A 224,567-nucleotide genomic window follows, 5' to 3' on the forward strand; every position below is an offset into this window, starting at 1 on the left:
AACGGAAAGTGCGAAATGCTCATGAGTCTCCTCTGGTCTGAGGAGATTGATTTTGTTTCACTCTTTTATCGCAAGGCGAGATGCATTAAAGATGGCTTTTAAACTCTCTTTTCAACAATTGCACCGAATAGGCAATGGGCAGTTCGCTAGACATCCTCATTGTTTATTATAAAGGAGCTTTTGGCCAGTTCGCACCTCCACCATGGCTAGGTTATGTCATGGTATTTGGCTAATCTCAGGGGTCTACCACTCTTGTCCGCGTTCAGAAATCCCACTTAGTTCCACAATTTTAAAAAACGTCATATGCCTAAAGGTATTGCTCTGTTCTGTATTGAACTCTTGCGCGAAAGGAATTTACACAGCAGCTGTCCTTCTGATGACGAGTTGCAAAGGTGGAGAACAGGGCGAGTATTGAGAACTACTTCCTGAATTAACGATGTCTCAATTTTCGCGGTCCCTCATTAGCCACATCATCGGACCTAAAATCCCAGGCATTCGGTCGTTATATGAAGAACCGTTAGGGCAACTACGTAGTGTTCGCACGCCTTGAGGGTGGATCAATGGCGAAGTCTGCGACACAGCCGAAAAGGAATTTTTGGCTCTCGTGGCGAATTTTGGGATAACGGGCATCCGTTGTCGGTAAGGTATGTTGCTCACAGCAGGGAATCGTTGGTTTATCTCTTCTTAGCTTTGGCTGAACGGTATGAGACGACGAATGCCTAATCTGGAATGGGCTAGTGAACCGGTGGGTTCCGGTTGCCACCCGGCGCAAAATACGAAGCGTCTCATTGATTGGAGGACTACGATCTATGAATATTTTCGAAAAAAAACTTAGGCAAGGTCATAGCCCCTCGTTACCTATTCATCCTGTCGAGCTATTCCATTCACTGTTGCATCAAGAGGGCTATGAATATCTTAGGGGAGTCCAAGAGGAAGTTCTTACCCAGTGGCATGACAACCGCCACAAGCGCGACGTGGTGGGAAAGATGAATACCGGTGCGGAAAGACCCTTACCGGGCTATTGATGTTATACTCCAAACTCATTGAAGGTTATGGTCCAGCTTTGTATGTGTGTCCAGATAATCAACTTGTCGACCAAGTTATCGAACAGGCCCGTAACTATGGGATTCCGGCATGCGTTTTCGATGGGAGTGGAGGTTATCCATCTGAATTTCTGAACAAGCAGTCCGTGTTAGTCTGTAATTTTGACAAGCTTTTCAATGGTAAGTCTATCTTTGTGCGAGATAACATTCAACTAGGAGCTGTCCTCCTTGACGATGCTCATACCGGAGTCAGGCGGGTCCGTCAAAATGCAACTATTACGATACCTCGCAGTCATGCTTTGTTCCAGCGATTACTGTTGCTCTTTCAGAAGGATTTAGAGAACCAGGGCGCGGGTACGTTCGCCCGCATTTTCGACAATGATCCTTCGCCAAGAGCGTTGATGCGCGTTCCTTATTGGGCATGGGTGTCCAATCATGACCTTGTCGTTCGTATGATCAACGAGTATCGTACAGACGATGCCATTGATTTTGCGTGGCAATTGCTCGCAGATGATTTACTACAGTGTGACTGTTTTATCTCATCCCAGGGTCTCGAAATATCTCCTATGCATGTCCCCTATCACCTGAATCCTCCGTTTCATGAGGCAAAGCACCGATTTGTGTTGTCTGCGACGTTTGAGGATAACTCGGACTTACTAAGAGACTTGGGGATAAGCAGCGATAGCGCTCTCAATGCATTGGTACCCAAGGACCGGAAGGACATTGGCGAACGGCTGATTTTAGCCCCAAGTCGCTTTGACCTTTCGCTCGACGACGAGGCCGTAAGAAAGCTGTTAGCAGATTACACCCACTCACACCTGGTCAACACGGTTGTCCTTGTGCCTTCCCACTTTCAAGCGGACAAATGGCGCAACTTGGGTGCTACGATTGTTGATAGAAATAATATCTCTGATGCTCTCGTTACGTTGAAGCAGGTCAAAGGTAATTTGATGGTATTCGTAAACCGGTATGATGGGGTAGACTTGCCGGGCGACATGTGCCGAATTTTAGTTCTGGATGGTCAGCCTTCTGATCATTCTCTTAGGGACCGGTATTTAAATTCAGTTCTAACAGATTCTTCGGCCGTTAACGCCAAACTCGCTCAAACAATAGAACAAGGGCTAGGGCGCGCCGTCCGGTCGGGGAGTGACTATTCCGTGGTTTTTCTTCTTGGCGCTGAATTGGTTCGATTCCTGAGCGTGCAGAGTAACTATCAATACTTCGCCCCGGTGACGGCTGCACAACTCTCGCTGGGGCTGCAACTACTCGATGGGGAAGACCGGTCAAATCCTAGTGACACCATTGTTAATATAGTGGGATACTGTCTTGCGCGAGATGTGAATTGGAGACAATATCATCATAACATTATTACGAGTGTAAGCCAAAATGTGAGCACTCATAGGACGCTATCCCTAGATACCGCGAGAGCCGAAGCCGAAGCGATTCGCCTATATAGGCAACGCAATTACCAAGCAGCCAGTCAACGCATCTTAACGCTCATTGAAGAAAGAAAAAGTGAGTTGTCGCAGCGCGAATTGGGCTGGTATTTCCAACTCGCGGCGCAACTATTGTTTCCAGGTAATCGAGTGCGTTCAAACGATCTGCAAGCAAAAGCAGCACAAACTACCACAGGATTGTTTCATCCCCTTTGGGACCGGTCTATAACCGGGTTACTCCTTCAGGCCGTCAAAGTGCCATAATACGTCGACAAATAGCGGAATTTGAGCGGCCTCAGGACATATTAATACATTTAGAGAGTATTTTAAGCCACCTCCATTATAACCCTGATATTCCAGCGGAGCGCTTTGAATCTAATCTCGCCAATGTCGGTCGTTTTCTGGGGTTCGGCGCTCAGGAACCGGAGCGCGACCTCGGCACGGGCCCAGATGTACTCTGGTGCATGGCTGATGGGCATTATCTCATATTGGAAGCTAAATCACGGGCTATGCATGATAAGATTTCCAAGGCAAATCTGGCACAGCTGTATCATTCGGAGAAATGGTTTCAAGAGCATTACGGGGCCGACCAAGAATACACTTTAGTTACGCTTCAACCTCCGAGTACCAAGGAGGAAGATGTGACGGTAAGCGAAAAAGTACGGGTTATAGATCAGCAAGCATTGGAAGATTTGCGGGCGAATCTCCGTGGTTTAGTACGAGCCCTGGGGACTACACCACCGCATGCACATACGGAACAAGAAATACAGCAGTTGCTTAATTCACACTATCTATCGTCAAAGCAGTTTCGGGAAAGATATTTGAAACGCATTCAATAATGGCCCAAACCATTTTACTAAATTAGATCTTATTGTCAGGACAGATTTTATCCTCAAAGTGTGAGATGGACGTCCTTCCTTTTGGTCTTCTTGGGGGACTTTATCCCCCCGTTTGGCGTGGGCCGTTTGTTGGCCCGTCGGCAAACGGGGGGCCAGCCCAAAGGGTTGTTTGTGGGGTCTCACGCGAATCCCAGGAAACCTCTCCGAGGGTTTTCTTCCCGTCAATCGGGGTCCGGTGCCGGCAGGGGCGAATACCAGGCGGCGGGGGGTGTATAGCCCAAGGCCTGGTGAAGCCGTTGATAGTTATAGAATGTGAAGTATCGGCTCAGGCCGGACCATGTTTCCCACGGTGAGCGGTCATCGTGCAGATCCACGTCGTCGTATTTTGCGCTGCGTCATAGCCATTCTGTCAACATGTTGTTCCATGCTCGCCCTTTACGGTCTAAGCGCATCTGAACCTTCTTGGCCAACAACAAGGCCGTGTATTGGGGATTGGTCAAAGGGCTGCCGTGATCGTGATTCCCAATGGTCTGAGTAGCGATGAACAACGCCCGCTCCGCGGCCGTGAGCACAAAGGGCAGTTCCAAGGTTTCGGAGAGTTCCCACGCCACCACAAACCCACCAAATAAAGCCAACCATGCACCAATCGGATATACGTGACGTCAATTCCCCACACGTAATTGGGGTACGCCGACGTGATGCCTTTCAATCAATACGGATACACCGGGTGCTGCGGATGGCGGGTACTCGTCTGGGAACCCGGTGCGAGCCCCCAAATGCCCATCTCCCGCATGGTGCGCTGCACGCGCTTACGGTTCACGGTGTAACCTTCCTGGTTCCACTGAGCCGTCATCCGTCGGGATCCGTAAAAGGGCCGATCGGTATCAATGTCATTGATTCGATGCTTGAGGGCGATCTCGTCGGCATCCGGCCCGACGGGCCGGTCATAGAGGCTGGAGCGGTTGAGGCTCAACCAGTGGGCTTGGATCGTTAACGCTGTCAGCTGTTGTTGGAGCGCTTGGGACTCGGTTAAACAACTGCGGAAAGTTCTCAAGCGCCTGGCGCTTCCAGCCCGGAATCTGTGTAGATGGAAATGACATGAAGTATCCCATTTCGTAGCAACGTCGAGTCATAATGTCCCACAATACGTCTGAAACGAGGAGGGACTCTTGGCTCTACTGGGGGGCCTAGCGGTGTCGTCTCGAAACGGACAGGGTACAGACGATAAAATGCTCACCATGTCGTAAAGCTAGAGGGCCCTATCTGGGATTCATAGAGGCGTTTTCCTTCTAACAGAATATCGTGCTGTTCAGAAGAAACGCTGTCCAAATTCACGAAGCCTCCGTAGGTTTTTTGGTATGTCATAATGGCGTCTCCAAATTCTCAGTGCTATCACTGTGGGTGCCCTAATATGTGCGGCGCACATGGCTTTATTTCCAGAGCATGAGCCAAGGGGCAGCAACGCCTTTTTCGATAATGAATATAAGTTAAGGACCAGGAGATAGTCCTGGTCCTTATGGCGTATAAAGAGCTATGCTCTACAGCGCAATTACCTGCCATTGGCAGACCCGGCCTCTTCCGATAAAGACCCAACCCTTATTAATCCCCAGAGTTGGTGCTAATTGTTGATACGCCAGCAACGTCCGGCACTGCACGGGCGGGATGGTGCAATATTTGGGTCATTGGGCACCACCTCCTTAAGCCAAGATTAACACAATACTCCGCGGAACTTCTAGTTGCGGTTAAATCATATTGAATCAGGCACGCGTTCGGTCTTCTTCACAAAAAACGCGTCCACAAAAGTCGATCTTTCACGAAATGAAAGTGACGTTCCACAGGCACTTATTTTTTGTATTCGGCAAGCAATGCGGCGGCCGACAGGTAGTCGGCGGGGGCGGTGGTGATGAGGACAAATGTACTGCACCGTTCTAATTAGCATTGGTGTCGGATCCCAATCGATGGCACTAAAGGCTATCTCGACATGCCAGGTCATCACGCTGTCATCCAGAGTAGTGCTTTTGCCCGGCCGACCCGGCCGCGTTTATCGAGTCTGCGAGCGGATTGTCTCGGTGATATGATTGTTGGCGCTAATGCTATTTGTCATCGGATCGACTAAAATAGCGGTCATATTAATATCCGGGGTCCGACTCACTCCGTTCGCATGATTACGACGAACCACTGGATCTCATCGAACCCTTTCTTCCATCGATCGGTGACCGGTGACTGCTTACCTTCGTGTACGAATGTATCGTCGTGAGATATTCACGTTATCCACACCCTTGACATGAGGGCTGAAACCAGCTCCCTTTTTCCCCCGGCCGGGGAAAAAGGGAGGATCAAGGCCGAGAATCCACGACGTCTTACAATATGAGGGGCCATAGGTAAAATGAAACTTACGAAGTTTCGCCACGCATGCGTTCGACTGGAAAAAGATGCCCAGAGCCTCGTGATTGACCCGCGCGCGATGACGCCGGAGCAAAACATCTTGGACGTTGCCACAGCCGTTCTCATCACCCACGAGCACTTCGATCACCTCGAGGCAGACCGTCTCATCACCGCCACCGCCCAGGATCCGCAACTGACGATCTACACCTGTTCCGGAGTGGCCCGGCACGTGGCAATTACGTGGTCGATTCCAACGCGTGTCATCAGAAGAATACCTTCCTTTCTAGTGTGCAGTATACCGCTTCAGAATTTTCCTGAGAGTCGAAGCGAGGCGAAGAGATGCTGTCGGATTATCAGGCTCAGGCCACTGCAACCGCCGACGTAGACCGAGGGACCTAGGGATCGGAGGTAGCTGGTATGTTCTTCTATGCGCAATTACAGCAAAACAGAGGCCTACGAGACATATACCGCACATAGTGTTTGTGAGAACCTATCCCTGCTACCAAGGAATGGCCAGGGTTCAAAGCCTATAGGAAGGGGATCGTCAGAGCATGAACAAAGCGGAACTCGTACGGCGGATTTCGCATGACGTGGGCATTGTGCAGGAAGATATGCGTCCGATTCTGAATTGCCTCATCAACATCATGGGGCAGACGCTGGTGCGGGGCGAACCCATTCAGTAGGTCAGCTTAGGTACCTTTGGCGGCCAACAGATCGCGACAAGGGTCGTCAAGCACCCCCAAACGGGGAAACTCATCCGCATTCCTGCCCGGTGTTTCGGCGGGATAAATTTTTGCGGGATTTTACAACAGCGGGCCTATGTTTCGGTGACGCCTATTGGCTAAGCATCCAAAGCCCCCTGACTGAAAGCCTGAACAAGTGGGTCATCGACGGCAATCCATTCTCTGTCATATGTTGCGACGATGAGTCCCAGATGTTGCGCGATACGTTGACAGTCCGTCGCAGAATAGTGGTGATAGGTGCGTAAATGGTGAAGCCAGTGATCTAGAACATGTCCCATAGCGGGGTGATGCGGATTGGGTATCATGGTGTGAAGCCTCCTAAGCAGTTGTCGTTAGGGTTTATTCTAGTTGAGGTGTCTTACATAGACCATGGTCTAAATGTGTAACAGACAATAGAGGAGATATTTTCATCTGAGAGGACTTTGAAGAATGTGCGTCGAACCTCCGAAACCTATAGTGGTCCCCAAAAACTAGACAATTTTGGAGGCCGTCAAGTGTTACACTGGACATATGATGGCGAAACAAAAACGGCATTCTGCCACCTTCAAAAGCCAAGTGGTGCTCGAAATGCTCAAGGAAGAAAAAACCGTCAGCCAGATTGCCGCCGAATACGGCATTCATCCCAGTCAACTGCATCGCTGGAAGCGCCAGGCGCTCGAGAACTTTCCGCAGTTATTTACCGAGTCCCAAGCGCTCCAACAACAGGCCCAAGCCCACCAACAACAGCTGACCGAGCTTTATGCGGAAATCGGCAAACTGACCACACAAGTCGAGTGGCTCAAAAAAAAATCTGGCCTCGACCCTGACCCGCGATGAACGGATGACCTTGTTGGATCGGGGAGCGGATACGCTCCCGTTGACGACGCAAGCCGCGTTGTTAAGCCTCAACCGCTCGAGCCTCTATTACCGGCCCGTCGGGCCGGATGCCGAGGAGATCGCTCTGAAGCATCGCATCGATGAAATTTACATCGATCGACCGTTTTACGGGTCCCGGCGGATGACGGCTCAGTTGAACCACGAGGGTTACGCCGTAAACCGCAAACGCGTGCAGCGCACCATGCGGGAGATGGGGATCTGGGGGCTCGCTCCGGGGCCCCAGACCAGCACCCGCCATCCCCAGCACCCGGTGTATCCGTATTTATTGAAAGGCGTCACGCCGGCGTACCCCAATCATGTGTGGGGGATTGACGTGACCTATATCCGGATGGTGCATGGTTGGCTATACCTGGTGGCCATTATGGATTGGTATTCACGGTTTGTCGTGGCGTGGGAACTCTCCGAAACCTTGGAACTGCCCTTTGTGCTCACGGCCGCGGAGCGGGCGTTGTCCATCGCCAGCCCCACCATTTGGAATCACGACCAAGGGAGTCATTTTACCAGCCCCCAATACACGGCCTTGTTGTTGGCCAAGGAGGTGCAAATCAGCATGGACAGTAAGGGGCGGGCGTTGGACAATGTATTGACGGAACGGCTGTGGCGCAGTGTGAAGTATGAAGAGGTGTATCTACACGATTACCGTTCACCCCGGGAAGCCCGATCGGGCTTGAGCCGATACTTTACGTTCTATAACTATCACCGGCTGCATCAATCCTTGGGCTACACGCCACCCGCGGCCTGGTATTCGCCCCTCCCGTCCCTCGACCGGGAGTGATGTTGCCCGGGATTGAATCCCCCACAGACAGCCCTACGGGCTGGGCCTCCTGTTTGTCGACGGGCCGACAACGGCCCTCGCCAAACAGGAGGGTAATGGTTCCGATGAAGACCCAAAGGAAGGAGGCCAGTCTCACACTTTGGGGGTCAAAAATCTGTCTTGACAATGGGGTCCACCTTAACCTTTACAAGGCGTTCTATTCTCCGATTGAAACGACATTGCAAATGCTAACAACAATTTACACTCTCTTAGATAACTTAAGAGCCACTAGTACGCTATTCTTCATGACACTGTCGTCGGCATCGGTCAGGGAAAACGGTTCGTTCGGGATTAGTGGGAGTTTTCGCGCTATGTCGGCGCGTTTTCTATTCTGCGAATGTTTTCATTGACTAGAAACGATGTGAGGTAATCCGTAACTACGTGTTCGCATGCTGGACTCCAGCTCTAGAACTAGCTTAATTCCGTTTTCAAAATTGGAGATTTTTGCTAAATTGAAAATGGTCAGGCAGACCAATTTGTGTGGCTCCCCGATCGTGATTAAGTGTCACGAGACATGGCTGTTTTCGTTTCGCCCGCTTGACACCGAATTATAGACAATATGCGTAAACTAATGCCATGCTACTTAGGGTTAATGATGTTCGATTCGGGGTATGTCACTTCCTGCATTAAAAAATAATTTTAGAGTCCGCTCCGTGGTTAAATGGAATATTAGCATTGAGCGAGGCATTGCCTAGTTTCTTAAGAAGATTCTATGCGACTGTGAGACGTTCCAAACGGTTATGACAATGTTGAAAACCGTGTTTAAGGGATTATAGGAGATGTTAATTCGTGACTCGTCAGAAAAGGCAGTTGATAGTCCAATATCTGGGCAGTCGGGGGGTTACTTTGCCTTGCTTGCAAGCCGTTGTGACGATCCTTGCCAGCCCTTACCGCTGTCGAAACGCTACCGTAATTTTTGAGAAGAGAGCCCCAGGCCAAACCCATTCAGCAGTTTGTTTCGCGGTATGGGACTGGCTTGACCACCCGGTGACAATTATTCCTGACGGATTCGGAACCCATGGAGGAACTGGGGGATGGGGACTTGCCGTCGCCCTAGAGTTGTTTAAATTTAGTAAGGTGCCTCTCGCTGAATATTGGGCCTCCAATATCCAGTTCGAACGGGTGGCAAGTGGGTTTCCTACCGTCAAGGACATTAATGATATCCAACGAGATTCTAACTGGGCACCGAGTTGGCCAATGTATATGCGTGACTTTGAGGAACGTTTGTGGATAGAAGCCTTAAATGGTGATGGGGTTTCATTTCCCTATGGTCTTATTCTCCCGGAACTGTTAAGTGACGTCAGGGGTTTTCGGGATGACCCCGAAACATGCGTGTTAAAAGCGATCAAGCGACTGGAAACAGCCATTCGCAAGATGGGAGAATATAGTGCGGATCTTGTTGGCGACAATCTAATCAGTCAGGCTATGGGAGAAAAAGGAGTCTTGCAGCCGAAGGGCGAAGTAAAGAACGAGATTCAGTCGTGGTTGTTACTGTATCGCGGACTCATTGGAGCGATTCGAAATCCTCTGAGTCATCGGCATGTAGATATGAACTTTGAATTCGCAATGGAACAGATCATCTTTGTAGATTTATTACTTCGTAAACTTAAATCGGATTATCCTTTGCAGTATGAACAGTGGCAGCAATCCTTGAAGGCCCCGAATAAGGTGGAGTGGACGGATGGCAATCACGAAGAACAGGATGACGCCGGTGTCTAGAAGAATCCTGTAATAAATTGTTAGGCACGTTTTTTGATTAAAAAAAGATCCCTCTCATAGATTTGGAATACTGACACAACAACTGAATTCAAGGGGCACAGTTAAATGGCTACGTACAGTGTAAAGCAGGGTGGCCTGGAAAATCATGTGCTGGAGGTCGGCGGTATCGATGTGGCGAAGGTAGCATTACATTCAGTGGCTCGATAAGAGCAGGTCGTCGATCGCGAACCCTTTCGATTTGCTAACATTTGTACAGGATTTCAGGGTATGGAAGCAGCGTTTATCGCATTGGGGCATCGACAGGCCATAGTTAGGGGGCCATTGGCTCTGCACGCAAGGCGTAGAGGCCATGTTTGTGTAGCCAGTTCGGATCTCTGGACTCAAAGAGGTGGATGATAATACCCCGACCAAGCCCCATGCCAGGGACGCCGGAATGCTGACGTGACTGGCAACATAGGCAACACCATCAGGACGTTATGCGGTGATGAGTGCAGAGCGACAACTGAATCCATCAGTACATTTCGGAATTTCTGACGGTGTTCGAGGCATGGAATTAGTGGCCCACGCGGTGCCTCAACCAAACCGAAAACTCTAGGAATTTATTCCAACTAATCGTTATCATGCGAAATAACGTGAGACAAGGTTCGTTGTCTAGTTATTGGGGATTCAACCGCATAAAACGGCCGGTAAATCTTTTCGAAGTAGAGTCCGATATTGTGTGTGGGTATGATGGGAATCAAGCCCCGACACGCGGAGCAGGAATCGGCGGGCCATCTGTCGAACTGCTCGGTATTTCGTGGGCGAGCCGTGCGATGTCGCCGGGCGGAACGACTCGGTATTTTACCTGGGTCTGCACGCGATGCAGCGGTTCGCTTAGTGTGTGTGAGTGAGTTCCGCCCCGCGCACCGCCCCCATGAGCCGGTTCGGCCGGAGACTCGGATACGTGAATGCCCACAGGCACGGAATCATCCAGACATCACCAGCCACAAGACCATGGGAAAGGGAGGATAGGCGCCATGACGCGGTTCATGGGATGGGATCTGCATAAGAATTATATTCATGGCTATGTGTTTCAACCCGGCCAAAAAGGCACGCATTTCCGGTTTCTCAACACTCCCGACGAGTGGGCCCGGTTTGTCGCGACGCAACTCACGCCGGAGACCGCCGTCGCCATCGAAGCCACCGGAAATGCGTTCACAATCTATGATCGCTTGGTGGACTACGTCCGTCAAGGGGTGGTTATTCATCCGGCCGGGCTGAAGGGCCTCGGCGGCGGGCAATCCGGGCGTTGATTACCCAAGTCCGCGCTTGCCAGCAGCAGGAGACCGCGTGGCGGAACCGGGCGCGGAATCTGTTGATCCGTGCGGGCTATGCGGTCCCGCGGACGGTGGCCTTGCGGGAGTGGTTCGCCGCCCAGGGGGCGGAACTCGACGAGACGCTGCAAATCGTTTTCACCAGTGCGCTGACGATGGCCGAGCAGGCGCAGCAGGAAGGGGATCGCTTGCGGGGCGAGATTCTCCGGCGCTTGGCGGGGTACCCCGAGATGGCATGGCTCTGGAGCGTGCCTGGCCTTGGGGCCTGGACGGCTGCCGTGGTGTGGGCCTGGCTGGGCGATCCTCAGCGGTTTCGGTCGGCCCGCCAAGTCGGGCGGTATGCCGGATTGGATCCCAGCGTCCATCAATCCGGCGAAGCCGATTGGCGCGGACATATCAGTCATCAAGGGCCGGCAATTCTGCGGCAAGTGCTGGTTGAAGCGGCTTGGTGGGCGATTCGGGCGAAGGACACTCCCCTGCGAACATTTTATGCCCGCGTCGTCCCCCGACTCGGCAAACGGCGAGCCATTGTGGCGGTAGCGCGCAAGCTTCTCCTGGCCGCCTGGCGCGTGTGGCACGAGCAACGGCTGGCCCACGAAGTCGACTGGCGGCGGTATCAGAAAAAACTCAGTGCCATTCGCGCTATCCTGCGCACCGTGCCGTCATATCCGTTGACCGACCGATGGCAGATTCTGACCGGTGCAGAAGGTTCTGCTCCGGACCGCGCGGCGACGGAGGCGCGGGGACAACCCGTTTTGTCGACGATTCCGCCCCCCAAATTTGGACATTTGCGATCTCTTTCACGCGGATACGCATTGGGACATCCTATCAGCCCTACGGGCTGGGACTGGGGGACAGGGGCCCGGGCGTCACTGCGCCCCTGTCCCCCCGTGCAAAAGTCGCTAGCTTTTCTACACTGTGACGGGCATCCCGGTCGCTTGCCCTCCCGCGACGCGTTGTCGCATCGTCGCCGGGGACCAAAATTCTCAGCTCCCATGCAGCCGATCTGGTTATAAAAGGCAATCCATCGCGTTATGGCCGCATAGGCCTCGCCATATGTGGCCAATGCTTGAGTGAGACACTCGCGCTCCCACGGAGCATGCCACGACTCATAAAGGCGTTTTTATTCGGCGTGGCCACCGGAATGCGTTCATGTTCCAGACCATAGGCGGCACAAGCCGTTTCGAATGCCTCGGCGATCAACGGGGGGCCATTGTCCGTCCGTAGAACGGGAGGCGTTTGCCATTCCGATTGACGGGGGAGCACCGCGTGTTTTAGAGTTCGCACAACATCCGTCGCCTGACAATGGAGTCCCATGTGGTCAGCAATAATCATGCGGTCACACACATCGATAATGGCTTGGCGAGACAAAAACCGATCCTCACCCGCGATAGACACAGAGGTCATGTCCGTTTGCCAGAGCTGGTTGGGAGCCGTGATGATGCGGTTCCGCGCCAGCCGGCGCGGATGCCGGATGCGGCGTTTTCGCTGAGGCCATAATCAGGGTCCCTGTCGAAGGAGGCGATACACCTTTTTGACACGAATCTGTAGATGATCGCGTCGTCGCAAGACCCCTGGGATTTTGTGATACCCATAAGCCGCATTCTCCGTCGTCAGAATATCGGTCATCCCGTCCATCATCGGGCCATCGGCGATTTTCTGGCCATTTTGTGTGACGCGGTATCCTCGCGGAGGTCGACCCGGCGCCTGATGGCGCCGATCCGGTTCAGCATGGCGTTGGCGATGACGCCACGCATAACAGGGGGCCCGTGAAAGGCGAATCGTCGCACACCATCGGCGAAGGGACACCGGGGGAGCGCGGTGATGCCCCTCCATCACGTGTTCACACCATGCTGTCACGGACGGATCCCCTTTTTTTGCAGCCGATCGTGAAGCATGGCCATCGGCCGATCTTTTTCCCCGAGTCATGTCTTTAATCGTTCATTTTCGTCTACCAGACTCATGAGATCGGGGGGATGGTGGGCCGCCTTCACCGCCTCACGCACCCCACGACGCACCATGGATGGACTCAGCTGATGACGACGAGCGACTAAGGTCGCATTTTGCGTGTCTTGAGCTTCTTGAACAATCTGTTGCTTGAATTCCGGTGAATCGGTGTGATGCATCGTGCACACTCTCTCCTCTGAACTGATCATGATCCTACCAGGAGAGATCGCGATTGTCTCGTCTTCTTAAGGGGCTTAAAAGGCATCGGCACGCTCCCCGATTTTGCCGAGGGGAACCCAGGCGTTGGCCGCCAAGGCGGCCGTTTTCGCCTCTTGCGCCGCCCGAAAGGTATCCGGACAACGCGAGAGAAAGCGGAGCGAACGGTCAGCCATCGCCTTTAAGTTGGGGCCCGTGACGAGAGCGGAATCGGCCACATAGACGAGTTGTTGCAGTTGCTGGGGCGAAAAGTCATCGTCTAAGGCCGCAATCATCTCGGCATTGAGGGTTTTATCACTGAGATTCCCGTCTTGCACCGTGCCCACCACGGGAATGCCTTCCCGCGTCCCCAACAGCGTCAGAAGAATTTGACGAAGATCGGGACGATGATCCTTGGAATGGCCATAGGTGGGATGCACTCCGCTTGCCGAGTCAGGGTCCGGATACGTGCCATAGACCGAGCGAGTCGTACGATCCCCGTGGACAAACACCGGATTATCGGGCGTCCACACGTGGTCGTGCAAGAGTGCTCGCGTGGCGACGGCACTGAAAACGGTGGCACCGCCGGCAGCGGCGACTTTGTCCAAAGCGCGTCCGAGCGCATCATCGGTAAAATCGGCCGCGGTGCGGCCGGATCCCAATAACAAGGGCACATCGGTCAACTGAAACTGCGCGTGAACGCGATACAGCGGTTGACGAGCGGTGAGCAAATTGACGATGAGCGCGAAAATCCGTTCACCGGGCGACAGATGGCAACGCTGCGCATCCCACGCAACGGTCTGATTCACGGTCTCGACCAATCCGATTTCCTCACAGAGGGCCCGGATGACCGGTCCGGCGCCCACAACGAGGGGTGTAGGCATGGGTGTGTTCATAAGAGATGACTTCGCCAGGCAAGGCACCATCTCCTTTGCGATCAGCCCCCAAAAAATAATTTTTTTGTTCTCACCACGTGCGGAAGGTAAGTCATACGGAAATGATTCGCCATTTCCATTCCGTTTCCCTTTGCGGAATATTCCGAATATTAGACATCAAAAAATTCATTCCCCAAGAGATTCACGTGCGGAAAACCTGCTTTCAAGTGGTCCATTCAAAAGGGAAACCAACCATCGTATTTAGAAAGGGGATATTGAACATCGTATTGAGACAATTGAAAAGAGAAAAAAAGAGTAAGAACAAGTCCTGTTATACGGAAATTTCACGACTCTTATTGTCCCGCACTCCATTCCCGGCCATGCAAGTTTTTGAACCAAGAAGGGTTGCGTGGCGTGGATGCGCTGGTGGGTTAGCCGCATCTGAGGCCCCATTGGCTTGACAGTTATTGCATGTTATTCTGACTATACATAAAAATGAAGGAATGATGCTCATGTTGCGAATAGGGGTAGTCGGCACAGGAAATGTCGGCGCCAATCACCACATACCAGCGTACAAGTCCATGGGACATAAAGTAACGGTCGTTGCAGTCGCTGATGTGGTAGAAGAACAGGCCCGTCGTTGCGCTGAACGTTTTTCCATACCCCATTATTTCACTGATTATGACGAAATGTTGCGAACTATCGACTTGGATGCGGTGAGCGTTTGCGTGCCAAACGCATTGCACTCCGAAATCGTTATTGCGGCTATCGAGAAAGGCTGTCACGTCCTTTGTGAAAAGCCGCCAGCGGTTACCAGCCAACAAGCCGAGGCAATGCGAAACGTCTCTCAAACTAATAGTAAAATTTTAACATACGGATTTCACTACCGCTTCAAACCGGAAGTGAGGTTGGTAACACACTTCGCAGAGCGCTTAGGAGAGATATACGCTATCAATGTCAACGCAACCAGAAGACGTGGCATTCCGGGGTGGGGACAGTATGGTAATCGAGACCTCCAAGGTGGAGGTGCCCTAATGGATTTCGGGGTGCATTCATTGGACAGTGCCCTCTTCATCATGGGATATCCGCAACCCGATGTTGTTTTCGCTTGTTCTTATCGTAAGTTCGGTAATAAACCCGGATGGGGCTTCATGGGATCGTGGGACTGGGGGAACTTCAATGTGGAAGATATGTTACGGGGAATAGTTCGGTTTAAAAATGGAGCAAGTTTATTGTTTCAGACAGCTTTCTCTGCGAACGTAGGGGAGAACCAAACAGTCAAGATTTCGCTTATGGGAACCGAGGGAGGCGCAGAGGTATTTCCCCCCACAATTTTTGGTGAAGAGTATGGAGCGTTAACAAACATGGCCGTAATCACCCCGCCGACCGACAATCCGCGCAGAGAATTGATAGATGCCTTTGTCGACTCCTGTATTACGGAGCAGGTGAATAAATGGTTGCCCACTCCTCAGCAGGGTTACGAATTGCAAAGCCTGCTTGAGGCTATTTATAAGAGTGCTGATTCTGGTGAGCCAATAACAGTTCACTGAAATACGAAGGGAAAGAGTGCATGAATAACATTTTGCTGTTTAGTAGAAAGAAGGCGAAAGCACGCCTTTTGTGTTTTCCTCATGCCGGGGCTGGGGCAATATCCATAAAGCCGTTGGCTGACAACCTTCCAGATTGGATCGAAGTAGCAAGTATCAGATTACCTGGAAGAGAAAGTCGTTTCAATGAACCACTCCTGACGAGGTTTAGTGAGTTCAGGGACGATGCGTTATCTAGCATTCTCGAACTCCAAACCGATAAGACTCCGCTATTTTTGTTGGGTCAGTGTTCAGGCGCAACCTTAGCCTATGGAGTCGCTAAGTCTTTGGTTGCTTTACCAGGCACTGCCGTACTAGGGTTGATAGTTGTATCCAGCTCAAATCCAACGTTTCTCCGGCATCAAATGAGTGGGGTAAACTTGCGAGATTTGGCAGAAGAAGCAATGAATACAGGTATCCCCAAGGAGATACTGGATGTTACAGAATTTTCAAACATTATTTTAGAACAAATGGAAGCCGATTATCGATTGGTTTTCAATACGGTTTCTGAAGTGAGTTCGAACCCGGCTCCATTTCCTATCTTAGAATTCAGAGCTGTTGACGATAGACTCGAGAGTCCATCAAGGTGGGAAGGATTTTCCACCAATTGGGAGACCGCGGTTATTCCAGGAAAGCATCTTTTAATCCAAGAGAATCCACGAGACTTGGCAACTCTGACGCTAAGATTTATCGAACGCCTAAGTGATCCACAAACGAATATATGACGGTCTTTTCAAAATTTGGCCGACCTGTCTGCAGTACTCGGCGTAGGGACGAGAGAAAGCACAACTGATACTTGAGCGTGTTCTGTAGGGTAGCGGCAACGGAATTTGGCGAGGTGGTAAATTAAGATGAGGTTTATATTGCTAATGGTTGCCCGCGTGTTTAAGGACGTCGCGGATGGGTTTTTCCATATCGCGGCTGTGTGGCTTGTGGTTTCAAGGCACGGGAGCGGCGGCGGAACGGCTCTTTTCGCCTTTTGCGAATTGATTCCAGCTGTGGTCTTCGGTGCGATATCAGGTCCTTTTCTTGAGCGCCACCTTAAGGTTTGGTGGTCGGGTGGGTATCTAGTACGCGCTGCTTCGATTTTGACCCTGGTTCTATTTTCTCTTACGGGTCAATTAGTGTTGGTGGCAGTTTATATAGTTACCGCCGTTCAATCCTGCTTAAACTCAACCGATGAACCAATCGTTGTGGCGGTGATTCCTAGATTGGATGATCGACACCTGCAGAGCGCATACGCTCAGGTGCAATCAGTAGACAACGTAGTCACTATAGCTGGGCTGGCGGGTGCTGGATTTATAGTTGCAACGGTTTCTCCAGCTTTCACTTTAGAGTTGTCCGCAGCAATGTTTTTGGTGGCAGCAGCACTTGCAAGTTGGATCTCCACTGGCATTTCGACCTCGCATGAAGGTAGAATAGTTGTATCACGGAGTGTTCGGGGTACCATTCGAAGTTACGTGAGTGATATCTTTAAGGGATTCAGGATAGTCAATGAAGTGCCCCGCATTCGCGTCATCGCCATCGGATCATCGATCATAAACCTTGGTCTGGCACCATTCATTGCCCTTCTTCCTATTTTTGTTCGTTACCAGCTTCACGGTTCCGCCATGCAACTATCTATCCTTGAGGGAGCGACGGCGCTCGGTTCACTGGCCATGGGGATACTGCTTTCCCGCGCACAATTTGATCAGATGCGGTTATTTCTTTTTGGAAGTCTAGCCAGCGGTGTTGCCATGAGCCTGTTCGGCATCCAACGTAACACATGGCTGGCAGGTGTTTTGTTGATGATTCTTGGTGTAGCTCAAATCGCAATCAACGTCCCCGAAGTTAATGTGGTGCAAACCAAGCTTCCAGAAATTCAGCATGCACAGGTTTTCGCGGCCCTGTCTTCGCAGAGTCTAGCTCTACTCCCCGTGGGTCTAGCGGTTAGCGGTGTGTTTGCCACAAAAACGAACACAGGATATGAAATCACGTTTGGTGGCGGGCTGATCATGGCGTTGGCCTTGTGGCTTGGTGTTCGACGCATCTCGTTCAGGAGTAGTGGTACGCTACGTGATTCGGAAGACGATTATAGTGGTTAATTTCTGCGTAAGGAGGGCCGGAGGTGTCTTGCTCTCTTTTCGGTACAGCCAGTGGCAATTCACCCATGGATCAAGTCGAAAAAGTCCACACGTGCCCCCTCTAGAAGTAGGGGTTTTCCCTATATAGTGGCTGATGCGCAGGATTTCGCCACCGAAGATCGGAACGAAATGCGGGTCTGTCAAGTCAGAGATAACCGGGATCGCCAAGAGCGTAGGAGAAAACCAGAGTCATGGTACCCACGACTTTTCAGTCTCCTGGAACGGTCCAAGGTCCTTGGCGAATGAGAGGGACTTTCCGGACGAGAGACACGGTTCATACCTAGGTTGACAATTTTTCAATATATCTGGAAAATTGAAATTATCTAGTAGAGCTGTGTGGTGGAGGGGATATTTTGATAACCAGCGACTTCAATCGGTATTCGGACTGGCAAAAATCGCGACACTATGTGACATCGAATGGGGCTTTTGGCGCAGCCTCCTTTTTGCGCGAAACTTTCGAGGACTCACGCTGGTCGGGCTACTTCGCCGTAAGTGAAAGAAGAGCGGATGTTATAGTGCCGTTTTTTGTGGCCCGAATGGCTTCTGTGCACTCGACATATCTGGTAGAAACCTTTTTGAGAGAGGGGATAAATCTGACCGACCGCGCTTATATCGTGTTGATTGGTTCAACTCCAGGGGGCTTTCCGGGGTATCTCTTCCGAGCAGACAATTCGCCAGATACTACATTTGAAGGTCTTAGAGATGCCCTGGGTCAAATCGCGAGATATGGCGACCTGGACAACGCTAACCTTGTTATAGCGCACGGAAACGAAGATATGGTGCGAGCGCTCCTTGAACAACGCGCCACTAGCGTGGTAGTAAATGATGGATATCGTGCGGTTCTTCCAGTGCTGGACATCGAAAAGTTCCCAAGAAAAATCAAGCAAACATATAGAGCGGATATTCGTAAGTTTGAGGCTTTAGGTATTAGATGGACATTTGAGGAATGGAGAACGATTTTGCGGGAAGCTGGCGAGGCTATTATAGGAGTTAAATCCAGACACGGACTATCGGATTCCATCCTACGGTTGCAAGAGGAGTATTCTGCGATCGAAGACGAAGTTGAGATAAACGGTTGCCTAGTTACCGGACCCGATGAACGTCCAATTGGCGGAAGTATTATCTGGATTTATCAAGGGTTTCTCCACGTCGTAGAGGTCGGTATGACGAGCGACCCACAGTATGCAAAACATGCCTATTATGCGGCCGTTTTCCACGGTCCTATGGAATTAGCTCGAATCCGAGGTATCTCTGCCATAGATTTGGGCTTGGAGGCACTAACTCCTAAGCGCGCGCGTGGAGCGCAAATGGCCGAATCCTATCTAGTGAGGATATCCGGGGAGATGACATAATTGGATGCCTTTCAAGGGATATAAAGATTCGGCCTGAATCAAATTAAGAAGTTGAGTTGGGCAGCCACCAAATCTGAGAGTAAAGACGACGGGAACGTGGCACCTGACAAAACTGCAATTTAACGAGGAGGCTAATATGCTATCAAAGGAGGCAGATGATGATAGGAAACAAAGAAGCTGAAACCCAACAATTCCCGGTTGCTAACCATACTTTTCGGCAATCCGCTTTAAATGTGGTAAGGGCATATCGTGCGGGCAGAGGTTTGTCAAAATGGGCGCTGCCATTGTGGGTAGCAGCCTATTCCAAAGACACTCTAGCACACGCATTCGCTTCCAATCGGAGGAAGGTGTTCCTGGTCCATGAAGCAAATCATGATCTATCCATTGCTCTTCGCTGCAATCCCAGCGACATCTCTGTTTTGCGCGAGGTGTTTTTAGACCGTTCTTACGAGTTCCCTTATCCAATAAATCGCCATGACCCTACAATTGTTGATCTTGGAGCTAACATAGGGCTAGCCTCTGCATTTCTTCAGGCCAAGTATCCTTATGCGACAATTATCTGCGTTGAACCCTTAAATGAGAACGTAGGCATGATTAGACTTAATTGCGAACTAGGAAAATTTACTTGGAAAATCGAACCCTCAGCCGTTTCCGATGCCATCGGTGCCGTCAAATTCTTTGCCAGTGAGTGGTGGGGTTCTGGCTCGATTGTCCCCAGGGTAGGGCTGAGCCGCCAATCTTCTCCGAACCGATACGAGCATGCATGGAAGCTTCCTATCCGGAGTGTCAACACAATAACCATGGCCGAGTTAATTCGGAAGTACAGCCTTGAATTCATTGACATACTTAAGATCGACATAGAAGGCGCCGAGGCGGATCTCATTTTAAACGCAACTGGCTGGATTGAGAAAGTAGGTTCGATAGCGATAGAAATTCATGATAAATATGTCGATGGTCCGGTGATTCGCAGGGCCCTGGCTGATCGTGGTTTTTTTCTGTCTGGAAGTAGTCTCGGATGTGAATTTTACGTGCGGCGCTGAAGCAGAAAGGTAACAGATCGCTTGATTTTGGATGCATTCCGCTAAGAGATAGCCAGCCCTTCGGAAAACGATGACCATGTCCCGTTGTTCGACGTGCTATTTTCCTTACACAGTACATTGCACATACTTAAGGCCAACTCTCCAAAATGAAATTAATATATATTTTAGTAAAAAAGTAAATTATGTGGAGGATGGGATTCATGTTATCTAACATTAAACTTATTGCAATTGATCTCGACGGAACGTTGCTTAACAGCCAAGACCGTATTACGGCCCATACCAGAGACGTTTTACGAAAAGCAATAAAGCAAGGATACGTGGTGGTGATTGGAACCGGAAGGCCATATCGGCGAAGCAAACGGTATTACGAACAACTAAATCTCGAAACTCCTTTAATAAATTACCATGGGGCATTGGTTCATCATCCTCGAAATCCAACATGGGGCAACTTTCACAGTCCGTTGGGGTCATCAATAACCCAAGGAATCATTGAAAAGGCGCAGTCCTTTGGCGTACGAAACATTTTCGTTGATGTACGAGACTCTGATCTTTATCTTCAAAGCTATCACAAAGAACTTATGAGAAGATTTTTCAATCCGAGACATTTAAACATTTGTCTCCTTCGGGATTTTTCGTATTCCCCTGCGACATCTGTGTTAATCTATCCCTTTAGACACAACTATCAAGCTCTAAAGGAACATCTTTATCATCGTTTTTATGGAGAAATTCGTATAATTCAATGGGGACCGCCATGGAATCTTGTCGAGATTGTGACTCATGATGTGAATAAAGCTCTAGGCCTTAGCTACATCTGTAAGCAATATGATATTCATTCGGAAAACGTAATTTCATTCGGTAATGCTGAAAACGACATGGAATTTATTGATTTCGCAGGCGTCGGAGTAGCGATGGAAAACGCAATTCCCCAACTTAAAGAAAAAGCAAGCTTTGTCACCGCATCCAATGACAACGATGGGGTTGCGCAATTCTTGGAACAGCAACTATTATTGTAATTTTGAAATAGGTTGGGATCCTCATCGCATAGCCAGTGAAATATCTGCATACATGCTGTTCGCTGTGATTAGAACGAAGAGTGAACGACGTTCTCCGTCCATTCCATAGGTCAGCGAAGGGCCACGTCGAACCATCGTCCTCCGTCGTCCCTTCCACTGTAGAGTTTTCGTATGCTGCTATATATTACCTTTCAAGGACTCGATGGCTTCCGGAATTCGGTCGACCACGTCTTTGTATAGCAGGACACGATGGTCAAAAAGAATCGTGCACCTGGTCGCCGCTTCGGTGTTCGCAAGCCAGGCCTCGGGCCTATCAATAATAGTGGATACGGAGTACAAAGGATCCCTGTAAACTGGAGTGAAAACTGAATGCATCAAAAATCCTTCCGCCTCGAGTGCTGCCGTCATACTCTTTGCGGTCAATCTGGGGTAAACCTCTTGATCAAACTGGAATCCATATCGGTATCGAGAATGACTCGATTGTTCTGGATATGTAGTCAACGGTTTTATCCCTTCTAGTTGCCTAAGGTTCTCATCAAGCATTTTGGCATTCGCTTCTCGTTTCTCGTGTTGTTGTGGTAACCGTCGAAGTTGCCCGAGCAAAACGGCACACTGGAACTCTGTCATACGATAGTTGAATCCGAGGATGCCAGAAGGTTCATAGTTTCTGCTTCTGCGCCCGCAATTCTTAAGCGCATAGCAAGTTTCCATGAAACGTTCATCGTTTGTGGCAATAAACCCGCCTTCCCCTGCTGTCATAATCTTGGCCATTTGAAAGCTAAACGATGCTGCGTGCCCGACTGATCCAGGACCCTCGTCTTTCCACCTTGACCCGTGAGCGTGAGCTGCATCCTCAATCACGAATAAATTGTATGATTCTGCCAGTTGCATTATTTCGTCCATGTGCGCCATGGTTCCATAAAGGTGAACGGGAATAATAGCCCGTGTTTTGTCGGTCACGGCCTTTGCCGCCGACACGGGGTCCATGCATAGTGTATTCGAATCGATATCTGCAAATACGGGACGAGCCCCAACGTTGACCACTGCTACCGCAGTGGCCAAAAAGGTCGCCGCAGGTACCACCACTTCATCGCCGGGACCTATACCACAGGCCTTTAGAGCAACCTCCAACGTCACAGTACCATTCGCTAAACATAGACCATATCGTGTTCCTACGAAATCGGAAAACGCCATTTCAAATTGTCTTTCAATTGGGCCATCAAAGCCCCAAATCCTTGACTGCAGAGTTTCAACCAACAACAATTCGTCTGTCTTATCAACTATTGGCCAGGGTTCGTAGACTGATTCAGCAATTAATGGCGTACCTCCTAGAATTGCCGGTGTACGACTGCTCATGCAAATTCACTCCCATTCTTTCTGATTTTACAATATATTCACATATCTGTATACAGATCCCCTCGCGTTAGAGAGTTATTGTATAACTATGGCATATCAACCGCTGTCTCACGGCGTGGCTTTGTAGGAAACGATATGCGCTCGGCTCTTGGCTTGGAGCTGGCAGCTGAAATGGCATATTCGCCATACAGGGCGAGCACGGGAGCACATCCATACCCGACTAACATTGGGAACAAATACTAGTAAGGAGATTTTGGGGGAAGACCCTATTTTTCAAAGATTAACGGGATGCGAGTATGGCTAAATTTAGTGATGTGTGAAAATGTGACCAGCATCCTTCAAACGGAGTTCCCGAAGATTGATCTCCAGATAAACAGCCCAAATGAAATTGCAAAATGACACGTGTAGGGGGGGTTGACAATTATACAATACTTCGTGAAAATAGCAATTGTTAGGAATGTTCTGTATAAGATTTACAATTTTATATGCCTAAGAAAGGTCAGTTCGGAGTCCTAATCTTGAGTTGGAATTCAGGTTATGGAAGCCGAAATGGATTCCATAGTTGTTGCGGTTGCCGATGTAAGTCTGGTTATATAGGACGTTTTTCGGTGTTCCGCGGAACCAACTCGAGTACGGGAATATGGAATTAATGGGTTCTATTTCGTCGTAATATTGCGGAAGGTGATGCTATTGGCCACACAAGGCGTCGAAGACTTGGCCATTGTAACTTCGGAACGAAAATTCAGCTATTCCGTGGTACACGAAGTCTGTGACGGTATCGAAAAACTTTTGGATGCTCAGCACGTGAGCTCTGGCATAGTGGTCCTATCGGGACCACGTTCACCAGAATACGTGATGTCACTAATTTCAACACGGAGATCTCAACGTACATTTTTTCCTGCGCCGTATCCCACTCCAGAAGCGTGGGTCGAGGCGATGGCTGGTGCGGCTCCTATAGACCTCGCGCTTGTAGATCTTTCTCGTTTTGGTGAGCGCTGGCTGAGACATTGGGAACCTATCGCATCCCTGAACGAAGTTAACGAATGTTTGAGTGGGCAGTGGACGGTGCTGCGGCCTAAGTTGATTCCCCAACGTGAGCGCACAGCTGATAAAAATCCTGAATTAGCTTACGTGATTTGTACTTCTGGGTCAACTGGTACCCCTAAGGTTGTCGAGGTCGGATCTTCGGCGTTTGACAAAAAGATATCTAGCTTACTGGCCCAATGGCCGAGTCCACAGGGCAAGGTTTGGCTCAACTGGCATCATTATTCGTTCGACGTCGCTTTATGGGAGGTGTTCGGGTGCTTTGAATCCGGCGGTACTTTAGCAATCTGCGACGATGTTACAGTATTGTCGGACGAACTCCCTGAATTCATAGAAAACGTAGAGCCCAACTATGTATGTCTCACTCCAACAGCATGGCGCGCACTGAAGTCATGCCACGCTTGTTGGAACAGCGTCGAACGTCTTATTCTGGCTGGAGAGTCAGTTCATGCTCAAGAAGTATTGGAATGGGTTCGAGGTCTGGGTTGTAGCTCGTCGTCAATGTCGATATGGAATGCTTATGGGCCAACAGAAGCGATTATATATGCGACAAGCGCGCGCATCTGGCCCGAGGGTGATGTGACATTGAACGGCCCTAATATAGGTTGGCCACTTCCAGGAGTTCAGGTGCGCGTAAATACAACTGAGGTCACAGACAAACAAGGGACATTGATTCTGGGTGGCCATGAAATTGCCGAAAGGTATGGAGAATGGTTATTCCCGCTGTCGGTAGGTGACCGTCAGAGATTTTTTTCTGAACATGGTGTTCGCCTTTTTGAAACTGGCGATGTGGTAAGGAAACTGCGGGATATGAGTTTGGTCTTTCTAGGTCGACGAGACCGTCAAGTAAAGCTTGAAGGAGTCAGAATTGAGTTAGACGCTATAGAGGCTATAGCGTGTAGGAATGAGACGGTTCTTGGAGCTCATGCAACCGTGGCCCAAGAAACAGGAGGCCGAAAAGGTATCGTGTTGGCGATAGTTTGTCGGCAGGAGAATGAGGATCGAAACCGAGAACTTGCCATCGATGTTCGCAACACGTTGCAGCATACGTTCCCCAGCCCGTTTCTTCCGGTCATCATCGAAGTGTTGCCTGAACTTACATTGAGACCTAGTGGAAAGTTGGATACGTCTGCTGCTCGACGAAGATTCGAATCGAAGGGATGGATACCCTCGTAAACAAACAGTTAGAGCTGGACTAGCAGAGCCTACACGAAGGAGTGAAGGAATACTTGCTTTCGGACATTGAGATGAAGATTCTAGAAACCATACGTAATGTGCTCGAAGATCCTAACGTTGACGTCAATTCGGACTTTTTTGAAGCAGGGGGGAATTCATTGCTGGCAGCAATTTTGGTTGAAAAGTTGCGAGGTTCGTCCATTCCTGTCGATATACGAACAGTCCTTCGTTTACCAACCGCAAGGGGGATTGCCCAATATATGCTCGATCAACAGAAAGAAGGTGATCCGCGTTAACATTTGTTATCTGGCTGGAAGCTACCATCCAACAATTGGGGGAGCGGAAACGTACGTACGCTCTGTTGCGGAGAGAATGGCTTCTAGAGGGCATGACGTAATAGTTCTCACGGATGAAAACAAAGATTTCCCGTCACCAGAAAACATTAATGGCGTCCGTGTATACAGATTATCCGCCTACCGACGTCTCTTCGAAGATGAGACCAAAATCAGGTGGGAGCAGATGTACTTCGGCCTACTAGGCGAGGTTGATGAAGTGTTGCGAAACCATCCACTCGACTTATTGCACGCAAATAGCCTGGACACGGCCATACTTGGCGCCGTGCTCAGCGAGCATTTGCGTATTCCTCTTGTATGCACGTACCACGAAATGGAACCGGAGGATGACCCGTTTGGCAGGGGCAAGTGTGGATTTGTGTTCAGGTATGTTCCTGCATATTTTATTGCTGGAAGCCGCTTCTATTACGACAAGGCGGTACAGTTAGGCGCTCTAGAGAAAAAGTTACGTGTAATCTATCACGGGGTTGATCTTAGTCGTTTCGGCACTCGCAATTCTGATGCATCCAAGCGATACTTAGACGTTGACCCTAGCGAACCGTTGGTTGTCTGTGTTTCCCGGTTGAAGCGAAGGAAAGGCCTGTTGGAGCTGGTCAACGCACTCAAGTTAGTCCACATGGTTAATCCCCATGTGAACACGGTGATTGCGGGAACCGCAAGTTCGGGTTCATCAAGCTATGAGTCGGAATTAGAACAAGCAATTCGCCTTCAGGGACTGCAAGACCGGGTGCGCATCCGTAAGGACTTAACACTCGATCACATGCCAGTAGTGTACTCTGCCGCGGATGTGGTGGTGCAACCGAGTTTTAAGGAGGGATTGGGTATAGCGGTTCTAGAGGCAATGGCTTGCGAGCGTTCTGTCGTTGCCACCGAGACATCCGGGTTCGATGAATTTCTTGTCGATGGATTCAACGCTTTATTAGTGATCCCTGGAGATGTCGAGGGACTATCAGAAACCATCATTCGGATTCTCACGGATTGTGATTTAAGGGAACAATTGGCCTCGAACGCGAGGATGACGGTCGAGAAGCACTTCAACCTTGATCGCACCGTCGAGATGACCAGTGACCTGTACGTGAGTCTTCTAGATACGGGGGAGGGTCGATGAGATGTTTCTATACGGAATAATTTTCGACATTGGGAATGTTCTTATCCACCCTGACGGCAATCGTATATCTCAAATTTTGTTCGATACAACGGGCAAGCATGTGCCTGCTCCCCTCTGTCGCAAAGCGTTTTCATTTGCAGATCACGAAATCTTTCAACCGAACGATCCTTTACGGCTGCGTCAAGACGAACCGTATGCCGTCGTGTGGGGAAAACATATCGGGCTTGACAAATCAGATTCCCTGCGTGTCTGGGAACATATGGAACGTGAATCCGAAAGCGTATGGGGGGAGTTAGATGGTTATGCCATTCCCTTGCTGCAGTATCTGCGTTTAGAAAACATAAAAGTAGGTGCTTTGTCTAATGGGACGGGAGACACTGAAGCGACATTAATTAAGTATGGGTTGCGAGATTTCTTCGACGTAGTTGTTGACTCGGCTGTAGTAGGCATCGAAAAGCCTGATTTTCGCGTGTATCGCGAAGCCCTTCGATTACTAGATGTAGATGCGCAGCAGTGTTGTTATGTTGGCGATTCTCCGGAGGAGGTCTGGGCTCCTCAGCAACTTGGGTTTGGAGTGTCCATCCTCGTAGATCCCATGGACGTTTACCAAGATTGCCCTTTGTTCGACTTGCGAGTTTCGTCTCTGCTCGAAGTAAGGCAAATTATCGGTTTCCGCCCACATTCTATATTTCGAGGCACTTATGATTACTAGAGACGGACCTGAGAACACTGTTCTAAAGAATTCTCACGCTACGGTTATGAGTGTCCCCGTAAGAAACAACGGAGAGCCTAACGAACCTTTCATACTAGTGTCGCGACGCAGCTTTGTTGTTATTTGTGCGTATAATCACTTAGGACAATTACTTTTTGTGAACCAACACAGGTTTGCAGCCAATAGGTCAAGCCTTGAACTTCCTCAAGGCGAGCTCGAAGACGGGGAATCACCAACCACCGCTGCCATCCGAGAACTCGTTGAAGAAACCGGGGTTTTGGTGCCTGCGAGTGCTGTGCTTGACGCCAATGTCCAAATTTACGAGGCAGCAGACTGGTGTCAGGCAAGCGGACATCTTTGTTTCGTAAACATTGCCAATCACTGTGGTCGACTATATCAGCCCGAATTCAATGTAGAATGGCTTAATCCGTTAGAATTTGATGCTTTTATTGATAAGGGTAGAGTGATAGACGCGACGACAATTGCAGCAGTGCACATTTTCATGAGCAAACGCAATGGTCTCGATAGTGCTTAATGTTAAAATTGTGATAAGGAAACTTGTGGAGGTGAGTTGGATGGTCCAAGAAATTACACCGGAGTACCTATGGTTTAACGGAAAATTGACTAAATGGCCTAACGCAAAAGTCCACATATGGTCAGAAGTTGCCAAAAGGGGTGCCAACGTATTTGACGGTATTCGGGCCTTCTGGCTTGCGGAATCGGCGACTTACAATCTCCTTGGGGTAGACGAACACCTTGCACGACTTTACGAATCCGCTGCTCTTCTGCAGATTCCAGTTCCTTATCGGGTATCCGAACTTAAGGAAGGAATCATGGAACTAGTCAAAGCCCTTGATTTTCGCGAGCACTTGTGGGTCAGGCCAACCATTTATATTGACGCAGGACGATACGGCTACGATCCAGAAAGCACCGAGACAGGCGCTTACATCGTTGCCTTTCCGGTAGGGCACTCAGATACCATGGACCGAGGCATTACGTGTTGCGTTAGTAGTTGGAGGCGATCGCAAGAGAATTCGATGTCGCCCCGAATTAAAGCTGGCAGTTCATATATGACGTTCAGGCTCCCAAGAATCGAAGCCCAACGATTGGGGTATGACGAAGCCCTGTTGCTTAATGAGAGAGGAACCGTGGCGGAGGCCTCGGGAGCAAGCGTGTTTGTCATCAAGAGCGGAGTCGCTTACACTCCTCCTTTATATTCGGACATTCTCGAAAGCTTGACCAGAACGTATGTGATGCAACTTCTTGAGCAAATGGGCGTTCGAGTCGTCGAAAGAGAAATAGCTCGGACGGAGTTGTATGTAGCCGACGAGATATTCCTATGTGGAACTTTATCTGAGATACAACCCGTGGCCCAAGTAGATTTTTACCCGTTAAAATCCCAAGTTGGCCCGATAACATCCCAATTAATTAATAGATACCTAGCCATATGCGACAAAGGTGAAAGTATTCCGGAAGGTTGGATGACCGGCGTTTCGGTACGAAAATTGGAGGGAGAAGAATGATACCAATGAAGACGGCCGTTGTTACAGGAGGGGCCGGATTCATCGGCAGCCATCTCGTAGACGAGCTTCTTAACCGGAATTTCCAAGTCTGGGTTTACGACGATTTTTCCTCCGGTTCCCGTAGAAACTTGGAGTGTCATCACGATAGTCCGCATCTGGAATTGGTGTCTGGGTCCTTATTGGACGAGTCAACTCTCCACCAGGTAGTTCAAGGAAAGGATGTGGTTTTTCATTGTGCTGCCAATTCGGATATTGCCAAGGGAATCGCGGATACAACTTTAGATTACCAGTCGGGATTGCGGGGAACTCTGAATTTACTCGAAACCTTAAGGACCAGCGGAACAAACAATTTGGTCTTTTTATCTTCCAGCGCGGTGTACGGGTTGATCGATAGTGCCGCATCCGAAAGCTCTGGTCCTCTACTTCCCGTTTCTATCTTCGGTGCGAGTAAGGTCGCTGCAGAAGCGTTTATTGGCTCCTATTCGCGTCTATTTGGACTTCGGTCTCTGATATTCCGGTTGGGAAACGTAGTTGGTTCCCGAATGGGACGTGGAGTGATTTCTGACTTTCTCTCTAAGTTATCTGAAAATTCGAGTTCGTTAAAGATTTTAGGAGATGGGCACCAGCGCAAGAGTTTTGTTCATGTCAGGGACGTTATATCTGGCATCTTTCACGTGATGAACATCTCTCACTTGACGGACGACCGTCCCTGCGATGTGTACAACCTAGCCACGGGCACGTCGACAGATGTTTTATCTATAGCTAAGTTTGTTCAAATGCATCTACATATACCTAGCATGAAAATCGAGTCTGATTCTTCCGGCAAAGCTGGGGACCAACCCCATATTATCCTCGATGTAACGAAAATAAGGAATACAGGTTGGGAGCCATCCATGTTGTCCGACGAAGCCATACAATTAGCTATACGCCAACTTGATGAAGAATCCACATTAAAGTAGGAGGTGATCAGAATGGCATCCGTTATTAGCAAGACCCCCTTGAGGCTTCCTCTCGGTGGTGGAGGAACCGACCTTCCTTTTTACTATGAGAGTTATGGTGCCGAGTTCATAAGTGTAGCCATAAACAAATTCATCTACGTAGCAGTTACTAGCGAAATTGGGGCAAATACTTTTAGGATTTATGAGGACGCTACTGTTAGCGACTATGAACAGATAGCCGATATTCCTGAAGGCATTCACCGTGCCGTTCTGGAGTTGTTTCCTACCGTCAAAGTGGGCATTCACTCGTTTTCGGACATCCCATCCGGGACTGGGCTGGGTAGCTCGGGATCTTTTATAGTCGGGTTCATTAATGCTTTAAGTACATTACACGGAGATTCTTGGGCACCGGTAGACTTGGCGGAATCTTCCTGCGAAATTGAAATGCATCGATTGCGGCGCCCTGTGGGCAAACAGGATCAATATATTGCGGCATTCGGGGGTGTAAGGCATTTTTGCATTGATCGAGAAGGCCACGTATCGGTTCGGGTCATCTCTATGCCTCCTGAATCTCTTAAGTCTTTGAGAAATTATCTCGTCATGTATTATACCGGAATTCGCAGAAACAGCGCTCCCGTTCTAGAGCGTGTCGCAAGACTTTCCACGTCTGACCACCGGACCCAAGTTGAGAAATTGCACGAAATTAAATTAATCGGACGGGAAATTATTTCTGTGCTTGAGAAAAACGATACTTTGCAATTGGGGCGCTTGATGCATGAACACTGGGAGATTAAGAGATCAATGACTCGCAACCCTCCTGAAATCGACAAGTGGTACAACCTTGCCCGCTCTCATGGGGCGGTTGGAGGAAAGATAATGGGGGCCGGCGAAGGTGGAATGTTTTTATTCGTATGCCCTCCCGCTAAACAACCAAACTTAGATCATCAGATGCGGATGGAAGGGCTCATCCCCATCGACTTCGACTTTTATGCCAGTGGCTCCGAAATTTTGGTGCAAAGCTGAGCAAGTAGGAGGTGCAGTATGACGCATACTGACAGGTATCTCAACAACGTTTCTCTAATATCGCAGGTAATCAACCGGGATGTAGTTGAAAATATGGTGCGGTATCTCCTTGCAGTGCGTAGTAAAAATGGCCGAGTTTTTTTTCTCGGAGTCGGTGGAGGGGCAGCACATGCTAGTCATGCAGTGGGAGACTTTCGCAAGACTGCGGGCATTGAGTCGTATTCCCCTTCGGATAATGTGGCCGAGATCACCGCCCAAATTAATGACTCTGGGTGGCATCTGGCGTTTAAGAACTGGTTGATTGAAAGCCGCCTCAACCAACGCGATTGTATCTTCGTCTTGTCGGTGGGCGGAGGCGATGACCGTGCGAGAATCAGCACTATAATTAGTGAAGCCGTTAAGTACGCTAAATCAGTAGAAGCTACAGTAATAGGGATAGTTGGTCGTTCAAGCGGAGTGACGGCTACGTTGGCAGATGCTTGCATTGTCGTACCAGAAGTAGACCCGCTGTTCATTACGGCACTAACGGAGTCGTTTCAAGCTGTGATACTCCATTTGTTAGTCACGCATCCCGACTTAATGGTTAACCAAATGACTTGGGAGCAACACAAGGCCACCAATCAAAGGTCTGAGCAAGAATGGCAGTAGCTGCGTTTTTGGATAGAGATGGAGTGATAAACCGTTTAGTAAAAAGAGATAGCACGTTTGATAGTCCTATGACTACCGGAGAGTTCAGTCTCTTTCCATGGGCTGCCCCGGCCATTCGACAGTTGAATAATCTTGGTTTTAAGGTTGTTGTCGTTTCTAATCAGCCAGGGGTGGCGAAAAACACGCTAACATTGGACAAATTTGCCGAGATTACTGATCTTATGATACGCCAACTATTACAACAGGGTGCGCGGATCGATGAAGTTAGATATTGTCTGCATCACCCTGATGCTGTACTTGAACAATACCGGATGAAATGTAGGTGTCGTAAACCGAACCCCGGTCTCTTAGTAGAAGCGGCCTCAGATATGAATATCGACCTAAGTCGATCATATTTGGTTGGAGATCGTGACGTGGATATCTTGGCGGGCAGAAGTGCTGGATGCACGACGGTTTCGGTTGGCAACGACGAACGTGCCGCCGAACTTTCAGACATGGTAGCGAGTGACCTGTTGGAGGCAATACAAATTATAGAGAGGAGAACACAAAATGAAGATCTTTTTAGATAGTGCAAATTTGCAAGATATCAAGATGTGGTTTCCAACTGGAGTAATAGATGGCGTGACTACCAATCCCACTATCATGTTGCGCCAGGGAGTACGAAACATCCGGGAAAGAATTGCTGAAATTGCTGACTATATTGCTCCTTTCCCATTGAGCGCGGAAGTTCTGAGTGACGACCAGGAAGACATCGTTCGTCAAGGCCTATCCCTATCAGAAATTGCTACAAATGTTGTGGTGAAAGTCCCGATTGTCGATCGGGCGGGAGTCCCTTCACTAGTTGCCATTAAGAGGCTGTCAGACAAAGGGGTAACGGTTAACTGTACCGCATGCTTAACGTTCAATCAGGCTGTTTTGGCCACCCGGGCCGGAGCGTCCTACGTCAGCATTATGGTTGGCCGAATAGCCGATGAGGGACAACCGGGAGAAGAAGTAGTACGATGCTTAAGGAATTGGTTGGACCGGTGGGAATTGAAAACAAAAATTATATCCGCCAGCATTCGAAGTCTCATCGACATTCAACGGGTTGCCGTAAGTGGTTCCGACATTATAACGATACCACCCGACTTACTGGCAAAAATGGCAGATCATAAGTACACCAGACATACGGTAGAACAGTTTCTTAATGACGGCGCGGGACTCAATGAAGGGGCATACTAATGAAGGTTTACGTTGTATGTGGCGGGTATGGTACTAGAATGCGAACCATATTAGGAGACACACCGAAATCTCTTTGCTATGTGGATGCACAAAGAACTCTTTTGGACCTGCAGCTGGCTTGGTTGGGGCAGACACCAGTACATTTTTGTCTTGGTCATGGGTACGAAGCCATACAGCGCAAATTGTCGACCTATAGTTTTCGTTATTCGTCAACTGTTGAGAAGCCCAGAGGAGTGATCGCAGCATTGGTACACGCGCGCCCAAAGGAGGATTCGTTTGGGATACTGTTGGGCGACGTGTTGCCGCAAGTCCCCCTGCAAGAACTCTTGGATGCTGGTCGGAGAGAAATTTCCAAGGGGAAATCTATTATGTACATATCCGATGCCTTGGACGTACCCGGGCAGCGTGGAAATGTGTCGGTGTTGGGCTCTCACATAGTGTATTCCAAGAACCAGGCATTTCGAGGACAATTCGTCGATATTGGTTTTTGGGTATTACGCCGAGACCATCTTACGGTCAGACATTTTGACGAAGAAGCATTCTTTCGGGACTTAATTCAACACAACCTTCTGTCTACTTGCTGGGTATCGAAGCGCTCGTGGGAGGTTGGCTCGCCATATGGACTTAGACAGATACAAAAATCGTTTGGGGAGGTGCAGATTCCCAATGAGGATCACAATTGACCATTTGGCGCGATGCTTTGAAATCATGCGCAGCAAAAAGGGGAAATTGCTTATTTCAATTGATGGGTACGGTGGCTCGGGCAAGTCGACTTTGGCTCTGTCATTGGCACAGGTATCCCAGGAGATCAGCCTTGTTTCAATCGACGACTTTTATCTGCCACCGCATGCCCAGGATCATTCTAACGCAACCATAGGTCAATATTTTGATTGGCGTCGGCTCGAACAACAGGTTTTGATTCCTCTCCATAATAGCCAGAACGGGACATACCAACGATACGATTGGGATTTAGAGGACATGGCTGAATGGCACGATGTGCGGGCCAATCATGTCGTAATTATCGAGGGCGTTTTTTCTTCTCAAACTCGGTTGAGCCAGTTCTATGATATGACAATCTGGGTCGAAGCTCCGCACTCCGTCCGGCTATCTCGGGGTTTAAGGAGAGATGGAGAATCTTCTCGATTCATGTGGGAAAGTGTATGGATCCCGGCGGAAGATCATTACGTTCGAACAGAGATGCCACAACACCGAGCCGATATGATAGTTGATGGGTGTTCTGGGTATCCAGATGGACATGTTAACGTGCTGAAGGTGAAACCATGGCTTTCAGCAATGCTCGCTCTGAAGAAACCTGATGACACACCTGATGACCTATAGGTATGCGCCTTAAAGACAATGTTCCCAAATAGTTAGTTGAATTATATTACAATAGAACCACCATCATCCTTGAGATACACCTGTAGTTGTGCGATGATTGAGAAGGATCTGAATGGGCGTAATATTTTGGAATGTCCTCAAGGAGTGGAGGTTCCTAGGCATTCTAAGGGGGGCTTGAGGTGGCAAATCCAAAGACGGAAAAAGTGTGCAAGATATTTTCAGAAGTCCTTGCTGTTGAACCTGTTGACTTGAACGATAACTTTTTCAGTCTAGGTGGTGACTCACGGAAGGCTGTACAGCTTATAAACAGGGTAATACAGGAGTTCAAAATTTCATTACCCATGGAATTGTTTTTCCAAACTCCTTCCCCACAAGGGCTGTGTGACATCTTAAGCGGAAAAAACATTGCGATCGACAGGATCGTTGTTAGGATGGCTCGAGGCAGAAATTACGCACCGGTTTTTTTAGTACATCCTTTGGACGGATACGTATCACCCTACGCTCATCTGGCAATGATTTTGGGAGTCGCTGGGCATCCCGTATATGGCTTTCAAGCAACCGGCCTAAAATCACTGAGTTCAGAAACTATTGAAAGCATTGCAGAAAAGTATGTGCAGGAGCTAAAGACTATTTTCCCTCGTGGTCCGTACATCGTCCTCGGATGGTCTCTAGGCGGAATAATTGCATACGAGATGACTAAGCAATTGGAGTGTATGGGGGAACGTGAGGTTTTTTTAGTTATACTGGATACGCCGCCTAGTGCGCCGAGTGAGCCGGAATCCGAGCCGAGACTGATTCAGTTGCTTGATTCTTTTGATTGGCATGGTATCGACCGCGATGCTCTGTTGCGAATGAATGAGGATGAAGCATTTATTCATGCATTGGAGGAGGCGAAGTCCCAAAACATCGTTCCACAGTCGTTAGGATTAGAGCTTTTCAAACATATGGCCGACATTGTCGTGAACTTGGATCGAGCGCTCTCTCGGCACCGTACATCTGGAAAAATAAAGTCCAACATCAATCTTTACGTTTCTTCTGAGCCTATGCCGCCGCCGTACAACGGCACATTGGTTGACCCCGCTGCTTGGAACGATAGAACCGAAGGAAAGGTAAATGTCATGAAATTGCCGGGGAACCATCTGACATTGGTAACTTATCCGAATGTCATTATCCTCGGTGAGATGCTTACTGAGTTTTTAAGAAACTCAAAGCTTGCATCCGACCAGCCCCATGCGAATGGCCTTTTGGGAGGAGGGAGGACGAATGAGTGAAACAGGTCTAGCCAAACCCAATTTGTTCATCGTTGGGGCTGCAAAATCAGCCACAACAAGCTTGGCATATGCGCTAGCAAGACACTCACAAATTTTCATGAAGGTTAAGGAACCCCATTATTTTCCTACAAAGCATAGAGTGTATCCTGTCGGTGGACCGCCTGGAACTACTAAACCAATTTTCAATCTTGAGTGCTACCTTAAGCTGTACTCCGAAGCCCAAAACGAAAAGTACCTGCTTGATGCGACGGTTGAACATCTTTATTATAACGCTTGCGCGCGCGATATCTATGAGTTTAACAACGATGCGAAAATATTAATTATCTTAAGGAATCCTATTGATCGGGCTTTTTCGAGCTATAAGCACGTGTTGCGAGACGGGAGGGAAAAGTTGTCCTTTGAGGAAAGTTTGGCGTTGGAAGAAGAGAGAATCAAAGCGAACTGGGGGACTATTTGGCGGTTTAAAGATGTAGGTTTGTACTACGAGAGTGTTAAAACCTACCTTGACGTTTTTGACTCGAAGGCGAAAGTCATTCTGACCGACGAATTTGAACATGACCAAAAGCGAGTTCTGGAAGACATTTTTACTTGGTTGGGTCTCGAGTTTGAACCTGTGGAGAGTGAGACTCGATACAATGTCAGCGGAATCCCGACTTTCAGACTCAAACTAATAAATAAAATGCGCTCAACTCCAATATTAAACAAACTACTTGAAGTGGTGGTATCTGAAACACAGTACGAGGCATTTGAGAGGGCGAACGTGAAACCTGTCGTCATGAAGCCAGAAACACGCGAGTACCTTAGGAGTTATTTTAGAGACAATTTAGAGAAATTGGGCCCATTAATTAATAAGGATCTGTCGAGCTGGAATTCCTCTTAAGTGAAAGGGACCAGCGATAATTCGAGTGTACAGGGAGAGGCAACAAATGGTCGTATCACTGATGCAAGTAATGTCGAGACTGCGGGCAATCCCAAGGAATCGAAGTACGTTAATCGTTGGGATTGACGGCCCGAGCGCCTCTGGTAAAAGCTCAATAGCCTTAAAGCTGAAGGAGTTGGATAACGGAGTAACGATCGTCCAAATGGACGACTTCTACCGGCCTTCAATGGAACGCACTATCCATCATGAGGAAGTTGGGGGGAATTTCGATTGGAAAAGGTTACTTGAACAGGTGCTGGCGCCTCTAAATAGAAACGAAACCGGTAGATATCAGCGTTATGATTGGGAAGCCGATAACTTGGCAGAATGGCACGATGTACCTGCAGGTGGAATCGTCATCGTCGAAGGTTGTTTTTCGGTGAGAAACGAATTGATGTCTTTTTATGATGCTCGCTTTTGGGTGCACAGTCCTACACAGGTTTGTCTTGAACGAGTTATTCAACGTGAGAAAAACGGGGCTGGAAACAGGCAGGCATGGGAGAACCAATATCGTCCAGAGGAGGAAAAATATATTAATGTTCAAAGGCCTCATAGAAACGCAGATATAGTCATCGACGGTACAGGCAAGATCGGGGATCTTTCTCACTATGAAGTCAACGTCATTCGTGCTGATGACGGGTGGTTTTATTTCTAACTGAAACCCCGACAAATCACAATTTCCCCTCACGTCTCTGCAAACTCCGCAACCTAGGGAACGGAGATTAACCCACGTGCTGTTGGTCGTGAAATGGTTCGGTGGCTCGTACTGAAAGGCACATCCCGAAACAATGGAATTAACTGGATTCAAACTAAATACCGCCGCTCATGCGACGAGAAACAAGTGGGGAAAGAGTTGATGGAATATTTCGTTGTTCAATTGCCGGATCTTTTGGATCAACGCATCATCGCAAATTCATTGCCCTATATTTCGCCTGAGCAGCAGGCTAAAGTCGAGAGTTTTCGCCATATCGGTGATGCTTTTCGGTGTCTCACAGGCGATCTCTTGATCCGAGTCATCATTTGTGAAAAGTTCAAGGTGTCAAACCAAGAGTTGAAATTTGAACGTAATTCATACGGAAAGCCATTTTGGCGCGAACACCCAGACTTTCAGTTCAGCGTTTCCCATTCTGGACAGTTAGTTGTGTGTGCCACACATGACAAAGAGATTGGTATCGATGTAGAACAGGTCAAAGCCGTTGACATAGATTTTGTCACCACTTGCTTGTCGGAACGAGAAATGATTGGCGCTCTTCAAAAAGAGGGATATGATTTATACGATTATTTTTGTGATTTGTGGATCGCGAAGGAAAGTTATGTTAAGGCTTTGGGAAAAGGTATGTTCAAATCTTTTGACTCATTTTCTGTAAAGTTATGCAGCAATGATACAATCACGATCCTCGACCGGCATGAGGAAATCGCCAGTAACTTCCTTTGTAAGAGATACCGTGTATCTCAAAACTATCGAGTTGCTTTGTGCGCTGCTTGTTCAAGTTATGATGAATTCCCTGACTTCCCGACGCACCTTTCGTTTCACTCTATTTATAATAGATTTGATGTGAGGGCCGAATATCCGTAGCTGCTTCCGGTTCAGGGGTAAGGCTTGCAATCGTGGGTGCATGAATTCTACATCAATCCAACCGAACCCGTGTTGCAATTATCTAGATCGATCCAGGCCACAGTCAAGGCTAAGATCATACAACATTCCTTTTAATGAGAAAGGACTATCCTCTTGCCATCAAAGTGTGTTTTGGTAATAAAATGGCGAATTAAACAATCATGAAATCTGAAATTCATCTTCAGGTAACGGGCTGTGACTTGAAAGCTGTCGGCAGTCATGCCGTGCGAACCCCCCCGTCCAGAACTACCCCAACTTTCGATTTTAGGTGTTCTCCAGCCTTGCTGTACAAGGAAAGTTGATTTTTTTCGGACACTACAAGTGAGGATTTTCCAGTACGAGGACGAGAAAATGAAGCCATAACCAGTGTCAACAGTCCTAACACATTTGTCAAATGGAACGATATTCCATGGAAACGGGTTTTGGTCACTACAATCGCAACATTTAACGGTCTAATGCGGGTTTATGAGTTCTTTTTTGTCAAAAATCTCCTATCATGTGGATAAAATGCAACTGGAAAATCGAAAGTCGGGCTACGGGCGCGAACCTACCGTGACGTAGGGCAGTGGCAACACCGCCTTATGATAGCTTACTAAACTATGTAGCCGAATCTGGGAAAGTGACCCGGGCCGGTTTTAAAAGGTGACGCGGCCCCAACTATGCCAGAGGCCGGATCATTATTGACAGCCGCAACGTAATTAAAATGATCCAGCTTCGGTGTAGTAACTACAATCTTATTTATGCCCGGTAGACCATAATCCGTTTACGTGCGTTACAAACACATCCGGAAGGATATAGCTGCTCTCGTATCCGGCGAAGGCTCCTAGCGTTGATGTGCATTCTCAGCGTTGTCCCTTCTTTGATGACACGAGTGTTACTAGCACCCATAGTAATTAAAAAGTCATGTACTTGTGGAACCATGGATCCAGAAATGGTCATTCGGACCAATTCATGACTCCTGGTAGATGAATACAAACGAATTGCCGAGTGCCCATCACAATAACCCCGAACAAAATCTACAGTTGGAATAAAGGGAGGCACCTCGAGGTTGTCCCAAGCTTCGTGGAATTTCGCTAGCGCATCCTTTCTCGTGATTTAACCGATTTGCTCGGTTTTTTGTTCCGGTTTTTTTGGACACGTGGCTTTTAAGGCCGTTTGCAACACGGGAATCTCGCGATAGCCGGGGATCCGCGTCAACGTGTCTGCCCCGAAAATCACCGATCGCCCACGCGACATGACCACTTACACCCCCCAAGAATACACAAAAGGTAACTGGTTAGGTACCTTCCTCCGGCACCGGTAAGAAAAATTTTGAAATTATATTAGTAGTACGGGCTGGACGTGGGCCGGCCCACCTGATAGAGTAGGGACATCAAGGTGGGTGAGGTGATCTTCCATGTCATCAAGATCGGAATCGGATGCAGGCGCGGGCTTTCAGGCCTCGCTGATCGAGGGAATGGATCGCGAGCGCTTTGAGGCGTACTCCCAACAAGCCGGGCTGGACGGGCTCTTGGCCCTCTTTCAGGCCATGAGTCAGCAAATCGCGCAGTTGCAAGACCCCGTCAATCAACTGCGTCAACAGTTGGGACAAAATAGCCGCAATAGCTCGAAGCCCCCTCCAGCGACGGGTATCAGAAACCCGCCCCCAAAAGTCGGCGTCAACGAACGGGGAAGAAGCCCGGCCGCGAGCGGGGCCATCCGGGCACGACGCTCTTCCAACGCGAGGTGCCGGACGATGAGATTCGGTATCCTGTGGACCACTGTGACCCCTGCGGAGAGGACCTGACGGAGACTCCGCCGGTGGCGGTACAGCGGCGGCAAGTGTGGGACCTCCCGGAGCAGCCGATCGTGGTGACCGAACATCAAGCGGAAGTAAAAATCTGTCCCAGCTGTGGCACGCGGGCGCGGGCCACCTTTCCGCCCGAGGTTCAGGCGCCGGTCCAATATGGGCCCGGCATCCTCGCCCTAACGGCCTATCTCCATTATTATCAATTGGGGCCTCTCGCACGCCTGCGGGAACTCTTTCGAGACCTCTGGCAGTTGCCGTTGAGTACGGGCCCCGTGATGCGGAGCTGGCGCCGGGTGGCTGCCCGCCTGGAACCCGTGATGGAGACCGTGCGGGTGGCCCTACAAGACGCCCCCCGGGTGAATACCGACGAAACGGGCATGCGCGTGGAGAGCATCTTGCAGTGGTTCCACACCGTGTCCACGCCCGGGCTGACGTATTTATTTGCCCATGCCAAACGGGGCAAGGACGCCGTCGATGCGATGGATATTTTGCCGCATCGGATCGGGACGACCCAGCATGATGGATGGGCGACGTATCGCGCCTACCCCGGGCAACATGCGTTGTGTAATGCGCATCACGAGCGAGAGCTCATTGCAGCCCAGGAAGCGGTCCACCAAGACTGGGCGGGTGAGTTGCTGACACTCTTGGGTCAAATGAAGACGGCGACAGACGCGGCCCGGGCTGCTGGCCGGGCGGAGCTGAACTCAGGGCTCCGAGTTCAACTGTTGACCCGCTATGACGTACTCGTACGCGAAGGCCTGCGCCAAAATCCCGCCAATCATCCCGCTCCGGGGCGCCGGCGGCGCCCCAAACAAACGAAGACGCGCAATCTCCTGGAACGGCTCGATCAGCATCGGACGGAAGCCCTTCTCTTCGTCCATGACCTCTCGGTGCCCTTTGACAACAATTTAGCAGAACGCGATTTACGCATGGTCAAGGTGCGGCAAAAAGTGTCCGGGACGTTTCGCACGACGGACGGTGCCACCGCGTTTGCCACCGTTCGCGGCTACCTCAGCACGGCCAAGAAACAAGGACAACCCCTGTTAGCAGCACTACGCTCCGTCTTGGGCGGCATGCCTTGGATGCCCACAACCCGCTAAGCCCCGACGCGACCCACGTTGAACGTCTTCGGGGATGGCCTTGCCATCCTCTGGTTCACGCGGCTCCGCTCGCCCCTCTGGGCATCCCCTGATCTCTTAAATCGAACTGGGTACCTAACCAGTTACCTATTTCGAACGTAGGGCCGCTGTGTCCCACGGTGTCATCTCGCCACCTGCGCCATGAGAGATTCCGCATTGCGTCAGCCGCCGGCGGGAACGCTGGCGAAAATGCTGACGATGATGGGAACTCGAGAGACCTTTCTGTGTCGTCATTATGAAAAATCTGTGTCATACTGACTCCCTATCCTCGTCCAAAAGCCGATTTAAGGCATCCAGATTTATAGTCAGGCGGTTAACCCAACGAATGGTTTCGAGATCCTTCGACGTGATCTGGGCGGTATGGAATGCTGCTATAACGGCTGGGGTGCTCTCCGGCTCGGATATCGGATCGTCTTGGAGAAAATAGCTCAACTCAACCCCATAGAGGTCAGCCAAGCGTTGCAATGTGGGAATATCTATTGGCCGTTGTCCTGTCTCAATATAAGAGACTTGTTCGCGTTTGAGATCTCAATAGGCTGCCACGTGCTGTTGCGTAAGACCTGCATGATGACGGGTATGCGCCAATCGTTGTTCAATGATTACACGAGGTAACACCATAAAATAACGCCCCCTTTTTGGAGATCAACCAAAGTGACAGAAATATGGGTTGAGAACACGAGTAATGGGTTGTCGGGCCCAAGCAGGGTGCGGCAATGGGGATCGAATACGGATCAAAACGCTATAAGGGTCTGAGTGTGCGGTGAGGCGATAATCTGTTAAAGAATCGTGACACGATACCAGGCAATGGTCGCGTCGGCCGGCAACGTGGTGGCTCCTTCGGGCAGGCGGGGGCCGCGGTATTGGCCGATGATCGCGAGATCGCCGGATTGGAGCGTCACCGTGCGACGTTGGACAGGCACGGGAATTCCGAGCAGTTGGGAAAAGATCGCCGCGGTTTCGGCGTGCCCCACAGCGCTTTCGATAACCGGTCGGGTGAGCAGTTCGCGGGCCGTTTCCAGCGGTATGGCGTCGATATGCAGACTAACGGGAAAGTGAGCGAGCATGTTGAGGGAAAAGGCATTGAGGAGATAGGTCATGATGAAGACTCCTTTCAGGATAATGACGAATGAGAACAGAGGAGAGCCGGTCCGGAGAGGATCGGCAGGACTTAGGAACGGGAGGCGTGGGACACGGTGGCGACCCACGTATGGATGGCGTGGGTCGAGAGCGTCCATGTGTCGGCAAAATGGGCGACAAAGGCCCACTTAAAATCTTGATAGAGCTGATCGGCTGTTGCCGTATCAACGGCATCCGCTAAGAGCGCATACGCCAAATCGGCGGGACCGGATCCGCCGTAGCCCCATTCAAAGCCCGTGGGGCTATGCCGCACGAGATGAGGGAGATCGCCGAGAATGTGTCCGTCGACGACAATGTGGACGATAGGGCCCTGGGTTGTGCGAAATCCGTGGTAAGCTTTCACGCAAGCATCACTCCTGCTGCTGAGAGTAAATTGAGTCTGCCGTGTGATAAACACGGCCGCGAGGCCGGAGTAGAGCACACAGCGTGTTCTGGCAGAGGAACGAAATACCATGTGGTGGAGGGCCGTCGCAGACCGTCATACAGATCAATAGGGCTAGTGGTGGGACAGAAACAGGATGAAAAACCCGACGATAATCACCATTAAGGTGCTCCAATACCCGTATTGCAAGCTGGTGAGTTTTTGATTGAAATGCGAGGTGGCCGGAAACCGGATTAGGGAAAACGAAAGGGTGTCGGATCCTCTCTTCTGATAAAAGAACGAACACAAGATGGCCCGGGAACGACAGGGATCTCCGCCCCATCAACGCGACCGCGCGAGCACAGGGACGGATCCGTGCGGTGAATGAGGGGAGTGCCGCCACAATCGCCACCACTGAGCCCCATCGGTTGCACCGATCGGAAACGCGTTAAGGCCCCAATGGACGGGCAGAATCCACCGCCACCACACCGCTAAGGTGGGATGCCACCAGAGCATAAGACACATCCACACGCCTTCGGCAATCGGCGCGGCAATCAAGGTTTGCCGGATTTGCGAGGGCGTTAGTCCTGTAACATCTAACGCCACACCAATGCGTCCATGCCGGAGATCCCAAACAGCGTGCAAAATCCGACCGCCATAGGAACGGGCGACGAGACTATGCGCCAATTCGTGGACGACGAGAAGTCCCACAATACTGATGAGCAACATTAGGAGTAAATGCGAAGATTGAATCATCAGGTATCGACCTTTCTGAGATCAGTGGGATTAATGATAAAACAGATAGCCAAGCCAGCCGTAGCGCCATTGATCTTCTTGCGCAGATAAGGTCCGCAGCGACGGAAAAGCGGCGGGCGGTCCCTGCTGCACGGTATCCCAAGCCGCGCGCATTTGCTGCGCCGCACGATCCGCCGAAAGACGGCCAATCCCGGTGCCGAGACCGGGACAGGTGCATCGCGTCACCGAATCGGACGGGTGTTGGGCATTCCACTCGGCCAGGGCCAAGAGCAGGCCGCGAAAGGCCAGATAGGCGTGCAGCGTGCTCCGAACGGGCCGCGGCGTCCGCATGGTGGGCGCGATAATCAAATGGGTGTAGGGCGTGTGCGGTGTGGGAACGATCAGGGCTTGCCCGATGAGAAGCTCGCCATGCGCCTGATGCCGAATGGCGATATTAGGAATTCCATCGAACACCCGATGCCAGGCGCGGATAAGCGCGGGTTTGCGGTCAATGAGGATGAGAGAACACAAACGCAACATGATCACCTCTTGAGTCACGATGTGAGCGAGAAAGATGAATTCCGGGATTCAGCGGGAAAGCTTTGCAAAATGGTGACGAGATACGGGATGTCTGCGGCATGAAAGGCGATGTATAGTGGTCCCCAAAAACTAGACAATTTTGGAGGCCGTCAAGTGTTACACTGGACATATGATGGCGAAACAAAAACGGCATTCTGCCACCTTCAAAAGTCCAGTGGTGCTCGAAATGCTCAAGGAAGAAAAAACCGTCAGCCAGATTGCCGCCGAATACGGCATTCATCCCAGTCAATTGCATCGCTGGAAGCGCCAGGCGCTCGAGAACTTTCCGCAGTTATTTACCGAGTCCCAAGCGCTCCAACAACAGGCCCAAGCCCACCAACAACAGCTGACCGAGCTTTATGCGGAAATCGGCAAACTGACCACACAAGTCGAGTGGCTCAAAAAAAAATCTGGCCTCGACCCTGACCCGCGATGAACGGATGACCTTGTTGGATCGGGGAGCGTATCCGCTCCCGTTGACGACGCAAGCCGCGTTGTTAAGCCTCAACCGCTCGAGCCTCTATTACCGGCCCGTCGGGCCGGATGCCGAGGAGATCGCTCTGAAGCATCGCATCGATGAAATTTACACCGATCGACCGTTTTACGGGTCCCGGCGGATGACGGCTCAGTTGAACCACGAGGGTTACGCCGTAAACCGCAAACGCGTGCAGCGCACCATGCGGGAGATGGGGATCTGGGGGCTCGCTCCGGGGCCCCAGACCAGCACCCGACATCCCCAGCACCCGGTGTATCCGTATTTATTGAAAGGCGTCACGCCGGCGTACCCCAATCATGTGTGGGGGATTGACGTGACCTATATCCGGATGGTGCATGGTTGGCTATACCTGGTGGCCATTATGGATTGGTATTCACGGTTTGTCGTGGCGTGGGAACTCTCCGAAACCTTGGAACTGCCCTTTGTGCTCACGGCCGCGGAGCGGGCGTTGGACAATGTATTGACGGAACGGCTGTGGCGCAGTGTGAAGTATGAAGAGGTGTATCTACACGATTACCGTTCACCCCGGGAAGCCCGATCGGGCTTGAGCCGATACTTTACGTTCTATAACTATCACCGGCTGCATCAATCCTTGGGCTACACGCCACCCGCGGCCTGGTATTCGCCCCTCCCGTCCCTCGACCGGGAGTGATGTTGCCCGGGATTGAATCCCCCACAGACAGCCCTACGGGCTGGGCCTCCTGTTTGTCGACGGGCCGACAACGGCCCTCGCCAAACAGGAGGGTAATGGTTCCGATGAAGACCCAAAGGAAGGAGGCCCATCTCACACTTTGGGGGTCAAAAATCTGTCTTGACAATGGGGTCCACCTTACAGTCACAGGATGGTCACCATCCCGGGCATGGCTTCCAGCCCTCGCGACCCGATCGCCTCGATGCGCGATGTTGGTCCGGTTGGGCTGGTACGAGGGCAACCAACCGTGACCCGGGTATGAGGCATGGGCAATGGACGCGGATTGATGAAGTTCTGACCCAGCAGATGATTCGCTCGGGGCTCGAAGGCGTCGCCGGTAGCCATCATGAGGCGTTGTGCGCTTTGACCAATGTTTGGCTACGCATTTTATCAGAGCTACAACGAAACCCGATTCCTGTTCCTGTCCGATCGGGGCCCGACACGCCGCGTAATCGTACAGTGCCATTTCTCGGGCGATCACTTCCTGGTGACCGACTAGCTGGCACGCCCCCGCTCACCGCGTACGGCGACCACGTCACGTGAACCACCTCCTTGAGCCTCTTTCGCGTTTAGGATGACATAATTGCGCCTTTTATTCGTGATGAACTGAATCTTGAAGCCTTACGAAAGCGGTCGGCCGTTTCTTGTGGTTTGAGAGAATTTCCCCGCCGCTCCGTGGCGAGAGGGGGCCGATAGTGGGGCGAGGTATGCTTAAAGTTCGTGAATGAGAAGATGCATTAGCACGTCTTTTTGATCCAGATCCCCTAACTGGCGATTAGGAATGCGAACGGGGCAGGGGAGACAGTCGGAGGTTATGGTGCCTACCAATACGGAGTAACCTGCTCATATCAGTGCCGAATGCGCTCGGGTCGCGCCGTTCAATCAGCCACATACTGGTCCCAGCCAGGGCAGGTGATTTTCGCGGATCTTCGTCACGACACAACTGTATACCCAAGAACTGCTGTGGGTGGATCAGCCTTCGAGAAGACAACGGCTTCGTGCGAAATAACGGCATAGTATTGTGCTAATAAGAGAAAATCTAAAACGGCATACAAGAAAGACGTATGCCGTTTAGTTTGATGTTCAGAACTAAGCATGAAAATGAAATACTTCAGGAATGACCTGCATTGAATGTCCCTGCTCGTCGGTCATTAGAATGTCAGCCATATACTCCTGCCATTTTTTATTGGCAGGATGGTTAGACAAAATTCGCATGGCTTCAGTGAAATCATTCACTTCCATATAGGCGAAGAGCGTATTTCCGTGCATGAAGATACTATACGTCTGTATCCCTACCTACCTTAGTTTTTTGTGTAAATCCTCGTGTTCTCATAGTTTTTTGTTAATCCCGGGACCTTTGCGACCGTCGACACGTGATGAACGACCTCACGAAGCCTACCAATGGATTGCAGGGTCTGAGCCCGAATCGTCCTCTGTTCAGGATGATGTCGTTCCCTGGTGCAGACGAGGGGAGCAGAATCTTTTGCGCAGGGTCTCGTGTGGCTCACTACGAAAGAGCGCACACATGCCCGAATGGTAGGGATCCTCTCCCTCGCCCCAAACGTCCCGGGACGTCCTCGTCACTTACGCTGCGGCAGCGGCCGTGGACCGGGAAAAGGCTCGCCCGGCATCGTAATGGACCTGGTGCCGTAAACAGGCCCACGCGATCCGCAAAAGTTTACAGGCCAGCGCCATCAACGCGGCTTTCGGCGCCAGGTGCTCCTGGAGTTCCCGATAGCGCGCCCGTGCGGGACCGTCGTGGGCAATGGCCACCAACGCGGCTTGATATAACATCTGCCGGACTTGCGGCCGCCCACGCTTAGCCAGATGGGTCTTCCCCTGATACTTTCCGGAGTTGTCGGACACCACGTTTAGACCAGCCATCCGTACCGCCTGCTGAGGATGGGCATAATCCGCCAAGTTCCCCAATTCGCCCAACAGTGTCGCCATGACCACCGGACCAAAGCCCGGAATCGCCTGCAAAGCGTCCGCTCCTGGCACTGAGGCCACCAATTCCTGCTGAGCGGCTTCTGTGGCCGCGAGCGCGGCGCACGCCGCGCGCCAATGCCCCAAGTACGCGGCTAACTGGGCGCGCGCACTCGTGTGCCCAGGCACCCCAATGGAGTCGCGATAGGCACTCATTAAGGCGAGAATGCCCCATTTTTCGTGGAAATTGAAACTAGCGATCCTGATGGCTCTCTGGTTTACTAGAGAGGTCTGAACCCATCTTGAGGAGGAATCGCTAGTGACTACCAGTATAAAGAAAAAATCGCTTCCCGAACAGTCGGTGACGGTGCCGTGGGTGGACATCCTCCAGGATGCCGAAGACGGGTTATTGGCGCTGTCGATCCGGGTCGGATTGCAGGTTTTGCAACAGATGATGGCGGCCGAGGTGGAGCAGTTGGCAGGGCCTAAAGGCCGTCATGATCCGCAACGCCAAGCGGTCCGACACGGGACCGAAGTCGGCAGCGTCTTTTTGGGGGATCGCAAAATCTCCGTTCCGCACCCCCGGGTGCGGGCCGCTGATGGCTCGGAGGAAATTCCGTTAGACACCTACCATCAGTTTCAGGACCCGACGCTGGCGACACAAGCCGTACTGGAACGCATGCTGTATGGCTTAGCGAGCCGCCAACAGCGCCATGCCGATGCAGCCTTTGAAGCCGCGATGGAGCAGCCAGGCCCCAGCAAAAGCACGGTGAGCCGCCGCTTTATCCAAGCCACCCAACAGGCCCTTGACCGCTTTCTCCAGCGCCGGTTGGATGACCGGACGTGGGTGGTGGTGATGATCGATGGTTTGCGTGTAGCGGACCATCTGGTGGTGGGCGCCTTAGGGATTGATGCGGACGGTCACAAGCGTGTCTTGGGATTGGTCGAAGGGGCGACAGAAAATCATACCGTAGTCATGGCCTTATTGCAGGATCTCATCACTCGCGGCCTGACGGCCGCGCAGGGATTACTCGTGGTCATCGATGGGGCCAAGGCCTTAGCCAAAGCCGTGCACGACGTCTGGGGAGACCAAGTCCTCATCCAACGCTGCCAAATCCACAAGCAACGGAATGTGCTCGACCACCTGCCGAAATCGGCCGAAAATCGGGTCCGCCAGCGCTTACGGAAAGCGTATCAAGAACCGGATGCGGACAGGGCCGCGCAGGCATTAGAAGCGCTCGCGAAAGAGCTCGAACGGGATCATCCCGGCGCCGCTGGGAGTCTCCGGGAAGGACTGGCGGAAACGTTAACCGTCCATCGATTGGGCCTGCCGGGCCTCTTACGCCAAACGTTGGCGAACACCAATGCCATGGAATCCATCAACAGTCAATTTCGGACCCATGCGCAAAATGTCAAACATTGGACCAATGGGCAACAAGTCTTACGCTGGTTGGCGTCGGCGAGCTTTTTTATCGAAGACACGTTGACGCGGATCCCCGGCTATCGCGAGATTCCCGTGTTGCAAACGGCCTTAAAAGCCACGTGTTCCAAAACGCCGGAACAAAAAACCGAGCAAATCGGTTAAATCACGAGAAAGGATGCGCTAGCGAAATTCCACGAAGCTTGGGACAACCTCCATTAAGGCCGCCGCCCGTTTGGGGCCGACCCGATGATGGGATGCCTCCAGCAAGCCCATGACCAAGTCCTCGAAGGGATACCCCAACACGTCAGCCGGCAAGGGCACGGTGTCCAGCACCCACAGGGCCGCCATGCCATCCCAGGCTTTGAAGATCCGCCGAAATTCCGGGGCATAGACATCAATCCACCCCTGAATGCGATTCTGCCAGCGGACAACGTCCGCCTTCTGCTGGCGTCGGGTCACGGACAACGTGGCCAGCTCGCTCCAGACTCCCTCACGCGGCGTCCAGTGCATGTACCGCCCCTCGGCGACTGCCCGGGCAATAATCCCGGCATCCTTGGCGTCGTTTTTCGAGGGCGTGTGGTCGTCGACTTCTTTGAGCTTGTGCGTGTGTAATGGATTGACTAAGACGACGGTCACGCCGGGTTGTTGGCGCAACCAGTGCGCCAGGGGCATCCAGTAGGGGCCGGTTGATTCGAGTCCCACGACGAGGCGCTGCCCGACCGGGCGGCAGGCCCACATCGACTCGAACCCGCTGCGGGTATTGGCAAACCGCACGGGCTTTCCAGCCGACAACCCGTTGGGAAACAGCCACTGGATGTAATGCCAGCCTTGGGCCACGTCCACCCCTCCAATCACGGCGCCTTGGACCGCCGCTTTGCGTTGATCAATTGTCGATGTAGAATGCATCTATAAGTCCTCCTTGGTCTGGTGTTGGGTCTGCACCTTCAACAGTACCAAAGGGGGATTTTTTTCTTCAACGGTCAAAGTTCGCCGAAATCACATCTCTACAGGACGCTCATGAAACGCCTGTAATAGTTCTGGATAGACATGCTGATGGCGAACTCGATACTCTATTTCGGTTCCTGGATGAATCTTTAAGACAAATCCCACGCGTTGCACAGATTCCACCTCCATATTAACGGTGAAGTATTTACGCCATAGATTTCACGTGATTAATTTCTTCTAGAGTCTTCCCGCTTGTTCGAGGTCCAAATACGCCACCTACGATGAGGTTGTAGGTGAACATGAGCGTAATCATCAAGGCAATTGCCTTAAAGCCCCCAATAGCGGCCGTAACAACCGGGAGATAAAAACTCCAAATTCCTAATATGAGACGCATAATTGACCATAAGAAACCTTGAGCAGTATTGCGGATTTCAGTAGGAAATAATTCAACGGACCAAATTCGTTGTAACGGCCATAAACCGATACCTTGTCCGACACCGAATAAGATAACGTTGGCATACGCGACAAACGGATTGGATATGGGAGCAAATAACAAGATAAAGAAGGCCAGTGCACATAAGAACGAGCTAATAGCATAAAGCACGCGTCTGTCAATGCGATCATTTAGGGGCATAAAGACAAACACGACCGCTAAAATGGCTAATAAAAAATAGAGTATTTCCATAAGGTCAGATGTTGTGGCCTTTGTTGCGCCAATCGTTTTAAAAATGTAGGGGAAGAAGAATCCGTATGTGCCCGCCGGTATGCCCCATAGTACATAAATTGGGGTGATGAACAGTAACCTTTTCACGTTTCGCCGTTGAAATAAATCTTTGAAACTCATTCTAGAGGAGGGCGCTGGTTGTGGGGTGAGGGGGACAGAAATTTCCTTTTCCAATTGCAGAAGTTCTTCGGTTTTCCCATGGCTATACGCCCAGCGGGGTGACTCGACGAGTGATCGCCGTAATAAATAAGTGACAAGGGCGACAATGAATAGACTTCCGAATAGAAGACGCATGCCGAGTAACCCGAGGGGATTAAGTGCCAAGGCTAGTAAGAGAATGACAATGGGACCAACATACCAAAATATGTTGGTCATTCCCATCAATTTGCCGCGTGCTCTTTTGGGAGCATACTCGGCAATTAGAGACCATGATGTAGGAACATCTGCTCCCACTGCAAAACCCATAACAAGATAACCGGTGATTAACATGAAGGGACTTAAAGCAAAAATCACGAGAAGGGTCCCAAACATGTAAAGAAGCAAATCAATGTTGTAAATGAATTTTCGGCCAAAGCGGTCACCTAAAAATCCTGCAACGAAAGCGCCTACGGCGGTAGAAATACCATTGGAGCTGAATGCAGCAATGAGCCCGACGAGGGATAGACTCATATGAAAATATTTAATCCATAACAACAAAGCTACACCGCCGGCTACGATGGATCCCGCATCCAAATAATCCCCCATGCCCGATAAAACAGTCCACCACCAATGTTTCCCGGTTAATTGAGAATCGTCAATATTGGTAAATGCTGATTGGGACATGACTCTGCCTCCTTAGGTAAATTACAATTGAGTTCATAAATATGAAAACAAGTTCACAACACTACGCATAGTATATTCGATATTAGTCGCACAATTCCTTCTTATATGATTAGACTGTGAAAATTTTATTGCGGTGTTCGCCACGCTTCTGGGTCTGTGGCTCCACATTCATGAGAAATGAGACGGCTGTAGTGAGTGATCGTTTGGACCATGCGATCTCGATGAGAGGAACTAAAGCGGTCTTTAGGGACAGAAATACTCACGGCCGCCATGACGTGGTTGTTCATTCCCAAAATGGGAACAGCGACGCAACGAATATCAGGGGAATATTCGCCCCAGTCTGTGGCATACCCGTCTATTCGAGTGACATCAAGTTTGTCTAATAATTTTTGCAAAGTAGGGGTGGTGAGGGACGTATAAGTGGGTAACTTATCGGGATACAGGCGGGTGACGTCGGTTTTTGGCAGTGCAGCCAAGATAGCTTGCCCAATGCCGGTAGCATAGGCAGGAAGGCGGATTCCGACATGAGACGCTAATTGTAAGGGATGGCTGGATTCAACTTTGGCTACATACATAACATTGCCTTGATCCAATATGGCTAATTGAACGGTTTCATTTAACTCGTTTCGAATAGTTTGTAAGTACGGCCAGGCGACAGGAACAATTTGAAGACTTTGAGCCCATGTTGATGCCCATTCCCATATTCTGCTGCCCAAACTGTAGCGCTTGGTCAGGTGATTATATGTCAGAAGACGTTGTTGGGTCATTGTTGTCAATAATTCGTGTAGGCTGCTTTTGGGTAATTGGCTTGTTTCCAGCAGCTCCGAAAATGTTAAACCGGGAGGATGAGCGGATACTATTTCTAAAATGTCTGCGACGCGGAGTGCTGATTTTACGGAATTCAAAGCTAACCTCCTATAAGAAATCATTTATATAGATATTAAAAAGGCAGGTCGAATTTGTGATTGTTATCTTACCATATGTGTTCGAAAGCCCTAGGGCGATAAAGACAAAACTTTTATCTTTTAAGCAGGAAATATATCGATAATGTCGAATAGAATATATAACGAACTATAGTTCATAAGTAAGAACTGGAGGCGTTGCCTTTGTACAATGTTTGGGTAGAAGAGGTAGCCGATTTGGGTAAGGTTCCTGGGCCGGAGATATTTTGGATGGCTCGTTTTGGAGAATGGTTGCCGCTGAAGATACATGTTCTTTTAATAGTCGGTGAGGGGCGTACGATTTTAGTGAACACGGGGCCGCCTTTAGATTATTTGGAACACATGAACAGCGTCTGGCGTGAAGAGTTAGGTGATCAAGCCCACATGACGGTTCAGCCATCTCAACATATCGAAACAGTGCTCAGCCGTCATGGAATATCGTGTGAACAGGTCGATACCATCATTGTGACTCCTTTACAAGCCTACGCTAATGGAAATATTGATAAGTTTCCCAATGCGCAGATCTGTGTATCGCGTAAAGGATGGATCGATTTATTTGCGCCGCGCTTTTTTGACCCAAGAAGGCATATGGCAGTTCCAGACCGGTTGTTACAATACCTTCTTTTTGAGGCATGGCCTAAAAGGCGAGTACGCCTGCTAGAAGACCAGGATGAGGTAGCACCAGGCATTCGAACAATTTGGGTAGGAACGCATCATCGGAGTTCTTTAGCTGTAATGGTTCCCACGGCTCGGGGCCTTGTGGCTTTTAGTGACATCGTTTTTTACTACGAAAATATTGAAAACAATCATCCCCTTGGCATTCAAGAAAGCATGGAAGAATGTCGCATTGCTTACCAGATGCTGAGAGAAAAAGCCGATATAATCGTTTCCCCGTACGATCCATCCACTATGACGAGGTTTCCACAAGGGGTAATTAGCGTTGCAACAGAATAGAATGGCACGGTGAATTCAATGAGAGGGCGAAAAGTGATGAAAACTTTAACATGGACGGCTAAAGAGACTATGAGCATTTTATCAGCCCCCGCACCTGTTCCGGAGCCGGGATGGATTGCATTACGGGTAGCTGGTGTAGGAATTTGTGGCTCTGAGCTCTCGGGTTACTTGGGGCACAATGAGCTTCGAAAACCGCCGTTAGTCATGGGGCATGAGTTTTCGGGGGTGGTTGAAGAGGTAGGTCACGGGGTAACAAACGTCAAAATTGGTGATTTAGTCACTGCCAATCCCCTGGTGACGTGTGGAAGATGTATTCATTGCTTGCGGGGAGAACGGCAACGTTGTGAATCTCGGCGGATCATTGGAATCGATTTTCCGGGTGCTTACGCAGAGCGTGTTCTGGTTCCTTCAAATCAGTGTTATGCGGTAAAAGACGCGATTGACGGTGCGCTGGTTGAACCGTTGGCGTGTGCGGTCAGAGCCGTCGGGCTAGCCCGTATAAAAGTCGGGGATACGGCTGTAGTCATCGGTGCAGGAATCATAGGACTTATGACGGTACGTTTACTTGGTTTATCGGGGGCTAAACGCATTGCGGTAGTCGATCCTAATGACGAACGCTTAAAGATTTCCCAACTATGGGGTGCTACTGAGATGGCTCCTAATCTGGGTGCCTTGTTAACAGATAATCATCCCCAGAGTTTTGATTGTGTGATAGATGCCGTGGGGTTGTCGACGACTCGCCGGGACAGTTTGAATGCCCTCATTCGGGGAGGCCGAGCTGTCTGGATTGGACTTCATGAGGCCCTAACCCATCTCGATGGAAATCAGATAGTTCGTGATGAACTCGAAGTGCGAGGTAGCTTTTGCTATACCGATGATGAATTTATCCGTGCGGTGAGTTTAATTAATTCGCAAAAGTTTCTTCCTGTAGACCGTCAATGGCTCGATGTGAGATCTCTCGAAGAAGGGCCTGCAGCGTTTAAAGAATTAGTCAATGGGTCGCCATTCTCCAAAATCATCTTAACATTTTAGGGTTTTGGCTTACCTCTGCGATTAATTATCAAGCGCTCACGTCGAGTCGCATTTAAAGAATGTTAATAGAATGTTAATTCTGGTCATACAGGGGGATGAGGGATGAAACTAGCCAGTGCCATAGTCAAAGGGGGCGAGGAGGTTGTTTGGGTATCCTCACGGGGCTATGTATCGTTTGTTGACTTAGCAGCCTATTACGGCCAAAGAATCAAGCCTTTCACCATGGACCAATTGATGCAAGATGCGGACCGATTTAATTATTGCCAAGACCTGATCCAAAGAGCTCTCAGCGATCAACTGGTGTTGGATACACCCATTGATAAATTACTGGCTCCTGTGCCTTATCCTAAGAAAATCCTATGCGTGGGGCTTAATTATCGTCCTCACGCACGAGAGTCTCAAATGGAAATACCGAAATATCCTGTGTTATTTTCGAAATATCCCAACGCCGTCGTTGCTTCCGGCGATTTGATTCATCCACCCCAGGATGCTCTAGAGATGGATTACGAGGCTGAACTCGTTCTTATTATAGGCAGGACTTGTGCGCACGTAACGGAAGACACAGCCTTGGATTATGTATTCGGTTACTGTAATGGCAATGACATTTCGGCTCGCGACCTGCAATTTCGTACGGGACAATGGTTATTGGGCAAGAGCTGTGATGGATTTGCGCCTATGGGTCCTTATGTTGTAACGACTGAAGATATTGATGATCCAGATAATTTAGAGATTCTAGGAAAGCGGAATGGGGAAATAGTTCAGCATTCCAACACCCGCGAAATGATTTTTTCTTGCCGTTATCTTATCAGTTACATTTCTCATTATATGACGCTATATCCCGGTGACGTGATATTTACGGGCACTCCTGAAGGAGTGATTTTGGGACAGCCCATCCATGCTAGGAATTGGTTAAAACCGGGTGAAACTCTTTCGGTATCAGTGGAAGGGCTGGGAGAATTGGTAAATGAAATTGGGACACCACAAGCGAACACAAAGTCATGAGTGTCAGGGAAGAGGGGTTCGAGTCATGGCATTAACAGGAAAAGTGGCGGTTGTTAGCGGAGCCTCCCGCGGCATTGGGCGTGCGATAGCCATACGGCTGGCCCAGGAAGGGGCTAAAGTCGTCATTGATCATCCGGGAGATGACGATGCAGCACTTGAAACAATGTCGGATATTCAAAAATTCGGCGGTGAGGCGATTAGTGTGAAAGCAGATGTCTCAAGCTCCCCAGAGGTAGAATTTCTGTTTCGAGAAACTCTGGAGACATATCATACGGTAGACATTTTAGTTAACAATGCCGGAATTTGTCCCTTTGTCGATTGGTTTGAGGTGACAGAGGACTTATGGGACCGTGTGCACGCCATTAATTTAAAGGGGGCGTTCTTATGTTCTCAATATGCCTCGAAAATCATGCGCGATCATCATCACGGGGGAAGAATCATTAGCATCAGTTCAATTTCTGCGTTGGTTGGAGGCGGATTACAAACCCATTACACCCCAACGAAGGCGGGAATTCGATCCCTCATGCAATCGTTGGCGATTGTACTGGGGCCTTATGGGATTACATGTAATTCCATTCTGCCCGGCAGTATCCTAACCGATATTAATCGAGACCATTATGCGGATAAAAAAATTCTCGAACGAGATGTAAACCGCATTCCCTTAGGACGTTTAGGGACTCCGGATGACATTGCTGGCGTCGCGGCCTTTTTAGCTTCAGATGATGCACGGTATATTACGGGAGCCGACATATTGGTAGATGGGGGATTGTTTGTGAATTTACAGTGAAAAGCCATAAATGGAGTTTTATGAGGAGGATTTATTCCGGATGAAAAATAACCTGAAAATTGTTCAATTACGAACTTATACGTTATCGCAAGCGGGAGGTGACTATCATGCCCAGAATACGGATCACTGGATTGTTGGAGAAATAGCGACACCCATGTCCATTTACCCACAATATCGTTCCCGTCGGTCTTCGTGGGGCATTGATGTTTTAGGAACTATTGTCGTGGAAATTGAAGCGAGTGACGGAAGTATTGGATTTGGCGTGAGTACTGGCGGACAGATCGCTTCGTGGATTATCGAACATCATTTGTCACGTTTCATTGTGGGGCAGAGTCCGTGGAATATTGAGATGATGTGGGACCAAATGTATCGGTCAACGCTATACTATGGCCGAAAAGGTGTAGTCATGAACGCCATATCGGCCATTGATTTGGCACTTTGGGATTTGCTTGGGCATATTCGTCAAGAACCGGTCTATGCCATGCTAGGAGGGGCCGTACGTGACTCGCTACAATTTTATGCTACCGGGCCAAGACCTGACGTAGCCAAAACACTGGGTTTTATTGGGGGTAAACTTCCCTTGCAATATGGGCCTGCATCTGGGGAAGAAGGATTGCGAAAGAATATTTCTGCGGTTCGTGAAGCGAGAGAGCATGTTGGGGATGACTTCTGGTTGATGCTTGATTGCTGGATGGCATTGGATTTACCCTATGCGATTCAATTAGCCGAAGCAATGATGCCGTATCATGTTAAGTGGATTGAAGAATGTTTTCCACCTGACGATATCTGGTCTTATCAGGCATTGCGCCAAGTGCTAAATAGGAAAATGTTGGTAAGCACGGGAGAACACGAAGCGACGCGTTGGGGTTTTCGATTATTATTAGATAATGCGGCAGCGGATTTTATTCAACCGGATGTAACGTGGTGCGGGGGGATAACGGAATTAGTGAAAATAGCAGATGTGGCAGAAAGCCATGGAGTATGGGTTATTCCGCATGGTTCAAGTGTATACAGTTATCACTTTGTTATTACGCGCAACAGCAGTCCGTTTGCGGAGTTTTTGATGATGCATAAACATGCTACTAAAGTTGTTCCAATGTTTTCACCGCTTCTTTTGAATGAACCCATTCCCGATAATGGCCGCATGAAGCTTTCCGATAATCCGGGTTTTGGCGTCGAATTGAATCGAGAAATTTTAATGCCTTTGGGTAACGTTTCCTCTGCGCCGTCTTAGCATGTCGGAACCAATTAGACTCCTAAAAACATTAAAACTCCTTACTATCAAAATCTTACACTGGTTATTAGATAATCGTTAGCAGAGATTCGTATCGCATTCAGGCGGGATAGGGAAAGAAGGATGATATGTTCGTGAAACGTGTGCAACTGTTTGTGACATGCTTAGCGGATCTCATGCACCCCAAAGCGGCGATTGCCGCGGTGCATGTGCTGGAACGGCGAAAAGTCTCCGTCGAATTTCCCGAGAATCAAACGTGTTGTGGTCAATTTAGCTACAATGCGGGCTATCACCACGAGGCCGCCATCTTGGCGAGACATTTCCTCACGGTTTTTGAAGCCGGCACTCACGGTGAATCCCCGGACATTGTGTCGTTGTCGGGGTCGTGTGCCGCGATGGTTATCCAGACCTATCCGCAATTATTATATGAAGATGCCTTAGCACAAGGCGAATCCGAAGACGTGGCCGAACACTGGAAACAACGGGCCGTGCAATTAGGAGAACGTCTCCATGAATGGTCGATGTGGCTGAACCAGCATTGTCCGTCGGCACCCGCGACCACCCCGACAATCCCTGTCGCCTATCATTTGGGCTGTCATATGCGCCGGTTGTTGCCGGGTGCGCAGGATGCGGCACAAATGTTAGGACATTACGGCATCGAAGCCTTAGAACCCGACGATGCGGAGCAATGTTGTGGGTTTGGTGGGACGTACAGTGTGACAGAACCCGTGATCTCGACCACGTTAGCGGATGAGAAATGGCAACACATCGACCAATTACGGGAGAGCACGGGGGCCCTGTGCTTGACCAGTGCGGATCTCGGATGTCTTCTCCATCTGAAAGGCCGCCTCATCCGGCAAGGCTCACAATTCCCCGCGTGCCATGTGGCGGAATTGGTGGATTTGGCGGATCAAAAGCGTCTGTCCGTGGAACAGATTCAGGCGGCCGGACTGAAGGGAGGCCAATAAATGGCGGGACAACTCCCTTATGATCATCGCCCCTGGGCACTTAGGCGCACGCTCGCTCTGCACGATCACACGATGCGCAACACGATCGGTTTTGTGACACGGCGCTTTACCGTCGCCAAACGGGAAGCGTACCGCCAACATCCCGAGCTGGAAACTGCTCGCCTTGTGGCGGTTCAAGAAAAGCGCCAAGCCATTCGCGACCTCCCGGAACTCCTCGCAACACTCCGAGCGCGTATTGAAGAGCATGGCGGACAAACCTATCTTGCGGCGAATGCTCACGACGCCGTTCATCGTGTTCTGAACATTGCCCACCATGAGCAGGTCCGTTTGGTGATCAAGAGTAAATCGATGGTGACCGAAGAAATTGAATTAAACCGCGCCTTGGAGCAAGCAGGCATTGTGGTCCGGGAAACCGATCTCGGGGAATACATCATCCAATTAGCCCACGAGAAACCCTCTCATATCCTCGCACCCGCCGCGCATCGGAACCGTCATCAAATCGATGAATTATTCGAACACGATGCGGCCCAGCAGGGGGTGATGCCACCCCGGAGCGATGACATTCACGATTTGACGGCGTATGCCCGGCAACGATTACGGCAGGAGTTTCTGGCCGCCGATATGGGCGTCACGGGGGGGAATTTCTTGGTCGCAGAAACCGGGACGCTGGTTCTCATTACCAATGAAGGGAATGCCGATATGGTCACCACCCTGCCGCGGATTCTCGTGTCGATTGTGGGCGTCGAGAAAGTGATCCGCGACTGGGCCTCTTTAATTCACCTGATTCAACAACCGGCGATGAGTGGGATTGGCCGTCATCTTTCGTCGTATACGACCCTCGTGCAGGGGCCCAAACAGGCGGGATCGGCCGATGGTCCGATGCAGTGGCACGTGATATTGGTGGACAACGGGCGCATGGCTTTGCGGGATACGGCCTTTGAGGATGTGTTGAGCTGTATCCGGTGTGGCGCATGTTTAAATGTCTGCCCCGTCTTTCGCGAAGTGGGGGGCCATGCGTACGGCAGTGTGTATCCGGGTCCCATTGGCATCGTCGAAACCCCGTTGTTGACAGATTTCGCGATGTTGCCGGAGTTGCCTTCTTCGTTGTGCACGCTCTGCCATGCGTGCCAAGAAGCGTGCCCCATGGAGATCAACTTACCCCAACATATTGTTGATTTGCGCCGTATCCAGGTCCAACGTAAAATGACGCCGGGCCTGTGGGATTGGACGATGAAAACCTGGGCCCGTTTTTGGTCGACTCCCGGCGGATATCGGCGTTCGGTTCGTATTGCCCGCCTGGCCACCCGCTTATCCGGCCAACACCAATCGCTGCATGCGGCACCGGGAGTCTTTGCGGGATGGTTTGAAACCCGCGATATGCCCGCCGTGGCCGATCAAACCTTTCATGAATGGTGGCCAAAGCGGCATCAACCCACATCAACCGATCAATGACGGGAGGAGGATGCGGTGATGCGTGTGATACAACAATTTGATCAACAATGGCAGAAGAACGGGGCAAAAATTTATCATGTGGCGCCTTCCGAACTTTTTCTAGATTCAACTCCTCTTCCGCACGTGATGGGTGAAAGCAGAGGAATTTATCCCGAGGGTCTCGATGGCACCTGCGTGTAAATCGTGTCTGTGAAACCCAATGCGGCCAAAATGGCCGCTACCGGCTGGGTGTGAACCGCCGGGACAAAGAGTTGACGGGTCTGGGCATCGAGGGGCATGACAATCAGTCCGCGCAGATGATGTAACACTTCCTGCCCGGTGGGCCGCGCCAATAGACCGCGGGTTGGCGTGGGAAGGGGCGGGGCCTGTCGCGCCCGGCGTTCGATGAGGCTGAGTACCAACGCGGCGAGCAAGAGCACATAGCCTAAGGCCTCGACCCGTTCCGGCTTTTGCACATAGAGCGCATCCACAAAGGTCGGATCTTTTAAAAAGCGAAAGCGTTGTTCAATGACGGTCTGCCCTTTGTATTCTTCGAGTAATCGGCGGGCATCAAAGGGCGTGGAGGGCAGATTCGTGATTAACACAAAGGTGGCTGCCCGGTCCTGTGCTGCCTGCACGCGTTCGATTCCGCCCCCCAATTTTGGACATTTGCGATCTCTTTCACGCGGATACGCATTGGGACATCCTATCAGCCCTACGGGCTGGGACTGGGGGACAGGGGCCAGGGCGTCACCTCGCCCCTGTCCCCCAGTGCAAAAGTCGCTAGCTTTTCTACACTTTGACGGGCATCCAGGTCGCTTGCCCTCCAGCGACTCGTTGTCGCATCGTCGCCGGGGACCAAAATTCTAGGCTCCCATGCAGTCGATCTTGGTTATAAAAGGCAATCCATCGCGTTATGGCCGCATAGGCCTCGCCATATGTGGCAAATTCTTGAGTGAGACACTCGCGCTCCAACTGAGCATGCCACGACTCAATAAAGGCGTTTTTATTCGGCGTGGCCACCGGAATGCGTTCATGTTCCAGACCATAGGCGGCACAAGCCGTTTCGAATGCCTCGGCGATAAACTGGGGGCCATTGTCGGTCCGCAGAACGGGAGGCGTCTGCCATTCCGATTGACGCTGCATCACCGCGTGTTTTAAGGTTCGCACAACATCCGTCGCCTGACAATGGAGTCCCATGTGGTAGGCAATAATCATGCGGTCACACACATCGATAATGGCTTGGAGATACAAAAACCGATCCTCGCCCGCGATATACACATAGGTAATGTCCGTTTGCCAGAGCTGGTTGGGAGCCGTGATGATGCGGTTCCGCGCCAGCCGGCGCGGATGCCGGATGCGGCGTTTTCGCTGAGGCCATAATAAGTGCCACTGTCGAAGGAGGCGATACACCTTTTTGAAACTAATCTGTAGATGATAGCGTCGTCGCAAGACCCATGTGATTTTGTGATACCCATAAGCCGCATTCTCCGTCGTCAGAATATCGGTAATCCAGTCCATAATCTGGCCATCGGCGATTTTCTGGCCATTTTGTGTGACGCTGTATCCTCGCGGAGGTCGACCCGGCGCCTGATGGCGCCGATCCGGTTCAGGATGGCGTTGACGATGACGCCACGCATAAAAGGTGGCCCGTGAAAGGCGAATCGTCGCACACCATCGGCGAAGGGACACCTGGGGAGCGCGGCGATGCCAGTCCATCACGTGTTCACACAATTCTGTCACGGACGGATCCCCTTTTTTTGCAGCAGATCTTGAAGCATGGCAATCTGCAGATCTTTTTCCCCGAGTAATTTTTTTAACCGGTCATTTTCGTCTACCAGACTCATGAGATCGTGGGGATGGTGGGCCGCCTTCACCGCCTCACGCACCCAGCGACGCACCATGGATGGACTCAGTTGATGACGACGAGCGACTAATGTCGCATTTTGCGTGTCTTGAGCTTCTTGAACAATCTGTTGCTTGAATTCCGGTGAATAGGTTTGACTCATCGTGCACACTCTCTCCTCTAAACTGATAATTATCCTACCAGGAGAGATCGCGATTGTCTCGTCTTCTTAAGGGGCTTAAAAGTAGGTATCCGTGACCGAGCGCGCGCCGCCCGTGCCGAGGGTTTGGGCGGTCGATTGGGTTTGAATCCGATTCCGCCCCCCAAATTTGGACATTTGCGATCTCTTTCACGCGGATACGCATTGGGACATCCTATCAGCCCTACGGGCTGGGACTGGGGGACAGGGGCCCGGGCGTCACTGCGCCCCTGTCCCCCAGTGCAAAAGTCGCTAGCTTTTCTACACTTTGACGGGCATCCCGGTCGCTTGCCCTCCAGCGACGCGTTGTCGCATCGTCGCCGGGGACCAAAATTCTCCGCTCCCATGCAGCCGATCTTGGTTATAAAAGGCAATCCATCGCGTTATGGCCGCATAGGCCTCGCCATATGTGGCCAATGCTTGAGTGAGACACTCGCGCTCCCACGGAGCATGCCACGACTCCATCAAGGCGTTTTTATTCGGCGTGGCCACCGGAATGCGTTCATGTTCCAGACCATAGGCGGCACAAGCCGTTTCGAATGCCTCGGCGATCAACGGGGGGCCATTGTCCGTCCGTAGAACGGGAGGCGTTTGCCATTCCGATTGACGCTGGAGCACCGCGTGTTTTAGAGTTCGCACAACATCCGTCGCCTGACAATGGAGTCCCATGTGGTCAGCAATAATCATGCGGTCACACACATCGATAATGGCTTGGAGATATAAAAACCGATCCTCACCCGCAATATACACATAGGTAATGTCCGTTTGCCAGAGCTGATTGGGAGCCGTAATGATGCGGTTCCGCGCCAGCCGGCGCGGATGCCGGATGCGGCGTTTTCGCTGAGGCCATAATCAGGGTCCCTGTCGAAGGAGGCGATACACCTTTTTGACACGAATCTGTAGATGATAGCGTCGTCGCAAGACCCATGTGATTTTATGATACCCATAGGCCGCGTTCTCCGTCGTCAGAATATCGGTAATCCAGTCCATCATCGGGCCATCGGCAGATCTTTTTCCCCGAGTCATGTCTTTAATCGTTCATTTTCGTCTACCAGACTCATGAGATCGGGGGGATGGTGGGCCGCCTTCACCGCCTCACGCACCCCACGACGCACCATGGATGGACTCAGCTGATGACGACGAGCGACTAAGGTCGCATTTTGCGTGTCTTGAGCTTCTTGAACAATCTGTTGCTTGAATTCCGGTGAATCGGTGTGATGCATCGTGCACACTCTCTCCTCTGAACTGATCATGATCCTACCAGGAGAGATCGCGATTGTCTCGTCTTCTTAAGGGGCTTAAAAGGCATCGGCACGCTCCCCGATTTTGCCGAGGGGAACCCAGGCGTTGGCCGCCAAGGCGGCCGTTTTCGCCTCTTGCGCCGCCCGAAAGGTATCCGGACAACGCGAGAGAAAGCGGAGCGAACGGTCAGCCATCGCCTTTAAGTTGGGGCCCGTGACGAGAGCGGAATCGGCCACATAGACGAGTTGTTGCAGTTGCTGGGGCGAAAAGTCATCGTCTAAGGCCGCAATCATCTCGGCATTGAGGGTTTTATCACTGAGATTCCCGTCTTGCACCGTGCCCACCACGGGAATGCCTTCCCGCGTCCCCAACAGCGTCAGAAGAATTTGACGAAGATCGGGACGATGATCCTTGGAATGGCCATAGGTGGGATGCACTCCGCTTGCCGAGTCAGGGTCCGGATACGTGCCATAGACCGAGCGAGTCGTACGATCCCCGTGGACAAACACCGGATTATCGGGCGTCCACACGTGGTCGTGCAAGAGTGCTCGCGTGGCGACGGCACTGAAAACGGTGGCACCGCCGGCAGCGGCGACTTTGTCCAAAGCGCGTCCGAGCGCATCATCGGTAAAATCGGCCGCGGTGCGGCCGGATCCCAATAACAAGGGCACATCGGTCAACTGAAACTGCGCGTGAACGCGATACAGCGGTTGACGAGCGGTGAGCAAATTGACGATGAGCGCGAAAATCCGTTCACCGGGCGACAGATGGCAACGCTGCGCATCCCACGCAACGGTCTGATTCACGGTCTCGACCAATCCGATTTCCTCACAGAGGGCCCGGATGACCGGTCCGGCGCCCACAACGAGGGGTGTAGGCATGGGTGTGTTCATAAGAGATGACTTCGCCAGGCAAGGCACCATCTCCTTTGCGATCAGCCCCCAAAAAATAATTTTTTGTTCTCACCACGTGCGGAAGGTAAGATTCAACATCATACTCAAGATCCAATCGGTCTTTATAAATTCGCGTAGCGCTTGGTCATCGTTGACAATCTCTTGTGGTAAATTCCACGCCACTGCGACACCTTAGCAGGATTTTCCATCCTCGTTGTCGAAGACTTCCCATGACGACTTAACAACGACCTCCCTGGCGGTGGGTCTTCGGCGTTACGCAGGGCAATGCCCATTCAGAAAAGAGACGCCCACGCCGCACATGGGGCACCCACAGGAATGAAAATGGGGGCCGGCACTCGGGGACGGTACCATATACCGTATCTTGCAAGTCAATGCCGCTAGATACGGTATGGAGCCGGCCAAGAAGTGTTTACGAAGGTTCGTGAGGTTGTCAGCGAACAATGTGGCGAGAATTACAGCTAGGTGTCGCCACCCGTCCGCGGACTAGTTGGATTCAACGGGTGATTGAAAATGGGGAAGAATCATAGGAATGGTAAGTTATTTTAAGAGTTGAGATGTGAATAGTTATCAGAGTGTGCCATTAAACAATCGCAATTTAGGTTATAGGAAGAGGTGGTTTTAGAGTGAGGGTTCGAAAACTTAAGATTTTCGGTTTGTATGACTTGTTTGATTTTGATGTTAGCTTTGAAGATAACGAAACGGTCATTCATGGAATCAATGGTTCTGGCAAAACCGGAATACTGCAGGTACTGGGGTGGTTTGTTACCGGGAACATTGAAAGATTAGCAAACGTGGAATTTACTCAGGCTGGTCTTGAATTCGAAGATGCTGGAGGACATTTGATTGCATATCAGCTAGTACAAGATAAGCGGAGTTCTAAGGTGGAAATCTATAAGAATCAAAAAAAAATCGGACATTACATTCGATCCTCACGTGCTTATGGCGAAAGTCAAGAGGATGAAGACACTTTGCAACAATGGCGAACTGAGTTGAGCCACAGTTTGAGGGCTTCTTTTATTGCCGTTTCCCGTTATGGGGAAACTCGTTTTCGGACTCGTTCGATAATACCCAAGGACCCCTATGACACGGCTTATTCACGAAGTACACGTTCGTCGCTTGAAAATGCTGTGTGGCGTGCGGAAAATATATTCGCCCGAGCACAGGCTGCCGCTACTAACCAAGAACGAGTGGTTTTGACAAAATTGCGCAACGATCTTATTAACCGTATTGCCGAGCCGTTTAGTTTAGATGATAGTACTAAAACTGGTGAATGGGAAGAACGGCTTTTGTCTGTCAGTGAAAAAATCGATCAATATTCAGATCATGGAACAAAATTAATAGATATTGATCCTGACGCGCTGCTTGAGGCAATAGTGGGCGACGATACGAATAAGCGTCTGGCTGCTGTAGCAGTGGTGCAACAATTGGAACGACTTTCAGGGATTATTGGTCGTCATTTTAGCCAAGTCGAGCAAATCAGACAACGGACAAGAAGCTTTGCAGACGCCCTACAAAGCTTCTTTGGAGACACGTACAAATCGGTGACCATAGACGAAAATAGGGCCACCTTGGTATTTACCTATGGGGAAAAGTCATTGTTCCCCAGACACTTTTCCTCCGGTGAAATGGAGATTTTTATCATGTTAACGTATGCCGCATTTGGAGAGGACGGATTAGGACCTCCCGAGTTGCTGATAATTGACGAACCGGAATTATCACTACATACCGCATGGCAGGAGCGTCTATTGCCAACGATAAGGCAATTAAACCCGGTTGGGCAAATAATCATTGCGACCCATTCCCCCGAAATAGCCGCAACAAGCTTGGATCATTTGGTTGCCGTGGCGCCAATAAATGCACCTGCTAAGGAGGGTTTGGTTTGAGCTTTCCTCACCATAAGGGACCCGCGAACTGGGCTAAAGCAGAAATGAATGCAGATAGATATAGCGTTCAATTGTTTTTCGAAGATGAAAAGCTTCAACCTGTTTACGACACCATCGTCCGTAAGTTTCTCAACCAGTCGCAATATGCCGTGTATTGCTTAGGGGGAAAATCGGCTTGTATTAAACGTTGGCACGAAACTCAAAAGAATGGTACGAAGAATTTACGGGTGTTCGTTGTTGATAAAGACTTGGATGATCTGTTGAATGTCATGATAACCGATCCGACAGACACATTGTGGTATTTGAACACACACTCTATAGAAAATGTTTTTTTACACCCAACATTGATTTACCGAGTAGTAGCACTTTTAAGAAATATTGAATTGAGACAGATCACAACACTTGTTGATATTGATGCATGGATTTCCCAAAGACGGCCCATTATTGTTGAGCTTGTTCAATCTGCGTTCCTAGCTCAGAAGCTTAACCTCAATGACATTGTTATTAATGATACCGATTTCGCAAATTTAGGCGAGGGGCTAATTGAAGATAAGGTCCATAACGTTGTCGTTGAAATATCGCATCGCGTAACGCAATCAGTTTCGTGGCAATTTCACGAGGAATTTCAGGAGATATCCCAAGATAAGCGTCACTGGTTCGGCAAGACGTTGATGCGGGACCTCATATGTCAGTGCTATAAAGATGTAAGACAAAGACCACCGGAGCATGTTGTTCTTCATCATTGTGCGGAATTAATAACATCGGATCTCCTCGGAGTACTAGGACAAAAATTGGAGGCTCTGTCCAAAAGGCTCCAACTTGCTTAAATTGCGACTTAATTATTGCGGTCTCTTATCAGAAATACCGATGACGTCGGAATTCGTTTTGTTTCACAAACGACCGTTTTGGCACACCTGGCGTTTCATAATAGACATGAAGCTTGAGTTCTGCAACGCTAGAGGGGGAGGAATCGTCATGTTCATTGGGTACGTCCGCGTGTCGACCGCCGAGCAAACACTGGCCTTGCCAAGAAGACGCGCTGCAGCAGGTGGGCTGTGAAAAATCTTTCGGGATGCGATGTCCGGCAACACTACAGAGCGCCTGGGTCTTTCTGAGGCGCTAGCTATGCTCGATCGAGGGATGTCCTGGTCGTCTGGAAACTCGATCGGTTGGGACGGTCCCTGGCACATCTGATCCAAGTCGTCCAGCAACTGCATACGGAGGGCATCGGGTTTCGGAGTCACCAAGAAAACATGGACGCCACAACGGCGGGCGATCAGCTTATTTTTCACATTTTTGGGGCCCTGTCCGAGTTTGAGCGCGCACTGACTCGGGAGCATACTGAGGCGGGTTTGGCGGCTGCACGGGCTCGCGGGAGGATAGGAGGCCGGCCCCCGCGATTGTCCGCCGACCAGATTCGGATGGCGCAGCGATAATTGCAGGATCCCGACCTGACGATGAGGGAGGTGGCCCATGCCTTTCATTTGTCACGAACTACACTCTACCGAGCATTGAAACAGGCAGCACGGGGGTGATGACAAAGCCATCCCCATCCATCTCAGCAACGTACCCAAACAGGATCTTCATCACTCGTTACCTATATTCAAAGAACCGCAAGCGGATTCGTAAAGAGTAGAGTTGGCACCGTGAATTACTTCAATAGAAAGGGGCAAGTACAATATGAGTAACGGAGGATTTACCCTTCGCCAAGGTCTTAGTCTGAGGTGGCATTTGAAAAAAGGAACGCGTAGCTGTCATCCGGAATCATCAGCGCTAACGCTTCACCTCTCCGTTGGGCCATTAAATCCTGTTCCCAGTCAACACAACCGAAAATCAGTGATTCAGATTCATTTAGGGTACCAACCCAGTCAATACTGTTCTGTGCAGGTTCATCAATTGCTGTCCTTTCAGTCGCGATTTATCGTAAGAACGGGTTCCAATCAAGGAGATGAAACCTATCCATTAGGATTGCTAGAATTCCAAGACCAATCGAATTTTATAAACTTTGGTCAATGGGCTACTGATGCCCCATCGTGGGGACATTGGGTCTGGAAACTATCGGCTGACGATTTATGGCTTATGCATCGCATTTGTGGATCTCAAAAAGACGACGTGCATCCGATTTTCCAATGCTGGGGATCAGCTATCGTGTCCAGCGAAACCTCGACGAATGACGATTCAACAGAGTTGGCGACATTTACAGCAGAAGGATGGCTCCGAATTCCAGCATCAGATTGGGCAAAAATCGCTGAAACGACCACTATCCTTCCTGCTAAGGTCCCAATGCCAATATTCTCGGGATTTGATCTTCAAACTCTGGAGGATCGTTTTAAAGAATTACAGGATGCTCGGAGAGCATTAGGCGAGGGGCGGGGCCACGACGCTGTAGCTAAATGCTTTGACGTACTCACGAACGTTGCGGAAACCATAGGAGAAGAACCGAGCCCTCCCATTTTTCTGTCTAACACATGGAAACGCGTGCTAGAAAAACTGGATGAGAAACCTAACCAGCGAATTATAGACAAAAAGTGGCGAGATAGGCAGGGCGCATTGCAGGATCTGCTCTATGGAATCAGTTCTGTTTGCAATACTCTCGGTCACCACGCAGGGCAGCAATCCGATCCCAATGGACATCCCACCGACGAATCGTTGGACCAATGGGAGGCCGACGTATTCGTGACCATGGCGTATCTGGCGGTGTATTATCTTCAACAACGCCAAAGCAATCAAAATCAAAAGCGTTCCCATTAGGTGTAGTCCTCGCAATCGTCCATTACCTGTGAAACTAGGAGGTAGTTGTTGTGATCTGTTCACATAGTTGGAAGGATATTACGTTTTTGGGGTCCGGAGCAGGAAAAGTTCATCAGCAGTGTATGCGGTGTAACGCAACCCGGACCATCGACTGTCCCAAACATGAATGGTAACCAATTGGTGTCTTTGGGTCGGGTTCCCCCATTATGAAAATGTGTTCTCGATGCGGACTTCAAGGTTAGTGGATCGGTCGGACCGACAACGACTTTCTTTTAGAGCTTGTGTAGCAGTGGACCCAAAACCGGAATAAGGACGTCGTTGAAATGATTACTCGGCCACGAGAGGGCTTGAGGTCGTATAACCATCCTGTGTCACTGCTAATCATCACCCGCCATGGTGGTATCGCAGATCACACATGGCTCGTGGTCGTCGGTATCACGCTGGAGGGCTACAAAGTCGTCCTGGGTCTCTGGATTGGCGAACACATGGCGATCAGATGTTAAGAAACTTATTCTGCCGATTCGACCACAAGTATTAATGTCGCGGTTTAAATGGGCCAAATGTCGTTTTTTTAGATGCCGCGTAGCGAACGAACTCCCTTCAATATAAAGGCGCGTAGTGGAGCCCAAAACTCAGGTTGTTCGCAACTTGCCTCTTGAACGTCTCGAGTTATCTTATCTTACCTTCCGCACGTGGTGAGAACAAAAAAATTATTTTTTGGGGGCTGATCGCAAAGGAGATGGTGCCTTGCCTGGCGAAGTCATCTCTTATGAACACACCCATGCCTACACCCCTCGTTGTGGGCGCCGGACCGGTCATCCGGGCCCTCTGTGAGGAAATCGGATTGGTCGAGGCCGTGAATCAGACCGTTGCGTGGGATGCGCAGCGTTGCCATCTGTCGCCCGGTGAACGGATTTTCGCGCTCATCGTCAATTTGCTCACCGCTCGTCAACCGCTGTATCGCGTTCACGCGCAGTTTCAGTTGACCGATGTGCCCTTGTTATTGGGATCCGGCCGCACCGCGGCCGATTTTACCGATGATGCGCTCGGACGCGCTTTGGACAAAGTCGCCGCTGCCGGCGGTGCCACCGTTTTCAGTGCCGTCGCCACGCGAGCGCTCTTGCACGACCACTATTAAGCCCCCTAACAAAGCTGGACAAAATGACGCGATAACGGGCGTGGGTGAGGGTCTCGCTGGAGGCGGAGAACGGGGCATGATAGGCTGGAATCGATTAAGCTATACCTCTTTGTCCCTATCATGTCCTGAGAGGATCCGGGTTCCGCGATCCATGACCGGTCTAGGTCTAGAATTAGGGGGTTAAATCGCTATTAGGAATCTCATTAAACGGTCGAAGGATGGGCGAGAGTGCGAGCAGGACTAAGAGAGCTTAAAGAAGAAGGATATATCCAAGAAGTCATCGTGCGGAATGAACGCGGTCAAATCATCAAACACGAATATATAGTCTTTGAAGCACCAGATCCGGAAAATCCGGATCTGGATGAAAGACCACTTCCGGATTTTCCGGATCTGACAAAACCGGATACGGCAAACCCGCCACTACTAATAAATAAAGAAACTAATGAAAAAATACACACAAACGATAAGTGTGTTTTGAATAAACCTGATTTTTTGTCGCAGACCACGTGGCGGCGGTTTCTCAAGCGATATGGTGGGGAGCGCGTCCAAGAAGTACTAGGTTGGGTGGCCATCATCCAACCCGAGAATCCGGCGGGCTATGTGACCATGGCGTTAAAGGATGGGTGGATCGAGCCGGCAACCGTTCGCCAAGCCCGGGTGAAACGCGCACAAGCCGAACAGGCCGCGCAAGCGCAGCGTCAGGCGCAGGCGGAAGCCGAGGCGCTCAAGGCGCGGCAAGCCCAGGAGCTAGAGGTGCTTTACGCGTGGTGGACGCACTTGGCGCCGGAGATCCAAGATCGGTTAAGGGAGACGGTCGGCGTCGACGATGTGGTGCGGGCGGGATTGTCGGCGTTTGTGGCACCCACCATTCTGATGCAGCCCGATCCTACGCAGCCGAGTCCATTGTGGCTCAAAGTCGCCCGGCATAAAATGCAGGAGCAGGGTATGGGGATACCAGGCCGGGGTGATTGAGACGCGAGGTGAAACCCGTCTCTAAAAGTTCATGACCCCCGTATGGAATGAAAGGGGTCTGCTATGGTGTGTTTTGGCCCGTGTTAATGGTTATTGAGCCTTTTGTGCCTTGTTTCGCAGTTGTGTTAAAAGATCGTGCAATCGGCTGGCGTCATGGCCGTCGTGCTGCGGGATAAATTGCGCACGGATGGCCATAGAGACCTGACTTAAATCGGGAATCTCGCTGTAGTCGATAGGTTTATGGGTCAAATCCCCAATGTTTTTTCTCACGATGATTCCCCCTTCGCATAGACATGACTCGAATAACGAGGAAAAAGCGAAATAGCGCTACAAGACGCTATTTCTCATACGCTTTAATTTGTGGGGTCTTCAGGCTATAAAGGTTCGCGGCCCGAAAGCCTGAAAATCCAAAGCCCCCGATTCGTCAAGCTGAACCGGTCCCGTCCGAGTGTACCCCACTCGGGCGGTTTTTATGTGGCATTTATTATCATTTATTATCATCTTTTTTATAGCGTTTTGTGTTTTCTTTGTCAACGAGAGGAATAACAAGCCTCGTGTTAATGGTCCTATGCGGTGGGTGTCGCTGCTTATTCCGTGGTAGGCGGTTCTGGGGACGTGCGGGCTAAGGCGGTATGGCGTGGGGCCCGGCTGAGATTTTTTTGATGCGTGCGTTGAAAGATTTCAGCAATGGTGTCGGCATCCCACCCCATTTCGACGGCCCATCCAATCATGAGATAGAGCACATCGCCCCACTCATTTTGCATGGCGGTCCAATCGGCGTCGGTAAAGCCATGGTTTGCGCCTTTGGACGATTTGGTCACAGTTTCCGAGAGTTCTCCGATTTCTTGGATTAAGAGAGCGAGACGGAGTAGTAAATCGTTACGGTTCCCAGTGCCCACGACAAAATGGTTAAGATGGTGAAATGTTCTCACGGCGTTTAATAACATATTCAACGAAATGTTGGAGTCGTGTTTCTCATTGCGGAAAGCGGCAAGACGTTCCTCGAGGCTTTTTCGTTCTATTTGTTCTTTGCCTCGGGCATCGCGTCGAGTGGTTAATTTTCCCTTTTTTATGAGCGCTTGGATGCGTGTGGGTGTAACCCCTAGCATGCGGGCAGCTTCCGCTTTGGTTATTAAATCTTTCATAAAATGGGGGACAGCTAAGCCAATAGGCTGCTGTCCCGTCCCTCCCTTCGAGAATTAGTATCCTTCAGCATCTAAAAAGGCTTCGATTGATTCATAATTTTCCATTATCACACGATTGACTTGTGGTGAACCAAAAGGCCCATCGAATGCTTCGCCTCGTTGACTCCGAATAAACGCTTCATTACTACCATAATTGGCTGCAATGGCATTCGCGACAGCAATTTGATCGTGTCCTGGTAGAAAATGTCTATTGCTATTTGTTTCCCCATCACAATAACACCTGCACTGCATGTGAGATGTCCTCCCTTTTTATTGGATTTTTTGGATGCATATGCAGCATAGCACGAAATCTCATGAAACGCAACTGAGTGTTATAAACTTAGTATATTTTTTTGGATTAGCGAGTACCAGCCTGAAAAAGAAGAAATAGCGCCATAAGACACTATTTCTGATTTGTTTTTATTTGTTGGGATCTTCAGGTTTTACGGTTTGCGCCCAGAAAGCCTGAACCGGTCCGTTCGAGCTTATTCGCTTCGGACGGTTTTTAGGCATTCAGCTAGTCGTAGGATAGATGAGATGTAGAAGGTGCTATTTTCTTTAACGTCTAGCGGCATTAAAGCGATGTAAAGAAATTCATTTTATGTTTATATATTCTTTATACCCAAATCCTTGTGTATGCAGATTCCATTCTTTGATGTGTAAACTGAATGGACGGTTATCCTCAATGTTTAGATAAGCGTCCAGTTCCATATCTTTACCGTCTTCAGAGATTTTTCCGGTCACATGGCGAAGAGAAATAATAAATTTTTCATTAGTATTAATTAAAATTTCTAATTCAATTACATTATTTGAGTTACGAGAAGAGAAAGCCGCTATGCTACGAAAAGTCATATTCTTTCCAGAAAATTCAAAAACATCCCCGTTAATTCCGCAATAGATTTTTTGGTCTTTCACGGCTTTATTACACAGTGTTAGTGCCTCAGTTATTGTCAAAAAATCACCTTCTATGGTAAATATTGTTGTTACAATTTATTTTAGTGATTTTTCTTTTAAAATCTCAAATTTTAATCTATAAATTCAACCCCAAATACACGGCGTCCCGATCTTCCCGCCGAATACCAATATAGGCCAGCGTCGTCCCCGGACTACTGTGATTCAAAATCTGCTGAATAATGGCGAGATCGACGCCCGAAGTGTACGCGAAATAGCCAAAGGTCTTACGGAGTGTGTGGGTACCAATCGGATCGGTGAGGCCTACGGCGCGGGCGGCATCCCGGAGGATCTGCCAGGCTTGGCCGCGTTGCAAGGGGCGGCCATGTTTCCGCGAGGGGAAGAGCGGATCGGAAGGCTTGGCCTCAGGCCGGGTAGCGAGATAGGCGGCCAGGGCTTTTTTGGCCGTGGCGCTCAAGGGAAAGTCTTTCGTCTTGCCGGTTTTCTGTTCGATGACGCGAATGCGATCCCGCCATTTCGTCGGTGTTTCGCGGACGTCACCGACCGTCAGGTGGAGAAGGTCGCCAATGCGTAATCCGCTGTTAATGCTCAGCGTAAACCACGCCGCGTCGCGCAAGTTTTGGGCGGCCAGAATTTTGCGGATCGCGTCGATCTGCCGTTTATCACGGATCGGTTCGACGGTATTCACCGGATCAATCGCTCCTTCACGGGATACGGTTTATAGTCACGGTATCCCCTACAAGTCTTCTCTGATGGGTATTATAACCGATTCAAAACACACCGTCCTCACAGAAGGGCTCTCCGGCGCGTTCACCGGGAACCGGAACCGTAGACCTCTTGGCGGTTTGCGGGGATTTTCCGGGGTTGTTCGCAATCAGACAGAATCCCCTTCTGTCCGATACGGGATATGTCATATGAAGACGGGAAAAAAGAGAACAAGACGGGTTTTGTGGTCTATAGGGACAAATTGTTTTGATCATATCGTAAAATAATACATCAGACAGAGAGAGAGAAATGGGCCGGGATGATAGCAATCGGTGGGTGATAGACAACAATCTATGCTATACTACCGATAAATCCCGAGAAAGAGGACAGAAACTCATGCACTTAACAACATTACAGAAACGCGGCGCTTTGACCGTCCCGCAAACGGATCGCACGACGTTGCAATGGACGGAGGGGCAATTGCTCTTAACGACGGTCATCCCGCCCGACACGTTGTGTCTGCGGGCTATTCCTGATGCGGACACCTTTTGGTCGCGCTATACCCCCGCCGAAGGATTCGCCGAGCGCGAGATCGCCCTGCCGGCCACAACCGGCATCTGGTTACCGACGATGGCGTTGTGGCATGCTCAAGTGAACCCGGATAGTCCGTGGCGACCCATCTGGCAAGCTTTGAGTCACGGGATGACGACGCGGCGCTGTGATCCGACGATTGTGGCGACGTGGAGTGATCAAATCGCGGACGTCTTGCCGCACCTGGCGCGGCTGGAGCAGGCCCGGTATTTGCAAACGGTGTGCGCGTGGCCGGGGGTGGACCTGCCGGACCGGGTGTTTTGGCTGGCGGTCTGTGAGCGGTGGGGGCAAACGGATGACGTGTGGAGTGAGGTGGTCTGGACCTTGCGGAATGCCGAATCCGCAACAGAATAAGTCCCGCGGTTAAATGTCAAGAACCGATCAGCTTAGGACAACGACGAACAGGGCCAGGTCAACATAAACCTGCCTAAAAGGAGGTGGTAGATAATGGCAAATCAGTTGTCAATCCCTTTAGTGCGGCATCAACTTCCTTTCGTCGTAGATTTGGCCCCGGGTCAGCATCCCGTAGACCACGCCGACCCACTGGCGTGCCGTCAAGACCAACGCCCGCTTATGCGCGTGGTGCGTGGCTTCGTGGTACTTCTTCTCGTAAAAGGCTTTGAACTGCGGGTCCCGCACCCGGACCCTCTCCGCCGCTTCGATGAAGTAGTACCGCAAATAGACGTTCCCCGTCCGCGTCAGCGGACGGATGTCGGCATCAAAATTCCCCGATTGATGCGGGCGCCAGGTCAGCCCCGCATATTTGGCCAAGGCATTTTCCGACGGAAATCGTTCGATGGGACCGATTTCGGCCAAGAGGCCCGCGCCATAGACCGGACCAATCCCCGGAATCGTGGTCAGGGTTTGGCGAAACGCCTGCATGTCACGGGCAATCACTTTGTCCAGCGCCTGTTGTTGATGTTCCAAGGCCCGGATGGTGTCCAAATGCAGGACCAAGCTTTGGTGCCGCGCGTCCTGCTCGTCCGGATGCAACCGAAAGGCGCGCCGCGCCAAGCGGTGCAAGGTCTGCGCAATGTCATCGGGCGCTTTCAGCCGTTGGCGACCGGCCGCCGCGATTTCCGCCACCAGATCCGCCAGCGGGATGGCTGCCAGCGTATCGGGCGTGTAGCGTTCCAACACGGTTTGCGACGCTACCCCAAAGACGTTCGAGAAAAACGGCTCCTCCGTATGGGCATACTGCCCCCAGACACAAAACAATTGCACCAACGCGCGATTTTTTTCTTGGGTGATGAGGTGGCTCAGCTGCCGACGATGGCGGGTCAAGACCTGCAACGCCGCATAGCGCGGATCCGGCGGGGTCCAGGGCGTGACGCGCCCAAACCGCATGACATCCGCAATCAGGGCGGCATCCGCTCGGTCGGTTTTGCCCCGATCCACATAGGTCTCTCGGAATTTCTGGACGACTTTCGGATTGAGGACGTACCAGGTGGGTTGCCACCGCTGCAAGTCGGGGGTTTGCGTCAGCCATTCCATCAGCGGCACATAGTACACGGACGTGGCCTCGACGCCAATGGCCAGCCGCGCGTACGGCGCGGCGTGGGGGTGCAGCCAGGCGACGAATTGCTCGGCCCCCGCCTGATCGTTGGGGACGGTCGTCCGCGCGACGACCTGGCCATCCGCCGCCATCGCGCAGACGACGTGAGCCCCGAGACTGGTGTCAATACCGACGTACAACACGCTATCCATGGGATTTCACCTCCCTTCGCGGAGGAATGCATCGGGAACGGGATTTCGCCGACGCGCCGACGCCTTCGCCGCAACCTCGCTTATAAGCCGTCATCGCCACCCGCGGTGTGCGATAGACCGGTGCCACGGGTCTCCACGGGGGGAGCGGCATCCCGCGCGTTAACTGTGACGAAGCGGCGTCGCCGACTCACAGACTTTCGAAGCCGTCAATCCGGCAGGAGGAATGCAGTCTTGAATCGTCCCGATCTTCTTCGAGCATCGCCGACGAAACCCGATCTGGCAAGCCTGATCATCCCGAATGCCGATTGCTGCTGGCCGCGAGGCAGGCCTCAAGATAAAGCCTCAGGGTAGCAGAATCAATTTCTTTATACGAGAATCCTGTAATAAAGTGTCCGGGGCGTATTTAGGGATTGAGTAAAGAATGGCCCCTCTGATAGGGTTGGAGTAGCGAACAACAACCAAATTCAGGGGGGCACAGTTCAATGGCTAAGCACAGTGTAGAGCAGAGCGACGGAAGAAAGCAAGGACTGGGGGTGGGCGGCATCGACGTGGCGAAGGACTGGCATTATGTGCAATGGCTGGACACGAACGGGCGGCCTGTCGGTAAAGCCTTTCGGTTCGCCAATACCCGTGCGGGATTTGAGGCGATGTGGGAGCGGCGGCCGTCCGAGGAGGTCCGCGTTGGCATGGAGTCCACCGGGCACTATTGGGTTGGGTTGGCCCATTGGCTCCGTGCGCACGGCGCGGAGGTGGTGCTGGTGCAGCCGGCTCACGTCCATCGACTCAAGGAATTGGATGACAATACCCCGACCAAGACCGACGCCAAGGATGCCCGGGTTATCGCCCGACTCGTCTATGATGGCCGGTGGTTCCGGTGGGAGCCGCGCGGCGGCGCGCTGGCCCAGCTGGCCACGTTGGCGGTGACGCGTCGGCAGCACCACCAGGACGTCATGCGATGGCGAGCGCGCATTGCCGGCTGGATCCATCAATACTTTCCGGAATTCTTCACGGTCTTCAAGGCGTGGGATGGGAAAGCGGCGCTGACGACGCTGGATACGCTCCCGACGCCGGACTTGGTGTTAGCGCAGTCCGTGGATGCGATAGCGGACCAGTTTAAGGCCGCCACCACACATCGCGTCGGCGCTAAACGCGCCCACGCCTTGCACCAGGCCGCCGTGGACTCCATTGGGATTCCCGTAGGCCGGGCGACTGCGCGTCTCCAACTCGCCTCCTATCTTCGGAGTTGGCGCGCGGCGCTCGCCGCGCAAACGGCCATTGAAGCCGCGCAAGCCGCCATTTTAGAGGACTGGACTCCTGCTCAGCCGTTATTCAGCATTCCGGGATTCGGGCCCCAGGTCATTGCCACGGTGTTGGGCGAGTTGGGGGACTTGTCCCGATTCGCCGATGCGCGCCAAGCGCAGAAAATGGCGGGACTCAATCTCACCCAAACCAGCTCGGGACACCGCCAAGGCCCAACGCATATTGCCAAACGGGGACGTCCCGCCGCGCGTGCCGTGCTGTATCAGGCCGCGTGCGTCGCGGTGGCCAAGGATCCCCAGTGGAAGGCCTGGTATCAGTCGCTCACCCGACGGGCGGCGCATCCGCTCGCCCCGAAAGCCGCCATGGTGGCGGTCGCGACGAAGCTCCTCCGGGTGGCCTGGGCGTGCATGAAGCACGGACAGGCGTATGATGCGGCGCGACTGTTCCCCCTGGGGGAGGTGTCGACCGCCGCGTAACGATGGAGGGGCTTCGGTTCTGTCTCGGGCGTGGGAAGTCGTCTCCCTCCTGTTGGGCTTTCACTCGGTGAAATGACCCCGTATACGAGTCCGGCTCCCACGTCATTACTACCGCACGTCAAGCTGAACGAAGGATTGGTCGGGCATAGACCCTGTGAGACATGGTAGGGTTCGCTAACGTGGTCACGGTAATGAAAGACCGTTCGAGAGGGAACCGAAGCGAAATCCCTTGAAAGATTGTGAAAGGGTTAGGAAACAGGACAAAACATTGAGGTAGGAGGGAGACGGATGGCCACAGTCCGGCCGATTTATTTGACGCTTGATGATATTGAGGAACTCTTACAGTGGTGCGAAGCGCAGTGGGACGAGCCGCAGCAGCCGACGCAATGGCTCTGGTGGCGGGTCCAGCAAGCGTGTACGCGGGCCCTGATGACCGCACAGCATCCGACTCGCGTGCGAGCACGCCGGAAATCCGTGATGCACTAGACTGGGCTAGCGGGGTTCAGACCGCGGACGATAGATGTTGAGCCCGATTTTCTCCGGGCGGTCGGGATGAATGGGGACATTCCCTTCGGTACTGGCAACAATAATGGTTTTGCCCGAACTGGACGGGCCAAACGCTTGGCGCAAATCGATGCGAATCGTTAGGATGTCGCCGTCGAGCGTCCATTCCACATTTTTCATGGAGCAGTCGTCCTTTCGGAATGTTGATGATCTCATTATACGACATGGGGCGCGTGACGGCGGTTTTGGGTATAAGAAGGAGCGCGATCATGATCTGGTGGCACGGCCGGCGCGTCGATCCGGCGCACAATCAATTCCGGTGGTACAGCGTGATCCTGCAACCGACGTTATGGGCGTCGTGGGAATGTTGGGCATTGTGGGGCCGGATGGGGCAAGGGCCCCGGGGCCGGAAACGGGTCGCATCTGGCACGTATGACGAGGTGCTGCATGCGGCTTGGCAACACCGACGACGGAAGGAACGGCGGGGGTATCGTGAGAAGTGGTGATGAGTTTATTCCGTTCCAATCCACTCCTGGGGACGTATCCCTAGGAGAACCCTATGGCGGATATTCCGCACAGAGCTTTGTGCACAGTATACCATTGCGCGGATCGGGATAACAAGAGCTGATGACGAGCCAGCCAGACGTAGAGATCGGCAGCATGGAGAGCCTGTTCCGCACGGCGCAAATCTTCCGCGGTGACACACTGAGTCTGCGGATGAGGCGGTGGCGGTTTCAGTAATGTGTTGCGGGTGATGACATCTTGCCAATAAGGTAAGATGTCTTCTGAAACAGGGGCCGTAATGAACCGGTAGGCCCGGGCGCGATCAGCTTGTTCGACAGCCCATGGAAGGCGGTCGGCTAACAGAATAAGAGATTGCAAGGTAGCAGGGAATACATGCGGCGGTAGTTGGGGTGCGATGTGTTGTTGCCAGAGACGGAGTGTGGCACCGAGGCGCAAGTTGTCTGGGAGTTCGTCTAATGTTGAGGTCCATCCCCGCGTGTGCGGGGGAAACCCCGATTCCATGGATAGCCACCGGGCCATAATCGGTCCATCCCCGCGTGTGCGGGGGAAACTCTTGACAGGAATAAAATCATGCGCGAAAATTTATTTTTTCTGACCAGTTGGGATTCTTCCTGCTAAAACGATTCCATCCACCGGTAACAACGTAATTGGTGGGTATCCCAGAACTCTAACAGATCGACCTCCCGGTATCCCAGGATCTCTCCACAACATGATACCACGAAATGCTGCCTACGGGTTGCGGCGCGTTGTCCCCTCTTATGATCAACAGATAGCCGATTGGTTAGGGAATAAACGTAATGCGATAGGTGTTCGGATCAACCGGGTAGGTGCCATCGCCCCACCCGCTTTCGACGACAAAACCGTGAGCGGCGGGACCGTAATGGGGGTGCTTGAGCGTGATGGCGCAACACGCATCATAGAGGCCGCCTGTGCCAAATTTGCCCCAATGTGGGAGAGGTTGTCCCAAGCTTCGTGGAATTTCGCTAGCGCATCCTTTCTCGTGATTTATCCGATTTGCTCGGTTTTTTGTTCCGGCGTTTTGGAACACGTGGCTTTTAAGGCCGTTTGCAACACGGGAATCTCGCGATAGCCGGGGATCCGCGTCAACGTGTCTTCGATAAAAAAGCTCGCCGACGCCAACCAGCGTAAGACTTGTTGCCCATTGGTCCAATGTTTGACATTTTGCGCATGGGTCCGAAATTGACTGTTGATGGATTCCATGGCATTGGTGTTCGCCAACGTTTGGCGTAAGAGGCCCGGCAGGCCCAATCGATGGACGGTTAACGTTTCCGCCAGTCCTTCCCGGAGACTCCCGGCGGCGCCGGGATGATCCCGTTCGAGCTCTTTCGCGAGCGCTTCTAATGCCTGCGCGGCCCTGTCCGCATCCGGTTCTTGATACGCTTTCCGTAAGCGCTGGCGGACCCGATTTTCGGCCGATTTCGGCAGGTGGTCGAGCACATTCCGTTGCTTGTGGATTTGGCAGCGTTGGATGAGGACTTGGTCTCCCCAGACGTCGTGCACGGCTTTGGCTAAGGCCTTGGCCCCATCGATGACCACGAGTAATCCCTGCGCGGCCGTCAGGCCGCGAGTGATGAGATCCTGCAATAAGGCCATGACTACGGTATGATTTTCTGTCGCCCCTTCGACCAATCCCAAGACACGCTTGTGACCGTCCGCATCAATCCCTAAGGCGCCCACCACCAGATGGTCCGCTACACGCAAACCATCGATCATCACCACCACCCACGTCCGGTCATCCAACCGGCGCTGGAGAAAGCGGTCAAGGGCCTGTTGGGTGGCTTGGATAAAGCGGCGGCTCACCGTGCTTTTGCTGGGGCCTGGCTGCTCCATCGCGGCTTCAAAGGCTGCATCGGCATGGCGCTGTTGGCGGCTCGCTAAGCCATACAGCATGCGTTCCAGTACGGCTTGTGTCGCCAGCGTCGGGTCCTGAAACTGATGGTAGGTGTCTAACGGAATTTCCTCCGAGCCATCAGCGGCCCGCACCCGGGGGTGCGGAACGGAGATTTTGCGATCCCCCAAAAAGACGCTGCCGACTTCGGTCCCGTGTCGGACCGCTTGGCGTTGCGGATCATGACGGCCTTTAGGTCCCGCTAACTGCTCCACCTCGGCCGCCATCATCTGTTGCAAAACCTGCAATCCGACCCGGATCGACAGCGCCAATAACCCGTCTTCGGCATCCTGGAGGATGTCCACCCACGGCACCGTCACCGGCTGTTCGGGAAGCGATTTTTTCTTTATACTGGTACTCACTAGCGATTCCTCCTTATGATGGATCAGACCTCTCTAGTAAACCAGAGAGCCATCAGGATCGCTAGTTTCAATTTCCACGAAAAATGGGGCATTCTCAATGTGGGATGTAACTGGGATCGATAAACACGAGAAGGCCGCTGACAATAGTGAGCGGACCGTGGGGATCGGGAACGACCGTGGCGTGGCGAATCCGTCGGCTGTCGCCGTCTTCACACGTTTCGACCGCCACCGTATAGGAGCCGGGCGGAATAAGACAGGCGAGGCCATTGTGGGTCACGGGCAGGGTCGGCACGGGGATAAGATGCGGCGAGGATCCGATGAGCGTCCAATGAGGAAAAGGTTGGGCAGTGGGATCGATGTGGTGGAGATCGCCAATCCACACTTGACCGGAATCGACATCAATAGCAGGCATCAGAGGACCATCCTTTCAGCGGGGACTATTTCCCAAACAACAGGGGATCCCGTCCGGGAGGACGGGAGACGGCGAGTCAGTACACATCCACCAATTGGCCGGCTAAGACGTCGTCAATACGGATAGCTCGCCAGAAGAGGCCCTGGGGGTTTGGGAGGATGATCCGATCGGCATGGTAAGCGGCACAATGATCGGCAATGGCCTCGCGATCGGTGGAATCCATGTCAGCAAAGTTAGCTAATAGTGGGAGGACGGCTTCGGGAGTGGTGGGCACTTCTGAGACGGGAATAATCCAGACATCGGCGGCCTCGTCGTCCGGGATAATATACGGGATTAAGGCGAGGAGCATGGGGCGTGTCTCCTTTCGAGGACGTATGCGGGAAAAGCCAAGAATGGCGTAAATTGATTGGTGCGGCGTTTTCGCCGCGCGGAATCCGTTAGAACAGGGCTTGTCGGCGGATTTGTTCGGGCGTCATGCGGGCTTGGCGGTGTTGAATGGCTGTGGTGATTTTCGCTTGTAACGTGGCATGGAGCCGACAGCGGCGTTGCCAGTCGCGCCGGGCCGCGCGGGCGAAGATGGGTGGCATATTGCCGAGCGATTCCAATTCGTCGTCTAAGACGGTGGCGTAGCGGGTGACTAAATCGTCGAGCAGCAAAAGTTCGCGGTAGGTGAAGCGCATAATAGATCACTCCTTTTTCCGCAGTATTTTGTGGTTAGAGGGATTATGTTTTACGGTGAGACGAAGTTTTGGGTGATGATCCAGTGGTGTTGGCGAACCGCTAGACTGGCTAGGACATCGCCGGTGTGGGGATTGATGACCACGACCCGATCGTCGGGCTGGGGAGGCCAGGGGATATGAGCGCAAATCATGTCGGGCGTGAGACGGGGAAGTGTGGTACGGATCACGTCCCATCCTAGATGATGTCTTCGGCGGTATTCGACGGGATAGGTCATGAGAGCGCTCCTTTCGGAGTCGGAAAGCGATGAGCGATGCCGTCACGCAGAGTGGTAGAGGCATGGGGATGCAGGGCGAGACATTGTTGCGTGAGGGCATCGGTCACAGGATTCTCGGCCAGTATATCGAGCACACGGCCGGCGGTGCGGGGATTGAGCGCGAGGTCGAGAAGCACTCGAGGATCGCCATCGTGGGCTAAAATCTCGGCAATGGCGGTGGTGAGCCGCGGGGAGCTGGCGAGCGCGCGCCGCACCACGGGCAACCCATAGCGTGCCAAATGGGTCAAGGCGTCCTGGGAGAGGCTAAGACGTATGGCGCCGTCCCACTGCACTGAGGGAGAGGCCGGCAATGGGTGATGCGGGGCGAGAGCCGTCAGAATGGTGTTGCGGAGATTGGCGGGAAGGGCCGCCACATCCAGGGTGAGGGAAAACATCGCATTATCACTCCTTTTTTCTGGTGCCGCCTTAAGACGCGGCGGTTGGGTCGGTGGCTTGGAGCTGGTGCGTGAGCGTGTCATAGAGCGTTTGCGAACAGTGTCGATGATGGCGCACGGCTTGGAGGGTTTGCTGGGAGGCGTGGGGGTTGTGGGTAAGGTTTTCGAGTGCCACCAGCGGAGTCCGCGGATTGCGCGCGAGGGCATATAAGACGCGATCATCGGCATCGTCTGCCAGAATGAGAGCGAGAGCGGTGTTGAGCCGGTTGTTGTACGCCAGCGCTTCGCGGACCGCCAAGGTGCCAGATTGGGCGAGTAAGGGCAGGGCGTCATCGGATACGGTTAGTCGAAAGAAGCCATTCGTTTGTAAGGGGTCGGAGTCTGGCAATGGCTGGGTCGCTAGCACCATTGGGTATTGTTTGAGAAACAAGAGGTCCGCATTGAGCAGCAATGTGGTCATGGGGGGTCCCTTCTTTCGATTAGAGTGAGAGGTGGAGAGATTTTAGCGGGGAGGATGGGGAATGGGGGGTTAAGGGAATGGCATCTGGAATCCAGCAGGCCCAGAAAGGATCCTGCCGGAGCAGATGCCGAATATGCCGGAGGCGCCAGAGATCCAGCGCGGTGGCATGCCGGGGATCGGCGAGGCGCCACGTTTTGTACGTTTGATTGCAGGCGGCGTGGCTGATGCGGAAACTGAGCAGTTGTTCGAGCGGCCGCATGCGGTCCCAGACAGGCGACACAAAGGGGATGACGTGTTCGAGGGTGGCTTCCGAGAAGCGCACGGATCGTTGACACCAATAACAGTGTCCATCCTGGATAGTCCATAAGGCTTTTTTGAGGGGGGTGGGCAGTTGGTGCACGTTCCACGGATACGTGCGCTGGACCCAGCGTTGGACCGTTTGATCGCCGTGCGAACAGCGCTCGTGGAGCCAGGTATTCCAACGGGTGGTGGTGTCATCCCACCGTTGGCACGCATTCCACGACATGGCGTTCACCTCCGGTTATCTCGGTGAGCGCCGTCTGGGCCTTGGCAATCCACGTGTCATGAATGGCGGCTTGGGTGGCGCGGCGGTGAGGATCGCGAATGGACTCGAGATTGGTGTCGAAGGCCACGGTGGTGGATCCGAGGGTGAGGGTGACGGTGTCTAAGGTGGTGTTGCGGACCGTGACGACGAGACCGTGGTCGGCTATGGAGACGGTGTGGTTGTGAGGATCAACGGTAATAGTGGACAGGTAGGCCATCAGGAAATCAGCTCCTAAGGGGCCGTTCGTCCGCGAAGGGAAGCGGGCGAACGGACGGGAAATGGGATGAGATCATATCAAGAAGCCAACTGGTTAGCTGGCCTCTTTGTAATGTTGGTCTAGCCATTCGAGTAAAAGATCCATTTGATCGGCATTGAGTTCCCGAATGTTGGTAATGGGCCAGCCGAATTTGGAATGGATCAGCGGATACAGTTTTTCTTTACTGATGTGATGCGCCTTCATAAACGTCGCGAGCGCATTGAGTTGCTCTTGGGTCGGCGGCGCATCGAGAAGGGTGGCCGGTTTCCCGGCGTCGGGAGCGGGATCCGGTGCTTCGGCGGGAGGTGCCGCGGACGGAGCCGGAGCGGATGATGTCGCTTTGGACGATGATGCGGGAGCCGCCGTGGTGCGCGAGGATTTCGGGGATGCCGCGGATCGGGTCGCGGAGCTGCGGGAGTCGGCTAAGGCATCGAGAGCCGTGTCGGCTTCGGGGTCATCGCCCGTCGCAATCAAGAACGTGGTTTTGAGAAAGTACTTGGTGGCGGCGGTAATGGCTTTGGGCAGCCCTTTGTCCAGATTGTCAATGCCTTCGCCTTGGAAGGGGAGCGCAATGCTTTCGCCGGTTTCGGTGTCACAGAGGGTGAAGATGAGCGTCACAATGGTCTTAAATTGCAGCGGTTTGCCTGCACCTACATTCCAGTGTACTTGGCGCTTGTCGGCCATATAGCAAAAGAGGGCGAGACCGTTGTCGGCTAAGGGGCCGCGGACGGCCGCGAGAATATCGGCTTCGGTGGCATAGTCATATTTTTGATAATCGTTGCGGCCGCGTTTGGGGACGCGATGGATTTGACCGAGGGCCTTGGCCAGTTTGGTGAGGAACTTCGGTTCGAGTTTGAGGGGTTGGAATGCGGGCAGCGCCGCCTCGGGGAGGATGGAGGGCATCTCCGATTCCGGGAAAACGGATGGTGATTGAAATTCGGGCATCATGGGCAAGCTCCTTTCTGAGGGTTAAATCGTGATCATCACACCGGATGGGCCACACGGCCGATGAGGCCGTGTGACACGGTCACCCGTTATGACGCAGAGTGGAGGCGTTCGGGGTCTTTCCACGTCCACGTCACCCGCGGTTGCGAGAGTTTGCGGTAGGGCGCAATTTGATCGAGGGTAATCTGCCCATCTTTGAGGGCGGCTTTAACGTCATAGGAGACGGTGGGCTGGCTCACGGTGCGGGTCAAAATGCCCCACGGGGTCGTAAGATGGGGTTGTTGGGTGTCATCGAGATACGCTCCGAGGGCCTTTTCGTACGTTTTCTTCTCGTCTTCTAACGCTTTGAGTTGCGCTTTCAGCTGTGCGATTTCGGCACTCAGGGCATAATGTGCGCGGAGGGTCTCGTCCCAGGCGGGATCGGCGGCGGCGTCTGGGGTCGGTTTTGGCGATTGCGCATGCGTCCAGCAGGCCCGCCAGAATTCGCAGCGCCGCCAGCCGCCGGTCGGGGTGCGCCACGCGCAGGGAAACCGCGCCGGAGCATAGTCCTCGGGAATCGGTAAGGGTTCTTCGTCAATCGTGACGGCGATGATCATGCGTTGGAGGCGATCGAGCAAGACCGGAATGCGGTCGGGATCATAGGGGACAGGAAAGGTGAGGACTTCGCCCGTGTCTTTGAGGACATAGGCGATTTCGGCCGTGGCTTGGTGATCATTCCCCCAAAAATGCAGATACAAATTGACTTGATCGAGATGTTCTTCTAAGGGGAGATCCTCGCGTTTTTTGCTGGTGGTGGTTTTGCATTCTACGAGATGATGGATGGGTTCGATCCAGAGATCGATATGGCCCGTGCCCCATTCGGTGTCGACCGTCACTTGGCGATTGACCTGACCCGGATAGCGGGCCTCCCACAAGCTGGCGAGGTAGTCTTCCCAGTAATGACCGGCGTGGAAAATGCTGAGTTGTTGGACCGAGGGAGGATCGGCTTCGTAATCGAGGATCCGCAGCGTTTGCTGGCGGGGACAGCCGCCAGTGGCGGACAGCCGGATTTCGTGGGGATCGAAGGGATTCTGGGCGTGCAGATCTTGCAGGTGGACCGTATGCAGCCATTCGGTGGTGGGACGGGCCAGGGGATCATGGGCACTCATAACGTTTCACGCTCCTTTTTCCATGGCGGGAGGGGTTTGGGGCGGCGACGCGCTTGCCAGAAGGCGAGGAACCGCCAAAACGGGTGACGGAGATAGAGACGGCGGGAGCCGAGACGGAGAACGGCCCACGGGAGATAGTGGGGAGGGCGCATAAGGATCAGTCCTTTCCAGAGAAGACGGAGGTTTCCATACGGAAAAGAATTTCCGTATGGAAACGGCACCCGACATTATTGGCTGGCCCGGGTGCGAGCGGCTTTTTTCGCGGGAAACAGCGGGGCGTGCAGGAGCCGGGTGATGACCCGTTGGCGGCTTAAGGTGTCCGCGGGCGGTTGGGTTTTGAGGGGACCGACCAACGTCCAAAGGTGGTGCCGCACGTGAGACAAGGTGCTGGGTGTCGGCATGATGCGCCGCGCTTTAATGGCTTTGGTGATCCGTTCGCGGATCGTATGCCGGAGGAGGAGGATCCAGAGCGCAGCGAGATCCGGCGTCCATGCCTCGAGAACGGTGGTGGCGGTGGCAACTTGGCTAACGGGTAAGGCTTTGAGTTCGGGAATCTGGCAGGCTTGGAACAGAGCCCGGTAGCCGGCATTAAAGACGGCGGGTTTAATGGGGACAAAGTCGGGATGATCGGTGAGCCAGGCCGCGACGCGCTGATGCACCAGCGTACGGAGCATGGGCACATAATCCGTGGCGACAATCGGCCAACGGGCTTGGAGACGGTGGAGCTCCTGATCAATGGCGGCACACCGGGTTTGTAACTCGCGATGCTGGTGTTCGAGCTCTTGGATAGCCTGGATAATATCAAGGGTGTTCAGGGACATGACGCATCATCCTTTCGTATGAGAGATAAGACAAAACAGGGAAAACGGATTCGGCCCGATGAGGGCCGGGTACAGGGGTTACGCGGAGCAGGACAGGGTAAGGGCTGCCGCGATTTCGTGGTGGAAGGCCGTACGCCAGCGGGGCGGTAAAGCGGTCCACGCAATCCGGCGATAGCCGGAGCGAGTCAGCGACGTTAAAGCCCGGAGCTCGTCGTAGCCGAGGGACGCCAGATTGCCGGGAATGCGGGCGAAAAAGAGATCGTAGTAATCCTGGCGGGGATGGGGGGTGCGCGGAAATACCATCGTATAATCGCCGTCATACGTCGCGGGGGCAAAGATGGTGCCCAGTAAGGTGTTCACATGATCTGTCTGTCGCCACGGATTGCGGCGTAAGCGATAAAAGCGGAATCCGACAGCTTCCGGATCGGCTAAGACCGTGGGTAGAGCGAGGGTGTGGGTGGTCAGTTGGGTGATGAGGTCAGGAAAGGTCATAAGAGAACACCTCCGGCGTTACATTTCATGGGGATCGAGGAACGGCACAAGGTCGGGAGGGAGCAAGGCATCGTGACGGAGGCAAAAGATCGCAGCTTCTTGGGGTTTGATGCGGGTATACGTATTGGATTGATTTTCCCACCGCGTATCGCGTTCGATCACGTATTGGCCGGTGGCGGTGCGATAGAGGATGTGGCGCACGCCGAGAGACAGTTCAGGCGAGGTGGCAAGGCGTGTGGCTTTGTCGCGGTCAAACCATTCGGGACCGCCGTCAATGAGACACCGTGTCATGGATGATCCCTCCTTGAGCAAGAGTATGATAGGGATGAGGATACCCGGTCCGCCCAGGACCGGGTACGAGAGGTCTGGGGATTACAGGCGGATCACATCGGCAGAAAAGACGGCGCGACAGTGTTGGCATTGGATCAGTTCGTCAAACGTTTCGAGCGCGTGCGCGTCATTTAAGGCGAAGCCGTCGGCTGAGAGGGGAATACCCGATGTGGTAAAGCAGCCGCCAATAATGTGTAAGGTGTCGGTCGTATGACAATACGGACACTGGGTGGAAAAGGTCGCAAAGGGTGGCGTCGGATCGGTCATGGCAGAAACCCTCCTAAGGGAATAGGATGATCAGAAAAGTCAACAACCCCGGCGGAGATCTGCCGGGGTTACGGGTTGGCGGTACAGCTTGTGGGCAGCGGCGGTAAGGCATCTAGGGGCACGTGGCAAACCACGTGATCGGGCGTTAACGCGGCGAGTTCCGCTTGCATGCCGGGACTGGGAGGCACGGCGAGCACATAGACCACGGAGCATTGGGCCAGTTGCTGGAGACCCCAGGCGAGACCGAGGGTGCGTTCAGCCGGATCGGTATCATCGAGGAATTGCGGCGCGTACAGATGAGGCACAATCGGCCAAAACCCGTGGGACCAGGCGAGGCGGGCCAGTTGTTGCGCCCAAATGCGGTGGCGCTGCTGCTGCGTGGCGGTCGGCGCCGCAAACGGGGAACACACATAAGCCCAGAGGCGGCGGGAGACGGGAACCGTGTCGGGACGAATGCCGAGCCATGCAGCGGCACAGACGGCCATCCGTTCCGTATCGGGGGCGGCATCGCCCAAGGATTGCAGCACGGCGCCAAAATCTTGGGTGATAAACCGCACGGTGCCAGCGGGATCGATGCCTTGGATGGCAGGGCCTTCGGGGATCAGTTGCCAACAGGGGATCGTGGGAATGGGCGCAAGAGCCAAATCAGACACTCCTTTCAAACAGGGTGTAGGATGATAAGACCTATTGTGCGAGGACAGCGAGTGAGAAACAAGTGTTTGCGGTGAAATAGGGAAAGAGTTACCACGGTTAGAAGGATGACGCGTTGAGACGGAGGACAGGAGATTGTTTTTGATAGGGTATTTCATTCGAGTCGGCGGCCTGGGTCGCGTGACACTCGGGACAGCCCCACCAGGCATCGCCAGTGAGGGAATCGGTAAAGGGAATCATGGGAATCAGACAGGATGGGCAAATCATGATGGAGATACCTCCTGCGATAAGGATGTTGTTAAAAAGCCGCGAGTTTGGGTGCGTGAAGCATCCCACCGGATGCCGCGGGTCCAGGCCGCGTGACTGAGGCGACTGACAAGCCAGCCTTGATCCGGATGGTAGAACGCATGGCCGGCGAGCCATTGCCCAGCCCGAATCGCTGTCACCAGCGAATCCGCCGGAACCCAGGTGAGATGGGTAAAGGGGGAACTCTGGGGAGTCGCGTTTCCCGATAAACCCCAGACAATCGCGCCGTCGTGCGGATGCACCACGCGCCGATCGCGGCGCCAGAGGGCATGGAGTAAGGCCCAGGCCGCGTCAAATGAGGGACAGGGATAAAGCAGCGGCGTGAGTTGATGGGGCCGTGTCACGCCACAGGCCGCACTGGTATGCGACGGGTGCGCGGTGACAAACCAGAGTTGTTGATCGGGATCGTGCCAGCCGATAATAGGTGGGTCATAATAGGGCACGAGAAAATCGGTTAACGCGGTGAGCGAGGTGTTCATAGCAGGGCCTCCTGGGACAACATCATAGAAAGTGGGGAAGCCTGCCGGGGACGGCAGGCTAAGGAACCATGAATTGATGATTGGTCGTCAGATCGTTTGGTATAATGATAGGAGAAGGCAACAGGGTTTCCATACGGAAACTCTCGATGACGGAGGAGATTATCGGGAGTTGGGAGCGGTGAGGTGCGTGACGAGGGCTTGCGCGAGGCCCACGGGGCAATCGGGTTCACAGGGTTCCGGGCCTTCGGCTCCACAGATGAGACAGCGGGTCTGCGACGTTTCCGTCGCAATAAACAGCGTGAGTTGACGAAATAACTGATCACGCAGGGTATCGGCATCGACGTCGGGAAGGGTGTCATGATCATCGTTGCCCGTTTCGTCTTTGACCAAAGCGCGGAGCCGCCGCACTTCGGCAATCAAGGTGGGGAGGGCAGTACGGGCCTCCGCGATAAATTCCATACACCATCGTCCCGGCGTGGCATCGTCGCATAGATCTTGCCAACGGTTCAGTTCGTCATCGGTGATCATGATGATCCCTCCTTGATTTATAAGCTAGTTATTCATCGGGTTCTTCTGTCTCTTTAAGCAAATCGCGTATCTGATCCTCGACAGGCACCACACTATCGGCATTATCCAACACAGTCTGAATATCCCGAACTAAGTGTTGATATCGCCGCACTTCGGCAATCAGCGCGGGAAATGCTTCATGGGCCGCGACAGCAAACCGGGCATTGTCCACACGGTATGGTTGGCTCATGGGTGGAAAGATGCGATAATCCGGCCATTCCCGAACCGATGCGGATTCCACATGCCAGTGGGAACAGGTAGAATCCATTTGAACGCCGGTACATCGGACGCGCCACGGTCCCGGTGTCGTATCGTCGTATAGGGCTTGCCAACGGTTGAGGGTGTCTTCAGGGATCATGGCGTGGGGTTCTCCTTGGGATGTGTTGTATCGCGCAGAGCGGGATCATAAGCGATCAAGATCAGCGTGGGCTGATCACAATGCGGACAACTGCCGATGTGCCGGAGGTAGTCCCGATCCGGTAGAAAGTATTCTCCACAGGTGGTGCAAAACATGTTATCCTCGTCCTTTCAATTGGTGATAGTGGTGTTCTAATTCGCGCCAGATCGCGGGTTCTCCTTCATGGACAAAGACCCAATAGAGGGATCGGGCCGAACGATAGAAGATCTCGGAATAGCAGGATTGACCGGCTAAAAAGTCGCAATCGGGATGAGCGCGGTGATATGGATGTTGCGGAACGCAGGCGTGATAGCCGATTTCCAGGGAACGGGCTTGATAGGGCTGTTCGGCCCATCGTGTGGGATCGTAATGGTCTTGCACCGCGGATAGGGGATACCACTGGGTATCCAGGGCGAAATAAACGAGACCTTTGGGGCCGCTCACCGTAAAGCGAATCTCCATGCCGTCCACGCCCTGATTGTGGGCGGGATCCGGGTGGCGTCCATCATAACCGGGCAGAAAGGTGATCTGATGTTGGAGACCGTTATCGGGGGAATTGATCATGAGCTGGACCGTCCTTTCGGAGGAGAGAGGCGCGTTATTGTCAGTCCGCATCGGGAGAAGCGAACCGGATCGCTTGTTTAGGTACCGTGATGACATCACCCAGCTGTTTCCAGCGGCCGCCGGGGAGTCGGAAGGATTCGTTGCACTGTACGCGGTAGCGTGTGGGGGTTTCCCCGATGACGGTCACGGCAAACCACCGAAGACCGGCCCAGCTCTGGAGACCTAACCAGGCGCGAGTAGGACGCAGGGGAGTCGTCAACGAAGACACCTCACTTTCGAGATATCCTCACGCAAAATTTACCGCGCCGGGGATTTGCGGCGCGATTTCGGTGAGGATGCGGCTTGCGTGACGATGGCTTCCACATCGAGGGTGAGGAGAATGCCTTCGGTGGGATAACTCTCGATCCATTCCGCGAGGCCGCGGAGGCAATCGGCGGCTTCGCGGCGCGTGAGGGGTTTGTGGTCAAGGGGCAATAAGGAATGTGAGGCCAAAAGAATCACCAACCTTTGACGGAGAAGTGGATTAATCTAAGAATCCTGTGAAATCGACAGGATCGACGTCATAATATTCACAGTCGGAACGGACACAATACCATTCGCGTTCGCAGCTTTCGCGATATTCGTTGAGGCGTGGAAAATACAAAGAAGCTTGACGGGATCGGGTCATCACAGGGCTGCCACACAGAGGACAGGGATAGCCGGCGTCGTGGGGAGCGGTATAGGGACCGTATCGAGGGTGAGACAAGGGAAGATCGCCTCCTAAGGGATAAAATGTCTTAGCGCATTCCTCGATTGGGATGCCACAGGGCTAAGGTCGGTTCGGCACAAAACGCGAGAGCGGCGTCTTGGGCGGCGTCTAGGGTCAAAAAGGTCTGGGGTTGATTGGTGTTTGGATGCCAGAGCCAGCCGCCGCGGGGGGGATCGTAGCGTTCCAGTTGAACGAGCCACCGGTGTTGGTGGTGCGAAAACCACGGTTTGGCGGACCACCCGGGCACGGTGATGACACCGGTGGGAAAGGCGGATGAGACGAGAACGGGAGGCATAATGTCAGGATCCTTTCCGAGGGATTTAGTGAAGGGCGTGCATGAGCGTGGTGGCCACGGAATAAACAAGCCAGCCAATGCCGGTCGTTAGAATGGCAGCGGGAATGACACCATACATGGATGATCAGCTCCTTAGCGGGAAGAATGGGCAGAAAAAAAGCCCGGCGTGCGGCGCCGGGCTATTCGTAGCGGGTGACACGACGAATGTTGAGGCGGTCGAGCCATTGGTAGAGGGCTTGACGCTGAACGCCGCAGAGACCGGCGACGGCGGTAAGCGAGCGATGGTTGAGTTGGGTAATGAGCCATTGGCGGAACGCGGTGTCGTCGGGCAGGTTGTACGCGGCCTTCACTGCGTTCATTTTGGCCCAGCTTTGCGCACGCTGAGCGCAGGTGGGCGAGCAATAGCGTTGCCACCGGCCATGATGCCGGTGGGGGAGAAAAGGCCGGTGGCAGAGGGCGCAATGGGTAACGTCTGTGGAAGTCACAGTGGCCATGGGTCACACTCCCCGTAAGAAATTAACAGGATGGGAGGTGAGCCGGGCGGTTACGACCGGCTACCGGAGAAGGATTTGAGGCAGAAAAGCGTTTGCGGTATACTGCAAGAGACGAACTTCGGTGGGGAAAAAGGGCGGTTATACCGGGGATCGAAGAATCGAGCATACGGTTTCAGGTCACGAGAAGCTGTGCAGCGGGTCGGATGAGAGTGGAAAAGCGGGATAAAAGCAGGGGTTTCAAGCGGCTATGGGTAGTGACAAGCCGCTACTCGGTATTGCCAGCGCTCACCATCCCATTCGTTTCAAGCGGCTATGGGTAGTGACAAGTTAGGTATTCGTTTACGGCAAGCACGCCGTGCGCGCGTTTCAAGCAGCTAGAGGTAGTGAAAAGGTTGTAACCGGGTTCAAATTATTAATCCGCGTGGTGAGTTTCAAGCAGCCATAGCATAGGTAGTGACAAGCGCTCAAGATGTTAAGGTGATGAACCTCGGGTCTGGGGTTTCAAGCGGCTATGGGTAGTGAAAAGCTTTTTACTGCACATCAACTTAACCGATTACAATGCGGTTCAAGCAGTTAGAGGTCGTAATCAGTTTGATATATGAGATGTGTCAGTTGTGGCTTTTTGCGATTCGTGATAGTAATAAGATAGACCTATTGAGGGTTTCTACTGTGCCATATAGCGTTTCAATCGGTCAGCGATAGTGACAAAATTTAGAACAGCATACAGCAGAAAGATGCGGAAGGTTCAAGCGGCCATCGGTAGTGAAAAGGATTTTGAGTTTGATGTCGTTGGCGATCTCGATGAGGTTTCAAACGGCCAAGGGTAGTAACAAGAAAACGAAATTGATCTTCGCAGTTAATTCTCTGTCGGTTTCAAACCCCGCAAGGTCAACTAAGCCTTGCGGGGTGTTTGGCTGTGAGCGATAGGGTTTCCATTTGGAAACGTTATCGCGGTGTGGCACAGGATAATGTGTCTGTCCAGTGGGCTAGCCACTGGGTATAACGGGGTTCATCAAAATCCTCGGCTACGTCCGCGGGATCGTAAAGGCGTTTTAACGTGTCTTGCAACAGCGGAAGGGTCCACGGGGTATCGCTGATGAGTAAAAACGCTTCTTCGGCATATAGGCCAGGTCCGGCTAGCACATAGCACGGTTGCGGAAGAGTATTCCAGCGTTGGGCTTTGTCTTGACGGCTGGCCCAGGAATCGTCTGCATCAAGGGTAATCCATGTTGTCATGAGAGGTGTGCTCCTTTCTTACAACGTCGAGCGTGGGGCGTTTTGTTCCTAATCCGTTAATATAGCGAGGTCCTTGGTGGCTATGTCTAAGAACGGTTGGGTTGCCTCACAAGATAGCGTCGCATGGGGATTATCCTTTCAGGGCGCGTCGGGTTCGGGACCGTCATGAAAAACCCATTGTTGGGTCGCCTGGCCCAATTGGGCGGCTTCGGCGCGCAACGTGTCATCGACGGGATCGGTCGTGTTGGCGTAGTGCCTGAGGTCTTCGTGCACTTCGCGGACCCAGCGGCGGAACTCGGCGTCGGAGACGGCGGGGTCATCCAAACAGGCATCGAGGCGGGCGACATAATAATGTAACCCATGATCATCGAAGCAGGGCATGGCGAGAGCTCCTTTCTGAGGGAAGAAATGGTGGAAGCATGAATGCTCACGTGATGGGCGTTATGTGTGGGAGGGAGGCGGTTCCAGGGGAAGATCCGATAACGGAAAGGCCGTGTGGCACGCTAGACAACGGATGGTCACGGTCTCCGGGGTATCGTCCGGCGTCAGGAGGGCGCCGTGTCGGGTGATGGCGGGACCATGTTGAAAGGTCGCAGCGATCACCTGGAAGACGGGATTCTCGGCCGTGCAGTGCGGACAACGGAGCTGGTACAGGGGCTGATTGGCGGAGTCCGAGTCCGGGCGCCAGGTCTCGAACCAGACCGGATCCTCGAGCAAGGCGCGTAAAATGGCAGGATGGTTGCGGGGGTCGGTGGGGTCGTAATCGGCGACCGGAAAGTCCCGAATATCAAAGACACTCTCCGCTTCGTATTCCGTGGCTAAGGGATTCAGGGTGTATCCATAGATCAGCGGGTCGTCATAATCGTCGGCGCGATAGGCGTGATAGACCGGAATGCCGCGGTGGACGAGCACAACAGCGGGCGGCATCCAAAAGGTCGCATAGGGCATAGGCGTCACACTCCGGGTGTAGGATGCGGAGAAACTGTGGGATCAAAACAGCCCGTCCGGGAGGACGGGCTACCGAACGATCCAGGGATTACGATCGATGCGAGGAAAATTTGTCGGGGCGAACCCGCATTTGGAACACGATGGTGACGAGTTCGAGGGTGCCCCAAAATCCGAGCAGCAGGGTTTTGCCGAGACTGTGCACCCCACTGACGAGAATCAGGGTAATAATGGTCGCGTTAAACGCACTCCAGCCGGCTAGCCATTGGGCTTGTTGGCGGTTCGTGAGGTGTTGCCAGCGGTATCGTAAGGTTTTCATGGTGTAACCTCCTTGCCACGAGTATAGCAAAATCCGTGTTGTGAGGGCTTTGATGGATAGGGTTTTGCGTGATTTGGGAAAATGTGTACAGAAAAAGGGGCACGCTATATGTTGCGCGGTTTCTGGCCAGACGGTAACGTGCGCCGCAAATAGGCAGAGATCGGCTGTTTGATGGCTTGGTGAATCGATGGCCCAGCTCCTAGGTCTTGCTCGACCTCGACAAAATACCAGAGGCGGCGCAAAAGATTTGCGAGATTGCAGGACGGCGTGGACACGACTACCGCGTCGAAGATATCCGTGAGTGACACGCCGTCGAGCACTAGGGCATAGAGGTCGAGGAAATCTTGTCGGGTGCCCCGATGGGTAATCATGTCACACGTCTGAACGGCTTGCTTCAAGAGGGAATGAGGCGTGGGATTCGTCAGAGAAGGGAACGGCTCGGCCCCAGTGAAGGAATCGTCGGGAGAGAAATACGGGGTCCAAAAACGGCGGATGTGATCAGGCACGCCCCGCTGCGTGAGCGCGTGCTGGATGGTGGCTGCTGGATAACAGCGAAAGAGCGCGAGCCATTCGTCCCACGTTCCAAATTGAAGAATCCGGGCGATAATCCACGCGGCATGGCGCTGGGGATCGAGGGTGGTTGGGTTGACATCCCAAAAGGCGGCGGACTGTTGAAGCCGGTGCCAATCGGCGGAGTGCATATCAACACAGGGCCTATGCATCGCGTGATCGCCCTTTCTTTCGGGGTTCGTGATTTGTGTAACGCCAGAGCCGCTCGCATCCCATCCATTCGACCCCGCCGTGGACCCCGCGCGCATTAGTCTTGGGCGTCGGGGGAAGAACGGACCGTCGGAATAGCGGGCACGTGCCAGCTCTTTTGAATGGTCAAGTGATATTGAACCGGCATGGGTTGAGGCAAGGGACGGCGTGGCCCATTGGCCGAGTCGAGCGACGGAGTGTGATCGGTTGGGGCTTTTTTAGCCATTGAACGTTCCTCTTTTTCTAGCTGACGAAGCGGATGCCCACGATGATTACGCCAACAACCCTCGTTAAAAAGCCCGTCAAATTCCTGACGGGCTATAATGGGAGTGAGGGAATGCCCCTTTGGCAACCTCCTAGGAGGGAGGTGGGGGCAATGCACATCACGATCACAGTGTCAATTTCGTTACCAGCGACTGCACTGTATCTCTGGTGGCGCACTACACGGCGAAAACGTCGGTAGACCCTCACAAGGCCGCTCCGGCTCCCCCGGAGCGGTTCTTACATATACTATACGTCACCGCGAATGCTTATGCAAATTGAGGGGATTGAAGAAGTGATTGAGGTTCTGAACAGATCGTTTGCGTTAATGATCCACTACAGCGACAAGATGTTGGTCAACAAAATACACGGTGGCCGTCGGATAGACCCACGCGATTTGCGCTTGCCCGTGATAGGTGGTGGGATAGGTGCGGGTGGGCGCGCCCCAGAGGTGCCGGACCGTAGTCATCGACGCGCCGTTTGGCAGCCACGGGCGAGACGTGGCGGAAGCAGACGATGAGGAAGGGGAAGCCGATGGAGCAGACGCGCCGGTTGGCGTCCACGGCGTTGCTTGCGACCACCAGTGGGCAAACCACCGGGCGAGCGCTTGACGGGTGGAACCGGAGACGATCAGGCCCATTTCCCGGTTGTCTTGGAGGGAGACGGACGACAGATTTTGGGAACCGAGAAAGGCTTGGCTGGCCGTGATGATCGTCTTGGCGTGGACATACGGCGTCGCCAGCGTCCGAATCTGCACGCCCGCTGCGGCTAAGGTAGCCAGCCGGGCTTGGGCCGCGGAATTCGAGGGGGCGGGACATAAAAGATGCAGATCCGATCCTTTGGCGGCCATCGCGGCGAGGACGGTCGGGTCATCCCCGATTTCTTCGGTGGTCATGGCAATCAGGCCGGGCGTGTGCAAGAGCCGGAGCCATGGGATAGTAGCCCCAGGGGAGAGCACGAGCGTCTGGCGGGGAGATGAGCCGGCGAGGTGGTCTGTCCAGTCCGCCTGAAAGACCTGAGCGGCCGCTTGCGCGGCGGAGCCGGTCACGGTGGCGGCCACCTCGAGATGGGCCCCATCGAACGCGCTATCCGTAAAATTGGGACTGCCAATGATGGCGGCGACGTGGGAGGTGCCCGGATTGATGATCAGGTATTTCGCGTGGTCAAAGGCATACGCCTGATCGAAACGCGGGGGCGCATAACGGACAGTGCAATCCGGGATGGTGGCGAGTGCTTGGCGTTCTTGCGCCACGGCGGCATTATCGTCATAAGGGTTGGGGGCGAGAATCACGTGGATGGGCACCCCGCGTTGTCCGGCGTGTCGCAAGGCGGCGAGAATCGCGGAATTGTCGATCAAATACGCATTGAGATCGATCCTGGTCCGGGCCTGCCCAATGAGTGTGACCCAGGGCGTGACGCCCGCACCAGGTTCTAAGATCAGTGCGGGCGTGTGGGTTGAGGCCGTAGTGGTGGCCAGAGGCGGAGCTGACGGCAACAGGGACGGGATCGCAGCGGCTGAGGGCGTGGAAAGACCGCACCCGGTAAGGCTGATGAGAAACACAAGAGGACTGATGGCGCGAATGCGGTGAGACGACATGGCACAACTCCTTGATCGTTAATCGGATACGGCATCTAAGGTGGCTTTGGCCTGTTCTAACGCCATGCGGAGCGCAGCGTGAGCCGCTATGAGGGCGTTATCGGCATCGGGACAGCGCGCGAGATCTGCTTGGAGCTGATTATAGAGCGTTTGCGCGGCGTGGTGCAGATCCTGAAGGCTGCGCCAGAGCTGATTGCGTTGGCGCACTTCGCCTTGAAGTTGGGTGAAATCGGTGAGGAAATATTGGTCCAAATATTGTTCCATGAGAGAGAGCCTCCTTTAAGAATCAGGATGAGAACAGGGGGATGACGCGGCGAAATGCGCCGCGTCACAGCATGAAGGGTTTGGAATGAAAAGAATGTTTCCACACGGAAATCCTAAACCGTCGGTGCATAAAGGAACGGGTTTACTTGGGAGCAGACGAATGCGTGTTGGTTCCTCCCGGTCTTTCTGACCTTCGTCGTAATCGTAATTCGTATAAGCTCCAGCCGTACGTTATGGCAGACGGTTGCGGAAGCGGATAGGGATTGAGGTAGGTCGGCGGCCCGGGAGTGCACAATCGGACATGCGACGAGATATTATTATACCGTGCTGGGGTTGGCAGTGTTATTCCTCAAAAATGTCAGCGTGTGTTCCAGTCCGCAGTAATATGAGTTCGGAGATGGAGTGATTGATCCGATAGATTAAAAGCCAATCGGGTTCAATATGGAGGTCGCGCCACCCATGCAGGTCGCCCGTTAAGGCATGATCGCGATAACGTGAAGGAAGCGGCTTTTCGGCCACTAACAGGGCAATGGCCGCTTTCAATTTGGTTAAATCTTTATGGCGGCGTGCCATTTTTTTCAGATCTCGCTCAAATCGTGTAGTGACGCGAATACTAAGAGACATCTACGGTTTACTGGGGAAACTGTTGAAACAGGTCATCGAGCTCCTGAAAAGAATGACCGCCACCGGTCTCCACTTCGTCAAGGGCTTCTCGTGTGGTTTTATTGGGCACCTCGACGGCAAACGGGAGACGTTCTTCTTCGGCCACGCGTAGAAACGTCAGACGGATCAGGTCCGAAGCGGTCAAGCCCATTTTCTCTAAGACCGCCAGGGCCTTGTCTTTAGTTTCTGCGGGAATGCGTGCTCGCACGATTGCATTCGCTTTCATCAGTATCCCCCACTTTGTCGAGTTTATACATCTATTATAGCTACATTGTAGCTACGTTATCAAGAGTGCCTTTTGTTTTTAGCGTTCATGAGGACTTTTGATTGTTGGTGGAATTGTCGTCATCGTAGAGGCCCAAGATCTGAGAAATCCGGATGATTTCCGCGAGTGATGATGAGAGCCGCGGCGGATTGTTGTCGGTAGACATGGGGAATTCACCTCCTGAATGATGAGATGGGGCGGGAGCGAATTAGCGGTGATAGACGACAGACAGGATGCCGAGAATCAGGGTCCAGACGGAAAAAATAGGGAGAGGTTGGTGATTATCGGGAACTCTCCGGTTAACGAGTTAAGACCGATGCGTGGTCAGATACCAGAGTCCCCAACCACCGAGGCTGACGATGCCGATCCAGGCGAGCCACCACGCCCAGGAGGGCCAAGAAGGCAATCCATAAGACCCCGTGAGACCGTAGACCGAGAGGCCCAGAACCACCACAGATCCCGTGGCGAGTCCGCGCACGAGACGCGACGATAACGAAAACATCGAAGACACCTCCGCATGGCTTTGCCGTCATGATATCACGGATTTGGGGGGGAATGCGACCGCGTTAAGAAGGTTAACGCCATTCGGGTGGAAACCACGCCGGCAGGGCGTCGGGCGGCACCGAACGACGCGCATTCCCGCCGGACCACCGAGGTGTTTCCTGTGGTGTGCCGAGCAGAATGGCGGTCCACAGCCATTCCATGGGTGGGGGGAGGGACGCGGCGTGGCCGGGTTCCTGAATCCACTGCTGAATGGTATCCCAGCCATAGACGGCAAAGAGCCAGTCCCAATCGGGGAAGTCGCCATCGGCCAACACGGTGGGGATAATGAGGGCGGCATGGCGCTCCGTATCGAGCTGATCCGCGTGATACCGATAAAAGAGCCGATGCAGAGATGGCGGGAGAGTCATAGCGCACTACGGCGTCTCTGAACGGGAATGATCGATGCGTGGGGCATAGCGTGCGATGGTGGTTTTGAAGTTCGGCATTGGTAAGGAAGATGCTATTGATTCTTGGATCGGGCTAGTTCCGTCTACGTTACCAGGGGTATACGAGATGTTTTTTTTCAGGGACGTAAGAAAAGCGCATATAGATGTTTTCGGTGGAAACTACGAATGTCTTACCGCAGACCGCACAAGTAATAGTCTTGCCCAAATCGAGACGTTGGTCGTCCAGTGCGTTGGCGCAAAATGGGCACATGATGTGAAGTTGCTGGCCTAGAAATCCTAAGTCGGTGAGTTTAACCATAGCTTCAAAAACAGTCTGCGGATCAAGTTGCAGCATCCTGGCCACAAATCCAGGCGTAATAGACCGAATTCCGCCGGGTGCCGATATTTCTTGAATCACATGGTAAACCTTCGATGTTACGTGACTTTCCATACAACGTGCCTCCTCTAAATGCTTTGCTGGGGCATTGTTAGGGTTGACGCATCAGCTTTTACATACAGTCTTTTTGGGGATGGTTATTGACGTTGTTGGGTGTTTAACAAGGTGTTGACTTGTTGACCTGACAGAACTGGCGTACGGGGACTCATGGTTGCGGCAGCTCAATGGTTATGGGAGCTAAAATCGGTGTTGCGGGTCGCTCTGTCAGGTCCATATCTTCAAAATACAATGCTAAGGCTTCCCGCAGGTTATCCAGAGCCTGGTCGAGCGATGAGCCCTGACTGGTTACGTCGACTTCTAAACAGCGTGCAACAACCCACGGCCCTTCGTGCGTGATGGCGGCCGTCAATCGGACGGGATGGGTCATTGGGATGCCCTCCTTTTGCTATCCAGTATACCGCACGACGATAATGGGGAAAATCCCGGACAAGGGATAGGCAGTGAGGGATCCGATGGCCACGTGATGCGGGGGATATTGCATGATAACCGCTCGTGAGCTTTAAGGGGAATGTTCTTCCTGCGTTGGAATAGGTGGGCGGTAATTGGCCATCAGGGCGCGAGCACTATCTAAAGGAAGCCAGAATCGTTGGTTGCTTAATGGGGTGAAACCATAACGCATATAAAATGTTTGAGAATCTTCCAAGGTATCTACCACTAAGGCGACAGTGGCAATAGTCGATGCCGTGTCGATGACGCGGCGTAAGGCATCGACAAGTAAAAATTCCCCGAGATGTTGACCGCGATAAGATACGTCGATCGCCAGACGGCCTAATAAGGTGACGCCCACATCGGGATAGCGAGCCAGTTTGTGCCGATAGTCGGCCGGAATGTCGGCCAGTTTGATGCTTAAGGACGACAGGGTGTAATAGCCTAAAATTCTTTGAGGTGTGGCCGAAGGGACGGCGACGAACACGGCCGCCGCCCGGCGCTTGATGTCTTGTGTCGCGCGTTGACGAAGGTAATCGTCTAGTCCTCCCGTGGGACAATGGAAATGCTTGCGATCATGGTAGCTGGCTAAGGCTTCAACGCGGATTAATGCGTTCATGACGAAGTTTGATCAACCCGCGACCAATAGCGTGCAACCGCTTTCTGTAGGGTCTCAGACGGTTGGGGAGGATTTAATAATTGCTCAACAAAGGCTTGACTTTCTTCAGCGTTTAAGGTCATCACCGTTTTTTCTTGGACGATGGCTTGAGCGCGTGGGGTCACGGTGGCTAACACAAAGGCGGATGTACTGAGTCCGAGAGATTCAGCCGCTTCATCGAGTAACTTTTTCGTTTCTGCAGAAACGCGAATTTCTAAACGCGACTCGCGTCGCGGGTTCGTTGTTTCGGTAGGCATGACATGTCCTCGCCTTCTTTGAGTCGATATGATCTTAAATGTACGGCATTTGTCCATACGTGTCAATCCTCCTCAACATGATCATATGGACTGTGACGAGCAAAGTATTCTACGACGCATGAGATGGAAAGATATCGGGAGAATCCAAGGGAGAGGATTGAGCATGTTTTTAGGCGTCATTGTGCCGGGGGTGTGACGCTGTGTTCCGATGTGCCAGCACAAACTGCCATATGGCGTGATTGTTGGCGTTGAGGTGGCGCACCCGAATCAGGGTCCGCAGGGTGTCATGGGGCACGTGATCCCAGAGTTGGCCGAAGCATTCATCCATAAAGGCACTCGTGAGCACCTCGACGCCGCGAAAGTCGCAAATGACCGGATGGTTCTGGGCGATGTGGGTTTCTAACAGGGTGCGGAGGGGCTGCGCTTGAGCGCGTTGCCCTAAGATGGGGGAGTGACAAAACGCGGCGCAATCAATGATGAGGGGTTCCATGGATAATCATGCCTCCTCATGAAAGATAATAGGGAATTCGTCCCATGTTCGTCCGTCGAGCAACCGACCGGCGCGCTGTCGTTGGATCCCGCCCCATTGCTTGAAGAAAAACGGGATACCGTGGGTTATACATTGATCGCGGATCTCAATCACCCATTCGCGGGCCATCGGTCGGGCATGGGGACCGGATTCACCGCCGACAATAACCCAGTGAATGTTGTCGAGCGGCAAATCGGGGAGCGGTCCCAACAACGGTTCGCATGACAGAAAGCGTATGGCGGCAGGTACTTGTTGAAGCCAGGCAATTCGGTAAAGTACATCTTGCGACTCGATACTTGTTCCAATCCAGACGTTGGCCGGAAATGGAAGTTTCTGTGCGAGACGAGCAAGACGTTCGGGGCGCTTGGTTAACACTTGATAGATATGTTGAGGTGTTTGGGACATAATGGAAAAAATATCTGCAATAAACTCATCCGGGACGTCCGGATGAAACACGTCACTCATTGAATTAACAAAGATTCGCCGGGACTTAAGCCAATGGAGAGGAACTGTTAACACCTCGGGATGCAAGGTAACCCGAAACTCGTTGACATATCGGGACGACCCCATAGCTTGCAATCGATGGGCCATGCGTTCTGCGTAGCAATGTTTACATCCTTGACTCACTTTCGTACAACCAGTAACGGGATTCCATGTGGCATCCGTCCACTCGATAAGACTTCGGTTGGCCATACGTAATCATCTCCTAATTGAGAAAATAATTAAGACGAGGGTGGGGCATCGCCCCAAAACGTGTCCCATCCGGCGTGATCGAGAATGATCCAGTGCCCACAAGCCAAGCAGGTATGGGCCACGCGAGTTTCGGATTTCGGCACACGCTCCCAAAGGGCGATCACATTTTCCGTGCCGCAGGCGGGACAACGTTTGGTATCTTTAGCGGCATTGCCGCGGCTATTTTTAATCATGGCATACAGCGCTCCAAGGCTTGACCAATTTGTTCTCTACGCGATCCGAGACTGGCAGAAGAATAGAGATTAATAAGCGTCACAGCGTGGAGGGATTCATCGAACGGGGAAGAAGACGTGTCATTTCTAAGATGAGGCATACGATGGAAAAATGGGACGAATGGACAAGGCGGCGACATGCGGCGCCAGCCACTGGCCTTGCGGATCGCGGAGAATATGGGTTACTTGGACGGCTATGCGTCGTCCTGTGTAATGGGGGGATGGGCTAGGCACATATTCTTGTAGCCATAAGATGTCTCCGACGGCAAAGATGCGATCGGTTTCGGCACGCAGTTCAACGGTTTTGACGCCGGTATCAATGGCGCGGAAATAAGCCGGCCAAATTTTTAAGCAATGAATGGTCATGGCATCCTCCTTAGGGCAGAGTGTGAGACATTAGGCGATGGAGACACACGGGGGCAGGCCCTCGACAGCCCATTGGCTCCACAAGTCGTCGGGGTAGGGCAGCCACGTGCGTTGATCGCCGTCCATAATCGTCCAGGAGTCGTGCCAGCCGGTGACGGTGTCCCCAGAAGACATGCCAGGTGAAACGACAGTGCGAGACCGGATGCCAGAGGGTGAGGACGCGGTGGAATTGAACGGCATCCGCTTTGATGAGGGTGGACAGTTGGCCCCCCAGATCGGTGGCCAGCGTATAGGCCCACCCGTGCGCCGGTTGATCGGGATCGGCCGGGCCCAAGGGGCAATGCGTAGCATGACGGGCTAAAAAGGCGAGTTCGTCGAGGTAGTGGGCGTAGACATCACTGAGGGTAATCATCGGTGACCTCCTGATGAGATGCGTGTGGGAAACCGTACGCGGTGGTGTTGAGAGGACAAGGCTCAGCCCAGCGGACAATCACCGTGTGGGGGCCTTCTGGAGAGGCTAATTGCGGGCAGTCTCAGGGGTTCTGGAACAGAGCCCATCCATTCCCTGGAATGCGGACCCGCTTCTCGCGAAAGACGGTCATCAAGCGATCGATATCAATCATTTCGTCAGAAAGACGCGGCATGTCGAGGAGATAAGCTACCGCGTCCGTACTGGAGACAAAGATGAGCTGGGTCTCATCGTCGTTAATGTAGACTTGCCACGTTTCCCACGGCCAGAGTGCGGTAAATACGCGACCGTGGTAGCGCAGGGTGTCAGGAAATGGCAACATGGCATCATGGCTCCTTGGGTCATTATTAAAGGGGAAAACAAAAAAACAGGTCGTGCTGTTGAACATTTGCGTACTTCCTTGGGTCAAGAAAGCGCCTTACACCGCGATCTCGCCGTGATGTCCAACACGAGGCAGGAACCTGTTACGGTTAGCATATCATAAATGGGACATGGTTTCAAGCAGGGGATGGACTGTGACGCCCCCATGTTAGGGTGAGAGGTGTCCTTGTGGGACCTCTCATAGAATGCGGAAGGATAACGAGGGAACGGTTTATCGAATACGGGAAATTTTGTGACGAATTTTTTCGGTTACGATGCGCCCTTGCCCATCGATCACGCGGCGTCGCACGGCGACGGCTTGGCCGCGGTTGACGGGACGGTTTTGGGCATCGAGATAGGTGATTTCCAGACGATAGAGAGCAGATTCTTGGGAATCGGGGAAACGGGTCTTCATGGGAGGACCTCCTGGGTGTTCCATTGGGCCCATATCGAGGGGGTCAGGGCTTGGGCCTGACACACTGCGTTTTGGGCATGAAAATTAGCGACATGCCAGCGGATTTGCTGATCGGCTAAGAGCGTGTTGATGGCACTGAGCACCGTCATCGCCGCCCAAACATTGGTGAGCATCCGTTGGGGTTGGCTGACGGCTTGGTGTCCACAGGCTTGGCCCGGCAGGGCCGAGGACGCATCGGTGAGAATATCGGGATACACGGCGCCAACCGGCGGTAGCACGACATGGCCGAACAGTTTGGCGCCGATGACGACGTGGCCGCTATAGCCGCTGGTGCGGACGGTTTCCGCGTCGGCGGGATCGTCTGAGAGATAGACCCCATCGTTGCCGGCGTCGATGTATACAATATGAGCAAAGCGGGCGAAAATCTGATGCAGTAATTGCCGGGTAGCGTGGTTATCCACGCACCCGATGAGGACCGGCAGAGTGTGAAGGCTGGCGTACGGGCTGGGGTTTGGCCACACGGCGTAGCGATCTTGGCGATCGCTGGTGATGAAGGCATCGAGATCCGACGCTTGGGTCAGATAGGTGGGCATGGCGAACACGGGTAAACCATAGACCGCGCCAAAGCGGTCGGCCAGAATTTGTGCCTTGGGTTGCCCCACGTCTTGGGGGAGGAAGTGTTGGCGGAGCAGATTGGCCTCTTCCACCCGATCGCCGTCAATGAGCGTCAGCGTGACGGTCGTGGCATGGGTGGATTGTAATGCGTAGAGTAATCGCGCGAGATATTGAACGACGTAGCCGCCGGTACCTCCGGTGCCAACGACAAACAGTTGGAAGTGGGGGCGATAGAAAAAGGGGATGGTGAGAGGTTGAAGGGGTTCCAGCATCATGATGGGGACACCTCCCAAGCGGTTGGCGAGCGGCGTTGACACCAAGCGCAGGAACAGGGCCGAGCTTGGCGGTCCACCCACGTCCAATGTTTTTGCCGGGCGGTGGCTTCTAAGTCGCGCAGGGCCAGAGAGGGAAAGGCGGCAGCCGTATCCTGCCATTGGCGTAAGCCGTCGGGCGTGAGCCATTGGTGTATCGCGTGCAGAAGCCGGGGATTGCGGGCAGCTCGGTGCATGAGGGCAGCGACGACTTCAGCGCCGTCTCCCATTTCAAAGCAGGTATCGAAGGTGCGCGTATGCGTGCGGCCGTGCATCAGACAACGGGCAGCATACGCCACGCGATACCGAAATTGGGCGGGATCGGTAACGCGCAACATGTTGCACTCCTTTCGTGGGTTACATAAATAAGTTAGAGACGGTCAAGGATACAAACCGTCCTCCACAACTCATCCGCCACACCATATCGGGGCGGGGCTGATCGCAGCGGCCGATGACGCCATAACAGCCCGTGGCTTGTTCATCGGCATCATCGGTGGCGGAGAAAAAGGCCGGAAGCGTGCCGTGGGAGTGGATTTGAACGACGCGCGGAAATAACGGGTCATAGGGATCCCGCAGGGCGTCGGTGGTGACTGAGGTGGCTGTCGCCTGCTGATGGGGAATCAGAATGCGGAAGCACTGGCGGCGCACGTCCCATCGCACTTCCAGGAGCAGTTCGTGCGGCAGAGCGCGGCGGCATTCCGTCACGATCGTTGGTAAGAAATCATAAGGAATCCGGGGAATGGTGAAAGTCACGCCTTCGGTCCCGGCGGTCAGCGGAACCGATGCCGAGATCGCCGGGCGCGGGATATCGGGTCGAGCGACACGAAAGAGTCCAATGGGGGTTGTGCGATATTCGACAACGCCGGTGGGTGTGATGAGGAACCGCACGGGTTCGTTTCCGGCGGCACATGCCGCGGGATCCGTATACCAGCCGATCCAGGCCGGGGTCATCGACCTCCCGCACCTTTCCGCGATCCTTTGACGATGGGCACAATGAGACCGGTTTTCGCATTATACGTCATTTCACATCGGTCTTTTGAGAGTTCCGGATAGAGCCGTTCCATCATTTGCCGGATTTGTTCGAGGGTCAACGTTCGGTCGGTAATGATATGCTGGTGGCCAGCATAGGCCACCACCCGATCTTTATCAACAGGTGCCGTTTCGGGGGAGGCAGAGGAATCTTTGGGAGAGGGGTCGTCCGGGAGAAAGGATATTTGTTCGGCCATAAGTTACGACACTCCTTTACGTCAGTAGTGAGGTGATCCACGTCGACCACGGGAAGCCGAGGGGTTGGAGCCATTCGGGGGGAAAGACGGATCGGGTGCTCAGCGCGGCCACGAGGCCGCGGTAATCGAGGCCGCTGCGGTTGGTCTGATGGGTCAGATCCCAATTGTTGGGAGTGCTAAAGAAGATGCGGACCAGGCTGGGCCAATCAGCGGGGGTATACGGACGGTGAGGCACGGTCCAGCAACAGGTGGTATTCTCATAAACATTGCTCAACGGATACCGGTACAACGGGGTGTCCGGCTGGAGCGGGGCGTTGTCCGCGACGGCCACGATGGCGGCTTGGATGATGTGGGTGTCGCGCTGTTTGAGGAAAAACAGGAGGCGCGGCAAGGGAATCACGGTGGATTCGCGGGAGCCTTCGAGGACCCAAGGATAGGCGGCAGCCGGCAGATCGCCAACCCAGCACTGTTCGGATCCCCGCCCGGCCCAAAACACGGTTTGCGGGGGCAAGAGCGGGCTGGTGGTCCACGGGCGAGACGACGCGCTGTCGTCGTGCAGGCGTTCCACGAGGGTCTCGAGCGGCAGTTGATAGCGGCGTTCGCGCACACCATCCGTGACATGGACGTGCGGCATTTGCCCGTCTTCCAACGTAATCGTGACACGGGTCATGTCCAGGTCACCTCCTCCAGGGGCCGGATTAAATCGGTGAGGACCGCGAGCCAATGGACCCAGCGCACCAGCATGGGCTCATACTCGTCCCAATTGTCATAATCCAGGTCCCATTGCCACGTCCAGCGGCGGCCTTGCGCGGTGACGGTCGCTTGCATGGCATAATCCTGACTTTTGGCGAGAAAATCTTGGACGGTGGCCCAGACCTGAGCATAGGTTTGGGCTGCGGTGCGGCGAATGGACGGGGGCAACGCGGGATCGCGCAGGCGAGTGAGCCAGGTGGTCCACGCGGGATCGGTCCACGTGAGACGAAGGATCGATGTCTCGTCGGTATCATCGGTGGTCAGGATCTGTGCGGTGGGAATCCAACAGGTGAGCAAGCGACGAGCGTGGTCGGAGCGCGATACGGGGCCTTGTCGCCATGTCAGGGCTAACGGGGGGACGGGGCGGCCTTGATCAGCCGTCCACTTATATGCCATAAGCGTTTCCCACCAAGTGCTCCACTCGAGAATATCGTCTTCACTGAGGTACGCGGAATACGTCATAGGGTGTCACCTCCCGAGCGATTAGTAAAAGGGAATGGTTGGCGGACAGAATCCGGGTTCCATCGCGAGCGTGTCAATGAGGGTCGAGACCTGGAGCAGGGGATGCCATAAATTGTCGCGATTGACATCGCCGTCGTCCTCATCGTCATAGTCGTCGATATGCTCAATGGGGGTGTAGAACAGCAGATCAATATAGGCGGCTTGCACGTCCGAAAAGGTAAAGGTGTGCCAATCCGTGATCGTGTCTTCTTGGAGAAAGCGAGCAATCAGGGTGACGGCGGGCGATAGCGGGGGCGGATCGGCATCCCAGAAGGCGGCGAGGTTGGTCACGGGGGCAAGACGGGGCGGCATCAGACAGATCCCTCCGGCATCAGACATTTGACGGGAATGTGGGCTGCCCGGGCTTGCCGAATCATGTCATCCGTGCCGGGACTGGCGCCGGGCAGGCGGAAGGCATAGACGGCATCGACGCCGGTGGCCAGCATCTGGGCATTGCGGCGCGGACCGGCGGCGCGGCCGTAGGTGGCCCAATCGGCGGGATAGACTTCGGTGGGCAACCCGCGTTGTTGAGCCAGACGGTGGGCGATGGCATCGGCGCCGCGGGCCCCGCCGGTAATGACGGTGGTGTCCGGGGGCAAGGCGTCGATCCAGCGGGCGATAGTAGCGGCATCGGTCCAATGGCGGCTGCCGCAGAAGATGACACGGCGCATGGGCACACCTCCCGATTAGTGTCACGTTCCCATGAGCCGGCCCGCGGCGGCGGGTCGGCTACGACACTAAGGCATCTCATCATGGGGCGATGAGGAGGAGTCCGTATACGGGAGCGTGCGGTGCGTCCAGGCGGGGCCTGTCCACGAGCTATTGTCCCGGAGAATCGTGAGGGTAAAGCCTTCGCCGTCGGCGGTAAACACCGTTGCGGTGCCCTGTCCGGTTGTCATGGCGTCGGCCAGGGCGCGAGCGAGCAGGCGTAAGCCGGCCGTGGTGCCCACGATCTGGACGGAATCGTGGGCGGTGGCTTGCGGATAGACATGGAGTAACGGAGGATTCATCTTAATCTCCTCTTTCTTTGGAGGTAGGCGTCGAGACAGGGGAAAGGGGTTCTGAAAGGGTTTTCCGTATGGAAAGAGAAGCCGTTGCGAGTTTTTGACATTCATCGACGACGATTGCTTGGATGCGGGCGGTCATCGCGTCAGGGGAGCGTGATCCGTCGTCGTCGCCAAAGGTATCCGGATCATACAAAATGTCGGCTTCGGCGGGACCGAGGCGTTCCGCGATGCGGCGGCCGAGGTCCTGCCAGACCGTCAATAAATCGGGCTGGGGCGTGTAAAAGGCCATGCCTTCTTCATAGGGATCGGGCGGAGTATACGGTGTTAGAGGACCAAACGCCCAGTCGATCAGCGGGCCATCGGTGAGAAAGGTTTCATGATCGCGGAAAATGCTGTTGAGACAATCGGTCGCCGCGGCGGGATCGGCGGCATCGACCAAAAGGGTGACAGAGACCCGCATTTTAGGACCGGGCGAGACCGGTAAGATGGTTGGATTATCGGTGTCCGGGGATTGCCCGGCGCGAAAATAGCGCATAAAGTCTGCCTCCTGGTGGTCATAATGAGAGCTACGGGTTTCCATAGGGAATGATGAGACGATCACGGGGCTAGAACTCAGAGGATCGGGTCGGCGTACAGGGGGTGCCAAAGTGTTGATGGAGAAGTTGGCAGAGATGGGTCAAAGCGGCATCGAGGGACCGAAAGCCAGAGCCGCCGCGGGTGTGATCTGCACTCCACCACGCCCAAACGCCGTGGTCGTCATAGACCATGACAGTGATGGTGACGCCCGTTGGTGTCACGGGAATGTTGGCATAGGTCAGACCCGATGCGCGGGTGCCCGTCGGGGTGATGGTGCCCCACGGCGTCGTCAGAGCGGGCCACACGGAAGAAGTCATCGCGCTATTCCTCCTTATCCGAACAACAAGACCGATCCGCGGGTATGCGAGCATCGGCCCGACGGCGCGGCTGGCGGCGATACGGAGCGTGCCGGCCTTTTTGAGGCGGCACGGACCGGGTAACGGGAACGATGCCCTGCCACGAACCACGTGGCAACCGGTCGCCGTGTCGTAAATGGTCAGAGACTTTCATGATATCGACCTCCTGGCGGATTGTCATGCACAATATGGATAACCAGGACAGCCCATCCGACGTGCGGATGGGCTTAATGCGAGCATCCCGTCGCCCACGCGCGCCGCAGTTTGCGTTTGACGCGTTGTAGGGTGTTGTCGATATGTTTGGGACTTTTCTGATAGCGGGCGGCGATGGCCGCATAAGACTGGCCGGCGAGCCAGGCCCACAGAATTTCCCATTCCCGATCGCTGAGCAAATTGGGGTATCTGTAGCAATGGAACGAAAATGGCAATAGATTGGTTGAGGACTTATCGGCATTCTGAGAGAATTCCTTGATACGAACGGGCCGGCGACACAGCAGAATTTTCTGTGAAATAGACAGTAGAGTGAAGCACCGAGTCGGCGCGCATTGCTCCCCAAAGCTGGGACGCGAGGTTTCTACAATGGCACGACAATGGCTCTAGCGGATCTAGTAACGCTGGTCCCGACCTATCCCAAGCCCGTTGTGGCCCCAAACCCGGGTCCGCGGCTTGATTGTGGGGGTTTACCCGTGTCGCGCCCCATGTGTTAACCCAATCTTAACACCACGATCCTTGAAATATCACAAGGCCTTCTTATGATAAGCACATCACCATATCGCGATGGGATTATGCGACGTAGGTGACAGACATTTTGACATCCTTATTACAGGGGGGGCTTTTTTCCATATGGACACGCAATCATCGTCATCCACCGTGCGCGATCACGTGCTGCAGCCGCTGGAAGAGGCGGGCCTTTCGGGGTTTCATTGGCGGACCTGGCTCACGGCGGGTATGGGATTTTTTACGGATGCCTATGATCTCTTTATTATCGGCGTCGTGACGTCGCTGTTAACGCCGCTGTGGCACCTGACGACCTTGGATCTGATGCTGTTGAACAGCACCGCCCTCTTTGCGGCCGTGCTGGGCGCGTTGATCTTTGGACGCCTGATGGATCGCCTCGGACGCAAAACGGTCTATGGCATTGAAGCGATGCTCCTGACGGGTGGCGCGATCCTCTCCGCCTTCGCGCCCAACGTCTGGCTGTTGCTGGTCTTTCGGTTCATTGTGGGCATGGGCGTCGGGGGCGACTACCCCATGAGCGGCATCATCATGAGCGAATACTCGAACCGCAAGCGCCGGGGCTTCTTGGTCAATGCGGTGTTTGCCATGCAGGGATTCGGCTTGTTGGTCGGCCCGGCGGTCGCCGCGGCCTTGTTGGCCAGTGGCGTGCCGGACGCGACCGCGTGGCGGCTGATGTTGGGGCTCGGGGCGATTCCGGCCGGGTCGGTCATTTGGCTACGGCGCTCGATTGCAGAAACGCCGCATTTTATGCTCGGGGCGCGGGGGGATGCGGCGGGGGCCGCCCAGGTGGTGGGCACATTGACCGCCAAAACCGTGGCTGCCGCGACCCAATCCGTGAAGCCGCTGGCGAATTCCGCGCGGGTCTTGTTCACCAATCGGCGGTTTCTCCTGACGTTGATCGGGACCGCGTTTTCCTGGATGTTCCTGGACATGGCCTTTTACGGCAACAGCGTCTCCTCGTCGCTCATCATGAAAGCGTTGTCGCCGACCGGCTCCTTGCTCACGCATACCCTCACCTCCATGGTCATCTTCCTCGTCGCGGCCGTGCCGGGGTACTGGATCTCGGCCTTGACCATTGATCGCTTGGGTCGAAAATTCATCCAGGTCATGGGCTTTGCGGTGATGGCGGTGGCGTATGGAATCTTGTGGCTGGCGCCCGGCATTGCGCAGCAGACCACGGAGTTTTTGCTGGTGTATGGCGTGAGCTACCTCTTTATCGAATTCGGCCCGAACAGTACGACGTTTGTGTTTCCCTCCGAGGTTTTTCCGGTGACGGTGCGGGGCTTGGGATTCGGCATCTCCGCGTCGGCGGGGAAATTCGGCGCCGCCATTGCCGCGTTCCTGTTTCCGGTCTTGCTCGTCCGGTTGCAGCTGTCGGGGACGATGGGACTCTTAGCCGGCATTTCGGCCTTGGGCGTGGTGTTGACCCTGTTGGCCCTGCGCGAGTCCAAAGGCCTTACGCTTCGGGAGGCCTCGCAGGAAGCCCTCTTGGAGGCCCCAGCGGCCGACGGGACCCTCGCTCAGGGGAATTAAGCGGCTGGCGTCGCTCATATCCGGTGTAGCAGGAGGGGAATCCGGATGACCAAGACGTCGGAACCGGAGAGAATCGGCCGATCGCCGCGGCGCTCTAGGGTCATCCCGTTCCCGACCCTGCGGCAGCGCCGCCGCCACTGGGTGCTGGCGATGACGGTGGTGCCGGTCGGTCTTGGCGGTCTGGACGCCGGCTGGCACTGCGTCCAGGCCGCCCCGGTCTGGTGGTGGCAAGGCATTCTGGCGGTGCTGTGGCTCGGGTTGCTCGGCATTGTGGGCGCGGTCTATCATCTGCTGTGGCACGCAGGCGACGACACCCCCCACCCGTCGGACCGCCGCTAATCGTCGCCGCACAAAAAATTCGGCGGGACTGGTCATTTTCTCGATATAAGCATATCATGATGTCGTGATGGAGGTGAGGGGCATGTTCGCCGATTGGGCGGAGCGGTTTCGGGTCTTAGGCGATGCCACCCGGCTCAGGATTTTGAGTTTACTGACGGTGCGCGATGCCTGCGTCTGCGAATTGGTCGAGCTGTTGCCCGTGAGCCAGCCGGCGGTCTCGCAGCACTTGCGCCGGTTGAAGGAGGCGGGCTTGGTGACGGAGTATCGGCAGAAGGCATGGACGTATTACCGTCTTCGCACCGATGTGCCGCCGGCCCTGGCGGCCTGTTTGGCGGCGTTGCCTGCAAACGCCGAAGACGCCGCCTGGCTCCACAGCCATCATGTCGGGTTGTCGTGTGCGGTGATGGATCCGTCATCTCCAGCATTGGGGGCGGCGGACCTCGTGCCAACCAAGGAGGAGATGTCATGGAAACGACAGTGAAGGAACTGATCGCCATCGGCGCGGCCGTGGCCAGTGGATGTGAGCCCTGTCTGAGAACGCATGTGGGCCTGGCGCGGACGGCTGGGGCCGATGCGCGCGAGATCGACACCGCGGTCAATGTTGCGCGGGCGGTGCGTCTGCAAGCGGTGACCGGATTTGACGACGCTGCCGGTCGGGTCTTACGGGGCGAGCCGATCCCGGTTATGGCCACGGACAGCGGCTGTGGTTGCGGCCCCGGATGTCAGTGCTAGGAGGGGATGGGGAATGCGCGTCGAGATTTTTGACCCGGAACTGTGCTGCACGAGCGGCGTGTGCGGATCCGCGCCCGATCCGACCCTGATTCGGGTCGAGGAGATGCTGGAACAATTGAAGGCGGAGGGCGCCACCGTGGCGCGCTACCAAATGAGTCGGCAGGCGACGGCGTTTACCGAAAACCCGACCGTGTACCGGACCCTGTTAGAGTCGGGGACGGCGGCCCTGCCCATCACCGCCATTGATGGGGTGGTGCAGTTCGTCGGGCGGTATCCGACCTACGCCGAGCTTCACGGGACCTGGGCGTCGTCGGGACGGGAGGCGTAACCGATGGGCTATTGGTTCTTTTCCGGCAAAGGCGGCGTGGGGAAGACCTCCCTCGCCTCCGCCACGGCGGTGGCGCTGGCCGCGGCCGGGCAGCGCATCCTCTTGGTGACGACCGATCCGGCGTCCAATTTGGCGGACGTGTTTCAGCAGGCGATTGGGCCGGCACCCCGGGCGATTACCGGGGTGCCGGGCCTGATGGCGCAAGAAATTGATGCGGAGGCCGCCGCGGCCGCCTATCGGCAACAGGCGTTGGAACCCCTGCGCGGCATCTTGCCGGACGCCATGCTGGCCACCGTGGAGGAGCAAATGAGCGGGCCGTGTACGGTCGAAGTGGCGGGTTTTGACGAATTTGTGCACTGTATGCTGGCGACCGATTATGACGGGGTCGTGTTTGACACGGCGCCGACGGGGCATACTTTGCGGCTGTTGGCCTTGCCGGCCGCCTGGTCCGCGCACATTACGGACGCCAGTCAAGGCTCCGGGCAAACCTGCCTGGGGCCGGTGGACCAGTTACGCACGTCCCAGGCGCAATATGACAGGGCCCTCCAGGCGCTGCAGGATCCCGCCCGGACGACGTTTGTCTTGGTGACCCAACCCGAGCGGGCGGCGGTCGCGGAGACGCTCCGGGCCGCCGACGAACTGCGGGCGTTGGGGTTGGTGGAACCGCAGATGGTGGTCAATGGCGTCATCCCGCGGGAGGCCGCCGATCACCCGTTTTTTGCCGCACGCCAGGCGATGCAGGAGGCGGCTATCGCATCCTTGGAACAGGCGTGGGGCCGTCCGGCCCGCCGCATTCCGCTGCAGGCGGGCGAAGTGACGGGGTTAGCGGCCTTGCGCGATTTGGGAAGGTGGGTGATGGCGGATGTCCCCAGTGCCCGCTAAGGGGTCCCGGCAGCGCATCTTTCTCGCGGGCAAGGGCGGCGTCGGGAAAACCACCCTGGCGACGGCGGTGGCCGTGGGGCAGGCCCACGGGGGGCGGAAGACCCTGCTGTTGACCACCGATCCCGCGGCCCACACCGGGCTCGTCTTGGGCACGGCGGTCGGGGAGGATCCAGTGGCGGTCCCCGGGGTGCCACACCTCGACGTCGCCCGCATCGACCCCGCCGAGGCCACCGCCCGATACCAGGCGGATATCCTGCGCGAGGCCGAGATGCGGTACGCGCCGGAGACGGTCGCACGCTTGCGCGAGGAGCTGAATTCCCCGTGCACCGAAGAAGTCGCCGTCTTCCGCCGGTTCTTATGGGCACTCCTGACGGATGCGTATGAGACCGTGGTGTTTGATACGGCGCCGACTGGCCATACGGTGCGGCTCCTCAGCCTGCCGCTCAGCTACCAGCAGCAGTTGCAGGTGAAAGCCGCCGGGATGGAGGAGAGCCGGGCGGTCGACGACGCCGAAGCGGCCACGATGGCGCAGGCGTTGGCCGTGCTGCGCGACCCCCACCAGACGATCTGGGCATGGGTGGTCTACCCGGAAGCGACGCCCATCCGGGAAGCGCAGCGCGGAGCCGCCGAAATGGATGCCCTCGGCGTTCCCCCGGGGTGGGTGTTCGTCAACCAAGTGTTGCCGGAAGCGGCGTGTGTCCATCCGTTGTTTCGGCAACGCTACGCCATGCAGCAAGGCTATCTGGACGGCTTGAGCGGTCAGTTTCCCGGCGCGGTCCAGATGCCCGTGCCGCTCTTGGCGACCGACGTGGTCGGTTTGGTGGCGGTGGAAGAGCTGTTGGCGGCCATGCCGCCAGGAGTGGCAATGGGGGCCCATTAAGGGCCCCACGATATCACAGGAGGGATCGTACGATGGCGAACCTGGCGATTGTGCTGTTGTCCGGCCAGGACAACCCCAGCCGCGCGAGTGCCGGCTTGCATGTGGCGAAGCGAATTTACGACGCGCGGGTGGAGAACGGCATTGATGCGGTGGAAGTCTTTTTGTTTACGGAGGGTCTGAAGGTGCTGGGCGAGACCGACAGCGACCTCCGCCAGCTCATCCAATGTACTGCAGGGGCTGTCGATTTCGGAGGACGAGGCCACGTGGCTGCGGAGTCACCAAGTGGGGGCCGCGTGCGCCATCCCCGTGGCGGCTCCGGTGGAGGATGTCTTGGGGGCCTCGGAATGATGGTGTTGCGACGCCGCAGGCCGTGGATGGCGGAGGAGACCCGGGCATGGCGGTAGCATTAGCCGTCGGACTATTTCTCGTGGTTCTTGTGCTCATTATTGCCCAACCGCGGGGTCTCTCGATTGGATGGACCGCGCTGGGTGGGGCGATCGTGGCCCTCCTGCTGGGGATTGTCTCGTGGACCAACGTCGGCACGGTGGTGGGGATTGTCTGGGATGCCACCCTCACCTTTGTCGCGGTGATTCTCATTTCGCTCATTCTCGATGCCGTGGGCTTCTTTGAGTGGTCGGCGCTGCACATGATTCGCGTCGCCCGCGGGCATGGCCTGCGCTTGTTTCTGCTCTTGGGTGTCCTGGGAGCGCTGGTGGCCATGCTGTTTGCGAATGATGGGGCTGCCCTCATCCTCACGCCGATTGTGTATGAACAAGCGAAAGCGCTCAAACTGGATCCCAAGGCGACCGTGGCCCTTATCATGGCCAGCGGCTTTATTGCGGATACCACGTCGTTGCCACTGGTGGTCTCCAACCTGGTCAATATAGTCTCGGCCGGCTATTTCCATTGGGGATTCGGATCGTATGCCCTCCGCATGGTGCCGGTAGACCTGGTGGCGTTGGGGGCGAGTCTGGGGGTGTTGTACCTCTTTTATCGTCGCTCCATACCGGCTTCGGTGACGACGGCCGACTTGCGATCGCCGGTGTCGGCCATTAAGGACCCCCGGGTCTTTCGGGCGGCGTGGGTCGTGTTGGGCCTGTTGCTTGTCGGCTATTTCGCGAGCCAGTTCCTGCATTGGCCGGTGGCGATTTTTGCGGGGGCGGCGGCGGTGGGTTTATTGGTCATCGCCCACCGGAGCCCGGTGGTCCCCATCCCGTCGTTGGTGAAAAATGCCCCCTGGAAAATCGTCGTGTTTTCGATCGGCATGTATGTCGTGGTCTTTGGTTTGCGGAACGTGGGGCTCACCCATCTGTTGGGCACGGTGTTGACAGCCCTGGGGACCCATGGCGCCGTCGCCGGCATTGTGGGCACGGGGGTCGTGGCGGCCGCGCTCTCCTCGGTGATGAACAATATGCCGACCGTGCTGATCAATGCCTTGGCGATCCATGACGCGGCGGTGGGACCGACCCTGCACACGGCCATGGCGTATGCGAACGTGGTGGGCTGTGACTTGGGGCCCAAGTTCACCCCCATTGGCTCGCTGGCCACGCTCCTCTGGCTGCACGTGTTAGAGCAGCGCGGGGTGCGCATTACCTGGGGCTATTACATGCGGGTGGGCGTGACGCTCACCATTCCGGTGCTCTTGGTCACGTTGATAGCGCTTTGGGGCTGGTCTGCCGTCATTGGATAGGAGGGATGTCTCATGCAAACCTATGCGGTGGACGTGCGACGAAACAATGCCCAGCACGTCGTGGCGACGACCCGGGATTTTTCCCTGACGTTGGGGGCGCGGCGGGGCGACGCCACCGCCGGGTGCAATCCGGTCGAAATGCTGTTGTCGGCCCATCACGGCCATGGCCATTCAGCTGACCGGGGTGCGCCACGATCAGCCGCCCCAATTGGTCTCGGTGACCTATCCATCGACGGTCCAGACCGCCGTGGCCGAGGCCCGGCTGACGCGCTTGGTGGAGACGGCGAAACGGAACAGCACCGTCTTTCAAACCATGGCACTCGCGATCCCGGTATCCGGCACCGTGGTGCGGACCGACGAAGCCGCGCCCATCTAAGGAGGTTATCCCTATGGCTCATATTCTGATCATCGGCGGCAGTGATGCCGGCATCAGCGCGGCGCTGCGCGCCCGAGAAGTGGATCCCACCGCCCCCGTCACCATGCTGGTGGCCGATGCCTTTCCCAACTACAGCATCTGCGGTCTGCCCTTCTATCTCAGCGGCGAGGTGGCCGATTGGCACCAGCTCGCGCATCGCACGCTGGGCGACATTGAATCAGCGGGCATCCGGGTCCGGTTGAACACCCGGGCGCTCGCCATCGATCCGGCGTCACATACGGTGCGGGTGCAAACTGAGAGCCAAGCCCCCGAGACGGTACCGTATGACAAGCTGGTGATCGGCACGGGAGCAGAACCCATTCGACCGCCCATACCGGGGGTGGATCACCCGGGAGTCTTCTTGCTCCATAGTATGGCGGATAGTTTCCGGGTGGCGGCCCATCTGGACACCCACCAGCCCCAGCGCGCGCTCATCATTGGGGCGGGCTACATCGGACTGGAAATGGCCGATGCCTTGCGGCACCGCGGACTGGCCGTGACGGTGGCGGAACAGGCGCCGGCCGTCTTACCGACCATCGATCCTGACTTGGGCGGGCGCCTGGGGACGCATCTCACCGCCCACGGTGTTGCGGTCCGGACGGGCATCCGGATCGAGCGCATCACGCGAACGGGTGACACGTTGCACGTCACGGGGTCCCCCAGCTTCGCGGAGGACACCGACCTGGTCTTGGTGGTGGTCGGGGTTCAACCCGTCACGGACCTGGCGCACGCGGCGGGGTTGGCCCTGGGCCTGAAAGGCGCCATTCCGGTGGACCGGACGATGGCCACGGCACTGCCCGACATTTACGCCGCGGGTGACTGTGTTGAAACCTATCATCGGTTGCTCGGCGCGCCGACCTATTTGCCGCTGGGGACGACGGCGCACAAGCAGGGACGGGTCGCGGGTGACAATGCGGCCGGGGGTGACGCGCACTTCGCCGGATCCCTCGGCACCCAGGTGGTCAAAGTGTTCGACTGGGCCATTGCGCGCACGGGCTTTCGCGATCACGAAGCCGTGGCGGCCGGCTATCAGCCGCAGACGGTCGAATTCACGGCATGGGACCACAAGGCTTACTATCCCGGTGCCCGCGAGCTGACGTTTCGCATCACCGGCGATCGTGAAACGGGCCGCCTCTTAGGCGCCCAGATGCTGGGGCACTGGCAAGCCGCGGTGGCCAAGCGCATCGATTTCTTTGCCATGGCGCTGTATCACCAGATGACGGTGGCCCAATGCTTGGAGGTGGACCTCAGCTACACACCGCCTTTGGGGAGCCCCTGGGATGCGGTGCAAATGGCCGCGGAGCATTGGTTGCGCGTGGCGCGATCGGGCCGTTCGAGATGACGATCGGGCGCCCGTTTGCGCCCCGGCGTCACCATCGCGCGGCAGTCAAAAATCCGAAGAACGCAGGAGGACATCGATGCTTCGAGCTTATGTCCTGTTTTTTTTCGCAGGTCTCGCCGAAATTGGCGGCGGTTACCTCGTCTGGCAATGGCTGCGCCATGGTCGATCCCTTGTGGTGGGGTTGTTAGGGGGCGCCATCCTCTTTTTGTATGGCATCATTGCCACGCGTCAGGAGTTTGCGTCGTTCGGCAAGGTGTATGCGGCTTACGGCGGGGTGTTCATTGTCCTCGCCGTGCTCTGGGGTTGGGGCATTGACCATCGACGCCCCGATGTCTCGGAATGGATCGGCGCCGCCATCTGTCTTGTCGGCGTGACCGTCATGCTCTGGCGGCGGTAACGGGCACCCGGTCTAGATGAAGTACTGCGCAAACGCCGTTTTGATTTCGGCAATTTTCGCCTCGGCGTTGCCGGTCTCGACCGCGTCGACAATGCAACTGTCCATGTGGTCCTCAAAGACCAGACGGGCGACCCCATCCAGTGCCGCGCGAATCGCCGCCAGCTGAATCAAAATCTCCGGGCAGTCCCGATCGCTGACGAGCATCTCCCGGACTGCGCGGACATGCCCCTCGATCCGCGCCATGCGATGAACCATCGGTTGGCGATTACGCGTGCGTGACATCGTGTCCCTCCTCGATCCTTTCGTTGCGTCGGCGGGGCGTGCCCTTACCAGGGCGGCTCCGGATGGGCTTCGTCGCCCGTTTCGACCTGGATCGTGGAATGCGTGATCCCATATGGCACCAGCACCTCGTGCAACTGGCAGAGCACGTCTTGGGGTGGTGGCGCGGCGGCGGTCAATGTGACATGGCAGGCCAACGCCGGGGCCTCGCTGCTCACGGTCCACACGTGCAAATCATGGACGGCATCCACGCCGGGGACGGCAGCCATCTGGGCTTCGATTTGCGCCAGCGGGATCGAGGCCGGGGCGGCTTCCAGCAACACCCGCACGGTATCCCGGACGACCCCCCAGCCGCCCCAGACCATCAGGACGGCAATCACCAGGGTCACCACAGCATTGACCGGACTCCACCCGGTCCGCCACAACACGGCGGCCGCGAGCAAGACCCCGAGGGACCCCGCACTGTCTGTCGCCAAATGCCAGAGCGCGCTCCGGCGATTGAAATCCTGCGGATCGCGAAAACCCCAGGCTAAGACGCCATTCGCGATCAGCGAGACGCCTGCGGCCACCGCCATGATGCCCGCGTTCGCTGCCGGCTGCCGCCAGTGTTGTAGGGCATCCCACCCTAACGCGCCGGCCATCACCCACAACAGGAGCGCGTTGGCGAGGCCGGCGAGCACTTCCAGACGCCCCCAGCCAAATGTAAAGTGGGCGGTCGGTGGCCGGCGCCGCTGGCGATCGGCATACCAAGCCAGCCCCAGCGCGCCCACATCCCCCAGCGAATGCGCCGCATCCGCACCCAAGGCGAGGCTGTGGCCCCACCAGGCGCCGAGTGCTTTGGCGACAATGAGGACCACGGTCACGGCGATGGCGCGGCCGAACCCGTTTGCGGGCCCGTGACTGTGGTGATGATGCTCGGCCGTGGCGACAACCTCCTCTGTTTTCGCGTGGTGGGGATTCCGCCTTGCCATATCCCCCCTGAGGGGATCGTATGCGAAGGAAGACGCTAATGCAATCCACCAATTTTAGGGGCGTCGCGGATCGATCCATGACGGGCCAGCATTTGACAGCACCGAGGAGGATGGGCGTGCGTTCACGGATCCTCACAGGCTCTGCGGGCGCGAGATGGCGTGGCTGTCTCACCATGGGATTGCCTTTGAAGAGCGTGATATTACGCAAAACGAACAGTGGATGGACGAGTTAATGGCGCTGGGTGCCAGCGCCACCCCGACCACGGTGATTGAATGGGACGACCAACGCGAGGTTATCGTCGGTTTTAACCAGGCGAAACTCACTGACCTATTGCTTCACGATGATTCTCAGCGCGAGTGACGCGGGAAACGTGGCCGCTCGGGACAGCTCGTGCATGCGGCGGCGAAACGGCGGCACTGTTATCAGACGGTGCCGCCGTTTATTTCCTTAAGGAGACCTGAAATTACAACATACGAATAGGAACATTTGCTGGACATTGGCTCTACGTCTTGTTATGCTGCGTTGGGAAACTCTAACAAGGGAGCGAACACGATGCAGGCTTTTGATTGGAACGAGGCGGAGCGAGAGCATTATCGTCGGATGTTTGAACTGTTAGCCGGCCATCTCGATGAGAAGTCCACTCGGCTCGTAGGGGCAGCGATGGCGTTGTCGCTAGGAGCAGGCAGTCACAGTGCCGTTCGGGGGATCACGGGGCTGGCCATGGATACCCTACAACTCGGCGTCGCACAACTGCGCGGTGACGTGGCTCTTCCGGCCGAGAGAATCCGCCGCCACGGCGGCGGCCGTAAGGAGATTACCGAGATTTATCCGGATCTGGTTCCTGCCTTACGCAAACTGGTGGAAGCGGATACACAAGGGGATCCGGAATCGCCCTTACTGTGGACCTCGAAGAGTCTCAGTCATCTGGCGGATGAGCTGACGACACAAGGGATGCCGGTAAGTGGGAAGACGGTCTCCCGCTTGCTAGCTGCCGAAGGTTATTCGATGCAAGCGAATCGCAAGCGATTCGACCGGGGGAGCGATCACCCGGACCGCGACCAACAATTTCAGTACATTGCCGCGCAAGCCCAGGATTTTCAAGACCGCGGCCAGCCGGTGATTTCCGTGGACGCCAAAAAGAAGGAAACCATCGGCAACTTTAAAAACGGGGGCCAAGAATATCAGCCGACGGGCGAGCCCGTCGCAGTGAATGCGCATGACTTTCCCGACCCGGCGCTCGGTAAGGCCATCCCGTATGGTATTTATGATCCGGTGAGCAACACCGGTTGGGTGAGTGTGGGGATTGATCACGATACGGCCGAGTTCGCCGTCGCGAGTATCCGCCAATGGTGGGACCAGATGGGCCGTACTGCCTACCCAAACGCGACCGAGCTTTTCATCACCCCCGACGGGGGTGGTAGTAACGGGTATCGGCTCCACGGCTTCAAGCTCGAACTACAGAAGTTCGCGGACGAGACAGGCCTCACCCTGCGGGTCAGTCACTTTCCGCCCGGCACGAGCAAGTGGAATCGCATCGAGCACCGCATGTTTTCGGCCATCAGTCTCAATTGGCGCGGACGCCCCCTCACGAGCCACGCCATCGTCGTGAAATTAATTGGGCATACGCGTACCAAGACCGGTCTAAAAATTCAGGCTGCGTTGGACACCAACGCCTATGCGACCGGAAAAACGATCGATAAGGAGGCCTTAGCAGCGTTGAACATTGAACGACCCGACGATCAAAATTCACAGTGGAACTACATTATCCGGCCCCATGTCAATGCCGATCACTCAGAGGTCGTAGGTTAAAATTTTATGGCTCCTAACGTGGTGAATCACGGGCGATTGGGGGCGAATAAGCAGAACGTGCCGCCAGGTGGTTTAGCGTACAGGACTTCGTGGGGTTCTTTTGACCATCGACGCGGTCATTCTTCGTGCGCTTCTTCCCAGGCCTCCCGCGCTTCCCGGACCACCCAATAGGCGATCAGTAAAGCGGCCAGGGGATCGACCCATGTCCAGTGAAAGGCCCAATTCGCGGCCAGACTCACCAAGGCCGTGGCCGCCATCCACGCACACACCACGCTTTCGGCGGCGTCGGCCTGCAAGGCTGCGCTGCCCAAGGCCTGCCCCAGCACCCGTTTGGATCGGGCCAGCCAGACCATCAGCGCGACAGAAACCGCCGCCAAGATCATTCCCAAGGGACTCGCGGTTTCGTGGAGATGGCCGAACAGCTCCCACGCCGCCGCCCCAACAAGGTACAGCGCCAATAGGCCCAAGAGGCCGGCGGCCCATCGGGCAGCGCGATGCTCAGCCGCCTCCACGGTTTCGGCATCGCCCCCGCGCACCTGGAGCGTCAACCGCTGAACTAAAATGCCGGCGGATAGCTGCTCAATCAGACTATCGGCACCGAACCCGGTTAACGCGACGGAGTGGGCTTGGACTCCCGCCCAGAGAGCGCCGGTGGCTTCAATGATTATCCAACCGATGGACACCCACTCCAACCGGAGCGCACGACGCGCCATCTGTAGGGCTTCCATTCCGATCCACTCCTCTCGTGGACGATGCTACGGGAGTCCGCCCGGACCATCCGTCCCCGCGCCGACCTACTCCTTGGGAACACCGCACCGCCGTTGGTATTCATGGCCAATTATACGGGACCGCGGTGGGTATCACCACACCATGCGGTCCATTCCGGAAGCATTTGCGGACCTTGCGATGCCTTCCGGATGGGTCGTCGTGGGAGGAAGGTTTCGGGACATTCGGGGGCGTTAGTACCGTAACGATGGGGCTGAACGGCACCGTTCAGCCCTCTTCCTAGCGCCCTATTCCGGGTGCCCGATCTGGCGTGCTAAACGATACAATGTTGCGCGACTCACCTGCGTCATCGCACAAATATCATTGACCGTCAGATGATTGCGATCCCGGGCCGCCAAGAGTTCCAGCGCATGGGCGAGGCCTTTGTGATGGGCCGTGTAGGTCCGGGGACGTCCTTTGTAGACCCCACGGGCTTTGGCCGCGGCAATGCCTTCGAGCTGACGTTCCTTGATCAGGTCGGCCTCAAATTCGGCAATCCCGGCCAACACCGTGATAAGGAGCTTGCCAATCGCGGTGGACGTGTCGACCACATCCCCGCCCATATTCAAGACGACGAGCGACACCCCCCGCTCGGTCAAGGTCGCCATGGTATTGAGGGCATCTTGCGTACTGTGGGCAAAGCGGTCCAGTTTCGTGACCACGACCGTGTCACCCATCGTGAGGCGATCAAGGAGCGCCGAAAATTGGGTGCGATGTTTGAGGGATCGCCCGGACAACTTTTCTTGGAAAATTTTCTCGCAGCCGTAGGCGGTCAATTGCGCGACCTGCGTGTCCAGACTTTGGGTGGTCGAACTCACCCGGGCATAGCCGTAAATCATGGGGTTTTCGCTCCCGTTTCGGTATGATTAATGAGACAAGCATACGATACGCCGGAAACGGCGACAACCCGTAGCTGGCAACCTGTCTTAACTGGGTGTACCCATGTGAGACATGAGCGCAATTTCCCACGGGAGGAGGGATTCCCACGCCGGTCAATTTCCTCACCGAGGAGCAGGCGACGCAATACGGCCAGTATGCCGGCGACCCGTCCCCGGCCCAACTCGCCCAGTATTTCTATCTGGACGATACGGATCGCCAATTCCTTCGTCCGCTCCGCGGGGATCGTCAACAGCTGGGATGGGCGGTGCAACTGGGGACCCTCCGGTTTCTCGGCACGTTTGTGGAGGACTGGACGACCATCCCCACGGCGGTTATCGATTATGTTGCTGGCCAGTTGGCCATGGCCGTTCCCGATGGTATGGCGCGATACGGGAGTAGTCGTACCCGTCGAGAGCATACCCTCCGGATGACGGCGTTGTACGAATATCAACCCTTTGAGGCCCAACCCGGCCACTGGCGTGTGGTGCGGTGGTTATACCAGCGCGCCTGGCTCACGGCCGAACGTCCGAGCGTGTTGTTTGATCGGGCAACGGCGTATCTCGTGGAACACAAAATTCTCTTGCCCGGGGTGACCACCCTCACCCGGCTGGTAGCCCAGGTCCGCGATCGGGCCCAAGGACGACTCTGGCGGCGTCTCGCCGCCGTGCCGAGTGCCACCCAACGAGACGCGTTGGAAAGCATCTTAGCCGTCGACCCCAAGACCCGCCAAACCGCGCTGGATGGGCTCCGCCGTGCGCCCACCCGCCCCAGCATTCGAGGATTCCACTACGCCCTCGACCGGCTCGATCAGCTGCGGGCGTTCGGGGCCGCGGGCTGGAACCTCCGCGCTATTCCCCCAACGCGATTGGCCGCCTTGGCGCGTCATGCGGCCACGGTCCGGGCGCAAGCACTGGATCGGATGCCGCCGGACCGGCGGCTGGCGACCCTCGTAGCCTTTGTCGTCGTCTTCACGATGCGGGCCCAAGATGACGTAATTGCACTCTTTGACCGCTACCTGACCGAGCTGTCCGCCCGCACGCAGCGCCGTTCCGACAAAAAACGACTGCGCACGCTCCGGGACTTGGATGCGGCGGCCCGCGCGCTGCGCGAGGCGTGTGCGGTCCTCCTGCAAGACGAGGATCCCAAAACGGATTTACGGACCGCCATTTTTGCCCGGGTGTCAAAGGAGGCGCTCGCCACCGCCATCCGCCAGGTGGATACGTTGACCCATCCGCCGGATCAAAGGATCGCATTCCAGGAGCTCTGGCCCCACTACCCGATGATTCGTCAGGTACTCCCACGACTCCTCGCCACCATGCCCTGGCAGGCGACACCGGCGGGTCAAGGCACCTTAGAGGCCTGGCACTTTCTCCGGGATCACGAAGGCCATGCCACGCGGAGTTGGCCCGAAGCGCCCATGACCGGCATGACGACCACCTGGCGAGCCGTCGTCGTGGGGGAAAACGGCCGGGTGTCGAAGAAAGCTTATACCTTCTGGGTGTTGTTCCGGATGCTGGAATTGATGCAGTCGCACGACCTGTATGTCACCCCGAGCGAACGCTATGGCGATCCCCGGTCCCAACTCCTGCAAGGCGCGGCGTGGGAGGCGGTACGCCCGCAGGTTCTACGCACGCTCAACTGGGCTGCAGATGCGGAATCGGCCTTAGGCCCGTTGCGAGAGGCGCTCGACACGGCTTACCAAACGACCGCCGCGCATTGGGAAACCAATCCCGCCGTCCGACTGGAAGCGTTTGCGGGTAAAGACCGCCTGGTGTTGAGCCCGCTAGACCGGCTGGAGGACCCGGTCTCTCTGCGCCGGCTACGGAGCCGGGTGGCGAGCTTGCTTCCGCGGCCCACGTTGCCGGATTTACTTCTGGAAGTCCATCACTGGACAGGCTTTGCCGACGCCTTCACCCACGTAAGTCAGGGGGGCGAACGGGTCAAGGATTTGGCGCTCAGTGTCTGTGCCGTTCTACTGGCGCAGGCGTGCAATATCGGTCTCGACCCCGTGGTACATGCGGGGATCCCGGCGTTGGAATATGATCGGCTCACCTGGGTGGCGCAAAATTACGTCCGGGCTGAAACGCTCACGGCCGCCAACACCTTATTGGTGGACTACCATGCGCAACGCCCGCTCGCGCAGATCTGGGGGCAAGGCGAGGTCGCCTCGGCCGATGGTCTGCGCTTTGTCGTGCCAGTTCGCACCCTGCATGCCGGCGCTAACCCGAAGTATTTCGGCGCGGGCCGGGGCGTCACCTATTACAACTTTACCAGCGACCAGTTTAGTGGATTTAATGCCTTAGTCATCGCCGGGACTCTTCGCGACTCCCTGAACGTGTTAGAAGGGGTCCTTGACCAGCAAACCGGACTGCATCCCCACGAAATCATGACGGATACGGCCGGGTACAGCGATCTGATTTTTGGCCTGTTTGGGTTGCTGGGCTACCAATTCAGCCCACGTCTCGCCGATATCGGCGAGGCCCGCTTTTGGCGCATCGATGCGGAGGCCGATTACGGGGTGCTCAATCGCCTGGCCCGCCAGCGCATTCGTGCCGACCTCATTCTCCGCCATTGGGACGACATGTTGCGGGTCGCGGGATCGTTGAAGTGGGGGACCGTGAATGCCACCGCACTGATTCAAGCTCTGCAGCACGGGGGGCGACCGACCCTGCTGGGGCGCGCCATCGGGGAACTCGGTCGGATTTACAAAACTCGGTACCTGTTGGCTTATTTGGATGACGAAAGCTACCGGCGGCGGATTCTCACCCAGCTGAATCGGGGCGAAGCGCGACACAGTCTCGCCCGGACGGTGTTCTACGGGAAACGGGGCGAATTGCATCAAGCCTACCGCGAAGGTCAAGAGGATCAACTGAACGCGCTGGGGTTGGTCGTCAATGCCATTGTGCTGTGGAATACGCGATACATGGAACAGGCGCTGGCATTAATCCGCCAGCGCGGAACCACGGTGTTGGACGACGACGTGGCGCGTCTCTCCCCGCTCGGGCATGACCACATTACCATGTTGGGGCACTACTCCTTCGAGGTCCCCGAGGTCGTCGCGCAAGGTCATCTCCGGCCACTATCGTCGTTGGATGAGTAGGTACCCAATCCTATTGCCATTTTCGTTCCATTGCTACAGAAACCCCAAATTAGCGGCTTGTTGCACAAGTTCGGCCCATAGTTCCTGGGTCTCCCAGGTGTCGCTGGGATTGTGGCCCGGATCAACGAGCGAGTCGGCGAGCTGGCGATCATGATGAGGATAAAGAGGGGCGTTGAGAGATGCGGCGGTATTCAGAGGCCGATGTTTAAGCCGCGACGCCATGCGAGCGGCGGTGGCGAGCCGGTGTTTGACCACGTGGCGGGCCCACGCGGAAAACACGCGATGATAATGTGGTTGATACGTTTGAACGGCGATCCAAAACGCGAGACTGGCTTCCTGATACAGATCATCGCTTGTGAGGCCCGGGAGGGTGTAGCGCGTAGCTTCGTGGCGTAACCAGCCGCGAAAACGGGCGAAAAGCGCGGTAAAGGCGTCGGGGTCGGACCGAGCGCGGTGGGCGAGCCTATTTAAGGTCCAAAAGGCCCACCGCGTCACATGGCGCGGCAAACGCCGGGGAGCCGTCGTGGGGGGATGGGATGGATGTGCGGGCTGCTACATCATCAAGAACCTCCTTAAGACACGGTGTGAAGTGAGGCGCGGTGGCACTGGACCCAATAGGGTTTCCACCAGCGCCACGCGGCATCCCAAGCTGGCCAACGGGGCCACCCGCGGATGGGGGTCATCGTGCCGTTCAGGGAGCGCGACGAGGTGCGCCAGGTGTTCCAAAACTCCATGCGCCACGTTGCCCAGATAGCGGTCATCCAGAGCACATGGCGCCACTCGGGATCAGCGGGCCACGGGATGGTGCGCCACGTATGGGCCCAGACAGGCGGATCGATTGGATGCGTCATCCACCACGCATCACCAGGGAGTGCAGGAAGCTGGATGGTGGCGTGAATCTCGGTGAGGGTAACCCCATGATGTTGGGCGCGCCAGAGGAGCCGCCATAATTGATGATGCCCGGCGATGGCTAAGAAAAACCACCAACCCCAGTGGGGAAGGGGAGAAGCGGCATCCGTCAAGCCGTGATCGTGGTCCCAGTGCTGCATCAGCGTGACGTAATCGGACCGGTGAGGCGGACCACCGGGGAATTGTTGGACCATCCAGGAGAGGGTGGTGTGATCGGCGGGAGTGACCGGCCATGTGATATCGAGCCACCAGCCCCGAACGGTCGGATCATGCGGCCAGGGAAAGGGAATGGGAGGAGAATGCCCCATTTTTCGTGGAAATTGAAACTAGCGATCCTGATGGCTCTCTGGTTTACTAGAGAGGTCTGAACCCATCTTGAGGAGGAATCGCTAGTGACTACCAGTATAAAGAAAAAATCGCTTCCCGAACAGTCGGTGACGGTGCCGTGGGTGGACATCCTCCAGGATGCCGAAGACGGGTTATTGGCGCTGTCGATCCGGGTCGGATTGCAGGTTTTGCAACAGATGATGGCGGCCGAGGTGGAGCAGTTGGCAGGGCCTAAAGGCCGTCATGATCCGCAACGCCAAGCGGTCCGACACGGGACCGAAGTCGGCAGCGTCTTTTTGGGGGATCGCAAAATCTCCGTTCCGCACCCCCGGGTGCGGGCCGCTGATGGCTCGGAGGAAATTCCGTTAGACACCTACCATCAGTTTCAGGACCCGACGCTGGCGACACAAGCCGTACTGGAACGCATGCTGTATGGCTTAGCGAGCCGCCAACAGCGCCATGCCGATGCAGCCTTTGAAGCCGCGATGGAGCAGCCAGGCCCCAGCAAAAGCACGGTGAGCCGCCGCTTTATCCAAGCCACCCAACAGGCCCTTGACCGCTTTCTCCAGCGCCGGTTGGATGACCGGACGTGGGTGGTGGTGATGATCGATGGTTTGCGTGTAGCGGACCATCTGGTGGTGGGCGCCTTAGGGATTGATGCGGACGGTCACAAGCGTGTCTTGGGATTGGTCGAAGGGGCGACAGAAAATCATACCGTAGTCATGGCCTTATTGCAGGATCTCATCACTCGCGGCCTGACGGCCGCGCAGGGATTACTCGTGGTCATCGATGGGGCCAAGGCCTTAGCCAAAGCCGTGCACGACGTCTGGGGAGACCAAGTCCTCATCCAACGCTGCCAAATCCACAAGCAACGGAATGTGCTCGACCACCTGCCGAAATCGGCCGAAAATCGGGTCCGCCAGCGCTTACGGAAAGCGTATCAAGAACCGGATGCGGACAGGGCCGCGCAGGCATTAGAAGCGCTCGCGAAAGAGCTCGAACGGGATCATCCCGGCGCCGCTGGGAGTCTCCGGGAAGGACTGGCGGAAACGTTAACCGTCCATCGATTGGGCCTGCCGGGCCTCTTACGCCAAACGTTGGCGAACACCAATGCCATGGAATCCATCAACAGTCAATTTCGGACCCATGCGCAAAATGTCAAACATTGGACCAATGGGCAACAAGTCTTACGCTGGTTGGCGTCGGCGAGCTTTTTTATCGAAGACACGTTGACGCGGATCCCCGGCTATCGCGAGATTCCCGTGTTGCAAACGGCCTTAAAAGCCACGTGTTCCAAAACGCCGGAACAAAAAACCGAGCAAATCGGTTAAATCACGAGAAAGGATGCGCTAGCGAAATTCCACGAAGCTTGGGACAACCTCGAATGGGAGGCATGAGAACACCTTCTTGGAAGAGTTAAGGTAGGGGCAAGAGGGTGTGAAGCCGGCCGAGTAAGCGGGCATAATCGGGTCCGGTGTGATCGGGCAACAACGGCACAGGCCATCCGGGCCACTCATCCCACCGGATTTTGCGCGAGCTGGGGGGCCATAGTGGCCAGGGCACCAGCTGCCAGTGATCGCGATCACGGGCGAGCAGAATAAAGACCACGCTGCCATAGTGGGCACTGGCGGTAAAGAGTTGACGACTAGGACGGGTGAGACACCGGGGAGACAGGCCCTCATCGGGTACACAATACACGTTAAACCCGAGGGCTTGCAAGGTTTCGCTATGGAGTCCCACGTAATGAATGGTGGGACTAGACGTCGGTTCGATGCGCCAGAGATAGCGGTCTTGATAGATCTGATGGGTGGCGGCTAAAGCGGCGGCAAAGGGTTCAGGAATCATGAGACAATCCTCCGAAACAGATGATGGGGTGAGCTGAGTATAGCACAAGTCGAAACGGATGGCGTTATGGCGTAAGGAGCGCGTGGCGTAACACCTGGCGCAGGTGATCGGCCCACGTGGGATCGCGGGCTGTGAGGGCGTGAAAGCATTGGGCAAGCCATTGGCTCACGCCGTCAGGCGGATCTGTCTGCAACACGGGCGTCAAGGCGATAAAGGCCGTTACGTGGCGAGAATCCTGCTCACAGATCATAGCGGTGAGGGAGAGCCATAACGCCACAAAAAGCTGTTGGGTGGCGGTCCAGGTGGATGAGGGTGCAGGAAACACGGCGCGGGCGAAGGCGGTTACGGTGTTGGATGGCAGACCCACCTGGCGACAGGCCGTATAAGCGGCGTGCAGGCGAGTCCGGGCTGTGGGAGACATGGGATCCCTCCTCAAACCATCAGGAAATCTTAATTGTAAAAGGCGTCTTGCCAGATCCGCACCTGGTCGAGAGAGAGCAGCCGCCGGTCTTTTAAGGTGTCTAATAACGTTTCAAACGCGGTCACGGACAGATCGTGGCACCATTCCCAGGTTTCATAGCGACACGCGGCGCACGTCACCGTCAGGTGTTCGGGGATTTTGACGCAGGCTGTGCTGCTGGATCCGCCGACGCCATGAATGCGGATTCCGTTTTGATAGACTTCGTGGCTAGCGGGGGTATAACGTCGTGTCAGCGTTTGCGCACCGCATTTGGGACAGGTGGTCAACGTATTGGCGGGCAGCAGGACACCTTGAGTCCAAGCTTGAGATTCCATCGGGGGTGTTTGCTCCTTTCTGTTTTTAGGCGTCCGTGAGGGGATGTGTGGGAACACGGGATAGGTCACGATTTGTCGGAAGGCGGAGGCGGAATGAGGGGATTGTGTGCCATAAAGAGCACGCGCGTCACGGCCCACTGACACAAGCCGGAGCCGAGAGCACCTTGGTACGCGCGGGTTTGGGCGAGCAGGGGACCAAATTCGTGAAGATGGCTCCGATGATAGAGAAAGTGCGCGGTGGTGTAGACGATCAAAGCGGGGAGCGTCATAGAGCCGTAGTGAGAGAGAATGAGGGTCATGGCGTGTGCGACGGACGGCGGAAGCGGCGCCAGAGCGGGGGCACTCTCGGCGGGGCGGATATGAATGTGACCATCGGGCAGGCGGGTCCAGGACAACCGGAAGTCGCTGGCCAGGTATTCGAGCCGCTTCGCGAGGGCCGGGCTAAACGGTCCGTAATAGGAAATGCCGAAAGGGTAGCCTAAAGGAGTGGCGCCTTCCGTTTGCAACAGGTACACCAGCCGCTGGAGGCGTTTGGGGGTCAGAACGACGGACTGGCCGGCGGCTTGATTAACAAAGTGGAGCAGAATCTCGTCAGGGAGCATCATGATCACCGTCCTAGCTTCTATCAGTGAGAAGAATGAAATTACGAAATAGCGGATTGCCTTGTGAGACGTCCGGCATAGGGCGTATGCCGCAGGGCGCGAAGCAAGGCCCGGCGACTGCGTGGCGTCATCTGGTGGAGGGTCAAGCGGCTGATCAAGTCCACACGTTCGGTCCAGGATAAGGCCGCACAGACCGTGTGCCAGAAGGTGAAAGGAATCGCGGGACAGGCGCCGGCATCCAGCAGGATGGGATGGGGGGGCGCGAGCGCTGTTTTGAGCCACGCCGTCAAGACCGTGGCTTGACAGGGATCCAGGGGGTCATAGGCGGTAAAGGTCCAACGATTCAGCGGCATGAGTTCACCTCCGGTCATGAATGCGCAATGGTTGGCATTTTATTATGCCAACCATTGTGAACAGGTCGCATCAAAATGCCAACCATAAACCGAAGGGACAGCCAGCCCGGCCGCGAGGGCGGGCTAGAGAAGGATGCCAAGAAGCGGAGAAAACAGGGTTTTATCCAGTTTCCATGCGGAAAGGATATTGAAAAGCGAAGATAAACAAAAAAATCCCCCCGTCTGGTGACGGGGGGATTGTCGCACGAAGCGGTCGTTGAAACATCATCATCCCCATCACGCGCTGACGAAACAGGTGCGTACTCTCTCGGGCCGGAGAGAGCGCCTTACGCCGCGATCTCGCCGCGCTGTCTCGTCAGGTCATGGGGTTTAAGGCGCAACAGGTGCGTACTTCCTTTGGTTAAGGAAGCGCCTTACACCGCGATCGCGCGATGCTGTCACACCGGGTCAGACGGGTTTTTGGCGGGATTGGGGCTCGTTGCCCCGAGCCCCAATCCCGCCAAATGCAACCAAACCAAACTAAAACATTCGCAACCGTGGCGGCCGGTCCTGCCCCGACTCAGGCACCAGGTGTTCCAAATGAACCCAGACGATGCCTGTCCAACCACGACGGCACTCAACACGGGGAGCCGCGTTGCGGTCGAGCCCGTCATCTCGCCGGGCTGCGCCATGATGGGAGGACGGGGTACATCAAGAACGCGCGCTTCACGGGACGGGCGAGCCCGCACGGTGTCCAACAAGGGTTGTAGCAGAAGAACGAAACCCCGCCCCCTGAGGGGCGGGATAACGTGCGTTAAAGCTGATCAGCCAATTCTGCTAACACGTCGCCGTGACATGAGTGAGGTTTGCACCAACAGCCGAGGGTTTTTCCTTTCAGTTCTGGTAAGGCCGCCAAAAGCTCTGGCTGATGTAAAATCCACTCCCGGTAAGCAGCAATGGCAGCGTCTCGCGATGCCACGACGAATTGGGCTTTCGTCCCCGGTTTGTGAGAAAAAGGGTTGCCCCACTTTGAGGGTCGTCCGATATACACGTCATAGGCCGCCTTTTTGCAATGGACAACGCGTGTCGAACTCATTGGTGATCCGCTCCTTTGAGGTAGGGTATGAAGAACACCAAGGCTTGTATCGCCCCCGATCAGGGGGTGATAGACGGAGAAGGTATGGCAGGCATACGAGCCACGAGACTCGTCCGCAGGTGAAAGGGATGGATTGCGTACACAAACGCTACACCCACAGGTGGATAGTCAGACGGAACTTCAGGGGGTGAGCCGTCTCTTAAAACGACGTGGGGTCGCGCTGGTCCCAGACTTCACGGGACGGCTGAGCGCGTACGGCGTCCAACAAGAGATGGTCGGGATTCGCAGCGAATTCGGCGGCCAACTGAGTCCGTAGGGTACGGCCCATGCGGTCGACGAGTGGCCAGATGGGTTCGGGGCCGGTAATGTCATAGGATCCGGCTAAGACGCCCGTATAGCGGGGTTTGTCAGCCCAAATTTCGCGGGAGCCGTTGGGGCGATAGATATCCACGGTATAGGTGAGGGGAGTCCGAATGCACCCGACGAAGACGTGGAAGAGATTTTGGGTGGGATCGATGAGATATCCCCACTCCATAAAGAGCCAGTCACATGTATCCGGTGTAATCGCTGCGTCGTCGTCGTCAGAGCGTTCGGGATCGTGTTGATGATAGTGTCCATAGGGATCAGGATAGCCCGTGAGGATCTGGTTGAGAGCGAGGGTGTTGAGGGCTGCGGTAATCTCAGCGGAGAAGGTCTCCGGCTCTGTAAGACGCTGTTGATAATCCCAGAGGGCGAGGACGCCGCCCAGGGTGTGGGGATACGGACGGACGTGACCGCAATAAGGGCAAACGCCTTGGGTTCTGACGTCGCGCCAATCTGTGGCATGCAGCAGGGTTTCCACAAACCTGTCGAGCGTGTGGTCGCGGGTCCGAAAGTCTTGCAGATTCTGCCACACCTCGCGGCCCAAGCCGGTGGGATACGAGTCAGAATGATTGTAGCAGGCGGTCCACTGCGTGGGGGTGCCAATGCCGACAAAACCGTTGGTGGACATGGTAGGAACCTCCTCAGAAAAAAAGGCGCGCAGGATATCCTGCGCGCGGGATGGGAAATCTTAGAAGGGTAACTCATCGGGCAACTCGTCTGAACTGCCATCGGCCGGGACGGTTGCTTTGCTTTTGCTGTCGAGGAACTGTACCGTATCGGCCACGACTTCGGCGGCTTTGCGCTTGCTGCCATCTTGGACCTCGTAGCTGCGGATTTGCAACCGGCCTTCCACGGCGATGAGGCGGCCTTTGGTGAGATTGTCCGCGACGATTTCACCCAACTTCCGCCATGCGACACAATCGATAAAGTCGGCTTCACGCTGACCTTGGGCGTTGGTGAAGGGGCGATCCACGGCGACGGTAAAGCGGGTCACGGGGGTGCCATTGCCCAGCATCCGCAGTTCGGGATCCCGGGTGAGACGGCCAATCAAGATCACTTTGTTTAACATGTTACAACACTCCTTTAAGGGTTTTTGGATGAAACAACTAAAAGGGCTAGCGGGCCTCGGCTTGGGCCGGGCCCGCTAAAAATCTGCGAGGCAGCGCATTCTACGATTTAGCGAGCTCGCTGAGGAACGGGTGGCGTAGGCGCGGCGGTGACAGTAATAGTGAAGGAAGTCCCGGGATGCGCTTGAACCTGGGTTTTGATAGCGTCGGAGATGGGATCGGCAAAGTTATGATCCACATTGACATCGAAGTCAAACGGGCCGTATAAGATACAGGAGGACAGAGTGACGGAGATGGGCCGATAGAAAACGTAGGTGATATCCGGTATAGCGCTGTCGGGATCGTCACATTCTTCATCAATCGTATGTAACATGCCGACAAACAGCAATCCAAAATCCTGAGAGGTGCCATCGGTAATAATATCAATATGGGGATCTACGAATTTCATACCATCTAATTGGGCGAAATACAGATGCCAATCTAAAGTGTGCCGATCATTGGCTTCATGTTTGGTCATGACATGTTGTGCGTGAATAATCATAGAGATTAACACTCCTTTGCATTGATTTTTGTAAGAAACAATTCAAAAGGTAGCGGGCCTCGGCTTTAGCCGGGTCCGCTAAATTTTGTCTCAGCAAACCTCATCGGTTTCAGACCAGTTCACCGTAAACGATGACGTGGGATGATGCTGAATGGTACGAACGACCGCATCACAAATTTCGTAGGGAAAGCGCCAAGATGCTCCAATGGTGAGGGGATCGGCTCCCAGGGGACTCCCGATGGGCAACGTCATGTCCAGCGGCCGAAAGAGCATGGTCCATGTGGCTCGGCGTTCTGTGCGATGGATTTCGCGGCCCACAAACAGCAATCCGCGAGCGGTGTCATCGCCGACGGTGATAAAGCCAGAATCAGAATCATGAAAAGGATAATAGGCCATATGATTGATCTGGGCCAAATAGAGATGTCCGTGGATGGTGCGATCAGCCGTCGTGGTGCGCTGACTCATCATGTGATCACCGTGAATCATCATAGGCAGAATCTTTGTGGGAACGATAACGTTGGTAACCATGAATTGAACACTCCTTTGAAGTGATTGTTGTAAGAAACACCTCAAAAGGCAGCGGGCCTCGGCTTTAGCCGGGTCCGCTACCAGCGCATGTCGTGTAGAACTCAGAGGGCACACGACGCTCTTTAGTGCATAGTTGTATACGTAGGCCGACTATTGGACGTGGAACCAGTGACGGATACGGGATTGATACCACGGGGCATAGAGCCATACGGGGAAGAGGATAAACGGGAGTTGCCCGCTGTACCAGATCAGGGATTGATGGGTCATGAAGGCATTGACAACAAATACGGTAGACGCAAAGGCAATTTCAAGGATCACCATATGATGCCAGCGAGCGGCAGTGTGGAGAAAGGCCCGACGCCAGACAAACGCGTGTGTAAACCAGCGGAACATGCGGTCACTCCTTTCGTAATGGAGACAGGGAATACAAAAAAAGGCCCCGGTAAGGGCCTTTACAAGATGGGGCCAGAAGACCACTAAGCAACCCCAACACGGGAGATTAGGATGAGGACACGGTAGCCCGCCGCGTTACCGATAACGGAGGGGTTGCGGTCGGGATGTTCGGAGGATCCGCGAGACCAACAGCATGGCGCCAGGTGGTCATGAGTGTCGGATCGGGCTGGGCATTGATCGGCCACGTGCTCAGGTCAGTGTGGGGAGCCGCGACACGGTTGATGGCTTGGCGAGCGGTCTCTAAATCGGGCCACGTGACAAGCGGACCCGATTCGGGCCAAAAGTGCCAGACAGGAGGATCAGTGGCATGTTTTCCTGGGGTGGCACACCCCAAGGTCCATCGCGGCGGCGTGCCCGGTTCGGCCACATTGAGAAACTGCCAGGGAACGGTGTGTTGACTTTGGTGCGTGAGTGCTTGAAAGCGCCAAGCCGCGGCGACTTCGGCGTGATCAGTCAAAATATGGCTATCGACGCCTTTTTCGGGTAACAGACGATCATTGGAACCCCATTGGGATGCCATTTGCTGGCGTAACGCTTTGGGTGTCGGAGCGAGCTGAGGCGGTAGGGGAAAGAATTCCCATTGGGGACCTTGGGGTGTGATCCGACTGCGAAAGGCGAGACTTTGCGCCGAACCGGGTGAAACCGCAGCTTGCTGCCAAATGCCGGTTAAAGCCGTCTCTGTGGTCTCCAGAATTTTTTGACGACGATCCGTAAAATTTTTCCAGGCTTTGTGCCATAACGCCCAGCGCGGATCCGCACGCAAGGGCATATCCGCAACGAGACCCTGATCATGGGTATGCCGTTCGCAGAGAAATTGGGCTTGCTCGAGAGTTTGCGTATAGCCTAAAATTCGCGGGGGTTGATGAAAATCGATCCGGTCTTTGCCCATATGCCACCGGCGGTAATGGTGCGGTTGCACGACCAGATAGCCCGCATCAGCTTGGGGATCTTTCCAAATCCAAGCCGGTTGATAGGCTTGATCGACGGTGCTACTGGAGCGAGAAAAGAGGCTATTAAAAAAGGTGACGCCGCCATCACCCGCAATCGTGCCAATGGCCGCGCCCGCGAGCACATTCAAACCATGGATGCTGCCAAATAAGGAGCCGATCGTCGCCCAACCAAATCGGAGCAAGGTGTTATACCGCGATTTTTTATCAACCGGCGGTGCCATGGGTCATCACCTCAGAAGCCGGATAGCCCGTAAAGTAGCCAATGCCCATCGCATGCCAGAGCAGGAGTTGACTCCCCCAAAGCACCCAGGGATCACGAGACCAGGTGTCATTCACCGTGTCGAGCTGCGGTAAAATCGCCGCCAGCCATTGACCGATCGTGCCGCCATCGGTCCAGTCGACAGCCTGATTAAACGGGATAAAGCGGGGGTCATCGGCAATAAACAGACCGGGTAGAGCGGGATAGGCCCACCCGGGTTGCCCGCGACGTGTCGTCCGATGCCACAAGGGATGCCACGTGGTATGGGCCAGATCCGCCGTAGAGGACGTGGGAGCCACTAACGCGTGGGCGTTCGGCCAATGCTGTCCCGGAATCTTGGGCACACAGTAAAGAAAATCAACGACATGGAGAAATTTCCAAGGCGTGGGCGGTGTCGGGACCGGCGTCCAATCGTCATCATCATCGTCCTCATCATCCGCATAGGCAAACAGAATGGTTTGGGGAAACCACTGGCGCAAATCGTCTTGACTGACGCCAAAGCGATATTTCCACCAGAGGCGCCGATGATCGGGGGACGGGTAGGGAAGAAAGGTCGTGTCATTCAGCCAAATGCCAGTTTTGGTCACATACCCGTTCGGAACGGACCAATCCTCCCCGTAAGGCGACTGCGTGAGATGGGCCAAAAGGCGGTTCGCGGTGATCGTCCAAAACGGGTTCCAGCGCGGAACAAGCGGTGAAGACGGCATGCGGGTCATCCTTTCTGAGGGAATAGGCTATCACACAAAGTGCCCAATCCGCTTAATCCGCGGACTGGGCTGGCAGCAAGACGAGGACGGCGCTCAAAATGAGCAGCCCGACAAACAACGGCCCGATGGTGACCAGCGGAAAGGTGGTAGCGGTGGTAATCACCACGAGCAAGCGCCGGACGGCCGCCAGCCACAACAAGGCGAGAAAGGGTTTTAACGGCAAATGGTGGGTCGAGAGGGCGAGGCTCAGGCTATGCAGCAATTCCGCCAGCATGAGCAACAAGAGCAGAGGGTCCAACAGCGTCAGCACATGGGCATAAGTCCACGGCCCGTGCCAGAGATCCCGCCCGATCAGCACGAGGACCGTGCCGCCCAGGAGCCACGTGCCTATCAGTACCAGGCCCATCATGACATCGGCACTTCGCTGCACCCACGGAGCGAGGCGCGACGGCGGAGACGGGGACGGATCGCTGAGTGATGGGGGTGCATTGTCCCACAAAGTCCGAAAGCGCGTCAACAAATAAACCACCTCCTGAGGATGAGGACAATCCAAGGAACCCTACGGTATTACACCAGGGTTAAAACGACAAGAATCAACCACGCCACGACCAGTAGCCAAGCGGCCGACACCCGTTCCGGTCGGGCCATGATCCATCGAATCAGGTCCGGCCGGCGTTGGGCCTGCGCATGGCGCAGCCAATTGGGGGAAGGAATGGCCCGGGCGTGTTCCGCGGCCTGCACTAACGCCTCACGTAAAGACCACGGCGTGTCATCAAACTGCCACAAGGCATCAAAGCCCACGGCGGAATCAGCGTGGGACGGGGTGAACGTAATCTGGGTGACGACAGGCAATTCGAGCAGAATGCGATCGGGAACAGTGAAATGGGAGGAATGAATGCGGGCCTGCACCACGAAATAGGGAGATGGCAGGGTAAGAATGTGCTGGATGTGAAACCACACCACAGTTTGCGCGGCGTCAAGACGCCATGTGTCAAACGCATCGGCTGCGTGCGGGGGATCATCCGGATCGCGAGTGAAGAGTTCCCAGCGCCAGACATAGTGCACCACCTCATCGCCGTGAACAGTATGGGTCGAACGAATCGACGTGGTGGCCGCTTCGGGCGTCCACAAATACGACGGCCACACGAGGGTTGATGCTCCGGCTATCCAATGCTGAACAAAACGCTCAAACAGGGCATACAAACTATCCGTGGCGGCCACCGACAACGGAGCATCGAAGTCCTTCGTATACAAATCCCGCGACACGTCCAGCTCGGCAATGCGGGTCAGATAAGTCTCGAAATCCATAGGACACTCCTCCTCAGCAGAGGATACCAAAAATTGGGCGTCACGACGCGGGCAGAAGCACATCACCCCGTGAGAACCGGCCCGAGGGAGCGGAGCATGAGGATCCCAGCCCCCTCAACCCGGGGTTAATGGCGCAAAATCTCTTGGGTTTGTAAGAGGCGAAAGTGCTGATACAGGACCGGATCTGCTTGAAGCGTGGTGAGTCCGGACTGGAGCAACTGCTTGACGCGGCGTTCCGAGAGATGCAGCGTCCGGGCTACTTGGCGGACGGAATAGGGGTGCCCGTCAAGAAACCCAAACGCTAAGCTGATGACTGGAAAAACCTCAGATGGTAAGGTGTGTAACGCGTGGGTAATGGCGCGACGCACAGCGGGAGAAATGGACATGGCAATACACTCCTTTGGATGAGAAAGTGAAAAACGATAGCTTTCTCACCACCCGGCGACTCCTGTCGCCGGGTACAAGGAGGGAACCGTCTTAGGCAGACATCACAATGCGTGCGATATCGTCTGAGGTCACCGTCCATCCATCGGTCCAATGAGCAATAACGTGATCGAGGGCCAGTAAGGCGTGTTGGGAAATGTCTTGGAATGGCATGGCGTCTTGTACCAAAAATTGAGCCAAATAATATGGACCCATCCCGTTATACCCCCAATCAAATTCCGGGTGATCCTCATTGCGAGAAGAGCGATAGGTGATGTGGCCGTTTTCATGATCTTCAATTTGGACTAAAGCCACGCCATTTTCTAAACGCATACCATGATAAGTTTTCATAACGTCATCCCCCTGGAATGGAATAACAAATTCTACAGATTATTGAGGAATCACAAAACCCTCTGCATCGTCCGTTCGTTGAGGCCAGACTTGCGGTTGCCCCCACAAAAAGCCTTGGAGGCCATCACAGCCGCATTGGAGCGCGATGTCGCGTTGTTCCGGAGTTTCAATGCCTTCCGCAATGACAATCAGCCCGTGGTCGTGACAACGGGCCACAAAGTCGGTCCATCGAGAAATAAACGCAGCAGTGAACGGTTCATCATGCCACACCGTTTGGTCGATTTTTAACCCATGTAACCCCCGATAGGCGGGCACGACCGTATCGTCTGTCCAATCATCCAGCATAACCCGTCCCTGGCGGCTCATCCACACATCGTATAAGGTATCCCATAACCGGGCGGACCACGGCCATTGCTCCGTGGTTTCTAACACAAGGCCCGCCGTGGGTTGTTGCGCAATCCACGCCGCTTGGGTCATCACCGTATGCGGCCACAAATTGATATGCCAATGGCCCGGAATCTGGTGACGGGCGACCGTCTGCCAGACCCACTGGTCCAACTGCGCCACCAGGTGCGGGCCTAACGTCGCCGCCATCCGCCACCACGCCAGAGGCGATAACGCCCACTCCGGTTGAGGAGGACGAATACGGGTCAGGATTTCCCCGACAGGTCGCGTCGGGGGCTGGGGGGTCCAAATGGGTTGCCAAACCAGAAAGAGCGGCCGGGTCCACGCGTCCGCGACCGAAACCGGTGAGGGTGTCATACATTCACCTCCTTAATGCGAATCCGAAGGGGTCCACGGGGGATCCCAGAGAAACGCCCCATTGGGCCGGCGAATAGTCGAACGGCCTGACCAGACTGTCCACAAATCAAAACTCACACGATAAGCGGGTCCGGCAAGGACAAAAAAGGTGTCGGTGACGGTGACGAGCGTGCCAGTAAACCGTGGATGGTGTTTGTCATCCGGCGTGATCACCGTCAGGGTCCAACCGAGATAGGGTTGCAGAAATTGAGCGATGTAGTGGAGTTTGCGGAGATCGCAATGCGGACGCGGAGGACTAAAAATGGCCATGACAGGCTCACCTGCTTTCCGAAAAATGGAGAGAAACCATAAGAAATCGGTTACGACGGATCCCCGAAGGCTTTGAACATATCTTCCAGCGTTTGGGCAAAGGCTTGTTGTTCTTCGGGGGTTTGAGGCCCTTGTAAGAGGGCGTCTAACGGCACATCGGTGGGATCGCCCAACACCGTAGGCGGGGGGCTGTAGGACGGGGGCGAATCAGATGGCGTTGGAGCGGATTTCTCCGGTTCGGGTAAGGCAGCCCGGGGCAGATGCTGAAGCGTATCCAGAAGATCGCGAAAGCCGCCGGGAACCAGATACCACCGCAGGGCTTGGCGAATGATCGCTTGTCGTTGACCCCATGGGTAATTTTGGAGGGCTTCAATCAGTTCGTGGTCGTCAACCGTATGCAATCGAATGGTAAAGCGATACATGCCCATGAAATAGACACTCCTTTGGAGGCAGATAAATGATGTCGCACGAAAACCCTTGTCAGAGCACGAAAAACCGCAGCAATAGCAACGAAAATGATGTCATTAAGGAATGGTGACATGATGTCACGCGAAAAGCCAAGGAGAACAAAGAATACGGGACGTTTGTGCCGCGAGCATGATGTCATTGTTTCAAGAAAAATCGTGGTGAACGGGGTGGAAATGACATCATCAACACACGGTAAAGCGATGCAAAGCAAGCAATATCAAGGATTTCCTCATGATGTCATTCAATGACATCATGAGGACCAGGTAAAAACTCTAAAACCTTGATAAGATACAGGCTTGATAATGACATCACGATGACTTGATCGCTAATTGGGCTTTCAGTGTCGACAGATAGGCTTGGGCATTGGCCCATTGCGGATTTTGGGGAATGACCGCATCCGGAAAGGCTTCCGCATAGAGAAGTGCGCCACCGCCCACGAGAATCTTGCCCGCCAGTTTGTCCCACGATTGGTCGAGCTTTTCAATAATGCGGTCGCGCAGTTGGCTTTGGAGATGCTGAATCGCCGTTTCGCGATACGGCATCAAATCCACGAGCTGGCCGCGCACATGGATGTGCTTGCGGTCTTCCACTTCCGCGGGTTGAAAGGGAATGGTGTACTGCTTCTTGAGTTGGTTGGCCACCCACGCGTTCACCGCGTGCGTCCCCAGTTCGGTGCTATCCGCTAAATCGGGATGGAAGACAATCCGCTCGGTCGGGGTTTTGGTCACGATAATGAAGTCGGTGGTCCGATACCCGATGTCGATAATGAGATAGTCGCCGGGTTCGTACTCCGGGCGTAAGAATAAGGTCGACGCGGCGGCCACGCCTTGCGGCAGCACGAGGACACTTTCAAACCAGAGCCGGTGCTGGGTGCCGTTCGGTAGCGTGACGGTTCCCCCAAAGCCTTCGAGCGCGTGTTGGAACTTTTCACGACCCGGGCCGTACCAGCTTAGGGGAAGCCCGGTCGCGAGATGGACAGGGCCAGCCGCGCCGTGGTCTGCGGCCGCAACCAGCATCATCGCCAACGTTTCGGGATCCGACGCTTTATCGCGGCTCCAGCGGGGCACGGCGTACAGCCTGGCAGCATTGCCAACCAGATAATCGGTGTCGTCGATCTGCGTCACCGGGGGGCGATCTTGATCCCCCAGTTCAAGCATGGCAGGAGATGGCGCAATCAACGAAGGGAAGATCGTGCGATTGGTGTCGGACAGCGTTTTCGTGTATCCATGTCCGACGTCGATAGCGAGATAAGTCATCAGAAAAAACCTCCTTAAATCAATATGCAATTTTTAGGTGGGGAGTATATATTTACCCATAAATAAAAATCCGGGAAGGCTTATGCTACAAGACTTAGGAACTGATACCAGAATTTGGAACGCGCGGTTATAACACAAAATCGAGCGGTTATAACAAAAACTATCGTGTGGTTATAAGACATTATGCCTGCGGTCATAAGTTATTCGTGCGACGGTTCTAAGGTAATAACTCTGCGGTTGTAAGGCGTCTTTTATCCGGTCATAAGGCACTAATCACGCGGACATATAATGGACTTTAAACGGTGCATATTGGGCCTTTACAAGATGCTTTCGGAGTCATGCCACGTGATTAGGAGGAAGTCTTATAGGGCGGTTGGCGAATGATGGTCCAAAGATCGCGAGGCATAATCTGGTAATCACCTCCGCCGCCATAGACGGTCCAACGTGATTCGCGCACTTGTGACCATGGCCAAATCCAGGCATAACTGTGGTGGAAAAGCTGAAATGTTGTTAACCAACTCTCAAAGTTTTTCTTTTGTGTATTAGCCCCTGTAGGTACAATGAGGACTTTTGGTGGCTCATTACACCAGGCGATCGATCGCCAACCACCTTGTAAGATAAGTCGGTCATATTGTTGCAATTTTTTCTGAATGGTGCCCGCTCGCCACGACCGTTCCAGTTCAATGAGCACAGGATGGCCGTTCAAGCGTAGGGCGGCGTCGGGCCGAATATGCAATGCGTGTGATCCGGTGACGGTTAAGCTCGTTTGCCAGGTATCCCAGGATGTGGGAAATCCTTGTTTTTGAGATTGACGGACGAGCATTAACGCGACCGTATTGCGGTCGAGATTGTGCTCGACCATGCGCATGGTGTGTGCGGTTTGGGAGATAGGTTCCCAATGAGGATGGAGAACCTGCCATGCATCATCATCGTCTTCTTGTAAGAGCTTGGCTCCTTCAGGAGCCAAGGTGACAATGCGTGTGCGTTGGCTGTGATAAGAGATGCGGGCGGATTGAATAAGGCCCCGTTCGCGCCATGTACGGATATTGTAAAACATGGTTCGTGGCGGCGCGCCATAAATCCACCCGGCTTGCTCAATCGTGACGTATCCGACCATACTTAACGTCCATAAAAAATCTAGCGTGTAGGCACTAAAAGCCCGTCGTCGCTGGATTTTGGGTGATCGAGCCGGAGTCCAGCGAATCGGTCGGGATAGGGTTTTCTGGGGCATAACCATCGCTCCTATTATTGGTCAATTAACCAAGGGGTGTCGAACCGGTCATCATTGGCCAGGGAAGGGATGACGGTCGTTGAGGATTCTGGGGTAACATTAATATTGTCATCGTTTTTTGTAGACCGTCGTGCAGCAAACCACTCGGGATGGGCCTGAAGCCATGCCATATACTGCATATTGTAGGCTGGGCGTTCGGCTTCATGAGTTTGGAGAACCTCAGCGAGTTCATCTAGTTGACAACCGAGTGTGGAGCATAAGCGCGTAATTAACGTTTGCGATAAACCGTAACGTTCTGCGACATCAGCGACTGTTAATCCTCTCGGCGGCACGTTTGTGACTGGCGGCTTAACCGTCACCGAGACCGGTTTCGGCACGGGCGGTAAGGGATCGTCGGAACGCACGGCATCGTCTTTTGGTGTCTTGCTTTCTGCTCTGACAAGATCGTCCGGCAGAAGACGTTCCTCGGCGGCGTTTGCGTCCTGATGGTGAGGGTCATCCGACAATTCGGGTTCCTCCGGTAACGCCGGCAACCAATCGGGCTGATGCGTCAAATGATACTGCGCCCATTCCTCATGCGCCTCGGGCCGCCAATCGATCGTATTGCCAATAAAGGGCGCTTGCACGGCCCCTTTGGCCTGCCAGACACAAATGGCCGTGTGATCGGGGAGGCGCATAATATCGTCGGCCATAAACCGTTCCAGATTTTGCGCTTCTTCTTGGAGCGTAATGTTGTTGATGTAGACTGTCATCATTTGTTGCATCAGTTTGACCGCTTCGGCCGGTTCGGGAATGCGGTGAATAATGCGGTTTTGGCACAGGTTGACAATCCCGGCTTGCAGAGCGGGATCTTTGAGTTCGAGCAAGAACCGTGTGGCGAGGACCGTTTGGAACCCGTAGGCCCGGCCTAACGCCAACATATCCAAGAATTGGGCCGAGAGATATTCCTGCGCTTCATCGTAGAGCAACCGGACCGGAATGCGATCCGTTTCGGCTTTTAAGCCTTGCCGTTGAATGGCCCGCCATAGGAGCTGGGTAATCAAAATTCCAAAGAGCCGCACAGGCGATCGGCCGCCTAAGCGCGCCATATCGAGATTGATAATCACGACTTGCCGTTCGGCAATCACGCGGTCCCAGTTAATGGCGCGTTTCCGCGGGTGTCCGGGTTCCTGAACGCCTAAAGCCTGCTCGACGGCACCGTGGCGGAGCAGTTCATCGAGCTTGTTACGGGGCGCGGCCACCGCTTCTTCCCAAAACCGGGGATTGTTACTCAAGAGATTAGGCAAAACCACCGTCCAGAAATCGCGGGTTTGCCGCGGCAATCCCGGATTGTTCAGAGCCTGACTGAGAAAACCCATGCGGTAGCCTTCATCGGTGAGAAACCGGTAGGCATCGCGCAGCGTCCGCGGATGGTCGGGCGTCGAATCGGCCAAAATGATGGTGAGCGTATGGCCCAAAATTTCGCGGGACCGGGGTCCAATGGCGTCGGCCCCAAAGATGTCTTGGAGCGTATCGACAAGTTGGGTCATGGCAGCCGCATCGCCCACAGTCGTATCTAAAGGTTCCAAGGCCCAAGGATTGGTGGGATCAGTGGGATCAAACCAGATGACCGTGCGGTCTGGGGGCACCAATCGGAGGGCGGCTTGGGCGGTATCTTTCCCGATGTCAAAGAGGACGACGGCATTGAGCGGTGAGCCATCGGCGCGCGTCGCCCGCACACTATTCTTAAACACGTTAATGAGCGAGGTGGATTTGCCGGACCCTTGAATCCCCAACAACAAAAGATTTTTGGTAAAGTCTTGCGGATACAGGCCGACCCGGTCCTGACCTTCTGCCAACATGAGAACATCCCCGGGCTGCCGCGATAGGGCGCGGGACGCCGGCATCCGGCGCGTCATACTACGGGGCAAATCGGCCACGCGCAAACGGCCGGTCGGCAAGGCAAAGAAGGTCGCACACTCGCCTGACCATAAGGCATTGCCACCGGCTAAGGGCCACAGACGCGGCAATCCGTGCTGCATCCACGTGACCCACTTTTGGCGCCATACCACGACGCTGTGAGGCCGGAGAATGGCCCAACGGTTCTGCACGCCCCACGCCGACACCATGCGTTGCATCGTGTCATAATCCGGCGCACTGGCCCGGAGTTCCGTCAGCCAGCGCCCGCGCCCCATTTGATCAAGCGCACTGTCGGCCGCTTGTTCGAGCGCGACGTTCTTTTCCCACGTGGCATATTGCGCAGCGGTTTCAAGCCGTTTTAAGGCCCGACCGGTGGAAACGGGCACCCACGTCGCTTGCCACACAAAATCGGGCACCTGGGTCCGTTCACGCCAGCCTTCGCGGGCGACGGATTGCACCAGCATTTCCAGCGGTAACGCCTTATATTGACTGACGACATCAATCAGCCGAATAGCCGTCCGGTATTTGAGTCGCCACCGCACCACCTGTTGTCGGGGCGCCTGCACGGGATGGGGCCACGCTTGAAACCGCACATTTTGATAGGTGTTTTGCCAGGCGGCGAGCACCCGATCTTGGAATGCGGCGGGAATCCCCAGTACCCAGTGCATTTGATCGTCGACCTGATGATCACGAATCAAACTCAACGAAAACGGGGGAGCCGACACAACCCAGGGGTACCAAAATGGCGACCCGATCCACCGTGACCGGGGCCATAAGGCATCCCAGAGTTGATCAAAGAGTTGGCGCATAGCGTCGGGTGTGACAACATCATTCTGAAAGAGCACGACTTCCCACCAAGTCATGGTGCGGGATCGGTGTTGTCGTAAAAGAAACCGGAGGGTGAGGAGAATCAGGACCACCGGCAAGCTGACGGCAATCAGCCCCAAGACGAGAGGTCCGACAGCGTGAGCGAGCGCCAGAACCCAGCCGGGATGCGCACGTAAGGTGACGCGGTGACCATCCCGGTAGACCGTCACGGATTGCGTGAGAAAGGGAATGTGCATCCAGAGGCTATGAGCACCGTGTTGAACGGCTTGCCATAAGCGTCGGGGCCCCCATTCAAAGAGGGCAATCCCCACAAACACCGCAAAAATGGCGATCCAAAAGAGCGTATTGCGGCGCGAACGCCCCCGGTATTCGGGTAAATCCGGCAGTTTCGAGGAATCTATCATGACAAATTATCGTCTCCTTTATCGCGGATCAGGATGCCGCCCGGGAGGGGACCATGCGGGCGGTCAGCCAGCCACTCAGCAGAATGAGACCTTGCGCGGCGGTACACCAAAGACAAATCAGGCCCAAGGCCCATTCATGGCCGAGGCCCCACAGGACGCCGCCGCTGCCCAGGCCAATCCAGAGTCGGCGCCATCCAGGGAGATGCCAGAAAGGGGAAACGCATGTAAAACATGCCACCCCTGCCGGTCAAAATCATAAACAATGGTTTGTGCTCCGCCCGAAGTGCCTACGTAGTTAGACACTAACCAACCATGTCCTGCTTGGCCGCGTATGACATAAACAACTGGTCGTGAGAAATCGTTGGGAGACGGAGGTTTTATTGTAATATTTGGTAATCGGTTCCATTGCGATTGTCCCGGTTTCCATGTGACAGTTCTTACTACATCATTCTGACTGACGAATGTGATCCACCATAGGCCGTGCGTTGTACGACCCCACGCCGTCACGGAACGGTTGTCTGGAGGTAAAAAAGGCGGTGTCACAGATGTTACAAAATGTGACGTGGTTTCAACGCTTTGACCCTGGTATTCTGGCCCGTGATTCGCGGTTGCGGGCAACTGGGTTAAGAACCATAAATGATGAAGGCCAGCTTCTTTTCCGACGATGGAATCTTGCGCAGCTAACGTGCCAACAACGTGCCATTCATTAGAAGGCATTGTCGGAGCGAGTTTGGCAGGCTGTTTTGTAGCGGTTTTTGTGGGTGTAGTGCCTAAGGAAGCCGATGGCGTGGGTGCTGCTCCACACCCGACGAAGAGGAAGGTGCCGATTGTGACACTGGTTGTTATCACTATACGGTTTCGGGTCATGAATCATTCTCCTTGATAAAATTAGTGGGACTATGGGAATGAGTATACGCAGTAGAGACACCATGTGCGAAGCAATACGGCGGATTTGCCATGTGAAAAGCCCGCCTTTTCAAAGACGGGCTTGGTGGCCTTCAGAAGGGAATGAGGGGCGATGCACATGCCGATCCCTGTACCGCTCTCTTTCCTTGGAGTAGCCCGATATCTCTTGTGGACACGAAACTGTCGAAAATTCTCTTGACGTTCTCCCCAGCGCTAAAGCGCGGGGATTCTTTCTCGCTCTGCGCGAGCTACGCGGACGTGCTGGTGGGGATGCCACTGCACGCCCGTGGGGGACGCCATCGCCCCAACTACGGGGCCAAAGCCCCGATACTTGGATGGCTGCACCCTCCACGAACGGGGTGGAGCTTAAGGATATTCTATCACAACCGGGCGGCTTATCCCCAGCGCTCAAGCGCGGGGCTTGCGCCGCCGGGGTTTCGGTCATTATGCAAATGGCTTCATACAGGAGAAGATTCCGAGTCCGGCGGAGGAGACACACTCGGCGCACTGGCCCAGGCGATCAGTACGAACCAACCCAACGGGAACAAGACGTACAGCCAAACCCATGCGGGGGAACGGCTGATATCGCGAAGACGGCGCATCGTCAAGGTCACGGTGGGAACGAGGGACGCTAGGAGATACCCGGTTTGAAGACTCAGCCAGAGGATGAGGCTCCATGGGTGATGGGGAATGACCGCCGTGCCGAGGAACCCCACGCTGAGGATGCCCGTGTGTACGAACCAAAATCCGCCAAATTGATCGCGTGACGCCCGACCCTGGCGCACCAAGCTCTGGCGCCAGGCATTCCAATAATCCTGCCAAAACGTGATGCCTTTGCGTATCAGAGAAACTCGCATCCCAATAGCCTCCTTCTTAAGGAACGAGGGATGGTTGCCATACAGTCAACCCATCTCCCCGGTAAACCGGATGCCAATGAGCCTGTTCAAGCCACAAGGTTTGGGGCGTCGTGGCGGTGGTCGGCCAGACGATGCGCGACACATCATGGGCGGTCCAAAACGTCACCGGCTGGCGGCCTTGTTGCCAGGCCAGATACGGTCCGAGGCGGTGATGGACCGTCCAAAACTGCGTGCGGCCATCAATCCACACAGCCGACACCCCCTGGGCTTCCCAGTAGCCTCCCAGGCGGTAAGGCGTGAGCGTGAGACCGGACGTGGGATGGTGCACGCACCATTGGACTACGGCGGTCGGGCTGTGCATGGCGGTCGCGTACTGAGCGACGCCGCCGGGCGTCAGAATGCGAGTCAGAATGACCACAGCACTTCCGCTCACGAGGCCCAGCGACCAAATCCGTTGTCTTGCCCCAGTGAGTGCACTCATGGGGGGAAAGAGGCCGCCTAATAGCAGAAGGGTTAAGGGCCAATTGTATAGCACCATGCGCTGATGCCACAGTGTCGCCAGGACGGTCCCGCCCCACCACCAAAACCACGGCGTGACGGTCAAGCGGCGGAGCGCCACGGCGCCGATAATCACGGCCCATAACCCGGCTAAGAGCGTCCAGCCCGGCGTGTGCCAATTGGGCGATTGCCATTCTTGGATCACCTGGGAAATTACGGGCGAGTGGATAATCGCGAGGGCGTGTCGAATGGCTTGACCATGCAACGGGTTCAGACGCCACACGGCTACGAGACTGCTGAGACCGACGAGTCCCAGGAGAAGCGGAGATAATCGGGGGAGGAACGCGTCATGAGGGTACGTCCGGTCTCGAAGAACACTAAGAGCGGCACGAGAATCCAGTCGCCGTGAAAGACACTCCAGAGGACTGCGAGCGGCACTAAGAGCCATAGACGCCGGGGATGATGAGGAGCCTGATCTAAGATCATCAGGAGCAGCAGCCAGAAACTCACTGAGAGGATTTGTGGACGCAGAGGCCAAGCAGAAGCCAAACCCAAGGCGGCTAAGGCCCCCAAGACCGGTCCGAGCAGCGAGGGGCCATAAAGACGCCGCGCTTGTTCAGCGACCAACACGGTCAGAACCCCAGCACTCACAACAAGTAAGCCGAGTGTGCCCAAACCCGGCAGCGATCGCGGCGTCAGCGCGGCCAGGAACACTTGCCAACCCCATTCCAGATCGGGATAAGGGGCGGTCAGATGACCGAGGGTATTCAGGCGATAGAGCGTGTGATGTTGCCATTGCCAGCGACCCAAGACGAGACTCCACCACACATCGGATTGGGGGGCCCGTTTGAGAACCGTTTGCCACCATCCCACGGTCCACAAAGCTCCCAAACCCACCCCGAGACCGAACCAGACCATCCAAAGGGTCCGGGGGCGGGAGGCGGCCAAAGGATGGTCCGTGAACGAGTCACGCGGGGATGCTTCCATCCCGGATGCCTCCTTTCACCAGATGCGTTGACGGAGCCGCCGCCAATGGCGCCACGCGATCACGCAGACGAGAAGCGTCAGGCCCCGAATCAGCCAGGGCGCCCAAGCGGTATCCCCGATAATGACAACATTGAGCCAGGGCAATCCCCATAAGCCCGCGACGGGGAGCGTACAAAGTCCCCCGACGCAACTGCCCGCAAGCGCTAAGCCGGTTGTGGTCGTTGTCCCGACGGTCAACGAAAGCGGAACACGAGAAGAGGGTATTTGGGGAAAGGGTGTGCGTAAAATGGCCAGCGCGCTGGCATTGAGACCTCCGATCACCACAAGACGCAGAAAGCGATCCAGCGGCCAGAGGTGATGGGCCGCGACAAAAAAACCCATCCAGGCGCTCAATCCCACGAGCCAGACGAGAAAAAACAGGGCTCCATGGAGGCGCGCAGAAGCGGTGAGGCGCACAAGAATCATCTCCTAGGCGAGAATCCGATGTGCCATAAGCTGAGCACGGCGAGAAGCACGAAAGGCAGAAGCAGAAGAAGCATTAGTTGTCGAAAGCGGCGACGGGAACGCACAGCCAACACGGCTTGCGATGGTCTGATCGGTCGCGAGCACCATAATGGCACAACGACCGCCTCCTTTCCGGGAATTTACGACCCGTTGCCAATGCCGACGGGTACGGGACAATTGGTCGGATCGTAGACGCCAAACGGCGCGGAACAATTGGTCGTACCGCTATTAAAGGTGAGGCAGTATTCGGCTTCGCGATAACCGGGTTCATTGGGCATACAGTGGTCAAGATAGACTTCCGTTTGTTGGCATTGCGTCGACGAGGATTGCGTCGAACTATACGAATAGCTGGAGGTGGAACAGGATGTATGCGGGGTCGGTCCCGGACAGGAATAGGAGGTCGTGCAATGGCGTGTATAGGCCGTCGTGATACCCGTTTCCACGCCGGTAGACGTACAGCCACTACTCGTGCATGATCCGGCACACCCGGTGGGAGAAAATGAGGATCCCGCAGGACTGCTGGATGACGTGGGGGCGGGGGCTGTACAGCTTGTTGTGGTGGCCGTATTCGTAGGTTGTGCAGAGGAACTTGGAGCGACACAACTCACCGTTTGCGTGTTGAGTAAGGCTCCTGTTGTTGGATTCCAGGTATATTCGAGCTGGGAACCGTTTTGGCACGCACTAAATGTCCATTGTTGGTGTGTTCCTGCACATTGGGCTGCGGTGCCGGTACAGCCGGGGTGTCCTTGACAGACGCCATCACCACCGATTTGATATTCTCCTGCAGGACACGATTGTACACAGCCACTGGTGTTATTACCTAAATACGCCACGACTTCCCCGGAAGCAGCACAACTATTATACGTATATTGACCGGATTTTTGACTGGATGACGAAAAACCCGGAGTTGTTTGCGCAATGGTATTGGTAAAGGCTCCCCCGATTTGCCAGGTGGTTGAGGGAGTCAGAGAGGTTGACGTGTATTGAGTGCCCGTATTGTTCCATCCCGCCGCATAAACCGGAGAAGATATGAGAGCGATTCCCAAAAACGCAGCAATAGGAAGGCCGCGTTTGTAGTGTTTCATGACGATTGCCCTCCTTGCGGTGCCGCAAATGTCGGGGGTATTTGAAGTGGATAATGGGGAAATAACGTGGAGGCGATGGTCCATTGTCCCTGCGTCTGTGCAGGCTGAACCCATTCTAAAATGATTTCCCCATTGACGGTTTGAGTATAGGGAGCATGGTGACCGACTTGAATTTGACGTGTAACCGTTACGGGCACCAATATTTGTCCCTTGACGGGAGGGATAGCATTATGCGAACGCAAAATAATCGGCCGGAAGCTAAAAGGGAACGCATGAATGTTACCGGTATCTAAAGTAATGGTTCCACGAAGAACGTGCATATGCTGTTGAACCACGTGTTGTTGAGTCAAAGCCCAAGCCGATCCCCAGGATGTGGGCTGAGTTGAAGGAGGTGGCGGACCGAGGACTGACCACACCATCGTAGGATGATTGCCTAAAGCCCATCGAGTAGCCCATATGGCGTCAATTAATCCGTTATATAAATCGCGGGAGGTCATCGGGGGGATGTCCCGAAATTGATGCAGAAGTGTAACCCCGTGAAGATGCCAAAATGACTGAAGATTCGTCACCGTCCAGGATGCTGAAACGGAAGAAGGGACGATGTGTTGTGCGCTAAGCCAATGAGTACCATATTGGGAGACTTGAGACTCGGCTGCTAGAAGAGGCGCAAAGGCTGTATTGCGAGGAATTTGCCATGCAGGCAAAGAGGATACAGAACGGTTAGAAGAGGGGGTAGGACGAGATGCTGCTGTCGTATTGGATAACCCTGCGGCATGATGGGGTGTTGTGTGAAGGGTTGTCACGGCATGTAAAGAATCGAGAGACGTATGGGACCGGTGCCATAGAATCACACTGATGACAGCGCCTAATACCAGAACAGCAACAATCGTTAAAGTGAGACGGGCCCGATAAACCATAAGAAACACCTCCATAAAACAACAACCCTCTGTGGCCGTACGGTCCACAGAGGGAATGGTGTGACGTTAAGAGTGGGTTAATAAATAAACTGTGTTACCGTCCATCCGATGCCATTGGGTGCAGTATTATCCGGAACTTGTGTTAAGGTGATAGCCGCAGGGAGTGTGGGGAATGCATAGTCTTGATTAATTTGACCATTCACTTGAACCATACCCCAACTGTTAATCGTCACGGGTAAGGTCAGAGTCCATAAGCCATCGCTGTGTTGAACCGCTTGAAGGGATACAGTACGCGTTTGCGACAATTCAGACACTGAAGAAGGAATCGTCACTTGGGAGGCAATATGCATGTGGTCCACAAAACGCCACGCGGGTTTTCCTGCTTGTTCCGCAGCCAGCAGTGCATTGCCTTCGGCTTGGACAACAGCGGTAGGCATTTGCCATAAGGCTTTAGCAGGATTATTCACATAGGTAGTGAGATCTTGTTGAGCCACTTGTAAAGCATTTTGAATAGTCGACGCCGACAAAGAAGGATTAGCCGATTGGATGAGGGAAGCGCCTGTTAACGACGTGGTGCCCTCGTTAAAACGATAATCCTGATCGCGTGCCGATGTTGGAAAAGGTGAATACCACATATCGAGTGTCTGAGCTTGCTGAAAGGTCATTCCGCCGAAGGTAAATTGAACGGTGTGTTGCAAGGGTTTTTGCGCACTGGCTTGTGATGTGGTTGGCCAAATCTTGGGGAATAGCGCTAAGTTAGCCCGTTCCTGGTCCCATTGTGAGGCTGTCAGGAACTGTTCACCTACCCGATAGAGCGGTCCCGAATACTGAGCCAAGGCTTGTGGGGTTTGAATGTTTTGTCCCGTATAACTGCCCGCATAAATTTCGGCCGCGATCGTCCACTGGTGAGCAGACGGTGGGGCATTCCAGACGAAGGTGCCGACCGTACTCCGATTTTGCACATCGTTGCCAGTGGGTTGAATAGTATTGCTGGGGAGGAGTTCCCACGCAGACTGAGGCGTAGGTTTGACCCAAACTAAATAATAATAATCGGGAACGACCGAACTAAAATCTGATGGCTGAATGCTGGCTGGCAAGGTATTACTATTAAGGTTTAAGTCTAGGTGATTGACGGCAATGTGCAAAGGCACCCCAGGTTGAACGGGATTTTGAGCACTAATTTCCGTATTATTTTGCCATAAGCTAAAAATGTTGACATACGGGGCGGGCGGATTCACGTTGAGTTGGTTAACCGGCGCTAATGACTGGAGACGCTGGGGTAATTGACTGAAAGGAATCGGATTAGCGGTGCTTTGGCCGGACACGGTAATCATTAATGGATGGCTCCAGACCGAGAAGGTCGCATTATTGGGAGCGCTCGGATCTTTAGCATAGACTAAGACCTCATACGTACCATTTTGTGATGGAGTGAGCGTAAACGTATTAGACGAACTATAGTTTGATCCCCGCCATTGTCCACTCGGCGTTTTATACCAAAACTGGTAGACAGGATCAATTAAGTTCTGAGCTTGAGCGGAAATCGTAATGGATTGGTTAACACTGTCTTGAGTGGACGCCGATGAAATTGAGACAGAGCTGTCCACATTGGCGATAAATTGTTGGTGTTGAGCTTGAGACCACTCGCCAGCAGCAATTTGATTGGCATCTAACGCATAAACGACAACCGGATAGGATCCGGCTGAAGCATTGGGAATAGTGAACGTGTTATTCGGAGAATAATTGCGCACCATTTTCCATCCCGAGGGAAACTCTTCCCACCACTGATATTCCACGGTTCCGCCATTGCCGTTGGCCGAGGCTGTATAGGTCAATGTAGTACCAGGCTTTTGAACACCGTTGGGACCATGAGCCATTAATTGGGCAACATGGGGCATCGTGGCTGCATACGAGGGCAAACTGAAACTGGATAAAACTAGGGCACTTACGAGACTAATCGTGGATTTCGTATAATGTGTCACGTGACAACCTCCTCAAGAAAAGTTGCGTAACAAACATTCGGGCTGATAATGCCCAAATCCTTGTTCACACCCGAGTTTTTCACACGCCGGTCACGGCGTGTGACCGAAGCTCACTGGATTGCTATTGAGGATAAACCGGGCCAGGATGACGATTGTCCGGTCTCATCCGGTGAATGTGTGGCTCACCAGGTAAAGACACCACACCCCCCAGTAGCCGACGAGCCACGGCCAGGATGAGGGCACGGGGCGTCGGATGAGCCACAGCGCCGCACTAACGACAATCTGCACCCCAAAGGCGGCGACAATCAACCACAAGCCCATCAGCCACGCATTATGCATCCACAGCATGGTCAAACTGGCGATCCAATAATCCGCCAGTCCCCAAATGACGACACCGGGATGCCGTCGGGTGCGCCACCCCACATAACTGGCGGCAAATCCGCCCGTTAAGGCCGCTGCGAACCATCCCGCCGGATCTATCCACGGCGGATGCTCGATGAGCGTCAGGGCGGTGGCCAACAGGAGCGTCGACCAGGCCACGCTGCGCGTGCGCCAATCCGCCCACGCGACGCCCGTGAGCAAGCCCGTCCAAAGGAGATTGTTCATCCCGATGATTTCTTGCTCGATGAGGGCTTCGTTGAGCTGGAGGCGGAGGACGTCGCTGAGGAGGGGGTTGTCGTCGGTGGGGATACCACTAAGTGAAAGGTGGTTTGATAGGGATCTTGAACGAGCGTGGGATTGGCGATGGTCATCAGCAGCGATAAATCCTGATCCGGGACGGCTAAACTGACCATGCCAATGGCGGTTTGATTGTTCGATAAGGGCGTGCCCGAACTGGAATAGATGCCAATCACGCGAACTCCTGTGGCCCATAAATGGGCAAAGCCGGTGGAGGCGCTTTGACTCCCTTGGGGCGTACTTTGGGGGTCAGACCAGACTTGCACACGATCCCCCACTTGGACCAGCCCACTGCTGACCCCACTGACGGGAATGGTCCACACGGCTTGCCCGGGTTTCAACCCGCGAAAGGCGACCGGGGTGGTAAAGTCGTTTTGTAAGAGAGGCGTTCCGGGGGCTAACGCGGTTTTGGCGACCATGCCGGTAGGGACGGTCGAAAACGCGCCAGGCCACCCCGTCAAGGTCTTGATCGTGGTCACGTTTTGGCTGGTGACCGTTTGCCCGGCTGTTAAGGGCGTTTTTAACACCCACACGGTATGCAGATGCGGCGGAATCGTGAGTTGATGGGCCAGCCCCACTAAGGCCAATCCGCCGAGAAACCCGCCCGCGATTTTCAGTGTTTTCGTGGCCGCGCGGCGGGACGTTTGAGAAACCGATGACGAAGCGAGAGCAGCCATCGCACAACCTCCTTGGTTAAATGATGAGTATAGGGTTAAGACTGAAACGACACGATTGTATGGGGATTCGTCCGTCCCGCTAAAGGCAGAACGAAAGATTCCGACATCGTGGTGGTCCAATGCCAATGAAAAAAGGTGATGAGATTGAGCGGCACGATCACTTGCCCGGCAATGACAGGATAGGGATAGGTCACGGTTTGATGGTTCAAGGTAATGGGCTGGTTGGGCGCGGACGTGGTTTGTAACTGCTGAATCACGATGGGACCGCTCAGATGCCACACGGCATTGGCCGTTGCCGGCAGCGTCCAGGTGACACGTTGAGCGGTGGTGGTCGTAGTACTGCCGGGAATTGTGTGTTGGAAGGTGGTGCTGAGCACCGCCGGTAAGGCACTGGATTCGAGCGACACACTCTGTCCATTCCAGCCGACATTGTAATAGGCGCCATTTTGGGTTGTCGGGGTAATGGCCGCTTGTTCGAGTCCGGCGGTTAAGGCGGTATTGATCGTGGATTGCTCGGCATGAATTTGGCTGACGAACAAATAGACCGTGATGACCAATAAGAGCAAGAGCAGCATTTCGATCGAAAACAGCCACGTGGCAATCGCGGGAACCCGTTTCGGGTGCTGAGCAGTCATCAGAGCACGCTCCTTATGAGCACTGTTGAACCGTTTCGGGGACTTGTTCGGTATGGGCCGGAACGGTCGTGCAAGCGGTCGTGGTTACATCATGGCAGGATTCGGTCGTTGTTGTTTGCCAATGCCCCGTCGTGACCGGATGGCAACTGTAGGTCGTGACCGGCGAATAGCCACACACATCGGTCGTGGAACAAGACTCGGATGTTTGGGTGGTACAGGAATCGGAATGTGTGGTAATACAATATCCCCACGGCGTATAGGTCCCTCCGGACCATGACCCACACTGTTCGCCCCATATGGGTGTGCAGACTTCGCTCGTTACCGGAGTACAGCGTTGTACGGGATGACACGTATATTCGTCCTGCGTGGTATAACCACATTGTTCCGTGCTTGACGTCACCCACGTCTTCTGCGTCGACGGGGAACAGACCGCTGTGGTTTGTGGTTGGCAGGATGTGGTCGCCGGAATGTCTTTCGTGACATAAATCGTCGCTGTGCTACAGGTAGAAATGGTGGATGCCGTCGCCAGACTGAGGGTGGGGGTGGTGCATTGGCTGTTGCTTTGCGCTGTGTTGCTGCCGAACGCTACATATTGGGACGGTTGTTCCACCGTACTCGTCAGCGGCACGGACGTTGGCAATTGGAGATGCACCACACTAATGGGCACGGCCCAGTGCAGTTGGGCGGTGACCACTTGCCCATAGGGGGTGGTCTCGCCTTGGGGATCGCTATATTGCGTCACTTGGACGGCATGTGCGCCAGAAATCGGCAACCCGCCTCCTTGTACTAACCGGATATACGTGATGTCAATTCCCCAGACGTGATTGGGGTACGCCGGCGTGACACCGTTCAATAAATACGGGTACACCGGGTGCTGGGGATGGCGGGTGCTCGTTTGGGGACCCGGTGCGATCCCCCAAATGCCCATCTCCCGCATGAAACGCTGCACGCGTTTACGGTTCACGGCGTAACCTTCCTGGTTCAACTGAGCCGTCATCCGTCGGGATCCGTAAAACGGTCGATCGGTGTAAATTTCATCGATGCGATGCTTCAGCGCGATCTCCTCGGCATCCGGCCCGACGGGCCGGTAATAGAGGCTCGAGCGGTTGAGGCTTAACAACGCGGCTTGCGTCGTCAACGGCAGGGTATCCGCTTCCCGATCCAGCAAGGTGATCCGTTCATCGCGGGTCAGGGTTGAGGCCAGATTTTTTTTTGAGCCACTCGACCTGGGTGGTCAGTTTGCCGATTTCCGCATAGAGTGCGGTCAATTGTTCCTCATGGGCTTGAGCTTGCTGTTTGAGCGCCTGCGATTCCGCAAACAGCTGCGGGAAATTGTCCAGGGCCTGGCGTTTCCAGCGATGCAATTGACTGGGATGAATGCCGTATTCGGCAGCAATCTGGCTGACGGTTTTTTCTTCCTTGAGCATTTCGAGCACTACTTGGCTTTTGAAAGTGGCAGAATGCCGTTTTTGTTTCGACATGATATGTCCAGTGTAACACTTGACGGCCTCCAAAATTGTCTAGTTTTTGGGGACCACTATATAACGTAGCTACTCCAGCTACACGTCGTGACCGGAGTGACAAGACCATGCTCCTACGTCACCTCCTAGGGAATGAGGGCACTGGCAACTGGTGTAGTTGATGAGGTGATGTGTTCGCCGTTAGGCAACAGATATAGCATCCAAGTTTCACCCGGAGTTAATCCGTTAGCGGGTTGAAAAATTAGCTGATTAGTCGTTGAGGATAGGACGGTAATGCCCCAATCGGGCGAATATGGATAATTGGGATTGCCATCAGCCATTCCGTGATCTGCCCACAGAAAATTCGTGTAATCGACACCATAAGGCGCTAACGTTCCGTTAGTAAGAAGAGGCAAATGCATACCGATGACAGTGACGGTATTCGTATTGGGATCGGCAACAATGTGAGTGACGACAGGCTTTGCTGTGGTACTCGACGAAGAGCCGTTGGACGGCACAGGTTGAGAGAAGGTCGCTGTTTGGCCGCCTACTGTCACCATCACGTTTAAGGTACCGCCATTGAGGGGATCAGGTCCAATCACCGACCAATTACCCGGGTACTCGACGACAATCGTTGTCGGACTCCATGACAGGTATTGCAGTCCGGCGGCATTGGGATTGTTTCTGTGATTGTAGTAACCAAAATGCCACTGGCCATAGCTGAGTTCCACATGATTTGTGTCTTGGCCGCCCCATGGAGCCGTGTATAACGATGGCATATGGTTGCCAAATCCGCTGCCAGTAATCGTAATCAGCGCACTATATTGACCAGTGGGCACAATTTGAACGCTGTTAATGGCTAACATATTGACGCTCGGAATAACGGACGAACTTCCGGGATGTGCTAAATCAGGCGTTGTACAGGTGGAATTCGTGGTATTATTTTGAGATCCGAATGCCACATATTGGGAAGGTTGATCGACGTTACTGGACAGCGTAACCGACGTGGGCAATTGCAACCGCACCACACTAATGGGCACTGCCCATTGCAGTTTGGCCGTCACCACTTGCCCGTACGGGGTGGTATCGCCTTGGGGATCGCTGTATTGCGTCACTTGGACGGCATGCGCGCCAGAAATCGGCAGGCCCCCGCCTTGCAGAATGTGACTCACAATTTGCGACGTTTGGGCGGTCCAACAGCCATTTTGGGCTTCGGACACGGCGGCCGCATGCGCGGCGGCATCTAAGGTTTGCTGAACGTGCCACAATCGGCTGGCCGCAATGCCCCCCGTGACGCCCATAAAAATTAAAATCAGCCCGAGAACCGAACCAATGGTGCCCGCTGCAGCAGGAAGACGCGGCAGCGGTCGACGTAAGACCATAGATGGCATTCCTCCTAATTTTCAAATTGTAGCTTGGTCACAACAAGATGTTGGGATTTTAACCGCATTTCAACCTCAATAACGCTATGAAAATACTTTCTCCACGGCTTTAAACCCGACCGTGACTAGCTCTACCCGTTGAGTAACCCTTACTGACAGATAAGAGAATGGTGGTCATCAGTTTCAACAGCAGATGACAAACACAAGACGCTCCCCAAAGGTGGGAAGCGTCTTGTCCTCAGATGTTTTCGACCGGATTCTATGAGGAGCTGGTTGCTGGGCTTGGACTCATGGCGGCACTGGGACTAGTTGATGACGTCCCGGCGCTCAAACTTGCCGTTAACGACTGAACTTGCGTTGTCGCTTGCGTTAAGGCCGTCAATTCGGCTTGAAACATGGCAATAACTTGGGAGAGGGCCTGAGAGCTTGCGTGAGAACCGACAGATGCCGACGCACTTTGAGCCGTTTTCTCGCTTTTGACCGTTTGCGCCAGGGTCGTGTTAATGGTATGGAGTTGGGTTAAGGCTGTTTGAATGGACGTCTGGCCTCCCGCTAAGTCTCCTGACAACACCTTAACATACGCTCCAATGGCTGCCACGTAATTTTGGCGTGCGCTTCGAATTTTATCTTGTAGCGTCCGCATTTCTTTAACATCGGCAAGCACGGCTTGAGACGCTCCTCGCTGTGGGGACGACATAGCAGCATGGTGTTGAGCCTGACTCGGCAGCGATGTCGCTTGACTGGGTAGAGAGGACGCTTGACTGGGTCGATTTGACGAAGGCGGCGATCCTTGTCCATGCGAGGACGGCGGCGAAGACCGTGAGGAATCATTAGACGGTGTCGATGAATCGTGGCTTCCGGGTACTCCGGATGGGCTTGAGGACGGCATGTTGCTATGGCTAGACATTGTCGACGCCGTTTGGGAAGGCGCACCATAAGACGTGTGAGTCGGACTATTTCTGGAACTATGACCCGCAGCCATCGCCGGTACGGTGGCGATTAGCGATACCGCCAAGGCCGCGGCTAAAGGAGTAATTTTCATAAATCTCACCCCAACTTAAGGATTTTGTAACTGCTCAAGCAACTGATTTAGTTGATTCACCGCACTCTGTAATTTTTCGGATTCTGTTGCGGGCACTGCATGAGATGTCGAAAGCCGCACGGTTAAATGACCTTGTGTCTTTTGTACCACAATATGTACCGCATGCTGTTCTCCAGACACCTGGGCAGAAGGTACTTTAGGGGCTTGTGTGGCGGGGTGCGCCTGGCTACTGAAGGCGGAACCACATCCACTCACGATGAGGGACAACACCATCATGCCGCCCCCCAACCACTTGAATCGCACCATACGCTATCTCCTCATCATCTATTTGAAGCATCTTGCTCGTAGGTGACGTAATTCGACAGCATTATCGACTCTCCTTTTTTTAATGCCAGGTTTTTGACGCCTCTCTTGCTCAGCGTAGAAGCGCCCTACGGCATCGTCTCCGATCCCGTAGGGCGCGTGTATTAATCGGTAAATTGGGTGACACTGTTGAGAATGTTGTGGAACCAGGTCGACCCTGCTCCGCCGTTGCCAAAGAAGGCGTAGGCGACTAAGCCGAGCACGACAATAATGACCGCCCAGATAATTTCTTGCAAGTGGCCCGAAATGGCTGGCACCCGGCGGCGGGTTGGCGTCAGAAAGCGGATGCGGAGCCACATGAAATAGGTTGACAAGATCTGAGAAAGTGCACGAACACGAAGACGATTGGTCATGGGTTGGTTTCCTCCTTGATGGTATGGTGTGAATGGTGAAGAACAGACGGTGATCGGATGCGCTGCAAAAGACGGGGGCATCCCGACTCCGCCAAAAATGAGGTCTCACGGATTAATTCCCTCCTTTATCGGGCGAAACACAGCGCGCAGGCACGGCCCACGTGACCCACGTGGCCGGATCGCGGCGATCTTTGGTCGACACCACGCCGCCAAACATCCGGCGTTGGGTGGCCCGCATAATCCACGGGGGATACCGGCGTAAGAGACGCGGCCATAAGGGACCCTCCCAAATGCGACCGCCCGCGGCTTCAATAGCCTGCTGTTCCGCGGGCGTCAACCGATTAAAGCCCGAACTCATCAGGGCCACGGTATCGGGCCGAGTCTGAATCACCTGAATGACTTCCGTGGCATACGTCTGGCGATACCGGCGCGCCGCCTGATGCGGATCCGGCGCGTGCCATCGTCGGGCATCTTGGGCATGAACTTCCCACACAGAGGGGCCCAAGGATACCGAATCGGGCAATTGCCGCTGAAGCCACTGTGGCGGCGCCGGCGTCCACCAAATCGCGCGGGTCTGATACCGGGTCGCAATCCAAGCCGGCCAACTCAAGAAAAACAGCGAGGGCCAGACGGCGAGGAATACGAACCCCGCGCCGACGCGCGGATGATGGCTGAGAAAGCTGAGGGTAGCGAGGCCCAACGCTAGTCTCCGTCCGAGAGGTTCCCAGCGCACCATCCAAAATAAGGACGTTCCATAGCGCCACATGTCCTAATCCTCCAGCAACGGGGTCATAACACGGTGATCCCCGACGTGGATCCCGTCCCATGCGCAAAAAAGGTAAACATGACCATGAGCATAATGCCCAGCATGACCAGAGCGGGAACGACCGTAATTTGTTGGTCGACGCGATCCGCGAGAGCCCGAGCGCCTTGTTGCTGTTGAGCTGAAATGAGCGTATGCAACGGCTTTAAGGCGGCGCCCGAGATGCCCCGTTCCAAATGGTGACTTAAGGTATCCGCTAACTGTTGATAGGGCAGGAGTTTCAACCGCGCCGCCCACTGTTGCACAATGGCCGCCGGCGTCCCGGTTTGTTGGTGCCAGGCGGCCAAGAGCCGTTGTAATTCTTTTTCGGTGGGCGGGCCAACCGCAATCAAGGCATCTTCCACCGCGCGTTCCGGGGAATACCCGAGATCGAAATACACACTGAGCATGAGCACGAGGGGCACGAAATCCCGCAAGAGCTCTTGTTGCCACGCGAGAAAATTCCGGTGAATCCACAATTGGGGTCCCCACCACGCCCCGAAGAGGGCTGCCATCAACGCGAACAGCCGATGATGGGTGACAATATCGGTGGGGAGGCCCACAAAGGCGGCAAAGAAGAGGACCCAAAAGGCGGTTTGTCCGGTCGACCAACCTAAAATGGCGAGTTCGTCCCGCACCCGGCGGCTCCAACGATTTTGCGTCCAGCGCACGAGGGCGTGTTGCCAGCGCTGCCAACGGGTGTCTTCCGGGGTAAAGGTTAACGGGCGGGGCTGGACCCACAATTGCCGCCAACTCCACAACCATAACAGGACGCCGCCGCCGGCGGCAATCCAGGGCATCGAACCATTCAGCTTCATCCCCTCCTCGTCTACACTTGTTCTGCCGTGCGTTCCGCTTGGCGTTGAACCCAGGTGCCGAAGGCAATCAACCAGGTCGAGATCCCAAACACAATCAAACCCAGACCATGACGGGCATCATGCACCACCGCCGGGCTATTAAACCAGAGTCCGGCTAAAAAGAGGAGACTGCCCACAATCAGCGCTTTGGATAACCAGGTGCCGGCATGAATTTGACCACGGCGGCGCGCATCCGCTTCCATGCGTTGGCTCCATAGATGCAAGACGGTCGCCAGGAGATCTGCGGTGCGCCCGCGTTGACGCTCCGCGGCTAACACGTCCGCGACGAGTTGCAGTTCAATATGCCGAATCGCCCGCGCTTGAATTTTTAATTCCGCTTCAAACGGGAGCAATGGCGTCGTGGGCAACGGCCGCCCGTCGGCGGGTCTGTGACGGCGGCCCGTGGCTTCTTGACTCAAACACGGTTCCAAAAAGCGGTGCAAGACATCCTCATTGTGCGCGTACAAATTTTCCCATACGGGCAATACAGGCCGATGATCGTCCAGGGCAAAGCGAATGCTGGTGCACGCACTCAAGGCTTGCTGGTCGAGCCGTTGCCATTGGCGTCGCGCCCACAGGCGCACCACCCCTTCCGGCCAGCCCCACGCAATCAGGACAAATGCACTGCCCATCAAGGGATTGCGCGTGATGCCTGTCACGAGCAGCCCCACGAGGACTCCACTCACAGCATTGAATCGGCGGAGTTGCTCAGGAGACCAGGGGAGGCCGGTGAGGGCGATCCAGGACGCATTTAAGGTCGGCGGCACGCGCCACGTAATCGGTTTCGCTTGCCAAGTCAGCGGCACGGGCACAGTGCGCCATTGCCAAATGCTGAAGACCACCAGACCTAAGCCGCCGATGGCCAACAACCACGCGAGAACGCTCATCATGCCGCCTCCCAGAGTTGTTGCAATTTTCTCGAGGGTTCGCCGACTTTCACGAGGTGTCCGCCCTGGTGGGCAAAGAGAACATGCACCGATCCCTGTTCCGTGGTTTCCACGACATGGCTGACCCGGCGGGCGCCGGTGGTGGGATCGTGGTGCACATAGACGATCAGATCAATCGCCTGATACACGGTTTGTTGAATGAGATCGCGGGATAACGTCAGACCCGATTTTTGGGCAATATAATACAGGCGGCTGACCAGATAATCCGGATGGCGCAAGTGAATCGTGGACAAACTGCCGCCTTTTTCGGTTAAGCCGAGCTCTATGAAATCGAACGCTTCCGGTCCGCGTAACTCCCCCATAATGAGCCGGCCCGGACTTTGTCGGAGCGCGTTGCGGAACAAGTCGAGGAGCGACACAATGCCGTGTTCGCGTTCGTCGGGCAAGACCGCGCGGGCTAAGCCAATCAAATTAATTTGATGATGAAAAGGGAGATGCAATTCTTCGGTATCTTCGAGCACAATGATCCGCTCGTCCGGGGGAATGGCTTCAATCGCCAAGGCGCGTAAGAGCGCCGTTTTCCCGGATTTTGTCGGCCCCGCAATCAGCCCGTTCGCCCGCGCCCGAAAAGCCCGCACCAGAAAATGGGCGACTTCTTCAGTCAACATGCCCCGGCGAATGAGTTCCTCCAGTTGTAAGAGCACGCCCATGTTATGTTTCCGAATGGTGATCGCCGGCCCGGTCATCGCCACCCGGTGATGCGTGATATTGATCCGCGCGCCATTTTCGGGCCAGGTCAAATCCATCAAGGGTTCGGTATCGCGGTATTCCCGTTGGCAATGGCGCGCTAAATGTTGCGCGAGACGAATACTCTCGTCGACCGAGGATAAGGTGAGCGCTGGTTCATTGCGCCCATGACGGTCGACAAAAATATAGGGTCCGGTGACCATAATTTCGGACACGGTGGGATCGCGCATAAAGGGTTCTAACACCCCTGCGCCCAACAATTGGGCTTCTAAGGCATCGGTCAGTTGGACCGCAATATCTTGCGATGGATGGAGACTGAGCACGACGTCGGCAATCGCTTGCCGCACGGCTTGGCGATCCGCTTGATAGATCCGGGCAATCAAGGAGCTGTAGCGATCGCGCAAGAGCAATAACGCCGTGTGAAACAGGGAGGGGGTGGCATCCGCCGTGGAATGATCGTCGATCGGCCGAAAGGGGGACGCGGTGCCGGGCGTCCGGGACGCGGTGCCCAAATCTTGGAGGGGATTGGGTTCCGCGGCGGCACCGCCAAAGGTTTGAACCAACGGATTGGCAAAGTGAGACATGAGGGCATCGCTCCTTCAGGTTTAGTGGAACAGCGCTTGCGCTTGGCTGACGGTGACCGCGCCGGGTGTCGTTTGACTCACGACCCCGTGAGAGTTGAGGACATAGATGGTGGGAAAGCTGGTAATATTCCAGGTTTGTTGCGTGGCGGTTGGCGCGACATACACATGAATGTTGGCGGCGTGCAACCCATAGGTCTGCACATATTGCCGCATGGTCGCTTGCATTTGGGTCACACTGAGGGGACCGCCGACGCCATCATGTCCATGAAACGGCGGGTTTTGGGGCCCGGGATCGGCGATCCCGCCTTGGGGAGAGACATCCACGATATCAATCGCCCAATGGGGATGCGCTTTCGCGAGGGTCGGCCACACCCATTTGTCTTCATAGCCACAAAAGAGACACCACGACGCCATCGCCATGACAATTGTGCCCTGCGAACCCCGCGCTAAATGGGTGGAATGCCCGGTTAACGTCGTTAAGGCCGCGGACCACGGGGCGGTGTGACCGATCGCCCACGGCCCGGTGCCCGCTGAGGGCGTCGTAGACGGGGTCTTGGGATGAAAGGCCGAGGTCTGCGGCGCCGCCGTCACCGTTTTTGCGGGGGCTAACCACGCGCCGAGGGTAAAGCCGAGACCCATCCAACCGAGAATCGCGGCGCCCACACCGAGACCCAGCCACCGCCGCGTGGGAGAAGAGAGTTGTGATAAGACCATGTTCGATACACGCTCCTTCACTCAGAATAGGACTTACGATGAGGCTTGGCGCCGGAACCATCCGCGCCGCGTCGGGCGTTCGGGCTCCACCTGGGTAATCGCATGAAATAAGGCCCGCCACGGTTTGGGATGATCCAACGCCAGCGGACGATGTTGTTGGAGGGACCGTTCCCAGCGTGCCGGATCATAGGGAATTTCGCCCAGCAGCGGAACGCCGGGGAGATGGGTCGATCGAATAGCAGCCGTGGAATATCCCCATTTACTGCGCTTATTAATAATCAACCCGCGTTTTTCCCGGGGAATTTTCAAGAGATCGAGTTTGCGAATTAAATCAATGGTTTCCAAGATCACGGCATACTCGGGCGTCGTCACAATGACCACGAAGTCCGCTTGCCGCACACTCTGGATCCAGACGGGATCGGTAGGCACCCCGGGCGTATCCACAAAGACAAAACGAGCTTGACGTTGACACGCGCTCAGAATCGCCGACATCACCACCGGCGGCGGCACGGGCATCACCGTTTCAAAACGCGACGCGCCCGGCACAATCTTCGCACTGGGCGTCACCACTTCGGCGTGTTCGACATACTGCGCAATATCGCGGGTATCATCCTCGGTGAGATTTTCAATCACCACCATGCTGGCCGCGCCCATCGGCGGGCGATGATGGGTTTGAATCTGGGTCAGCAGGCGCCGGAGATCCAGAGTCGGGGTGTCATTCGCTTCGTGGAAATAGAGCGGCAGACTCGGCTTGATGTAATCCAAGTCTAACGCCATGGCAGGCCACTGCCCGGTGACGGTGAGCAAATTGGCAATGAGCCCGGTTTTGCCGACCCCGCCTTTGCCACTGACGACGGCGACGGTATAACTCGAAACGACCGAGGACGCGGAGGCTCCTTCCGAGGGCGAGACGGGGGAAGGAGACGGGGTGGAGGCTGCCGTGGGGAGCGTCATCGTCACTGGCGCATCGAGATAGGGCTGTACCGCGTCCCAAGTGAAATCTTGGGTTAAGAGTTCGACAATTTGCGACACGGTAAATTTTTCGCCCACGCGCACATTATAAATTTGGAAGGCGGCACAATTGGCAATGAGTTGCCGGGTGTCCTGGGTGAGGCGACTGACAATGACCGCAATCCGCACCATCGGCCACTTTTTCCGGATTGCAATCAAGGTTTCGGCCAGCGACCGACTCCCGTACAGTTCACTCGTCACCAACAGCGTCGTCCACGGGGCGACGGGTTCCTGGTCCAAGAGATCCCACAAAGCGTCCGTACTATCGGTCAGAGCGTGTAACGACCACGTCCGATCGGGTTGGGCGGCATGCAGGGCGGTCGGCAACCGATCGAATAATTGAACCCGAAACGGCTCCGACACCGTGCCCAAGGCTAAGGCGCAGACCGGATCGGTCAGGGCCGGGGGAACAGTTGAGTGAACAGATTCCATACTGAGGAGGCTCCTTTCTCAACCAAAAAAGCCGTCCTGGTTCCCCGCGGAATCCGTTAGGAACCAGGACGCTTCGTCCATTACGCCGGGACGCCCACCAAGCCTGCCAAACTTTTGAGCAAGGCCGGGCCCAGGCCCGCGATCAGGATGGCGACGACGGCATATTTTAAAATGTCTCTGCCTTGCCGCACCGCTTGTTCAGTATGAAAGACATGGGCATGAATGAGACCGCCATAGACGGCCGCAAGCCCAGCGGACGGCACGACAAAGGTGAGTAAGGTTTGTTGTAAACTGTTAAACGCACTGACAATTTGAGCGGTGTCAATACCAGCAGCCATAATGAGAATTCCTCCTTGAGTGAAAAAGTTGGGATGATCACCAAAATGACCAAAAAGAGCCCAGTCAGGGCTCAAGCGGTCAGGAAGCGGTGTGATGCATGGTTACGTCGTCCCACCACCTCCTTTACGGGCCGGCCCGGATGACGGCGTGGCCCCCCATTGACAGGGATCAAGCCGGCATCGATCGCCCCGAGTCCGATAAGCGGCATGCGGATCAGACCCAAGGCAGGAAGGGTCGTCATAGAGATCGCCTCCTGGGGATGATGATTAGACGGGCATCATCGGTTCGCCTACTTCCGCGGGCATGGGTTGCCGGCCTTGTAAGGGATCGGGGTATTGCATCATCGTCTGCGTTTTTTCGTCGAGGGTGGACGACAGCAGCGGATGCAAGATGGCGGGCGCTTGGCCTTGCACGGGCACATGAAACCGGTTGGTGCGCCAAATGCCTAAGCCTTTCTGGGCTTTGCGTAAGAACTCGACTTCGGCCCCGGACAGATTAAACTCTTGGGCAAGAAGCCGCGCATCGGACTCCTTGTCAATGGGGCCGAGCCAGTTGATCGAGGTATTACTTAAGCAAACCCGGGCATCGTCTTGACCGGGCACTTGCAGGCCGGTGGCCGGATCGCCGATCATATCCACCAAACTCTGCGTGAGCAGCCACACCGCCGAATTCAGTTTCGCACTCATCCGAAACAACCGGCTGAGCCAAAGGGCTGTGCCTTCATTGGCGAACAAAATATGGGCTTCATCAATCATAATGATCGTGCGGCGTCCCGATTGGAGCAGGCGTTGTTGAATCAGTTCCCCAATGACCAGATAGGCGACCGGTTGGAGGTGTTTTTGCGCCCGCAACAAGCCTTCAATATTAAAGACGGTTAAGCGGCTGTCGAGCGCACTCGGGGGGACATCGCCATCAAAGAGGTCCAGGGTCCCGCCTTGGATAAAGGGTTTGAGCATAATCCCAATCCGGTTCAGTTGCGGATGTTGTAAAAGGGCTTGCACCATATCCCGGAGTTTTGGCATCGGCTTCATGCGCGGATGCACGCTTAAGGTGTCGGGATCAATCAAACTGACCGGATCATTGGTAATACCGTAGCGGCCATACACCTGACGAATCAAGTCTTCGGTGAGGGCCCGTTCTTCAAGGGTCCACTGCCCTTGAATCATGAGGTCGATGAGCGTCAACAAAAAGTCGATTTTGGCTGTCAACAGTTGGCGTTCGTTCTCGTCCAGTTGCGTGATATGGCGAGGATACTCGATCGCACACAGATTCCATTTGTCTTGCGTGCCCACCTTAAAGGGGATGAAGCGGCCGAGCGTTTGCCCCAAGGCTTGATAGTCGATAGGCGGTGAGGGGTCAATGACAAAGGCATCGAGGGCGGGATCCAACAGCGATTGGACCAGCAGGGACTTCGCCGTGTAACTTTTCCCCGATCGGGTGGGCGCAATAAAGATGATGTGCCCCGCGGGATACCGATGGCGGTTGTGAATATCGAGGAGCACGGGCCCCCCGGTTTGGACGTTAGTGCCCACATACAAGCCGCCTTCTTCAATGTGTTCGGTCCACGTAAAGGGCAACATACACGACAAGGAATTGCTGTCCAGTCGCCGGGATTGCGTCACGCGTTCGTCGGCGAGCGGCAACGTTGTCAGCCAACCGTTGCCGTGTTCGTAGTAGGTTTCCAGCACATACCACATGCCCCCCGCGGCCGCTTCCTTAAATTCCCGAATATGGTCTTGCAGTTCCTCCGGCGTTTGGCCAAAAAGGGTAATGATGAAGGACGTGTTAAACATTTTAATCCAGTTTTTCGCTAACGCTTGCCGGAGTTGTTCGGCTTGCTGATAGGCATTTTGGTCATAGGGATTGAACGGTTTGCCCTCTTTGGCTTGGCCCCGGAGTTTGGCTTCGAGCTTAGTGACGTCATCGGTCAATTGTTTGACGATCTGCCCATTGCTAATCGGGGTAATGTAAAACGCAAACCGGCGCGGCATGGGAGCGCGCAACAGTCCGTGTAAAAAGCCATTGGAGGCTTGTGCGGGATAGGCCATAATGCGCAAGGAGGCCGAATAATAGCCTTCCCCATGTTCGACAAAGGTCGGTTTTTCCTGCCAGCCGGCGGGAATCAGCAAATCCTGTTCGGACAAGGAGGGGACCATCCGATGTGCTTCTTGGGACAGCGCCGCGGGGTCGGGAGCGGGCCGCTGGCGACCCCATCGCCGTTTTTTCGGGGGCGGGGCGACCGGCTGGGTAGGAGGCGTCTCGTCGACTAGGGACAAGGGCGCATCCGCGTCTGGGGGTAATAACGGGTCGTCCGCTTTCCGGCGGAACAGCATAAACATTCCTCCTTCAATGACGTCTAGCGAATCACGGCTCCCGCCGCGTAAGCTGACGGCGGAGCCGGTAAGGGATGGCCGTACGCGTTAGCCAGTACCATCAAAATGCGATCGCGCGGGGGGCGAAAGGGTTGCGCATCGGAGTGTAAGGATTTGAGTACCGTTTCCACCGCCCGCGCATGGTCATTCGCTTGGGACGGAGTCGAAGCCGGCACCGCGACCCAATAGACCACGTGATCGAGGAACTGGGTGTAGCGACTGAGGAGCTCCGCATAGCCGTGGGCAATTTGCGCCCACTGATCGGCATGCGCCGGATCGGCATCGGCATAGTCGGTAGGCAAACGACTTTGAAAGCGGCCAATTTCCGGGGACAAATCCCACCGTTCCGACAAAATATGCAGGGCGACCGGAAACGTGAGCATGTGTAAAAACCCGCGAAATTGCCCGTTGATTTGATCTTGTTCTTCCACCTGGAGCATATCATAGGGAATCCCCGACACTTCGACCACGCCGACCACCATGCCATCGGTCCGATAAATCAGGCCGTCTTCGACATGATCGACGGCCACGAGTTTGCGTCCCGCTTTGGACGGTTTGGGGGATGGGGGTGTGCTGGGGGGTTTACCGGGATTTTTTCGTCGAAACATGAATGACACTACCTCCTGCCTGGGGTCGGCCAAAGGATGAACGCGGATGGCCGGTTAAGGATTTGATGGGCGTCCGATAGACGGTGTAATAGGTCCAGATCCGGCCCGCCCACGTGGTGAGTCGCGTGCCATGATCTTCCATGGGCCATTTGAGCCAGGCGAGGGCGGCCGTGATTAAGAGAATCACGATCGCGAGCGGCGCCCGCACGGCCACAGGCCACAATTTTTCGCCCCACACGCCGAGGGCGACTGTGAGACCCGCTCCGGCCACGAGCATCCCCATCCCGGTCAGACCAGCAATCCAGTCAAAGTCGCGGCGGGTATCGGGGGGAATGGGAACTTGCATGGGAGTACCTCCTTAAGACAAAAGTGAAGTCCCCGACATCGTGATGACGATGCCGGGGACTGCGGGAATCCGAAGAGGATCGAAGGGTTAGAGCAAAAACGCGACAAAAATCAACACCGGACCGAGCAGCAAGGCGGCAAAGAGCCACGACTTAATGTCTTCGGCTTTCCGTTTCCATTGAATCCACCGACTCACACCGGCAACACCTAAGCCCGTCAGAATGCTATAGATCGTCGCGTGGATATTTTTTTGATGGAAGATCGCAGGATGAGATGCATAAGCGAGCGTCCCAGCAAACCAAAAGGGCGCCGATAAAAAGCCGGCTAACAGGCCATACCAAAGCGATCGATACCACAAGGACATTTGGTAGTCCCAATGCTGGTCATACCGCTCTTGCCGCCAGCGATCTAAGGCAGCCGGATCGGATTGCACTTGATGTGCCAATACAAGAATCTGATGAATGGTCCAAGAATCATAGACTGAATCGACATTTTGATTGTACCAGTCAGCATACTGTTCGGCCCACGCGATGACTGCCACCGGATAACGTTCCACCACATCTTCATACGTCCATCGCAAGGAGGGGAAGGGATTTCGGTTTTTGGGATAGTTGATGGCCCTTTGAATCCGGTAAAATTCTTGATAGGAGAGCGGGGCATCCTTGGGATACCGGCGTTCACCGTCGGTCATGACGTAATCGGTCACAGGACTCTCCTCCTGCACAAGGATATGATATCTAGTATAGCATCCTTTGGGCCAAACATTAATTAGCGGCTGAGGCCACTCATCTCAATATTCGTTTGAGTCGCCTCGCTCAAACGGTTCAAATATTGCACAACATGGCGAGGGGCGCCCCCAAACGTGAGAGCCAAGTGATCCGGATCTAAGCCTCGGACCGTCGTATTGTTCAACGGAGACCGCTGATTAATGGTTTCGGCATCCGCATATTGGAGATTTCCGGCCCATTGTTTGACCGCCAGATCTTGGGTAATCCGAGCCTGCACATCGGGCCGGGCTAAATCCTCGGGTTTGACGCCCACCAATTCGGCAAAGGTCTGCACGGCTTCCGGCCCGCCCGTCCCGAGCACTTGGTATTTTTGATTTAACGTGGTTAATGCCGCCATTTGCTGGGTGGGATTTTGGGCATGTTTAGCAAACGTCATGGGCTGCACATAATTGCGCAGATAATTTTGTAAATCCGCGGATCGTTTTTTTACGAAGTCTTCGGGACTCATAGGCGGTGACGTTGGGGCAGCCGATGCCGAGATAGCTGCCGTCTTCGGGGCAAACGACGCCGCCGCTCCAGAGGTCGATGGAACCCCGTCTGGTTGGACCGAATCGGTTAAGTCCTCCGTGATCAGGTCCGATGTAGCATAGCCCGGCGAAGCGTCCGAAACGTCATAGGGCGCAACGTCTGGTGTAGCATTACTAATCCCAGCAGACGTTGGGGGCTTAAAATCGTTATTCCGATCTTCATGCCACGCTTTCGCGTAATTCTGACGCGTCGTTTGCGCGGCTTGTTGTAAGGCAAACGATCCACTGGCCGTTTCATAGCGCGCCTGATCGAATTGTCGCAGCCCGCGGGTGCGATCGATGTTGATGCCCATCTTGTGCCATTGATTAGAGGCTGTGCGCCACAGAGGCCGGGTGAGCGGATTGTGCAATGTGGGCGACGACAGCTGCCGTTCCGCGGTACTGGCCATGGACTGCGCAAAGCGTTGCCCCAGTTGACTGGCTGGGGTGGCGGCCAATGCTTCTTCGGCCCCGTGCGCCAGCATGATGGCGCCCGCCCCTTTGGCTAAACTGAAGCCCCCATCGGTGCTGTGGCCGTGGAGTTGTTGGAAGTATTGCGGAATCTTGCCCACCATAAAGAGGCCCGCAATCGCCATGAGCAAATCCAACAAATTCGTGCCCGCATTCCCTGCCGTATGCCCGGCGAGCATGACGTTAAAGACCAAATATAAGCCAAACGCCATCGCACTTTGCGTAAAAATGGCCCCTTGCACTTGTTTCCAGACGTAGTGAAAGGTGTTGCGGGACGGTTCCAAAACGATCGTCGCCGCCGCTAACGGCAAGAGGCTGCCCCAAAAGACAATTTCGGCTAAACGAAACAGCCATTGCCCAATGACATAAATGGCGGCCAGAATCAAAAAGAGCAATAACCCTTGCCCGAGCAGGACCAGATACGCAAGCCCCGCCCCGGCGGCTAACGTGCCAAGGGCCACGCCCGTACCGGATCCAGCGATCAGCCCGCCGAGGGCGCCAGGATTGGAACACGAGACCGCAAAGGCTTGACTACTGAGGGTTAAGGTATGGTCAATGCCCGCGACAATGCGGTTGTTCAGATGCAACAAGAGCTGGACCGCCGTGGCTGATCCGCCAATCCAGAGCAAGCTGACCACGGCGTTGCCCATTAAGCCTTGCCAGCCTTCCCACCGTCCTCGGACGGTGACGTCCGCCCCACCCGTCAGCACGCGCCAGACGACAAAAGCGGTCAACATCGCCAGGGCAATCGCGGCTAATGAGGTATTGCCGATTTGCACATCTTGCATGACGGTCGTGGATCCGGCGTGATTCAGGATGGTCAATTTGAGGGCGCCGAGGACAATCGTCAGCATCATCGCAAATAACGCATGAAAGAGATGCGCCAGAAAAAACGCAATAGCCGTGATGAGATTCAGACCTTTGGGCGGGTTGGCACACCCCGAAATCCAATCATTCAAAAACCCCATGGGCGTCTCCTTTCTGTATCGGTTGAACCTGCCAGGGAACTTGGCATAATAAGGCATCATCAAAGCCTTTGGCTTGATGCCCATCCCACGTGATGACGGCTTGCTGAATGGCGGGAAATGCCTGACGCAACGCGTCCTGGCCGGCCTGAAGGGTCTGATGCACCGCCGGTTTGACCGGCTGATCCTGATCCCAGGCCCATAAGACGCGCTGAGGCGGCTGATCGAGGCGGTGCAAGACCTTGAGCGCCGTCGCCCAAAGGTTGACGCCGGGCACGCCGATCGTGGGCATTCCGGTAAATTCCGCAATCAGGATGGCTTTTAAGGGGCCTTCGGTGATAATGACTTCTTCTGCGGAGTCAATCATCCCGCCCGGCCACGCCCAGTGCGCCATGATCCACGCTTTGGCGCCCTCCGGATACCGGGGCTGGCCGGTCTCAGTCTGAGCATCGGGCGGCGTCGACCACCACACATATTTGCCAGTGGTCGCATGATGCACGCGGATTTGGGCCCCGATTTGGCGTCCATCGGGTAAGCGGATCGGAATCAGCAGACCAGCGGGTCCGTGCCAGGTGCCATCTTGGCTCGTAGAAAACCCGGGAATATGCGCCATGGAGAGACCGAGGCGGGCAGCCCACCCGGTCCGGAGCGATGGCATCGTCTTGAGGCCATGAAGGGCCCACAGGGAGGGTTCGGTCAGACCGCGTTGCCGTAAGGCGGTTTGATCGGCCTCCGCCACGGTGAGGTGGGCCCATGCTGCTTGATAGGTGGTGTGCCACCGGGTCAGTGCGGCGTCATCCGGATCGGGGTCCTCGTCCGTGACCACAGGACGGACATATTCGGGAGGGGGGCCGTAGTGATGCAAAATCGCTTGCGCGGCCTCGGTCAACGTTTCGTGATAGACGGCCATCCGCCAATCGAGAATCGAGCCATGATTGTGACCCGGCGGACAGCCGTAACAGTGCCAGTGGCCATCGGGATAGACCCAGAGGGACGGGTTTTTGTCGGGATGGAGCGGGCAAAGGCCGTTATACGCCCGACCAATGCGTTTCAAGCGCACCGTTTGACTGACTTCACGGATGAGGTCCCCGCTGGCTTTCGCAGCTTGAGCCAGTGCGCGCGCCCGCGCTTGCCGGGCTTTGGGGGTCATGGGCGTCGCCTCCCGAGGCTATCAGGCTTAAAAGTTTTGCACGAGCTTGGGTAACACGGGATCGTTGAGATCTGCGGTGTCAGGGTGTCTCACGGATGGTCCATCCGAGACCCCCGATGCGCCGGGCAAGGTGGGCGATCCTTGAGGTTCCGTCGGAGGCGTCATAGGGGGGTGGACCGCGGATAGCGTGGATTCCGTCGTCCGAAGCTGGACATCTTCAGACGGTGCCGACGAGGGTGTTGAGGGTGTTATTGGCGAGAAATCTTCCGAAGACGGCTTGTTGGGAACTTGCTCAAGGGCTTGTAACCGGGTAAGGCGTACGGTGAGATCCGCTAACAGGTGATCGCGTTCAGCGTCTAACGCTTTGAGGCGAGTAAGGTCATCGTGCATTGCGTGAAGATCGGCTTGCCATTGTTGAGTGGTATCGACAAAGGTTTGGGCTAAGTCTTCCAGATGCGCATGATAAGTGGATTGCAAAGCGGTTTCGAGATCCTGCAATTTCTGGGATAAGGGTTCGGGTAAATGCATGGGTAGACCTCCTCTTAAGTGTCATAACGTATCCATGTCTTCGTCTTCGTTTTCATCCGCATCTTCATGTGTGCTATTGAGGACCACATCGTTTGCGGTACCTTGATGGTAATCAGAGCTGGTATCCTCTGTCGCGGATAGAGGGTCTCGTCTACAGTGTTTCAGATTATCACGTTTGGCGTTGTCTCGTGTGGGGTCAAACTCGCTCGCAAAGCCTTTCTAGGGGTCTATTAACGCCAACAGAATCAGAGCGGGGACAATAGACGCCCACGACCAGTCTGCCGTTGTCGTCGCTAACTGAGATAACCTATCCCAGTCGTGACGAGTAAAGCCTGGATAACCGGACTGGACCGCCCACCAATTCAGACGTACCAGCCATTGTTCGGGTTGTGTGGACAGATCGTGGCGTAATGCATGCCACAACTCGTGGGTCGCCGGTTCCCTGGCAATCAGCGTGCGAATCACGGACACAAAAGGCTTGGCATGCGGTCGCAGGAGTTCCCATGATTGTGACGAAAGATTAGGGAAAGGAGGTGAAGACATGAGCCATTGTCCTTTCTTTTCGGAAAATCAGCCAATGCAGGGATTGGCCCATAACCCAATCGCCGCGCAATGTCACGTCGACATTGGAACGGAACGTCCGATTCCTTTACCAAAAGAATACGACATCGTGTGTCGCACACGGTTTCCCGAATGTCCGACCTATGCCGCCGTCGTTACGGCGCGGGAGCATTATCGGTGGGCACAGATACATCAGAACACGACGCGTTGAGCAATGCGGTCCACAAAAACCCTGTCTGCCATCCACCTGCCCGCGTAATCCACGTCCAGAGCGATGTCCATGCGGACCACGGCATGGTTGGTCCATTTGCTTGGGTGACGAGAACGCCCAACATGAGGGTCAGCCACAGGGAATCCTCTGCGCTGACGGTGGTAAACAACAACGACGCATAAGGCATGGGGAAAGTGTCTGAATGGTGTTGCAACAGCCAACGCAACCAGGTCGTAATCGGCATGACGGCCTGGTTGCCCTCCTCACGTAACCAACACTCGAACGGATCCATGAGCGCTGCCTCCTATTTTATCGGAGATTCTTGTAATTCAAATCTTAGAATGTCCACGACCGTAGTGATTGAGAAAATCGTTAACACTCTGGTTCGCTAAAACGCCGCCAAATGGGGAACTCGCGTGATCCCTGTCGTCACCAAGGCGACACGGACCGCGTGGGGGGCATAGCCCGCCAAGGGGCGTCCGGGATCGTGGGTCGTTAACCACTGGTACGCGTCAGCAATCTGCCGCCATTCATAGGGCGCATGATCGAGATGCTGGGCTTGTTCAATCCAGCGCAGCTTATAGGCGGCCTGATCATGCACCCATTGCCACAAGACGACCCCTCCGTGAGCTCCTTGGCCGAGATACCACACGGGATCGGGATGGCCCCATCCAGGATCGGCCCGATCGGGAGTGCCCGGGTCAAACAGCGCTGTGGGCGTCCACCACCGCCATGGTTGGCCGGCCTCCCACAGTGCCTGTTCTAAGGCTTGCGGAGTCGGCCAGCGGGTTTGCCGATCGTGAGCCCACACCGTGGGGCCCGTCGCCTCCTCGGTCCAGGCGATAAACGCCTGCGGACTGAGACCGCCGCACCAGACACTCGGTTTCACCCGCGGGCCAATAGTGGCCATCGGATGCGGTTCGTCGTGCCAGACCGGGTGAAAGGCCGTACCGGTCGCCATTTCCCACCACCGGGTTGCACTGGGCGAACTGGCAAACCGCCCGAGGCAGCGCGGGGCTTCGTGGGGCGGTTCTTGCCAGACCACGACGGTGTGAGCGGCATCCGTGGTGGCATGAAGCGGCCAATCGAGGCGGCCATCAAAGACGGGGGCCATGTGGCGTCTCCGAAGGGGATGGCGGCGTCACGGTGGCGGCGGGGACCGTGGCGTGCGACCGTAGAAGTTGGTGGAAAAAGTGGCGCGGCAACGCCGGATCAACATGCGCCGCGTCTTGGGCAGTATCATGCCAGAGCTGCGTCATGCGCGTTAACACGTTGTGCCGGAGATCCGCCCGACGGTGTAAGCGTTGCGCCGTCTCATCCGCTTTGTAGGGATCGAGCGTCCGGTCAATCGTATCCCACGCAGGGATATGATTCCGCAGAAAATGCACGGCGTCGGATAAGGACGTCCCGGACCAGGCACGGCGAGGCACCGCCTCGGCGTCCGCCGGGACCACCTGGCGCGGGTTTTGGGGTGTGGAGGACGGGAGCGGTTCGGCGACAAAACGCTGGCTCTCGCGATGCCAAATGGCCCACGTCCCGCGGCTAATTTCCACACAGCGGAAGCGATCCGCCCAATGCAAGAAGTCTTCGCCGGGGTCCACGGGGGCGCCGGCTTGGAGGTCGAGAACGAGTTCGTCATTGAGATAGCCTTTTTCCGCTCCCGCATAGTCGGTGTCGTGAATCGGTGTATGCTGTTCCGCTTCCCACAAGTTGGCAAATTGGAGGCGACGGCGGTCCCACAATTCCTCGTCAAACTGATCGGCAATCGCGGTCAGCGGCAGCGCGCGAGGCCGGGAACCGGATTGCACGCGGGGACCGGGGGCTTGATACTGCCGAAAGATAATGTCTTCGCTCCCCGGTTGTTGTCGTAAGGTCTCCGCTAACGCCTGATGCGCGGGATTGGTGGGGTCGATGGTCATCGTATACGTCTGGCGCACGCGAGGGGTGACGGTGACATCAGGATGCGTATGCTGCCACATAGCAGTGGCCCAGGTGGTCAAGGTATGCCGACGAATGGCGGGATGATCATCGACCGTGGGCGGTAGGATGCGTTGGATAGGGCTTCCGGCCCGAAAGACTTTGGAACCGTTCTCCGTGATCTCTGTACGCATCGTCGGAATCAAAACGCGCACCGTCCGGTGCGCGGGATGATCGGGATTCAATTCTTGCGTAATGAGCGGTTGCTGGGATGGTTTGCTGGCCCAATCATTGGGCAGACTCGGTTCGGTGGGCATTGGATCAGGCATCGCCATCGTCGTTCACCTCCTGGGGCTCTTGCTCCATCAGCCGTTCGACATCCTCCCAGGGGTCGGTGTAGTAGGGGGTAATCGCAGCGAGGGTTTCATCCTCGGCGCGGGGCAAGGTGAGGGCACAATAGGTGTCCACAATGTCATCGAGGTCATCCAAATCTAATAAGGACTCTTGCGCCTGGGCAATCATCTGCTCTTCCCACCACGCGGGATCGTGCTCCCGCACCCAGCGGTCCAACACAATAACTTTGCCGCGGGGGGGCGGCGCGCTGACCGGTTCATACGGCACATTGTCTTCATCAATTTCGTCAATGCGCCAACCGCCTAAATCGGGACGATCTTCCATACAAAAAATCCCTCCTTATTGTGGGGAATACTTCAGTATAGCAAACGGGGACCGATTAAGAAAAAGCCGTCCCATCGTTGACGTCATCCAACGGCGCTTCGCGCCAGCCCGCCTTTAAGGCCGGCCGTTCGAGCGGTTGCCCGAGGGCATTCTGTTTGGCTTGCCCGTACCGCGGAATCGTGAGGACGGCCTGATTCAAATCCGTGGCCCCCGTGTCCGGCGCGGGCTGCCACAGCTTGGCGATCGGCCACTGCGACAAATCCGGGGCCGGTAAGACGCCTGGAAAGGCCCCGGGCTGTTGGAGTACCAGCACTTTGCCCACCGGCCACCGGAGGATTTCGTCGGCGGTGACGAGCGCGCGACTGGTGTAGGTATCCGTGACCGAGCGCGCGCCGCCCGTGCCGAGGGTTTGGGCGGTCGATTGGGTTTGAATCGTTTTTTGGCCGCATTTTTTGGACAACGTTTCTGCCGTGTCGGGATCCGCGGTCCCGAGATAGAGCCAGAGCTGACAGGTGCCCGATAAAATCTCGGCTTTCTTGTCATATTGATCACGGAGTTGCTGAAGGGCTTGCACCGCCAAGAGAAAGCGCAAACCCCGGCCGCGTCCGACCGTCAAGGCTTTTTCAAAGTCGGGAATGGGAGGCAAATTGCCAAACTCATCGAGCAAAAAAGTCACCCGCCGCGGTAAGCGGCCCTTGACATTGGCGGCATCCACCAAGGTCTGAATGAGCTGGGTGAGAAAGAGGGTCGCCAGCGGATACCGCGTAGAATCTTCATCGGGAATCACTAAAAAGATGGCAAAGGGCTTCTGCGTGAGCTGTTCCACGATGTCGAGGGCCGAACGACCTAAGGGCCACGCCGGGTCTTGTGCCGCGGTCAACCAGGCGATTTCGGGATCGGCAAACAAGCGCAACGTCGCGGTGGCCGTGACATAGATGCTTTGCCGCGTTTCCGCGGCCGCCGTCCGAATCATGGCGTACGCTTCTTTGGCGGGATGCCGATCGGGAAACGTGGCATCAAACCACTGATCTAAGGCCGTCCCTTGCGCATGCGTCATGAGGATGTGATAGGCCGAAAACAAATGTTGCTGATCCGGTGTGAGACCCGTCTGCACCCCATCGGCGACGGCCAGTACTAAGGCCGCAATGAGCGTTTCACTCGTATTCGACCACAGTTGATTGTCGGCGCCCAAGGGTTGTTGGCCGACAAGGGCGTGGGCAATCGTCCAGGCTTGCCGGGAGGCGGTCGCCCATTGTCCGGCTTGCATGGCGGCGATAACGGGCGCTAAGGGATTCCAGCGCCGACTGAGAGCGGGCTGCCGCAAATCAAAGCGTAAGACCGCATAACCCCGGGCCGTCAAGTCGGCCGTGGTCCAGCTGGCCAACTCGCCTTTGGGATCGCCCAAGACCAACGCTTCGCCGCCGGCCGCACACCAGGCGATGGTCGGCAAAATGATGCGGCGGGTTTTCCCGACCCCGGGCACCCCAATTAAGAGCGTATGCAGATCGCCGGTGGCCAAGACCGCCTGCTTCCCCTGTCGGCCACACACAATGCCGCCCAGCGCGGGTTGGGGAGAGACGGTCTCGGGCGGCGTGGACGGTGGGGGTGTCAACGCCGTGTGCGGCACCACGGATAACCCGTGCTGCCATTCTCGTCCTTTACGCCAGCGCGCACTGCCGTAACTCACCGAGCCTTTCGTCGCCCACGCAGTCGCTAACGGATCATCCTCACGGGATGCCGTGTCTTTGGCCCGCAGGTAGCCCCAGCCAAGGAGCCCCGCGCCCCCGAGTTGGGCCGCTAAGGTTTTGGCGGCGGGGTACTGCCAAATGGGGGGCCAACCAATCCAGGGATAGTATCCGTGATGGATCAACAGATGTTGCCAGAACGGATGGTGCAAGGCTTCCAGGCCGATAATCACCGTGGGCAGAACGGCCAGCCAGAGGACCGCGCCAAAGAGAAAGGGGACCCAAAAGGCGCGGCGGCGTAAGAAATCCATAAGCCTTAGCTCCTTTACGGGGACGGTTGCATGGTGCGCTGGAAGACAAATTGGCGCAACCAGGTGGCGAGCGTCGTATGGGACGCTTGCGCCGCGTGGACAATCGCGTGATAGTCTTCCGCACTAAGGGTGGTCTGGACGGCTTTCCGGCGAATTTGCTGTTGGGGAAGACGCGGACGGGCCATGATTATCGCTCCTTTCCGGATGCTCCTGTTGAATGAGAGAGGCAATGTAGGCACTGAGGGACGAAAACCCGGCGTGGGCCATGCGATCCCGCAAGGCCCGATACTCGTCCTCGGTGCAATAAAAGCGAATCGTATGGGGCGTGGAGGCAGCCATGATTTACTCCTCGCGGGCGGTCCGTTCCAAGCCGAGCCGGGCGGCTTGTAGACAGAGATCATGGACGGCTTGAGGCGATAAGGTCTGAGGGGTAATTGTCGTCAGACCGCCGCCGGCATGTCGCAGAATGATGACCAGGTCTTGGGTCTGGGTCATTTGGGCAAATCGGGCCAATTCGTGAGCCAAGGTGGGGGGCAACAACGGTAAGTCTTGTGGGGTCATAAACAAAACGCCTCCTTGAGAGTGGTGGGGAGAGAATCTACGGCACGCGCTGCGGAGCGGGAGCCGGTTGGGTCGCCTGTTCCCAGGTGTGGACCGCGGCATGTAAGGCCGCTTGTGCTTGGCGGTCGCGGTCAATGACGGCTTGCGGCACTCGCGAGGCGGGCTGGGGATAAACCCCTTTTTCGGCCGCCGCATTTAGGACATCGAAGGGGTCGGCCCACCACATGGGCATCAGGAGTTTCTCCATGCCGGGAATGGGGGTCGCTAATTCGCCGGTCGCGACGCCGCGAAGCCGGGAGGTGGGATCGGCGGTTTCCGTTTTCCATAAGAAGTAGACGCCCTGGTCGGGATCAAACCCGTAATGCCATTGCGGGGTCGCCGGACCTTCCGGCACGACGGGGCCTTGCGCCGCTGCCTGAACCAGGGAGACCAGACGCTGGGGATGCACTTCGGGCCAGGTCGGGGGAAACCACGCGGGATGCTGCCCGAATTGCGCGATGGCGGCGTCGACGCGGTGCACAAAGGCGTCGACCTGATCGGGAGCGATCGCTTGGCGCCAGAGCGGCGCAAATTTGTCCACCGTGCGCCACCGCGTCACCCGCTGCCCGCTGTCATCGACCGTGGTTTCCCGTTTGGCTTTCGTCAGCGTCGCCATCCACGGCCCGTCGGGATCGTCGGGCGGTTCGACCAATAACCGCATTTTCTGTGCTGGAAAATCGCGGATAGTCTTGAGATGGCGCGGGGGTAAGAAATCGGCCAAGGTGTCTCGCCAAGAGTCCTTCAAGGGACCTGTGGCCGTGGCATCGAGGGCCTTGGCAAAAAAGCGGTCCGTGACCCGGGCCAGCAGTCGGTCGGTGTCATCCGCCGCCGTCGGAAGCACGTATTGCCGACTGGCCTGATCCAGCGCGGTTTTCCAAGCGCCGGCGAAAAAGCGCAGATCCGCGGCGGTTGTGGGCCACTCGGGATGGTCGACGGCGGGACAGCTGAACCAGACCACCGCCTCATCGGGCGGCTTGTCAGTCCGCGCCAAGGTCATCTGCACGGGTTGATCGACGGGTTGCGCAATGGTCAGCGTATAGGGCCCCCACGAGGATAAGGCGATCTCGTCATACGACAGATAGGCTTGATCCGTGGGAATCGTCGGGCGATCCGCGGTCCGATACAGACGCGCCTGGTCGACCAGATCGGCCCACGCAGTCACCGGAGTTTGCCCGATGTGGTCCGCGAGCACATCCATGACCGCCGCATGTTCAGCCCCGGCCACCGAGGACGGTACCTCCGCGTCATAGAGGCTGACGGGCGGTAGCGTATCGGTCCGCCACAGCGTCATCCGCGCCTGATCGTGGCCGGGCTGCCAAATCGTTTCGAGCACACAGGCGCGATCGGGATCAGGCTGCGAAAACAACCGCAGAGGCGGGAGAACTGCGTCGTCTCCTTCTGGGAGAGGGGCCTCCGGGGCGGGATGTTGCCAGAGCGTGTCACAATAGGTGCGGAGGGCTTCCCGTTCGGCGGGGTCGGAGCCGAGAGGCGGCAGCGGATCGCGCTGGAGCGCTTGCGCCATGTGAAAATGTTGGGTACCCGCCGCGAGAAAGGCGGTCGGCGTGGCCGGTTGGGTCTGTTGCCAGACGGGAGCCGATCCGGCCAGTTGGGTGGTCCACGGGGCGAAATCGTCGGGGGAAGCGTCCGGATGCCGCACGGTCGGCCACAATTCGGTCTGGATGCGGTGGGTCGCGGCGTCCCACGTGGTAATCAACCGCCATGAATCAAGTTGCGTTTCGAGATCAAATGATGCCACAATAATAAGCCTCCTTTACGGGGATGAGGGAGCGGATGACGACGCGGCATCCGCCGGCGCATCACGGGCGCCATGCGCACTAATCAGCGTCGACGCCTCCTGCCGGGTCAACCCCTCCGGAATCGGAATCTGATGGGCGGCGAGCCACCGGCGTTGTTTCGCCGTCGCGGGTTGGTGATCCGTGGCGTCGCGAATCAACCGAGAGGCGGCCTCTTGGGTTAAGGTGGCCGGATCATACGGAATGTGGAGACGATCCAGAATCGCTTGTTGTTTGGGGGAGACGCGCCGCGATCGCCAGGCGGCATCTTTGGCGGCATAGCCTGTCCACTTTTGCGCCCGAACCCAATCTTCTGCTAAGCCTTGAGCATAGGCAAAGGGCAGCGGTTGATCACTGAGGCGTGTGCGCTGACGATGGTCGAACAACCACACCTCAAAGAGTTCGGAACCCAACGGCCGGCATTGAATGCGAATATTCGGGCCCGCTTCCAGCCACGGTCCGTCGACATCGGGATGCCAGACAAAGGGCGAGGTGCCTAAGAGATCCCACGGCAAGGGAATGAGATCGACCCGTCCCGCAATGTCGGCCGGCTCGTGATCGGCACGGATCGGCGGCGCGTCAGCGCGCCGTTTCCGCGGTTTCTGCGCGGGATCGGGTTGGGCAATCAGATCCAGCGTACAGGTCGATAAAGAATGCTGGCGGTCGGTGACATCCAGCACCAAACAATCGGTTTTGCCGGGATGGGGCCGGAGGCCCCGCCCCACCATTTGGATGTACAGCCCGGGTGACATCGTGGGCCGCGCCATCACCAAACAATTGACGGCGGGTTCGTCCCACCCTTCGGTGAGGATAGTACAGTTCACCAGCACTTGAATCTGGCGATCGTGAAACGCCTGCAAACGGCGCCGGCGTTCCGTTAACGGCAAGGATCCGGCAATCCAATCGGCCGCGATGCCCGCGGTTTGAAACGCCTCCGCCAAATGGCGGGCGTGCGCGACGTTGACGGCAAAGACGACGGTATGGCGGTCAGCGGCATGTTTTTGCCAGGTTTCCACAATTAAGGTATTGCGGCCGGGGGTATCGACGGCCAAGGCCAAATCGGCTTCGTCGAAATCGGTCTGGGTGGGATCCGGCAAGGCCACAGGCGAATAGACCCGGAGGCCCCGAATCGGCGCGAGATAGCCGAGGGGAATCAAATCGGCAATCTCTTTGCGGTAGGCCACGGTATCGAAAAATTGGTGTAACGATTGCCCATCGGTCCGAAAGGGGGTGGCCGTAATGCCGAGCAGCACACGGGACGCCGGGGCGGTCGCGCGATCGAGATCCAACGCGGCGAGCAACCGTTGATAGGTGACCGCGCCAATATGATGGCGATTCCGCCCCCCAAATTTGGACATTTGCGATCTCTTTCACGCGGATACGCATTGGGACATCCTATCAGCCCTACGGGCTGGGACTGGGGGACAGGGCCAGGGCGTCACCTCGCCCCTGTCCCCCAGTGCAAAAGTCTCGCTCTTCTATACTCTGACGGGCATCCAGGTCGCTTGCCCTCCCGCGACCCGTTTTCGCATCGTCGCCGGGGACCAAAATTCTAGGCTCCCATGCAGCCGATCTTGGTTATAAAAGGCAATCCATCGCGTTATGGCCGCATAGGCCTCGCCATATGTGGCAAATTCTTGAGTGAGACACTCGCGCTCCAACTGAGCATGCCACGACTCCATCAAGGCGTTTTTATTCGGCGTGGCCACCGGAATGCGTTCATGTTCCAGACCATAGGTGGCACAAGCCGTTTCGAATGCCTCGGCGATAAACTGGGGGCCATTGTCGGTCCGCAGAACGGGAGGCGTCTGCCATTCCGATTGACGCTGGATCACCGCGTGTTTTAGGGTTCGCACAACATCCGTCGCCTGACAATGGAGTCCCATGTGGTAGGCAATAATCATGCGGTCACACACATCGATAATGGCTTGGAGATATAAAAACCGATCCTCACCCGCAATATACACATAGGTAATGTCCGTTTGCCAGAGCTGATTGGGAGCCGTAATGATGCGGTTCCGCGCCAGCCGGCGCGGATGCCGGATGCGGCGTTTTCGCTGAGGCCATAATAAGTGCCACTGTCGAAGGAGGCGATACACCTTTTTGACACGAATCTGTAGATGATAGCGTCGTCGCAAGACCCATGTGATTTTATGATACCCATAGGCCGCATTTTCCGTCGTCAGAATATCGGTAATCCAGTCCATAATCTGGCCATCGGCGATTTTCTGGCCATTTTGTGTGACGCTGTATCCTCGCGGAGGTCGACCCGGCGCCTGATGGCGCCGATCCGGTTCCCGATGGCGTTGGCGATGACGCCACGCATAAAAGGTAGCCCGTGAAAGGCGAATCGTCGCACACCATCGGCGAAGGGGCACCTGAGGAGCGCGGTGATGCCAATCCATCACGTGTTCACACAATTCTGTCACGGACGGATCCCCTTTTTTTGCAGCAGATCTTGAAGCATAGCAATCTGCAGATCTTTTTCCCCGAGTAATTTCTTTAATCGTTCATTTTCGTCTACCAGACTCATGAGATCGTGGGGATGGTGGGCCGCCTTCATCGCCTCACGCACCCAGCGACGCACCATGGATGGACTCAGCTGATGACGACGAGCGACTAATGTCGCATTTTGCGTGTCTTGAGCTTCTTGAACAATCTGTTGCTTGAATTCCGGTGAATAGGTTTGACTCATCGTGCACACTCTCTCCTCTGAACTGATAATTATCCTACCAGGAGAGATCGCGATTGTCTCGTCTTCTTAAGGGGCTTAAAAGATGGCTTTCGTCCACAATCACCAGCCGAAAGGGATCGGTCTGATCCGTCGTGAGCAGCGCGTGCAGCCGGGCGGGGCGGGCGAGCGTTTGGATCGACGCCACGACATACCGGGCGGTTTCGCCATGTTCTGCCCCTTGCACAATGCCGATCTGATCCGGCGGCACAAAGAGCGCCAGTTTTTGCACCGATTGCTTGACGAGCTCGTCGCGGTTGACCACCATCAGGACCCGCCCTTTGGTCTGCTGCGCCAAATGGGCGGCGATCACGGTTTTCCCCGCGCCCGTGGCCAAGACGCACAAGATCCGCCGTTGGCCCTGGAGGGCGGCGGATCGGACGGCTTGCACCGCTTCTTGTTGGTAAGGCCGTAGGGCGAGCAACAGGGATCACCTCCTCTCTGTATGCCAACGCAGAACTTAGCGTGAATGGGGTATCAAGAAATCGCCTTGAGCGGGCGTTTGCGGCAAGTCTTGGGATAAATCTTGGGGCGCGACCGCGTAAAAACTTTGTTGAATTTGCCAGGATGAGCTATTCACGGGCGCTGACACCGCAAACCCCACGAAATGACCATTGGGCAGCGAGACTTTGTCAAATCCTGCATCTTGGAGATTTTTCCAATGAATAGGCACATAGGTGGTAATGGATAAGGAGGCGGGGAGCCCATAAGCCGCTGGAGAATAATAGGCGACAATCGCCACCGGATTGCCGACATTGCCCGTAATCGTATTCCAGGGAATGGTATTGCCCAATGTGGGCGTTTCGGTCACACCTTGTTGCATCAGCATCGCGTAATGCATCGCCCGGAATAACGGTTGGGGGACTTTGCTGGCCACGGCGCTCGGAATGGTCGTCACCTGATTCGAAAAGTGTTGCCAGTGGACCGCGTGATTTTTTTGAACAACCGCATAGTAAAACTGTTGATGAACCGCCAGAGGTTCAAACACCAAGACACTATGAGCGGGAAACCCCCATTGGGAGGACACCGGAACAATGTCTAAGGGCCCAATTCGGTCATGTAGTTGTTGGGCTAATTGGTGTTGTAACGCCGAGCTCCACGCGGCCGATCCAAAAGGATCCGATGTCGGAATCCCAGATGGAGACGCTGAAGACGGGGCCGTCTGGGCACTGGACGACTGAGTCCGAGTCGAGGACGTCTGATGCACCACGTGATGATGCGTTGAAGCGGCTTGCGACGCGCCACATCCGGTTAATAGGCCACTGACGCTAATAACGCTCAACACCGTGAGAGAAGAGGACTTTGTTAGTTTCATAGTGAATGAGAACACCTTTCTTAACAATGTCGGAATGGGATTACGACGAGGCCAACGGTCCGCTCAGGTGTTCATCCTGAGCCGCGGCCTGGGCATAAGCATAAACCGTGTTGGCGTATTGGGCCAAGCTTAAGCTGTTACCCGCTTGCGGATCCGGCACCACATTTGCTAACAACGATTGTCCGGCACTCCACGACATCCCCGGACTCACGCCGGCGTCTTCAACGGCTCCGGCGCCACCATAATACGCAGCGGAAGCCAAGCGCCACGAATGAAACGTGCGATAGTTGTCAGCCAAAAGTTCCGCTCCGAGAGTGAGGTTGACTTGGGGATTTTCCCGCGCTCCCGGATACCAGCCGGGCAAACTTTGAGCGGTTTGCGGTTCCAGTTGCATGAGGCCCAAAGCTCCGCCGAAAGGATTGGCGAGATTGGCAACTGCGCCGGGATTGCCACCGGATTCTTCGAGCATTTCGCCCGCAATCCAAGCCGGGGGGACACCTGTGTGGTGACTGGCCTGAAGAATATCGGGCCACCATTGAGTGACGGCTGCTCGGACCGAGGCTGGGGAATAAGACGGAGGCAGGGTTCCTCCTCCACCTCCGATCGTAAATCCGGTCGAACTCGGTAAGGTCACCGAAACCGAAAAGGTGGGCCAATGCGCCGTAATGGTGACCGGATGTTGCGCATTGACAATCACATCCGCGCCAAACACTTCAGCGTGCGGCCACGCGGGCACGGCAGATCCGGACGGCAAGAGGGAGGACAGCATCGGCCCGTTATACCCATCCGATTGAATCGTCATTGACGTGGGTGGGGAAACCATCGACACGGCAATGTCATTCGGCGTACAGACTTGTTTGCCATGAATCCACGTACAGGTGGGCGGTTTCCACGGCACGGCGACCGGTTGGCCCACCGGCGCCGAGCCAATCGCTAAGACCCATGTTTTGGTGCGCGTGCCCGACGGATAGTGCCACTGACCGTTCTGCCACCCCGTGACGGGCCAGGCCGCGACCATCGGAGTGGTGGATAAGGTGATAATATCCTGTTTGACGGTGTCGATAAAGCTGGCTGGAGGCTGATCACGCGTGCTAGCGAATTGGGCCAAGCTGTGGCTCTTATAGCGATGCGCGGCCCAGGCCGCGGCCAGCTTGGGAACGGCACTGTTAAAGTCTGTCAAAGGATGGCCGGTCAACGCCGGATTATAGGACGCAAACAGTCCGTGTCCATGGGTTTGATTCGCTAAGACCGCACCGTTCGATAAGGCTTGCACCACACTAATCCAGACACTATTCGGAATCGTGGTGTACAGCTGGTTGGCCGTGACGACATGGGTCGACAGGTTGATCCACTGGTCGGAAAACGCAGGGCTATCGGGAAACGGCGGGGGATCGGAGGTTTGATGCAAAGCGAGCCCGCCGATGAGCATGAGAGCCGGTGCGAGGATGACAAATAACAAAGGCAATCCCACAAGTCCCCCGCCGCCCACCGCGGCGATCAGCCAGAGAGGTTTTTTGGTCATTCCAGGAAGTCCTTTCGGCAAACTTAGCGGGGAATGGAGTAGGGAAACGCGAAGAATTCCGGAAAGACCGTTTGCACGCGCTGGATAGCTTGCACCCGTTGAGCGCGCGAAGTGTGGGTCGGAAAGCCTAAAAACACAAAGGGCGATGACACAACAACGGCCTCCGCTTGCGCAATGCGGCGAATGATGCGCCGCAAATGAGGGACCGGCCGCGATCCACTCCGGACTACGACTTCCTCGGGTGAGGTGATGTGACGGATGAACAAGGCTTGGAGTTCCTGCTGATAACGCGGATGATACGCTAAGGTATGACGCAACGTGGACGGCCCATAGACCGTCAGCACAAGAGCCGATCCGGGCACCCGGGTCAAGGATCCGACCGTTAAACCCGGTAAGCGGCGCGTTAACCACCGTTGGACGAGTTGCCGTTCACTGGAGGGCACTTGCCACACGACGTGCAGCGTGGCCGGACGGGCATAGGACGTGGGGAGGCGTTGGGGTGCCATCAACCATCCTCTGACGCGTGCTCCCACCGATACCGGCAGGAGAGGCGCGGGGAACCGATCCGCGGTGTGTAAGGGTTGCACGATGAGCGCCGAGTCGGTGCGGTCGACGACCCGAAACCATAAGGGTTTTTGACGATGCACGAGCCGTGCATAGTAGTGCGCGATCATCAGATGACGGGTCACTACGGACAGATTGATGGCCCGCCGTCCGACGGTTTTCCGATGACTCCAGCTAAAATGCAGCATGAACGCGGTGTTGCGGTGCGATTGGCGGGTTAAAATCCGGGACATGGGAAGACCTCCTTGTCTTCTTCATCGTCTTTCATAGTGATTTAATGCAGATCTTTTGGGGACAGGGGTGGCGCCAACAGCATGAGATCGTGAGGCGTCAACCTTAAGGGTTGCGTGTGGAGCAGTTTTTGGATGACGCGGGGAACATCCGGGGACATCGCCGGCGGACAGCCGATTAAGACGTAGCCCGGAAGATCCGGCACAAAAATGTGCAACGGGAGCGCACATGTTTCCACAAGATGATCGCCCCATTCGGCTTCGTGCCCCATGGGGACATCACAGGCCCACCACGCATAGGTGGGATCCAGACTGGGGGTCACGCGCGAAATATGCGGAGCGTGCTGGGCCAAACGACGGGACCACCGTCTATATTCCGGCGACGTTTTCACCGCGAAGCGTGGCGTCGCACGGGGATGATGTTTCACGGTGGGATGCACCATCCACTCCGCGAATGGTTGACACCAAACCACAAGGGTACGCCCCCTTTAGATAGGTTGTGTAAAATGTATGAGGACTTTTATAGAAGGAACTGTCAACAGTGAGACAATCTGTCTGTCTAGTAATCATCTAAGCATGCAAAAAAGGAAAATGCTCCGATCGGGCACTGGCGTCATGGGACATCATGGCGGGAGACGACGCCTTCTGGGATGAGGAGCCTATTCTAAACGCGAGACAACATAGCCGTCCGAAGAGGGCCACACCGACAGAACGACGGAATCACCGCTCGTCCTCAGCCAGTGGCGGTCGGAGATGTTGTCGCAGGAAGCAGTATCGAAAGAGAAGCCACGAGAGACCGAACGGCTCTCGGAAGGTGCCTGCGCCCTTTCCTGTTCATAGCCTACTTACCCTCAAGGAAGGTTTTGGATAAGTAGCTTGCAGCAGTCCCTGTCCCGATGCGGCTGCAAACGGACTCATCGGGTCCCACGATTCATTCGGTACGCGGAGGGTATCGCGTATTGCTCCTTCACAGGAATCAACCCCAGCCCACGCTAGTTTTTCTTAGCCTGACGGGCCTCACACGTTTCGCACCGTGCGGGGGGGACCAGAATGTGGGAAGGCAGCGTCTTAGCGCTGGGCGACCGTCCATTGGGCTTTTACCGGTTATCGCTCAAGGTCCCAACGCGAGCAGGCTATCCCGAATCCCGGGGTCTCGCTGCGTCGTCGTTCGTGAGTGTATTGCGATATCTCGGCAGATCGCTTGGGACTTAACGTCGTGGTCGCTGGAATGCCGACGTGATGCACGCCCCTCAGTATGATGTCGCCATCATACCACCTAGATTTCATCGGTTGATGAAATCATGCATCTTTCTTAATTGGATATTAAACCATTGATAGATGTTATGCAAGATCTTACACGCTATTTTTACAAATTTTTTAGGCAAGCAATTACGCCAAGACTAATACAAAAGGAGAGCGATATGGTATGTTTTTGCAAAGATGAGCCATTAACGTGTCCAAGGAGATGAGGCATATCGCTCGGAAACGTCGTCCCCCCGATAATGATCGGTGGCCTTTTATATGGCCAGCAGTGGAAACCACCGTGCTTGGTCCCATAATGCAGAAAGCCCGGGAACGGCAGGGTGTGGGATTTTCCGAGTTATCCCAGCTGGTGACGCATTACTACCGAATGTGGAGACCCCACGCGTCATTGCAGATCACTCCCCAATATCTTTTTCAATTGGAAACGCAACGGATTCAAACTTGTGATCCAGCGGTCGCCTGCGCCATCGCTCTGGTGCTAGCAATTCCGTGGGATGAGGTCTTAGGGTGGGAATTTCCATTGCCCACACCATCGCCGCCCGATCTTTGGGTGCTATTGACCAGTATGGGTTTAAGTCCAGAGCAAAAACGCATGGCGTTGAGTTTTATCGAGTTTTTGCGTTCCAATACTTTTCTCGAGGGAGTATAGCATAAAAAATATCGCGTTTGCTGATCAAAAATATTGCGTTGAACGAGTGAAAAATGACCACGAATAAGGAGTGAGAAAAATGCGTTGGTTACCCATTGGAAGTTGGGAACCGCATGGGGGCCATTTACCGTATGACACCGACACGCGGATTGCCAGTGCGCTGTGCCAAGCCTGCGCTCAACCGGAAGACATCGTCTTGCCAGCGGTACCTTATGGGTGTTCGTTTGAGCATCGCGGTTTAGGCGCGATGGTGAGTATCCGGGTCAGTCATTTTGCGGCTTTTGTGACCGATATTGTGTGGGCGCAAAGCGATCCCTTGGTCATTATTAACGGACACGGCGGCAATCAAGTCTTGGGCAGTCTTGTGCAGGAATGGAACGCGGATGGAGCCCGGGTGCTCTTGTTACCGGATCGGTCCCAATGGACTTTTGCGTATCAGGCAGCGGGGTGGAACTTTGGGCCTCACGAAGATATGCACGCCGGGGCCTTAGAGCGCAGTCTGCTGCTCTATTTGGCGCCAGAAATGGTGAATCCCCAGATACCCGCCGATGTTCATCAACCCCATCGCCCGTATTTTACCGCAGCCGGTCTGCACAAATATACCGCGAGCGGCGTCATCGGTTTGCCATCGTATGCTTCGCGTGAAGCCGGAGAACGGGCTTGGAATGCTTTGGTCGGCCAAATTCGTGCGCTCGTCAAGGAGTGGTGAGTGTGACGGTTTCCGGTCGTCAACCCAAGCAATGGGATCAAATTTTCCAACACTTACAGCAAGAAATTGAAGCGGGGTGGCCTGCTGACACAGCCTTTTGGTCCGCCGAGGACCTACACGAGCGCTTTCAGATTAGCATTGGCATGGCCAATCGTATATTGCAAGAGCTAGAATTGGGGGGCTGGCTTTACGCCGTCCAAGGCATACGTGAACGGCGAGTTGTAGGAAAACGCCATGTGTCGGATCGATCGACAGAGTTTTTGCGCGACCCCGCGTGGAAACGACCTTGGATCAAAACAATCGACGCTGCCATCGAGGATCAACCCCCGGACTGGGTACAGGCTATCCGGGGGCCAGGTCCTGCATGGCGGTGGAAATCCTATCAAGGTGATGGCATAGTGACGCTGGCAATTGCAGACGGATGGTATGATGTGGATTCGCCAGCGGTCCTCTTGGAAAAGAAGCCAGATCGTCCCTTTTATCGGTTATTGGAAACCCACTATGGGCTATTAGCGGGATTCGAGGAAACCGTGTCAGCTCGGCTGGCAACTTTCGAGGAGCGAGACGCCTTTCATGTTGTTGGAAGAGCCCCGCTGATGGTCTTACAGATTGATCGCGTCACACGAACTCGATCAGGACAAGTCGTTGAAGTCGTACGGTTAGTCGACCGGGCCAGTCATTATCAGTTGCGGTATGACGTGCCCTATCGGCAACTTTAGTACAAGTAATGTCCCATGCTGGTAATGTCGCCGTGTCCGTGGGCAGCCAAAATCAGTCCGAGTAACCATTTTAACGATCTTGCGCCAGAAGTCTCCCGCCTCTAAGGCGGGGGATGAATGGCAGGTTTTTCCTTTTCGTGCTATAATATCAGTAGTCAGCATCGAAAAGGCAGGATAACCCATGGAACTTGAGAGTAATAACCATTCAGTGTTCCTGATGTACTACCACCTGATTCTGGTTATCAAGTATCGGCGCAAAGTGATAGATGATGCTGTTTCGACCCGATTGCGCGAGATTTTTGAGTACATCCAGCCGCATTACCACATCACGCTTCAAGAATGGAACCCTGATCGTGATCATGTCCATATTTAGGCGCATCCCAATTCCGAACTGTCTACATTTATCAACGCTTACAAAAGCGCATCATCAAGACTCATCAAAAAAGAGTTTCCGATCATCCGCAAATCACTTTGGAAAGAATATTTTTGGTCACGTAGTTTCTGTCTACTGACGACAGGAGGTGCTCCGATTGAGACCATCAAAAAGTACATCGAAAAGCAGGGGGAACGAAACTGTTAGCGTGTTGCGTTTCCGCTTGGAGCCTACCAAAGAACAGGAACAAAAGCTCTTTCGCACCTTCTTTTTGTGTCGAAAACTCTACAACCAGGCACTCGAAGATCGTGTAATGTCCTATCGAGAAAAAGGGATTACCATTCATTATACAGACCAGCAAAACCGCCTGCCCGTATGGAAACGAGAACACCCTGAGTATCAGGAAGTCCATTCACAAGTGTTGCAAAACGTGTTGCAACGGCTGGACCAGGCGTTTGTGAACTTCTTCGAGAAACGGGCAAAGTTTCCGAAGTTCAAAAACAAATTCATGTTTCGATCCATCACCTATCCGCAAGCAAGAGACACCTATTTTCATGACAACCAGGTATATCTCCCGAAAATTGGCTGGGTTAGAATGAGGGCTCATCTTCCATTTGATCCTGCGTCTGTCAAAATAATCAATGTCAAATTCCATGATGGCAAGTGGTATGTGAACCTAACTTCTGTGACAAAAACCATCGCGCCACGTACAGAGACTTGCAAATCCGTGGGCATTGATTTGGGATTGCTTTCGCTGGTTGCGACCTCGGATGGGGAATTCTTCGAAAATCCCAAGTGGCTCCAAAAGAGCGAAAAGCGCTTGAAGCGCATGCAACGACAGCTTTCCCGCAAAAAGAAAGGCAGCAAGAACCGCCAAAAGGCTAAACATAAACTTCAGGGTGTCCACGACCATGTGGCGAACCAACGCAAAGATCATCTGCACAAGATCAGCCGATCACTGGTTGACCGTTACGACCTGATTTGCATGGAGGATTTGCAAGTGAAAGAGATGATGAAAAATCATCGACTGGCAAAATCCATAGGTAATGCGAGTTGGGGTAAACTCGCTACCTACCTGGAATACAAAGCGAAAAACGCTGGAAAGCACCTGATCAAAGTGCCCCCGCATTATACGTCACAACGTTGCAGTGGCGGGTGTGGAACCATCGTCAAGAAAAACTTGTCTGTGCGTCTCCATCAATGCCCGACGTGTGGGTTAGAAATTGATCGTGACGTCAACGCCGCGATCAACATTCTCCATCGAGGGCTAGAAATCCGACATCAAGCGAGCTAACGTGTCTGCTCAACTAGGCATGGAATGGGCCGAAGTCACGCTTGTGGAGATCATGTAAGACCTGCTATAGCAGGCGATGGCCGATGAAGCAAGAAGCTCTCCGCCTCTAAGCGAAGTGAAGGCGGGAGCAGTTCACCGCGGAAGACATGAGTAACCCTCCTTGAGTAAATTGACTATTTTGAGTGTAGCAGCTTTGCGGACAAGAAAAAAAGGAGTTTTTCCTACCGAAGCGAATATATGTTCGCAGTATTTAATATCACCACGGTGGGATGTCAATGTCAGAGACATTGGGAATGCGACTCAAGAAAGCGCGATTGGCGCGGGGATTACGACAAAATCAAGTTCCCGGCATCGCGCAATCAACGCTCGCCAGCTGGGAATCGGGTCGGCGTTGGCCGAAGTGGTCGGATGTGCTGCGGTTAGCGGAGATCTATCGGGTGGATCCAACGACTTTCACACCATTCTATACACCCGATGCCGGTCAATTTGCGGGCGTCCGTCATTTGGAAGACGCCGCACGGACTGGCGATTGGGCGACGGTGTGGCAAGACGGCTACCGCTTTTTACAGCGCCATCGCCAAAAGGTGCCGCTTGCGGTATACAGCCGCGTAGAACAGCTATTAGCACAAGCGATGGCCGAACAACCCTGGCTAGGGTTGGTGCGCCGTCAACAAACGCTCGACGAAGAATTGCGCGTAGCGGCGGCGATGCATAACCTGGGGTTGGGAGCGCGAACCATGCATCAATGGTTTGTGCGCTTGGCACAGCAGTATGCTCCAGACCATCCAAGCTACATTAAAGTGCTGAATAATGCCGCCATTTATGCCGAACGAATGGGAGATTTGACCACTGCGTTACAGTGGCTTGCAGTAGGGGTAAACTGGTCCAAAGCCCATCATCAGTGGGACCGTGTGCCAGAGCTAGAGGCCATTGCATTTCGTTTGCACAGCTATACGGAAGACTTAGGAAACTTAGGCTTACAAGGTCAGATGTGCGGTGAACTTGCTGACGATGGAAATACGTTTGTGCACGAAGATTTATGCATCGGATACAGCTGGCGGATCTGGCGGGCAAAAGATACTACAGCATGGAAGCGACTTAAAACACTCGCTATTAAAACATGGCTCGATGACAGCCCGATGCCACCCTGGATGGCCCTGTGGGACGCCGCGTGGGCGTGGCGGCAACGTCGAGTGGCCAAGCCATTAAGTGATTGGGTGGCGTGGTGGTTAGCCGATGGGGAAACCTTGTGGCGTGCACATTGGGATTGGTATTTGCGCGATGCAATGTTACTGGCTGCGCAATCCCAGCATCCCGGGTTTACGGAATGGCGGCATTGGTGGAGCCATTATTTGCAACAGCATCAAGAGGACGGCTGGTTAACGTGGGTGTAATGGGCCTATCGATCATCTCCCGCATGAAACGCTACATTCGCTGACGGTTCACGGCGTCATCCCTTTCGGTCCATTGGGTCGGTATCATTAGGAGCGCACCGTGTCGGGAGCTTTATAGTGGTCCCCAAAAACTAGACAATTTTGGAGGCCGTCAAGTGTTACACTGGACATATGATGGCGAAACAAAAACGGCATTCTGCCACCTTCAAAAGCCAAGTGGTGCTCGAAATGCTCAAGGAAGAAAAAACCGTCAGCCAGATTGCCGCCGAATACGGCATTCATCCCAGTCAACTGCATCGCTGGAAGCGCCAGGCGCTCGAGAACTTTCCGCAGTTATTTACCGAGTCCCAAGCGCTCCAACAACAGGCCCAAGCCCACCAACAACAGCTGACCGAGCTTTATGCGGAAATCGGCAAACTGACCACACAAGTCGAGTGGCTCAAAAAAAATCTGGCCTCGACCCTGACCCGCGATGAACGGATGACCTTGTTGGATCGGGGAGCGGATACGCTCCCGTTGACGACGCAAGCCGCGTTGTTAAGCCTCAACCGCTCGAGCCTCTATTACCGGCCCGTCGGGCCGGATGCCGAGGAGATCGCTCTGAAGCATCGCATCGATGAAATTTACACCGATCGACCGTTTTACGGGTCCCGGCGGATGACGGCTCAGTTGAACCACGAGGGTTACGCCGTAAACCGCAAACGCGTGCAGCGCACCATGCGGGAGATGGGGATCTGGGGGCTCGCTCCGGGGCCCCAGACCAGCACCCGACATCCCCAGCACCCGGTGTATCCGTATTTATTGAAAGGCGTCACGCCGGCGTACCCCAATCATGTGTGGGGGATTGACGTGACCTATATCCGGATGGTGCATGGTTGGCTATACCTGGTGGCCATTATGGATTGGTATTCACGGTTTGTCGTGGCGTGGGAACTCTCCGAAACCTTGGAACTGCCCTTTGTGCTCACGGCCGCGGAGCGGGCGTTGTCCATCGCCACCCCCACCATTTGGAATCACGACCAAGGGAGTCATTTTACCAGCCCCCAATACACGGCCTTGTTGTTGGCCAAGGAGGTGCAAATCAGCATGGACAGTAAGGGGCGGGCGTTGGACAATGTATTGACGGAACGGCTGTGGCGCAGTGTGAAGTATGAAGAGGTGTATCTACACGATTACCGTTCACCCCGGGAAGCCCGATCGGGCTTGAGCCGATACTTTACGTTCTATAACTATCACCGGCTGCATCAATCCTTGGGCTACACGCCACCCGCGGCCTGGTATTCGCCCCTCCCGTCCCTCGACCGGGAGTGATGTTGCCCGGGATTGAATCCCCCACAGACAGCCCTACGGGCTGGGCCTCCTGTTTGGCGAGGGCCGTTGTCGGCCCGTCGACAAACAGGAGGGTAATGGTTCCGATGAAGACCCAAAGGAAGGAGGCCAGTCTCACACTTTGGGGGTCAAAAATCTGTCTTGACAATGGGGTCCACCTTACTTGGAAGAGATCGACTAGCATGGGGCGAGTTACATGTGATGTTGTGCCGGACAGAGAGCCGTATGTCTGTTAGTACACGAGCGCGATCTGTAAGTGTCAACGGGATCGCGCTCCTAATCTCTCAAAAATTCATCCTAAAATCTAGATAAAACTTTGAAAGCGGCGCAAGAGGTCATATAGAATTGACATAAGTTCAGCGTTGAGAAACAAGGGAACAGGCTACTGTGACCGTAGCAGATCAAAACTTCCTCCGTCATATGAAGCAAACCGGTGATTCCAAGAGACGGGGGAATGAACCCAATTTTAGCGAATTAGTGTCTCTTTAGCCCCGTAGAGACTCAAGACAATGGGTTGGCTGGAACTCTCGAAAAACTTATCGCATAAACTGGCTGCGTTATCATGACGTTTTCGTGGGGGATGTGTCAGTGGCTTCATGGTGATGGCGAGGATACGCTGCGTCGCATTCCCATAATCGCACAACATGACTCCTTGTCAATACGGCCAATATCTGTCATCTTAGCTATAACAACTTCGATGGCCTTGATCACAGCGGCCATGCCAAATAACACAGCAAATCCCCAGTGTATGCCCCAGAATGCGACGATTCCTCCTCCAACAGGAATTAACATATTTGATAAAAGCCGAGATGCGGTTAAGACGCTACTGCGTTCTTCCGGCCTAAGAAGCTCTAATCGCAAACCCACGCTGAGTACGACCCACGCCGTGTCGCATAACCCCACAAGAGCTTCTCCTATCGCCGCTGCCCAAGCCGTGAGCCATTGTAAAATCAGTAGGCCTAACAAACCGCCACTTAAAAACGCTGGATACAGTTGCCCGCGTCTAAATCGCGAAAGTAACGGAAGCACTACGCCAGTTCCAGCGACGCTTCCCACTGTCACACACAAATATACCCCAGAGACAGCCGGTGAAGAGAGATGTAAACGGTTCAGGAGGTAGTACAAAAATCCGCTCATCACAAGCGTCCACCCGAAATTTCCAATCATCGCTTGAATCGCTAACGATCGTAGCACCGGTATACGCCATAGTTGGTCGAATCCACGGTTCCGGCTTCTCTTGTCTCCATCGAGAATCGAACGGAAATGGGTACGGGGAAGCCACAGAGGTCCTAAAATTCCGGATACGGCTGACAGATCCGAGAGAACACTAAGCGTAACCACAGGGCCTAACGAGCCCATCAGCAGTCCCCCCATCGGAGCACCGACAACCCGGACGATCATTACGACACGTTGTAGACGGTTCGCGTGTTCTATTAGCTGAGGACCTTGTCCGGGCAGTGCAGTCTGCATTGCAGACTCGGCCATCACGCTGCCAAAGCCGTTAAGACCGGCAGCGATAATGAGCGCCATCTCTATAGGCCATGAGTCCTTGCCAAAAGGAATACTCACTAAGGCGAGGAAAGTCACCGCACGGGTTCCTTGACCCACGCGAAACAACTCGCCGGCCTCCGCATGGCTAATGTAAGAGGACAATCCCCATCCGGTCATTAACGGCACGAGAGCCTCCGCGACGAACATCGTCGCCATGATGGCTAAAGAATGACTCAAATCATATCCATACCACGGAAGAATGAGCGGAGTCGCAACGTCCGCAAATGTACTGACAGCCGCTAACCATCTTATGCGATGCATAATGTTTCCTTGTATCATCGCTTTGTGCTATCTTCAGACCTAGGAATAATGTATTCCATCAATTCGGTGTCACGCCATCGTCCATCTAGCTGAGCTTGCTCATGAAGGATACCGACTGAACGGAAACCTGCTTGAAGATACAAGAACCGTGCCGCAGTGTTCTCGGGAAAGAGTGTCAAGACCAGTTTATGGAATTCATATTGACGTGCCCATTCGATTCCAGTGAATAATAGCCGTTTGCCGACGCCTTGGCCCCGTAGGGTACGCTCCACATGGATTCCGGTACCTTTTCCCAGCTAGTGACAGTAAAGTGCCATTGACGAAAAAATTTTTCAGCTGTTTCTGTGACGAGACACACCATCCGGGTGTTTTCTGCCTGCAAGTGGTTGAGCGCATGCCAAACGAGGTGGCTCCCTAATCCCTGCCCTCGAAATTCCGGGGCCACCACTAAGGACCTCAGCAAAGCCGCAGAGCCATACCGTTCCACGCCAATGACACCGACGCCACGATTGTGATGGGTTGTCATTATGAACCACTTTGGCTGACAAGATCCAGAAGGAGAGGGAAGTCTAGCGGAATGCCAAAGCTCCCGAATTGCGGAATTTTCGATGGTGTCGGCTTCGTGTTCTACAATCCTTATGGCATCCATTAATTTTCTCCTCCCTGCGAACAGTGGGGGATCACGAGTTCTTGATCCAAACGATTGGCCAGCCACTCTAATGTCGCGATCAACTGATTGCGATCATAAGGCGATAAACTTTCTAAGAGACTTTCGGCTTGGGCATTGAGCACCTCTTGCAAGCGTTTAGCCTCGACACGACCTTCAGAGGTCAGTTCAATTCTCACAAATCGGCGATCTCGAGGATCCTGACTCCGACTAATCCATCCTCGTTGTCGTAATTCTTCGACAACGCGACTAATCCACGGAGGATCACTACCGAGTCGATCAGCCAATTCCCGAATAGACAGCCCGTCTTCACCATCAAGTTCTGTCAGGATTAAACATTGTATTTCTGAGGCGGGGGTACAACACGCCCATGTCTTGCGTTGAATGAGGGCAAAACGTCGAGCAATACGACGCAGGATATGAAGGGAGTCCTGAGGCATAGTTTTTTCCTCCAGTTTATGACAATGGCATGGAAATGAAATTTAAATCATACCCATTATCGAACACTATCATGATAATAAAAGGATATTGTTACTGTTTATAATGATTATAGAACACAATGATAGTAAATCACAACCATAACAGAATTTCACAATGAGAAATCTATGGTATTGGGGAAAAACAAGAAGCGTTTTAAGTCCAGATTCTCCGTACAAAAGTAGAGTCCGATACTGTGTGTGGACTTGATTCCCATCATATCCACACATACAAATTAGGACTTGACACGATTTTGGTTGATTAGCACAAAAACTCTCAAAAGTCTTGCAGAAACGAAAAGCAAGTGCTATAAGTTAATTAATTATTTTAATTAACTAGCAACGAATAAAGTTGGGGCTGTAAACAATGAAAATTCTTGGTTTGACAACAGTTGTGTTGACTGGGACATTGACCTTTGTGAATGCAGGGGGAAAAACTCCTCCTCCTTTACCAGCCGATTCTCCCCGTGCGTTACAAGGAATTCAATCTCACGCCCCGGCTATTCAACTGCCTCAAAAACCGGTTGCCATATCGACACATCCACCTTTAGTACATCTGTCACAATTCGTGCGCGATAAAGGGATATTCTTGTTTTACAGCTTCAATCCTTCTTCACCCATTTATTGGCACAATTTTGTGCCTCGCAGCGTAATCAATCAAGCACAAACTGCGGGTATTAAATATCTCGAAGTGCGCGTGGGGTATTCTAATTGGGTACAAATCGCACCCGGCGCGCAAGAAACATGGTTTAATCAACTTCTTGATTTGGCCAGAAGTCACGACATACGCGTCATCGGTTGGGTGGTGCCTTATATAAATAATTCTTCTGCTAGTACCATTCGGGCGTCTTTGAATGGCGACTGGCAAGTCTTGAATTATCTGGCTCATTACAAAACTCCGAGTGGGGGACGGTTATCCGGTTTAGCCATGGACCTGGAACTCGGGCCTTTGTACTTCGGAGGGAACACTCAGGCTTTGAAGCAATACGTGGAAGGGGCTAGGACCATTACGGGGCCATCTTATCCCTTGATAGGCATTATTCCCGATCCTGTGCGTACCGGTCTGACATCTCAGAAGGGAAGTGCCCACTATTATCCCTATAACCAGATAGCCAATTATTGTAACGTCTTACAACCGATGGCCTATTGGCACGAGTATTACGCCAGTTCGCATTTCGATTACACCCCGAGTTATGTCGAAAACTTTATCAAGGACTCAATAACCTCAACTCAAGAACAAGATCAGAATCCGTCAAAACCCATAAACCTCGCACTACAATTCTTTGGCAACTCGCTCGTGGGTTATCCATCAGAGACTGATCTTAAGACTTCATTGCAAAGCGCTCAGAATGATGGTGCTATTGGAATTTCTGCCTTTCAATGGCACACGTTAAATTCACAATATTGGACTGTCTTATCGGAATATTCCTGGCGAGGAAATTAACGCAAACATTTCTTAGTAAAGAATAAAGATGCCACGAGCACGTTAACAGGCATATCGGCACATTACCCCTCAACTGTAAAAAATCCAGAAGGAGGAAAGGAGATTATGCATTTTCGTAGTCGAAATATCGTATTAGTGAGTACATCTCTCTCGCTATTGTTATCAGCCTGTGGCACCTCTCCACCGTCGTCGACTGCCACAGGAACTTTCCACGGCACCATTACACTGTGGGCGTTTCCCGGCACTCCGACGCCGCATCATCCGAATGGCTTTGGCTGGTATAAAGCAATGATTGCAGCGTTTGAAAAAATGCATCCCGGAGTCAAAGTTCAGCTCACGGAAATCCCATGGTCCGAAGGATCTGTCAAACTGGAAACAGCGGTTGCTGCTGGTGACTACCCGGATGTTGCTCCGGGTGGCGGGACATTGCCCCAGTTTATTCAAGATGGGGTAATCGAACCCATTAATCCCTATTTAGGACATTATGCGAGTCAACTGTATCCTCGCGTCGTCAAGGCCGCCACATTTCATGGCAAGATGTATTATTGGCCTTCGGTGCAAACGGCGACGGTGTTATATCTAAACAAAACCTACTTTGCCGAACGTCATGTCCCGTTACCGCGTCACGGTATGTGGACATGGAATGAGTTTGTGCATGATTTGCAACGCTTGACCTTTGTCAAGAAAAACGGCCAAAAAGTGTACGGGTTCGGTGTCGATTTACAACCTGGCAATTCATTATCTTACGGGATTCTCTTGTCCGATGGGGCTCACCTTTTAAATTCATCTTTAACGCAATATACATTTTACGGCACGAAAGCCGTGAGTGGCGTCGAAAAATTGGCATCACTTGTCCAAAAATACCACGTGGCTCCAAAATCCATTGCATCCGATTCCGCAAAAACTATATGGGAGAATTTTTTGCAGGGCAAATACGCCGTCACAGCCTACTATGCAGACTTTTTAAACAAGAATAGCATTGCAGCAAAATCTGCCCAGATTCCCTTTCCGTATGCTGTCGCAAATTATCCAACAGGGTCTTTGGGCCATCCTATTACTATCGGCGATATTGCGGGATATACCGTGTATAAACAGAGCAATCCGAATCAGTTGCGGATGTCTATGTTATTTGCCAAATTTCTCTCTGACCCAGCAGAGTGGCCCACAGCGATTCAAAAGAAATACATGAGCATTGGAGGAGGGGCTTACCCCGTTGGCCCACAGGATGCCGCGATACAAGCAAAGTATTTTCGCAACGTGTACTATGACGAAGTCCTCCACAACAACTTGCGCTTTTTCCAGTTAAACCCACCGTTAACCCCTGCATGGCCTAAACTGGAAAAGGCCTTGGATGCCCAATTGCAGTTGATCGTTCTTGGGCAGGAATCCCCCCAACAAGGGCTCAGCCAAGTTAAACAGCAAATGGCAGGGATCATTAAATGAATACCACGCGGTTTTGGTATCAGCTACTGCTTCCTAAAATGACGTTATTTGGTCTCTTCATTGTCCTTCCTACCATTTTGGCTCTATTTATTGCGATGAGTCATGTGACGCCTGGTCACTTGACATGGGTAGGACTTAAAAATTTTTCGGACGTTGTGCGCGATCGCACCTTTTGGACATCAGTACGTAACACTTTGATTTATACCGTTGTGACAACACCAGTGGTGATCGGTGCAGCATTAATCCTATCCAGCTTGCTGATGACCTTGCCCGACCTATGGCGTTCTGTTTTTCGGGCTGTGTTTTATCTTCCTTCCGTGACAGCTGTCGTAGTGATGGCGCTAGTCTGGGCTTGGATTTACGATGATTCCAATGGGTTACTGAACGGCATCCTCCATGCATTGCACCTTCACGGAGTTGGATGGCTCGTAAATCCGCACTTGGCATTGTGGAGCATTATGTTGATGACGATTTTGACGCCTCCAGGGATGGGGATCGTGTTGTACATGGCTCAGTTAGGGTCAATTCCTGCAGGCTATTATGAAGCAGCCGAACTCGACGGGGCCAGTGCATGGGCTAAGTTCCGCTATATTACCTGGCCAATGGTGATGCCCACCACACTGTACCTTGTCGTTATGCACACAATTGCTGCCTTTCAAATTTTCACCGCCATCTATGTGATGACGGGCGGTGGACCTGGAAATGCCACATTGACGATTGTTGGAGAAATTTATGACAAGGGATTTCAGTATTTTGAACTGGGGCACGCGGGCGCGGAGGCGATATTACTGGGCCTGGTGATTGCGATATTTAGCTATGTGCAATTTAAGGTGTTGGGACGTCATGTTGAATACTAGAACGCAGAGGCAACCCCCGACAGCAAATCGGCTTCGTGTGCAGCCCGTCCCCCCTTCAAGACGGCCGCGAATGACAGTCCGGGTTGTCGTGTTCGGGATTGTGAGTGTGTGGGCTCTCTTAGGATTGTTTCCTTTATATTGGTTATTCGATACCGCTTTGTCTTCCCCGCAGGCGTTTGTGAGCATTCCGCCCCGGATAGTGCCATTTCCGTGGACTTGGCAGAATTTTGTGTATCTTTTTCAGGCCGCTCCTATTTGGCGCTGGTTTGGCAATAGCTTATTCGTGTCGACGGTGGTGACCCTGGGGAATTTAGTCTTCGATGCGATGGCGGCCTACGCTTTTTCCAAAGGACGCTTCCGCGGACGAGACACCCTATTTTGGGTCGTGTTAAGCACCATGATGATTCCCGCCGAAGCCACTTTGGTCCCACAGTTTTTTGTGATGAGCCGTTTGCATCTGCTTAATACGTACTGGGCCCTCATCTTACCTGCTCTTGGACACGTGTGGGGTGTATTTCTCTTGCGTCAGTACATGCAAACCCTATCCACCGATTTTTTTGATGCGGCACGAGTGGACGGTGCCAGTGAATGGACGGTGTTTTGGAAACTCGTTGTGCCATTAAGCACGCCAGCCTTAGGAGCATTGGGGCTTCTAACGTTTGTGGCCAATTGGAATGATTTTATCTGGCCCTTGATCGCGTTGAATTCGACGCAACTGTTCACGTTGCCAGTTGGGCTATCCACCTTGCAGCAACAATATTACACCAACTATGGATATGTTTTAGCTGGCGGCGTTATAACAGCCATTCCGACTATTCTCATCTTTTTACTTGGACAACGATTTTTCGTTCGTGGATTAACCACCGGAGGCATTAAAAATTGATTGCCCCCTACCACGGTTTACCACAGGAGGTATTTTTGTCATGGATATTATTGTGGGAACGTCGTTTTATATTGGTATTCCCTCCAGCACTAAAAAATCCGCATACGACTGTGTCGCCCTTGCCCTGGATCTGGGGATTCATCATTTTTTCACCACCGTACAAATGCCCGAGGCATCCATTTCAGATCATTTAGACGAATTCCGAGCAGTAGCAAAATTGACACGCGGAACGAACGCCCGAATCATGGCTGATGTCCATCCTATTGTCTTTCAACGGGTGGGTGGCACTGTTGAGAATTTGACGCCACTGCAAGAACTGGGCATTACCGATCTACGGCTGGACGCCGGATTCTCTGAGGAAGAGACGCTGACTCTCTATCACTCAGCATGCCGCTTAGGAATGCAGATTGTCCTCAATGCTAGTGCGTTAACCGCATCTACCCTACAACGGTTTCACGATTTAGGGTTGCCCCTCCAAGACATGGTCGCTTGCCATAATTATTACCCTCGTATCGAATCCGGCATGTCGACAGCATTTATGGCGCAACAAGCAGCCTTATTGCATCGCTTTGGTATTACTGTGATCGCCTTCGTCGCGAGTCAATATCATCATCGCTATGTGACGTATGAAGGCTTGCCCACGCTCGAAGTACATCGCTCTCTCGAACCGCATCGAGCGGCACGGGAATTGTTAAGCCGAGGTTGGGCCGACCATGTATATATTGGAGATCAAACAGAAAATGCAGAGGAGTTAAGCCAACTGGCAGAGGTCCGACAAAGTCCTCATCTTATCTTGCGAATACACCTCAACCGTCAAGCCCGAGACCCTGAACGCAAGATTGTGCTCGGACGCGTGCATGAACATCTGCCCCAATCGTTTGAACTCACGTGCCGGGCGCGCGGAGACCGCCAACGGCCTACTTTAGAACAAATTACCCCCGCTCCGGAACTTCTTCCCCGCCCACGCGGCACTGTCGCCGTCGATAATGTGTTGTACCAGCGTTACGCAGGGGAATTGCATATTACCAAAGTCGATCTGTCCGCTGACCCCCGAACTAATGTAGTAGGGCGGGTGATTCCAGAAGATCAACGACTCATCGATGCGATTGGACCCAAGACACGATTTGCGTTCGAGGCCGTGGGAGGTTCCAAAGAATGACAGCGTGGACAACAAAGATCTCCTCTCAAGAATTGGCTGCACAATTTCTCCTTCCCAATTGGGACAAGGGCGTGCACTGGGCTCCCCAACAATGGCCTTATGCTGGATATATTTTTCATCAAAGTGATCTCGAAAATGTCGCGGCGACCCGTACGATGCTTGCAGCGATTTACGACAGCTACCGTCGCGCGAATCAACCACCTCCGTTATTGATGGTGACGGAAGAAGGCGGGGTGGTTCATCGGTTTCCTGGGATAGCGCCTCCTCCGTCAGCCCTGTTAACGAGCAGCCTAGGAGCGCGTACAGCCTATGATGTGGGACGCCGTATCGGGCAATTGCTGGCCATGCAAGGATTTAATTGGAACTTAGCTCCTGTAATGGACGTCTATGTTCCGGGAAATCAGGTCATTGGTTCCCGAGCCTTTAGCGACGAGGCACAACAAGTGGCCATGATTGGGAAAGCGTGGATTCGGGGACATCAAGCCGCCGGCGTACCCGTGACCGTCAAACACTTTCCGGGGCATGGCCATGCATTAGACGATTCGCATCGGGGTCTTTCCCAAGGCAAGATAGAGATGGTCTGGGAACATGATTTACTGCCCTTCCACGCCGTATTATCGGAAGCTCCCGCAGTCATGACGGCACATGTTCAGTTTTCGGAATTCGATCAACATCCCGCGACGGTATCCATCAAGTGGATAACAGGAATCTTACGGCAACGGTTGCACTACAAAGGCATAGTGGTAACCGATGCCTTAGCCATGGGGGCCATCCGCGCATTATATACACCGGAAGACGCTGCTGTGCGTGCTCTCCAAGCGGGAGCGGATCTCATCGATTGTGGAGGGCACGCCGACTTAGCCGCCAGCGTGCGAGAAGCGGTCGCGTGGGCTATCGATCATCATATCCTTCCCAGTCACATTCTCACAACGGCCCAACGTCGTGTCCGACGGTGGCGACAGCTGATTCGTAGTCCGGATCTCTGGCCTGCCGTCGACGAGTTACCCGAGCTGGAAAAGGAGTTTCGGCAGTGGGTGTTTCGGGGAAGTTCGGTTGTCCGCGGAAATCCTCGGGATTTTTCGATCGCGTTACCTCAAATTTGGATTGCAGCCAAACGTCCTACACAGATAAGGGAAGGAAGGATCCCACATAAGCCGGTCCTCTATCAACCATTGAACACTCCGAAATTATTGGAAACGTTAGACCAGATCTCGTCTCACGCGGTAATTGTTTATACAGACAATCTTTGGCAGTCAAAAAAAACGGCAGAGATCGTAAAACGATTTTGCCAACACCGAAAAGTATTACACGTCGCCGTGACAGATCCTTTAGATGCGGAGCTGTTGCCGGAAGCCTCAGCCACGATAGCGGTGCGAGGCAATCCATTCTACGCCGTGGACGTGGTGCGTTCACTGTTAAGAACTTAGCGACCGGATGACGATCGTAACGTGAATGATGATAACAACACGAGGAGGGGCTAGGATGTCACGAGTGATAGTCATGGGAGTCGATGCGATGGTATTACCGCTCGTAAAACGTTTCGCAGGAGAAGGCGTCCTACCGAACTTTTTAACCGTGCTCCGGCATGGCGCTGTCAGTGAAGCGTTATCAGTCGTACCGCCTTATACGCCAACAAACTGGGCCACGATAGCCACGGGAGCATTACCCGGCCGTCATGGTGCAGGGAATTGGACCGACGTCACGATGCGGGATGCCCGAGATCGTGTGCCGCGTTCCACATTTGATGCCCGTGCTCTGAATGCAGAGCCCATATGGGTGACGGCCAGTCAACACGGATTAAAGAGTTTAGTAATTACCTATCCCGGGTCTTATCCCCGACGCGTTCCCGGTACCATGGTGGTTGCACCCCTATATCGCGGACTGACCGGTCATGTCCTAGCCCGCGGGGCATCCTACCGCCTTTGCGTGCCGAACGAACATCCGGTAGACCTGTCAGTTACAAGTCAAATTACGGATCCAGCCATTGTACCTACAGAAGATGGTCATCGCGAGATCACACAAGACGAAAATAATACAGCGATTCATTTTACTGTGGCCCGAGAGGGTACGCATCTTCTTATTCGCGGCACGGTAAAACCTCTGGTGGTGGCGTGCGGACAATGGAGTTCCTGGGGTGAGGTACAATATGCAAATGGTCAGCGCGGATCGGTTCGGTTCAAATGGGTTCGGCAAGATGGCCCCTACGTTACGTTAATTCGATCAGAAATTTACCCGACAACGCATTTTACCGATCCTCCACAATTAGCTGAAAGAATCTACGACGTTGCCGGGCCTTTTATTGAACACCCCGCTGTCGTGGCACGGGACGACGACGATAGCATGCAAGCGGTGTTGGAGGAGATTGCGGATCAGATTAATTGGTATGCCACGGTCATCGAAGATACGGCCACGTCGCATCCCTGGCAGTTGTGTATGTTTCATTGGCATTGGATTGACACGGCGCAACACACGTTTCTGGCCGCGCTGGATCCAGAAGAGGGACAAGAACCGGATCCACGGGCTGAAGAGTTTATCCGCCGATCCTATCAGTTAGCCGATGATCTCCTGGGACGATTACTGAAGCTGATGACACCTGATGATCATATGATCATCGTCTCGGATCATGGTCATGTTCCCAATCGCCGCATTGCGAGCATTGCCCGCCGTCTGGTGGAAGTGGGCTTAGCGGTCTTTGATGCACGGCAATATCCGCGCGACGTGATTGATCGCACTCGGTCGGCCGTGTACGTGCTCTCTCCTCATGAGTTAGCCATCAACTTGCAGGGACGCAATGAGGGCGGGATTGTATCGCCTGCCGACTATGAAGCTATCCTTCAGCAAGCCATGGATGCCTTGTTAGATTGGAAGGATGAGGAGACAGGTCAACGACCCGTGGCTTACGCATTACCAGCCCCCCACCAACCCCTGTTGGGTTATTTTGGAGACCGCATCGGCGATATCTTGTTTCTGTATAATCCGGGCTATTCTTGGGGCATTCCTCAAGGGAAACAGGCCATCGGCCCGGGCGATGGCACAGCCAATCATGGCGCTCAGTTGCCCACGACGCGCACAAACAGAACGAGCAATTTGGCCACAGTCATGGCTCTCGGACCCACTGTTCGGTCTGGCTATGAACGCAATGTGGCCATGGAAGGCTATGTCTCTTTGACCGACATTGCCCCACTCGTGGCATATCTGCTAGGCATTCCCGAACCGAGGCAGTGCCGTGGCACAGTGCCGTGGGATTTTCTCCGAGAGAACAACCGACAGCCCAAATGGTCAAGAGTTAAGCACTGAAAGGACGTGACACCAAGATGGAGTTAATGCAAGCCACATGGTTAAATCGTGGAGAAGAATTTCTCGTCCGAGAAAGTCCGCAAGATGCCGAGGGATATTGGGCAGGTGCCCCTGCAGCCTATTATGATGACGATGATGACGTGCTTTACCTGTACTATCGGCTCCGACGCCCCCGAGGACAGGGTCGCGGGTATGAAGCACGCATTGCCCAAAGTCACGACGGAGTCCATTTTCAGGATGTGTGGGTCGTGACCCAACAACAACTCGCGTCTCCCTCCATCGAACGCGGCTGTCTCGTGAAACAGCCCGAGGGTTGGGTGCTCTACCTAAGCTATGTCCATCATGAAACGCATCAGTGGCAAATTGATCGGATTTATGGCGATCGTCCCGAGGCCCTGAACATCACAACGCGTACGGTCGAATTAACCCCCTCAGGGATCAACGGTCATGCTGTAAAAGATCCCGTGATTGTCCACCAAGGCCCATTAAGTTTCATGTATGTCAGTTACGCGCCGGCGTCGCTGACCCGGGAGCTCCGGTCGGAGGACAGCTTACATGCAAGCGATGACGTCTTTACGACAGGCTTGGTCAAGTCGCACACAGGCCTCGCCATTGGCCTGGCAAACCACCCACATCGGTGGGTTGGCGAAGTGCTGAGTTCGTCGTTAACAGGGTGGGACTCTTTAGTGTCGCGAATTACAGGATTGATGCCGTTAGACACGGTATATTTGGCGTTTTATGATGGATCGGCCAGCGTTACAGAAAATTATGAAGAGCGGGTCGGCATCGCCATTACCGCGGATATGAAACACTTTTACAAAATTCCCCGTGAGGAACCCTGGATGCGTTCCTATTACGGCTCGTTACGCTACGTCTCCCCGGTGAAGACACCCGATGGCTGGATTCTCTATTATGAAGCGCGCACCGCATCCGGTTCCCACGTTTTGTGTGGACGAAAGGTAGGGCATCTGTAATATGCCATGGGCCGGATGGGTATTATCAGGAACACTAGCCGAGCACAATGCGGTCGACCCCATGACAGACGTGCCGATTCTCCGGGTAATCACCGACTTTGGGCAGTTAACGAGCACCGACTTGCAAAAGCTGCAGATCTTAAACCAGCGAGAATCCTGTTGGATTATGGAGGACGCGTTAAGGCGCTATAACGACGGGGATCTCGCCTGGCCGACCCCACAACTCATCGGAGCGGCGGGGGATATGGCGGGCCTGACGGAGATAGCGCAGTGGTTTGGCACAACGCTGGCTGCCCTCGGGATACAGGGCGTGTTTGGCAGTCCCACCGGAGTTCTCAGTGACATCGCCTTGCCATGGCTTGGCAGCCACATTCGGATAGCGGCCCAGCACGGTTTTGAGCAGGCGGGAATCCAGACAGCCTGGGCGATTTCACCAGAAACGGGGACGGAACCGGAATGGTGGCTCAGCGGTGCAGGCCGTATCGTTCCATGGCGCACCGGTCTAAACACCCCTGCGCAGTGGTATTGGGTTGCGGTTAAGGACTTCCCTAACATCAGAAAATCGTGCGAGGCCCTACCGCCACCGCCCCACGACAGTCCCGCACGGGCCACTATTGAAGATCGATTAAATCGCCTACGCGCCACAAGCATTCAGTTAATCGATGATCCGGCTATTTTACCCTTTCCGTCGGACACGCAATTTGTCGTGGTTTCGCCGCAGCGCCGCCTTCAAAAGCGAGTCGCCGAACTATTGAACCACAACAGGCGGAACGACGGACCGATTGTTTATGTCTGGGTTGACATGTTGCCAGATGAGTCCCATGACGGCTTGGATGTGGTAGTCGTCTATGCAAAGCCCTCGATCGTAGGGCTAGCTCCCCCGCACGCAGTCAAAATTCAGGTGTTTGATACGCATGACACTGTATGGAGAGCCCTTTGGCAGAAATTGATCGGCCGTGGGCTGTGGGAAGGGCGCACCCCATGGCGATTGGATCAGCCCGAACGGGCCACACACGCCGCCCATTACAGCACTGAACAACCGCATCCCGGGACGGACTTTCGCTGGTTAGAAACCCTTTCTGGTCACGAGGTGATGCGGCAGTGGATTCGCGAAGAACAGCAGGCCATTGGACGCATTGCCCCCGCGATTCCTGTATTAGACCGCGTTCTGACACGGCTTGTCGACACGTATCGCCGGGGAGGGCGAATCTTTTATGTGGGTGCCGGATCGGCGGGACGACTCGCCGTTATGGATGCCGCGGAACTGCCTCCAACATTTGGTCTGCCCCCTGGCCGCGTCCAAGCCATCTTGGCTGGGGGGATGTCCGCCTTTCAACAAGCTCAAGAAGACGCTGAAGATGGAAGCCAAGCCGGATGTCGGGCGATACGAGCCCGCGGCATTACATCGCGTGATGTTGTCATGGGCGTGACCGCCCATGGAGACACGCCATACGTAGTTGGAGCACTCCAGGAAGCCAAAATGCGGGGCGGCTTTACCGTGGCACTCGTCAATAACCAAGGCACACGGGTGGCGACGGTTGCCGACGAAGTGATTTTTGTGGATACCGGTCCCGAAATTCTCTTAGGATCCACGCGGTTGAAAGCCGGAACCGTCGAAAAAGTTGTGTTAAATATGTTATCCACGCTGACGATGGTCAAAACGGGCCACTCGTATGATAATTTGATGGTGAATTTTATGGCGCAGAATGACAAATTACGCGAGCGGGCCGTGCGTGTCCTGATGATGGCCACGGGACAACCCCGGCAAATTGCACGGAGAACCCTACAGGCGGCACAGGGCAATCTGCCCGTGGCCATCATTATGTTACGATGTGGGCTGTCGAGTCAACAGGCGCAGAATGCCTTGGATAGACATGGCAGCGTCTGGCAAACAATCACCACCATAGAAGAAAGCGGGGAAGCCCGATTATGGGACACGGATTGAATATTTCAGGGGTGCACCGACAAAATCGACGGCTCATCTTGCGGTTAATCTTACAGAATCCACAAATTTCCCGCATTCAATTGGCGGAGCGGACGCATCTCACGCCCGCCTCGGTATCGAACATTACTCGGGCCCTCATTAACGAACAGTACATTCAAGAAGTGGGAACTCTGGATGAAATCCGATCCATTGGCCGACGGGCCATTGGGTTGAGAATTCGCAATGGCCACTATCGCACCGTAGCAGTCCATATGCAACGCCGACAAATCACGATCGGCCTCGGCGAGTTGGATGGATCCGTGACGCAGACGCAATCTTTGGCCATTCCCGATCATCCGCATCCCGAGCACTTGGCGAAACATATTGGGCGCGAAATCACCAAACTGGTAAGCACCTTAACCGGGAGTCATATAGTGGGCATTGGTGTCGGAACATCGGGGATAGTGGATACCGACACGGGCATGGTAAATGCGGCATTGGCTTATCAATGGCAGAACGTCCCGTGGGCCGCCTTGTTAAGTCAGGAAACGGGCTTGCCCGTCGCCGTGGATAACAACGCACGCGGAATGGCTCTGGGAGAAATGCTCTTTGGGGGGCAGGACGCGTCTGCTTGGTTAGTGTTTTTCTATGTGGGCCAGGGGATCGGTGTCGGCGCGATCACTAATGGTCAAGTATTTCGTGGCCCAAATGGCATTGGCGGAGAACTGGGCCACATGACAATCAATTGGCAGGGCGAGGTCTGTTGGTGTGGCAACGTGGGATGTTTGGAAACCTATCTAAATCAGGCCCACATCGAAGCCTTGCTGAATGTGACGGATGGCGAAAGCCTGGTGACGGCGTTGCAACGGTGGTATCAACGGGGTCCCTATTTTGACCTCATTGATTGGATCACAACCGCTATGGTGGCCATTGTCAATATGTTTAATCCACGCCAGATTGTCCTAGGCGGCTGGCTTGCTGACGTTTGGTCGAGGATTGAGCACGACGTGGTGCATCACCTGAAGCGACGGACCCGGTTTTGGAGTGAACCGGCACCCCAAATTCGCCCAGCAGCTTGGGGAATCGACGTGGGGCTCCGCGGGGCTAATGCCGTCGCCTTAAGTAAATGGGTGTATGACGTGGGCGTCGTCAGCCCGAACGGGAGTATGGGCGACCAGATCGCGCCTCCCGAGGAGACCGTATGATGCGGGTGACAATTGCCGAACCCCGCGATTACGACGCAATATTACGGTTGTGGGCTTCCGCGCTGCCTGTCGATTGGATCGGGAGGGAGCGGTTTTACACTGGCCTCCTCTGCGATCCAGCATTCCGGGACGACTCTCTGTGGGTCGCGAAAACTCGTGGGCGTCACGTGGTTGGATTCGCTCTCATCTCAGCGCCCACAACACAGGGACGGAAAATGGGGGCGATAGCCGTGGAGGCCGCCTATCGAGGACAAGGAATCGGCACCCGCCTATGGCACGCGGTTTGTGCGACCGTGAACCCGGCGGAGTCTTTACGGGTCGACGGCATTTTTCCACATGTGTTTATTCCCGGAGTGGATCGCACGCATTATGCCCCCGCGTGGCAATGGTTTTTACGGCGAGGATGCCAACCGGAACACCCTGTTGTGGCGATGGAACGGCTCTTGGACGATACGCCTATCGAACCGCAAATTACCTTGCCGAAAAAATTGGCGGCAAACGTTTATGTCGGCATTCTCCCACGCTGGCTTCGTCATCGAGCATTGGAAACCGCGCGGTCCTTTGGCTCCGGATGGGAACGCGCCGTGCGGGAAACGTGGCAGCATGCATGCCGGCCCGAACGGGTGTTAGGAATATATACGGCCACCGAGGTGTTAGGAATCAGCGTGGTAGGAGGCTATGGCGAACCTCTGGGGCGATTGGGCCCGATCGGCGTGGTACCCGCGGTACGCGGGCAAGGATGGGGCAAAGCGTTGCTCCAATATACGTTACGCTATATGCGAACGCATGCGGTGTCCCGCGCATATTTTTTGCATTGCGTGGAAGGGAGTCCGGCCTATCATCTCTATCGCCATCAGGGATTCCACGTAATACGAACATTTGTGCCTATGATAAAATATGTCCACAATGACCCAAAATCCGGCAACGCAAGCCCCGGACTTTAGTCCTGGGCATACGCTGCGCTTTTGTTGGGATGGAACTGTCGGAGGTGTCCACTGCATCATGACGGACGGCTATTAAGCCCCCACACGTTCCGAGACATCTGTCAATGCATGCGATACGGTGATGAGGCATCATCTCATATGAGACGGTCATAGGACCCGCAGCACTGCGCCCCGAAAGTCAAATGGGAGACCTTGGCACGCCATAACCCCGGCTCGCTATCTATTCGTGCATAGCGATTGACAATTATCATGGAATTTCGGCACAATCCGACTCATGCAGACTTTCCTTCTCTTTATACTGACTCTAACGAGCGATTGCTCAGATAGGCTGCTCATTGTCAAGCCCCCATCCCGAATGCGTTTAGGATATGGATCGTCCGTTACCAGCACTATACGTGGGGCTGGCCTATCCATCAGCAAATTCGTATTCGCTCGCCCGAGGAGAGAGCTGGATTGGTTGTCATGCTGGCACAATTTGTTATGGACGGGGTATTGATAGCCGGGTTATTAGTTGGGATGTGGGAATGGGGGGATCTACTACTCTTCCATCATAGAATCACCGCCAGTCGTATCCTCGTCGCTATCGGGTTGCCTGTGCTTCTCGTCATTGTGAACCGTTGGGGACCCATTACCATTCCGTTCGGGATTTATGTGGTCGCCCTGGTCGCCCTATGGACAGTGATGCCCCACCCATCCTCCTGGCAAGTAGGGGGCAGTCTTGTCATCGTCGGGGCCGTGTTGGTTCATGACTTGGTAACTACGGGGGGAACCCTCCATAAGGCCATCGATCTGGTTGTTATTTTCATGTTGGTTCTGGGGTTACGTTGGGGCGCTCCACGTTTGACAGGGTTACGGAGACGCATGTTGCTTTATGGATCCGTCATAGGGATCGCTCTTATTTCCATGGTTGCGAATCATGATGCATTCTCCGACCTAGTCATATCCCTTACGGCGGCGGGGGTAACCGTTTCGTATATCATAGGCCGCGCTGACCGAACCCACCGATGGGAACACGACATCTATCGAGCGGAACACGACGCACTAACCGGCACCTTAACGCGTTATGGACTTGAGACATGGCTCAGCCAACTATCGGCCCAGGATCGGGCCATGGGCGTCGTGATCGCCTGCGATCTCGATGATTTCAAATGGTTTAATGACACGTGGGGTCATGAATTAGGGGATCAAGTTCTGCAAGCGTTTGCCGACCGCATTCTCACGGAACTCCGCACACAGGGTGCTGTCGTGCGACCGGGAGGCGATGAGTTTACCGTATGGTTTCCCGGCATTACTCCTGACCAGGCTCCTGCCATCGTGGAGCGCCTTCATCGTGCTGTGACGGAGGACCCCTATACGTTAGCAACCGGTTCCTTCCATTTAGGCGTGTCCATTGGCTGGGCCGTGGGAGAGCTCTCCGACGACACCGTCCGCGTAGCCGACCAAAATTTACTCCAAGCGAAACGGCATGGAAAAAACTGTATTGTCGCGACGTTCGCCACACCGCAGAGCCCTTTGGCGGATGGACAGGCGCCGGCAGCGCACCTGGGTTGGCTTGCCGACGCGGCTCGGGCGTTATGGGCGCAATGGTCCACGGCAGCCGTCTTAACCAATACGGCGGGAGCCATCGTCGCGGTAAATGCGGCCTATGAACAGTTGACGGGACGAACGTGGAATGAACTGGCTGCACAGAAACCCGGAATCAACAGTGCGGGGGAGACGCCTTCTCACGTCTATGATGCGTTATGGCAGACCTTAGAAGACGGCAAAACATGGCAAGGACATTTAAAAAATCGCCGACCAGACGGCACCCCATGGTGGGCCTATGAGACGCTTGTTCCCATTTCCATCGGATCGCAAGTAGTTGGATATTGGGGCATAATTCAAGAATGTCCTACAGAGAGCCCTGTGACCGTCACATCCCCAACATCCTGTGATGCGCCTGAGACCAGCGCAGCAGATGATTTTCTGCGCCATCTAACGTTCAATGCCGTATTTCAACCGGTGGTCGATCTGCAGAGCGAATCGGTGATTGGACAGGAGGCCCTAATTCGTCCCCAATATCACGGACGTCTGCTGTCTCCCCTCACAGTCTTCGCTGATGCGCAAAAGGCGGGAGCCGTAGTTCAGCTGGATCGTGTGTGCCTGCAGGCTATCATCCGGACTATAAATGCACAAGGGCCGTGGCCACGTACCCAGAAACTCTTTGTGAATGTCGTGAGTGCCACGTTAAAGGATCAGCTAACATTCCGCCGTGATTTGCAGCACCTCACTGCGGTGGTGCCACCAAACCAATTGGTCATCGAGGTGGCTGAGCGACACGTCGACGCGGTCGACTGGGAGGCGTTAGCACAACAGTATCCCGATGTGATCTTTGCCCAAGACGATGTGGGAACAGGGGAATCCGATCTAGCACGACTTGTGCGCTGGCGTCCCGCCTGGATCAAAATCGACATCGCGCTTGTCAACCGTATCGTCGACGATAATGGGACCCGGACACTACTGCGGGTGTTAACGGACTGGGCACATGGACTAGGATCGAAAGTTATTGCAGAGGGAGTAGAAACGGAGAGCCAAGTTATGATTCTCCGTGAATGTCAAGTGGATGCCGGCCAAGGCTATTTCTGGGCGCATCCGATGCCGCAGTGGATCACTCAGATGACCCGTTAACGTGACAGCCGTGGGAGGTGGAGTTCTCGGGTTTACTGATAAGGACATTGATACACAGTGCATATCCGTCAATAGGTTATGCCGCTATCATCCAAATCCTGCCACGGAGAATTCAGACGATTCGCAGCAGAGCGATGGGCCGTTAGAAACCCTTCACGGCCCCCACGCTGCAGACTGGGCGGTACGGATTAGCCAATGAGTGCTGCGAGCTATTTCAAAAAATAGGGATGCGCCACATACATTGGCCAAATGGCCTCAATAACGATCATGGAAGACCTTAACCGACACAAGAGCGTTCAAATGCGACATCTCTCAGCAAAATGTGGGAGTAGTTCATATTTACTCCTTTTGGACTGTTGTAGGGTGGACTTTCAGGCCTACCCATCCCGAGGATGACGGTCGATTCTAGAAAGAGACGAAAACTTTTAGAGAAAAGGAAAGGCAGGTGTTTCACAATGTTCAAGGACCCGGTATCCAATAAGGCGTGGGACAATTCGGGGAAGGAAGATTCGGCGCGGAAGAATAGACAAAAACTGGTGGGAGGATTACGCATCGTGTTTGGGCTATTCTGGCTCATGGATGCGCTACTCAAATGGTCGCCAGCGTTCTTTCACGAGTACGTGGGCCTGTTAAAAGCCGCCGCGGCCGGACAGCCCCCGTGGTTACATCCCTGGTTTCATGGCTGGATTGCGCTAGTGTCGCCGCACCCCGATATGTGGGCCTTTCTGACCGCTTTGATAGAAACGGTCACCGCGCTGGGACTGCTATTGGGATTCGCCCAAAAACTGGGGTATCTTATAGGAAGTCTCTTTAGTTTAGCGATATGGAGCACGGCGGAAGGGTTTGGCGGGCCGTATACCCCGGGCGCCACCGATATTGGGACATCGATTATTGACTTTTTAGTCTTTGTCTATTTGGCCGCCATGCAATATATGGAAGGATTGCCAGCATATAGTCTCGATCGATGGATCATTGCCCACTGGACGCCCTGGCGGAAGATTGCGACGTTTGCGACCGATACGACCGTGTCCCCCGCTGGAAAGTCATGACGGTCAGCTGTCCGCACTCCGCATTGTCATCAAATTAGGCGGTTCAGGCAGTCTAGCCGCCATCAACAACTATTCAGCCCAACACACTGGGCACGACGTTGACCGCGAGCGCACTCGCTCGGGGACCGGAGAACGGTAACGTTAGAACTGGTTGGAAGAGTTTGTAGGACCGGTGCATGGTATAATAGCCCAAACTGTACGAGTTGTGGCTTGGGTATGTCTTCTTCTCTCGTCATTGTGGACGAGAGCATGAGATGATGACAAGTCCGATTGTGGTCATGGTGGCCCCGCCGTCGTTTGTGCATGGGATTATGTGTTCTATAGCTCCAGCCACAAAGAATAACAGCACTAGATGACACAATTTTTCGCACCATTCGATAAGGTTACGCGAGAAAGGGTCTGCAACATGAGCTGGTCTTATCGCTCGGCACTGAATATGGTTGCCCGTGCTGTAACGGGAGTCTTATTCATCTGGTGGGCAATTCTCGGATGGCACGATCCGGTCATCTGGACAACGGGTGACATGCCGCATGGCATTTCTCGCCTGACGCAATGGCTCACTATCGGGTTGATGGCGAGCGGCGTAAACCTTTTCAATGTGCCGATTATCCCGTTGCGGGGAAAAACCGTGCAGGTGCGTCTTAATACGGTAGAAGCAACGGTCATGGTCGTGCTCATTCATAATGGCTTGTGGGCGGCACTGACGGTTTCGGGCACTGCTAGTGTCGCCTTGTGGGTTAGCTATGCTCTTGACGGTGTTCTGCGACGATTCCCGGCCATACACCCGTGGCGTGAGCGGTTCTGGCGATCTGTGGGGGATGACCCCAACTTTGTGGTGCCCCGGCGTCTCCGGTTGATGCTCCTTAATGCAGTGCTCGATCTAGCCGGAATCTGTGCGACGCAAGGCCTCATTGAAGGGACTCTCTTTCGAGGGCACATCTGGATAGGCCCAGGCGCGCTGATATTCGCCATCGGCCTTGGTGTCGGGACATTTAATGGATGGGAACTCGCCGCGATAATGCTGGGCACACACTCCCGGGTTCTCGGTCCCCAGCAGCGGAGGTCCTCTGCGCTTCAGCAAATAAGCGTCATTTACTTCTTAGTTGCTGGATACAACTGGTTTTGGGGAGCGATGATGTGGGCTGGTTGGACAGTCTGGGGCTTAGGGGGAATGGCGTTAGTGCATTGGGGCCTGTGGCGGACGCGGCAACGTGTCATAGTCTCGGAATTATTAGCCGAGGAGCAAGCGCAAAGAGATCAACAGTATCGCATGGCCACGACCGATGTACTAACGGGCTTACCCAATCGGCGGGCCACCGAAGACTATGCCCTGCAGTTGGCACGAGCTCAAATTCCGACAGCGGTCGTGGTGGTGGATATTGACTGGTTTAAACGGATCAATGACACCTGGGGCCATGATACGGGTGACTTCGTCTTGACACAGGTGGCGAAGTTATTGCAATATGAGCATCGCCATCCGGGGCCATGGGCCGATTTTGTGGGACGTTGGGGCGGCGAAGAATTTTTGTTGTTGTGGCCGCAATGTCCTTCGACGCGCGCCCAAGACAAATGTGAAACCTTATGCTCTCGCATCGCCCAAACACCCATCGTCTGGACATCTGAAAGCGGCGTGTCGATTCCTATTCATCTTACGGTATCGGTGGGGCTGGCTCTGTGGTCACCGCACCCAGAGCCGGATCACACACCGCTGGAGGCGTTTCGATGGGCTGACCGGGCTTTATATGAGGTCAAACGGCATGGTCGAAACAACTGGCAAGGGGTGACTAGTTATCCGCCCGCGTCGCCGACGGTTCATTGGATGCGGTCGTGGGCGCATGCTTCAGGCGAATATCGTGAGAACGGGGGAGAACAACATGAACAATAACCTCGACAGGAGACGCACTAGGGTCTCTTCGCAAAGCCGGACGCCCTGGCAGACTAATGATCCTCCACAACAGACCGCGGAGGATCCGGACGACACAACGTGGCACTACTGGATAGCCCGTGCGCAAGCGGGCGATGAGTCGGTGTGGGAGCAGATTTTTGCGGCGACCGATGCGTTAGTCCGCCGCATGCTCCGGGCCTATTATTGGCCAGGGATCGACAGCGATGGGGACGATGGGGAACAAATTGCACGAACCGGCGTATGGCAAGCCGTGATGCAGTATCAGCCCACCCGTCAGGTCCCGGTGCGGGCCTGGCTGCGGTGGGTCATTCGTCGACGGCTCGTAAGCGTCAAATAATCCCCACCTTGCGGTGGGGATTCTCGTGTGTTCTGAATTCTTAAGGGGTTGCCGGATTGGCAGGAGTTCTGACGTGGGCCGGGAGCGTCGGCGACCAGGGCAGGCAGTCGGCCCAGCTGGCGGCGTTCGAGAGGTCGCGTTGCGGCAATTGTTCGAAGAGATATTGGAGATAAGCACGCGGTTCCAAGCCGTTTTCTTTGGCGGTTTGAATGAGACTCAAGGTGATCGCGCTGGCTTGCGCTCCGCGCGGCGTGTTGGCAAAGAGCCAGTTTTTGCGGCCCGTCACAAAGGGTTTGATGGCCCGTTCACTGCGGTTGTTGTCTACCTCGAGTCGTCCATCCTCGAGAAATCGCGTCAGCGGTTTCCATTGATTCAGGCAATAGGTCACCGCCTTGCCCAAGGGACTGTGGGGCAGGGTGTGCCGTTTTTGCCGACGTAACCATTGCGCAAAGCGAGCCAAAACCGGGCGACTCCGCGCGTGCCGCGCGGTGTGCCGATCCGCCGCGGAGACATCCCGCAGATCCCGTTCGATGCGGAAGATCGCGTTGCAGAATTCGAGTCCGTCCCGAATGGCGCTCGGGCCGTCGCGGGCCGCCGGCGGCAACGTTTGCAGGGCCTCAACAAAATACCGTCGTGCATGCGCCCAACAGCCGATCAGCGTGGCATCTGGGACCTCGCGATAGCCGACATAGCCGTCACATTGCAAGTAACCCCGAAATCCCGTCAGAAATTGTCGCGCATAGGCTCCCTGCCGTCCCGGCTGATACTCATAGAGCACAATCGGGGGACCCTCTCGTCCCGTTCGATAGAGCCACATATAGGATTTTTGCTCGGCCCGGCGGCCCGTTTCATGGAGTACGGTCAGCGTCGTTTCATCCGCTTGCACGATATCCTGCTGAACCAAGGAGTGCTTCAACGTCCGATAGACGGGTTTGAGCCACGTGTGCGCGGCATAAATAACCCAGTTGGCTAAGGTCTGACGGGACAACGGCACGCCAAGGCGTGCCCACTCCTGTTCCTGCCGATACAGAGGCAGATGTTCGGTAAATTTTTGGTGGAGGGTAAAAGCCAAAAGGGACGGGGACGCCAGACTTCCGGGATAGACCGGGCGGGGCATCGGAGCCGTTTTGATAGGCGTGGTGAGCGCGTCGCGCTCACACTGCCGACACGCGTAAACCTCTTGGACATGTTCGATGACTTTGACTTGCGCGGGAATGACTTGTAACTCTCGACGGATTTCCTGGCTCATCGCATGCAGGGGGCCGTGACAGGTGTCACAGACCCGGTCACCCTCCGGAAGAACGTAGGTAATGCGCTCCACGGGCAGATGAGCTAAGGCCAATTCGCGCTGTCCCGCCGTCTTTTTCTTGCGCGTATACGTGATGGTTTCTTGGGCAGCATCCATCGGCGATCCCGCCAGCGTTTCCGCTTCGTTAAAAAGGTGCAGTTGGTGGGCATCAGACCGTTCTTGGGAGGCCCCGAATTGACGATGTTTGGCTAAGCGAAACTGTTCTTCATACCATTGCACGCGCTGCTGCAGTTCGGCTATTTGGTGTTCTAGACGGGCGACTTCGGCGGCCCATTGTTCGACGGTACGTTCGGATGACATCATAAAGTATCATTCGCCACCCGAAGGCCCAATTCCTTGTCCCACCGAAATTTTTCTCGATCAGAGGACATGCCGATGACGCAAGGCTTGATACGCTGCGGGTTGTTCCAGGGATAGTCCATCCAGAAGCCACTGCAATTGGCGCAGCGTAATGGCCTGGGGCGAGGTCGTGGCCGTCATCGGCCACGCTAAGTGGCCGCGTTCCAACCGGAAGTAATGGAGCCAAAAGCCATGATCGGCCCATTCCAAAATTTTCAGTTTGTTGCGCTCCCGATTGCAAAAGACAAAGAGCGCCGCACTACAGGGATCCAAGTGGAAGGTACTGTGGACCAAGGCAGCCAAACTGTCAATGGATTTCCGCAAATCGGTCGCCCCCACCGCTAAATACACGGGACGGCTCGTCCCGCCGATAATCATGACGACAGAGCCCGGACAACCGCTTGAAACAAGGGCGGATCGAAATCGGGACCGACCCGAATTTCTGCCGGACCGATGCGGACGATCAATGTGGCCCCCGGGTTCGTCGCCGTTGGCGACGGCCACGCCACCCAAGCGGGTGGTGCGGCATGCTGAGTCGCTGCCCGGAATTTGCGGAGCCAATACGCTAATTGATGAACGGTCACTCCATGGGCTGCGGCCCATTGCGGCCGCGTTTGACCACTCGCCTGAAAGTCCGCTACCCGTTCTGCCCAAACTTCCTGTAACGCTTCGTGTTCCTCGTGTGTCATGACCCATCACCTCATCCTATTTTGGGGGAATTATGGATCAATGTCCCCAAAATCAGAAGGTGGGGATTATTTGACGCTTACGACGGCTCGCCGATGCGGTGCGCCAGGCCACCCGGCACAAACAGGTGTTTTACCGCCACGCCTTGCGGTTGGATAGTTCGTGGGGGACAAGAACGGACGAACGGACGCCAAATCATCAAACGTGACCGGGCACGAGCGATTGCCCGCGGACGCCCTGGCTGATCCCCTGCAATGGGTAGAGCGCATCGAGCAACGCAACCACTTGTACGCAGGTATGGAGGCATTAACCACGTGGGAATGGCAGGTGCTTTGGGATGTGGCCGACGGGTTATCTTATGGCGAGATTGCCCGGATTCGCGGACGGCACCCGAAGGCTGTAGACAACGCCTTACAACGCGCCCGGCGTAAACTCCGGCAGTATTGGGCGACCGAAAAGGAGTAAGCATCCCCACCAACGCCCCCCTCCCAGAGAGGCACCACATGACATAGGCCATGCGATCGGACTCGCTGACGATCACGGCCCCCTACCACGAATACGGACATTGACAGACTGGGCGCGTGGTCTGGGGATCTACGGTATGGCGACCGAAGGGGACACGGAGAGTCATAGCATGACTCTCCGTCAAGAAGGCGGGGCCGGCCAAGGCTACTTGTGGGTGCATACAGCCCCACAATGGATGACTCAGATGCCACGGACCCCGCCACTATGCCCTGTGTTGTGCTAATGATAATTGATGAATTTTTTCCCTCACCCCATCCCCAATGAGTCGTTGGATTTCTCGCTGGACATCGCGCGGTTTCTTATCAGGCAATTGATGTACGGTTTGCCACCAAATCCGGCGCAATTCGGTGCCAAAGTTCATTTTCGCAATGCCATGCGTGCGCAGCGTGTCATACATATCTTGGGAGACGCCACTGGCGCCATGAAGAACGAGCGGGACAGGACAGACCGCATGAATGGCGGCGAGCCGGGCGACATCAATGTGGGAGCCAGCCACGTGCGTGGCATGATGATTCCCAATGGCGACAGCGAGCGCATCGACATCGGTCGCTTCCACAAAAGCCACGGCCTCTTCGGGAGAGGTCAAGTGGGCCCATTCGGGAGGTTCCCCCGGTTTGGATACATGGCCAATTTCGGCTTCCACGAGAACGCCGCGGGCATGGGCCCATTGGACCACTTGTTGGGTTTGGCGCACATTCTCCGCAAACGGTAAAGCAGATCCGTCATACATTACGGAGGTAAATCCCCACGCCAAGGCTTGTTGAACATCCTCCAAGGCCGTCGCATGATCCAAATGCCAAGAAATCGGCGATGGTAAGGGATCCAGTACGGTCGACATCAGCGTGGTAAGGACATCATATCCCCAAATCGATAGGGTCTCGGGGGTGAGTTGGATAAACATCGGAACCGGTTCTGCGTGAAGAGCTTGGGCAATCCCTAATAACATTTCCGGATTGTCGGCGTTGATGCCTAAGAGAACCCGCTGCGTGCGGGCAAAGTCGGCGAGAATATCGCGTAATGCGTGACGAGCCATCATGGAAGCCTCCTTGTGAATCAACGTGTGCATCGAAGTCGGACGGTATGCCACAACGGGGTTGGCGGAAGACGTGACCCATGTCATGCCCGCCACTGGATGACGGACCTGATGCGTCCCCACAGATCACCGCGGTGATGACGGCATGGCTGCGCGGCGCCATGGTCCCCCTGAAGTCACGTGTGGGATTGTCGCCATTGGGATTCGAGGTGTACCAAGACATCCCTATCAATGTCGGCGATGCCTGCGGTGACGACACTGGCGGATGCCGCCATCACGGCGTAACCGAGCGCGTCAGCCCAGGATTGCTGCTGCGATAAGGCGTGCACCAACGCGCCAACCAAGACATCGCCCGCTCCGACCGGATTTTGCACCGGGACAGCGGGGGCCCGAATGGTTTGAGGAGTGTCCGATTCCGCGGGATACCACAGAACGCCATCCGCTCCTTGCGTGATCACGCGGTGTTGCGGCCGGGGACTTAACGCACCCATCGGCAGTTGATCATATTCTTGGCGGTTGGGACAGATGGCGCTCACCCCGGCTTCCCACGCCGCGATTAAAGGGTCGCCAGCCAGGTCGGCGATAATTCCTTGGCAGTGGGGGCGAAGCGTGTTGACCCATAGGGTGATGTCATCGGCAGACAATCCCGGGGGCAGGCTGCCCGATATCGTCACCCAGTCGTGCGGTTGCAGATGGTCACGCACCTGGCATAACAGGGAATGACTGGTCTCGGGAGAGACCCAGGGACCGTGTCCCCGAATCTCTGTCACGTGCTGAGAGTCCAAGAGGCTGAGGCAAAGCCGCGAGGACTCTGTTGTCGTAGCTACGAGATACGGGATCTGTTGCGCTGTTAACGCTTGCAGAATCCAGTCCCCGACGGCTCCCCCATAAAATCCCACGGCAGTGACATCCCCTCCGAGTTGCTGAATGGCGCGGGCGACGTTATTGCCTTTGCCCCCCGCATAGCCTGTCCAGGACACCTGGTTATACGTGTGGCCGCTATATAGGGTCGTGGGCAATGTCATAACCACATCCCACGAGGGATTAAAGGTGACGGCATAGATCATGTGTGGTCCTCCAACGCGACGGTTTGCCAAATGCCGACCGTCTGCGCTGCATTCATCGTGGGATGAGGCATGACAGGCCACTCTTTAAGCAGTGACGCCGCTTGACACCCAGTGGCCACATAATCAATGTCGTTCCATGCCAGCATGCGGTAGAGGGCATTGCGTTGCATTTTACTATGGTCGGCAATAATGAGAACATGATCGGCGGCCCGGCGAAACCCTTGGCCTAACACCGCTTCATCACTAGCCGTCGTGGTGATGCCAACGCGGGGATGCACACCATTGGCGCCGAGAATGGCCCAGTCGAGATGGAGGCCTGTGAGCCCTTGGAGGGCCATCGATCCCGTGGTTTCATAGTTGTAGGGACGTAAGTCTCCGCCAA

At 54.6% G+C, this 224,567-nt stretch carries 268 protein-coding genes and 10 pseudogenes (1 of these 278 running past the window's edge); 93 read left to right on the forward strand and 185 right to left on the reverse strand.

What is annotated here, in order from left to right:
• Window positions 1–809: 809 nt before the first annotated feature.
• The 3 genes from B8987_RS17745 (at window position 810) to B8987_RS19880 (ending at window position 3,318) form a co-directional block, all read left to right on the forward strand.
• On the forward strand, window positions 810–1,025 hold the full coding sequence (locus B8987_RS17745) for a hypothetical protein (RefSeq protein WP_084661974.1): 216 nt from the start codon (window positions 810–812) through the stop codon (window positions 1,023–1,025).
• Window positions 1,025–2,743: a helicase C-terminal domain-containing protein gene (locus B8987_RS17750; RefSeq protein ID WP_084661976.1), complete on the forward strand. Its 1,719-nt coding sequence runs from the start codon at window positions 1,025–1,027 to the stop codon at window positions 2,741–2,743. Before B8987_RS17745 ends, B8987_RS17750 begins: the two co-directional genes overlap by 1 nt.
• 200 nt (window positions 2,744–2,943) lie before the next feature.
• Entirely contained in the window at window positions 2,944–3,318 is a 375-nt protein-coding gene (locus tag B8987_RS19880; RefSeq protein WP_084661978.1) for a hypothetical protein, read from the forward strand.
• 221 nt (window positions 3,319–3,539) lie between these two features.
• Here B8987_RS19880 and B8987_RS17760 read toward each other — a convergent pair.
• A pseudogene (locus B8987_RS17760) lies at window positions 3,540–4,400 on the reverse strand (IS3 family transposase); the annotation flags it as partial.
• Between the two features lie 151 nt (window positions 4,401–4,551).
• Window positions 4,552–4,683: a hypothetical protein gene (locus tag B8987_RS20160; RefSeq protein WP_020374146.1), complete on the reverse strand. Its 132-nt coding sequence runs from the start codon at window positions 4,681–4,683 to the stop codon at window positions 4,552–4,554.
• Between the two features lie 1,021 nt (window positions 4,684–5,704).
• On the opposite strand from B8987_RS20160, the gene B8987_RS20285 reads away from it, so the two are divergent.
• Window positions 5,705–6,088 (forward strand): MBL fold metallo-hydrolase, encoded by a 384-nt coding sequence (locus B8987_RS20285; RefSeq protein WP_020374145.1) that lies wholly within the window; start codon window positions 5,705–5,707, stop codon window positions 6,086–6,088.
• A 166-nt stretch (window positions 6,089–6,254) separates the two neighbouring features.
• The gene (locus B8987_RS19780) at window positions 6,255–6,386 is read left to right on the forward strand and encodes an HU family DNA-binding protein (protein WP_020374144.1); all 132 of its coding nucleotides are present in this window, start codon (window positions 6,255–6,257) and stop codon (window positions 6,384–6,386) included.
• A gap of 158 nt (window positions 6,387–6,544) precedes the next feature.
• Here the strand turns inward: B8987_RS19780 and B8987_RS17770 are convergent, their stop codons facing one another.
• A complete protein-coding gene (locus tag B8987_RS17770) occupies window positions 6,545–6,751 on the reverse strand; it encodes a hypothetical protein (RefSeq protein WP_020374143.1) in 207 nt (68 codons plus the stop codon).
• A 208-nt stretch (window positions 6,752–6,959) separates the two neighbouring features.
• Here B8987_RS17770 and B8987_RS17775 point away from each other — a divergent pair.
• The 3 genes and pseudogenes from B8987_RS17775 to B8987_RS20290 all read left to right on the forward strand — a co-directional run.
• Window positions 6,960–8,097 (forward strand): IS3 family transposase gene (locus B8987_RS17775; RefSeq protein ID WP_176213305.1). Its coding sequence is split into 2 segments (ribosomal slippage): window positions 6,960–7,226 and window positions 7,228–8,097, totalling 1,137 coding nucleotides; the frame shifts between segments, so codons are not numbered across the junction.
• A gap of 828 nt (window positions 8,098–8,925) precedes the next feature.
• Window positions 8,926–9,855, forward strand: coding sequence for a TIGR02391 family protein (locus B8987_RS17785; protein WP_020374140.1), 930 nt, complete (start codon window positions 8,926–8,928; stop codon window positions 9,853–9,855).
• A gap of 1,016 nt (window positions 9,856–10,871) precedes the next feature.
• Window positions 10,872–11,926: pseudogene (locus tag B8987_RS20290) on the forward strand (IS110 family transposase); the annotation flags it as partial.
• A gap of 274 nt (window positions 11,927–12,200) precedes the next feature.
• Here the strand turns inward: B8987_RS20290 and B8987_RS19470 are convergent.
• The 4 genes and pseudogenes from B8987_RS19470 to B8987_RS17805 form a co-directional block, all read right to left on the reverse strand.
• Window positions 12,201–12,566, reverse strand: a complete 366-nt coding sequence (locus B8987_RS19470; protein WP_176213278.1) for a DDE-type integrase/transposase/recombinase — start codon at window positions 12,564–12,566, stop codon at window positions 12,201–12,203.
• Between the two features lie 102 nt (window positions 12,567–12,668).
• Window positions 12,669–13,028 (reverse strand): hypothetical protein, encoded by a 360-nt coding sequence (locus B8987_RS19475; protein WP_100217818.1) that lies wholly within the window; start codon window positions 13,026–13,028, stop codon window positions 12,669–12,671.
• A 65-nt stretch (window positions 13,029–13,093) separates the two neighbouring features.
• Entirely contained in the window at window positions 13,094–13,294 is a 201-nt protein-coding gene (locus B8987_RS17800; protein ID WP_020373405.1) for a transposase, read from the reverse strand.
• A gap of 81 nt (window positions 13,295–13,375) precedes the next feature.
• Window positions 13,376–14,194 (reverse strand): annotated as a pseudogene (locus B8987_RS17805) (IS1634 family transposase); the annotation flags it as partial.
• A gap of 503 nt (window positions 14,195–14,697) precedes the next feature.
• On the opposite strand from B8987_RS17805, the gene B8987_RS17810 reads away from it, so the two are divergent.
• The 6 genes from B8987_RS17810 (at window position 14,698) to B8987_RS17835 (ending at window position 21,299) form a co-directional block, all read left to right on the forward strand.
• On the forward strand, window positions 14,698–15,735 hold the full coding sequence (locus tag B8987_RS17810) for a Gfo/Idh/MocA family protein (protein WP_020373403.1): 1,038 nt from the start codon (window positions 14,698–14,700) through the stop codon (window positions 15,733–15,735).
• A gap of 20 nt (window positions 15,736–15,755) precedes the next feature.
• Window positions 15,756–16,496, forward strand: coding sequence for a thioesterase II family protein (locus tag B8987_RS17815; RefSeq protein ID WP_020373402.1), 741 nt, complete (start codon window positions 15,756–15,758; stop codon window positions 16,494–16,496).
• Between the two features lie 144 nt (window positions 16,497–16,640).
• Window positions 16,641–17,855 carry an MFS transporter gene (locus B8987_RS17820; protein WP_084662369.1) on the forward strand — a complete coding sequence of 405 codons (1,215 nt, stop codon included), beginning with the start codon at window positions 16,641–16,643 and terminating at the stop codon, window positions 17,853–17,855.
• Between the two features lie 392 nt (window positions 17,856–18,247).
• Complete coding sequence (locus B8987_RS17825) at window positions 18,248–19,246, forward strand: hypothetical protein (RefSeq protein WP_020373399.1); 999 nt, start codon at window positions 18,248–18,250, stop codon at window positions 19,244–19,246.
• 155 nt (window positions 19,247–19,401) lie between these two features.
• On the forward strand, window positions 19,402–20,286 hold the full coding sequence (locus tag B8987_RS17830) for an FkbM family methyltransferase (protein WP_100217817.1): 885 nt from the start codon (window positions 19,402–19,404) through the stop codon (window positions 20,284–20,286).
• A gap of 200 nt (window positions 20,287–20,486) precedes the next feature.
• Window positions 20,487–21,299: a Cof-type HAD-IIB family hydrolase gene (locus tag B8987_RS17835; RefSeq protein WP_020373397.1), complete on the forward strand. Its 813-nt coding sequence runs from the start codon at window positions 20,487–20,489 to the stop codon at window positions 21,297–21,299.
• A 177-nt stretch (window positions 21,300–21,476) separates the two neighbouring features.
• On the opposite strand, the gene B8987_RS17840 is transcribed toward B8987_RS17835, so the two are convergent.
• The gene (locus tag B8987_RS17840) at window positions 21,477–22,655 is read right to left on the reverse strand and encodes a DegT/DnrJ/EryC1/StrS family aminotransferase (protein ID WP_020373396.1); all 1,179 of its coding nucleotides are present in this window, start codon (window positions 22,653–22,655) and stop codon (window positions 21,477–21,479) included.
• 714 nt (window positions 22,656–23,369) lie between these two features.
• Between B8987_RS17840 and B8987_RS17845 the strand changes: the two genes are divergently transcribed.
• From B8987_RS17845 to B8987_RS17925, 17 genes are all read left to right on the forward strand, one after another.
• Window positions 23,370–24,875 (forward strand): AMP-binding protein, encoded by a 1,506-nt coding sequence (locus tag B8987_RS17845; RefSeq protein WP_176213279.1) that lies wholly within the window; start codon window positions 23,370–23,372, stop codon window positions 24,873–24,875.
• A gap of 53 nt (window positions 24,876–24,928) precedes the next feature.
• On the forward strand, window positions 24,929–25,171 hold the full coding sequence (locus B8987_RS17850) for a phosphopantetheine-binding protein (RefSeq protein ID WP_020373394.1): 243 nt from the start codon (window positions 24,929–24,931) through the stop codon (window positions 25,169–25,171).
• Window positions 25,158–26,336: a glycosyltransferase family 4 protein gene (locus B8987_RS17855; RefSeq protein WP_020373393.1), complete on the forward strand. Its 1,179-nt coding sequence runs from the start codon at window positions 25,158–25,160 to the stop codon at window positions 26,334–26,336. Before B8987_RS17850 ends, B8987_RS17855 begins: the two co-directional genes overlap by 14 nt.
• Before the next feature lies 1 nt (window position 26,337).
• Window positions 26,338–27,048 carry an HAD family hydrolase gene (locus B8987_RS17860; protein ID WP_020373392.1) on the forward strand — a complete coding sequence of 237 codons (711 nt, stop codon included), beginning with the start codon at window positions 26,338–26,340 and terminating at the stop codon, window positions 27,046–27,048.
• A gap of 46 nt (window positions 27,049–27,094) precedes the next feature.
• Window positions 27,095–27,583 (forward strand): NUDIX hydrolase, encoded by a 489-nt coding sequence (locus B8987_RS17865; protein ID WP_278244801.1) that lies wholly within the window; start codon window positions 27,095–27,097, stop codon window positions 27,581–27,583.
• Window positions 27,584–27,623: 40 nt separating this feature from the next.
• Entirely contained in the window at window positions 27,624–28,571 is a 948-nt protein-coding gene (ilvE, locus tag B8987_RS17870) for a branched-chain-amino-acid transaminase (RefSeq protein ID WP_157782293.1), read from the forward strand.
• Window positions 28,568–29,530, forward strand: coding sequence for an NAD-dependent epimerase/dehydratase family protein (locus tag B8987_RS17875; RefSeq protein ID WP_020373389.1), 963 nt, complete (start codon window positions 28,568–28,570; stop codon window positions 29,528–29,530). The genes ilvE and B8987_RS17875 overlap by 4 nt, the downstream gene beginning before the upstream one ends.
• Before the next feature lie 12 nt (window positions 29,531–29,542).
• Window positions 29,543–30,532, forward strand: coding sequence for a GHMP family kinase ATP-binding protein (locus tag B8987_RS17880; RefSeq protein ID WP_020373388.1), 990 nt, complete (start codon window positions 29,543–29,545; stop codon window positions 30,530–30,532).
• A gap of 93 nt (window positions 30,533–30,625) precedes the next feature.
• Complete coding sequence (locus B8987_RS17885; RefSeq protein ID WP_242823914.1) at window positions 30,626–31,180, forward strand: phosphoheptose isomerase family protein; 555 nt, start codon at window positions 30,626–30,628, stop codon at window positions 31,178–31,180.
• On the forward strand, window positions 31,171–31,749 hold the full coding sequence (locus tag B8987_RS17890) for a D-glycero-alpha-D-manno-heptose-1,7-bisphosphate 7-phosphatase (protein WP_020373386.1): 579 nt from the start codon (window positions 31,171–31,173) through the stop codon (window positions 31,747–31,749). Before B8987_RS17885 ends, B8987_RS17890 begins: the two co-directional genes overlap by 10 nt.
• Window positions 31,730–32,401 (forward strand): transaldolase family protein, encoded by a 672-nt coding sequence (locus B8987_RS17895; RefSeq protein WP_020373385.1) that lies wholly within the window; start codon window positions 31,730–31,732, stop codon window positions 32,399–32,401. The genes B8987_RS17890 and B8987_RS17895 overlap by 20 nt, the downstream gene beginning before the upstream one ends.
• A gap of 368 nt (window positions 32,402–32,769) precedes the next feature.
• Entirely contained in the window at window positions 32,770–33,084 is a 315-nt protein-coding gene (locus tag B8987_RS19785; RefSeq protein WP_157782291.1) for a hypothetical protein, read from the forward strand.
• A complete protein-coding gene (locus B8987_RS17905; protein WP_020373383.1) occupies window positions 33,068–33,739 on the forward strand; it encodes a uridine kinase family protein in 672 nt (223 codons plus the stop codon). Before B8987_RS19785 ends, B8987_RS17905 begins: the two co-directional genes overlap by 17 nt.
• Window positions 33,740–33,918: 179 nt before the next feature.
• Window positions 33,919–35,010 (forward strand): thioesterase domain-containing protein, encoded by a 1,092-nt coding sequence (locus B8987_RS17910; RefSeq protein WP_084661980.1) that lies wholly within the window; start codon window positions 33,919–33,921, stop codon window positions 35,008–35,010.
• Window positions 35,003–35,890, forward strand: coding sequence for a sulfotransferase family protein (locus B8987_RS17915; RefSeq protein ID WP_020373381.1), 888 nt, complete (start codon window positions 35,003–35,005; stop codon window positions 35,888–35,890). Before B8987_RS17910 ends, B8987_RS17915 begins: the two co-directional genes overlap by 8 nt.
• Window positions 35,891–35,936: 46 nt before the next feature.
• Window positions 35,937–36,584 (forward strand): uridine kinase family protein, encoded by a 648-nt coding sequence (locus tag B8987_RS17920; RefSeq protein ID WP_020374138.1) that lies wholly within the window; start codon window positions 35,937–35,939, stop codon window positions 36,582–36,584.
• 186 nt (window positions 36,585–36,770) lie between these two features.
• Entirely contained in the window at window positions 36,771–37,505 is a 735-nt protein-coding gene (locus B8987_RS17925) for a 4'-phosphopantetheinyl transferase family protein (RefSeq protein WP_157782290.1), read from the forward strand.
• A gap of 1,134 nt (window positions 37,506–38,639) precedes the next feature.
• Here the strand turns inward: B8987_RS17925 and B8987_RS19790 are convergent.
• The gene (locus B8987_RS19790) at window positions 38,640–38,780 is read right to left on the reverse strand and encodes a hypothetical protein (RefSeq protein WP_176213280.1); all 141 of its coding nucleotides are present in this window, start codon (window positions 38,778–38,780) and stop codon (window positions 38,640–38,642) included.
• A gap of 160 nt (window positions 38,781–38,940) precedes the next feature.
• Between B8987_RS19790 and B8987_RS19480 the strand changes: the two genes are divergently transcribed.
• Window positions 38,941–39,330: a DUF6444 domain-containing protein gene (locus tag B8987_RS19480; protein WP_026040577.1), complete on the forward strand. Its 390-nt coding sequence runs from the start codon at window positions 38,941–38,943 to the stop codon at window positions 39,328–39,330.
• Window positions 39,270–40,433 (forward strand): IS66 family transposase, encoded by a 1,164-nt coding sequence (gene tnpC, locus B8987_RS17935; protein WP_081503207.1) that lies wholly within the window; start codon window positions 39,270–39,272, stop codon window positions 40,431–40,433. Before B8987_RS19480 ends, tnpC (B8987_RS17935) begins: the two co-directional genes overlap by 61 nt.
• A 288-nt stretch (window positions 40,434–40,721) precedes the next feature.
• Here the strand turns inward: tnpC (B8987_RS17935) and B8987_RS20295 are convergent.
• The 5 genes and pseudogenes from B8987_RS20295 to B8987_RS17965 all read right to left on the reverse strand — a co-directional run.
• Window positions 40,722–40,985 (reverse strand): annotated as a pseudogene (locus tag B8987_RS20295) (helix-turn-helix domain-containing protein); the annotation flags it as partial.
• 263 nt (window positions 40,986–41,248) lie between these two features.
• Window positions 41,249–41,569 carry an STIV orfB116 family protein gene (locus B8987_RS17950; protein WP_020374166.1) on the reverse strand — a complete coding sequence of 107 codons (321 nt, stop codon included), beginning with the start codon at window positions 41,567–41,569 and terminating at the stop codon, window positions 41,249–41,251.
• A gap of 71 nt (window positions 41,570–41,640) precedes the next feature.
• Window positions 41,641–41,952 (reverse strand): DUF6166 domain-containing protein, encoded by a 312-nt coding sequence (locus tag B8987_RS17955; protein ID WP_020374165.1) that lies wholly within the window; start codon window positions 41,950–41,952, stop codon window positions 41,641–41,643.
• A gap of 360 nt (window positions 41,953–42,312) precedes the next feature.
• The gene (locus B8987_RS17960; RefSeq protein WP_020374164.1) at window positions 42,313–42,726 is read right to left on the reverse strand and encodes a zinc metalloprotease; all 414 of its coding nucleotides are present in this window, start codon (window positions 42,724–42,726) and stop codon (window positions 42,313–42,315) included.
• A 30-nt stretch (window positions 42,727–42,756) separates the two neighbouring features.
• Window positions 42,757–43,245 (reverse strand): macro domain-containing protein, encoded by a 489-nt coding sequence (locus tag B8987_RS17965; protein ID WP_020374163.1) that lies wholly within the window; start codon window positions 43,243–43,245, stop codon window positions 42,757–42,759.
• Window positions 43,246–43,417: 172 nt separating this feature from the next.
• Here B8987_RS17965 and B8987_RS17970 point away from each other — a divergent pair.
• Together B8987_RS17970 and B8987_RS17975 are read left to right on the forward strand one after the other, a co-directional pair.
• Window positions 43,418–44,432, forward strand: a pseudogene (locus tag B8987_RS17970) (IS3 family transposase).
• A gap of 159 nt (window positions 44,433–44,591) precedes the next feature.
• Window positions 44,592–45,014, forward strand: coding sequence for a hypothetical protein (locus tag B8987_RS17975; protein WP_020374161.1), 423 nt, complete (start codon window positions 44,592–44,594; stop codon window positions 45,012–45,014).
• A gap of 546 nt (window positions 45,015–45,560) precedes the next feature.
• Here the strand turns inward: B8987_RS17975 and B8987_RS20300 are convergent.
• Together B8987_RS20300 and B8987_RS17985 are read right to left on the reverse strand one after the other, a co-directional pair.
• The gene (locus tag B8987_RS20300; RefSeq protein ID WP_423219110.1) at window positions 45,561–45,761 is read right to left on the reverse strand and encodes an L-rhamnose mutarotase; all 201 of its coding nucleotides are present in this window, start codon (window positions 45,759–45,761) and stop codon (window positions 45,561–45,563) included.
• Window positions 45,762–46,055: 294 nt separating this feature from the next.
• Window positions 46,056–46,613, reverse strand: a complete 558-nt coding sequence (locus tag B8987_RS17985) for a transposase (protein WP_242940714.1) — start codon at window positions 46,611–46,613, stop codon at window positions 46,056–46,058.
• A gap of 103 nt (window positions 46,614–46,716) precedes the next feature.
• On the opposite strand from B8987_RS17985, the gene B8987_RS17990 reads away from it, so the two are divergent.
• Entirely contained in the window at window positions 46,717–47,982 is a 1,266-nt protein-coding gene (locus tag B8987_RS17990) for an IS256 family transposase (protein WP_084661984.1), read from the forward strand.
• An 18-nt stretch (window positions 47,983–48,000) separates the two neighbouring features.
• Here the strand turns inward: B8987_RS17990 and B8987_RS17995 are convergent, their stop codons facing one another.
• The 4 genes from B8987_RS17995 to B8987_RS18005 form a co-directional block, all read right to left on the reverse strand.
• The gene (locus B8987_RS17995) at window positions 48,001–48,726 is read right to left on the reverse strand and encodes an IS110 family transposase (protein WP_242940715.1); all 726 of its coding nucleotides are present in this window, start codon (window positions 48,724–48,726) and stop codon (window positions 48,001–48,003) included.
• 90 nt (window positions 48,727–48,816) lie between these two features.
• Window positions 48,817–48,939 (reverse strand): L-rhamnose mutarotase, encoded by a 123-nt coding sequence (locus B8987_RS19485; RefSeq protein ID WP_176213281.1) that lies wholly within the window; start codon window positions 48,937–48,939, stop codon window positions 48,817–48,819.
• A gap of 31 nt (window positions 48,940–48,970) precedes the next feature.
• Window positions 48,971–50,311 (reverse strand): MFS transporter, encoded by a 1,341-nt coding sequence (locus tag B8987_RS18000; protein ID WP_084661985.1) that lies wholly within the window; start codon window positions 50,309–50,311, stop codon window positions 48,971–48,973.
• A 125-nt stretch (window positions 50,312–50,436) separates the two neighbouring features.
• Window positions 50,437–51,216, reverse strand: coding sequence for an IclR family transcriptional regulator (locus B8987_RS18005; protein ID WP_176213282.1), 780 nt, complete (start codon window positions 51,214–51,216; stop codon window positions 50,437–50,439).
• Between the two features lie 201 nt (window positions 51,217–51,417).
• On the opposite strand from B8987_RS18005, the gene B8987_RS18010 reads away from it, so the two are divergent.
• The 7 genes from B8987_RS18010 (at window position 51,418) to B8987_RS18040 (ending at window position 58,681) form a co-directional block, all read left to right on the forward strand.
• A complete protein-coding gene (locus B8987_RS18010; protein ID WP_084661989.1) occupies window positions 51,418–52,206 on the forward strand; it encodes an MBL fold metallo-hydrolase in 789 nt (262 codons plus the stop codon).
• Between the two features lie 36 nt (window positions 52,207–52,242).
• Window positions 52,243–53,238 (forward strand): 2-dehydro-3-deoxy-L-rhamnonate dehydrogenase, encoded by a 996-nt coding sequence (locus tag B8987_RS18015; RefSeq protein WP_242940728.1) that lies wholly within the window; start codon window positions 52,243–52,245, stop codon window positions 53,236–53,238.
• A gap of 102 nt (window positions 53,239–53,340) precedes the next feature.
• A complete protein-coding gene (locus B8987_RS18020) occupies window positions 53,341–54,240 on the forward strand; it encodes a fumarylacetoacetate hydrolase family protein (protein ID WP_084661992.1) in 900 nt (299 codons plus the stop codon).
• A gap of 25 nt (window positions 54,241–54,265) precedes the next feature.
• Complete coding sequence (locus B8987_RS18025) at window positions 54,266–55,027, forward strand: SDR family NAD(P)-dependent oxidoreductase (protein ID WP_020374180.1); 762 nt, start codon at window positions 54,266–54,268, stop codon at window positions 55,025–55,027.
• A 40-nt stretch (window positions 55,028–55,067) separates the two neighbouring features.
• Entirely contained in the window at window positions 55,068–56,261 is a 1,194-nt protein-coding gene (gene rhmD, locus B8987_RS18030; RefSeq protein ID WP_084661994.1) for an L-rhamnonate dehydratase, read from the forward strand.
• Window positions 56,262–56,395: 134 nt separating this feature from the next.
• Window positions 56,396–57,229 carry a (Fe-S)-binding protein gene (locus B8987_RS18035; RefSeq protein WP_242940716.1) on the forward strand — a complete coding sequence of 278 codons (834 nt, stop codon included), beginning with the start codon at window positions 56,396–56,398 and terminating at the stop codon, window positions 57,227–57,229.
• A complete protein-coding gene (locus tag B8987_RS18040; protein ID WP_084661998.1) occupies window positions 57,230–58,681 on the forward strand; it encodes a lactate utilization protein B in 1,452 nt (483 codons plus the stop codon).
• 146 nt (window positions 58,682–58,827) lie between these two features.
• On the opposite strand, the pseudogene B8987_RS18045 reads toward B8987_RS18040, so the two are convergent.
• From B8987_RS18045 to B8987_RS18075, 7 genes and pseudogenes are all read right to left on the reverse strand, one after another.
• Window positions 58,828–59,397, reverse strand: a pseudogene (locus tag B8987_RS18045) (transposase); the annotation flags it as partial.
• Window positions 59,398–59,452: 55 nt separating this feature from the next.
• Window positions 59,453–60,403, reverse strand: coding sequence for an IS3 family transposase (locus B8987_RS18050; RefSeq protein ID WP_084662000.1), 951 nt, complete (start codon window positions 60,401–60,403; stop codon window positions 59,453–59,455).
• Entirely contained in the window at window positions 60,400–60,669 is a 270-nt protein-coding gene (locus B8987_RS18055; RefSeq protein WP_084662002.1) for a transposase, read from the reverse strand. The genes B8987_RS18050 and B8987_RS18055 overlap by 4 nt, the downstream gene beginning before the upstream one ends.
• A gap of 297 nt (window positions 60,670–60,966) precedes the next feature.
• Window positions 60,967–61,455, reverse strand: a complete 489-nt coding sequence (locus B8987_RS18060) for a DDE-type integrase/transposase/recombinase (RefSeq protein WP_176213284.1) — start codon at window positions 61,453–61,455, stop codon at window positions 60,967–60,969.
• A 102-nt stretch (window positions 61,456–61,557) separates the two neighbouring features.
• Complete coding sequence (locus tag B8987_RS18065; RefSeq protein ID WP_242940718.1) at window positions 61,558–61,731, reverse strand: IS3 family transposase; 174 nt, start codon at window positions 61,729–61,731, stop codon at window positions 61,558–61,560.
• On the reverse strand, window positions 61,728–61,928 hold the full coding sequence (locus B8987_RS18070) for a transposase (RefSeq protein WP_020373405.1): 201 nt from the start codon (window positions 61,926–61,928) through the stop codon (window positions 61,728–61,730). Before B8987_RS18070 ends, B8987_RS18065 begins: the two co-directional genes overlap by 4 nt.
• Before the next feature lie 81 nt (window positions 61,929–62,009).
• Window positions 62,010–62,828: pseudogene (locus B8987_RS18075) on the reverse strand (IS1634 family transposase); the annotation flags it as partial.
• 656 nt (window positions 62,829–63,484) lie between these two features.
• On the opposite strand from B8987_RS18075, the gene B8987_RS18080 reads away from it, so the two are divergent.
• The 7 genes and pseudogenes from B8987_RS18080 (at window position 63,485) to B8987_RS18110 (ending at window position 69,605) form a co-directional block, all read left to right on the forward strand.
• Entirely contained in the window at window positions 63,485–64,744 is a 1,260-nt protein-coding gene (locus B8987_RS18080; RefSeq protein ID WP_176213285.1) for an AAA family ATPase, read from the forward strand.
• Entirely contained in the window at window positions 64,741–65,571 is an 831-nt protein-coding gene (locus tag B8987_RS18085; protein ID WP_084662008.1) for a DUF4435 domain-containing protein, read from the forward strand. Before B8987_RS18080 ends, B8987_RS18085 begins: the two co-directional genes overlap by 4 nt.
• 342 nt (window positions 65,572–65,913) lie before the next feature.
• Window positions 65,914–66,180, forward strand: coding sequence for a recombinase family protein (locus B8987_RS19885; RefSeq protein WP_242940719.1), 267 nt, complete (start codon window positions 65,914–65,916; stop codon window positions 66,178–66,180).
• Window positions 66,181–66,279, forward strand: a complete 99-nt coding sequence (locus B8987_RS20305; RefSeq protein WP_207651526.1) for a winged helix-turn-helix transcriptional regulator — start codon at window positions 66,181–66,183, stop codon at window positions 66,277–66,279.
• A gap of 145 nt (window positions 66,280–66,424) precedes the next feature.
• The gene (locus B8987_RS18095) at window positions 66,425–67,495 is read left to right on the forward strand and encodes a hypothetical protein (RefSeq protein ID WP_084662010.1); all 1,071 of its coding nucleotides are present in this window, start codon (window positions 66,425–66,427) and stop codon (window positions 67,493–67,495) included.
• Window positions 67,496–68,276: 781 nt separating this feature from the next.
• Window positions 68,277–68,624 (forward strand): annotated as a pseudogene (locus B8987_RS18105) (DUF4277 domain-containing protein); the annotation flags it as partial.
• Between the two features lie 237 nt (window positions 68,625–68,861).
• Entirely contained in the window at window positions 68,862–69,605 is a 744-nt protein-coding gene (locus tag B8987_RS18110; RefSeq protein ID WP_084662015.1) for a hypothetical protein, read from the forward strand.
• A gap of 90 nt (window positions 69,606–69,695) precedes the next feature.
• On the opposite strand, the gene B8987_RS18115 is transcribed toward B8987_RS18110, so the two are convergent.
• The 5 genes from B8987_RS18115 to B8987_RS18135 form a co-directional block, all read right to left on the reverse strand.
• On the reverse strand, window positions 69,696–69,875 hold the full coding sequence (locus B8987_RS18115) for a hypothetical protein (RefSeq protein ID WP_084662016.1): 180 nt from the start codon (window positions 69,873–69,875) through the stop codon (window positions 69,696–69,698).
• 317 nt (window positions 69,876–70,192) lie between these two features.
• Window positions 70,193–70,750 carry a helix-turn-helix domain-containing protein gene (locus tag B8987_RS18120; RefSeq protein ID WP_084662018.1) on the reverse strand — a complete coding sequence of 186 codons (558 nt, stop codon included), beginning with the start codon at window positions 70,748–70,750 and terminating at the stop codon, window positions 70,193–70,195.
• A gap of 54 nt (window positions 70,751–70,804) precedes the next feature.
• A complete protein-coding gene (locus B8987_RS18125; protein WP_084662020.1) occupies window positions 70,805–71,041 on the reverse strand; it encodes a hypothetical protein in 237 nt (78 codons plus the stop codon).
• A gap of 342 nt (window positions 71,042–71,383) precedes the next feature.
• Window positions 71,384–71,743 (reverse strand): hypothetical protein, encoded by a 360-nt coding sequence (locus B8987_RS18130; RefSeq protein WP_084662022.1) that lies wholly within the window; start codon window positions 71,741–71,743, stop codon window positions 71,384–71,386.
• A gap of 76 nt (window positions 71,744–71,819) precedes the next feature.
• Window positions 71,820–72,389, reverse strand: coding sequence for a site-specific integrase (locus B8987_RS18135; protein WP_084662024.1), 570 nt, complete (start codon window positions 72,387–72,389; stop codon window positions 71,820–71,822).
• Window positions 72,390–72,802: 413 nt separating this feature from the next.
• On the opposite strand from B8987_RS18135, the gene B8987_RS18140 reads away from it, so the two are divergent.
• Window positions 72,803–73,351 carry a hypothetical protein gene (locus B8987_RS18140; RefSeq protein WP_084662026.1) on the forward strand — a complete coding sequence of 183 codons (549 nt, stop codon included), beginning with the start codon at window positions 72,803–72,805 and terminating at the stop codon, window positions 73,349–73,351.
• 117 nt (window positions 73,352–73,468) lie between these two features.
• On the opposite strand, the gene B8987_RS18145 is transcribed toward B8987_RS18140, so the two are convergent.
• On the reverse strand, window positions 73,469–74,704 hold the full coding sequence (locus tag B8987_RS18145; protein ID WP_084662028.1) for an IS110 family RNA-guided transposase: 1,236 nt from the start codon (window positions 74,702–74,704) through the stop codon (window positions 73,469–73,471).
• Window positions 74,705–75,186: 482 nt separating this feature from the next.
• Between B8987_RS18145 and B8987_RS18150 the strand changes: the two genes are divergently transcribed.
• Entirely contained in the window at window positions 75,187–76,440 is a 1,254-nt protein-coding gene (locus B8987_RS18150; protein WP_084660932.1) for an IS110 family RNA-guided transposase, read from the forward strand.
• A gap of 288 nt (window positions 76,441–76,728) precedes the next feature.
• Window positions 76,729–76,926, forward strand: a complete 198-nt coding sequence (locus B8987_RS18155; RefSeq protein WP_084662030.1) for a hypothetical protein — start codon at window positions 76,729–76,731, stop codon at window positions 76,924–76,926.
• Window positions 76,927–76,932: 6 nt separating this feature from the next.
• Here the strand turns inward: B8987_RS18155 and B8987_RS18160 are convergent, their stop codons facing one another.
• Window positions 76,933–77,124 carry a hypothetical protein gene (locus B8987_RS18160; protein WP_084662032.1) on the reverse strand — a complete coding sequence of 64 codons (192 nt, stop codon included), beginning with the start codon at window positions 77,122–77,124 and terminating at the stop codon, window positions 76,933–76,935.
• Between the two features lie 89 nt (window positions 77,125–77,213).
• Here B8987_RS18160 and B8987_RS18165 point away from each other — a divergent pair, with 89 nt between their 5' ends.
• Complete coding sequence (locus B8987_RS18165; RefSeq protein WP_084662034.1) at window positions 77,214–77,450, forward strand: WGR domain-containing protein; 237 nt, start codon at window positions 77,214–77,216, stop codon at window positions 77,448–77,450.
• Window positions 77,451–77,490: 40 nt separating this feature from the next.
• Here the strand turns inward: B8987_RS18165 and B8987_RS18170 are convergent, their stop codons facing one another.
• The 63 genes from B8987_RS18170 to B8987_RS19895 form a co-directional block, all read right to left on the reverse strand.
• Entirely contained in the window at window positions 77,491–77,988 is a 498-nt protein-coding gene (locus tag B8987_RS18170; protein WP_084662036.1) for a hypothetical protein, read from the reverse strand.
• A 486-nt stretch (window positions 77,989–78,474) separates the two neighbouring features.
• Window positions 78,475–79,764: an IS256 family transposase gene (locus tag B8987_RS18180; RefSeq protein ID WP_084661064.1), complete on the reverse strand. Its 1,290-nt coding sequence runs from the start codon at window positions 79,762–79,764 to the stop codon at window positions 78,475–78,477.
• A gap of 70 nt (window positions 79,765–79,834) precedes the next feature.
• On the reverse strand, window positions 79,835–80,152 hold the full coding sequence (locus B8987_RS18185; RefSeq protein WP_176213286.1) for a hypothetical protein: 318 nt from the start codon (window positions 80,150–80,152) through the stop codon (window positions 79,835–79,837).
• Window positions 80,153–80,228: 76 nt separating this feature from the next.
• Window positions 80,229–80,501, reverse strand: a complete 273-nt coding sequence (locus B8987_RS18190) for a hypothetical protein (protein WP_084662040.1) — start codon at window positions 80,499–80,501, stop codon at window positions 80,229–80,231.
• A gap of 88 nt (window positions 80,502–80,589) precedes the next feature.
• The gene (locus B8987_RS18195; protein ID WP_084662042.1) at window positions 80,590–80,832 is read right to left on the reverse strand and encodes a hypothetical protein; all 243 of its coding nucleotides are present in this window, start codon (window positions 80,830–80,832) and stop codon (window positions 80,590–80,592) included.
• Between the two features lie 50 nt (window positions 80,833–80,882).
• Window positions 80,883–81,107 carry a hypothetical protein gene (locus B8987_RS18200; RefSeq protein WP_084662044.1) on the reverse strand — a complete coding sequence of 75 codons (225 nt, stop codon included), beginning with the start codon at window positions 81,105–81,107 and terminating at the stop codon, window positions 80,883–80,885.
• On the reverse strand, window positions 81,104–81,625 hold the full coding sequence (locus B8987_RS18205) for a DUF2336 domain-containing protein (RefSeq protein ID WP_139793605.1): 522 nt from the start codon (window positions 81,623–81,625) through the stop codon (window positions 81,104–81,106). Before B8987_RS18205 ends, B8987_RS18200 begins: the two co-directional genes overlap by 4 nt.
• Window positions 81,573–82,001 carry a hypothetical protein gene (locus B8987_RS18210; RefSeq protein WP_084662048.1) on the reverse strand — a complete coding sequence of 143 codons (429 nt, stop codon included), beginning with the start codon at window positions 81,999–82,001 and terminating at the stop codon, window positions 81,573–81,575. The genes B8987_RS18205 and B8987_RS18210 overlap by 53 nt, the downstream gene beginning before the upstream one ends.
• A 19-nt stretch (window positions 82,002–82,020) precedes the next feature.
• Window positions 82,021–82,527, reverse strand: a complete 507-nt coding sequence (locus B8987_RS18215; RefSeq protein ID WP_084662050.1) for a hypothetical protein — start codon at window positions 82,525–82,527, stop codon at window positions 82,021–82,023.
• A complete protein-coding gene (locus B8987_RS18220) occupies window positions 82,496–82,783 on the reverse strand; it encodes a hypothetical protein (RefSeq protein WP_084662052.1) in 288 nt (95 codons plus the stop codon). The genes B8987_RS18215 and B8987_RS18220 overlap by 32 nt, the downstream gene beginning before the upstream one ends.
• Before the next feature lie 93 nt (window positions 82,784–82,876).
• Entirely contained in the window at window positions 82,877–83,770 is an 894-nt protein-coding gene (locus tag B8987_RS18225; RefSeq protein WP_084662055.1) for an ERF family protein, read from the reverse strand.
• Between the two features lie 86 nt (window positions 83,771–83,856).
• A complete protein-coding gene (locus tag B8987_RS18230) occupies window positions 83,857–84,915 on the reverse strand; it encodes a hypothetical protein (RefSeq protein ID WP_084662057.1) in 1,059 nt (352 codons plus the stop codon).
• Window positions 84,916–85,142: 227 nt separating this feature from the next.
• Window positions 85,143–85,736, reverse strand: a complete 594-nt coding sequence (locus tag B8987_RS18235; RefSeq protein WP_084662059.1) for an ORF6C domain-containing protein — start codon at window positions 85,734–85,736, stop codon at window positions 85,143–85,145.
• A gap of 78 nt (window positions 85,737–85,814) precedes the next feature.
• On the reverse strand, window positions 85,815–86,228 hold the full coding sequence (locus B8987_RS18240) for a hypothetical protein (protein ID WP_084662061.1): 414 nt from the start codon (window positions 86,226–86,228) through the stop codon (window positions 85,815–85,817).
• A gap of 18 nt (window positions 86,229–86,246) precedes the next feature.
• Window positions 86,247–86,519 carry a hypothetical protein gene (locus tag B8987_RS18245; RefSeq protein WP_084662063.1) on the reverse strand — a complete coding sequence of 91 codons (273 nt, stop codon included), beginning with the start codon at window positions 86,517–86,519 and terminating at the stop codon, window positions 86,247–86,249.
• An 81-nt stretch (window positions 86,520–86,600) separates the two neighbouring features.
• Window positions 86,601–86,825, reverse strand: a complete 225-nt coding sequence (locus B8987_RS18250; protein WP_084662065.1) for a hypothetical protein — start codon at window positions 86,823–86,825, stop codon at window positions 86,601–86,603.
• Between the two features lie 68 nt (window positions 86,826–86,893).
• Window positions 86,894–87,469, reverse strand: a complete 576-nt coding sequence (locus B8987_RS18255) for a DUF7768 domain-containing protein (protein WP_084662067.1) — start codon at window positions 87,467–87,469, stop codon at window positions 86,894–86,896.
• 106 nt (window positions 87,470–87,575) lie between these two features.
• Window positions 87,576–87,743: a hypothetical protein gene (locus B8987_RS19795; protein ID WP_176213287.1), complete on the reverse strand. Its 168-nt coding sequence runs from the start codon at window positions 87,741–87,743 to the stop codon at window positions 87,576–87,578.
• Window positions 87,740–88,261 (reverse strand): hypothetical protein, encoded by a 522-nt coding sequence (locus B8987_RS18260; protein ID WP_084662069.1) that lies wholly within the window; start codon window positions 88,259–88,261, stop codon window positions 87,740–87,742. The genes B8987_RS19795 and B8987_RS18260 overlap by 4 nt, the downstream gene beginning before the upstream one ends.
• A gap of 159 nt (window positions 88,262–88,420) precedes the next feature.
• Window positions 88,421–88,789 carry a hypothetical protein gene (locus B8987_RS18265; protein WP_084662071.1) on the reverse strand — a complete coding sequence of 123 codons (369 nt, stop codon included), beginning with the start codon at window positions 88,787–88,789 and terminating at the stop codon, window positions 88,421–88,423.
• 28 nt (window positions 88,790–88,817) lie between these two features.
• Window positions 88,818–89,186, reverse strand: a complete 369-nt coding sequence (locus B8987_RS18270; protein WP_084662073.1) for a hypothetical protein — start codon at window positions 89,184–89,186, stop codon at window positions 88,818–88,820.
• Window positions 89,187–89,342: 156 nt separating this feature from the next.
• On the reverse strand, window positions 89,343–89,789 hold the full coding sequence (locus tag B8987_RS18275; protein ID WP_084662075.1) for a hypothetical protein: 447 nt from the start codon (window positions 89,787–89,789) through the stop codon (window positions 89,343–89,345).
• 40 nt (window positions 89,790–89,829) lie between these two features.
• Window positions 89,830–90,048 (reverse strand): hypothetical protein, encoded by a 219-nt coding sequence (locus tag B8987_RS19495; protein ID WP_139793606.1) that lies wholly within the window; start codon window positions 90,046–90,048, stop codon window positions 89,830–89,832.
• A gap of 38 nt (window positions 90,049–90,086) precedes the next feature.
• On the reverse strand, window positions 90,087–90,281 hold the full coding sequence (locus B8987_RS18285; RefSeq protein WP_084662370.1) for a hypothetical protein: 195 nt from the start codon (window positions 90,279–90,281) through the stop codon (window positions 90,087–90,089).
• 31 nt (window positions 90,282–90,312) lie between these two features.
• Window positions 90,313–90,534, reverse strand: a complete 222-nt coding sequence (locus tag B8987_RS18290) for a hypothetical protein (RefSeq protein ID WP_084662079.1) — start codon at window positions 90,532–90,534, stop codon at window positions 90,313–90,315.
• A 31-nt stretch (window positions 90,535–90,565) separates the two neighbouring features.
• Entirely contained in the window at window positions 90,566–90,832 is a 267-nt protein-coding gene (locus B8987_RS18295; protein WP_084662081.1) for a hypothetical protein, read from the reverse strand.
• Window positions 90,833–91,011: 179 nt separating this feature from the next.
• Window positions 91,012–91,326, reverse strand: a complete 315-nt coding sequence (locus B8987_RS18300) for a hypothetical protein (protein ID WP_084662083.1) — start codon at window positions 91,324–91,326, stop codon at window positions 91,012–91,014.
• A 945-nt stretch (window positions 91,327–92,271) separates the two neighbouring features.
• Window positions 92,272–92,562, reverse strand: coding sequence for a hypothetical protein (locus B8987_RS18305; RefSeq protein WP_084662085.1), 291 nt, complete (start codon window positions 92,560–92,562; stop codon window positions 92,272–92,274).
• A 138-nt stretch (window positions 92,563–92,700) separates the two neighbouring features.
• Window positions 92,701–92,943 carry a hypothetical protein gene (locus tag B8987_RS18310; protein WP_084662086.1) on the reverse strand — a complete coding sequence of 81 codons (243 nt, stop codon included), beginning with the start codon at window positions 92,941–92,943 and terminating at the stop codon, window positions 92,701–92,703.
• A 60-nt stretch (window positions 92,944–93,003) separates the two neighbouring features.
• Window positions 93,004–93,510, reverse strand: a complete 507-nt coding sequence (locus B8987_RS18315; protein WP_084662088.1) for a hypothetical protein — start codon at window positions 93,508–93,510, stop codon at window positions 93,004–93,006.
• 88 nt (window positions 93,511–93,598) lie between these two features.
• The gene (locus B8987_RS18320) at window positions 93,599–93,826 is read right to left on the reverse strand and encodes a hypothetical protein (protein ID WP_084662089.1); all 228 of its coding nucleotides are present in this window, start codon (window positions 93,824–93,826) and stop codon (window positions 93,599–93,601) included.
• Window positions 93,827–93,930: 104 nt separating this feature from the next.
• Entirely contained in the window at window positions 93,931–94,548 is a 618-nt protein-coding gene (locus tag B8987_RS18325; RefSeq protein ID WP_084662091.1) for a DUF6922 domain-containing protein, read from the reverse strand.
• 95 nt (window positions 94,549–94,643) lie between these two features.
• Entirely contained in the window at window positions 94,644–94,811 is a 168-nt protein-coding gene (locus B8987_RS19800) for a hypothetical protein (RefSeq protein WP_176213288.1), read from the reverse strand.
• Window positions 94,812–95,171: 360 nt separating this feature from the next.
• Entirely contained in the window at window positions 95,172–96,443 is a 1,272-nt protein-coding gene (locus B8987_RS18330) for a phospholipase D-like domain-containing protein (RefSeq protein WP_242940721.1), read from the reverse strand.
• A gap of 18 nt (window positions 96,444–96,461) precedes the next feature.
• A complete protein-coding gene (locus tag B8987_RS18335) occupies window positions 96,462–96,707 on the reverse strand; it encodes a hypothetical protein (protein ID WP_084662093.1) in 246 nt (81 codons plus the stop codon).
• A 342-nt stretch (window positions 96,708–97,049) separates the two neighbouring features.
• Entirely contained in the window at window positions 97,050–97,331 is a 282-nt protein-coding gene (locus tag B8987_RS18340) for a type II toxin-antitoxin system YafQ family toxin (protein ID WP_084662095.1), read from the reverse strand.
• A gap of 7 nt (window positions 97,332–97,338) precedes the next feature.
• Complete coding sequence (locus tag B8987_RS18345; protein WP_084662097.1) at window positions 97,339–97,596, reverse strand: type II toxin-antitoxin system RelB/DinJ family antitoxin; 258 nt, start codon at window positions 97,594–97,596, stop codon at window positions 97,339–97,341.
• 346 nt (window positions 97,597–97,942) lie between these two features.
• On the reverse strand, window positions 97,943–98,137 hold the full coding sequence (locus B8987_RS18350) for a hypothetical protein (RefSeq protein ID WP_084662099.1): 195 nt from the start codon (window positions 98,135–98,137) through the stop codon (window positions 97,943–97,945).
• Window positions 98,138–98,210: 73 nt separating this feature from the next.
• Window positions 98,211–98,546 carry a DUF6922 domain-containing protein gene (locus B8987_RS18355; RefSeq protein WP_084662101.1) on the reverse strand — a complete coding sequence of 112 codons (336 nt, stop codon included), beginning with the start codon at window positions 98,544–98,546 and terminating at the stop codon, window positions 98,211–98,213.
• A 127-nt stretch (window positions 98,547–98,673) separates the two neighbouring features.
• Window positions 98,674–99,015 carry a hypothetical protein gene (locus tag B8987_RS18360; protein ID WP_084662103.1) on the reverse strand — a complete coding sequence of 114 codons (342 nt, stop codon included), beginning with the start codon at window positions 99,013–99,015 and terminating at the stop codon, window positions 98,674–98,676.
• A 151-nt stretch (window positions 99,016–99,166) separates the two neighbouring features.
• A complete protein-coding gene (locus B8987_RS18365) occupies window positions 99,167–99,388 on the reverse strand; it encodes a type II toxin-antitoxin system HicB family antitoxin (RefSeq protein ID WP_139793607.1) in 222 nt (73 codons plus the stop codon).
• Window positions 99,389–99,520: 132 nt separating this feature from the next.
• Window positions 99,521–100,066 (reverse strand): GNAT family N-acetyltransferase, encoded by a 546-nt coding sequence (locus B8987_RS18370; protein WP_084662105.1) that lies wholly within the window; start codon window positions 100,064–100,066, stop codon window positions 99,521–99,523.
• On the reverse strand, window positions 100,063–100,362 hold the full coding sequence (locus B8987_RS18375) for a type II toxin-antitoxin system TacA family antitoxin (RefSeq protein ID WP_176213289.1): 300 nt from the start codon (window positions 100,360–100,362) through the stop codon (window positions 100,063–100,065). Before B8987_RS18375 ends, B8987_RS18370 begins: the two co-directional genes overlap by 4 nt.
• A 169-nt stretch (window positions 100,363–100,531) precedes the next feature.
• Window positions 100,532–100,852 (reverse strand): STAS-like domain-containing protein, encoded by a 321-nt coding sequence (locus tag B8987_RS18380; protein ID WP_084662109.1) that lies wholly within the window; start codon window positions 100,850–100,852, stop codon window positions 100,532–100,534.
• Window positions 100,853–100,858: 6 nt separating this feature from the next.
• Window positions 100,859–101,584: a DUF5131 family protein gene (locus B8987_RS18385; RefSeq protein WP_084662111.1), complete on the reverse strand. Its 726-nt coding sequence runs from the start codon at window positions 101,582–101,584 to the stop codon at window positions 100,859–100,861.
• A 29-nt stretch (window positions 101,585–101,613) separates the two neighbouring features.
• A complete protein-coding gene (locus B8987_RS18390; protein WP_084662113.1) occupies window positions 101,614–101,817 on the reverse strand; it encodes a hypothetical protein in 204 nt (67 codons plus the stop codon).
• 126 nt (window positions 101,818–101,943) lie between these two features.
• Window positions 101,944–102,222, reverse strand: coding sequence for a DUF3850 domain-containing protein (locus tag B8987_RS18395; RefSeq protein ID WP_084662115.1), 279 nt, complete (start codon window positions 102,220–102,222; stop codon window positions 101,944–101,946).
• Between the two features lie 10 nt (window positions 102,223–102,232).
• Window positions 102,233–102,634 carry a hypothetical protein gene (locus tag B8987_RS18400; protein WP_084662117.1) on the reverse strand — a complete coding sequence of 134 codons (402 nt, stop codon included), beginning with the start codon at window positions 102,632–102,634 and terminating at the stop codon, window positions 102,233–102,235.
• Window positions 102,635–102,755: 121 nt separating this feature from the next.
• Entirely contained in the window at window positions 102,756–103,013 is a 258-nt protein-coding gene (locus B8987_RS18405; protein WP_084662119.1) for a hypothetical protein, read from the reverse strand.
• A gap of 270 nt (window positions 103,014–103,283) precedes the next feature.
• Window positions 103,284–103,466: a hypothetical protein gene (locus B8987_RS18410; RefSeq protein ID WP_084662121.1), complete on the reverse strand. Its 183-nt coding sequence runs from the start codon at window positions 103,464–103,466 to the stop codon at window positions 103,284–103,286.
• Window positions 103,463–104,356: a ThiF family adenylyltransferase gene (locus tag B8987_RS18415; RefSeq protein ID WP_176213290.1), complete on the reverse strand. Its 894-nt coding sequence runs from the start codon at window positions 104,354–104,356 to the stop codon at window positions 103,463–103,465. The genes B8987_RS18410 and B8987_RS18415 overlap by 4 nt, the downstream gene beginning before the upstream one ends.
• Window positions 104,353–104,730: a hypothetical protein gene (locus B8987_RS19805; protein ID WP_176213291.1), complete on the reverse strand. Its 378-nt coding sequence runs from the start codon at window positions 104,728–104,730 to the stop codon at window positions 104,353–104,355. Before B8987_RS19805 ends, B8987_RS18415 begins: the two co-directional genes overlap by 4 nt.
• Window positions 104,731–104,749: 19 nt before the next feature.
• Window positions 104,750–105,343: a Mov34/MPN/PAD-1 family protein gene (locus B8987_RS18425; protein WP_084662127.1), complete on the reverse strand. Its 594-nt coding sequence runs from the start codon at window positions 105,341–105,343 to the stop codon at window positions 104,750–104,752.
• On the reverse strand, window positions 105,340–105,618 hold the full coding sequence (locus B8987_RS18430; protein ID WP_084662130.1) for a hypothetical protein: 279 nt from the start codon (window positions 105,616–105,618) through the stop codon (window positions 105,340–105,342). The genes B8987_RS18425 and B8987_RS18430 overlap by 4 nt, the downstream gene beginning before the upstream one ends.
• Window positions 105,619–105,634: 16 nt before the next feature.
• Window positions 105,635–106,288, reverse strand: a complete 654-nt coding sequence (locus tag B8987_RS18435; RefSeq protein WP_084662131.1) for a hypothetical protein — start codon at window positions 106,286–106,288, stop codon at window positions 105,635–105,637.
• Window positions 106,285–106,833: a hypothetical protein gene (locus B8987_RS18440; protein WP_084662133.1), complete on the reverse strand. Its 549-nt coding sequence runs from the start codon at window positions 106,831–106,833 to the stop codon at window positions 106,285–106,287. The genes B8987_RS18435 and B8987_RS18440 overlap by 4 nt, the downstream gene beginning before the upstream one ends.
• A 21-nt stretch (window positions 106,834–106,854) precedes the next feature.
• Window positions 106,855–107,184 (reverse strand): hypothetical protein, encoded by a 330-nt coding sequence (locus tag B8987_RS18445; protein WP_084662135.1) that lies wholly within the window; start codon window positions 107,182–107,184, stop codon window positions 106,855–106,857.
• On the reverse strand, window positions 107,184–107,543 hold the full coding sequence (locus B8987_RS18450) for a DUF2493 domain-containing protein (protein ID WP_084662137.1): 360 nt from the start codon (window positions 107,541–107,543) through the stop codon (window positions 107,184–107,186). The genes B8987_RS18445 and B8987_RS18450 overlap by 1 nt, the downstream gene beginning before the upstream one ends.
• A 66-nt stretch (window positions 107,544–107,609) precedes the next feature.
• Complete coding sequence (locus B8987_RS18455) at window positions 107,610–107,882, reverse strand: hypothetical protein (protein WP_084662139.1); 273 nt, start codon at window positions 107,880–107,882, stop codon at window positions 107,610–107,612.
• A gap of 1 nt (window position 107,883) precedes the next feature.
• Complete coding sequence (locus tag B8987_RS18460; RefSeq protein WP_084662141.1) at window positions 107,884–108,414, reverse strand: hypothetical protein; 531 nt, start codon at window positions 108,412–108,414, stop codon at window positions 107,884–107,886.
• 70 nt (window positions 108,415–108,484) lie between these two features.
• Complete coding sequence (locus B8987_RS18465) at window positions 108,485–108,772, reverse strand: hypothetical protein (RefSeq protein WP_084662143.1); 288 nt, start codon at window positions 108,770–108,772, stop codon at window positions 108,485–108,487.
• A gap of 4 nt (window positions 108,773–108,776) precedes the next feature.
• A complete protein-coding gene (locus tag B8987_RS18470; RefSeq protein WP_084662145.1) occupies window positions 108,777–108,965 on the reverse strand; it encodes a hypothetical protein in 189 nt (62 codons plus the stop codon).
• A 73-nt stretch (window positions 108,966–109,038) separates the two neighbouring features.
• Entirely contained in the window at window positions 109,039–109,203 is a 165-nt protein-coding gene (locus tag B8987_RS19895; protein WP_207651527.1) for a LuxR C-terminal-related transcriptional regulator, read from the reverse strand.
• A 451-nt stretch (window positions 109,204–109,654) separates the two neighbouring features.
• Between B8987_RS19895 and B8987_RS18480 the strand changes: the two genes are divergently transcribed.
• The 12 genes from B8987_RS18480 (at window position 109,655) to B8987_RS18535 (ending at window position 118,087) form a co-directional block, all read left to right on the forward strand.
• Entirely contained in the window at window positions 109,655–111,082 is a 1,428-nt protein-coding gene (locus B8987_RS18480) for an MFS transporter (RefSeq protein ID WP_084662149.1), read from the forward strand.
• Between the two features lie 45 nt (window positions 111,083–111,127).
• Window positions 111,128–111,421 (forward strand): hypothetical protein, encoded by a 294-nt coding sequence (locus tag B8987_RS18485; protein WP_084662152.1) that lies wholly within the window; start codon window positions 111,128–111,130, stop codon window positions 111,419–111,421.
• Window positions 111,422–111,503: 82 nt separating this feature from the next.
• Window positions 111,504–111,902 carry an ArsR/SmtB family transcription factor gene (locus tag B8987_RS18490; RefSeq protein WP_207651528.1) on the forward strand — a complete coding sequence of 133 codons (399 nt, stop codon included), beginning with the start codon at window positions 111,504–111,506 and terminating at the stop codon, window positions 111,900–111,902.
• Window positions 111,887–112,153, forward strand: coding sequence for a carboxymuconolactone decarboxylase family protein (locus B8987_RS18495; RefSeq protein WP_084662372.1), 267 nt, complete (start codon window positions 111,887–111,889; stop codon window positions 112,151–112,153). Before B8987_RS18490 ends, B8987_RS18495 begins: the two co-directional genes overlap by 16 nt.
• 13 nt (window positions 112,154–112,166) lie before the next feature.
• On the forward strand, window positions 112,167–112,481 hold the full coding sequence (arsD, locus tag B8987_RS18500; protein ID WP_084662154.1) for an arsenite efflux transporter metallochaperone ArsD: 315 nt from the start codon (window positions 112,167–112,169) through the stop codon (window positions 112,479–112,481).
• Between the two features lie 3 nt (window positions 112,482–112,484).
• On the forward strand, window positions 112,485–113,363 hold the full coding sequence (locus B8987_RS18505; RefSeq protein ID WP_084662156.1) for a TRC40/GET3/ArsA family transport-energizing ATPase: 879 nt from the start codon (window positions 112,485–112,487) through the stop codon (window positions 113,361–113,363).
• Window positions 113,344–114,243 (forward strand): ArsA family ATPase, encoded by a 900-nt coding sequence (locus tag B8987_RS18510; protein WP_084662158.1) that lies wholly within the window; start codon window positions 113,344–113,346, stop codon window positions 114,241–114,243. The genes B8987_RS18505 and B8987_RS18510 overlap by 20 nt, the downstream gene beginning before the upstream one ends.
• Before the next feature lie 101 nt (window positions 114,244–114,344).
• Window positions 114,345–114,647, forward strand: coding sequence for a hypothetical protein (locus tag B8987_RS20080; protein WP_242940723.1), 303 nt, complete (start codon window positions 114,345–114,347; stop codon window positions 114,645–114,647).
• Complete coding sequence (locus tag B8987_RS18520) at window positions 114,638–115,933, forward strand: arsenic transporter (RefSeq protein WP_084662160.1); 1,296 nt, start codon at window positions 114,638–114,640, stop codon at window positions 115,931–115,933. Before B8987_RS20080 ends, B8987_RS18520 begins: the two co-directional genes overlap by 10 nt.
• Window positions 115,934–115,945: 12 nt before the next feature.
• The gene (locus B8987_RS18525; protein WP_242940724.1) at window positions 115,946–116,338 is read left to right on the forward strand and encodes a hypothetical protein; all 393 of its coding nucleotides are present in this window, start codon (window positions 115,946–115,948) and stop codon (window positions 116,336–116,338) included.
• On the forward strand, window positions 116,323–117,690 hold the full coding sequence (locus tag B8987_RS18530; protein ID WP_084662161.1) for an FAD-dependent oxidoreductase: 1,368 nt from the start codon (window positions 116,323–116,325) through the stop codon (window positions 117,688–117,690). The genes B8987_RS18525 and B8987_RS18530 overlap by 16 nt, the downstream gene beginning before the upstream one ends.
• Before the next feature lie 76 nt (window positions 117,691–117,766).
• Window positions 117,767–118,087 (forward strand): YnfA family protein, encoded by a 321-nt coding sequence (locus B8987_RS18535; RefSeq protein WP_084662163.1) that lies wholly within the window; start codon window positions 117,767–117,769, stop codon window positions 118,085–118,087.
• Window positions 118,088–118,099: 12 nt separating this feature from the next.
• Here the strand turns inward: B8987_RS18535 and B8987_RS18540 are convergent, their stop codons facing one another.
• Window positions 118,100–118,369 (reverse strand): metal-sensitive transcriptional regulator, encoded by a 270-nt coding sequence (locus B8987_RS18540; RefSeq protein WP_084662165.1) that lies wholly within the window; start codon window positions 118,367–118,369, stop codon window positions 118,100–118,102.
• A gap of 44 nt (window positions 118,370–118,413) precedes the next feature.
• The gene (locus B8987_RS18545; RefSeq protein ID WP_084662167.1) at window positions 118,414–119,337 is read right to left on the reverse strand and encodes a cation diffusion facilitator family transporter; all 924 of its coding nucleotides are present in this window, start codon (window positions 119,335–119,337) and stop codon (window positions 118,414–118,416) included.
• Between the two features lie 154 nt (window positions 119,338–119,491).
• Here B8987_RS18545 and B8987_RS18550 point away from each other — a divergent pair, with 154 nt between their 5' ends.
• A complete protein-coding gene (locus B8987_RS18550; RefSeq protein WP_084662169.1) occupies window positions 119,492–119,698 on the forward strand; it encodes a glutaredoxin family protein in 207 nt (68 codons plus the stop codon).
• A gap of 192 nt (window positions 119,699–119,890) precedes the next feature.
• The gene (locus B8987_RS18555) at window positions 119,891–121,147 is read left to right on the forward strand and encodes an ISAzo13 family transposase (RefSeq protein WP_423242305.1); all 1,257 of its coding nucleotides are present in this window, start codon (window positions 119,891–119,893) and stop codon (window positions 121,145–121,147) included.
• Window positions 121,148–121,263: 116 nt separating this feature from the next.
• Here B8987_RS18555 and B8987_RS18560 read toward each other — a convergent pair whose 3' ends face one another.
• Together B8987_RS18560 and B8987_RS18565 are read right to left on the reverse strand one after the other, a co-directional pair.
• Window positions 121,264–121,875 (reverse strand): cation efflux transmembrane domain-containing protein, encoded by a 612-nt coding sequence (locus B8987_RS18560; RefSeq protein WP_084662171.1) that lies wholly within the window; start codon window positions 121,873–121,875, stop codon window positions 121,264–121,266.
• Between the two features lie 285 nt (window positions 121,876–122,160).
• Window positions 122,161–122,751 carry a recombinase family protein gene (locus tag B8987_RS18565; RefSeq protein ID WP_084662173.1) on the reverse strand — a complete coding sequence of 197 codons (591 nt, stop codon included), beginning with the start codon at window positions 122,749–122,751 and terminating at the stop codon, window positions 122,161–122,163.
• 140 nt (window positions 122,752–122,891) lie between these two features.
• Here B8987_RS18565 and B8987_RS18570 point away from each other — a divergent pair, with 140 nt between their 5' ends.
• A complete protein-coding gene (locus tag B8987_RS18570; RefSeq protein ID WP_084662175.1) occupies window positions 122,892–125,891 on the forward strand; it encodes a Tn3 family transposase in 3,000 nt (999 codons plus the stop codon).
• A gap of 33 nt (window positions 125,892–125,924) precedes the next feature.
• On the opposite strand, the gene B8987_RS18575 is transcribed toward B8987_RS18570, so the two are convergent.
• Window positions 125,925–126,386 (reverse strand): sigma factor, encoded by a 462-nt coding sequence (locus tag B8987_RS18575; protein WP_176213292.1) that lies wholly within the window; start codon window positions 126,384–126,386, stop codon window positions 125,925–125,927.
• A gap of 77 nt (window positions 126,387–126,463) precedes the next feature.
• On the reverse strand, window positions 126,464–127,108 hold the full coding sequence (locus tag B8987_RS18580; protein WP_139793608.1) for a hypothetical protein: 645 nt from the start codon (window positions 127,106–127,108) through the stop codon (window positions 126,464–126,466).
• 84 nt (window positions 127,109–127,192) lie between these two features.
• Here B8987_RS18580 and B8987_RS18585 point away from each other — a divergent pair, with 84 nt between their 5' ends.
• Window positions 127,193–128,458 carry an IS256 family transposase gene (locus B8987_RS18585; RefSeq protein WP_084661984.1) on the forward strand — a complete coding sequence of 422 codons (1,266 nt, stop codon included), beginning with the start codon at window positions 127,193–127,195 and terminating at the stop codon, window positions 128,456–128,458.
• 85 nt (window positions 128,459–128,543) lie between these two features.
• On the opposite strand, the gene B8987_RS18590 is transcribed toward B8987_RS18585, so the two are convergent.
• The 72 genes and pseudogenes from B8987_RS18590 to B8987_RS18935 all read right to left on the reverse strand — a co-directional run bounded on the left by B8987_RS18590 (window position 128,544) and on the right by B8987_RS18935 (window position 188,924).
• On the reverse strand, window positions 128,544–128,972 hold the full coding sequence (locus B8987_RS18590) for a hypothetical protein (protein ID WP_084662181.1): 429 nt from the start codon (window positions 128,970–128,972) through the stop codon (window positions 128,544–128,546).
• Between the two features lie 64 nt (window positions 128,973–129,036).
• Complete coding sequence (locus B8987_RS18595) at window positions 129,037–129,393, reverse strand: hypothetical protein (protein ID WP_084662183.1); 357 nt, start codon at window positions 129,391–129,393, stop codon at window positions 129,037–129,039.
• A 29-nt stretch (window positions 129,394–129,422) separates the two neighbouring features.
• On the reverse strand, window positions 129,423–129,767 hold the full coding sequence (locus B8987_RS18600) for a hypothetical protein (RefSeq protein ID WP_084662185.1): 345 nt from the start codon (window positions 129,765–129,767) through the stop codon (window positions 129,423–129,425).
• A gap of 65 nt (window positions 129,768–129,832) precedes the next feature.
• A complete protein-coding gene (locus B8987_RS18605) occupies window positions 129,833–130,372 on the reverse strand; it encodes a hypothetical protein (RefSeq protein ID WP_084662187.1) in 540 nt (179 codons plus the stop codon).
• Between the two features lie 38 nt (window positions 130,373–130,410).
• Entirely contained in the window at window positions 130,411–130,722 is a 312-nt protein-coding gene (locus B8987_RS18610) for a hypothetical protein (protein ID WP_084662189.1), read from the reverse strand.
• A gap of 793 nt (window positions 130,723–131,515) precedes the next feature.
• A complete protein-coding gene (locus B8987_RS18620) occupies window positions 131,516–131,797 on the reverse strand; it encodes a DUF4326 domain-containing protein (RefSeq protein ID WP_084662193.1) in 282 nt (93 codons plus the stop codon).
• Between the two features lie 199 nt (window positions 131,798–131,996).
• Window positions 131,997–132,788, reverse strand: coding sequence for a hypothetical protein (locus B8987_RS18625; protein ID WP_084662195.1), 792 nt, complete (start codon window positions 132,786–132,788; stop codon window positions 131,997–131,999).
• A 60-nt stretch (window positions 132,789–132,848) separates the two neighbouring features.
• Complete coding sequence (locus B8987_RS18630; RefSeq protein WP_084662197.1) at window positions 132,849–133,229, reverse strand: single-stranded DNA-binding protein; 381 nt, start codon at window positions 133,227–133,229, stop codon at window positions 132,849–132,851.
• A 107-nt stretch (window positions 133,230–133,336) separates the two neighbouring features.
• Window positions 133,337–133,768 carry a hypothetical protein gene (locus tag B8987_RS18635; protein ID WP_084662199.1) on the reverse strand — a complete coding sequence of 144 codons (432 nt, stop codon included), beginning with the start codon at window positions 133,766–133,768 and terminating at the stop codon, window positions 133,337–133,339.
• Window positions 133,769–133,858: 90 nt separating this feature from the next.
• Complete coding sequence (locus tag B8987_RS18640; RefSeq protein ID WP_084662201.1) at window positions 133,859–134,296, reverse strand: hypothetical protein; 438 nt, start codon at window positions 134,294–134,296, stop codon at window positions 133,859–133,861.
• Window positions 134,297–134,446: 150 nt separating this feature from the next.
• On the reverse strand, window positions 134,447–134,689 hold the full coding sequence (locus B8987_RS19500) for a hypothetical protein (protein WP_139793609.1): 243 nt from the start codon (window positions 134,687–134,689) through the stop codon (window positions 134,447–134,449).
• A gap of 106 nt (window positions 134,690–134,795) precedes the next feature.
• Window positions 134,796–135,920, reverse strand: coding sequence for a hypothetical protein (locus B8987_RS18650; RefSeq protein ID WP_084662205.1), 1,125 nt, complete (start codon window positions 135,918–135,920; stop codon window positions 134,796–134,798).
• A complete protein-coding gene (locus B8987_RS18655; protein ID WP_084662207.1) occupies window positions 135,904–136,665 on the reverse strand; it encodes a hypothetical protein in 762 nt (253 codons plus the stop codon). Before B8987_RS18655 ends, B8987_RS18650 begins: the two co-directional genes overlap by 17 nt.
• Before the next feature lie 52 nt (window positions 136,666–136,717).
• Complete coding sequence (locus tag B8987_RS18660; RefSeq protein ID WP_139793610.1) at window positions 136,718–137,218, reverse strand: phosphate-starvation-inducible PsiE family protein; 501 nt, start codon at window positions 137,216–137,218, stop codon at window positions 136,718–136,720.
• A gap of 14 nt (window positions 137,219–137,232) precedes the next feature.
• Entirely contained in the window at window positions 137,233–137,973 is a 741-nt protein-coding gene (locus B8987_RS18665) for a hypothetical protein (protein ID WP_084662211.1), read from the reverse strand.
• Window positions 137,974–138,098: 125 nt separating this feature from the next.
• Window positions 138,099–138,359 (reverse strand): sigma factor-like helix-turn-helix DNA-binding protein, encoded by a 261-nt coding sequence (locus tag B8987_RS18670; protein ID WP_084662213.1) that lies wholly within the window; start codon window positions 138,357–138,359, stop codon window positions 138,099–138,101.
• A 91-nt stretch (window positions 138,360–138,450) separates the two neighbouring features.
• Window positions 138,451–138,747, reverse strand: coding sequence for a DUF6166 domain-containing protein (locus tag B8987_RS18675; RefSeq protein ID WP_084662215.1), 297 nt, complete (start codon window positions 138,745–138,747; stop codon window positions 138,451–138,453).
• Between the two features lie 39 nt (window positions 138,748–138,786).
• A complete protein-coding gene (locus B8987_RS18680) occupies window positions 138,787–139,509 on the reverse strand; it encodes an EAL domain-containing protein (RefSeq protein ID WP_084662217.1) in 723 nt (240 codons plus the stop codon).
• Between the two features lie 12 nt (window positions 139,510–139,521).
• Window positions 139,522–139,818, reverse strand: a complete 297-nt coding sequence (locus B8987_RS18685) for a hypothetical protein (protein ID WP_084662219.1) — start codon at window positions 139,816–139,818, stop codon at window positions 139,522–139,524.
• Window positions 139,819–139,868: 50 nt separating this feature from the next.
• Window positions 139,869–140,246, reverse strand: coding sequence for a hypothetical protein (locus B8987_RS18690; protein WP_084662220.1), 378 nt, complete (start codon window positions 140,244–140,246; stop codon window positions 139,869–139,871).
• 348 nt (window positions 140,247–140,594) lie between these two features.
• The gene (locus tag B8987_RS18695) at window positions 140,595–141,542 is read right to left on the reverse strand and encodes a ParM/StbA family protein (RefSeq protein ID WP_084662222.1); all 948 of its coding nucleotides are present in this window, start codon (window positions 141,540–141,542) and stop codon (window positions 140,595–140,597) included.
• Between the two features lie 349 nt (window positions 141,543–141,891).
• Window positions 141,892–142,773: a replication-relaxation family protein gene (locus B8987_RS18700; protein ID WP_176213293.1), complete on the reverse strand. Its 882-nt coding sequence runs from the start codon at window positions 142,771–142,773 to the stop codon at window positions 141,892–141,894.
• A gap of 14 nt (window positions 142,774–142,787) precedes the next feature.
• Entirely contained in the window at window positions 142,788–145,904 is a 3,117-nt protein-coding gene (locus tag B8987_RS18705; protein ID WP_084662226.1) for a hypothetical protein, read from the reverse strand.
• Window positions 145,905–146,021: 117 nt separating this feature from the next.
• Complete coding sequence (locus tag B8987_RS18710) at window positions 146,022–146,771, reverse strand: hypothetical protein (RefSeq protein ID WP_084662228.1); 750 nt, start codon at window positions 146,769–146,771, stop codon at window positions 146,022–146,024.
• A 497-nt stretch (window positions 146,772–147,268) separates the two neighbouring features.
• On the reverse strand, window positions 147,269–147,667 hold the full coding sequence (locus tag B8987_RS18715; protein WP_084662231.1) for a DUF805 domain-containing protein: 399 nt from the start codon (window positions 147,665–147,667) through the stop codon (window positions 147,269–147,271).
• Window positions 147,668–147,683: 16 nt separating this feature from the next.
• Entirely contained in the window at window positions 147,684–148,448 is a 765-nt protein-coding gene (locus tag B8987_RS18720) for a hypothetical protein (RefSeq protein ID WP_084662233.1), read from the reverse strand.
• A 2-nt stretch (window positions 148,449–148,450) separates the two neighbouring features.
• Window positions 148,451–149,152 (reverse strand): hypothetical protein, encoded by a 702-nt coding sequence (locus B8987_RS18725; protein ID WP_084662235.1) that lies wholly within the window; start codon window positions 149,150–149,152, stop codon window positions 148,451–148,453.
• Between the two features lie 15 nt (window positions 149,153–149,167).
• On the reverse strand, window positions 149,168–149,608 hold the full coding sequence (locus B8987_RS18730; protein WP_084662237.1) for a hypothetical protein: 441 nt from the start codon (window positions 149,606–149,608) through the stop codon (window positions 149,168–149,170).
• Window positions 149,609–149,796: 188 nt separating this feature from the next.
• The gene (locus B8987_RS18735; RefSeq protein ID WP_084662239.1) at window positions 149,797–150,741 is read right to left on the reverse strand and encodes a hypothetical protein; all 945 of its coding nucleotides are present in this window, start codon (window positions 150,739–150,741) and stop codon (window positions 149,797–149,799) included.
• On the reverse strand, window positions 150,738–151,658 hold the full coding sequence (locus tag B8987_RS18740; RefSeq protein ID WP_084662241.1) for a hypothetical protein: 921 nt from the start codon (window positions 151,656–151,658) through the stop codon (window positions 150,738–150,740). The genes B8987_RS18735 and B8987_RS18740 overlap by 4 nt, the downstream gene beginning before the upstream one ends.
• 77 nt (window positions 151,659–151,735) lie before the next feature.
• Window positions 151,736–153,637 (reverse strand): hypothetical protein, encoded by a 1,902-nt coding sequence (locus B8987_RS18745; protein WP_084662244.1) that lies wholly within the window; start codon window positions 153,635–153,637, stop codon window positions 151,736–151,738.
• Between the two features lie 162 nt (window positions 153,638–153,799).
• A complete protein-coding gene (locus B8987_RS18750; protein ID WP_084662245.1) occupies window positions 153,800–154,243 on the reverse strand; it encodes a hypothetical protein in 444 nt (147 codons plus the stop codon).
• The gene (locus B8987_RS18755; protein WP_084662247.1) at window positions 154,240–154,992 is read right to left on the reverse strand and encodes an SAF domain-containing protein; all 753 of its coding nucleotides are present in this window, start codon (window positions 154,990–154,992) and stop codon (window positions 154,240–154,242) included. The genes B8987_RS18750 and B8987_RS18755 overlap by 4 nt, the downstream gene beginning before the upstream one ends.
• A 35-nt stretch (window positions 154,993–155,027) precedes the next feature.
• Entirely contained in the window at window positions 155,028–155,627 is a 600-nt protein-coding gene (locus B8987_RS18760; RefSeq protein WP_084662250.1) for a hypothetical protein, read from the reverse strand.
• Between the two features lie 778 nt (window positions 155,628–156,405).
• Window positions 156,406–157,108, reverse strand: a pseudogene (locus tag B8987_RS18765) (IS3 family transposase); the annotation flags it as partial.
• 125 nt (window positions 157,109–157,233) lie between these two features.
• On the reverse strand, window positions 157,234–158,469 hold the full coding sequence (locus B8987_RS18770; protein ID WP_084662252.1) for an IPT/TIG domain-containing protein: 1,236 nt from the start codon (window positions 158,467–158,469) through the stop codon (window positions 157,234–157,236).
• Between the two features lie 259 nt (window positions 158,470–158,728).
• Entirely contained in the window at window positions 158,729–159,511 is a 783-nt protein-coding gene (locus tag B8987_RS19510; protein WP_139793612.1) for a hypothetical protein, read from the reverse strand.
• Window positions 159,512–159,526: 15 nt separating this feature from the next.
• A complete protein-coding gene (locus B8987_RS18780) occupies window positions 159,527–159,817 on the reverse strand; it encodes a hypothetical protein (RefSeq protein WP_084662256.1) in 291 nt (96 codons plus the stop codon).
• Between the two features lie 161 nt (window positions 159,818–159,978).
• Window positions 159,979–160,227, reverse strand: coding sequence for a hypothetical protein (locus B8987_RS18785; RefSeq protein WP_084662258.1), 249 nt, complete (start codon window positions 160,225–160,227; stop codon window positions 159,979–159,981).
• Window positions 160,228–160,339: 112 nt separating this feature from the next.
• Window positions 160,340–160,993 (reverse strand): hypothetical protein, encoded by a 654-nt coding sequence (locus tag B8987_RS18790; protein WP_084662260.1) that lies wholly within the window; start codon window positions 160,991–160,993, stop codon window positions 160,340–160,342.
• Between the two features lie 23 nt (window positions 160,994–161,016).
• Entirely contained in the window at window positions 161,017–161,847 is an 831-nt protein-coding gene (locus B8987_RS18795; protein WP_084662262.1) for a hypothetical protein, read from the reverse strand.
• Between the two features lie 11 nt (window positions 161,848–161,858).
• Complete coding sequence (locus tag B8987_RS18800; protein ID WP_139793613.1) at window positions 161,859–162,776, reverse strand: hypothetical protein; 918 nt, start codon at window positions 162,774–162,776, stop codon at window positions 161,859–161,861.
• On the reverse strand, window positions 162,773–164,104 hold the full coding sequence (locus tag B8987_RS18805) for a TadA family conjugal transfer-associated ATPase (RefSeq protein ID WP_084662267.1): 1,332 nt from the start codon (window positions 164,102–164,104) through the stop codon (window positions 162,773–162,775). The genes B8987_RS18800 and B8987_RS18805 overlap by 4 nt, the downstream gene beginning before the upstream one ends.
• A gap of 21 nt (window positions 164,105–164,125) precedes the next feature.
• Entirely contained in the window at window positions 164,126–164,818 is a 693-nt protein-coding gene (locus tag B8987_RS18810) for a thioredoxin domain-containing protein (protein ID WP_084662269.1), read from the reverse strand.
• A 33-nt stretch (window positions 164,819–164,851) separates the two neighbouring features.
• Complete coding sequence (locus B8987_RS18815) at window positions 164,852–166,261, reverse strand: nucleotide-binding protein (RefSeq protein ID WP_084662271.1); 1,410 nt, start codon at window positions 166,259–166,261, stop codon at window positions 164,852–164,854.
• An 80-nt stretch (window positions 166,262–166,341) separates the two neighbouring features.
• Entirely contained in the window at window positions 166,342–166,599 is a 258-nt protein-coding gene (locus B8987_RS18820) for a hypothetical protein (protein ID WP_084662273.1), read from the reverse strand.
• 71 nt (window positions 166,600–166,670) lie between these two features.
• A complete protein-coding gene (locus B8987_RS19810; protein ID WP_176213294.1) occupies window positions 166,671–166,841 on the reverse strand; it encodes a hypothetical protein in 171 nt (56 codons plus the stop codon).
• 25 nt (window positions 166,842–166,866) lie between these two features.
• A complete protein-coding gene (locus B8987_RS18825) occupies window positions 166,867–168,933 on the reverse strand; it encodes a VirB4 family type IV secretion system protein (RefSeq protein ID WP_084662275.1) in 2,067 nt (688 codons plus the stop codon).
• A 23-nt stretch (window positions 168,934–168,956) separates the two neighbouring features.
• Window positions 168,957–169,580, reverse strand: coding sequence for a TraC-like domain-containing protein (locus B8987_RS18830; protein ID WP_084662277.1), 624 nt, complete (start codon window positions 169,578–169,580; stop codon window positions 168,957–168,959).
• Entirely contained in the window at window positions 169,555–169,926 is a 372-nt protein-coding gene (locus tag B8987_RS18835; RefSeq protein WP_084662279.1) for a hypothetical protein, read from the reverse strand. The genes B8987_RS18830 and B8987_RS18835 overlap by 26 nt, the downstream gene beginning before the upstream one ends.
• An 87-nt stretch (window positions 169,927–170,013) precedes the next feature.
• Window positions 170,014–170,631, reverse strand: a complete 618-nt coding sequence (locus B8987_RS18840) for a ZIP family metal transporter (RefSeq protein WP_084662281.1) — start codon at window positions 170,629–170,631, stop codon at window positions 170,014–170,016.
• A 62-nt stretch (window positions 170,632–170,693) separates the two neighbouring features.
• Complete coding sequence (locus B8987_RS18845) at window positions 170,694–172,658, reverse strand: hypothetical protein (protein WP_084662283.1); 1,965 nt, start codon at window positions 172,656–172,658, stop codon at window positions 170,694–170,696.
• Window positions 172,642–173,805, reverse strand: a complete 1,164-nt coding sequence (locus B8987_RS18850) for a CHC2 zinc finger domain-containing protein (protein ID WP_084662285.1) — start codon at window positions 173,803–173,805, stop codon at window positions 172,642–172,644. The genes B8987_RS18845 and B8987_RS18850 overlap by 17 nt, the downstream gene beginning before the upstream one ends.
• 27 nt (window positions 173,806–173,832) lie before the next feature.
• Window positions 173,833–174,333 (reverse strand): hypothetical protein, encoded by a 501-nt coding sequence (locus B8987_RS18855; protein ID WP_084662287.1) that lies wholly within the window; start codon window positions 174,331–174,333, stop codon window positions 173,833–173,835.
• A gap of 219 nt (window positions 174,334–174,552) precedes the next feature.
• The gene (locus B8987_RS18860) at window positions 174,553–174,876 is read right to left on the reverse strand and encodes a hypothetical protein (RefSeq protein WP_084662289.1); all 324 of its coding nucleotides are present in this window, start codon (window positions 174,874–174,876) and stop codon (window positions 174,553–174,555) included.
• Window positions 174,877–175,049: 173 nt separating this feature from the next.
• Complete coding sequence (locus B8987_RS18865) at window positions 175,050–175,397, reverse strand: hypothetical protein (protein WP_084662291.1); 348 nt, start codon at window positions 175,395–175,397, stop codon at window positions 175,050–175,052.
• A 96-nt stretch (window positions 175,398–175,493) separates the two neighbouring features.
• Window positions 175,494–176,219: a hypothetical protein gene (locus tag B8987_RS18870; protein WP_084662293.1), complete on the reverse strand. Its 726-nt coding sequence runs from the start codon at window positions 176,217–176,219 to the stop codon at window positions 175,494–175,496.
• Entirely contained in the window at window positions 176,203–177,357 is a 1,155-nt protein-coding gene (locus tag B8987_RS18875; protein ID WP_084662295.1) for a hypothetical protein, read from the reverse strand. Before B8987_RS18875 ends, B8987_RS18870 begins: the two co-directional genes overlap by 17 nt.
• Window positions 177,344–177,700, reverse strand: a complete 357-nt coding sequence (locus B8987_RS18880; protein ID WP_084662297.1) for a hypothetical protein — start codon at window positions 177,698–177,700, stop codon at window positions 177,344–177,346. Before B8987_RS18880 ends, B8987_RS18875 begins: the two co-directional genes overlap by 14 nt.
• A 55-nt stretch (window positions 177,701–177,755) precedes the next feature.
• Window positions 177,756–179,696, reverse strand: coding sequence for a VirD4-like conjugal transfer protein, CD1115 family (locus tag B8987_RS18885; protein ID WP_084662299.1), 1,941 nt, complete (start codon window positions 179,694–179,696; stop codon window positions 177,756–177,758).
• A 14-nt stretch (window positions 179,697–179,710) separates the two neighbouring features.
• On the reverse strand, window positions 179,711–179,881 hold the full coding sequence (locus tag B8987_RS19815) for a hypothetical protein (RefSeq protein WP_176213295.1): 171 nt from the start codon (window positions 179,879–179,881) through the stop codon (window positions 179,711–179,713).
• Window positions 179,820–180,035 carry a plasmid mobilization protein gene (locus tag B8987_RS20310; RefSeq protein ID WP_423242306.1) on the reverse strand — a complete coding sequence of 72 codons (216 nt, stop codon included), beginning with the start codon at window positions 180,033–180,035 and terminating at the stop codon, window positions 179,820–179,822. Before B8987_RS20310 ends, B8987_RS19815 begins: the two co-directional genes overlap by 62 nt.
• 3 nt (window positions 180,036–180,038) lie before the next feature.
• Window positions 180,039–180,257 (reverse strand): hypothetical protein, encoded by a 219-nt coding sequence (locus tag B8987_RS18890; protein ID WP_084662301.1) that lies wholly within the window; start codon window positions 180,255–180,257, stop codon window positions 180,039–180,041.
• A 37-nt stretch (window positions 180,258–180,294) separates the two neighbouring features.
• Complete coding sequence (locus B8987_RS18895; protein WP_084662303.1) at window positions 180,295–182,052, reverse strand: hypothetical protein; 1,758 nt, start codon at window positions 182,050–182,052, stop codon at window positions 180,295–180,297.
• Window positions 182,053–182,067: 15 nt separating this feature from the next.
• The gene (locus B8987_RS18900; RefSeq protein WP_084662305.1) at window positions 182,068–183,447 is read right to left on the reverse strand and encodes a DEAD/DEAH box helicase; all 1,380 of its coding nucleotides are present in this window, start codon (window positions 183,445–183,447) and stop codon (window positions 182,068–182,070) included.
• A 120-nt stretch (window positions 183,448–183,567) separates the two neighbouring features.
• Window positions 183,568–184,518, reverse strand: coding sequence for an IS3 family transposase (locus B8987_RS18905; protein WP_084662307.1), 951 nt, complete (start codon window positions 184,516–184,518; stop codon window positions 183,568–183,570).
• Complete coding sequence (locus B8987_RS18910; protein WP_084661040.1) at window positions 184,515–184,784, reverse strand: transposase; 270 nt, start codon at window positions 184,782–184,784, stop codon at window positions 184,515–184,517. Before B8987_RS18910 ends, B8987_RS18905 begins: the two co-directional genes overlap by 4 nt.
• Window positions 184,785–184,818: 34 nt before the next feature.
• Window positions 184,819–185,244, reverse strand: a complete 426-nt coding sequence (locus tag B8987_RS18915; protein ID WP_176213296.1) for a DEAD/DEAH box helicase family protein — start codon at window positions 185,242–185,244, stop codon at window positions 184,819–184,821.
• A gap of 36 nt (window positions 185,245–185,280) precedes the next feature.
• Window positions 185,281–186,135: a hypothetical protein gene (locus B8987_RS18920; protein ID WP_084662311.1), complete on the reverse strand. Its 855-nt coding sequence runs from the start codon at window positions 186,133–186,135 to the stop codon at window positions 185,281–185,283.
• Between the two features lie 40 nt (window positions 186,136–186,175).
• Entirely contained in the window at window positions 186,176–187,657 is a 1,482-nt protein-coding gene (locus B8987_RS18925; protein ID WP_084662313.1) for a lytic transglycosylase domain-containing protein, read from the reverse strand.
• Window positions 187,658–187,680: 23 nt separating this feature from the next.
• The gene (locus tag B8987_RS18930; protein ID WP_084662315.1) at window positions 187,681–188,454 is read right to left on the reverse strand and encodes a hypothetical protein; all 774 of its coding nucleotides are present in this window, start codon (window positions 188,452–188,454) and stop codon (window positions 187,681–187,683) included.
• Window positions 188,455–188,495: 41 nt separating this feature from the next.
• Entirely contained in the window at window positions 188,496–188,924 is a 429-nt protein-coding gene (locus B8987_RS18935) for a hypothetical protein (protein WP_084662317.1), read from the reverse strand.
• Between the two features lie 980 nt (window positions 188,925–189,904).
• Here B8987_RS18935 and B8987_RS18940 point away from each other — a divergent pair.
• The 7 genes and pseudogenes from B8987_RS18940 to B8987_RS18970 all read left to right on the forward strand — a co-directional run bounded on the left by B8987_RS18940 (window position 189,905) and on the right by B8987_RS18970 (window position 196,163).
• On the forward strand, window positions 189,905–190,363 hold the full coding sequence (locus B8987_RS18940; RefSeq protein WP_084662319.1) for a hypothetical protein: 459 nt from the start codon (window positions 189,905–189,907) through the stop codon (window positions 190,361–190,363).
• Between the two features lie 79 nt (window positions 190,364–190,442).
• Window positions 190,443–191,072 (forward strand): creatininase family protein, encoded by a 630-nt coding sequence (locus tag B8987_RS18945; protein ID WP_084662321.1) that lies wholly within the window; start codon window positions 190,443–190,445, stop codon window positions 191,070–191,072.
• 2 nt (window positions 191,073–191,074) lie between these two features.
• Window positions 191,075–191,791 carry a UTRA domain-containing protein gene (locus B8987_RS18950; protein WP_084662324.1) on the forward strand — a complete coding sequence of 239 codons (717 nt, stop codon included), beginning with the start codon at window positions 191,075–191,077 and terminating at the stop codon, window positions 191,789–191,791.
• A gap of 181 nt (window positions 191,792–191,972) precedes the next feature.
• Window positions 191,973–192,371 (forward strand): annotated as a pseudogene (gene tnpA, locus B8987_RS18955) (IS200/IS605 family transposase).
• On the forward strand, window positions 192,322–193,458 hold the full coding sequence (locus B8987_RS18960) for an RNA-guided endonuclease InsQ/TnpB family protein (RefSeq protein WP_242940725.1): 1,137 nt from the start codon (window positions 192,322–192,324) through the stop codon (window positions 193,456–193,458). Before tnpA (B8987_RS18955) ends, B8987_RS18960 begins: the two are co-directional and overlap by 50 nt.
• A 275-nt stretch (window positions 193,459–193,733) precedes the next feature.
• Window positions 193,734–194,852: a helix-turn-helix transcriptional regulator gene (locus tag B8987_RS18965; RefSeq protein ID WP_176213297.1), complete on the forward strand. Its 1,119-nt coding sequence runs from the start codon at window positions 193,734–193,736 to the stop codon at window positions 194,850–194,852.
• A 174-nt stretch (window positions 194,853–195,026) separates the two neighbouring features.
• Window positions 195,027–196,163: an IS3 family transposase gene (locus B8987_RS18970; protein WP_084662374.1), complete on the forward strand. Its 1,137-nt coding sequence runs from the start codon at window positions 195,027–195,029 to the stop codon at window positions 196,161–196,163.
• Between the two features lie 612 nt (window positions 196,164–196,775).
• Here the strand turns inward: B8987_RS18970 and B8987_RS18975 are convergent.
• From B8987_RS18975 to B8987_RS18990, 4 genes are read right to left on the reverse strand one after another with little or no spacing between them, the layout of a single operon-like run.
• Window positions 196,776–197,993, reverse strand: coding sequence for an MFS transporter (locus B8987_RS18975; RefSeq protein WP_139793614.1), 1,218 nt, complete (start codon window positions 197,991–197,993; stop codon window positions 196,776–196,778).
• Between the two features lie 14 nt (window positions 197,994–198,007).
• The gene (locus tag B8987_RS20315) at window positions 198,008–198,265 is read right to left on the reverse strand and encodes a GNAT family N-acetyltransferase (protein WP_423242307.1); all 258 of its coding nucleotides are present in this window, start codon (window positions 198,263–198,265) and stop codon (window positions 198,008–198,010) included.
• Complete coding sequence (locus B8987_RS18985; protein WP_084662329.1) at window positions 198,169–198,642, reverse strand: GNAT family N-acetyltransferase; 474 nt, start codon at window positions 198,640–198,642, stop codon at window positions 198,169–198,171. Before B8987_RS18985 ends, B8987_RS20315 begins: the two co-directional genes overlap by 97 nt.
• The gene (locus B8987_RS18990; RefSeq protein ID WP_084662330.1) at window positions 198,642–199,100 is read right to left on the reverse strand and encodes a MarR family winged helix-turn-helix transcriptional regulator; all 459 of its coding nucleotides are present in this window, start codon (window positions 199,098–199,100) and stop codon (window positions 198,642–198,644) included. Before B8987_RS18990 ends, B8987_RS18985 begins: the two co-directional genes overlap by 1 nt.
• 403 nt (window positions 199,101–199,503) lie before the next feature.
• Here B8987_RS18990 and B8987_RS18995 point away from each other — a divergent pair, with 403 nt between their 5' ends.
• From B8987_RS18995 to B8987_RS19065, 15 genes are all read left to right on the forward strand, one after another.
• Window positions 199,504–200,580 carry a hypothetical protein gene (locus tag B8987_RS18995; protein WP_084662331.1) on the forward strand — a complete coding sequence of 359 codons (1,077 nt, stop codon included), beginning with the start codon at window positions 199,504–199,506 and terminating at the stop codon, window positions 200,578–200,580.
• Window positions 200,581–200,685: 105 nt separating this feature from the next.
• Window positions 200,686–202,023, forward strand: coding sequence for an extracellular solute-binding protein (locus B8987_RS19000; protein WP_084662332.1), 1,338 nt, complete (start codon window positions 200,686–200,688; stop codon window positions 202,021–202,023).
• The gene (locus B8987_RS19005) at window positions 202,020–202,880 is read left to right on the forward strand and encodes a carbohydrate ABC transporter permease (protein ID WP_084662333.1); all 861 of its coding nucleotides are present in this window, start codon (window positions 202,020–202,022) and stop codon (window positions 202,878–202,880) included. Before B8987_RS19000 ends, B8987_RS19005 begins: the two co-directional genes overlap by 4 nt.
• Before the next feature lie 70 nt (window positions 202,881–202,950).
• On the forward strand, window positions 202,951–203,763 hold the full coding sequence (locus B8987_RS19010) for a carbohydrate ABC transporter permease (RefSeq protein ID WP_176213298.1): 813 nt from the start codon (window positions 202,951–202,953) through the stop codon (window positions 203,761–203,763).
• A 40-nt stretch (window positions 203,764–203,803) separates the two neighbouring features.
• A complete protein-coding gene (locus B8987_RS19015; RefSeq protein ID WP_084662335.1) occupies window positions 203,804–204,922 on the forward strand; it encodes a MupG family TIM beta-alpha barrel fold protein in 1,119 nt (372 codons plus the stop codon).
• A complete protein-coding gene (locus B8987_RS19020; RefSeq protein WP_084662336.1) occupies window positions 204,919–206,349 on the forward strand; it encodes a glycoside hydrolase family 3 N-terminal domain-containing protein in 1,431 nt (476 codons plus the stop codon). The genes B8987_RS19015 and B8987_RS19020 overlap by 4 nt, the downstream gene beginning before the upstream one ends.
• A gap of 55 nt (window positions 206,350–206,404) precedes the next feature.
• Window positions 206,405–208,219 (forward strand): alkaline phosphatase family protein, encoded by a 1,815-nt coding sequence (locus B8987_RS19025; protein WP_176213299.1) that lies wholly within the window; start codon window positions 206,405–206,407, stop codon window positions 208,217–208,219.
• A gap of 17 nt (window positions 208,220–208,236) precedes the next feature.
• Window positions 208,237–209,193 (forward strand): hypothetical protein, encoded by a 957-nt coding sequence (locus B8987_RS19030; protein WP_084662338.1) that lies wholly within the window; start codon window positions 208,237–208,239, stop codon window positions 209,191–209,193.
• A 1-nt stretch (window position 209,194) separates the two neighbouring features.
• Complete coding sequence (locus tag B8987_RS19035; RefSeq protein WP_084662339.1) at window positions 209,195–211,138, forward strand: N-acetylmuramic acid 6-phosphate etherase; 1,944 nt, start codon at window positions 209,195–209,197, stop codon at window positions 211,136–211,138.
• On the forward strand, window positions 211,123–212,322 hold the full coding sequence (locus B8987_RS19040) for an ROK family transcriptional regulator (RefSeq protein ID WP_084662340.1): 1,200 nt from the start codon (window positions 211,123–211,125) through the stop codon (window positions 212,320–212,322). The genes B8987_RS19035 and B8987_RS19040 overlap by 16 nt, the downstream gene beginning before the upstream one ends.
• Window positions 212,319–213,266, forward strand: coding sequence for a GNAT family N-acetyltransferase (locus B8987_RS19045; protein WP_084662341.1), 948 nt, complete (start codon window positions 212,319–212,321; stop codon window positions 213,264–213,266). The genes B8987_RS19040 and B8987_RS19045 overlap by 4 nt, the downstream gene beginning before the upstream one ends.
• A 462-nt stretch (window positions 213,267–213,728) precedes the next feature.
• Entirely contained in the window at window positions 213,729–215,933 is a 2,205-nt protein-coding gene (locus B8987_RS19050; protein WP_242940731.1) for a bifunctional diguanylate cyclase/phosphodiesterase, read from the forward strand.
• 455 nt (window positions 215,934–216,388) lie between these two features.
• Window positions 216,389–216,982: a DoxX family protein gene (locus B8987_RS19055; RefSeq protein WP_084662343.1), complete on the forward strand. Its 594-nt coding sequence runs from the start codon at window positions 216,389–216,391 to the stop codon at window positions 216,980–216,982.
• 406 nt (window positions 216,983–217,388) lie between these two features.
• Complete coding sequence (locus tag B8987_RS19060) at window positions 217,389–218,867, forward strand: GGDEF domain-containing protein (RefSeq protein ID WP_176213300.1); 1,479 nt, start codon at window positions 217,389–217,391, stop codon at window positions 218,865–218,867.
• Complete coding sequence (locus B8987_RS19065; protein WP_176213301.1) at window positions 218,857–219,225, forward strand: sigma factor; 369 nt, start codon at window positions 218,857–218,859, stop codon at window positions 219,223–219,225. Before B8987_RS19060 ends, B8987_RS19065 begins: the two co-directional genes overlap by 11 nt.
• Window positions 219,226–219,265: 40 nt before the next feature.
• Here the strand turns inward: B8987_RS19065 and tnpC (B8987_RS19070) are convergent, their stop codons facing one another.
• The 3 genes from tnpC (B8987_RS19070) to tnpA (B8987_RS19080) are packed head-to-tail and all read right to left on the reverse strand — an operon-like array spanning window position 219,266 to window position 221,562.
• Window positions 219,266–220,837, reverse strand: coding sequence for an IS66 family transposase (tnpC, locus tag B8987_RS19070; protein WP_084660931.1), 1,572 nt, complete (start codon window positions 220,835–220,837; stop codon window positions 219,266–219,268).
• A 57-nt stretch (window positions 220,838–220,894) separates the two neighbouring features.
• Entirely contained in the window at window positions 220,895–221,224 is a 330-nt protein-coding gene (tnpB, locus tag B8987_RS19075; RefSeq protein WP_026040445.1) for an IS66 family insertion sequence element accessory protein TnpB, read from the reverse strand.
• A 23-nt stretch (window positions 221,225–221,247) separates the two neighbouring features.
• Window positions 221,248–221,562, reverse strand: a complete 315-nt coding sequence (gene tnpA / locus B8987_RS19080) for an IS66 family insertion sequence element accessory protein TnpA (protein WP_020372964.1) — start codon at window positions 221,560–221,562, stop codon at window positions 221,248–221,250.
• Between the two features lie 160 nt (window positions 221,563–221,722).
• On the opposite strand from tnpA (B8987_RS19080), the gene B8987_RS19085 reads away from it, so the two are divergent.
• Entirely contained in the window at window positions 221,723–222,025 is a 303-nt protein-coding gene (locus B8987_RS19085) for a sigma factor-like helix-turn-helix DNA-binding protein (protein WP_139793615.1), read from the forward strand.
• Between the two features lie 262 nt (window positions 222,026–222,287).
• Here the strand turns inward: B8987_RS19085 and B8987_RS19090 are convergent, their stop codons facing one another.
• From B8987_RS19090 to B8987_RS19100, 3 genes are all read right to left on the reverse strand, one after another.
• Complete coding sequence (locus B8987_RS19090; RefSeq protein ID WP_176213302.1) at window positions 222,288–223,121, reverse strand: class II fructose-bisphosphate aldolase; 834 nt, start codon at window positions 223,119–223,121, stop codon at window positions 222,288–222,290.
• Window positions 223,122–223,294: 173 nt separating this feature from the next.
• On the reverse strand, window positions 223,295–224,185 hold the full coding sequence (locus B8987_RS19095) for a 1-phosphofructokinase family hexose kinase (protein ID WP_084662348.1): 891 nt from the start codon (window positions 224,183–224,185) through the stop codon (window positions 223,295–223,297).
• On the reverse strand, window positions 224,182–224,567 hold the 3' portion of the coding sequence (locus tag B8987_RS19100) for a DeoR/GlpR family DNA-binding transcription regulator (protein WP_084662349.1). It continues 448 nt past the right edge of the window; the window shows 386 of its 834 coding nt (coding positions 449–834); its start codon lies off the right edge, out of view; its stop codon occupies window positions 224,182–224,184. Before B8987_RS19100 ends, B8987_RS19095 begins: the two co-directional genes overlap by 4 nt.

The organism is Sulfobacillus thermosulfidooxidans DSM 9293 (genome assembly GCF_900176145.1).
Lineage (GTDB): Bacteria > Bacillota > Sulfobacillia > Sulfobacillales > Sulfobacillaceae > Sulfobacillus > Sulfobacillus thermosulfidooxidans.

Coding starts and splice junctions, on each gene's coding strand:
- B8987_RS18405 (WP_084662119.1), bottom strand. CDS start 103,013: ATGTTGCCATTTCCTGACACCCTGCGCTACCACGGTCGCGTATTTACC.
- B8987_RS19005 (WP_084662333.1), top strand. CDS start 202,020: ATGAATACCACGCGGTTTTGGTATCAGCTACTGCTTCCTAAAATGACG.
- ilvE (WP_157782293.1), top strand. CDS start 27,624: ATGGTCCAAGAAATTACACCGGAGTACCTATGGTTTAACGGAAAATTG.
- B8987_RS18375 (WP_176213289.1), bottom strand. CDS start 100,362: ATGCCTACCGAAACAACGAACCCGCGACGCGAGTCGCGTTTAGAAATT.
- rhmD (WP_084661994.1), top strand. CDS start 55,068: ATGAAAAATAACCTGAAAATTGTTCAATTACGAACTTATACGTTATCG.
- B8987_RS18670 (WP_084662213.1), bottom strand. CDS start 138,359: ATGTCCATTTCTCCCGCTGTGCGTCGCGCCATTACCCACGCGTTACAC.
- B8987_RS18275 (WP_084662075.1), bottom strand. CDS start 89,789: ATGATCAATTCCCCCGATAACGGTCTCCAACATCAGATCACCTTTCTG.
- B8987_RS18560 (WP_084662171.1), bottom strand. CDS start 121,875: ATGGAAGCCCTACAGATGGCGCGTCGTGCGCTCCGGTTGGAGTGGGTG.
- B8987_RS18055 (WP_084662002.1), bottom strand. CDS start 60,669: ATGAGTCAAACCTATTCACCGGAATTCAAGCAACAGATTGTTCAAGAA.
- B8987_RS19020 (WP_084662336.1), top strand. CDS start 204,919: ATGACAGCGTGGACAACAAAGATCTCCTCTCAAGAATTGGCTGCACAA.
- B8987_RS18825 (WP_084662275.1), bottom strand. CDS start 168,933: ATGCTGTTCCGCCGGAAAGCGGACGACCCGTTATTACCCCCAGACGCG.
- B8987_RS18725 (WP_084662235.1), bottom strand. CDS start 149,152: ATGGAAGCATCCCCGCGTGACTCGTTCACGGACCATCCTTTGGCCGCC.
- B8987_RS18885 (WP_084662299.1), bottom strand. CDS start 179,696: ATGGATTTCTTACGCCGCCGCGCCTTTTGGGTCCCCTTTCTCTTTGGC.
- B8987_RS18930 (WP_084662315.1), bottom strand. CDS start 188,454: ATGTCCCGGATTTTAACCCGCCAATCGCACCGCAACACCGCGTTCATG.
- B8987_RS18550 (WP_084662169.1), top strand. CDS start 119,492: ATGGCGTGGCTGTCTCACCATGGGATTGCCTTTGAAGAGCGTGATATT.
- B8987_RS18610 (WP_084662189.1), bottom strand. CDS start 130,722: ATGCCGCTGAATCGTTGGACCTTTACCGCCTATGACCCCCTGGATCCC.
- B8987_RS19510 (WP_139793612.1), bottom strand. CDS start 159,511: ATGAAAATTACTCCTTTAGCCGCGGCCTTGGCGGTATCGCTAATCGCC.
- B8987_RS17770 (WP_020374143.1), bottom strand. CDS start 6,751: ATGATACCCAATCCGCATCACCCCGCTATGGGACATGTTCTAGATCAC.
- B8987_RS18990 (WP_084662330.1), bottom strand. CDS start 199,100: ATGCCTCAGGACTCCCTTCATATCCTGCGTCGTATTGCTCGACGTTTT.
- B8987_RS18460 (WP_084662141.1), bottom strand. CDS start 108,414: ATGCGCTATTTTCGCGCCGGGCAATCCCCGGACACCGATAATCCAACC.
- B8987_RS17830 (WP_100217817.1), top strand. CDS start 19,402: ATGATGATAGGAAACAAAGAAGCTGAAACCCAACAATTCCCGGTTGCT.
- B8987_RS17835 (WP_020373397.1), top strand. CDS start 20,487: ATGTTATCTAACATTAAACTTATTGCAATTGATCTCGACGGAACGTTG.
- B8987_RS18170 (WP_084662036.1), bottom strand. CDS start 77,988: ATGGCCCGGTGGCTATCCATGGAATCGGGGTTTCCCCCGCACACGCGG.
- B8987_RS18865 (WP_084662291.1), bottom strand. CDS start 175,397: ATGGATCCGTTCGAGTGTTGGTTACGTGAGGAGGGCAACCAGGCCGTC.
- B8987_RS18680 (WP_084662217.1), bottom strand. CDS start 139,509: ATGACACCCTCACCGGTTTCGGTCGCGGACGCGTGGACCCGGCCGCTC.
- B8987_RS18145 (WP_084662028.1), bottom strand. CDS start 74,704: ATGGATAGCGTGTTGTACGTCGGTATTGACACCAGTCTCGGGGCTCAC.
- B8987_RS17950 (WP_020374166.1), bottom strand. CDS start 41,569: ATGACCTATCTCCTCAATGCCTTTTCCCTCAACATGCTCGCTCACTTT.
- B8987_RS18735 (WP_084662239.1), bottom strand. CDS start 150,741: ATGAAACACTACAAACGCGGCCTTCCTATTGCTGCGTTTTTGGGAATC.
- B8987_RS18310 (WP_084662086.1), bottom strand. CDS start 92,943: ATGCCCTGCTTCGATGATCATGGGTTACATTATTATGTCGCCCGCCTC.
- B8987_RS19880 (WP_084661978.1), top strand. CDS start 2,944: ATGGCTGATGGGCATTATCTCATATTGGAAGCTAAATCACGGGCTATG.
- B8987_RS17965 (WP_020374163.1), bottom strand. CDS start 43,245: ATGTTGCGTTTGTGTTCTCTCATCCTCATTGACCGCAAACCCGCGCTT.
- B8987_RS18205 (WP_139793605.1), bottom strand. CDS start 81,625: ATGACACGCTCACGCACCAGCTCCAAGCCACCGACCCAACCGCCGCGT.
- B8987_RS17960 (WP_020374164.1), bottom strand. CDS start 42,726: ATGATTCAATCTTCGCATTTACTCCTAATGTTGCTCATCAGTATTGTG.
- B8987_RS18630 (WP_084662197.1), bottom strand. CDS start 133,229: ATGTTAAACAAAGTGATCTTGATTGGCCGTCTCACCCGGGATCCCGAA.
- B8987_RS17885 (WP_242823914.1), top strand. CDS start 30,626: ATGGTGCGGTATCTCCTTGCAGTGCGTAGTAAAAATGGCCGAGTTTTT.
- B8987_RS19025 (WP_176213299.1), top strand. CDS start 206,405: ATGTCACGAGTGATAGTCATGGGAGTCGATGCGATGGTATTACCGCTC.
- B8987_RS18580 (WP_139793608.1), bottom strand. CDS start 127,108: ATGGGGCATTCTCCTCCCATTCCCTTTCCCTGGCCGCATGATCCGACC.
- B8987_RS18685 (WP_084662219.1), bottom strand. CDS start 139,818: ATGGCCATTTTTAGTCCTCCGCGTCCGCATTGCGATCTCCGCAAACTC.
- B8987_RS18435 (WP_084662131.1), bottom strand. CDS start 106,288: ATGACCCGTGTCACGATTACGTTGGAAGACGGGCAAATGCCGCACGTC.
- B8987_RS18465 (WP_084662143.1), bottom strand. CDS start 108,772: ATGACTTCTTCCGTGTGGCCCGCTCTGACGACGCCGTGGGGCACCATC.
- B8987_RS17920 (WP_020374138.1), top strand. CDS start 35,937: ATGGTCGTATCACTGATGCAAGTAATGTCGAGACTGCGGGCAATCCCA.
- B8987_RS18355 (WP_084662101.1), bottom strand. CDS start 98,546: ATGACTCTCCCGCCATCTCTGCATCGGCTCTTTTATCGGTATCACGCG.
- B8987_RS18650 (WP_084662205.1), bottom strand. CDS start 135,920: ATGGCACCGCCGGTTGATAAAAAATCGCGGTATAACACCTTGCTCCGA.
- B8987_RS18380 (WP_084662109.1), bottom strand. CDS start 100,852: ATGGAACCCCTCATCATTGATTGCGCCGCGTTTTGTCACTCCCCCATC.
- B8987_RS18425 (WP_084662127.1), bottom strand. CDS start 105,343: ATGACCCCGGCCTGGATCGGCTGGTATACGGATCCCGCGGCATGTGCC.
- B8987_RS18350 (WP_084662099.1), bottom strand. CDS start 98,137: ATGTTTTCGTTATCGTCGCGTCTCGTGCGCGGACTCGCCACGGGATCT.
- B8987_RS17810 (WP_020373403.1), top strand. CDS start 14,698: ATGTTGCGAATAGGGGTAGTCGGCACAGGAAATGTCGGCGCCAATCAC.
- B8987_RS18985 (WP_084662329.1), bottom strand. CDS start 198,642: ATGGATGCCATAAGGATTGTAGAACACGAAGCCGACACCATCGAAAAT.
- B8987_RS18370 (WP_084662105.1), bottom strand. CDS start 100,066: ATGAACGCATTAATCCGCGTTGAAGCCTTAGCCAGCTACCATGATCGC.
- B8987_RS18150 (WP_084660932.1), top strand. CDS start 75,187: ATGGCTAAGCACAGTGTAGAGCAGAGCGACGGAAGAAAGCAAGGACTG.
- B8987_RS17890 (WP_020373386.1), top strand. CDS start 31,171: ATGGCAGTAGCTGCGTTTTTGGATAGAGATGGAGTGATAAACCGTTTA.
- B8987_RS18440 (WP_084662133.1), bottom strand. CDS start 106,833: ATGACGTATTCCGCGTACCTCAGTGAAGACGATATTCTCGAGTGGAGC.
- B8987_RS18160 (WP_084662032.1), bottom strand. CDS start 77,124: ATGAAAAATGTGGAATGGACGCTCGACGGCGACATCCTAACGATTCGC.
- B8987_RS18455 (WP_084662139.1), bottom strand. CDS start 107,882: ATGAATCCTCCGTTACTCCATGTCTATCCGCAAGCCACCGCCCACGAT.
- B8987_RS18535 (WP_084662163.1), top strand. CDS start 117,767: ATGCTTCGAGCTTATGTCCTGTTTTTTTTCGCAGGTCTCGCCGAAATT.
- B8987_RS18040 (WP_084661998.1), top strand. CDS start 57,230: ATGGCGGGACAACTCCCTTATGATCATCGCCCCTGGGCACTTAGGCGC.
- B8987_RS18555 (WP_423242305.1), top strand. CDS start 119,891: ATGCAGGCTTTTGATTGGAACGAGGCGGAGCGAGAGCATTATCGTCGG.
- B8987_RS18070 (WP_020373405.1), bottom strand. CDS start 61,928: ATGCATCACACCGATTCACCGGAATTCAAGCAACAGATTGTTCAAGAA.
- B8987_RS18740 (WP_084662241.1), bottom strand. CDS start 151,658: ATGGTTTATCGGGCCCGTCTCACTTTAACGATTGTTGCTGTTCTGGTA.
- B8987_RS19050 (WP_242940731.1), top strand. CDS start 213,729: ATGCTGGCACAATTTGTTATGGACGGGGTATTGATAGCCGGGTTATTA.
- B8987_RS18785 (WP_084662258.1), bottom strand. CDS start 160,227: ATGACCAATCGTCTTCGTGTTCGTGCACTTTCTCAGATCTTGTCAACC.
- B8987_RS17995 (WP_242940715.1), bottom strand. CDS start 48,726: ATGCATTCTACATCGACAATTGATCAACGCAAAGCGGCGGTCCAAGGC.
- B8987_RS18410 (WP_084662121.1), bottom strand. CDS start 103,466: ATGAAGACCCGTTTCCCCGATTCCCAAGAATCTGCTCTCTATCGTCTG.
- B8987_RS17985 (WP_242940714.1), bottom strand. CDS start 46,613: ATGAGTGCCTATCGCGACTCCATTGGGGTGCCTGGGCACACGAGTGCG.
- B8987_RS19095 (WP_084662348.1), bottom strand. CDS start 224,185: ATGATCTATGCCGTCACCTTTAATCCCTCGTGGGATGTGGTTATGACA.
- B8987_RS18695 (WP_084662222.1), bottom strand. CDS start 141,542: ATGACTTATCTCGCTATCGACGTCGGACATGGATACACGAAAACGCTG.
- B8987_RS18510 (WP_084662158.1), top strand. CDS start 113,344: ATGTCCCCAGTGCCCGCTAAGGGGTCCCGGCAGCGCATCTTTCTCGCG.
- B8987_RS18795 (WP_084662262.1), bottom strand. CDS start 161,847: ATGAAGCTGAATGGTTCGATGCCCTGGATTGCCGCCGGCGGCGGCGTC.
- B8987_RS17800 (WP_020373405.1), bottom strand. CDS start 13,294: ATGCATCACACCGATTCACCGGAATTCAAGCAACAGATTGTTCAAGAA.
- B8987_RS17915 (WP_020373381.1), top strand. CDS start 35,003: ATGAGTGAAACAGGTCTAGCCAAACCCAATTTGTTCATCGTTGGGGCT.
- B8987_RS18260 (WP_084662069.1), bottom strand. CDS start 88,261: ATGAACACCTCGCTCACCGCGTTAACCGATTTTCTCGTGCCCTATTAT.
- B8987_RS17745 (WP_084661974.1), top strand. CDS start 810: ATGAATATTTTCGAAAAAAAACTTAGGCAAGGTCATAGCCCCTCGTTA.
- B8987_RS18640 (WP_084662201.1), bottom strand. CDS start 134,296: ATGGTTACCAACGTTATCGTTCCCACAAAGATTCTGCCTATGATGATT.
- B8987_RS18810 (WP_084662269.1), bottom strand. CDS start 164,818: ATGGTCTTATCACAACTCTCTTCTCCCACGCGGCGGTGGCTGGGTCTC.
- B8987_RS18830 (WP_084662277.1), bottom strand. CDS start 169,580: ATGTTTCGACGAAAAAATCCCGGTAAACCCCCCAGCACACCCCCATCC.
- B8987_RS18265 (WP_084662071.1), bottom strand. CDS start 88,789: ATGATCACCGATGACGAACTGAACCGTTGGCAAGATCTATGCGACGAT.
- B8987_RS18790 (WP_084662260.1), bottom strand. CDS start 160,993: ATGTGGCGCTATGGAACGTCCTTATTTTGGATGGTGCGCTGGGAACCT.
- B8987_RS18230 (WP_084662057.1), bottom strand. CDS start 84,915: ATGAGTGCCCATGATCCCCTGGCCCGTCCCACCACCGAATGGCTGCAT.
- B8987_RS18900 (WP_084662305.1), bottom strand. CDS start 183,447: ATGTCCAAATTTGGGGGGCGGAATCGCCATCATATTGGCGCGGTCACC.
- B8987_RS18750 (WP_084662245.1), bottom strand. CDS start 154,243: ATGAACAATCTCCTTTGGACGGGCTTGCTCACGGGCGTCGCGTGGGCG.
- B8987_RS19015 (WP_084662335.1), top strand. CDS start 203,804: ATGGATATTATTGTGGGAACGTCGTTTTATATTGGTATTCCCTCCAGC.
- tnpA (WP_020372964.1), bottom strand. CDS start 221,562: ATGACACACGAGGAACACGAAGCGTTACAGGAAGTTTGGGCAGAACGG.
- B8987_RS18125 (WP_084662020.1), bottom strand. CDS start 71,041: ATGCAGTGCAGGTGTTATTGTGATGGGGAAACAAATAGCAATAGACAT.
- B8987_RS18395 (WP_084662115.1), bottom strand. CDS start 102,222: ATGACCATTCATTGCTTAAAAATTTGGCCGGCTTATTTCCGCGCCATT.
- B8987_RS17820 (WP_084662369.1), top strand. CDS start 16,641: ATGGTTGCCCGCGTGTTTAAGGACGTCGCGGATGGGTTTTTCCATATC.
- B8987_RS18015 (WP_242940728.1), top strand. CDS start 52,243: ATGAAAACTTTAACATGGACGGCTAAAGAGACTATGAGCATTTTATCA.
- B8987_RS18295 (WP_084662081.1), bottom strand. CDS start 90,832: ATGCCTCCCGTTCTCGTCTCATCCGCCTTTCCCACCGGTGTCATCACC.
- B8987_RS18325 (WP_084662091.1), bottom strand. CDS start 94,548: ATGCATAGGCCCTGTGTTGATATGCACTCCGCCGATTGGCACCGGCTT.
- B8987_RS18780 (WP_084662256.1), bottom strand. CDS start 159,817: ATGGTGCGATTCAAGTGGTTGGGGGGCGGCATGATGGTGTTGTCCCTC.
- B8987_RS18470 (WP_084662145.1), bottom strand. CDS start 108,965: ATGAAAGTCTCTGACCATTTACGACACGGCGACCGGTTGCCACGTGGT.
- B8987_RS18800 (WP_139793613.1), bottom strand. CDS start 162,776: ATGATGAGCGTTCTCGCGTGGTTGTTGGCCATCGGCGGCTTAGGTCTG.
- B8987_RS18505 (WP_084662156.1), top strand. CDS start 112,485: ATGGGCTATTGGTTCTTTTCCGGCAAAGGCGGCGTGGGGAAGACCTCC.
- B8987_RS17860 (WP_020373392.1), top strand. CDS start 26,338: ATGTTTCTATACGGAATAATTTTCGACATTGGGAATGTTCTTATCCAC.
- B8987_RS17840 (WP_020373396.1), bottom strand. CDS start 22,655: ATGAGCAGTCGTACACCGGCAATTCTAGGAGGTACGCCATTAATTGCT.
- B8987_RS18165 (WP_084662034.1), top strand. CDS start 77,214: ATGATCTGGTGGCACGGCCGGCGCGTCGATCCGGCGCACAATCAATTC.
- B8987_RS18195 (WP_084662042.1), bottom strand. CDS start 80,832: ATGCGCTTCACCTACCGCGAACTTTTGCTGCTCGACGATTTAGTCACC.
- B8987_RS18315 (WP_084662088.1), bottom strand. CDS start 93,510: ATGCCCTATGCGACCTTTTGGATGCCGCCCGCTGTTGTGCTCGTCCAC.
- B8987_RS18835 (WP_084662279.1), bottom strand. CDS start 169,926: ATGCAAGTTCCCATTCCCCCCGATACCCGCCGCGACTTTGACTGGATT.
- arsD (WP_084662154.1), top strand. CDS start 112,167: ATGCGCGTCGAGATTTTTGACCCGGAACTGTGCTGCACGAGCGGCGTG.
- B8987_RS18335 (WP_084662093.1), bottom strand. CDS start 96,707: ATGGAACAATATTTGGACCAATATTTCCTCACCGATTTCACCCAACTT.
- B8987_RS18545 (WP_084662167.1), bottom strand. CDS start 119,337: ATGGCAAGGCGGAATCCCCACCACGCGAAAACAGAGGAGGTTGTCGCC.
- B8987_RS18870 (WP_084662293.1), bottom strand. CDS start 176,219: ATGGCCCCCGTCTTTGATGGCCGCCTCGATTGGCCGCTTCATGCCACC.
- B8987_RS18155 (WP_084662030.1), top strand. CDS start 76,729: ATGGCCACAGTCCGGCCGATTTATTTGACGCTTGATGATATTGAGGAA.
- B8987_RS18320 (WP_084662089.1), bottom strand. CDS start 93,826: ATGAAAACCTTACGATACCGCTGGCAACACCTCACGAACCGCCAACAA.
- B8987_RS18450 (WP_084662137.1), bottom strand. CDS start 107,543: ATGCGCCGTGTCATCTTCTGCGGCAGCCGCCATTGGACCGATGCCGCT.
- B8987_RS18715 (WP_084662231.1), bottom strand. CDS start 147,667: ATGCGAGTTTCTCTGATACGCAAAGGCATCACGTTTTGGCAGGATTAT.
- B8987_RS18855 (WP_084662287.1), bottom strand. CDS start 174,333: ATGCATTTACCCGAACCCTTATCCCAGAAATTGCAGGATCTCGAAACC.
- B8987_RS18520 (WP_084662160.1), top strand. CDS start 114,638: ATGGCGGTAGCATTAGCCGTCGGACTATTTCTCGTGGTTCTTGTGCTC.
- B8987_RS19795 (WP_176213287.1), bottom strand. CDS start 87,743: ATGATTTGCCCATCCTGTCTGATTCCCATGATTCCCTTTACCGATTCC.
- B8987_RS18245 (WP_084662063.1), bottom strand. CDS start 86,519: ATGACACGGTGTCTCATTGACGGCGGTCCCGAATGGTTTGACCGCGAC.
- B8987_RS18495 (WP_084662372.1), top strand. CDS start 111,887: ATGGAAACGACAGTGAAGGAACTGATCGCCATCGGCGCGGCCGTGGCC.
- B8987_RS18220 (WP_084662052.1), bottom strand. CDS start 82,783: ATGGCCTACCTGTCCACTATTACCGTTGATCCTCACAACCACACCGTC.
- B8987_RS18920 (WP_084662311.1), bottom strand. CDS start 186,135: ATGAAACTAACAAAGTCCTCTTCTCTCACGGTGTTGAGCGTTATTAGC.
- B8987_RS18065 (WP_242940718.1), bottom strand. CDS start 61,731: ATGACTCGGGGAAAAAGATCTGCCGATGGCCCGATGATGGACTGGATT.
- B8987_RS18710 (WP_084662228.1), bottom strand. CDS start 146,771: ATGACCCGAAACCGTATAGTGATAACAACCAGTGTCACAATCGGCACC.
- B8987_RS19480 (WP_026040577.1), top strand. CDS start 38,941: ATGTCATCAAGATCGGAATCGGATGCAGGCGCGGGCTTTCAGGCCTCG.
- B8987_RS18485 (WP_084662152.1), top strand. CDS start 111,128: ATGACCAAGACGTCGGAACCGGAGAGAATCGGCCGATCGCCGCGGCGC.
- B8987_RS20285 (WP_020374145.1), top strand. CDS start 5,705: ATGAAACTTACGAAGTTTCGCCACGCATGCGTTCGACTGGAAAAAGAT.
- B8987_RS17750 (WP_084661976.1), top strand. CDS start 1,025: ATGTTATACTCCAAACTCATTGAAGGTTATGGTCCAGCTTTGTATGTG.
- B8987_RS18095 (WP_084662010.1), top strand. CDS start 66,425: ATGAGTAACGGAGGATTTACCCTTCGCCAAGGTCTTAGTCTGAGGTGG.
- B8987_RS18250 (WP_084662065.1), bottom strand. CDS start 86,825: ATGACCGATCCGACGCCACCCTTTGCGACCTTTTCCACCCAGTGTCCG.
- B8987_RS19810 (WP_176213294.1), bottom strand. CDS start 166,841: ATGACGACCCTTCCTGCCTTGGGTCTGATCCGCATGCCGCTTATCGGA.
- B8987_RS17880 (WP_020373388.1), top strand. CDS start 29,543: ATGGCATCCGTTATTAGCAAGACCCCCTTGAGGCTTCCTCTCGGTGGT.
- B8987_RS18910 (WP_084661040.1), bottom strand. CDS start 184,784: ATGAGTCAAACCTATTCACCGGAATTCAAGCAACAGATTGTTCAAGAA.
- B8987_RS18605 (WP_084662187.1), bottom strand. CDS start 130,372: ATGATGCTCCCTGACGAGATTCTGCTCCACTTTGTTAATCAAGCCGCC.
- B8987_RS18140 (WP_084662026.1), top strand. CDS start 72,803: ATGCACTTAACAACATTACAGAAACGCGGCGCTTTGACCGTCCCGCAA.
- tnpC (WP_084660931.1), bottom strand. CDS start 220,837: ATGATGTCATCCGAACGTACCGTCGAACAATGGGCCGCCGAAGTCGCC.
- B8987_RS19785 (WP_157782291.1), top strand. CDS start 32,770: ATGTACATATCCGATGCCTTGGACGTACCCGGGCAGCGTGGAAATGTG.
- B8987_RS17905 (WP_020373383.1), top strand. CDS start 33,068: ATGAGGATCACAATTGACCATTTGGCGCGATGCTTTGAAATCATGCGC.
- B8987_RS18850 (WP_084662285.1), bottom strand. CDS start 173,805: ATGACCCCCAAAGCCCGGCAAGCGCGGGCGCGCGCACTGGCTCAAGCT.
- B8987_RS18540 (WP_084662165.1), bottom strand. CDS start 118,369: ATGTCACGCACGCGTAATCGCCAACCGATGGTTCATCGCATGGCGCGG.
- B8987_RS18815 (WP_084662271.1), bottom strand. CDS start 166,261: ATGGAATCTGTTCACTCAACTGTTCCCCCGGCCCTGACCGATCCGGTC.
- B8987_RS18345 (WP_084662097.1), bottom strand. CDS start 97,596: ATGAAAGCGAATGCAATCGTGCGAGCACGCATTCCCGCAGAAACTAAA.
- B8987_RS19045 (WP_084662341.1), top strand. CDS start 212,319: ATGATGCGGGTGACAATTGCCGAACCCCGCGATTACGACGCAATATTA.
- B8987_RS18845 (WP_084662283.1), bottom strand. CDS start 172,658: ATGGGGTTTTTGAATGATTGGATTTCGGGGTGTGCCAACCCGCCCAAA.
- B8987_RS17875 (WP_020373389.1), top strand. CDS start 28,568: ATGATACCAATGAAGACGGCCGTTGTTACAGGAGGGGCCGGATTCATC.
- B8987_RS20160 (WP_020374146.1), bottom strand. CDS start 4,683: ATGACATACCAAAAAACCTACGGAGGCTTCGTGAATTTGGACAGCGTT.
- B8987_RS18365 (WP_139793607.1), bottom strand. CDS start 99,388: ATGACCCATCCCGTCCGATTGACGGCCGCCATCACGCACGAAGGGCCG.
- B8987_RS18430 (WP_084662130.1), bottom strand. CDS start 105,618: ATGGCCGAACAAATATCCTTTCTCCCGGACGACCCCTCTCCCAAAGAT.
- B8987_RS19500 (WP_139793609.1), bottom strand. CDS start 134,689: ATGTTCCGCTGGTTTACACACGCGTTTGTCTGGCGTCGGGCCTTTCTC.
- B8987_RS18805 (WP_084662267.1), bottom strand. CDS start 164,104: ATGTCTCACTTTGCCAATCCGTTGGTTCAAACCTTTGGCGGTGCCGCC.
- B8987_RS18590 (WP_084662181.1), bottom strand. CDS start 128,972: ATGATTCCTGAACCCTTTGCCGCCGCTTTAGCCGCCACCCATCAGATC.
- B8987_RS18770 (WP_084662252.1), bottom strand. CDS start 158,469: ATGGTCTTACGTCGACCGCTGCCGCGTCTTCCTGCTGCAGCGGGCACC.
- B8987_RS18020 (WP_084661992.1), top strand. CDS start 53,341: ATGAAACTAGCCAGTGCCATAGTCAAAGGGGGCGAGGAGGTTGTTTGG.
- B8987_RS18185 (WP_176213286.1), bottom strand. CDS start 80,152: ATGCCTGCTATTGATGTCGATTCCGGTCAAGTGTGGATTGGCGATCTC.
- B8987_RS18210 (WP_084662048.1), bottom strand. CDS start 82,001: ATGACCACATTGCTGCTCAATGCGGACCTCTTGTTTCTCAAACAATAC.
- B8987_RS20310 (WP_423242306.1), bottom strand. CDS start 180,035: ATGGCTGCCTCCACGCCCCATACGATTCGCTTTTATTGCACCGAGGAC.
- B8987_RS18240 (WP_084662061.1), bottom strand. CDS start 86,228: ATGACCTTTCCTGACCTCATCACCCAACTGACCACCCACACCCTCGCT.
- B8987_RS18400 (WP_084662117.1), bottom strand. CDS start 102,634: ATGATTACCCTCAGTGATGTCTACGCCCACTACCTCGACGAACTCGCC.
- B8987_RS18215 (WP_084662050.1), bottom strand. CDS start 82,527: ATGTCGTGGAATGCGTGCCAACGGTGGGATGACACCACCACCCGTTGG.
- B8987_RS19010 (WP_176213298.1), top strand. CDS start 202,951: ATGACAGTCCGGGTTGTCGTGTTCGGGATTGTGAGTGTGTGGGCTCTC.
- B8987_RS18995 (WP_084662331.1), top strand. CDS start 199,504: ATGAAAATTCTTGGTTTGACAACAGTTGTGTTGACTGGGACATTGACC.
- B8987_RS19065 (WP_176213301.1), top strand. CDS start 218,857: ATGAACAATAACCTCGACAGGAGACGCACTAGGGTCTCTTCGCAAAGC.
- B8987_RS19800 (WP_176213288.1), bottom strand. CDS start 94,811: ATGGCTAAAAAAGCCCCAACCGATCACACTCCGTCGCTCGACTCGGCC.
- B8987_RS19790 (WP_176213280.1), bottom strand. CDS start 38,780: ATGTCGCGTGGGCGATCGGTGATTTTCGGGGCAGACACGTTGACGCGG.
- B8987_RS19030 (WP_084662338.1), top strand. CDS start 208,237: ATGGAGTTAATGCAAGCCACATGGTTAAATCGTGGAGAAGAATTTCTC.
- B8987_RS18390 (WP_084662113.1), bottom strand. CDS start 101,817: ATGATTAAAAATAGCCGCGGCAATGCCGCTAAAGATACCAAACGTTGT.
- B8987_RS18655 (WP_084662207.1), bottom strand. CDS start 136,665: ATGCCGTCTTCACCGCTTGTTCCGCGCTGGAACCCGTTTTGGACGATC.
- B8987_RS18600 (WP_084662185.1), bottom strand. CDS start 129,767: ATGGAATCTCAAGCTTGGACTCAAGGTGTCCTGCTGCCCGCCAATACG.
- B8987_RS18705 (WP_084662226.1), bottom strand. CDS start 145,904: ATGATAGATTCCTCGAAACTGCCGGATTTACCCGAATACCGGGGGCGT.
- B8987_RS18530 (WP_084662161.1), top strand. CDS start 116,323: ATGGCTCATATTCTGATCATCGGCGGCAGTGATGCCGGCATCAGCGCG.
- B8987_RS18225 (WP_084662055.1), bottom strand. CDS start 83,770: ATGATGCCCGAATTTCAATCACCATCCGTTTTCCCGGAATCGGAGATG.
- B8987_RS19000 (WP_084662332.1), top strand. CDS start 200,686: ATGCATTTTCGTAGTCGAAATATCGTATTAGTGAGTACATCTCTCTCG.
- B8987_RS18635 (WP_084662199.1), bottom strand. CDS start 133,768: ATGATTATTCACGCACAACATGTCATGACCAAACATGAAGCCAATGAT.
- B8987_RS18340 (WP_084662095.1), bottom strand. CDS start 97,331: ATGTCTCTTAGTATTCGCGTCACTACACGATTTGAGCGAGATCTGAAA.
- B8987_RS18025 (WP_020374180.1), top strand. CDS start 54,266: ATGGCATTAACAGGAAAAGTGGCGGTTGTTAGCGGAGCCTCCCGCGGC.
- B8987_RS18890 (WP_084662301.1), bottom strand. CDS start 180,257: ATGACCCCACAAGACTTACCGTTGTTGCCCCCCACCTTGGCTCACGAA.
- B8987_RS18970 (WP_084662374.1), top strand. CDS start 195,027: ATGGCGAAACAAAAACGGCATTCTGCCACCTTCAAAAGCCAAGTGGTG.
- B8987_RS19055 (WP_084662343.1), top strand. CDS start 216,389: ATGTTCAAGGACCCGGTATCCAATAAGGCGTGGGACAATTCGGGGAAG.
- B8987_RS19780 (WP_020374144.1), top strand. CDS start 6,255: ATGAACAAAGCGGAACTCGTACGGCGGATTTCGCATGACGTGGGCATT.
- B8987_RS18690 (WP_084662220.1), bottom strand. CDS start 140,246: ATGGGCATGTATCGCTTTACCATTCGATTGCATACGGTTGACGACCAC.
- B8987_RS18595 (WP_084662183.1), bottom strand. CDS start 129,393: ATGTCTCCCACAGCCCGGACTCGCCTGCACGCCGCTTATACGGCCTGT.
- B8987_RS19035 (WP_084662339.1), top strand. CDS start 209,195: ATGCCATGGGCCGGATGGGTATTATCAGGAACACTAGCCGAGCACAAT.
- B8987_RS18620 (WP_084662193.1), bottom strand. CDS start 131,797: ATGAGTTCGACACGCGTTGTCCATTGCAAAAAGGCGGCCTATGACGTG.
- B8987_RS18300 (WP_084662083.1), bottom strand. CDS start 91,326: ATGGCCACTGTGACTTCCACAGACGTTACCCATTGCGCCCTCTGCCAC.
- B8987_RS18665 (WP_084662211.1), bottom strand. CDS start 137,973: ATGGATTTCGAGACTTATCTGACCCGCATTGCCGAGCTGGACGTGTCG.
- B8987_RS18270 (WP_084662073.1), bottom strand. CDS start 89,186: ATGATCCCTGAAGACACCCTCAACCGTTGGCAAGCCCTATACGACGAT.
- B8987_RS18820 (WP_084662273.1), bottom strand. CDS start 166,599: ATGGCTGCTGGTATTGACACCGCTCAAATTGTCAGTGCGTTTAACAGT.
- B8987_RS18490 (WP_207651528.1), top strand. CDS start 111,504: ATGTTCGCCGATTGGGCGGAGCGGTTTCGGGTCTTAGGCGATGCCACC.
- B8987_RS18445 (WP_084662135.1), bottom strand. CDS start 107,184: ATGCCGCCCCGTCTTGCCCCCGTGACCAACCTCGCCGCCTTCTGGGAT.
- B8987_RS18190 (WP_084662040.1), bottom strand. CDS start 80,501: ATGCTCCTCGCCTTAATCCCGTATATTATCCCGGACGACGAGGCCGCC.
- B8987_RS19805 (WP_176213291.1), bottom strand. CDS start 104,730: ATGTTGCGCGTTACCGATCCCGCCCAATTTCGGTATCGCGTGGCGTAT.
- B8987_RS18525 (WP_242940724.1), top strand. CDS start 115,946: ATGCAAACCTATGCGGTGGACGTGCGACGAAACAATGCCCAGCACGTC.
- B8987_RS18200 (WP_084662044.1), bottom strand. CDS start 81,107: ATGACCTATCCCGTCGAATACCGCCGAAGACATCATCTAGGATGGGAC.
- B8987_RS18565 (WP_084662173.1), bottom strand. CDS start 122,751: ATGATTTACGGCTATGCCCGGGTGAGTTCGACCACCCAAAGTCTGGAC.
- B8987_RS18625 (WP_084662195.1), bottom strand. CDS start 132,788: ATGTCCACCAACGGTTTTGTCGGCATTGGCACCCCCACGCAGTGGACC.
- B8987_RS19040 (WP_084662340.1), top strand. CDS start 211,123: ATGGGACACGGATTGAATATTTCAGGGGTGCACCGACAAAATCGACGG.
- B8987_RS18880 (WP_084662297.1), bottom strand. CDS start 177,700: ATGGAAGATCGTCCCGATTTAGGCGGTTGGCGCATTGACGAAATTGAT.
- B8987_RS18945 (WP_084662321.1), top strand. CDS start 190,443: ATGCGTTGGTTACCCATTGGAAGTTGGGAACCGCATGGGGGCCATTTA.
- B8987_RS18360 (WP_084662103.1), bottom strand. CDS start 99,015: ATGGAAAGTCACGTAACATCGAAGGTTTACCATGTGATTCAAGAAATA.
- B8987_RS18860 (WP_084662289.1), bottom strand. CDS start 174,876: ATGTCTTCACCTCCTTTCCCTAATCTTTCGTCACAATCATGGGAACTC.
- B8987_RS18755 (WP_084662247.1), bottom strand. CDS start 154,992: ATGGCTGCTCTCGCTTCGTCATCGGTTTCTCAAACGTCCCGCCGCGCG.
- B8987_RS18700 (WP_176213293.1), bottom strand. CDS start 142,773: ATGCCCCAGAAAACCCTATCCCGACCGATTCGCTGGACTCCGGCTCGA.
- B8987_RS17865 (WP_278244801.1), top strand. CDS start 27,095: ATGAGTGTCCCCGTAAGAAACAACGGAGAGCCTAACGAACCTTTCATA.
- B8987_RS18925 (WP_084662313.1), bottom strand. CDS start 187,657: ATGACCAAAAAACCTCTCTGGCTGATCGCCGCGGTGGGCGGCGGGGGA.
- B8987_RS18385 (WP_084662111.1), bottom strand. CDS start 101,584: ATGGCCAACCGAAGTCTTATCGAGTGGACGGATGCCACATGGAATCCC.
- B8987_RS18000 (WP_084661985.1), bottom strand. CDS start 50,311: ATGTCCCAATCAGCATTTACCAATATTGACGATTCTCAATTAACCGGG.
- B8987_RS18235 (WP_084662059.1), bottom strand. CDS start 85,736: ATGTCCCTGAACACCCTTGATATTATCCAGGCTATCCAAGAGCTCGAA.
- B8987_RS18305 (WP_084662085.1), bottom strand. CDS start 92,562: ATGACAACATGGATTACCCTTGATGCAGACGATTCCTGGGCCAGCCGT.
- B8987_RS18975 (WP_139793614.1), bottom strand. CDS start 197,993: ATGCATCGCATAAGATGGTTAGCGGCTGTCAGTACATTTGCGGACGTT.
- B8987_RS18120 (WP_084662018.1), bottom strand. CDS start 70,750: ATGAAAGATTTAATAACCAAAGCGGAAGCTGCCCGCATGCTAGGGGTT.
- B8987_RS18480 (WP_084662149.1), top strand. CDS start 109,655: ATGGACACGCAATCATCGTCATCCACCGTGCGCGATCACGTGCTGCAG.
- B8987_RS18965 (WP_176213297.1), top strand. CDS start 193,734: ATGTCAGAGACATTGGGAATGCGACTCAAGAAAGCGCGATTGGCGCGG.
- B8987_RS17895 (WP_020373385.1), top strand. CDS start 31,730: ATGAAGATCTTTTTAGATAGTGCAAATTTGCAAGATATCAAGATGTGG.
- B8987_RS17815 (WP_020373402.1), top strand. CDS start 15,756: ATGAATAACATTTTGCTGTTTAGTAGAAAGAAGGCGAAAGCACGCCTT.
- B8987_RS18760 (WP_084662250.1), bottom strand. CDS start 155,627: ATGACTGCTCAGCACCCGAAACGGGTTCCCGCGATTGCCACGTGGCTG.
- B8987_RS19090 (WP_176213302.1), bottom strand. CDS start 223,121: ATGATGGCTCGTCACGCATTACGCGATATTCTCGCCGACTTTGCCCGC.
- B8987_RS18875 (WP_084662295.1), bottom strand. CDS start 177,357: ATGGCGATGCCTGATCCAATGCCCACCGAACCGAGTCTGCCCAATGAT.
- B8987_RS18330 (WP_242940721.1), bottom strand. CDS start 96,443: ATGTCGTCTCACCGCATTCGCGCCATCAGTCCTCTTGTGTTTCTCATC.
- B8987_RS19815 (WP_176213295.1), bottom strand. CDS start 179,881: ATGGCCCGTCCGCGTCTTCCCCAACAGCAAATTCGCCGGAAAGCCGTC.
- B8987_RS19060 (WP_176213300.1), top strand. CDS start 217,389: ATGAGCTGGTCTTATCGCTCGGCACTGAATATGGTTGCCCGTGCTGTA.
- B8987_RS18415 (WP_176213290.1), bottom strand. CDS start 104,356: ATGATGCTGGAACCCCTTCAACCTCTCACCATCCCCTTTTTCTATCGC.
- B8987_RS18675 (WP_084662215.1), bottom strand. CDS start 138,747: ATGAAAACTTATCATGGTATGCGTTTAGAAAATGGCGTGGCTTTAGTC.